This window comes from Pseudomonas sp. R2-60-08W (assembly GCF_003852335.1).
Taxonomy (GTDB): Bacteria; Pseudomonadota; Gammaproteobacteria; order Pseudomonadales; family Pseudomonadaceae; genus Aquipseudomonas.
The window spans coordinates 2,341,322-2,572,007 of the sequence record NZ_CP027731.1; the positions used below are offsets into that span (position 1 = coordinate 2,341,322).

The window sequence follows — 230,686 nt, forward strand, 5'->3', positions numbered from 1 at the left end:
GGGTCGGCCAGCAGGTAATCGGAGCTGCTTACCTGTGGGTTGACGCGCAGGCCACGGGTCTTGCCTTCGGAACGTTCGGCAAAACGCTGCAGTTGGCTGATGGAGTTGAAGATGATCTTGTCGCAGTTATCCAGCATCTCTTCGATTTCATCGTCGGCCCAGGCCACGCTGTAGGCGTGCGCTTCACCGTCGAACTTCTGGCGGCCGAGCTTCAACTCATACAGCGACGACGAGGTGGTGCCGTCCATGTATTGCTGCATCAGGTCGAACACCGACCAGGTGGCAAAGCACTTGAGCGCCAGCAGAGCCTTGGCGCCGGACTGCTCGCGCACGTAGGCAATCTTCTGCATGTTGACCAGAAGCTTCTGTTTATCGATGAGGTAGTACGGCGTTTTGATCATTTTTGAGAGCCTGCGGCGGTGCCTGCCAAAAAAGGACACGCATTGTGCCCGCACTTGGATCAGATCGAAAGGTTAGCCGGCGGATTTTGCTGTGCCGGTTTTACGATCTTAACCACTGAGTATGACTACTGATCGTTCCCACGCTCTGCGTGGGAATGCATCCCATGACGCTCCGCGTCACCTCACAAGCGGGACGCAGAGCGTCCAGGCGGCGTTCCCACGCAGAGCGTGGGAACGATCAACGCTGTGTAGCAGGGCTTCACTGACATCAAACCGTCATCTTCCCACCACCTTCCTGCCACATTCCCCCGTTACTGTCCTCGCCAATGAGATCGATCTCAAGCGAGTGACAATGACTGACCTGAAAGACGTTGCGCAGCTGGCTGGCGTATCCCGCGCCACTGCCGCCCGCACATTTGCCTCCCCCGACCAGGTGCGCCCGGCCACCCGCGAGCAGGTGTTTGCCGCTGCCCGTGAGTTGGGCTTTCGGCCCAACTTGCTCGGTCGCCAACTGCGCCTGCAAACCACCCGGTTGATTGGCGTGGTGGTGCCCAACTTGCTCAATCCGGTGTTCGCCGAACAGTTCCAGGCCATGGAACGTGCGGCGCGGTTGCGCGGCTACAGCCTGGTGTTGGCGACCACCGACTACAGCGCTGAACGCGAAAGCATGGTGGTGGAAGAACTGCTGCGCCAACGTGTCGACGGCCTGGTACTGACGGTCACCGATGCCGAGAGCAACAGCGTGCTCAACAGCCTTGCCAGCGAACAGACCCCGTTCGTGCTGGCCTACCACCAACCGAGCAACCCCAGCTACAGCGCCGTGTCGGTCGACAACCGCGCCGGCATGGCCGTGGCCACCCGCTATCTGCTGGAAGCAGGGCACCGGCGCATCAGCATGGTTGCGGGCCCCGCGTTGCAGTCCGACCGTGCGCGCCTGCGTTACGCCGGTTACTGCGACGCGATGCAAGCCTACGGCCTCAAGAGCCGCCCGGTGATCGAAATGCCCGCGCACACCCAGGCTGAATTCGTCGCCATCGAGCCGTACCTCGAAGGCCCCGAGGCGCCCACGGCACTGGTGTGTTCCAACGACTTCCTCGCCATCAGCCTGATCGCCGAACTGCGTCGCAACGCCTGGCACGTACCCGAGCAACTCTCGGTGATGGGCTTTGACGGCATTGACCTCGGCACCCAAATGCACCCAACCCTGTGCAGCGTGGTGCAGCCCATCGCGCTGCTCGCCAGCACAGTGATTGACCAATTGCTGGCGCAGATCGCCGGCAACGCCCCGATTTCCCATTGCCTGCCTTGCCATATCCGGCCGGGCGAAAGCACTCAACCCCACGAGGAATCCCTTGATGCGCGCATTGCGTAAAACCCTGGCCGCCGTGCTGCTGTGTGGTACGGCCAGCCTGGCCCAGGCCGCCGACACCGCAATTTGCTACAACTGCCCGCCGGACTGGGCCGACTGGGGCACCCAGCTCAAGGCCATTGCCGCCAGCACCGGCGTGCAAGTGCCGCTGGATAACAAGAACTCCGGCCAGTCGCTGGCGCAACTGGTGGCCGAAAAGGCCGCACCCGTCGCCGACGTGGTGTACTACGGGGTGACCTTTGGCCTGCAGGCGCAAAAAGCCGGCGTGGTCGACGGCTACAAACCCAAGGGCTGGGAGCAGATCCCCGCCGGCCTGAAAGACCCGGCGGGCCAGTGGTTCGCAATTCACTCCGGCACCTTGGGCATCATGGTCAACGTCGATGCATTGGGTGGCCTGCCGGTGCCGCAAAGCTGGGCCGACCTGCTCAAACCTCAATACAAAGGCATGGTCGGCTACCTGGACCCGTCCAGCGCCTTTGTTGGTTACGTCTCTGCTGTGGCGATCAACCGCGCGATGGGCGGCGACTTGGACAACTTCGCCCCGGCCATCGACTACTTCCAGAAACTGGCGAAAAACGCGCCCATCGTGCCCAAGCAGACCGCCTATGCGCGGGTGCTGTCCGGCGAATTGCCGATCCTGGTGGACTACGACTTCAACGCCTACCGCGCCCGCTATAAGGACAACGCCAACGTCGCCTTCGTGATCCCCAAAGAGGGCAGCATCAGCGTGCCCTACGTGATGAGCCTGGTGGCCAATGCGCCGCACCGCGCCAATGGCGAAAAGGTGCTGGACTTCGTGCTGTCGGACGAAGGCCAGGCACTCTGGGCCAACGCTTACTTGCGTCCGGTACGCCCGGTGCAGATGCCGGCTGAGGTCGCCGCGCAGTTCCTGCCCGACAGCGACTATGCGCGCGCCGGCGTGGTGGACTACCAGAAAATGGCCGCCGTGCAGGAAGCCTTCGCGGCCCGTTATCTGAACGAGGTCAAGTAAGTGGCCACATCGGCAAAACGTGCGGCCTGGGCGCTGGCCCCGGCCTTTGCGGTGCTGTTCGCATTCTGGCTGCTGCCGCTGGCGCACTTGATCGTGCTCGGCGGCGAAAGCCGCGACAGCCACGGCAGCGGCTATTGGCAGGTGCTCAGCAGCGCGCAGTACCTGGGCAGCCTGGCGCAGACCTGTGTGCTGGCCATTGTCGTGACGTTTACGGCGTTGTTGATTGGCGGCATCAGCGGCGTGTTTCTCGCGCGCCAGCGGTTTTTCGGGCGCTCGGCGTTGGTGGCCTTGCTCACGTTTCCCCTGGCGTTTCCCGGGGTGGTGGTGGGCTTCCTGGTTATCCTGTTGGCCGGGCGCCAGGGGCTGCTGGCGTCGCTCGGCCTGCAATTGGCCGGTGAACGCTGGATCTTTGCCTATTCGCTGGCCGGGTTGTTTGTCGGCTACCTGTATTTCTCGATTCCACGCGTAATCCTCACGGTGATGGCGGCCTGCGAAAGCCTCGACCGTAGCCTGGAAGAAGCCGCGCATTCGCTGGGCGCCGGGCATTGGCGCGTGGTCTGCGACGTGATCGTGCCGGGCCTGGCGCCGGCGCTGGCGTCGTGCGGGGCGATCTGTTTTGCCACGTCCATGGGCGCCTTCGGCACGGCCTTTACCTTGGGCACGCGGCTGAACGTCACCCCGGTGGCGATCTACAACGTGTTCACCAACTACGCCAACTTTGCCGTCGCCGCCGCGTTGTCGGTGGTGCTTGGCGTGGTGACCTGGGCGGTGTTGTTGCTCACGCGATGCCTGGTGAAAAACGCGGGGACTGTCCTGTGAAGCGTTCAGCGCTGTTTGTGATTCAACTGCTGTTCACCTTGCTGGTGTGCGCGTTCATGTTGGTGCCGGTGCTGATGTCGTTGCTGGCCGGGTTGACGCGCAATTTCTTTGTCGGCATGTCCAGTGGACTGACTTTCGATTGGCTGGTGCAGGTATGGCAGGCCTATTCGCCGACCGTGTGGCTGTCGCTGCAACTGGCCCTGGCCTGCGCGGTGTGCGTCTGCGTGATCGGCGTGCCGGCGGCCTACGCCCTGGTGCGCATGAACAACCGCTTCAGCCGCGCCTTCGAGGAACTGATGGTGCTGCCGGTGGCGATGCCGGGCCTGGCCAGTGCGCTGGCCTTGCTGCTCACCTACGGCCAGTTCGGCACGTTTCGCAGCAGTTGGTTGTTCATCCTGGTGGGCCATGTGCTGTTCACCTTACCGTTCCTGGTGCGCCCGGTGATGGCGGTGATGCAGCGCCAGCATCTGCCGGTGCTGGAAGAGGCGGCGGCCAGCCTTGGCGCCGGGCCCATCAAACGCTTTTTCAGCGTGGTGGTGCCTAACAGCCGGGCAGGGATTCTGGCGGGTGTGCTGATGGTGGTCACCTTATCCCTGGGTGAGTTCAACCTGACCTGGATGCTGCACACGCCGATGACCAAGACCTTGCCGGTCGGCCTGGCCGACAGCTACGCCTCGGCGCGCCTGGAAATCGCCAGCGCCTATACCCTTATCTTTTTGCTGATGATCGTGCCGCTGCTGATTGCATTGCAGGCCATCAGTGCCCGTTTATCCCGTGGAGAGCGTCGATGACCGCTATCACTATCCGCCTGCAAGGCTGTCGCAAGGCATTCGCCGACGGCACCGTGGCCGTGCATGACCTGGACCTGACCGTCGAAGGCGGCGAAACCCTGGCGATTCTTGGTCCATCGGGCTGTGGCAAAACCACCACCTTGCGCCTGATCGCCGGGCTGGAGCGCCCGGATGTGGGCCAGGTGTTTTTCGGCGACGACGACGTCACGCGCCTGCCCATCGAGCGTCGCGACGTGGGCATGGTGTTCCAGAATTACGCGCTGTTTCCCAACCTGGATGTGGCCGGCAATATCGTCTACGGCTTGAAGATTCGCGGGATGTCGCCGCTTGCGCGCAACAAGCGCTGCGACGAATTGCTGGAGCTGGTGGGCCTGCAACAGCATGGCAAGCGCAGCATCCACGAATTGTCCGGTGGCCAGCGTCAACGCGTGGCCCTGGCCCGTGCCCTGGCGCCGCGCCCGAAGGTCCTGTTGCTGGATGAACCGCTGGCAGCCCTCGATGCGCAACTGCGTGAGCGCCTGCGCAGTGAGCTGAATGAACTGCTGCGTGGCCTGGGCATCACCTCGGTGTTCGTCACCCACGACCAGGGCGAAGCCATGGCCCTGGGTGATCGCATCCTGGTGATGGAGCACGGCCGCGTCGCGCAACTGGCCAGCCCGCGGGACATTTACCAGAAACCGGCGAATGCGTTTGTCGCCGGTTTTGTCGGCAACCTGAATGCCTTTCACGTGCTGGACCAGTCGGTCCATGGCTTGAAGGTGAGCGGCGGTGTGCTGCCGTGGCACACGGCCAGTCAACCCACCACGGTGTACTGCCGCCCCGAACACCTGCGGGTGATGGAGAGCGAAGGGCACCTGCACGGCCATCTGCTCGCACAGTTTTTCCAGGGCGCGCAAAGCCGCTTGCTGGTGGACGTGGGCGGCCCGCAACCGCTGCTGGTGGACAGCAGCGACAACCACCTGTACGCCGTCGGCGCGCCGATTGCCCTGGCAATCGCGCCGCACATGTTGTTCACCCTGAATGCGTGAGGGTCTGCTTGTGAATCGTCCGTTTCTTGTCGCACAGATCAGCGACCTGCACCTTAAAGCTGGCGAGCGCCTCACCTATGGCGTCGTCGATACCCTGGGCGCGCTGCGTCGTGCCGTCGACCACCTCAACGCCAGCCACCCACGGCCCGATATCGTGGTGGTCAGCGGCGACCTGGTGGACTTCGGTCGCCCGGATGAGTACGCCGTGCTGCACCCCGAACTCGCACGCCTGCACATGCCGTGCTACCTGGTGCCCGGCAACCACGACACACGCGGTCCGTTGCTCGAAGCATTCCGTGATCACGCCTATTTGCCGTCGTCGGCAGAGGGGCCGCTGGACTGGGTGGTGGACGAGCATCCGCTGCGTTTGATCGGCCTGGACTCGACCATCCCCGGTGGCCATGGCGGGCAATTGCTGGACAGCCAGTTGCAGTGGCTGGACGAGCAACTGGCGCGACGCCGGGATGCGCCGACCTTGCTGATTCTGCACCACCCGCCGTTTATCAGCGGCATCGGCCATATGGACCGCGAACCGTTTATCAATGCCGCCGCCCTGGAAACAGTCGTGGCGCGCCACCCGCAAGTTGAACGCCTGCTGTGCGGGCACCTGCACCGGCCGATGCAGCGACGTTTTGGTGGCAGCTTGAGCTGCGTGTGCCCCGGCACCTCTCATCAGATCGTGCTGGATTTGCAAGCCACCGCGCCCGCGCATTTCAACCTGGAACCGGCGGGATATCTGTTGCATCGCTGGGACGCGCAACAGGGGTTGCTCAGCCACAACGGCGTGTTCGGGGATTACCCCGGGCCGTATCCGTTCTATGACGCTCATGGGTTGATTGACTGATCCGATTGACTGATCAATCCTGGTATAAACATGAGTAGAACTTGTGATCATCTAAAATAAAATGAGTTTGTCTCACTATCAGCATCTGCCGACAATGGCTGCCATTGAATACCTACAGTGGAGTTGTAAGTCATGGCAGTCGCTCATTCCCTCGGATTCCCGCGCATTGGACGCGACCGTGAACTGAAGAAAGCGCAGGAAGCGTTCTGGAAGGGCGAACTCGACGAAGCCGGCCTGCGTGCCGTGGGCCGTGACTTGCGCAAGGCCCACTGGGCGCTGCAAAAACAAGCGGGCATTGAGCTGCTGCCCGCAGGTGATTTCGCCTGGTATGACCAGGTGCTGACCCATTCGCTGATGTTTGGCGTAGTCCCCGAGCGTTTCCGCCCAGCCGATGGCCAAGCCACGTTGCACACGTTGTTCGGCATGGCCCGTGGCGTCAGCGATAACTGCTGCGGCGGTGCTCACGCCCAGGAGATGACCAAGTGGTTCGATACCAACTATCACTACCTGGTGCCGGAGTTCAGCGTCGACCAGCAATTCCACCTGGGGTGGGAACAGTTGTTCGAAGAAGTCCAGGAAGCGCGCGACCTCGGGCACAGCGTCAAGCCGGTCGTCATTGGCCCGCTGACGTACCTGTGGCTGGGCAAGGCCAAGGGCGGTGATTTTGACAAGCTCGAGCTGCTCGACCGCCTGCTGCCGCTGTATGGTCAGATTTTCCAGCGCCTCGCTGATCTGGGCGTGGAGTGGGTGCAGATCGACGAGCCGATCCTGGTGCTCGACCTGCCGCAGGCCTGGAAGAATGCCTTTGAGCGCGCCTATAACCTGATCCAGCGCGACCCGCTGAAAAAGCTGGTCGCCACCTACTTTGGCGGGCTGGAGGAAAACCTCGGCCTGGCCGCCAACCTGCCGGTCGATGGCCTGCACATCGATCTGGTACGGGCGCCGGAGCAATACCCGACCATTCTCGATCGCCTGCCCGCGTATAAAGTGCTGTCCCTGGGCCTGGTCAATGGCCGCAACGTATGGCGCTGCGACTTGGAAAAAGCCCTGGCGACGGTGCAGCACGCCCATGAAAAACTGGGCGATCGCTTGTGGGTGGCGCCGTCCTGTTCACTGCTGCACAGCCCCGTGGATCTGGCGCGTGAAAACCAGTTGGACGCCGAGGTGAAAAGTTGGCTGGCCTTCGCCCTGCAAAAGTGCGCGGAAGTCGCGGTACTGGCCCAGGCCGTCGACCAACCCGAGGCGCCAAACGTGCTGGCAGCGCTGGCGGAAAGCGGCGCGGTACAGGCTGCGCGTGCCGCTTCGCCGCGTATTCACAAGCCTGCCGTGCAAGCACGCGTTGCCGCTATCAGCGCCCAGGACAGCCAGCGTCAATCGCCCTTTGCCCAGCGTATCGAGAAACAACGGGCCGGCCTCGACCTGCCGCTGTTTCCGACCACCACTATCGGTTCGTTCCCGCAAACCGCGTCGATCCGCCTGGCGCGTCAGTCGTACAAGGCTGGCAGGTTGAGCGAAGCCGACTACGTCGATGCGATGCACAGCGAGATCAGGCACGCCGTCGAGGTGCAGGAAAACATTGGCCTGGATGTACTGGTGCACGGTGAAGCCGAGCGTAACGACATGGTCGAATACTTCGCCGAGCAATTGGACGGCTATGCGTTCACCCGTTTCGGTTGGGTGCAGAGCTACGGTTCGCGCTGTGTGAAACCGGCGCTGATTTATGGCGACTTGAGCCGTCCGAAGGCAATGACGGTGGAGTGGATTCGCTATGCCCAGGGCCTCACGCGCAAGGTGCTCAAGGGCATGCTGACCGGCCCGGTGACCCTGCTGATGTGGTCGTTCCCACGGGAAGACGTGAGCCGCGAAGTGCAGGCCCGGCAACTGGCCCTGGCGATCCGTGACGAAGTCGTCGACCTGGAAGCCGCCGGCATCAAGATCGTGCAGATCGACGAGGCCGCATTCCGCGAAGGCTTGCCATTGCGTCAGGCGCAATGGCAGCACTACCTGGACTGGGCCACCGAAGCGTTCCGCCTGTGCGCCTGCGGCGTGCGTGACGACACCCAGATCCACACCCACATGTGCTACAGCGAGTTCAACGATGTGATCGAATCCATCGCGGCAATGGACGCCGACGTGATCACCATCGAAACCTCGCGCTCGGACATGGCATTACTGGACGCGTTCGAAGCCTTCGCTTACCCCAACGACATCGGCCCTGGCGTCTACGATATTCACTCGCCACGTGTGCCGGACGTTGCGCAGATGCTCGACTTGCTGCGCAAGGCGGCCAAGCGGATTCCGACGCAACGGTTGTGGGTAAATCCCGATTGTGGCCTGAAAACCCGTGGCTGGCCGGAGACGGAAGCGGCGTTGATTCACATGGTCACGGCGGCGCGTCAACTGCGTGCGGAACTGGGTTAACGGCAAAGATTGCGCGGCTGGCGTTTGCGTTGTCAGTCATACTGGCACCCATGACTTTCGACTCGCCGCTCGCCGCTTATCAAGATGCTATCGCCCAGCAGGGTTTCGTGCCCGACGACGCTCAGCGCCGTGCGGTGCAGGCCTTGCAAACCTGTCACCAGGCGTTGCACCAAGGCCGTTCGCCGATTGCCGGCGTTTACCTGTGGGGGCCGGTGGGGCGCGGCAAGACCTGGTTGATGGACCAGTTCTATCAAAGCCTGCGCGTGCCGGCGCGGCGTCAGCATTTTCATCACTTCATGGGCTGGGTACACCAGCGCTCGTTCCAGCTCAGCGGTATCAAGGACCCGCTGCAGGCGTTGGCGCGGGAACTGAGCCGGGACGTGCGCGTGCTGTGTTTCGATGAGTTGTTCGTCAATGACATTGGTGACGCGATCATTCTCGGTCGTCTGTTCCAGGTGATGTTCGAGGAGGGTGTGGTGATGGTCTGTACGTCCAATCAACCGCCTGAGCAGCTGTACGCCGAGGGTTTCAACCGTGAACGGTTCGTGCCGGGCATCGAGGCGATCAAGCAGCATATGCAGGTGGTGGCAGTGGACGGTGGCGAGGATCATCGCTTGCACGCCGGTGTGGGCCTGCAGCGCTACTGGGTGAATCAGCCCGGGGCACTGGCCACGGTGTTCAAGCAACTGAGCGCGGGGCAAACGGTCAGCGAGGGGAGGGTGGTGAACGTGGGCCATCGCACGATTACGGCGGTGCAGGCCAGTGACGCGGTACTGTGGTGCCGCTACGCCGAGCTCTGCGAGCAGCCGCTGGCCGCGATGGATTTCATGCTGCTGTGTGATCGCTTCAAGGCCATCCTGCTGGCGCAGGTGCCCAACCTCAGCGCACCGCAGCGCCCGGGGCGGATCGCCCGTGGTACCGAAGACGGGGCCGAGCGCATTGTCGCAGGGGACCGTCAATTGCCGGAGCTGTCGGTGCACGACGACAGCGTGCGACGCTTTATCGCGTTGGTGGATGAATGTTACGACCGCAAGGTGCCGTTGTTCATCGAGGCCCAAGTGCCACTGGAACGTCTGTATACCGAAGGCTACCTGGCGTTTCCTTTTCGTCGCACCTTGAGCCGCTTGCGAGAAATGCAGCTGCAGCGCTTCGGCGCCTGACCCCGGCCAGGGCTTTGGATGCCTGCAACCTGGGCGCTTTCTGTCAGGCATTTGTCGTTAATCGCCTTCATCTGCTGCCGCATCCACGCTTACAATCACCCTTCTCAAAGGGAATCGATTCCCTGGTTGTCGTTATCGAGGACGGAAATGGACACCCCAGACATCCTGGTGCTGCAAGCCAGCTACACCAACGCCGTGCACGCGGATGCCATCGGCTCGCTGCTCAACCACTATGCTGAAGATCTAATGGGCGGCGGCCACACGTTGCAAGCCGACCTGTTGCAGCAATTGCCTGGGGAACTGGCCAAGCGCCCCTATGCGTTCAGTGTGCTGGCGTTCGTCGGGGGTGAGCCAGCCGGGCTGGTCAATTGCTTCGAGGGCTTCTCGACATTCGCTTGTCGACCCTTGGTCAACGTCCATGATGTGGTGGTGGCGAAACAGTTTCGTGGCTTGGGCTTGAGCCAGAAAATGCTGCAGAAGGTCGAGGAAATCGCCCGGCAGCGCGGGTGCTGCAAAATCACCCTGGAAGTGCTTGAAGGCAATGAGTTGGCACAGTCGGCCTATCGCAAGTTCGGTTTCGACGATTCGGTTTTTGATCCTGCCCATGGCCGCATGTTGTTCTGGAACAAGGCACTGTAATAAAAAAATTGCAAAAAAAAAGGCGCCATTGAATGGCGCCTGATAAACCTTTGCCAAGGGAGCGCAATGGCAGAAGGTGGTGCGGATTAACTCAGCATTAATCAACTATTGGGTTGTGCTGTTTCGGCAGTGGTGGCTTTAACCGGTTTGCCGTCGGCGGACGCAACTTGTTGTTCGGCCTTGCCGTGGGTTTTTTCCTGAATGAAGCTGAAGTTGTTATAGAACTCTTTCGAACGCTCTGAACCGCCTTCTGCAAAGGCGGCGGCGGAGGTCAGGGTCATCAGGCTGGCAAGCATCAAAGTCGAGAGTTTCAAGGCGGTATTCCCATTAGATTGATAGGTGATCGGTCACTCCCTGATCTGATCGTGGGGCGACTATGGCGTTATCCTATTAAGTGGGAATTAACGAAGTTCACCTGCGAAGTTAACAATTTTGTTAACTTTGCGAGGGGCCGTTATAGCCTCCAGTCAAGTGCCAGCGTGACCGAACGTGGATCGCCCCAATACACACCATTATAAAAGCCAACGCGTTCGTAATATTTCTTATCAAATAGGTTGTTGACGTTAACCGACGCCGTAACATGTTCATCGAACTGGTAGCGCGACATCAGGTTGACCACGGTGTAGCCCTGTTGCGTGATTTTCTCCCGGGTGGTTATCGGTCTGCCTTCGCTGTTGCGCGCCCCCGTGGGGCGGTCGCCGAAGTCATACATCTCGCTTTGCCAAGTCACGGCGCCGCCCACGGTAAGGTTGCGCCAGGCCCCCGGCAGGCGGTAAGCGCTGGATAACTTCAACAGGTTCAACGGCTGGCCGGTGTTGTTGCGTGTGCCTGCGCCATTCACCGAATGGGTGTAGGTGTAGCCCGCAGTCAGGTTCCAGTCCGGCGTGATTTCCCCGGCCGCTTCCAGCTCGAACCCGCTCACCTTGTTGCCCTTGCCGCCGGACTTGTAGTACTCCTCGCCGGTGGCCGGGTTGCGCGGCACCGAGTCGTCCCGCTCGGCGACGTTGTCCTGGGTGCTCCAGAAATACGCGGCGGCCAGGTTCAGACGCTCGTTGAGAACGCTGCCCTTGAGCCCCACCTCATAGTTGCTGCCCACCACCGGTTCCAGGTACTTCTCGTTGACGTCTTTCGCGCTTTGCGGCTTGAAGATGTCGGTGTAGCTCGCGTAGAGGGTGTATTGCGGCGTGATGTCGTAAAGCAGCCCGGCGTAGGGCGTCCACATGTCGTTATGGGTTTGCCCGGTTTTGCCGGACGCGGTCAGTTGATCGTTGGCGTCGTATTTGGGGGTAGCGCTTTGCAGTTCCCAACTGCCGTAGCGGCTGCCGAGTACGGCGTGCAGGCGGTCAGTCAGGCTCAGTCGAGTCGCAAGGTAACCGGCTTTCTGTTGTTTCTTGCTGTGCTCACCCTTGAGGCCGGTGACGTAATCGCTGAACTTGCCGATGCCGCCCATGTGTTTCCAGTCCTCAATGGAGTAGTAGCTGGAGGGCAGGTCGGTGCGCATGAAGGGCGAACTGTCCCGCTGCGCGGCCTCGCCATAACCCATCATCAGCGCGTGTTCACGGCCTAGCAACGCGTAGCTGCCGGCCAGGTTGAGGTCGATGGCTTCCATTCTCGAGGTGCCGCGCATATGGCTGGCCCAGGCCGTCATGCCGCTGCGGTCGGCGTTGGGGAACCCCGCGCCGCCGTAATACACCTTGCCATCGGTATCGCTCTGGCGATGGGTGTAGGCCGCCTTCAGATGCCAGTCGCCGCCCAACCGATGATCGAGGGTGGCGAAGGTGGTTTTGTCGGTCAATGGCCAGGAACTCCAGTGCGCCGCCATATTGGTGGAGCGCGACAGTCCGGCCTTGCCGCCCTGGCTGTTCCAGTACGGCACGGTGCCCCAGGAGGTGCCTTGTACCTGCTTGTCCTGGTAATCAAAGCCTACGGCCAACACGGTGTCGTCGGAAAGGTCACCCTCGAGAATGCCGTAGCCGACCGCCCGCTGCAGGGCATAGTTGTCGCGAAAGGATTGGCTGTCACGGTAGGCCAGGACGCTGCGCCCGCGCAGTTTGCCGTCGAAGGCCAGCGGGCCGCCGACGTCGAGGTAGCTGTAGTAGTTGTCATGGGTAGCGCCGCTGATCCCGGTTTTCGCCTGCCATTGGGCGGTAGGGCGCTTGCGTACCATGTTGACGGTGGCCGAGGGGTCACCCGCGCCCGTCGTCAGGCCGGTGGCGCCGCGAACCACTTCGATCCGGTCATAGATAATGGTGTCGGCGTCGCTCTTCATGTAGCCGAAGGTGTTGAGCATTCCGTCAATCTGGAAATTGCTGATGCCGTAACCACGGGCGGTATAGGACACGCGGTCCGAATCATTGTGCTGGACGTTGACACCGGTGGTCTGGCGCAACACATCGGTCAGGGTGTTGAGATTGAAATCGTCCATCTGCTGGCGCGTAATCACCGAGATCGATTGCGGGGTCTCCTTGATCGACAGGTTCAGGCGCGTGGCGGTGCTCATGGAGCCAGTGGTGTAGGCGCCGGTGTGCTCGGTGGTCGCACCCAGGCCTTCGGCGGTGACCGTGGTGGCGCCCAGTTCGAGGGCATTGGCGGGGGCGTGTTCGGGATCGGTTTCGGCCAGCAGTTCAGGGCTCAGCGCAAGGCTGAACAGGCCAAGGGTAAAGGTGATGGAACGGGTAAACGGCGCGAGCATCGCGGCAAACTCCTTGTCGTCTTTGAGACCGCCCCGGATGGGGTGGGCATGGCTCAAAGACGAAAGGAGGCGCGGAACTTTAGGCTTTAACGAGAATGATTGTTATCTTCTTGTTACAGGTTGCTGGGTTACTTGACCACCACGTCGGTGCTGTCGGCCTTTTTCGGCTTGATCAGACTGAAGTCAATCAAGGCCTTCTGCTTGGTCTCGTAAGGGTTGCCGATCAGCAAGGGGCGCGGCTTGAAGCTGTCGCTGACCAGGCTTTTGCTGCGGTCCAGTTCATCGAAACTCAAACCTGCCAGGTCCGCCCAGGTGTGGATCAACTGCGAACTGCTGTAAGGCCGTTGCAGGTCGCCGGCGAAGCTCCAATCGTGGCTTTCGCGCCACTTGGGCGAGGCGTAGGCCATGAAGGGAATGGTGTACATCGGCGCGGTCGGCTTGCCTTCGTTACGGCCCAGGGTGTCATGGCCGGCCGAGTCGAACACGTCCTCGCCGTGGTCCGACAGATACAGCAGGAAGCCATTGGGGTCGGTCTTGGCGTAGTCCTTGATCAGGCTCGACACCACGAAGTCGTTGTACAGCACCGCGTTGTCATAGCTGTTGTACGTCGGCAGCTGTGCATCGCTGACACCGGGCGGCACGCCCTGGCGGTCGGTGAACTTGTCGAACGTCTGCGGATAACGGTACTGGTAGCTCATGTGCGTGCCCAACAGGTGCACCACGATGAACTTGCGCTCGGCGGTATCGGCCAGGGCCTTGGAAAACGGGGCCAGTACATCGCCGTCGTATTGACGGGCGTTCTGGTTCCGGTTGTTGTTGAGGTACACCTGCTCGTCGGCCTGTTCGGAAAAGGTCGTGAGCATGGTGTTGCGCTTGGTCATGGTTTGCTGGTTGGTGATCCAGAAGGTCTTGTAGCCGGCCTGTTTCATCACGCTGACGATCGACGGCGTCTTGAGGTACAGGTCCGGGTTTTCTTCGTCGGCGAAGGTCAGTACCTGCTGCAGCGCTTCAATGGTGTACGGGCGCGGTGTAATGACGTTGTCGAACACCGCCAGTTGGTCGCGCAGCTTGTCCAGTTCCGGCGTGGTGTTACGCGGGTAACCATACAGGCTCATGCGCTGGCGGTTGGTGGATTCGCCGATCACCAGCACCAGGGTGGACGGCTGGCCGGCCATGCTGTCCTTCAGGTTCTTCAGCGGTGGGATCTGGCTGGCACTGGTCAGCATGCCTTGCATATTGTCCAGCTGTTCGGTGTAGCGGCGGTAGGCGACGATCATCTGCCATGGCACGGCCGGCTCGATCCGGGTTTCGAAGCGGTCGATGGCCAGTTCCATGGTTTCGCTGGTGGCGATCTGCTTGACCAGCGGGTAGCCGACCACGGCCAATACAATGGCGATCGCTGCCACGATCGACTGACCGCGAGGCAAGTACACCGGGCGCAGGCGTGTCCACAGGAAAATCGCGAAGGCGGTGTGGGCGATGAACGCCAGCACGATCCACCAGGCAAAGTACTGGGTGGCGTATTCGCCCGCTTCAGAAATGTTCGACTCGAACATGATGAAGATGACGCTCTGGGAAAATTCCTGCTGGTAAATGAAGAAATAACCCAGGCTGGCCATGGAACAGGCCCACAGCACCACGCCGATCAAGGCAGCGAGCAGGCGTGTTTGCCGAGGGAACAGCAACATCGGCGCCAGCCACAGCGCACTCATGAAGAACGCCTGGCGGAAACCGCTGAAGCCGGACGTGCCGGTCAGTTGGATAAGAAGTTGGGTAATCCCAGAGAAATACCAGAAAAACAGGAATAACCAGCCAAGGCCGGCCCAATCAAAGCCTTTCGCAGTCGTCGTGCTGCGTTTGAACATCGCCATCCAGCGCCCCATCAGAAAATAATCGTCGCGCACAGGCGCGCAACATCGGGCCGCCCAGAAAGTGAGCGGCATCGCGGGCGGGAGTATCGGGATAAGTGTGTGAAAACTTCGTGAGTTTTCTGTAGGTATTGCCTTACGGGCTCGCCAGGGCGGCTCAGCAGAGCGCGGGCTTGGCGCCGGACGGCAGTTCAAGCTGGGCCTGCAGATGTGAACGCAGACGCAGGACTTCCTGTTGCAACTGATCGCGCTCGTCCTTCAACTGGCGCAATTCATCGCGGCGGATGCTGACGTAGAGGGTCTGAGGCGGTCGGGTCATCTGTGCTGTGCTCATTGCTTACCTCGCAAATAGCGGTCAACGGCGCTGCCGAATCGGTTCGCGGCAACAGTCGGAGGTAAGTCTGAATTCTTTTTCACATCAAGGGAACTTTTTTATTTTTGGTGGTCGTGTGACTTTTACAGGGGTGATGGTGAAATGATGGCAACTTTTTTGCCATGAAACTACACGGATCCGCTCTGGACTAACCCTCATTAGCCTCATTGCGCTATAAACTATGTCACACATTTTTTTGCAGTTAGGAGCATCAGCACATGCAACTGGGGATTATCGGACTAGGCCGCATGGGCGGTAATATTGCGCGGCGCCTGATGCTCAATGGGCATTCCACCGTTGTTTATGACCGTAATGAAGCATTCGTAAAGGGCTTGAGCGAGGAGGGCGCCACCGGCGTCGCCGGGCTGGAGGCCCTGGTGGCCGGCCTGCAAAAGCCGCGCGCGGTATGGGTGATGCTGCCGGCGGGCGCGCCGACCGAAGACACCATCAATGAACTCAGTGAGCTGCTGGAAAGCGGTGACGTGATCATCGACGGCGGCAATACCAATTACAAGGACGACGTGCGTCGCGGCAAGGCCCTGGCGGAAAAGGGCCTGCACTATGTTGACGTCGGCACTTCCGGCGGTGTCTGGGGCCTGGAACGTGGCTACTGCATGATGATTGGCGGCGACGTGGAAACCGTGCAGCGCCTCGACCCGATCTTCAAGAGCCTCGCTCCCGGTATAGGCAGCATCCCTCGCACCAAGGACCGTTCGGCTTCTGCCGACCCACGTGCCGAGCAGGGTTATATCCATGCTGGCCCAGCGGGCTCCGGTCACTTCGTCAAGATGATCCATAACGGCATTGAATACGGAATGATGCAGGCGTTTGCCGAAGGTTTTGACATCCTCAAGACCAAGAACTCGGAAAACCTGCCGGAAGATCAGCGCTTTGACCTGAACGTGGCCGACATCGCCGAAGTCTGGCGCCGTGGCAGCGTGGTGTCGTCGTGGCTGTTGGACCTGACCGCCGATGCGCTGGCCACCGACCCGAAACTCGACGGCTACTCCGGCTCCGTGGCCGACAGTGGCGAAGGCCGCTGGACCATCGAAGCGGCCATGGAGCAAGCGGTGCCGGTACCGGTGCTGTCTACCTCGCTGTTCGCCCGTTTCCGTTCGCGCCAGCAGAGCACCTACGGTGACAAAATGCTCTCGGCCATGCGCTTCGGCTTTGGCGGCCACGTGGAGACTTCCAAAAAATGACCGCCAACGGCAAGAAACCCAAGGCCGAACCCGCTCCACCCACTACGTTGTTCCTGTTTGGCGCCCATGGCGACCTGGTCAAACGCCTGCTGATGCCGGCGCTGTATAACCTGAGCCGCGACGGGTTGCTGGGCGATGGCCTGCGTATCGTGGGCGTTGATCACAACGCCGTCAGCGACGCGGACTTTGCCAAGAAGCTCGAGGATTTCATTCGCACCGAGGCGGCCAGCAAAGTCCGGGGGAATGCCGACAATGCGCTGGACCCACACCTGTGGGCCCAGTTGGCCAAAGGCATCAGCTACGTCGAGGGCGACTTCCTCGACGACAGCACCTACGCGGATATCGCGCAGAAAATTGCCGACAGCGGCACCGCCAATGCCGTGTTCTACCTCGCGACCGCACCGCGCTTCTTCAGTGAAGTGGTGCAACGCCTGGGCAGCGCCGGATTGCTCAATGAAACCGAGGAGGGCTTTCGTCGCGTGGTCATCGAGAAACCTTTCGGTTCCGACCTGGCCTCCGCCGAAGCCTTGAATGCGTGCCTGCTCAAGGTGATGAGCGAGAAACAGATCTATCGCATCGACCATTACCTGGGCAAGGAAACGGTGCAGAACATCCTGATCAGCCGTTTTTCCAACGTGCTGTTCGAAGCGTTCTGGAACAATCATTACATCGATCATGTGCAAATCACCGCTGCGGAAACGGTCGGCGTGGAAACCCGCGGCAGTTTCTTCGAAAAAACCGGTACCTTGCGGGACATGGTGCCCAACCACCTGTTCCAGTTGCTGGCCATGGTTGCCATGGAGCCGCCGGCAGCCTTCGGTGCCGACGCGGTGCGCGGGGAGAAGGCCAAGGTGGTGGGAGCAATCCGCCCCTGGTCCCTGGAGGATGCGCGGGCCAATTCCGTTCGCGGCCAGTACACCGCCGGTGAAATCGCCGGCAAGTCGCTGCCGGGCTACCGTGAAGAAGCCAACGTTGCGCCCGACAGCAGCACCGAGACCTTCGTCGCGCTGAAGGTGATGATCGACAACTGGCGCTGGGTCGGCGTGCCGTTCTACTTGCGTACCGGCAAACGCATGAGCATCCGCGACACCGAGATCGTGATCTGCTTCAAGCAGGCGCCTTACGCGCAATTTCGCGACACCGAGGTCGATGAGCTCAAGCCCACCTACCTGAAAATCCAGATCCAGCCGAATGAAGGCATGTGGTTCGACCTGCTGGCGAAAAAGCCTGGGCCGGCCCTGGAGATGGCCAACATCGAACTGGGCTTTGACTACAAGGATTTCTTCGAGATGCAACCGTCGACGGGGTACGAGACGCTGATCTACGACTGCATGACCGGCGACCAGACTTTGTTCCAGCGCGCCGACAACATCGAGAACGGCTGGCGTGCCGTGCAGCCGTTCCTGGATGCCTGGAAAGAAGATGACGGTATCCAGACCTACAAGGCTGGCGAAGATGGCCCGGCGGCGGCCGACACCTTGCTGGCCCGTGATGGTCGCACCTGGCACAGCCTCGGATGAGTGATGCAGCGATTCATCCCATCCGCTTTATCCTCAGTGACGTGGACGGCACGTTGCTGCATCCGGATCACAGCCTGAGCCAGCGCACCGCCGATGCGGTGCGCGCGCTGCGTGAGGCCGGGGTGTTTTTCAGCCTGGCCAGCGGGCGACCACCCAAGGCCATGCTGCATTTGATCGAGACCTTTGGCATCGACGTGCCGGTGGCGGGTTTCAACGGCGGTACGTTGATCAACCCGGATGGCAGCATCCTGGTGGCCCACCATCTGCCGGCGGAAGCAGCCCTGGTGACGTTGGCGCTGTTTTCCGCCGAGCCGGACGTGGAAGTGTGGGTGTTCGCCGACGGCGATTGGCTGCGTCGTGACCCGCCAGGGCCGATGGTGCAGCGCGAAGCCGATGGCCTGGGGTACGGGCCGGTGGTGGTCGAGAGTTTCGAGCCGTACCTGGACCGGGTCGACAAGATCGTCGCCGCCAGCAACAACACGCAATTGCTGGTGGAGCTGGAGGCGCAATTGCAGCCCAAGGTACAGGGCTTGGCCCAGGTGTCGCGTTCGCAGCCGGTTTACCTGGATGTGACGGCGATGCTGGCCAATAAGGGCGAGGCCTTGAAGACCATTGCGGCGCACCTTGGGGTGCCGCTTGCGCAAACGGCGGCCATTGGTGACGGCGGCAACGACCCGGCGATGTTCCAGGTGGCCGGTTTATCGATCGCAATGGGCCAGGCGGAAGAAACCGTCAAGCGTCAGGCCAGCGTCGTCACCGGCAGTAATGTCGAAGACGGCGCTGCTGAAGCGTTCGAGCGATTTATGCTGACCGCGCGATAAGTAAGTCCAACTTCCGATCACGCGAGTGCAGTGATCGGAAGTTAACCTGCCGACTTACTTGGGCATTGCCCACTGTTGCAACTTGTAGCCATCTTTGTCGAGCTCGGCACGCGCCTGCAACAACAGGTTTTCCAGTTGCGCCGGGTCGGTGTAAGTGTTCGAGGACAGCTGTTTGCTGCCGATGCGGGTATTGGTGCGGTCGATGACGCTCAGGCTGAGGGCGCCATTGCCATCGTGCCAGGCCACGCACTGAAAGGGTTGGAAAGCGCGGTCTGCAATCAAAAGAGCTTCGTTGATGCGCAGCGGAGCGTTCATGTGGGTCGTCTCTCTCTATGCCCATTCAAGTGAGTACCGGCGGTTGGGCTGACCGTGCGGTGGGTTACTTGTACTGATGCGCGATGGTGGGGTACGGGTCACATGCTAGAGCAACAAATTTTAATGTTTCCTGACTAACGTCATGTAAGTCGCTGTTTTAAAAGCTCAACCCAGGCATTAACGGTTCAAGGATAGGTGGCTTTTTGCCCGCACTTATAGCGAATGGTTACAAAGGCTGCGTCAAGATTTTGTTAAGGTTCCTGTCAGTCATCACAAACTGTTGTTTCTAATAACGTTACTGTTCTGACGCCAAGGAATATTCATGATTGTGTCCCCCGTCCAACGCCGCTTGCTGGTGGTCGACCCGTGTGCGGATTGCCATGGGTTGCTACCGGGCTTACGCACGGTCGGATGGGACGTGGACAGCTGTGCCCTGGAAGCGGTGGGGGATAGGTCCTGCGATGTCGGTCTGCTGCGGTTGCAGCCGTGTCATCTGGAACGCCCCGAAGCGGTCAAGGAACTGATTGGCCGAAGCGGCACCGAGTGGATCGCGGTACTCAGCCAGGATGTATTGCGTCTGCAGAACGTCGGCGATTTCGTCTGCGAATGGTTCTTTGACTTCCACACCTTGCCGTTCGACGTATCGAGGGTGCAGGTCACCCTGGGACGCGCCTTCGGCATGGCGCGTCTGCGCGGCAAGGGCAACACCCCCGTGGGTGGGCCTGGGCATGAGCTGCTGGGCGACAGCCGGCCCATTCGTGAACTGCGCAAGTTGTTGTCGAAGTTGGCGCCCACTGAATCCCCGGTACTGATTCGGGGCGACAGCGGCACCGGCAAGGAACTGGTGGCCAAAACCCTGCACCGGCAATCGCAGCGGCACGCCAAGCCGTTTGTGGCGATCAACTGTGGCGCGATTCCGGAACACCTGATCCAATCCGAACTCTTCGGCCATGAAAAGGGTGCCTTCACTGGTGCGCACCAGCGCAAGGTCGGACGCATCGAGGCCGCCCACGGTGGCACGCTGTTCCTCGATGAAATCGGCGACCTGCCGATGGAACTGCAAGCCAACCTGTTGCGGTTTCTCCAGGAGAAACAGATCGAGCGCGTCGGCGGCAGCCAGCCCATCCCGGTGGATGTGCGGGTGCTGGCGGCCACCCACGTAGACCTTGAGGCCGCCGTGGAAAAGGGCACTTTCCGCGAAGACCTGTATTACCGCCTGAACGTCCTGCAAGTGGTCACGGCACCCTTGCGTGAACGCCATGGTGACGTGGCGATGCTGGCCAATCACTTTTCGCGCTTCTATAGCCAGGAAACCGGCCGCCGCCCGCGCAGCTTCAGCGAAGATGCATTGGTGGCGATGGGGCAGCACCTGTGGCCAGGCAATGTACGTGAGTTGGCCAACCGCGTGCGCCGTGGCCTGGTGTTGGCCGAAGGGCGCCAGATCGAAGCGGTGGATCTGGGACTGCAAGGCGAGCAGGCGGCTTCACTGCCGATGGCGACACTGGAAGATTACAAACACCGCGCCGAACGTCAGGCGTTGTGTGATGTGCTCCATCGGCACAGCGATAACCTCAGCGTCGCCGCCCGCGTGCTGGGCATTTCGCGGCCGACGTTCTACCGGTTGCTGCATAAGCACCAGATTCGCTAGGGCGGTTGTGGGAGGGGCTTGCCCCCGATGGCATTGTTTCAGCCAGCCAGTCTGTTACTGATACACCGCCATCGGGGGCAAGCCCCCTCCCACAAGGAATATTGGTTGTCCATGAAATAGCTGACGAAACCGAATCAAAATGTGGGAGGGGGCTTGCCCCCGATAGCCATAGGTATCTACACAACTTTGTAGCAGCCTACGGTAACCACGATGCGAAGCGAGTTGCTCTTGATCTTGCTTTTGATCTAGGCGCCCCGTTAAACCACGCTGGCCGTAATCCGATAGTGATTTGGGGGGTAAACCGGCAGGGATGCCGGTTTAGCCGCCCCGCGCCATGGATGGCGCGGGGCGGCGGCCCCCCAAATCACTGTCGGATTACGGGCACACCGAGCCTAGGCGAGGTGCCGAGTGGTGGGGCAAGAGCCCTTTGCTTACTTTGGGGCTTTTCCAAAGTGAGCCGCCGTAAGGGCGGAACCCTAAGCCGCCGTTACCGCAGCAACGGATATGTACTCGCCTTGATCCAACATCCTGGTCGGCTGTCAGGCCGCCATCGGGAGCAAGCCCCCTCCCACATTTAGGTCGCGGGGCATCAGTTAGAGAGGCTTCGGCTCCTGAGCCGTCACAGGTTCAGGGCCGTGCCAAAGTTGTGAAGATACCTATGGTCATCGGGAGCAAGCCCCCTCCCACAATGAATATTGGTTGTCCATGAAATAGCTGACGAAACCGAATCAAAATGTGGGAGGGGGCTTGCCCCCGATAGCGGTATGTCAGTTGACACAGCAGGTCACTGGCCCTGCACCATCAACATTTAACAGCGTTCGCCCCTCAATCAGAAGTAATACGGAAATTTCAGGCTGAAGGTAAAGTCCGGCGCATCATCGGTCATCCCGATCGCCAGGTTCGGCACGATGGTCAGGTTATCCGATGCGGCAATCGTCATGCCCACGTTGAAGTAGCCGGCGTTGGCATCGCTGGAGACCACCGACTGCCAGTCGCCCCCGTCGGGCTTGAGTTTGCTTTTGCGCTGTATCAGGTCTGATACCGAGAACGACATACTCATCTTCTCGTTAAGCGCAAAGGCTACGCCGACGCCGAGCTGGAAGCTGTCACCCAGGCGCACTTTGCCGCCGACCTTTTGATTGACCTCACTGCTGATGTCATCGAACGAGTCTTCGAAGTTGTGGGTGTACGACAGCGAACCGAACAGCACGGCAGGGTCGAAGGTCTTGACCAGGGAAATACCCGGCGTGATCGACCAGACGCCGTTGCCCGTCGGCAGGCTTTCCGGTATGTACAGGTTGTCGTTGTTGGGCTGCTTGACCAGTTTGATGCCAAACGGCTCTTTACCCGTCGGCGCCTTCACCCGTACCGATACCACCGCATCCGGCAAGGTGGGGGTTTCATCGAGGAATTTGTACGCCACGCCGAAGTTGACGTCGCCGATGGTCGGGTCGCGGGTGACAGAACCTTCCGAGGTGGCCGTGGCATCGTTGCCGGCGCCGCCGGACTGATAGGTCGAATCGCGGTAGACCACCGGCACGTTGAGGTCGAACTGCCAGCGATTGTCGACGTTGTAGCGCCCGGTCAGGTCCAGGGTCCAACTGTCGGATTTGATTCGGTCCAGGTTGATGTTGCCGAGGAAGATCGAATCCAGCGCGAGGAAGCCGTTGAGGGTCAGCTGGCGGGCGTCATAACGGGCATAGGTGATGCCGGTTTCGAGGCTGAACTTGCCATTGCCGAAAAAGCCGCTGGCCTCGTTGTAGAGGTTGCTCACGCTTTGCGCGGGGGCGGAGTCGTCCTTGAGTGACTGGCCGTAGGAGCTGCCGCCACCGCCGGCACCACCCGATGCCGCAGCCGCGCCCGTGCCGGCGACGGTGGTAGCGCCTTTCTTGAAGTCGGCGGGGGATTTGGCCAGGCGCCTGGGCGCTGGCGTCTGCGGTTGATCTTCCACCTGGCGCACGCGCTGTTCCAGCACGGCCAGGGCCTTTTGCTGCACGTCGTAGCGTTGCTTGAGTTCCAGGAGTTCCCGCTTGAGGGTTTCGATATCGGCATCCGGTGCGGCGTACAGCACGGAGGCGGGCAAGAGCGTACTTAAACAGATCACCGCGCGGAGCGATATCGATCTATGCATGAAATAAGCCGTCCTTTTTGATGCGTAAGTGTCGAGGGTCAGCGTAGTTCAATAACCGAGCGTGCGTAGGCCTTTGAGTTGATCCAGGTTGCAGTTCAACGCGCCGTTGTTCAAACCGTTATTGTTCATCACGACGTTGAGTTGGGTCATGTTGTTGACCAAGTTGCTATTGCCGGTCAGAACCGTCCCTTGCAGCACATTCCCGCCGCCGATCTGCTGCAGGCTGTTGCCTTGGTTGTGGTTGGCCTGGATCGCCATCTGCAAGCCGCCATGGTTGGCCGACACGCTGACATGACCTGCCGGGCTGTCGCCGCTGACGGTGCCGCCGGCCACCAATACCTGCCCGGACTGCACAATGTTGGCAGGGGCAAAGCCGTCCTGGGTGACGTTGATGCCCACCGTGTTGTGGGCGGTGTTGCCATCGCCAGCGGTGCGCACGCTCTGGATCACACCCTGGCCACTGCCAAGGCCCGCGCCGCCGACCACATTGCCGGCGCCGATGTCCTGGTTGCTCCCAGCCCCCGCCGCGCCGGTGGTTTGTACGTAGAACTGCGGGGTGATGGTGGCCTTGTCGAGCTGCAGGCTGGCCTTGCCGGTGATGCTGTCGCCCACCGCATTGGTCCAGGTGCTGCTCATGACAATGCCGAAGCTGATGATTCGCCCCGGCATCACATAGCGGCCGCGCAGCTCGGCCATTTCCGAATCCTTGAGTTCGATCGGTTTGAAACCCGATGAAGCATAAGCGGGCATCGAGGCTGCCAGACACAAAACCGTCAGCCAACGGGAAGTGTTCATCTTTTGCTCCTGGAGCGTCCTGCTCCTTATTGCGCTTCTAGAAGAAGTCGCTCTGGATAAAACCGAAATCCATCAGCTCGGCGTCGCCTACGGGCCGGAACTCGTTCAACTGGTTCTTGGCGGTCAGCGGCGCAGGCGGGTCGAGCAACACGTTGCTCTTGTCGTAGCCTTCGCCCAATACAGCGAACACGATGCCATTCCAACCCTTGACGAAGTCATCCCGCGAATAGCGCTTATGGCCCAGCACCGGGTCGCCGATATACACCCAGTCCTTATCGGCCCGCTGCATCACCACGAAGTGCTTGTAGCCACGAATTTCCAGCAACACCACCACCGGGATTTTCACGGTTATCAGGGTGTCTGGCGCGATCTTGTAGCCCCGGGCACGCATGCCGATGCTCTCGAGGTAGCGCTTCATGTCCAGCATGGAAAAACCCTGGGTACGCACCAGGTCCTGATCGGCAGTGAGCAGCATGCCTTTGATGAGGTGATCTTCGTCGACGTCCAGCCAATAGGCCTGGCGCAGGATGGTGGCGAGTGCCGCGGCACCGCAGCTGAAATCGGTTTTCTGTTCCACCAGGTTGGCGAACCGGCGTTCACGGATGCTCTCGACCTTCTTGAAAATCACCGCACCGCCAGGCATGGCGGAGATCGCCATGGTGCCTGCCCACGCGGGGCCGGTGAGTAACATCAGGAGGGTGAGGGTCGCGAGGCGCATGATCGAATGACCTGTTGGACACTGGAATAAAAAGGGGCCTTGTTGCCAAGGCCCCGTTGGATCAGAAGCGCACGCCACTGGCGCAGACGCTGCAACCTTGGCCGATCGACAGGCTGTTGCTGCCTTGGTTGCCGGCGCCGGATTGCAGGTTCACACCCACGTTGCCGGAGTTGCGGTTAACCGAATTGTCGAGGCTGGCATTGTTGGACACGTATTGCGGTTTGCCATAGCCATGACTGCTGGTGGCGCTATTGAGGTAGCTGTTGTTGAGCGAGTTCTGCTCGGTGTTGGAAGCCGCTGCGATGTTCTTGCCGTCAGCGGTGGTGATCGCCAGGTTGTTTTTACCCTGGTTGCCTTGCCCGGCCTGGCCGTTGTAACCCACGTTACCGGAGTTGCCGTTGACCGAGCTATCCAGTGAAGCGTTGTTTTGCGTGCCTTTGTTGACGAAATTGTTGTTGCTGCTGCCTTGATCCACATCGATCACCGCGAACACCGTGGCAAAGTCGCCTTTGGCACTGGAGATGGCACCGGCGTTGTCAGCCTGGTTGCCGGAACCCGACTGCACGTTCACGCCCACGTTACCGCTGTTGCCGGTGACCGAACCGTCGGCAGAGGCGTTGTTTTCGGTGTTGGTGTCGTCGAATTTGTTGTGCTGGCTTTTTTGCACATCAGTGACCACAGCGGCAACAGTACCGCTAGGTTGAGGCGCCGGATGCCAGCCACCCCCTGCTTGAGCGGCGGCAGCCATGAGCGCGGCGAGAGCGAAAACCAATGGTTTCAGAGCCATTTGAGGTTTCATGGTGTTTCTCCTTGCTTCTAATTAGTTGGGTTAAGTGTTGGTACGGTCCAGCCAGTGCTACCAAGCGTTCACTTGATAGTGATACCCAGGGTGTTAGCCACTCGGTTCCCCACCCCGGCACTCTGGTTCACCTGAATCACTCCTCGGCTGCCGGTGAAGGCCTGGTCGCTGGTCACGACCTGGCGGCTGCCAGTGGTGGGGGTGAGCCCTGAGTCGGTCAACTGCGTCGTGTTCTGTTGCAACAGGACGCTGTCATCGATGCTTTGCGGGCCAGGATTGAGACTGATCCGCACGGCATTGATCGATTGGTTATTGGCCCCGGCCGACTGGTTGATGCCCAGCACGCCGTTGCCGTTGCTGAAAGAGGTGCCCAGGATCGCCGCCTTGGCGTTCAAGGACGGGTCGACGTTGCCGTCGAGTTTCTGGATGTTGAGGTTGGTGGCCTGGCCGCCGAGGACAATGGCGCGGCTGTTGGACATCTGTTGCTGGTTACCGGCCGCCTGGTTGATCGACAGCACGCCTTCGTACTGGTTACCGCTGCCTTGGATCACGGCGGTGTTGTCGGCCATCGTCGACGCGCTGCCCAGCAGCGCCACCATCAGCACGAGGCGCTTCATCACTTGCCCCCCATCATGCTGCCGAGGTTATTCAAGGGGGCCATGCCGCGCTGGATCGAATCACTGATCTGCCCACCCATGCCGCTGCCCGCGCCGTGGCCGGCGGCTGCGCCGGTGCTCAGGGTCGACATGCCGTTTTGCGTGGCGTTCAAGCCCGCCTGATTACCGCTGGGCTGGAGGGAACGCGCAAGGCTCGAACCGCTGCGAATACCGCCGATGTCCACATCGCTGAGTTCGCCGGAAATGGCGCTGTTCACTTCTTTGCTGGGGTTGGCGTTGGCGGTGCTGGGGTAGGGGTCGGGAAGCGAGGTGCGCCCGTACATATGACCTTGCACGGTGCGCCCTGTCACGATCACGCCATCACCCGCCTGGCTCGGCAGGCTGATGCCAGCGCTGAGCACGCAACTGATCAGCAGTGCGTTTATCGAGGCATGAGTGAGTGCGTTCACGGCGGCAGTCCTTGTTATTCACGCTGACCCTAAACAGCGCTGTCAGGGAAAGAGCAGAAGGCGTGCCGCTTTTTATTTTTCTTCAGGATTCAGTGTGTTGCGAGTTGCGCTGGAGGATTGATCGGCTAGGGTGTTTCACGCGTGAGACAGTCGCCCTGCGGCGCGATATGCTCCGCCGCTCGCGCCAGTTGTATCACTGATGAAACAGTGCCCATGACAAAACCATGAATCCGCAGCCACTGGGCGATTCAGCGCAGTTGGGTGTTTCAAAAATGGACAGGTAGCCGCAGGCTCAGCCTTTGGGCGTTTTACGCGGAATGGAGTTGAGTACAGGGTTGCCATCCTGGTTCTGGGTCAGGTAGACCGGCAGCACCTTGGGCAGGGAAGGGATGAGGTTGTTGACCTCACTGAGGTTATAGATACCGCCAATGCGAATGGTCCCGGTGCCCGCGTCCGCCAGCATCGCGGGTTTGTCCAGGTAGCGGTTGATCAGCGGCAGGGCGTCGGCCAGGGCCAGGTTATCGAGCACCAGCTTGCCCGTGCGCCACGCCAGCGCGCTGTCATTGGAGTTGAAGGCCTGAACCTCGGGCGTGGTGTCGCCCTGATGATAGCTGGCCTGCATGCCAGGGCTCAGTTGCACGCCGGGGTGCAGGTTGTCACTGGAGATCTGTACGGAGCCTTCGAGCAGCATCACCCGGACCTTGTCTTCGTATTTCCAGACGTTGAACTGAGTCCCGGTCACCCGCACCTGGCCTTCCCCTGCGCGCACGATGAAGGGGTGGGCGCTGTCATGGCTGACCTTGAAAAACGCTTCACCCTTTTTCAGCGTAACGCGCCGCTGGTCCTTGTATTGGCTGTAGACCAGTTCAGTGCCCAGGTTCAACTCCACCTGGCTGCCATCGCCGAGGGTAATGTTGCGCAAACCGTTGACCGCTTCGAAACGCTTATAGGAACTGGGCAACCAGCCGGCTTCCCAGCCAGTGAACGCGGCCAGGGGTAGCGCGGCGAGGCAAATCGCGGCTGCGACCGCGTAGGTGCGCCAGCGCGAACGTGGCTTGAACGGTAGCACCAGGGGCGGCGCCGGGCTGCGGGGCAGGTGGTCGGCCACTTCCCAGATTTCCAGCATGGCGGCGTATTCGAAAGCATGCAGCGGGTGCGCATCGTGCCATTGGGTAAAGGCTTGGCGCTCCGCCGCCGTGCAGTCGCCCGCATGCATGCGCATGCACCAATGCGCGGCCGCGTCGGTGATGGCGTCATACTCGGCTTCTGAAATCGGCTTGTCGGTCATTTACGCATCCTGATTTGGGCCATTCTAACCTCCCAGGCAGGACCGCGAGAACCGCCATCGTGGCAAATGCGCATCAATGAGAATGAATCTCTCTGAAGCGCATTGCGCTCGGGTCGGGGGTGGTGGCTTGTCAGGCCCCCGGATCCAACTCCCGGCCCAGATGGCTGATCAGGTAGGCGACCGAGTCGGCGTTGGTCAGGATCGTGTCGATGCGCTTGTTGGCGTCGCTCATGAAGATGGACCGGGCATCGGCCAGGGTTCGGGCACCGGTGGTTTTCAAGACCTTGTCCTTGAGGGGGCCAGTACCCTCTTCGCTGTCAAAGTCGTTCCATTGCTGGGTGAACTCGTCCAGGGTCTTGAACAACCGCATGGCCGGCGTCATGACCGACAGGGCGGTTTCACGCAGTTGGGTCAGGTCGGTCTTCATCAGAGCGCCGCCCTGGATCTGCACATTGATCAGGTCCGGGAACGGCCGCATGCTGTCGAGGTAAACCAAGTCTTCGGTCAAGGATCTCAGGTGCGTTATCTCGTGGATCAACACGGTCGCCCGCGCATGGGCCGAAATGTCGAACGGCAGAGTCAATCGATTTTGATAGGCGTCCATTTTGGGATCGAAGAACCGATCCAGCAGGTAGATTTTCTTGTCCGCGTCATCGGGCAGTACAAAGGCAAAGGTATCGATTTCGCCAGGGTGGTGGGTACCGCTGACGAACCGCATCGAGTCGGGGTTGATCAGTGTGGGGTTGACCAATTCGTTGAGTACCTCGTCGACCCTGGTTTCGATTCTTCGCACTTGCTCGGCCGAAAGCGCGAAGACGCCGAACATTTCCGTGAAAAAACGCCCGAGGCGGCTGTTGGGATCGCGCAGGGCTCCAAAATTTACGAGGTTGCGTTTGCACGTCACCGCGTAGTACGTCGCCACGTTAAGTGCTTCGTTGATGCACTGCGCCTTCCAACTGGAAAGCGCGGCAATAGCCGTCATACCCACTGCCTCGATATTGATGGATTGGCGCTCGGCCGCGCGGGTGAATGACCTGTGGATATATTTGGAGAGGGTCTTGCCGTAAAGCGGGTGGTGCAGGTTTAGGTCCAGCACCCATTCGCCACGGGCATTGCGCTGCACGTAGGGGCCGTGCTGGTCGCCCACGCTCATGCGCCAGTGCTGACCGGCTTTCTTCACTGGATAGACCTTGCCGGCCACCGGAATGAAATGGCGGTTTTTGGCCTCATCCTCGTAAACGTGGGTCAAAGGGCTCTGTTTCAAGTCCTCAAGATTGACCCGCGTGTCTTCGTACACGCGCAGGCGGGTACGCAGAGGCGCGGTCATATCCAGGGTGGCCAGGGTCATTGCCGGTGGCGCAGGGGTGGCAAGCCATTCTTCCACGGTGGTGGAGGGCGGGGGCGTCGCCGTGTCGGGCAACAGCCCGTCCAGTTTCTTGCGCAAGGTGGCCATTTCGGCAACGCCTGCAATAAACGTTTTTAGCGCGTGTTGCCAGCGGTGTTGCTGCAGGTCTTCGGCCGAGCCCTTGAACAGCTCGAAGCTGCGCCAGACCACCAGTGGATACGCCAATTTGCCGGCTATGAATTGGAGAGCATTGGGGATGCCCTCGCTCAGCAGGTTCTTGACCGCCTCCCACTGCGCCTCGGCGCCCCGGCTGAATTGGCAGGCAAGCATCTGGGACAACTGAGTGAGGTTGTCGGCGAACAGGCGTGTCAGCAGGTTGCCGGAGATGGGCGTATAGCCGAGACGAATGTCCGATAAATCGCGAAGCGTTTGCTGACCCAGCAGGTTGCGATAGGTCGCCTGATGAGGAGCTTGCAGACGACTGAGCAGCCAATCCTGCAACGCCCCAGGGCTGGTGAATTCAGTGAGCAGGGCCGATTCGCTGGGGTACTCCTTGAGCAGATGCCTGGGGCTGTAGGGCGCATACAGCAGCGTGGGGCCAGTAGCGCCAGCCTCGGGACCGATCAGGTAGCAGCCCAGGACGTTGGCTGCGGTGGCGCCCGCTGTAGCGATCAGCTCGAGGGGGCGTACGACCGCTGTCACCCCGTCAATCATGGCGCGGGCCAGGGCATCGGGCATGTCGAAGACCTGCTGGACCACGCTCCACGCCGCGGCCGACAGCTGTTCATCGAGCCTCTGTTGATGGGCGTACTGCAGCATTTGCCACGGCAACTGCCGACAGAACAGGTCACGGCGCTTGAGGGCGTCATTGCTCTGGCCGCCCAGATGGGCGGTCAGGTGCGCCTGATACAACCCGTTGAGGTCCAATTGGCGCACCAGTTGCACCACGGCGCTGCCGTCCAGCGCAGGCGGCAGTGGTTGGGCGGTACGCGAAGAGGGGCGGATGTCTTCGGCGCGCAGCTCGGGCCAGTGGCGCATGGCAAAGTCCGTCAGGGTCTGGGTATGCCCCTTGAGGTCGGTGCGCAGGGTGATCAGCACATTGTCCGGATTCACCACCTGGCCCGGAAAACGCAGTGTGAGCAGGTCGTAAAGCCTCAGCGCCGCCTGCACGCGCATCGGCATGATGCCGTGAAGGTAGTCACGCTGCTGCGGCGCGCTGAGGCGGTATTGTTCCAGCAGCTCGGCATGCAGGATCTGTTCGTGAGGGGGCGCCAAGCCCAGCCACACCGGCAGCCCTTGCTGGTGGAGCATCGCTTGGGCGACAGCGATGCCGCGATGCAGGCCCGATGGCGGCGCGCGTCGCATCAGGGCGTCCAGCCAGTTCTGCAGCGCCTGTGGGTTCAAGTTCATCAGTAGCACATGCTCGATTTCGGCACGCATGAGTTGGTTGTAACTGCCCAGGCGGTTGTTCAGCAGGTGATCATCGATACGTTGCAGGGGGCCGAGCCTGTAGGTTTGATGGGGCTTGCGCAGGGAGATGGGCAAGTTTTCCAACAACAGCAGCCTTAGCGTGGGATCGGCCAGGCGTTGCGTCAGGGCATTGAGCAGAGTGGCGATCGACGCAAAGGCCTCATAGCCATCGCGGGGCGACCACAGCACAGCAATGCCGGAATGGACCGGGTCGAGTCCGCCCCGTTCGCTCAAGACAAAGCAGCTTGCCAGGAGCGCGGGCGCGATATTGGCGCCGACGTAGAGGCTCAGGCCGAAGGCGTCCGGGATGAAACCGTTGAGGCCGTGGCGCTTCAGGCGCGTCATGCTGTCGCCCGTGAGTACGCTGTCCAGCAGCGCCAGTGCGGGGGCCGGGAGGTTTTTTTCCAACTGGCGCAGTTGCATTTCACCGCTCAGCCCCTGCAGCAGGCCACGGCTCAGGGGGGGCCGCTCATTGTCCAGGAACACGCCGGGCAGTGCAGGCAGATCATGTTGCGCAAAGGTCGTGAGGACCCGCTCGATCACTTGATTGAAGAGGGGCACCGTCAGGCTGTTCAGCTTGTCAGCGGCGCCCGCAACGCGCTTGCCGTAAAACCCCGCCAGGGGCGATGGCGACAGTGCTTGCGTCTGCCTGGCCAGGCGTGCGATCAGATGTTCGACCATACTTGCCGAGGTCAGGGGTGTACGCCGTTCACGCGCTTGAGGCGACGTGGCGTAGGTATTGATGAACACCCCTTCGGCTTGCACTTCCAGATGGTTGCTCTTCAACTGCGCGTCCAGCGCTTGCGCCGCCAGGCTGTGCAGGGTCGGATGCTTGCTGAGCCTGAGTGCGAGCGCCGTCTGCACGGCCTCCAGCCGCTGTAAATGTTGCCTGGTCTGTTGCGCCTTGACGGTGGTGGGGCCGCCGTCGCCGCCAGTGACGGGGTGCATGCTCCAGCGCCCATCGACCGATAACGCGAGCAAACGGCTGTCAAGCATAAACCGGATATCCAGGGCGCTGTCGAGCCGCGCTCCCAGGTCGATGGTGCCGCCGCTGCGTCGGAAAAGCCTCAGCGCATGCTCCATGTTGTCGAATTGTTTGATGATAATGTCCTCGACCATTTCCTGAAACAGGTCGTCGGCCACAGGCAGGCCGGTGACCTGTATCTGATCCATGCCGATAAATACATTCTGTTCATCCACGGTTAGAAAGTTGAGCAACTCATCTTCATGGCCGCGAGCCTTGAGCATCGCCAACAGGGTGGCGTGGAGGTCGTCCAGGTCCTTCAGCACCTGCAGGCCACGGGTCTGGGTATACAGGTAAGCGTCGGCGTTGCTGATCATCAGGGTGCTGGCCAGTTCAACCTGATGTTGATAGAGCGCGTGAACACGCACTTTCTCTATGCGCATTGGGCGGGCCGAGGCGACGCGCACCGCCCGGGTCGGTAGCAGCAGCGCCCGCAGCGCAAGGCTTTGCTCGGTGGAAAGGATGGAACTCTGGTGCTTGAACAGCAGGTCCGCACGGAATTTGTCGCTGATGACCCGGGCAAAAAACGCCAAGCGAGACTGACCGCTGACGGCGTCTTCGTTCCAGTAGGTTTGCAACAGACTGCCCAGCAGTTTCGACAGGATGCCGCTGGTTTGCGCGACGACATTGTCCCAGCGCTGCACGTCCTGGTCCTGTTGCGCCTGGGTAAAGGCGCTGGTGTCATGACGCGGGTTCACGTAACGGTGCGTTTGCTCGGCAGGCCAACCCTGCCTGGCATAAAACTGCAGCAACGCCTCGCGCAGGGGGAGGGAGGCGACCCAGCGGCTGTCCGATTCCGTGCCGGCCTGGCTAAAGAAATTAACCCGCGTGTCGCCTTGGTTCAGGCCCGGAAAGGCGGTGCGGGCCATAATGCCGAGCAGCGTGTCGAGCATGTCGTACAGGTTGGGCAATTGGCGCAATTGGTCGAGCATCGCCTCGACGTTGCTGTGCTGGTTGTCCAGGATCACCTGTTGCTGGTGTTCCATGACCGCGCCAGGGATGACCGTGCTGGTCAGCATCAACGGCGCATCGGCCGGTAACGAATTACGCTGGCTGATCGACAGAAACCGCAGCAGCTCCGTGCGCTGGCTGGGCTGTTTCAAGCGCTCCTGCACTTCGGTGAGCAGAGCAGCATGGCTGTCGAACAGCTCCATTCCGCCATAGGGCGTGTACAGCACTGCTTTATGGGTGTCTGGCGCCGGGCTCAGCACAAACGCGCCGGCCAGGGGGATCTTGGGGGCGCCGATGAGGTTGATCTGCAAGCTTTCCGCCAGCATGGGGTCTTTGAGCTTGGTGTCTCGTCGAGCGGCATCGTTGGCGTAGTAAAGCGTGTGCAGCCAATCGAGTTCCTTCACCGTGAATCCCAGCTCACGCTCGCGATCAGTTGGGGTATTGCGTTTGACGGGGCGCAGGAACTCTTCAAAAAAATAAGGTGGATCCAGGGTTGGCATGGCGTGCTGTCCATCAGGTCAGGGTCAAAGCCCACACTAGCGACGGGGCGAGCGCCGGTGGCGGTAGATAACTGGGTAAACCGTTCAAGTGCACATTGACAGCAGGCATGGGCAGCGTTGTTTAATCGGCGGTCTGGATTCTTGTTGCCTCTACCAATTATAAAATCGGAGCTACAGATGTCTGCCCAGTCCCCGGTAGTTGATCGTGCCAGCGCGTTCATCGGTTTCACTGAGCTGGTGGCCTTGCTGCAAACAGTGTTTGTAAAGCACGGCACTTCGCCCGAGGTCGCGGCGATTCTGGCGAACAATTGCGCCAGCGCCGAGCGCGACGGTGCCCATAGTCACGGCATCTTTCGCATGCCCGGCTACCTCAGCACGCTCGCCAGCGGCTGGGTGAACGGCCAGGCGCTGCCGGTGGTGACGGACGTCGCCAGCGGTTTCGTGCGGGTAGACGCCTGTAATGGGTTTGCCCAACCCGCCCTGGCTGCCGCTCGGCCATTGCTGGTGGCCAAGGCCCGCAGCGCCGGGATCGCGTTGCTGGCGATCCACAACTCCCACCATTTCGCCGCGCTGTGGCCGGACGTTGAGCCTTTTGCCGACGAGGGCCTGGTGGCCTTGAGCGTGGTCAACAGCATGACCTGCGTGGTGCCCCACGGCGCCGACCGCCCGTTGTTCGGCACCAACCCCATTGCCTTTGCCGCGCCGCGCGCCGACGGCCCGCCGATCGTGTTCGACCTGGCCACCAGCGCCATCGCCCATGGCGACGTGCAGATCGCTGCGCGCAAGGGCGAACGCTTGCCTCCGGGCATGGGCGTGGACAGCCTGGGCCAGCCAACCCAGGATCCTCAAGCCATTCTGGAAGGCGGCGCGCTGTTGCCGTTTGGCGGGCACAAGGGCTCGGCGCTGTCGATGATGGTCGAGTTGCTGGCGGCCGCGTTAACAGGCGGTCATTTTTCGTTCGAATTCAGTTGGGCTGATCATCCGGGGGCGCGTACACCGTGGACAGGCCAGCTGCTGATCGTGATCGACCCGAGCAAGACCGCCGGGCAAAGCTTTGCTGTGCGCAGCCAGGAACTGGTGCGGCAGATGCATGCGGCGGGGTTGCGGCGCTTGCCGGGCGATCGGCGGCATCGCGCACGGGCGAAGTCGCAGGAAACGGGGATTGAACTTGAGGTACAGGACCTGCAGCAGCTGCAAGCGTTGGCTGCGGTTTGAAGGGGCTGCGCCCTGGGCGCAGCCCATACTTATCAGTGACGGCGACCGAGCAGCAGGCCTACCACCAGGCCAAAGCCTGCGGAAATCGCCACGGTCTGCCAGGGGTGACCACCGATATAAGTCTCGGTGGCATCGACTACCGGCTTGCTGCGCTCACGGACGTTGGACACTGAGTCCAAGGCTTGCTTGAGTTTGATGGCGACCTGCTCGCGCAGGGTTTCGCCTTCCTCACCCACCAGTGATGCACTGCTCTTGAGCAGTTTGTCGGATTCTTCAATCAGCGAAGTCAGTTCGCTGAAGGCTTGATCCTTGATTTGATCTTCGACGGATTGAGCGGCGGTTTTGCGGGCCATGTGTGACTCCTTGCAAGTGTAGGTGACAGTGAACAATGGAGTATCGGGCGCTGGCAAAAGTTGCAGTTATTTTGCGGGCTGCCCATTTGCGGCAAAATCGAAATCGGGTCTTTTCGACCTACAGTGTAAGATGTCACCTATTTGTGCAGCAGGTAATTCAACATGAGCTTCAATCTCGCCAACAAGACCCTCGCCGAACGCGCCGAGCTGGAAGATGAAAAGTCCCGTCTCTACGACCTGTGGCAAACCAACCTGGGCAAGGCCAAGGGCGAAGCCGCGCGCTTGTTCGGCGAGCGCGCCAAGCGCAAGGGCAAATGGGCTGAGTGGGTGCGTGCGGAACTGGATGGCATGTCGCCGCCGGAGTTTTCCAATATGGTGCGCAGCGAAGTCAACAAGCTGATGGCGGCGGCTAAATAAAGCACGCCTCGATCGCTTCGCGAACCTTCAACAGCAAGGGGTCGAGCTGGGCCTGGGTGCGCCAGCCCAGCTCGACCGGATAACGGGGCAATGCCAGTGGGCAGGGCAGTACGCGCAAGCCGGTCAGGCGAGCGATGGCCTCGGCGGCATGCCCAGGTATCGTTGCCACCGCCGCGCTGCCCTTGAGCAGAAACGCCAAGGCGGCAAAGTGGCTGGTGGACGCGCACACCTGGCGGCTCAAGCCGTGCGCCGCCAAGCCTTCATCGGTAATGCCGATAAACCCACCCGACGACACAAGCACATGTTCGCGCGCGACGAACTCCGCCAGGTCGAGCTGTTGCTGGCCGGGCGCCAGGCTGTCCGGATCCACCAGGCAGCGATAGTCACCTTCCCCGAGCACTTGCCGACTCAGGCGCCGCTCGGCAAACCCGCCGGCGGTGATCGCCAGGTCCAGGCTGCGGTCGAGCAGGGCGTCGGCGACGATCTGGCTGTGGGTCTGGCGGGTAGTCGGTGTGATCGAGCGCAGTGGCAGCACCTTGTATTGCACCGTGTTGTATTTTGAGCCCATGGGCGGGCTTGTGGCCAAGCACCGCAAGCTGATGCCCACCGGCACCGAACGGCTGATCTGGGGCAAGGGCGACGGCTCGACGTTACCGGTGATCGACACCGCAGTCGGGCGGATTGGCGGCGCGGTGTGCTGGGAAAACATGATGCCGCTGCTGCGCACCGCGATGTACGCCAAGGGTGTACAGGTGTGGTGCGCGCCGACCGTGGATGAACGCGAGATGTGGCAAGTAAGCATGCGCCACGTGGCTCATGAAGGGCGTTGCTTTGTGGTGAGCGCCTGCCAGGTACAGGCATCGCCCGCGGCGTTGGGCGTGGAGGTCGCCAACTGGCCGGCGGATCGACCGTTGATTGCCGGAGGCAGCGTGATTGTCGGGCCGATGGGAGACATTCTGGCCGGGCCGCTGGTGGGTGAGGCGGGCCTGCTGACAGCGCGGATCGATACCGATGAGTTGGTGCGGGCCAGGTATGACTATGACGTGGTGGGGCATTATGCCCGGCCGGATATATTCGAATTGGTGGTCGATGAGCGCGCCAGGCCGGGTGTGCGCTATATCACTGACTAAACGCGATTAAAAATGTGGGAGGGGGCTTGCCCCCGATGGCGGTGGTTCAGTCACCTGCCCCAGTGACTGACAGGCTGCTATCGGGAGCAAGCCCCCTCCCACATTTGATCTTTATCGTTTGAGAGATTTGGATTCCAACCACTCTTCACGGCTCATTTCCCAAATGTCCCGTGGGAAAGTGCCTGCAACAAATTCGCCCTCATCCGTCTTGATCAAACGCATGCCGGTGCGCTCTGAAATCCGCCGTGACCCCAAGTTCGGCGCAGCCTTGGGCACCCGTAACACGGGGCGCTGGAGCACGCCAAACCAATAGTCGGTCACGGCGGCACTGGCTTCGGGCATCAACCCTTGCCGATGCCACTGCGGTCCCAGCCAGAATCCGCGATTGTTGTCCGCTTCATCCATCAGGCTGACATTGCCAATCAACTGTTCAGGCGCGGTTTTAAGACGGATCGACCAGTGCCATTCCTCACCCCGGAGCATGGCGGGCAGGGCCACGTGTTGCAGATAGGTGCGTGCGCCATCCGCCGGATAAGGCCATGGCACCTGCGCGTTGAGGTAGCGCACCACCTCCCAGTGGGGAAATTGCTGCTGGATCGCCTCGGCATCTTCAAGCACCAGCGGGCGCAGAATCAGGCGTTCGGTGAAGAGTGTCGGTTGCATGCCCTTCACCAGGTCGCCGTATTCGGTAAATCCAAGGTGCCCCGCTCGACAAAGCGCATCGTCCCGAACAGTCCACCCGCCAGTTTGCCGCGCAGTACATAGGGCAGGTTATTCAAGCTCTGGGTCTGGCTCAGGCCCAGGGTCTGGCGCAATACGGTGAACGCCGAAACGCTGACCGGCACCATCAGCACGGCTTCGGAGAATCGCGGGATGCTGCCGGCCTGGTCGCTGACGCCCGAGGCCAATGGGCGGCCGTTGACCTCCAGGTCCAGGGCCACGCCGTTGTAGTCGATTGGCGTTTCATTGGGGTTCTGCACCCGCAGCTTCACGGCGAAGCGTACTTCCAGGTCCTGGCTTTGCAGGGGTTCGATGCCGACCACGTTGATGTTGACCGGATCGCGATGGGGGAACAGCGCGCAGGCGCTCAAGGTCAGTAGCAACAGCGATAGAACCATGAGCTTGCGCATACAAAGGTGCTCCTAGTGTTTGGTGACGTCCGGGTCCTGCATGACCTTGAGGGTAGAGGACTCCGGATCGAATTCGTCTTCTTGCAGCTCTATGAACTCTTCCGGCAGGAAAATGTTCAGCAAGATTGCACAGAACGCCCCCACGGTGATCGGTGATTCGAAAATGTTGTGCAGCGCCTTGGGCAGGTCGCGCAGCACTTCCGGCACGGCGGCCACGCCCAGGCCCATCCCCAGGGAAATCGCCACGATCAGCACATTGCGTCGGTGCAGCCCGGCTTCGGCGAGGATCTTGATGCCGGCCACGGCCACGGTGCCGAACATGATCAGGGTCGCGCCGCCCAGCACCGGCTTGGGCATCAATTGCAGCACCGCGCCGATCATCGGGAACAGACCCAGCAGCACCAGCAGGCCGGCGATGAAGTACGCCACGTAGCGGCTGGCAACGCCGGTCAGTTGGATCACGCCGTTGTTCTGGGCGAACGTTACCATCGGCAGGCTGTTGAAGGTGGCCGCCATGGCCGAGTTGAGCCCATCGGCCAACAGGCCGGATTTGATGCGCTTGATGTACAGCGGGCCCTTGACCGGCTGCTGGGAAATCATCGAGTTGGCCGTCAGATCCCCGGCGGCCTCCAGCGGCGAAATCAGGAAGATCACCGCCACCGGGATAAACGCCACCCAGTCGAACGAAAACCCGTACTTGAACGGCACCGGCACGCTGATCAAGGGCACCTGGGGCAGGGCGGTCATGTCCACCCGGCCCAGCCACCACGCCACCACAAAGCCCAGGGTCAGGCCGATCACGATCGAGCCCAGGCGCAGGAACGGGTTGTCGAAGCGATTGAGCACCACGATGGTCAGCAGCACCAGCGCCGCCAGGCCCATGTTACTGGCGGCGCCCAAGTCGCCCGCACCAAAGCCGCCGGCCATGTCGGTCACCGCGACCTTGATCAGCGACAAGCCCATCAAGGTGATGATGGTGCCGGTGACCACCGGGGTAATCAGCTTGCGCAGCTTGCCGATGAACTGACTGAGCACCACTTCGATGAAGGCTGCAAAAAAACAGATGCCAAAGATCGTCGAAAGAATCTCATCAGTGCCGCCGCCGCGGGCCTTGACCATGAAGCCGGCACTCAGGATCACGCTGATAAAGGAAAAACTGGTGCCTTGCAGGCATAACAGCCCGGAGCCGATGGGGCCGAAGGTACGTGCCTGCACGAAGGTGCCGAGCCCCGAGACAAACAGCGCCATGCTCACCAGATAAGGCACTTCGCTTTCCAGGCCAAGCACGCCACCGACGATCAGGGTCGGCGTGATAATGCCGACGAAGCTCGCCAGCACATGCTGCAAGGCGGCAAATATCGCCGCCGTGAAGTGCGGACGGTCTTCCAGGCCGTAGATCAGGTCGGATTTATAGCGCGGGCGGGGGGCTTGAGCGTCAGACAAAATGAGGGCTCGGGTCAGAAAAGGGAGGCGCAGGATGCCAGAAACGGCCAGTCGTCAGAAGTGTAATAAATTATTTATAAAGCGCCTGCATAAAACGTCGACATCAGCCGATACCCCGTATAGGCCCACCTATCCATTACACCAGGGGTGGCCAAGGTCTGGGTAGCGCGTTGGCGCTGACGGATCGATTCGCGGCAGGCCGCTGGCGAACATCACTTCTGAGAGCCCCCTTATGTCCCTGCGTCATCTGAATATCGCCCCTCGCGCATTTCTCGGGTTTGCCTTCATTGCAGTCCTGGTGGTCATTTTGGGGGTATTTGCGGTCAACCGCATGACCCTGATGCGCCAGGCTTCGCTGGACATGAGCACCAATCAGCTGCCCAGTGTGACGTACCTGGGGCATATGACGGAAAACGTGTTGCGCATGCGCATCCTGTCCTTTCGCGTGCTGGTCAACCGTGAGCCGGCGGCCCTGCAAGAAGCCGAAGCCCGCATCGGCGTGTTGGTGGACAAAGCCAGGGTCGCGCAGACCCATTACGCCGCGTTGCCGGCAGGTGCCGAGGAGGCGGTGTTGTATAAGGCATTCGCCACTACCTTGGACAACTACGTCAAGGCCCAGGCCGACATGATTGCCCTGTCCAGGCAAGACAAGGTCGATGAAATGCGCGCCCTGATCAACAGCCGTATCAAGGAAGGCACCGACCAGATGGGCGAGCAGTTGAACAAACTGATCGCCCTCAACGCCGCCGGCGCCAAGGCTGCCGATTCCCAGGCAGAGCACAGTTACGAAGGCGCCATTACCGGCGTCATCGTGGTGTCGGTCGCCGCTGCGTTGCTGACGGTGTTGCTGGCCTGGCTGCTGACCCGCAGCATCGTCACGCCGTTGCGCAAGGCCGTGCAAGCGGCTGAAAGCATCGCCGGCGGCAACCTGACGACAACCATCGAGGACGACGGCAAGGACGAACCGGCGCGCCTGATCAGTGCCTTGTCGACCATGCAGGCCAACCTGCGCCAGACCATCCAGCACATTGCAGGCTCGGCCACGCAGCTTGGGTCGGCTGCCGAAGAACTGAGCGCAGTCACCGAAGAAGCCTCCCGTGGCTTGCAACAGCAGAACAATGAAATCGACCAGGCGGCCACGGCGGTCAATGAGATGACTGCAGCCGTGGAAGAGGTGGCGCGCAATGCGGTGTCCACCTCCGAAGCGTCCGGCCAGTCCAACCAGGCGGCGCGGGAAGGGCGCGACCGGGTGGTGGAGACGGTCGGGGCAATCCAGACCATGACCCAGGATGTGCAGAACACGGCGGCGATGATCGAAGGGCTGGCAGCGCAAGGGCGTGACATCGGTAAGGTACTGGACGTGATCCGTGCGATTGCCGAGCAGACCAACCTGTTGGCGCTCAACGCCGCGATCGAAGCGGCGCGTGCCGGTGAAGCCGGGCGTGGCTTCGCGGTGGTGGCCGACGAAGTGCGGGCGCTGGCCCATCGCACCGCGCAGTCCACCCAGGAAATCGAGAAAATGGTCGCTGGCATCCAGAACGGCACCGGTGAAGCCGTGCAATCCATGCAGCAGAGCAACCAGCGCACCCAACACACCCTGGAACTGGCCCGCGCCGCTGGCGTTGCGCTGGAGCAGATCACCCAGTCGATCAGCCTGATCAACGAACGCAACCTGGTGATCGCCAGCGCCTCGGAAGAGCAGGCTCAGGTGTCGCGCGAAGTGGACCGCAATCTGGTGAATATCCGTGACCTGGCGACGCAGTCGGCAGCGGGCGCCAACCAGACCAGCGCGGCCAGCCATGAGCTGTCGCGGTTGGCGGTGGATTTGAATGGAATGGTGGCCAAGTTCGTTATCTAGAAGCTGAAATGCAATCCAAATGTGGGAGGGGCTTGCCCCCGATAGCAGTCTGTCAGCCAGTCTATTTTTAGCTGACCCACTGCTATCGGGGGCAAGCCCCCTCCCACAGTTTTAATGCATTTCAACCTGAGCGCTTCAGGGTTGCTCGGTCTTGCCTGCCACGGGTTCCCAAGGTCCACACGGTCAAATGTGGGAGGGGGCTTGCCCCCGATGGCAGTGTGTCAGCCAGTCTATTTTTAGCTGACCCATTGCTATCGGGGGCAAGCCCCCTCTTATCAAACAAAAAATAACTCATTGTTTTTGCTCTTAATTTCAAGCCGCTTTAACCAGCTGCATTCCTAACTTACGCGCCTTGCGCTCCAAGGCGCGCATCTGCCGGTCACGGCTTTTTTCTTCAAACTCCTCGATTCCTTTTTCAACGTACGGTTGACCTTTAGTCAGCATCGCGTAAATCAGCCGGGCCAGTTGATGCGCTGTCGCCTTGATTGCGCAGCAAGTATCCATTCGGGTTAGGCGCGCCCGATGGCTTGCTCCGATAAAGCTTTTATCATTGCGTGCGATAGAAGCGGCTTGCTTTAAAGCCTGTGCAGCTCGGTTAATCACTTTTAGAGATTTCCCGGGCAAGGGTTTTCCTCCCGAAATTCGCGTTGGCGGCGCGAGGCCCAGCCAGGAACAGAAGTGCTGTGAGGTCGGAAACCGTGACAAGTCCGATCCCAATTCGCTAGCCAAAACCAACGCCGTATCGATGCCGATAGTAGGAATTGCGGTTAAATCTACCCCCATCACCTTATTCAGCGCTCGATGCAGGGTCAATTGCTGCTCAGTGGAGCGGTGTGGGTTGCGCAGCGTTTTAGCTGGGAGCACGACCTCGTCTTGAAGAACAGGCAACCGTTCAAGTGCAAAGGCGATGGCTTGGTCGCATTCACCAATCTGTTTTTCAAGGAAGTCGTAAGCCGCCAGTTCCTGACTCAGTGCATGCAAATGCTCAGCTCGCCAGTTACCCCGCAAACTTCGGGCGACAGTGGCCTGGTCGGCTTTGACGCGCTTGTCTCTAAGCATGGCAAGTACTTCGGGGTCACGTTCTCCATCAACGATTGCCCGCAAAATACTCATGCCTGTCACCCCGGCAATGTTGCTGATGACTTGAGCCAGTTGGATGTTCATCTGGACCAAAGCCTTTTGCATCCGGTTGAGGGCCTTGGCTTGGTCGCGGACCTTATTGCCACGCTGACGGACCAGTGAGCGCAATGAACACACATCGTCCGAGGGCCGAAAAGCGCCTCGCAGCAGCCCGTGCGTCATGAGCTGAAGGATCCACTGACAATCCAGTACGTCGGACTTGCGACCGGTTATTTGCCGGGTCGCACGGGAATTCACGAGATAGACTTCAAACCCTCGTCTATCGAGTATTTCAAAGAGCGGGATCCAATAAACTCCAGTCGCCTCCATCGCCACCACCTTGACGCCCATGGATTCAAACCAATCGGCCATGGCATGCAAATCATCGGTGAAGGTTGAAAACCGCTTAACCGGATCATCGCATTTGGTCGGATCAACAGCGGCCAAATGCTCACTGCCGCCCACATCAACGGCAGCGCAGTCCGGATGGATAACCTCAAAACGCTTTTGGTTCTTGCGCGTCATGACAATTCCTCGCAGGATTGAACGACGCGGGCGGGGTACACGGTGGCGAGCGGATTCACTCTCTTATACGTGGTCACAGCTTTGCTGTGCCGACAATGACTCCACGCCGATACCGTGCAGGCCACTCTCCCACTCGGGTGCTGTCACACCAGTGTTGGCTACGGCCTTTGCCCCGCACGCGTTCTTCAACCTTACGATGAACCAGTTTGATGCGCGACAGCGCTACGTCGAAGACTTAGTGGGACCTCCCACATGAGTTCACTATTTCCAGGCGGCTGCGTTCACCAGGTTCTGCGGCCGCTCTCCGGCCAACGCCTGCAGCAGATTATCCACCGCACATTTGGCCATCGCCTCGCGTGTCTCATGGGTCGCCGAACCAATGTGCGGCGTCGCCACCACATTGTTCAACCGCAGCAGCGGCGATGCGTGGTCGAGCGGTTCTTTCTCGAACACATCCAACCCGGCCGCGCGAATGGTGCGCTGTTGCAAGGCTTCGACCAGCGCCGCTTCGTCCACCACCTTGCCCCGGGAAATGTTGATAAAGATCGTCTCCGGCCCCATCAACGCGAACTCTTCAGCGCCAATCAGCTTCTCGGTTTCAGCCGTCAGCGGCAAGGTCAGGCAGACAAAATCGGCCTCTTTGAGCAGTTCCGGCAAGCTGCGGTACTGCGCGCCAAAACGCGCCTCTACCGCAGGCTTGGGCGAATGGCTGTGGTAGATCACCGGCATGCCGAAGCCAAAATGCCCACGCTGGGCCAAGGCTTCGCCGATTCGACCCATGCCGATGATGCCCAGAGTCTTGCCGTGTACATCGCTGCCGAAGTGTGCCGGGCCGATGTTCTTGTTCCATTGGCCGGCGCGCACCATGTCGGCCAGTTCCACCACGCGTCGGGCAGTCGCCAGGATCAGCGCAAAGCCGGTGTCGGCGGTGGTTTCGGTGAGCACATCCGGGGTGTTGCTGAGCAAGATGCCGCGCTGGGTGAGGTAGTCGATGTCGTAGTTGTCCACCCCCACGGAAACGCTCGCCACTGCCGCAAGCTTCGGCGCCAGATCAAGCAGCCCGGCATCCAGGCGCAGGCTGGCGCCCAACAGCCCGTCGGCGTTGGGCAGGGCGCTGCGCAGTTGGGCCAGGCCAGCCTCGTCCAGTGAATCGATCAGGGTCACGTCGGCCTGCTCATGCAGGCGGGCCATCAGCGGCGCGGAGAGTTTCTTGTATAAAATCACGGATTTTTTCATCAGGAATTGGCCTTCATTTCGAGGGTAGCCACGGGCTCGCGTACGCGGTCGCTGGCGCCGGGCTTGAGGAAAATCGTCAGCACCACCGACAGCATCAACGCACCGCTCATCAACAGGTACGAAGCGCCCGGCGAACCGGTGCTGCTATTGAGGTAACCCACCAGGTACGAACCGCCGAACGAGCCCAGTGCGCCCATGCTGTTGATCAGCGCCATGGCGCCGCCGGCGACGTTGGCCGGAAGGATTTCCGGAACGATGGCGAAGAACGGACCATAAGGCGCGTACATGCACGCCCCGGCGATCACCAGCAGGGTGTAGGACCACCAGAAGTGTTCAGCCCCGAGCGCGTAGGAGGCATAGAACGCGATGGAGGCAACCAACAGCGGCGGCCAGACGAAGCGTTTGCGCTTTTGCAGCTTGTCCGAACCCCAGGACACCACCAGCATGCCGATCACCGCTGCGAGGTAAGGCAGGGCTGACAGCCAGCCGGCTTCGACCATGTCCATCTTCAGGCCGGCCTTGAGGATCGACGGCAGCCACAACACGAAGCCGTACACGCCAATGCTCCAGCAGAAGAACTGCAGCGCCAGGATGATCACCTTCGGCGAGCGAAAGGCCTCGGCGTAGTTCTTCACCGCCTTGATCCCGACTTGCTCGGCGGCCAGGGCAGTTTCCAGGCTGTGCTTTTCCGTGTCGCTCAGCCACTTGGCGTCCTTGGGACGCTCGTCGGCCAGCTTCCACCAGATAAATGCCCATAACACCGCCGGCAGGCCTTCGATGATAAACATCCAGCGCCAGCTGAAATGCTGCACCAGATAGCCCGAGACCACCGACATCCACAGCATGGTCACCGGGTTGCCGAGGATCAGGAAGGTGTTGGCCCGCGAGCGTTCCGCACGGGTGAACCAGTGGCACAGGTACACCAGCATCGCCGGCATCACCGCAGCCTCGACCACCCCGAGCATGAAGCGGATGACGATCAGCATGTAGGCGTTGGAGACCACACCGGTCAGGGTAGCCAGGCCGCCCCACAGGATCAGGCTGACGAAAATCAGCTTTTTGACGCTGCGCTTCTGCGCATAGATCGCCCCTGGCACCTGGAAGAAAAAGTAGCCGAGGAAAAACAGCGCCCCGAGCAGGGACGACATGCCCGGCGTGATCATCAGGTCTTCGGCCATCCCCGAGGCGGCGGCGAAGCCGTAGTTGGCGCGGTCCAGGTAGGCCAGGCTGTAAGTGATAAACACGATGGGCATGATGTACCACCAACGGCGGGTGGCGAGTTTCACGGTTTCCATAAGGTTGCTCCTGAGCTTGTTGTAGTTGTGGCAACAGGGAGAGTGGGTAATGGGTCAAGCAACGGATCGGCTGGGTAATTCGGCGCGGGTGGGCAGCCCTTCCATGTCGCCGCGGCTCTGCACGGCGCGGCTGCCAATCCAGTTGCCGCGTTGTACCGCCTCGGGAAAGCTGGCGTTTTCCAGCAGGGCGCTGATCATGCCCACGGCAAAACCATCGCCGGCGCCCACGGTGTCGACCACCTTGTCCACGCGCACGGCGGCGACGAAGCCCTGGTCCATCTGGGTGCGGTAATACGCGCCATCGGGCCCGAGTTTGATTGCCACCGCTTCGGCGCCCTGGTCGAGGTAGAACGCGGCAATATCCGCCGGGTCATCGAAGCCGGTGAGCAGCTGGCCTTCGCCCAGGCCGGGCAATACCCAGTCAGCCAGGCCGGCCAGGGCGTTGATTTCGCGGATCATCTGCGCCTGGCTGGCCCACAGGGATGGACGCAGGTTCGGATCGAAGGACACGCTGCGCCCGGCCTTGCGCATCTGTGTCATCAACTCCACGGACAATTCGCGGGTGGCCTCGGACAACGCCGGCACAATCCCGGTGGCATGCAGGTGGCGGGCTTGCAACAGGGTCGGGCTGATGGCCGCAATCGACAGATGGCTGGCCGCCGAACCTTTGCGGAAGTACTCCACCTGAGGATCGGCGCCAGCTTCTTCGCGGGACTTGAGCTGAAAACCGGTGGGGTGCAGCGGGTCGATGGCTACGTGGCTGCAGTCCAGGCCTTCGTTGACCAGGGTATCGACCACGAAGCGCCCGAGGGAGTCGTTACCCACCCGGCTCAACCACGCGACATTGAAACCCAGGCGCGACAGGCCAATCGCGACATTGCTGTCGGCCCCGGCAATGCGTTTGTGAAACTGGCCGACCTGGGCCAGGTCGCCGGTCTGCTCGGCGACGAACATCGCCATGGTCTCGCCAAACGACAGGATATCGATCTCAGACATGGGCATTCTCCACGCGGGGTTGGCCAAGGCGGGCGAGGGTGGCGACCTGTTGCGCGGTGACCTGGATCAGGTCGTCGCCCTGCAGCGGAAATTCCACCGCCCGGGTAATACCTTGGGTCATGTGCGTGAGCAGTTGTTCCCACAGATGCAGGTCGGTCGCGCCAGGCGGCTGGGCTACCAGCTTGCCGTCCGGGCGACGGGCCACGGCCTTGCAGTGCAAGTAGTCCACGTGCCGGCCCAGCAGGCGCGCGGCGGTGAGCGCGGATTGGTCCTGCCATTGCCAGTTGCCGATGTCGAAGGTCATCCTGACCGGCAGGCCCAGGCGCTCGACCTCGGTGAAAAACCGTTGCATCGGCTCGATCCGCCCACCGTGCAGGGTCTGGTCATTTTCTACCAGCAGCTTGACCGCGTGGCGATTGAGCAGGGCGTGCAGGCTTTCGAGGTCGTTGGTGTCGGTGAAGTAACCCAGGGACACTTTCAGCCAGCGCGAGCCGAAGGCCTGGGCGCGGTCCAGGGTCGCGGCCAAGTCTGCATTGGGCTGGGCTCGGCCGGCAACCCAGAGTTCCAGGGGCGAGGAAAATACCGACTCCAGGCCTTGCTCGGCGGCGGCCTGGGCCAGGGTGCCAGGCGGTTCGGTGGTCAGCAGTTCTTCACGCCATTCGATGCGCCGGGCACCGGCGGCGTGCAGCAGCGCGACAAAACTCAATTGGCCCTGCTGGCGGACCAGATCGGCGCCGTAACTGGAAAGGCTGATGGAGACGGGATATTCATGCATTGTTGTTTACCTCTGAAACCGGTTTCATTTTTATGCGCAGAACAAAATGTGGGAGGGGGCTTGCCCCCGATAGCGTTGGGTCAGCTACAGCTAAGCTGACGGATATACCGCAATCGGGGGCAAGCCCCCTCCCACAGGGAGTTGGGTGGAGCCTCGGATGATCAGTTGGGGCAAAAAATCCAGGGTACGCGTGGGGGCTGTATCGCCACGCAAACGCTTGAGCAGGCAGTCGAACGCGCTGGCACCAATCGCCTCGGTCGGCTGGGCGAGCGCTGTGATGCCACTGCCCACCAGCGGATACCAGTCGAGGTCATCCAGGGCAATCAGGCCAATATCGTTGAACAGGTGGCAGCCCAACGCCTTGAGCGCACGGGTGCACGCCAGCGCCGCCACGCCGTTGGCGCAGAACAGCGCTTTGCGCGCAGGTTTGGCCAGGAAGACGCGCAGGTGATTTTCCAGCGCGTCGTTCAACTCGAGTACGGCGCCGTTCATGTCCGGGCGGTTGGCGACTTCAGTTTTGAAACTGTGCAGGCGTTCGAGCCGTGAACTGGTGCCGTCGGTCGCCTCGCTCACCAGCAGCACCTCGCGATAACCCTGCTGCTCAAGGTGTTCCAGCGCCATACGCACCGCCGCCGGGTTGTCCAGCCCCACCAGGTCGCTGTGCAGCGGCTCGACCTTGCGGTCCACCAGCACCAGGGGCATTTCCCGTTGCAGTTCCAGCAGTTGGTCGAGGTGATGGCCGAGGGTGTTCACGATCAACCCTTCGATGTTGTACGAACGCAGCGCCGCCAGATGCTGGCGCTCTTGTTCGTCATCGCGGTCGGTGTTGCATACCACCAGGCTATAGCCATGCTGGCGGCAGGCGGTTTCGACACCGTGCATCACCGCAATGGAATAGGGGTTGCGGATATCAGCCACCAGCATGCCGATCAGGCGCGTGCGCCCACGTTTGAGGCCACGCGCCATCTGGTTGGGGCGGTAGCCAAGTTCATCGATGGCTTGCTCGATGCGCAGGGCGATGGCATCGGAGAGCAGGGCGCGGTCATCGCCGATAAAACGCGACACGCTGGCCTTGGACACACCTGCGCGCTCGGCGACATCAAGCATGGTCACACGGCTGCGCTGGGCGGCGGAAAATGAAGTCACGGTGGCGGGCCTTTCTTATTGGAATAGAAAATTGTGGGTCAGGCTGAAACCGGTTTCAGAAGACACCACACCGTGCGAGTCGTCAAGAAAAAACCTAATGGATCTGCGTTTGTGACCGGCTGGAATCCGACGAATGGATAGCTACACCTGTGAGTTCTGACAGTATCGAACGGGTGTGATTGAGGCTTTAATTTCTACAACCCCAGGCCGGCTTATACGGTGATCGCTGGTTATTCCCGGCTGCAATGTTGAGGAAATATTTATGTCCGATACCGACGAACCGGCTATCACCGACGACAGCTCCAGGCTGTATGACAACGGGCCTCTGGCATTGGCCCCGATGATTATTCCCGGAGTGGACCCGCTGGATCTGGAGGGCCTGATTCCGGCGGCGCTGATGCTTGCACCGCTTGAGGTGCTTATTCCCCAGTGGGGGCCGCCACCAGAACCACTGGATACACCCCATATCCTGACGCTGTATTGGGCACGGGGCGGTGCGGTGGTCTATCGCGACTTCCTGGAGATCAATGCGCCGCCCCCCCCGTTGCCGATCGAGCATCAGATGTTTGTCCCGGTGGTGGTACTGCGCGCTTTATCGGGCCCCGTTGAGCTCTATTACTCAGTCACGGACTCATTTGGCGGCGATACTGTGCTGGACCCCAAACGCACACTCACCGTGGATATGGATGAGCCGCAGTTGTTGGATCCTGCGGATCATCTGGAGTTTGTGGTGCCCCCTTCACCTGTGATGGACGAGGCTTATCTGCTCGCCAACCCTTTGGTGGCGTTTCATGTGCCGGCTTACAGGGGGCGCAGCGATGGCGACGTCCTTCACTTTTACACCTCCAATCTGGCCAACCCACCGGTCGCGCGTGAGGACGGCGTGTACGAGTGGGTATCGAGTGGCGAGCCCCTGATCGCGTATCTGCCCGCCGACGTATTTCGTCGTCTGGTCAATGGTGCCGCTTATATCTTTTTTCGCATTTTCGACAAGGCCGGCAATTTCAGTGATCGCAGTGCGGGCCTTCCGTTTCAACTGGGCCTGATCCCTTTGCCCTCTAATCCGCCGCTTCCCGAAATCTATCCTCCTGAGCTTTACACCGACTTGTTGATCAATCGCGAAGATGCCAGGGCCGGGATTTTTGTGCGGATCGGCAGCTATGACGGCTGGGCACCCGGGGATCAGGTTGTGGTGTATTGGAAAGGCAGGCCCACGTCGCTCCATCCCGTTGACGGCTTCCCCACCGATGTGCCGATTTCATGGCCGGTGTTGCGCGGACCTCTGACGGATACGCTGGCGCCGGAAACGGTGCCGGTACGCTATGAGATTATTCGCGGCACGCTGCCCGCCTTTCCTTCGTTTGCCATTCGCGTGAATGTGAACCTGACCATCGCCGGGCAGGACCACGCCAATGCGCCGGCATTGCTGAATCCGGATTTACCCCTGGCAGAGGTCCGCGGGCTGGTGTCCAACCTCCCGAATGTGGTCAATCATGATGACAACCCTGCCGGCGCACGGGCCCGTGTCTTCCTGTATGAAAAGCCGGAGCAGGGGCAAGTCCTGCGGTTTTTCTGGAACGGTGTCGGGCCGGTCGCGTCCTACACGGTTCAAGCGGGGGATGTCGAAGGGCAGTTGGTGTTTTCCACTGTCATTCCCTGGGCGGTCATGGCGGGTTTTATTCATCCTGCCTTGCCCGTGTACTACACCACCAGTAATGGTGTGAATGAGCAACAGTCTGAAAACACCTTCGTCAATGTCAATACCGGCACGCTGATCTCATTTCCAGCGCCGATACTCAAACATACCCTGGTCGGCGGAGCCGGTTATTTAGCCTGTTGCTCAAAGCCCGAGGTGCTTTATGGCGTGCATTGGCATATAGCCAATGATCAACGCTTTGAACTTGATGATGTCGTGAGGTTTTTCTGGGCTGGATACGCCACGAATAATTGGGAGGGGCCGGTGATTGAAGACTCTCGCTATGCTGAAAGTAAATCCTTTGATAGCGAGTATGACTTGATCAATGGATTGGACTTTACGGTAGCACCCTATGAAGAGAAAGTTGTACCGATGCACGACTTTGGTTCCGCTCAAGTGTTTTATCAAGTCAGGCGACGTGGCCTATTGATCGGCGAGTCCGTGCCCAGAAGAATTCGTATCGATTTAAACTATTCTGCCGGCGGCTATTGTAAGGCGGGTGACATTATTAGTTGTTCAACGACGGGGCAAGCCACCCGCGTCTTGCCTGAATAAGTTAAAGCTACTGCAGTGTTTTATAGGTTGAAGTTTAGGCTGCTGTTATTGAGCGAGTGCTAGGCATTTTCGCAATGTTGTAGGGCGCGGATTCTCTCGCCTCGAAGTTACCCTTACCTGAAGAATCATGGAGATATCATGAAAAGGCAAACGTTGGACGCTATTCGCAATTTCCAAAATGAACGCAAAGCTAACCCGGACTTGTCGGTCTTGCCTGACGCCAGGCTGCAGGGGCAGGTGTCCGGATTTCCCGGGTTGATCACCAAATCCGTCGCTCTGGCCGAAGACATGATGGTAAGCATTCCGCGGCCGGATGATTTCAGTACCAATCCGCTGGAACCTGATGTCTATAAGCTGTGGGTCCAGCCCAACGACCAGGCGGACTGGGCAAACCCTATCATCGTCCCGGAAGCGAATGTTCCGGCAACCGGGCTGGAAGTAAATGTTGTACGCGGGCGGCGCCCTGTCGGTATCAATAAGCTGAAATATAGTATAGAAGTTTTCAGTGTCGGCAACAGTACCGAGTCCAACCCGCAATTGCTCATCATCGATCTTGAGCCGGCCTATGCAAGTTGGGTGGGTACCATCCCCAAGCCTATTCCCCCGGCTGATTTACCCGAAAGCGTAGATGCCGAATACTTCTTGCGCCAGCCCAATCAGACGGCAATCTTCACATTCCCCGATTATGTGGGGCAAGGTAAAGCCCCAGGGGACAGGGCGCTGCTTTACTTTGCAAATTCGGATGATCCGTATTTGCCGGTAGTCGGTAACCCGGATCCGTTTTGGACGATCCCTGCAGACCTCAGTTTGCCTTTACCGCTGTCGGTGGTTCAAAACCATCCGGATGCCTTGCATAGTTTGCGCTATGTGATTGTGGATGCGGCGGGCAATGAGTCGAGGTTGTCTGGCGCGTTTAACCTGGATGTGAGCCTGTTTCCCAAACCCGGCAATTTTCGGGAGCCTACCATCGACTTGGCGGTTCCCGGCGATGGTTTGATCAACCGTGCTGATGCGGCGGCACTCAACGGCGCGATAGTGCGTATTCCCCAATACGATAATGTGCTGCGCGCGGACGATGAACTGATTATTACCCTCACCACCAGCCTGGGCACGCAAACCTTGCCCGGCTTTCCGGTTGGAAGCGCAATTTTTCCGATTCCCGTGCATGTCAATTACGCGACGCTGGTCGCGCTCTACGGGGCCACGCCAGGGTTGCTGGCATTGACGGTTTCTTATGCGGTCAGGCGCCGCTCGGTCCCTTACCCGGCGGGCTTGACAGCGACGACGGACCTGGACCTGTTTGTCGTAGGCCCAACCCCGGAGGGTCCCGATCCGATCAACACCAAGCTCAATCGGGTGCGTGTGATAGGTGTGCGGCTGGACGGCACTGAAGGGCCGGATGACGACCAATTGACTCCGGCGCATGCGTCCAGAGATGCCATCGCGCGAATCAGACTGTGGGATGAACCACCGACACCTGACGCCAGAGACTTTACGATCAAGCTTTTTTATAACGGAAATATGGTTGATTCCCGCTTGATAACCGGTGGGGTCGCTAACGACGATGTCGATATGGTTATTCCGTGGGTCGCCATCTTCGACGGTAAAAACGGTACCAACAAATTGGCGTATTACACGATTGAGTCGACAGGCACTACCAATTCGCAGCAGTCGCCTCTCACACCTGTCAATGTGACTGCGATCGTTATCTCGCTGGACGCACCGCGGGTGAGAAACCTCAACGCAGCCGGCTTCATCAATTGCGAAAGTTTCAGGCCTGTCGGGCCGCCCCCTGGCGACTTGGTGGTGTTTATTCCACCCAGCAATGAGTTTCGAATCAATATGGTGGTGACGCTGCATTCGCAGGGCTATAGCGATGACCTCGGAACAACGCCCGTTGGCGCTGCTGTTGGCCTGGCTACCAGGACCATCCTGACGGAAACTGATATAAACCTCGGGTTCGAAATGAATCTGGGACCTTACGCGACCATCTTCAAAACCATTCAACCAAACGCTGCTGCGCGCCTTATGGGTTCGATGAAACTCTGGTACAGCATCCCATTCTCTGGCGGTCCCTTGGACTCCGATGAGGCGCTCCATCGTGCCCGTGGTCACAGAGCTGGGGCACCAGGCACTGCGGGAACTTTCTGTGATGGAACTGCCGTACCCGCATAGCTAGTTGGGTGTAACGGTCCAGACCTAAGAGCGGCAGACCCGGCTCTTAGGTTTTTTTTTGACAAAGAAACTATGTGTTGACTCCGGGCCCAAACCCGCATTCATACGGCAGCTTAAGACTAATCCTACATAAAATGGTAAGCGCTCTGGATACCTTGGCACCGCTCGATCGGCTGGCTCCCGCGCACTTTGGAACCGGCCAGATTTTTTCCGTGAAGGAATGCCAACCCAGAGGTCCATTCAATGTCAACTGTATTCAATTTCAAGCCATCGCCTTTAAGCCTGGCGTTGAAAGTCAACGCTGTCACCTTGTTGATGCTTGTAGCACATGCCGCCGATGCCCGTGTCATCACCAAGCCTGACGATTTCGTCGTGCCTGGACCTACCCCGGACTCGTTTGAGTTAAGACCAGGCTCGGGCTTTACCGTCAAGGGTGCCGTCACCAAGAACATTACCAGTCAGTCCGCAACCTTGACACTTGAGCCGGGCAGTTCTACCCAGGACATTACTGCCTATGGGTCCACTGTTCGTATCGACGGTTCCGATGTCATTGCGCGTAGCACCGCGAATGCCGCCGTGCAGTCCAGCGACAGCAATGTGTTGGTCACCAACAGCAATATCCTCAACAAAAACGGCAGCGGGCTGGTCGCCGGCCGGCAAGACGGGTCCAAGGTGGGCTCTAAAATCAGAGTGGTTAACTCCACCATCACCGGCACGCAGCGCGGCGCCAGTGCCAGCGCCTACAGCGTACTTGACCTGGTCGATACCAAGGTTGAAGCCACCGGTGCGACCGGTGTGGGGATTGCCCTGTTCAGCGGTCAGGCCTATGCCACCAACAGCCAGATTGTCGGCGGGCAGAACGGTGTGCAAATGGGTATAGACGGCACCTCCGGCGTACTGGGCAACAGCCTGGTGCTGGACGGATCGAGCGTTGAAGGCAAAAGCGGCGCGGCCATTCTCACCCGGCAAGGCAGCAACGCCGACATCCAGGTGCGCAATGGTTCCAATCTGATCGGCGGCAATGGCAATCTCCTCGAAGTCACCGGTGGCTCCACGGCCAACCTGAACGTGGACAGCAGCTCGTTGTTCGGCGACGTGGTGGTCGAAGACGGCAGCCAGGCAAAAGTGCAACTCAATAACGGTGCCTTTCTGACCGGCCAGTTGAAGAACGTCGCCCAATTGAGCGTGAACGAAGCGTCCAGGTGGGTGCTGGTCGGCAACAGCAATGTTGACGCCTTGAAAATGGGCGGTGGCTCAGTGGAATTCGGCGCGCCGAACGAGTTTTACCAACTGGATGTGAAGAGCCTGGACGGTAACGGCACCTTCATCATGCACACCGACTTTTCCACCAACCAGACCGACTTCCTCAACGTGCAGGGCAAGGCCGAAGGTAACCACAGCCTGCTGTTGGCGGCCACCGGGTCCGAACTGGCCAAGGGCGAGCCGATCAAGGTGGTGCACACCGAAGGCGGTGATGCGCAGTTCGCCCTGGCGGGCGGCACCGTTGATATTGGCGCCTATGATTACGGCTTGAAGAAAGAAGGTACCGACTGGCTGCTCGACCCCTCCCGTCGCGGCACCAGTACTACCGCCCACTCGGTGCTGGCCTTGTTCAACAGCGCGCCGACCGTGCTGTATGGCGAGATGAGCATCCTGCGTACGCGCATGGGCGAATTGCGCTTCAGCGAAGGCGCGGGCAACGGTATGTGGATGCGCAGCTACGGCAACAAATTCGATGTGGCGGCCAACAAGAACGGTGCGGGCTACACGCAAAACCAGAAGGGCTTCACCATCGGTGCCGACGCGCCGTTGTCCGGAGGGGACGGCCAGTGGATCGCCGGTATGATGGCCGGTCACAGCGTCTCCGATCTAAGCCTGAACCGTGGCAGCAGCGGCGAGGTCAAGAGCTACTACGTGGGCGGTTATGCCACCTGGATGGACGCTGAAAGCGGTCTGTACTTCGACGGTGTGGCCAAGCTCAACCGGTTGCACACTGAAAATGATGTGACTATGAGCGATGGCAAGAAAGCCAAAGGCAACTACGCGCAAAACGCCGTGGGCGCCTCGGCTGAGTTCGGTCGCCATATCAAGCTGGACGACGGCTTTTTCGTCGAGCCTTATGGGCAGTTGTCGGCCACCATCACCCAGGCGCAAAGCTACGACCTGACCAATGGGTTGCACGCCAAGGGTGATCGTTCCAGTTCGGTGGTCGGTAAGCTGGGTGTGACTGCGGGCAAGAACATCCAACTGGAGAGCGGCGGTATCCTGCAGCCTTACTTGCGTACTGCGGTCGCCCACGAGTTTGACCAGAGCAACAAGGTGTTCATCAACGACCAGAGCTTCAACAACGACCTGTCCGGCTCGCGTATCGAGCTGGCGGCCGGTGTAGCCATGGCCGTATCGGAGAACGTCAAGCTGCATGCCGACTTCGAAACCAGCCAAGGCAAGAAGATCGACCAGCCTTGGGGCGTCAACTTCGGCGTGCGGTACGACTTCTGAAGTTGTCGTTCGATTGAACAGGGGGAAGCTATGGCTTCCCCTTTTTTACATTCAGATCACTACACTCAGCCAGGTTGAACCCAGCAGAAGCAGGGCCATACAGCGGTTGAAGCGTTGCATGGCACTTGGCGAACGCAGGAACTGGCTTGAGCCCGCACCCAGCACGGCCCAGGTTGCCAGGCATGGCAAAGAAATCAGGAAAAAAACCATCGACAGGGTCATTACCTGGCTCTGGCGCTCTGCACCATTACCCGCAAATACACTGACCACTGCCAGCGCCATCATCCAGGTCTTGGGGTTGATCAATTGCAGGCTGGCGGCACCGCTGAAACCCAGTCGCTTTTGCGCTGACTGTACGTCCAAGGCCTCCACTGGCGCGCTGAAAATCTGCCAGGCGAGATAGCTCAGCCAGGCCACGCCGGCCCACTGCATCGCACTTTGTACCTTGGGCAAATGCACCAGTGACTGGCCCACACCGGAGCCCACCAATAGCACGATGCCTGCTGCACCCAGGCAGGCGCCGAGGATGATCGGCAGTGCGGCCTTAAAGCCATACCGTGCGCTGTTACTCAGCACCAGGATATTGGTAGGACCCGGGGTGATGGAGGCGACAAAGGCAAACAGGATAAACGGCAACATGGCGGGCGACTCCCAACAATCGATTGATGGAGTCGATCTTCACAGGCCTGAACGCTACCTGTCTGGAACATTTGAGCAACGCCTGCGGTACGCGGCGGGCGTGAGACCGTAGGCGCGCACAAACCAGCGGCCCAGGTGGCTCTGGTCGGCAAAACCCAGGGCAATCGCCACATCCGCCGGTTGCTCGCCCTTGCCCAGTAAATGCCGAGCGTGAGCCAGGCGCAGTTGCACCAGGTAGGCGTGAGGCGGCAGGCCGAATGCGCTCTTGAAGGCGCGACTGAGGCGGAAGCGGTCGACACCACAGGCCAGAGCCAGTTCGTCCATGCCGATGTCTGCGTGCAGATGGGCATGCAGGTATTCCCTGGCCTTGTGCGCCACCTGCGGCAATCGCGGGTCCTCGCGGTAGCGGATGCGCCAGTAGAGGTGGCCGGTGAGGCGCTCCAGCAATTGGTCCATGGCGCGTTGCCGCACAATGCGCAGCTCGCCGCTGTGCAAGGTTTGAAAGGCCTGGCTGGTGGCCAGGGCCAGGCGCGGATCGCCGGTCAAGGTGCTGGCGAAACTCAACTGGCTGTCCAGCGGCGCCTCTTCGAACACGGCGCTCACTTCACGCGCCAACCAGTGCGGGTCGAGGTACAGCATGTGATAGGTAAAGCCGTCCGGGGTGGGCGCGTCGCCGTCGTGCAATTCACCGGGTTCCACCAGGAACACTTGGCCCGGCACGCTGTTGTGGCGCGTGCGGCGGCAGTTGAATTGCTGTACGCCTTGCTCGGTGACGCCGATCAGGTAGCTGTCGTGCCAGTGGGGATCGTAGGCGTGGCCCTCGAAATGCGCGCGCAGGGTCTCGATGCCGGTGTCGGCGTCCTGGGACAGGTCGATCCAATTGTGCGCGGCCATAAAAACACCGAGGATGAATGTGTAATGCCATTAGCGCCCAAGGGCGGCCAGGCGTCTAGAAGGTTTGTGCAACTCAGCCAAACAGGCCTGCGGCGATATTGATCGAAAAGCCCAGAATCGCCGTGTTGAACAGAAAACCGATCAACGATTGCCCCAGCACCACCTTGCGCAAGCCACGAGTGGCGACGCCGACATCGGACGTCTGCACCGCCACGCCGATGGTGAAGGAGAAATACAGGAAGTCCCAATAGTTGGGCGTGAGCAAGCCTTCGGCAAAGCGCAGCGCCGGCTCCTTGCCGTTCCAGGTGTAATAGAGCCTGGCGTAGTGCACGCTGAAGATCACCCCGATCAACAGCCATGAACCGATCACCGTCAAGCCGGTGAAGCCGTAGTGCAACAGACGTTCGGTGGGCGCCAGGTCTTTGCTGCCGACCAGTTCGAAGGTGATGGTGGCCAGGCTGGCGATCGCGGCGATGCACACCGTGAACAGCACCAGGCCGGCGTTTTCGTCCTCGACCTCGGCGATACGCTTGACGTCCTCTGCCTTGGCACGGCTGGTCAGCCACAGCATCAGCACCAGGTAGGTCCAGACCCCGGCGTTCCAGCCGATCAAAATTTTGCTGGCCAGCGTATCGGCGGGTACCAGGATGCCCACGGCGAGGCCGAGCACGGCGGCGGCTGAGAGGCGAGGGTGGGTACGGGCGAGGAAGGGCATGGCGCTCACGAATTGGGGGAGTAGTGAGCACCATAGGTTGCGCCGCTGCAAGCTTCAAGCTGTAAGCGGCAAGCAAAAGCACGCCTGCTCTTACTTGCCGCTTGAAGCTAACCGCTAACCGCTAACCGCTAGCGGCTGCGCTTGCGTACCACCACCTTCATGACAACCACAAAGAACACCGGCACGAACACCACCGCCAATGTCGCGGTGATCATCCCGCCAATCACCCCCGTACCAATCGCCTGCTGGCTCGCCGAGCTGGCACCGGTGGCAATCGCCAGCGGCACCACGCCGAGGATGAACGCCAGCGATGTCATGATGATCGGGCGCAGGCGCAGGCGCGCCGCCTTCAAGGTGGCGTCGATCAGATCTTCACCCTGCTCGTACAGATCCTTGGCGAACTCGATGATCAGAATCGCGTTCTTCGCCGACAAACCGATGATGGTGATCAAGCCGACCTTGAAGAACACATCGTTGGGCATGCCGCGCAGGCTCACGGCTACCACCGCGCCGAGCACACCCAGCGGCACCACCAACAACACGGAGGTCGGGATCGACCAGCTTTCATACAAGGCCGCCAGGCACAGGAACACGATCAGCAGCGACAGGCCCAGCAGCAACGGCGCCTGGGAACCGGACAACCGTTCCTGCAACGACAACCCCGTCCATTCCTGGCCCAGGCCCGCCGGCAACTGGCTGACCAGGCGCTGGATTTCGTCCATCGCCTCGCCGGTACTGTGCCCCGGCGCCGCTTCGCCGCTGATGGCGATGGCCGGGTAGCCGTTGTAGCGGGTCAATTGCGTCGGGCCTTGGGTCCATTTGGCTTCGACAAAGGCAGACAACGGCACCATCTTCCCGGCGTTGTTGCGCACGTTGATCTTCATCAAGTCCGCCACCTGGCTGCGCTGGTCGCCTTCAGCCTGCACCACCACACGCTGCATGCGGCCCTGGTTGGGGAAGTCATTGATGTAAGCCGAACCGATGGCCGACGACAGCACATTGCCCACATCGGCGAACGATACGCCCAGCGCATTGGCCTGCTTGCGGTCCACTTCCAGCTGCACCTGCGGCGCTTCGGCCAGGGCGCTTTCGCGCACGTTGGCCAGGACCGGGCTTTTACCGGCAGCCTCCAGCAGCTCGGTGCGCGCGGCCATCAACCCCGCATGGCCGACGCCGCCGCGGTCCTGCAGACGGAACTCGAAGCCGCTGGAGGTGCCCAGGCCGTCTACCGGCGGCGGCAGGATCGCAAAGGCAATCGCATCCTTGAGCCCGCTGAAGGCCATATTGGCGCGGTCGGCAATCGACGCCGCGGAGTCATCGCCGCCGCGTTCCGACCAGTCCTTGAGCGTGGTGAACGCCAGCGCCGCGTTCTGCCCGGAACCGGAGAAACTGAAACCCATGATCATGGTGGTATCGCCCACGCCCGGCTCACCGGCGTTGTGCGCCTCGATCTGCTCGGCCACCTGCACCGTGCGGTTCTTGCTGGCACCCGGTGGCAGCTGGATATCGGTGATGGTGTAGCCCTGGTCTTCCACCGGCAGGAATGAGGAGGGCAGGCGACTGAACAGCAGCCCCAGGCCCACCAGCAATACCAGGTAGATCAGCAGGTAACGGCCGCTGCGCTTGAGCGCATAGGCCACCCAGCCTTCGTAGCGGTCGGTGAGCTGTTCAAAGCGTTTATTGAACCAGCCGAAAAAGCCACCCTTGGCATGGTGCTCGCCCTGGGCAATCGGCTTGAGCAAGGTGGCGCACAGCGCTGGCGTCAAGGTCAGGGCCAGGAAGGCCGAGAACAGGATCGAGGTGGCCATCGACAACGAGAACTGCTGGTAGATCACCCCCACGGAGCCTGGCATGAACGCCATCGGCAGGAAGACCGCGACCAGCACCAGGGTGATACCGACAATGGCGCCGGTGATCTGGCCCATGGCCTTTTTCGTCGCCTCCTTGGGCGACAAGCCTTCAGTGGCCATAATCCGCTCGACGTTCTCCACCACCACAATCGCATCGTCCACCAGAATGCCGATCGCCAGCACCATGCCGAACATGGTCAGCACGTTGATTGAAAAACCCAGCAACAGCATGGTGGCAAAGGTGCCCATCAACGCAATCGGCACCACTAGCGTGGGGATCAGGGTGTAGCGCACGTTCTGCAGGAACAGGAACATCACCGCGAACACCAGCGCCATTGCCTCGAGCAGGGTGTAGACCACCTTGGTGATCGAGACTTTGACGAACGGCGAGGTGTCGTAGGGAATCTTGTATTCCACGTTGGCCGGGAAATAGCGCGACAGTTCGTCCATCTTCGCCCGCACCAGGGTCGCGGTGTTCAGCGCGTTGGCCCCCGGCGCCAGCTGCACGCTGACGGCGGTGGACGGTTTGCCGTTCAGGCGCGTGGAGAACTGGTATTCCTGGCTGCCGACTTCAACCCGCGCCACATCGCCGATGCGCACGGTGGAGCCGTCAGGGTTGGCCTTGAGCACGATGTCGGCGAACTCCGCCGGCGTCGACAGTTGGCCCTTGACCAGAATGGCGGCGGTGATTTCCTGGGTGTTGGTGCCCGGCAAGTCGCCGATGCTGCCCGCCGACACCTGGGCATTCTGCGCGCTGACGGCGGCATTCACGTCGGCCGGGGTGAGGTTGAAACCGATCAGCTTCTGCGGATCGATCCAGATGCGCATGGCGCGCTCGGCGCCATACAACTGGGCCTTGCCCACACCGTCCAAGCGCTTGAGTTCGTTCATCACGTTGCGCGCCAGGTAATCGCTGAGCGCCACATCATCGAGCTTGCCATCGCTGGACGTCAGCGTGACCAGCAGCAGGAAGCCGGCCGAGACTTTCTCCACCTGCAAGCCTTGTTGCGTCACTGCTTGCGGCAGGCGCGGCTCTACCGCCTTCAAGCGGTTCTGCACATCCACCTGGGCCATTTCCGGGTTGGTGCCCGGCTGGAACGTGGCGGTAATGGTCGCCGAGCCGAGGCTGCTCTGGGACTCGAAATACAGCAGGTGATCGGCGCCGTTGAGCTCCTGCTCGATCAGGCTGACCACGCTTTCGTCCAGGGTCTGGGCCGAAGCGCCAGGGTATACCGCGTAGATTTCTACCTTTGGCGGCGCCACGTTGGGGTATTGGGCCACCGGCAATTGCGGGATCGCCAGGAAGCCGGCCAGCAAGATGAACAGGGCCACCACCCAGGCGAAAATCGGGCGGTCGATAAAGAACTGCGGCATGGCGGGTTATTCCTTCACGAGCGGGCTGTCGTCCACTTCAACTTTTTCACCGGGGCGCGCATGTTGCAGGCCCTCGACGACAATGCGGTCACCGGGCTTGAGGCCGCTGCTGACCACCCAGCGATCGTCGATCACTGCGCCCAACTCCACCGGCTGCTGGCGCACGCTTTGCTCGCTGTCCAACAACAGCACCATCGGGATGCCGGCGCTGTCGCGGGTGATGGCGCGCTGCGGCACGCTGAGGCCTTGCTGGTCGACGGCTTGTTCCAGGCGCACCCGCACGAAGCTGCCGGGCAGCAGGTCGAGGTCCGGGTTGGGAAATTCGCTGCGCAGAATGATCTGCCCGGTGCCCGGGTCGACACTGATCTCGGCGAACAGCAACTTGCCCGGCAACGGGTACAGGCTGCCGTCATCCTGGATCAGGGTGGCCTTGGCCTGGTCCTGGCCGACCTGCTGCAAGCGACCGGCGCGAAACGCGCGGCGCAGGTCATTCAGCTCGCGGGTCGACTGAGTGAGGTCGGCATGGATCGGGTCCAGTTGCTGGATGATCGCCAGCGGCGTGGCTTCGTTCTGGCCGACCAGGGCGCCTTCGGTCACCAGCGCACGGCCGATGCGCCCGGAAATCGGTGCGGTCACCGTGGCGTAACCCAGGTTCAACCGGGCCCGCTCGACGGCGGCCTTGTTGGCGGCGACCTCGGCGTTGGTCTGGCGCAGGGCAGCGCGGGCGTTGTCGTACTCCTGGCCGCTGATGGCGTTGCCTTCCACCAACTGGCTGTAGCGCTGCTCCTGCAGGCGCGCCTGGAACGCATTGGCCTCGGCTTTGCTCAGGTTGGCCTGGGCGCTGTCGAGGTCGGCCTTGAACGGGGCCGGGTCGATGCGAAACAGCACGTCGCCCTGTTTCACGTCATGGCCTTCGTTGAAGACCCTTTGCATCACCACCCCGGCCACCCGTGCGCGCACCTCGGCAATACGCGGCGCGGCGATGCGCCCGCTCAATTCGCTGGTGATGGACAGGGGCTTGGCCTGCAGCGTCTCGATGCGCACTTTGGCCAGGGGCACTTGCGGCGCCTCGGCTGTGGAGTTGTCACACGCGCTCAACGCCAGGGTGAGCGCCAACAGGCAAAACGGCGCAAACAGATTCTTCGACATGCTCTTATCCCAATATTGACTGGCGCATCCTAAGGTCACCTGCGCCGTGGTGCTGTGAAGCTGTGTAGTGCGTCTGTGAAGAAATGTAAGGTACGGCGCGCGGGGCGTCGGGGGCGTATATCCTTGCACAACCTCGCTGACAACGAAGATCAAATGTGGGAGGGGGCTTGCTCCCGATGAGGGCGTGTCAGTCATACATCTGTGATTGAACCACCGTTATCGGGGGCAAGCCCCCTCCCACATTGGATTTGTGTACGGCACTTCACTGTATTTTCTGGAAACACCTTCATGCCCAACATCCTGCTGGTGGAAGACGACGCCGCGCTCTCCGAGCTGATTGCCAGCTACCTGGAACGCAATGGCTACCACGTCAGCGTGCTCAGCCGTGGCGACCAAGTGCGCGAACGCGCGCGCCTGAACCCGCCGGACCTGGTCATCCTCGACCTGATGCTGCCCGGCCTCGACGGCCTGCAGGTCTGCCGCCTGCTGCGCGCCGACTCGGCGGGCCTGCCGATCCTGATGCTTACCGCCCGCGACGACAGCCACGACCAGGTGCTGGGCCTGGAAATGGGCGCCGACGATTATGTGACCAAACCCTGCGAGCCACGGGTGCTGCTCGCCCGTGTGCGCACCTTGCTGCGCCGTAGCAGCCTGTCGGAACCCCAGGTGGCCAGCGACCGTATCATCATGGGCAACCTGTGCATCGACCTGTGCGAGCGTACCGTGACTTGGCGCGAGCAGGCGGTGGAGCTGTCCAGCGGCGAGTACAACCTGCTGGTGGTGTTGGCGCGACATGCCGGTGAAGTGCTCAGCCGCGACCAGATTCTGCAGCGCCTGCGCGGTATCGAATTCAATGGCACCGACCGTTCGGTGGACGTGGCCATCTCCAAGCTGCGCCGCAAGTTCGATGACCACGCCGGTGAAGCGCGCAAGATCAAGACCGTGTGGGGCAAGGGCTACCTGTTCAGCCGTTCCGAGTGGGAATGCTGAGCCATGTTTCGTGTCCTGCTGCGCCTCTACCTGATCACCATCGTTACCTACAGCGCGGCGATCTACTTGATCCCCTCCCTGGTGATCCAGCTGTTCGAACACCGTTACATGAACTACAACATCGAGCAGACCCGCGGCCAGCAGAAGCTGATCGTCAAGCAATACGTGCGCGCACCGGTGGAGCGCTGGTCACAGGTCACCGAGCAGCTGGGCCACGATTTTGCGCCGTTGAAGGTGCAATTGCTGCTGCGCCAGGATGCGCGCTATACCCCGGCGGAAGAAAAACTGCTGGAACAGGGCAAATCGGTGGTGCGCCTGGGGGAATGGGGCTGGATGGAGGAAATCAGCTCGCCGATCAATGAGCAATTCGTGGTCAAGCTGACAGTACCGCCCGATCCGTTGGACATGAACGTGCTGTATTGGGCGATCAACGTGCTGATCGTCGCGGCGCTGCTCGCCTGCCTGCTGGTGTGGCTACGCCCGCACTGGCGCGACCTGGAACGCTTGAAAAGCACCGCTGCGCAATTGGGGCGGGGCAACCTGGCCGAGCGCACGCTGATCCCCGCCAGCTCCAGCATCGGCAGCCTCGCCTCGGTGTTCGACACCATGGCCGACGACATCGAACACCTGCTCAACCAGCAGCGCGACCTGCTCAACGCGGTGTCCCATGAACTGCGCACGCCGCTGACCCGCCTGGATTTCGGCCTGGCCCTGGCCCTGGCGGAGGACTTGCCTGCGGCCAGCCGGGAGCGCTTGCAAAGCCTGGTGGCGCATATTCGTGAGCTGGATGAGCTGGTGCTGGAGTTACTTTCCTACAGCCGCCTGCAAAACCCGGCGCAGGAGCCGGAGCGCGTGGAGGTGGTGCTCGACGAATTCATCGACAGCGTATTGGGCAGTGTCGACGATGAACTGGAGAACCCCGAGATTGTTATCGACGTGGCGCTCGACTGCGCCGTGGAGCGCTTCAGCCTCGACCCGCGCCTGACCGCCCGCGCCCTGCAGAACCTGTTGCGCAACGCCACGCGTTACTGCGACAAGCGCATCCAGGTCGGCGTCAGGGTCTGCCCCAACGGCTGTGAAATCTTCGTGGAGGATGATGGCATCGGCATTCCGCCGGACCAGCGCGAGCGCATCTTCGAACCGTTCTACCGCCTGGACCGTAGCCGCGACCGCGCCACCGGAGGTTTCGGCCTGGGCCTGGCCATCAGCCGGCGGGCCCTGCAAGCCCAGGGCGGCAGCTTGACCGCCGAGGCTTCACCCTTGGGCGGCGCGCGGTTTCGTGTGTGGTTGCCTGCCGTCGATCCAGCGATTAGAAAATAACCGCGAGACGGCGCACACTGTGGCCCCCGCTTTACCCGAAGAGAGATTGGCAATGACTGGTGTCCACGCGTCCGCTCAGCAAGGTTTCTCTACCCAGGCCCGCACTTACGCGCAAGGTCGCCCCGGCTATCCGCGACAACTCACCGGCTGGCTGGCCGACGCGCTGGGCATCAATGCCCACTCGACCGTGATCGACCTGGGGGCCGGCACCGGCAAGTTCACGCGCCTGCTCAGCAGCCTGGCGCCGACGCTGATCGCCGTCGAACCGGTGATGGAAATGGGCGCCCAGTTGGTCAAGCTGCTGCCGGGCGTACGGCTGGTCAATGGCACGGCCGAGTCCATGCCTTTGGCGTCCGCGAGCGCCGACGCGGTGGTCTGTGCCCAGGCCTTCCACTGGTTTTCCAGTGAGGCGGCGCTGGCGCAGATCCACCGTGTACTCAAACCCGAAGGGCGTTTGGGGCTGGTGTGGAATGTGCGTGATGAGTCGGTGGACTGGATCGCTGCCATCACGGCCATCATTACTCCCTACGAGGGCGACACCCCGCGTTTTCATAGCGGACGTTGGCGCGAGGCTTTCACTGGTGAGTATTTTTCCGCCCCTGAACTGACCTGCTTTGCCTATCACCATGTCGGCAGCCCGAAGGAAGTGATCATGGACCGCATCCTGTCGGTCAGCTTTATCGCCGCATTGCCTGCGGCGGAAAAGGCCACGGTCACGGCGCAACTGCAGCAGCTGATCGACACTCATCCCGCCCTGAAGGGCCGTGACACCGTGGCATTTGCGTACCAGACCCAAGCGTATGCCTGCCAGCGATTAGCAGAAAAGGCATAAAGTCAGATCATATTGATATAAGTAGTTATAAGAAAAATCGCTATCCTGCCGCCAGAATTTTATAAGGCCGCAGGTAGCTGTAATGGATGTGGGTAATGTGGGTTTCGTGGTTGCCGGCCTGATCGTAGGATTTATCGTGGGCATGACCGGCGTGGGTGGCGGCTCCCTGATGACGCCGATCCTGTTGTGGTTCGGCATCAACCCGGCCACCGCCGTTGGCACGGACCTGTTGTATGCCGCCATTACCAAATCCGGTGGTGTGCTGGTGCACAGCAAGAACCGGAACATCGACTGGACCATTACCGGCTGGCTGACCCTGGGCAGTGTGCCTGCGGTGCTGCTGACCCTGTGGTTCCTCGCCAGCCTGCACACCGACCCCAGCGCCATGAACGCGGTGATCAAACAGGCACTGGGTGTGGTGTTGCTGCTGACGGCCCTGGCGATCCTGTTCAAGCAACGCTTGTTGGCGTTCGCCCAACGCCATGCCGGTGACGACTATCACATGCGCCCGCGCAACCTGAATGCGCTGACCGTAGTGACGGGCGTCGTCCTCGGCACCATGGTTGCGCTGACCTCCATCGGTGCCGGCGCGCTGGGTACCGTGGCACTGTTCATCCTGTACCCGTTCCTCGCCACGCGCCGACTGGTGGGCACCGAGATCGCCCATGCCGTGCCGCTGACCCTGGTGGCGGGCCTGGGCCATGCGAGCATGGGCAATATGGACTGGCACCTGCTGGGCTTTTTGCTGATGGGCTCGCTGCCGGGCATTTACCTGGGCAGCCACATGACCGGCAGGATCCCGGACGCGGTGCTGCGTCCGTGCCTGGCGGTGATGTTGATGGCGGTGGGCTACAAACTGGCGTTCTAAAAATGTGGGAGGGGGCAAGCCCCAATCTCCTGTAGGAGCGAGCTTGCTCGCGAAAAACGTCAACGATAACGCGTGCTTCCTGAATAAACGCGGTGCCTGTGAATTTTTCGCGAGCAAGCTCGCTCCTACAAAAAGCCTTAACTGACTGGCATTAGGGCAAGCCCCATGCCACACATATGGAACCGGCCTCAGGCCTTGGCCGGGCCGTTGCCGATTTGCCAGACAAACGGCGGCTCAGTGCCGTTGATCACCCAGTCACCGACGATCCGTGCCTTGTAGATCAGCGGATTGTGCGACGCCACCGTCCGCGCATTGCGCCAGTGCCGGTCCAGGGCCTTGCCTTGGCGCACATCCGAGGCCCCCAACGCGTTGAACAATTGGCTGGTGGCACGCTGGATCAGTTCCGAGACCACCACCTGGGCCGTCGCCGATTCGATCTCGGCCGCCACGTTAGCCTCGCGCTCGGCGACCTCATCCCCACCAAATCGTGCCAGATAAGCCCGTTGCGCCGGCAGCGCGGCCTTCAACGCGCTGGCCTGGGCGGCGTAAACCAGTGCGGCGACTTCGCCGACCACCTGTTGAACCTGCGCGTCCTGGCTGACGTGCGGGGCATTGCCGTGGCTGTAGATGCGCTTGCGGCTGCGTACCTGCTGGGCCACGTCGTTGAGCGCGGCGCGGCCGATGCCGGCCAGGGTGGCCAGCAACACCAGTTGATAGAACGCGGTCTGGTATTTGAAGCGCTCGGCAAAGTCGATCACGTTGTGCGCTTCGACCACCGCATCGGTAAAGCGCGTGGTGCCGCTGCCGGTGGTGCGCTGGCCAAAGCCGTCCCAGTCATCGCTTTGCACCACGCCTGGCTGGCGGGTGCGGGTGGCGGCGATCACGTCGCCGCCGGTGTCGCTGCGCTGGGCGTACACGTCGATCCAGTCGGAAAACAGGCTGCCGGTGCTGTAGAACTTTTCACCGTTGAGGGCCCAATCGTCACCGTTGGGGCTGACCTGGGTCACCACGTCGCCGATCGCGACAGTGCCGATTTCTGTCCAGGCACAGCCGACGAGGTCGCCGTCGACAAAGCGCTTGAACCACACGTCGCGCCCCGCGCCCGGCGGCGCGTTCAGGCGGTCTTCGGCAAACGCGAAATGCCCGCGCAGGGCCTGGGGCACGTTGGAATCGGCGGCGGCGAGTTCGATCAGCAGTTCGAACAGCTGCGGCAGGGACGCGCCGCCACCGCCATATTCCACCGGCACCCGCACCGCGCCAAAGCCGGCTTCCTTCAACCAACGGATCGGCTCATGGGGCAGGGTGCGGCTGTGCTCACGTTCTACCGCGCCGTCGGCGATGCGCTGGAAGATCGGACGGAAACGCTCGGCCAGGGCGGTGTAGTCGACGCCGATGGACAGCGGGTTGATGACGTGTTGCTTGGTCATGGGGTTGGGCTCCTGGGCAGTGATCAAGTCCCAGGGTGGTTGCACAGTCCGTGCCGGGCACGCCGGCCCGTATTTACGGCGCGGGGATGCCCGCCGCTGTTGCTCCAGCAACAGCATTTGGACAAAGCGCAGCGATCCATGACAGTCGCGGCACGTCACGCAAACCCCGGGTTTTGCGCCGCAACCCACACGGCCAGGGCGTTTAACCGTGACTGGCACGCTTGCTGCTCAAGCCCTGGGTACATCCCTGTGTGCGAGGAACCGTTCAATGAGTCAGCAAGCCGTAAAATTTGCCTATTGGGTGCCCAACGTCAGCGGTGGGTTGGTGGTCAGCAAGATCGAACAACGTACCCACTGGGGCATCGACTACAACCGTAAACTGGCGCAACTGGCCGAAGCCGCCGGCTTCGAGTACGGCCTGACCCAGATCCGCTTCACTGCCGGCTACGGCGCCGAGAACCAGCACGAGTCGGTGGCCTTCAGCCACGCGCTGCTGGCGGCGACCACCACCCTCAAGGTGATTGCGGCGATCCTGCCGGGCCCGTGGCAACCGGCGCTGGCGGCCAAGCAACTGGCAACCATCGACCAGCTCACCAACGGCCGTATCGCGGTGAATATCGTCAGTGGCTGGTTCAAGGGCGAGTTCCAGGCGATCGGTGAACCCTGGCTGGAACACGATGAGCGCTATCGCCGCTCCGAAGAATTCATCCGCGCCTTGAAAGGCATATGGACCCAGGACGATTTCACCTTCAAGGGCGACTTCTACCGCTTCAACAACTACACCCTCAAGCCTAAGCCGCTGGGCCAGCCCGAGGTGTTCCAGGGCGGCAGTTCGCGGGCGGCGCGGGACATGGCCGCGCGTGTGTCGGACTGGTACTTCACCAACGGTAATACCCCGGAAGGCATCAAGGCCCAGGTCGATGACATCCGCGCCAAGGCGGCGGCGAATAACCATTCGGTCAAAATCGGTGTCAACGCCTTCGTGATCGCCCGCGACACCGAGGAAGAAGCGCGTGCCGTGCTCGCCGAGATCATCGATAAAGCCGACCCGGAAGCGGTCAACGCCTTCGGTGACGCGGCCAAACAAGCCGGCAAGTCATCCCCGGAAGGCGAGGGCAACTGGGCCAAGTCCAGCTTTGAAGACCTGGTGCAGTACAACGACGGCTTCAAGACCAACCTGATCGGCACGCCGCAGCAGATCGCCGAGCGCATCGTGGCGCTCAAGGCGGTGGGCGTGGACCTGGTGCTGGCCGCTTTCCTGCATTTCCAGGAAGAAGTGGAGTATTTCGGCAAACGCGTGTTGCCGCTGGTGCGTGAGCTGGAGGCCAAGGCTGCGATCAAGCAGGTGGCTTGAGGTTCAAGCGGACGCTTGCAGCGTCAATACTTCGAACCCATCGGCCGTCACCGCAACCGTGTGTTCCCATTGCGCCGAGAGACTGTTGTCCTTGGTCACCACCGTCCAGCCATCCTTGAGGCTGCGCACCTTCGCGCTGCCCTGGTTGAGCATCGGTTCAATGGTGAACACCATGCCTTCACGCAGCTCCAGCCCCGTGCCGGGACGGCCGAAGTGCAGGATTTGTGGCTCCTCGTGCATTTCCCGGCCAATGCCGTGGCCGCAGTATTCACGCACCACGCTATAGCCGTTGGTGTGTGCATGGTGCTGGATCGCATGGCCAATATCACCCAGGCGGGCACCGGGCCGCACCTGGCGGATGCCCGCCCACATGGCCTCGAAGGTCATCTCCACCAGGCGCCGCGCCTTGGGGGAGACAGTGCCGATCATGTACATCTTGCTGGAGTCGGCGATAAAGCCACCTTTTTCCAGGGTAATGTCGATGTTGATGATGTCGCCTTCCTTGAGCAATTGCGTGGCGCTGGGCATGCCGTGACACACCACTTCGTTGATCGAGGTATTGATGCAGAAGGGGTAGTCATATTGCCCGAGGCTGGCCGGGCGGGCTTTGAGCTCCTGGCGGATGAAGGTTTCGACGGCGCTGTCCAGCTCCAGGGTGGAGCGGCCGGCGACGACAAAGGTGTCGAGCATGCTGAACACCTGGGCCAGCAGGCGTCCGGCTTCGCGCATGACCACCAGCTGTTGTGGCGTCTTGATCATTGGCTGCGCCCTCGGATCAGGTCGGGTTTGTCCAGCAACAGCTTGTTGATCAGCTCGTTGTAGGGCAGGTGAGGATTGAGTTCAGCCAGCAGGCCGATCTTGATCCAGAACTCGGCCTGGGCGTTGATGGAACGGTCCATCGCGGCGCTGGCCAGGCGCAGTTGCTCGTGCAATTGGTCGGTGATCTTGACGATGCCCATAAGCTTCACTGTGTTGGGTTGATATACGAATCGTATATGTTTCGTATGGTTTGCGTAAGTCCCTCTCGACTCAACGGCGACAGGTGAATTGGTTGCCATATGTTGCTGGAAAAACCGGCCTGCGCACGCATCCTGTGGGTTAAACGTTTAATCGAAGTGGTTCGGCGAGGATGTAGACAGTCAGATTTTCCATATATAAGCGCCGCCAGCGCTTATGAAGAATGGTTACAACAGCAGGAGATTTTGCCGAGTAGGCTTATTTCTGTAGGCGTCTTCCAGGGCCGGCAAGACGTGGCAGGCAAGTGCCTGCCGGATACTTATAAAACCATTGGCAGTCTCAACAAAGGAGAGGTTAGCCATGCTTTCGGAACTAGAGCTTCGCAGCATCATTGAAGGAAGTTTCCTGCCTAAGCGGTGTGAGTGCACCAAAGCCGAAGACGCTTCACTGACGATCAAGGTGTACGACGACCGCGACCGTGATCGAGTGGACTTGGAGGTGAAAGGGATAAACGCCGACAAACTCGACAGCAGTCGCGCCATTTGCAGCCTGATCGCTGAACTGCGTGAATACCTCAAGCACAGCCACACGCCCTTGCTGCAACGAGCAGGAGGGCGCAGATCTTAAGGGTGTGCCTCGTTCAACGCTGACCTGTGGGCTTGGTATTGACCAGGCCCTCAAACCACACGGTCTTTCCAACTCATACGCACCCCGGCGTTGCCGCTCACGCCCTCGCGCCAAAGGTGACACCGCCATTGAGGGTGCCGCTGTCGCAGACGTAGGTATCGTCGCCGGAGCCGGGGGTAAAGGCACACGCGGAATGCGCGGCCTATGGGCGTTCAGCCTAGCTGGCTGCGGTAAGGCAGGTCCGGCCCGGTGCGGGTGCAGGTCAGCGCTGCGGCGCGAATCGCAAAGCCGAGCATGGCGTCGATCTGTTCACGGCTGAGTTGTTGCAGCCCTTGCACCGAGTCCAACCGGTGCTCGGTCAACCAGGCGATCAGCGCCGCCTGGAAGGTGTCGCCGGCACCCACCGTATCGGCCATCACGATATCGATTGCCGGTTGCGACCAGTTGCCATGGCGGCGGCTGAACACACTGGCGCCGTCGCCGCCACGGGTCAGAAATACCAACTGGCAGCGATGTTGCAGCCAGCCTTGCAGCACGCTTTCGGGGGACTGCTCGGGGTAGAGCAGGTGCAGGTCTTCATCGCTGACCTTGATCAAATCCGCATGCTTGACCAACTCCATCACACGGTCGCGCCACAGCTGGATATCCGGTTGCGGGTTCAGTCGTACGTTAGGGTCGAGGCTGATCAGGCGCTTGCCGCTTTCGCGCTTGACCAGCGCCAGCAGCGTGTCGCCAATCGGCTGTACCACCAGGGAAAACGAGCCCACATGCAGCCCGCGAATCTCATCACCCAGGGGCGGCAGGTGCGTCAACTGCAGTTGCCGGTCTGCGCAGCCTTCGCCACGAAAGCTGTATTGCGGTGAACCATTGGCGCCCACGGCCACCATGGCCAGGGTGGTTGGCGCGTCGAAGGGCACCAGGAAATCTTCACTCACGCCTTCGTCCTTGAGCACCTGTAGCAGGCGCCTGCCCAGGTAGTCGTGGGAGATCCCGGCGAAGAACCCGGACTCGATCCCCAAACGGCGCAGGCCCACCGCCACGTTGAACGGCGAGCCACCGGCAATCGCCGTGTAATTGAGCTTGGCAACCTGCCCATCGGCATTCTCCTCGCTGAAAAAATCAAACAGCGCTTCACCACACACCAGATACATAGTCACTCGCTCTTAAAGGGTTGCCACAAGCTGTTGATAGCGCTCATAGGCCTGTTGATAGGCGCTCACGTTGGCCGGCACCGGCAGGGTGCGGCTGGCCGGGTCCAGGCTGACGCATTTGTCGCACAGGCTGGCCAGGGATTCGCCGGACTGGCACCACGCCGCCTGGATCGCCGCGCCCAGGGCCGCGGCCTCGCTCTGTTCGGTACAGACCACTTCGGTGTTCATGATATCGGCGACCATCTGCCGCCACAGCGGGCTTTTCGAACCGCCACCGATCAAGCGGATGCGCAGGCTTTGCAGGCCGGTCTGGCGCAGCAGGTCGAGGCCGTAGCGCAAGCCGAAGGTGGTGCCTTCGACCACCGCGCGGCACAGGTTGGCGCGGGTCAGGTTGGTCATGGTCAGGCCGTGCAGGCTGCCGGTGGCCTGGGGCAGGGCGGGCACCCGTTCGCCGTTGAGGAACGGCAGCATGCTCACCCCGTCCGCGCCGATGGGGGCCTGCTCGACCAGGGCATTGAAGGCGTGCAGGTCGAGTTCGAACAGCTCGCGGATCACCCCGGTGGCGTTGGTCAGGTTCATGGTGCAGATCAACGGCAACCAGCCACCGCTGGAGGCGCAGAAGGTGGCGACCGACGCCTGGGGGCTGACGTTGGGCTGGTCGGCAAAGGCGTAGACGGTGCCCGATGAACCCAGGCTCATGGTGATCACCCCAGGGGCGATGTTGCCGGTGCCGATGGCGCCCATCATGTTATCGCCGCCGCCGCTGGCGACAACCGCGTTGGGGTTGATGCCCAGTCGCTCGGCAATGGCCGGCAGGATCGTGCCCACTGCTTGATCGGCTTCAATCAGCTCGGGCAGCGCCGCCTGCAGGCGCCCACTGGGGTCGATGTGCGCAAGCAGCGCCACGTCCCATTCACGGCGGCGCACATTGAAATAGCCGGTGCCCGACGCATCGCCGTATTCGGCGACGGCGCGGCCGGTGAGCCAGTAATTGAGGTAGTCGTGGGGCAGCAGGATATGGGCGATGCGCGCAAACAGGTCCGGGTGCTGTTCACGGGTCCAGAGCATTTTGGACACCGTGTAGCCCGGCGCAATGGCCACGCCCAGGCGCTCCAGCGAGCCGCTCTCGCCGCCCAGGTAGTGCAACAGGCGCTCATTTTCTGTGGCGGTTTCGGTGTCGCACCACAGCTTTGCCGGGCGCAGCACCTGACCCTGGGCATCGAGCAACACCAGGCCGTGTTGCTGGCCGGAAACACCAATGCCGAGGATGTCCTGGCCGTCCACCCCGGCCTGTTGCAGGGCGCGGTGGGTGGCTTCGGTGAAGGCGTCCAGCCATTCCTGGGTGTGTTGCTCACGCCGGCCATTGGCGCCGCTGATCAGGGTGTGCGCGGCGGCGCCCAGGCCCAGCACCTTTCCGCTGGAAGCGTCGAGGACGATGGCTTTGGTGCCCTGGGTGCCGCAGTCGATGCCGAGGAACAGGTTTTGCTGGGTCATGATGGAGTGCTCAGCAGTTTTATTGTTGGAGTTGTCAATGCGGTCAATGTGGGAGGGGGCTTGCCCCCGATGAGGGAGTGTCAGTTTATGCATCTTTTGCTGACCCTCCGCTATCGGGGGCAAGCCCCCTCCCACATTTTTAAACCGGTTTCTTCAGTAACCGCTTCAGGGTTTCAGTGACGCCGTGATCGCGCAAGCTTGCATAACACCGCTCGAACGCTGCCACAAATGCAGCCGAGTTGGGAATAGCCGTGCCGAAAATCTCTTCAACCCCCAGCAGGCGCTGGCTGATCAACGCGTCATCACTCACTAGCGCCTGGCAGAACGCAGCCCGAGGATCGGGAATCGTGTAGGCCACGCCATTTTCGTCGACACCCTTCAGGTACAAGGCCCAGGCGGCCACCACCAGCGCCGCGCGCTCAGTCTCACGCCCATCGGCAATCAGGCGATTGATGGTCGGCACGGTGAACTTGGGAAACTTCGACGAACCGTCCGAACACACCCGTTCCAACTGGTCGGCAATCGCCTGGTTGGAGAAGCGGTCGACCAGGGTCTGCTTGTACGCCGTCAGGTCGATGCCCGGCACCGGCGCCAGGTGTGGCGTGACGTCGAGGTCCATGTAGGCGCGCATGTAGGCGACGAACAGCGGGTCGTTCATGGTGTCGTGAACAAACCGGTAACCCTTGAGAAAACCCAGGTAAGTCAGGGCGAGGTGACTGCCGTTGAGCAGGCCGATTTTCATTTCTTCGTAAGGCGTCACGTCATCGGTGAACTGCACGCCGACCCTTTCCCAGGCCGGGCGGCCGTTGACGAACTTGTCTTCCAGCACCCATTGCACAAAAGGTTCGCACACCACTGGCCATGCATCGTCGATGCCGTGCTCGTCATGCAGTTGCAGGCGGTGGGCGGTGCTGGTCATTGGCGTGATGCGGTCGACCATGGCGTTCGGAAAGCTCACATTGGCTTCGATCCAGTCATGCAGTTGCGCATCGTGCAGCGCGGCGAATGCGAGCAGGGCCTTGCGGGTGACGGCGCCGTTGTGCGGCAGGTTATCGCAGGACATCACGCTGAACGCCGGGGTGCCGGCGGCGCGGCGCTTGGTCAGCGCGGCGCAGATAAACCCGAACACGGTCTGCGGTGCGCCGGGGTGCGCCAGGTCATGCTGGATCTGCGGCAGGTGAGCCATGAATTGGCCGTTGCTGTCGTCGATGCAGTAGCCGCCTTCGGTGATGGTCAGCGACACGATACGGATAGCCGGTTCGGCCAGTTTATCGATCAGGGCCTGGGCGCCGTCTTCTGCCAGCAACATGTCACTGATGGCGCCGATCACGCGTACTTCGGTGTCGTCGGTGTCGCCCAGTTCATACAGGGTGAACAGATAATCCTGGCCGGCCAGGTCGTCGCGCGCCTTGCGGTCTTCGGCCCGCAGGCCAATGCCGCAGATGCTCCAGTCCAGGCCCTCGCCGGTGTTCATCAGGGCGTCGGTGTAAAACGCCTGGTGCGCGCGGTGGAAACCGCCGACACCGATATGCGCAATGCCCTGGGATGTACTGGCAATGGCATAGGCTGGCACTTTCACGTCGGGCGCCAACTGGGTGAGGTTCTGTTTATTCAGCTTCATAGCGTAATACTCGCGAAATCAGGCGGCAGCGCGCAGGGGACGGGCCACGGCCACGCCGTCGGTGTCGAACAGATGGCAGTGGGCCGGGTCGAGGTGCAGGTGCAGCGTTTCGCCATATTGGCTGGCCATGTCGCCGCGAATGCGCATCGTCAACGGCTCACCGTTGGCGGTGATGACGTGGCAGAAGGTGTCGCTGCCCAGGCGCTCGCCGACGTCGGCGGTAACGGTCAGGGTGGTCTGGCCCGGCGTGGCGATTTCCAGGTGTTCCGGGCGAATGCCCAGGGTGACTGCGCTGCCCACGCTCAAGGTCGGGCCGCTGAGCGGCAGGCTGATCAGGGTGCCGGCGTCGAGCTGCACGTCACAGCCCTGGCCTTCGACACGCGTGACCTTGCCCTTGAGAAAACCCATCTTCGGCGTGCCGAGAAAGCCTGCCACAAACAGGTTGGCTGGCTGGTGGTACAGGTCCAGCGGCGAGCCGACCTGTTCGATGCGCCCGCTGTTGAGCACCACGACTTTATCGGCCAGGGTCATGGCTTCGACCTGGTCATGGGTCACGTAGATCATGGTCGCTTGCAGTTCTTTATGCAGGCGTGCCAGTTCCAGGCGCATCTGCACGCGCAGGGCGGCGTCGAGGTTGGACAAGGGTTCGTCGAACAGGAAGATCTTCGGGTTACGCACAATCGCCCGGCCAATCGCCACGCGCTGACGCTGGCCGCCGGAGAGCTGCTTGGGCTTGCGCTCCAGCAGCGGGCCCAACTCCAGAATGCGCGCCGCTTCGTTGACCTTGCTGTCTACCAGTTTTTTGTCGACGCCGGCCAGGTCCAGGGCAAACGACATGTTCTTGCGCACGCTCATGTGCGGGTACAAGGCGTAGGTCTGGAACACCATTGCCAGGTCGCGCTTGGCCGGGGTCACTTCGGTGATGTCGCGCCCGTCCAGCTCGATGGTGCCTTCACTGACTTCCTCCAGGCCGGCGATCAGCCGCAGCAGCGTGGATTTACCACAGCCCGACGGGCCGACGAATACCACGAATTCCTTGTCGTTCACTTCCAGGTCGATGCCCTTGATGATGGAAAAACCTTCGAAGCCTTTCTGCAGATTCTTGATTTTCAGGTTGGCCATGATGGGCCCTCCGCTTGGAATTATTATTTAACGGCGCCAAAGGACAGGCCGCGCACCAGTTGTTTCTGGCTGATCCAGCCGAAAATCAGGATCGGCGCGCAGGCCAGGGTCGACACGGCGGACAATTTGGCCCAGAACAAGCCTTCGGGGCTCGAATAGGAGGCGATCAGCGCGGTCAGCGGCGCGGCGCTCGATGACGTCAGGTTCAACGACCAGAAGGCTTCGTTCCAGCACAGGATCAGCGACAGCAGCACGGTGGAGGCCAGGCCGCCCTTGGCGATCGGCAGCAGCACCCGCACCATTTCCTGCCACAGGGTGGCGCCATCCAAACGTGCGGCTTCGAGGATGTCCTTGGGAATGTCCTTGAAGTAGGTGTAAACCATCCACACCACAATCGGCAGGTTGATCAGGGTGTAGATAATGATCAGCGCGATGCGCGTATCGAGCAGGCCAAAGCTCTTGGCCAGCAGGTAGATCGGCATCAGTACGCCCACCGGCGGCAGCATCTTGGTGGACAGCATCCACAGTAGCGTGCCCTTGGTGCGCTTTGTCTCGTAGAAGGCCATGGAGTAGGCGGCCGGCACCGAAATCAGCAGGCACAGGGCGGTGGCGCTGAACGAGATCAGCACCGAGTTCCAGGCGTAGGCGAAGTAGTTGCTGCGCTCGTTGATGTGCAGGTAGTTCTCCAGCGTCGGCGTGAAGATAAACTGCGGCGGCGTGGCGAACGCGTCGATTTCGGTCTTGAAGCTGGTCAGCACCATCCAGAAGATCGGGAAGAAAATCAGGATCGCGATGGCCCAGGCCAGGGTGCCGAGCAACAGGCTTTGCAGGCGGCGGGATTGTTGAAGCGTCATGGCGCGGCCCTCAAGGCTTGTCAGTCAGGTTTTTGCCGATCATCCGCACCAGGATGATCGCCGCGATGTTGGCGATGACCACGGCAATCAAGCCGCCGGCCGAGGCCATGCCCACGTCGAACTGCACCAGCGCCTGGTTGTAGATCAGGTAGGCGAGGTTGGTCGAGGCGTAGCCGGGGCCACCGTTGGTGGTGGTGAAGATTTCGGCGAACACCGAGAGCAAAAAGATGGTTTCAATCATCACCACCACGGCAATCGGACGGGCCAGGTGCGGCAGGGTCAGGTGCCAGAAAATCGCGATGGCGCCGGCACCGTCCAGGCGTGCGGCTTCCTTTTGTTCCTGGTCGAGGGACTGCATGGCGGTCATCAGCAGCAGAATGGCGAAGGGCAGCCACTGCCACGACACAATGATGATGATCGACAGCAGCGGGTAGTGCGCCAGCCAGTCCACGGGTTCTGCGCCGAAGAACTTCCACACCGCAGCGAGAATCCCCGACACCGGGTGAAAAATCAGGTTCTTCCAGATCAACGCGCCGACGGTGGGCATGATGAAGAACGGCGAAATCAACAACACCCGCACCAGGCCGCGACCGAAGAACTCACTGGCCTCCAGCAGCGCACTGATCAACACGCCGAACACCACGCTGATCAGCAGCACGCTGCCCACCAGCAACAGCGTGTTAGTGGCGCCGGGCAGGAAGCCTGAGTCGGTGACGAAGTAAGTGAAGTTCTCCAGCCCTACGAACTGGTTTTCGCCGGGGTAGAGCAGGTTGTAGCGGATCAAGGAGAAGTACAGGGTCATGCCCAGGGGCACGATCATCCACAGTAGCAACAAGGCCACCGAGGGGCTGACGAGGAACCAGCCGGGGTTGGCCAGGCGGTTTTTGGGTGCGGTATTCATGGTGATCAAGACCAGTCGGATACGAATCGGAGCGCGGTCAATGTGGGAGGGGGCTTGCCCCCTCCCACATTTGACGGTGGTGGGCCGGCTTTATTTGGGGTAACCGGCCCGCTTCATTTCCCGCTCGGTGGTGGTCTGTGCGGCCGTCAGTGCGGCATCGACCGTCTGCTGGCCGGTCAGCGCGCCGGAGAAGAACTTGCCGACCTGGGTACCAATCGCCTGGAATTCAGGAATGGTCACCAATTGAATACCGATATACGGCACCGGTTTTTCGGTGGGTTTGGTCGGGTCCGCCACTTTCAGCGATTCCAGGGTCACCTTGGCGAACGGCGCGGCCTTCATGTACGCGTCGCTGTAGGTGGATTGGCGGGTACCTGGGGGTACGTTGGCGACGCCGTCGGTCTTGGCGACCAATGCGCCATATTCCTTGGAGGTGGCCCAGGTGGTGAACACCTTGGCGGCGTCCTTGGCCTTGGAGCTGGTGGGGATCGCCAGGCTCCAGGAGTACAGCCACGAGGTACCCTTGTCGGTCTTCTCGTGGGGAGCGAAGGTGAAGCCGACATGCTCGGCCACTTTGCTCTGGCTCTTGTCGGTGACGAACGAGCCCGCCACGCTGGCATCCACCCAGATCGCGCACTTGCCGCTGTTGAACAGCGCCAGGTTCTCGTTGAAGCCGTTGCTGGACGCACCTGGAGGGCCGGATTTTTTCATGTTGTCGACGTAGAAATTCAGCGCGTCTTTCCACTCGGGGCCATTGAATTGCGGTTGCCACTTCTCGTCGAACCAGCGTGCGCCGTAGCCGTTGGCCAAGGTGGTGATCAGCGCCATGTTTTCGCCCCAGCCGGCTTTACCGCGCAGGCACAGGCCGTATTGCTCTTTGCTCTTGTCGGTGAGTTTGGCCGCGTATTCGCCGATCTGGCTCCAGGTCGGATGCTCGGGCATGCTCAGCCCGGCGTCCTTGAACAGGTCGGTGCGGTAATAGGTGATCGAGCTTTCGGCATAGAACGGCAGGGCGTACAGCGAGCCTTTGACCGACAGGCCGTCGCGTACCGAAGGGAACACGTCATCAAGGTCGTAGGAAGCTGGCAGGTCCTTCATCGGCTCCAGCCAGCCCTTGGCGCCCCAGAGTGCGGCTTCGTACATGCCGATGGTCAACACGTCGAACTGGCCGCCCTGGGTGGCAATATCGGTGGTCAGGCGCTGGCGCAGCACGTTTTCTTCGAGCACCACCCAGTTCAGCTTGATCTCCGGATGCTCGGCCTCGAAGGTTTTCGAGAGCTTCTGCATGCGGATCATGTCGCTGTTGTTGACGGTGGCAATCGTCAGGGTTTGCGCGCCGAGGCTGACGGCGCTGAGGGTCATGCAGGTCAGCATGCAGGTAGAGACAAGCAGAGCTTTTGCTGTGAACTTCATCGCGCACTCCATTTCCGCGCCCAGAGGGCTACAGAAGGACGGTTATTGTTGTTGTGTCTTCCCACAGGGAGTCAGGAAGAGTGTGCGTTGATTACAGCCCTCAAACGCGGCGATGACAAATCCTTGGGAACACTGGGACTGATACTTTTTTGCACTCTCGGGACAGCGAATCAATGCGCTATTGCGGGTCGTGTACCTGTTAGTTCTGACAGTAGACGCCCTATAAGGACTGAGGATTAATGACCGAGCAAAATCCAATCAGGAGACGTTTATGAACCTTTTCCGCACAAGTTTCAAAAACACTACGCTCTATAAATTTGCACTGGGCGCGGTCGTCGCCATGGCTGTGAGTGCCTGTACCACCGAGCCACCACTGGAGTCACGAGAACCGGTTTGCACGAAAGCCGGCTACTTCAAAAGCACCAATGTGGTGGGTGGTTACCATCGCTGTGTATTCAGCCAAAACATTAATCGGTGGATTCAATACCCGTTTAACTGCCCGGCCGGGTTGGAGTTCGATGAGTCCGTGGGTACCTGTGTAAGGCCCTGACGGGACTGCCTGTCGCCGACACTTTCAGCCGCAGCAAGCCATTGAAAAGGGATCGGTACCCAGGTACCGATCCCTTTTTTACCTCTACGTCACGGTCGGATACGGCGTCTGTGTGATACAGATATCATCGATGTCATACACCCCGCCGGTGGTCGGGTTTCTGACCGAAACGGAGGCCTCGAACGGTTTGCCGGGCAAATAACCGAGCGGCACATTGACGCTGAGCCAGGTGTTCAACGTGGGCACGTTTTGCGTCCATTTCAACGTGCCCAGATGAATCTCGACAAAGGTCGGCGCCCCAATCGCGGCAAACTTGCTGATCCTGTAGCGGAAGCTGACGCGGTAGTAGCCCTCGGCGGCGGGCGTCAGCACTTTGTACAGACTGACGCCCCTGCCGGTAGTCGGTGTCGACTGCCAGAAATAGTTGCCATTCGACTCGCGGCGAATGCCTGCGTCCGGCCATTCACTGAGCCAGTAGTTCATGTAATTGTCATTGAACGTCGTGCACTCCTTGATCATCACGCTTTGCAGCGTGTAACGAGTGGGTGGAAATTCAATCGCTTGCAATTCATCCCTTAAGCCATTGAGCGCCACTTTGAATTGCAGGGTCAGCTGGCTGCGATTGCCAAGGTCTCGCAGGTAGGTGATCAATACGGTTTCCAGGTGATAACCCTGGCTGATCCAGGCCGAGTCGACCTCGGCCTTGTTCGAACCATTCATCAGGGTCAGGTTATGCGGCGTACCGTCGGCTCTGAAACCGTACAAATACAGCCATACGGGCAGGTGTGGGGCAATGAATGGGAAGGTCGTCACCCTTGCGGTGGCGTTGCCGGGCAGGGCGTCCACATCGATCACGCCGCTGGCGGATGCTTGATCGATACGAATCACGGTTTTTTTCAGTTCGCTCAGCGGCAGGCTTTCAAGATTGACCGTGAGCGGTACCGAGGGCCGGGTTTGCCCGCTTCGTGTCACCGTATACCTGATCGTGAACTGCGTAGGCGTGTTGCCGATATTCGCGGCGATCACTGAAGCGGGCACGTCGACGATGACGGTGCCATCGGTTTCGCCATACGTCGGCCCGATCACTGCCGAGCCTGCAGCGGTTTTACCCACGATCTCCACGAAGATGACGTCGCTGGTATACATCGGGCTGGTGGACACCTGCACATGCGCCCCGTGCTGTGCGTTCAAGGGGGCCAGGGTGACCAGTGTGCCGGAGCCGGTTGCCTCGATCAGGATCGGCACCGGGAACTGCGTGGGCAAGGCCTGAATGGTATAGCGCCGCTCCTTGAACCAGACCGCATTGGCCAGCTCGGCGCTGCGGTCGAACGTTACCCCGAAGCGCATTTTCAGTGGCGAACCGTCCTTGAGCTTGCGCAATTCGGGGACCGGCGCCGGTGGACGAATACCGTTCAATTCGCCGTCCTGTGTCACCAGGTCTGCCGTGTAAAAGGCGTGGTAGAAGGGATAACCGTCAGCGTAGGTGCCGGACATCTCGAACCACATTCGCTGGAACCGATGACTGAAGTGCCAGCGGTCTTCAATCGCGCGTTCGGTACCGTTCAATGTGCCGACATTCAGCACGCCATCATAGGAGTGGCCTTCTATGTAGGGTTCAGGCAGCGGCGGTGGCAACAACTCCAGGGCCAGCACAGGCGAAGGGGACTCGTGCTCGCCCCGCATGACGAAGTACTGCACGTGGATGACATGTCCCTGGGCCTGGATGTTGGCGCCCACCACCTCTGGGTCAATATCAAAGTGCAGGACTTTCGAAGAGCTGCCGTATTGGGTCTCGCAGTAAGTGCCGATGCCCGCAATGCCGGTCCAGCAACAGCGAACCTGATGGGAAGGCGCCATCTGCGGGTAGTCGACGACGACAGTCGCGCCGTTTATCGCGGCCACCGCCGCCAACTGGTCGGGATAGCGCGTGGCCTGCACGACCTCGGGACGCTTGAGGGTCAGCGCTCGGCCCACGGTAATGGTCCGGCGCTCCGAATAACGGCGTCGGCTGCCGTCCTTGGGTACCAAGGCGTAGCTCAGGCGGATTTCCTTATTGTCATTGGCAATGACGAACGCTTCGTCCACCAGGACCACTACCGGCTTGCCGGCCGTATCGGAATAGAGTTCGACTTCCTCTCCAGTGGTTCCGCTGGCGTTGGCGCCCAGCCATGTCCAGATGAACTTGTCCCCAGGGAACGTGCGTGGGTAAGGCAACGTCAGCTTGAGCTGACCTCCGATCACGCTGGCAGGGTCCAGGTTGTCGAACACGTCGACATACTGCAATAGCGGCGCCGGCAACTCGGCGACGACCGATCCGAAAATGACTTCCAACACTTCGGACTTGCGCACCGTCTGTACGCCTGGGCCAAGCGTGCGCATTTGATGGTCATTGACGAGGTAGTAGACCTTGACCGACCCCACGCCAATGAAGGGCGCAAAATCCTCCTGCAGTACGATGCGAAAGCGATCAGGTGGCGGTGGGGCGCCGGCGTTCACGGTTTCTTCGTATTCAATCAGGCCGCCGCCAGGTCGCGGTGCTTCCATGCGAAAGGTCACGCTGTTGCTGGGGGCGTAAGGGCTGTAGACCGGAAAAATGGCTCTGATGAAAGGGTGTTCCGGATCAATCAGGCCGCCCTCGTCTTGCTCGATTCGCATCGGGGGCATCATTTTTTTCGTGCCGAACACGCGAATACTCAGGCGTCGAGAAGCGCGCAGGAAGGCGCCGCTGGCCGTTGTCAGGGTATATTCGATGCGCAGTTGTCCATCGATCACGTCTTCAAGGTACTTTTTGTCCAGCACGATGGAGGACGAAAGGCCGATGCGTGCAGGAAAACCAGGCAGCGTCACCACGCTGGATGAGCCATCCGGGAAAAACTGGGTCAGGGTTACATGGATCAGCGCGCCGGCTGGGGTAGGTCTGGCGGTATCATTGGGCGTAGCGGGTAGCGTTCGAGGAACGACCATTTCCGCGGTGAACACCTCGTCTCCATGGGTATCAAAATTCAGCTCGTCGACGGACTCAACGCCGACCACGAAGTGCGGCCGATCAAGCAAGCCGAGTTCAAGGTCGGTCTCCAGCTTGACCACCTTCGACCACTGCGGGTCTTCCCCGGAATAGTTGAGTACGCGGTCAAACACCCGGAAGAGAATGGAGACTGCGCCGCTGCCCCCTGAAATAATCGTTTGTTCAGGTACATGCACGATGATGGGCTTGGTGCCATCAACGTGTTGCTGATCGATTTTTTGAAAAATAGCGATACCGTTCCACCACACTTCAATAGTGTCGCCTACCGTGCAGAACGGATAAAAGTCACAGGTCAAGTCCACTCCTGCCTTGGCACGCTCGGCGTCCAGCGGCGTGTATTCCAAGTCTTCAGGCAGGTGTATCACCAGGTTCGAGTGGAACCATGGGTAGACGCTGCGACCACCTGGCCGTGAGGTTTTGGTATACCAGGTCTGAGGTGGGGATGTGCTGGGCGTGGCGCTGCCCACTCTGATCGCTTCACCGAAGCAGGGATAAATCGTGCCTTCGGGCACCAGCGATGCGGGAATGACCAACTGCACACGGTCTTTGTACAAATCTTCCGGGTAAACCTCGCCTGCACCCAAAGCGTAGCTGGTACTGCCGGCGAAAAATTTATAGGTGTCACCGACATTGAAGTTCGACCATCTTTCAAAACTCACAATCAGCCACGGATCGATCTGTCGAATGCCCAATCCTACGTCAGCATCCAGATTCGGCTGCAGTGCGCCGTTGACATACGGCGGGTCAAGGTTGACGGCGGAGGGCGATGGGGGGTCGTGGGGCGGGGATTCACACAGGGGAATGGGCAGGTTGGAGGACGTTGGTTCTTTCATCGTGAGCGCTCCTTGTACAGTGGTGAAACCGGGCAAGGAAATCACACACCCCTGGCAGCAGAGCGGATAGCTGTCAAAGTTGACAGAAGCGACGAGTGGTTGCGTCAGGCTCAGGCCTGGTTACGCTCGGTCAGCCGTTGTACGGCCAGGCGCCGATAGTGCGATGGGGTCATGCCCTTGAGCTGCTGAAAGCGCCGGTTGAAGTTGGAAATGTTATTGAAGCCCGACTCAAAGCACACATCCGTCACCGCCTTGTCGCCATCGGCCAGCAACTCGCAGGACTTGCTGATGCGCAGCCGGTTGACGAACTCGATAAACGTGCGCCCGGTAGCCTGTTTGAACACGCGGGAAAAATAGGTGGGCTTCATGCCCAGGTAGTCCGCCACTTCCTCCAACGGTAGCTCGCGGGCGTAGTGGGCAAAGATATAATCCACCGCGCGGTTGGTGCGGTCGATGCTGTGCTCATCGGCCAGCTGCGGTGTAGTGGCACCCGACAGCAGATGGTAGTCCTCGCAGGCGCTCAATACTTCCAGCAAGATAAAGAAGTGCCCCAGCCGCGCCATGCCCTGGGTGTCTTCGATGCGCTGCATCAGATCCATGGCTCGCGCGATGGTGGTTTTGCAGCGGAATTCGATGCCGTACTGGGCGCGTTCGAGCAGCGGCGCCAGGCTTCTGAGTTCGGTGAAGATCTGACTGCCGTTTTCCAGCAACTCGTCGGTAAAGTTCACCAGCATGTCGCGCTTGGGGACTGTCTCATCGGCCTCCACCTGGCTGATCCAGTTATGCGGCAAATTGGGGCCCGTCAGGAACAGGCTTTCGGGATAGAAGTTGCCGATGTAGTCGCCAATGAACACTTTTCCGGAGCTGGCGACGATCAGGTGCAGCTCGTATTCCTTATGGAAGTGCCAGCGCACCAGCGGGCAGGGAAAGCCGTGCTGGCGATAGATGATGGACAGGCCGTTATGGTCGTCCATCAACTCGTAGGAAGGGTCGGTGATGCGCGTTGCTCGGGTCATGTTGCCGTCGCTTTATTGTGGGTGCCGCGTAGGATAATGCCCCGTTGCGCGCGACCCTGCCAGCGTCGCGCGTTAAAGACTGCGGTTTTTTGCCTCGATCCATTGAGACATGTACTGCGTACTTTTATGCGCATGGTGGCGCAGCATGCTGCCGGTGAAATTATCCCGTCGATGGGCGTCCAGCTGGCTGCGACAGTGTTCCAGGCAGGCCACCAGCGCTGGGCCGTGGAAAGTTTGGTCATAGCGCCGGGCAAGCAGCTGACGGCCGTGTTCCTGGGCCTGGGTCCAGCGTTCGCCGTCTTGGTAGAGGCTCACGGCGGCAGCGGCCAGGGCCGGGGCGCTGTGCTCGATTGCCCCCGGCCAGGGCTGTTCAGCGCCCATGGCTTCGGCACCGATTGGCGTGGTGATAGTCGGCGTGCCACACAGCATCGCGTCCGCCAGTTTGCCCTTGATCCCCGCGCCAAAGCGCAGCGGCGCCAGGCAGATGCGTGCGGCCGTCATCACTTGCAGCGCATCTTCGGCCCAGTTCATCACATGAAAGCCCTGCGCCGGGTTGTGCAGGGCGGTGGCCTTGGGCGGGGTGTAGGCGCCGTAGATGTGCAACTGGGCGCCCGGTAATTGCTGGCGGATCAGCGGCCAGAGGCTGTGCTTCATCCACAACACCGCGTCCCAGTTGGGCGCGTGGCGGAAGTTGCCGATGCTGAGAAAGTGCGCGCGGTCTTCGAACGGCGCGAAGGCTGCGGTCGGCGGCTGCATCATCAAAGGGCACCAGTGGAGCAGGGCGGCGGGCACCTTGAACTGCTCGGTGAGCAGGCGGATCTCCACGTCGGAGATCATCAGGCTGATGTCGCAGCGGTAGATCGCGGCAATTTCGCGTTTGGCCAGGTCGGTGTCGGCCATCCGTTGGAATTCCTGCTCCAGGTCCGGGGCGAACAGGGCGGTAAAGTCATCACGCTCCGGATCGGCTTTGAGCGCCGCCTTGAGCCGCACATGCCGGGCGTCGCGCAGGCTTTGCAGGTCGGAGGTTTCCAGCACGCGCAGGGCGTCGGGGCAGCATTTTTCCACGCGCCAGCCGAACTGTTCTTCCATCATGAAGCGGTCGAACAGCACGATGTCCGGCGCCAGCTCACGGATGAAGTCGTCGAAGCTGCTGTTATTGAGCGCGATGGCGCATTCACGGATGCCCAGCGCCGGCAAGTCGGCCTTGTGCTCGCCGACGGTGGCCGGGCTGCTGAAGGTGATATCCCAGCCCTGAGCAAGAAAACTCTGCAGAATTTGCATCATATGCCCGCCCGCAGCCGAAGAACGCGGCTCCGGCCAGACGTAACCGATGACCAGGACTTTGGTGGCGGGATGATTCATCGGCGTTGATTTCCTTGGAGGGCAGGCGAAAAGCGCGCAATTAAACCACAACCAGATGGCATGACAATTTGTGTCTGGCGGTAGGTAGCCAACGGACTTTGTGGTTAACTTCGGCCTCTCGAATTCGTTTAACCAAAACCCAGCATAAGGATTCCGTTCATGGCTCAAGTTACCCTCAAAGGCAACCCGGTCCAGGTTGAAGGCGAACTGCCGAAAGTCGGCGCCAAAGCTGCAGATTTCACCCTGACCGCCGGCGATCTGTCCGACGCCACCCTGGCTACCTTTGCCGGCAAGCGCAAAGTGCTGAACATCTTCCCAAGCGTTGACACCCCAACCTGCGCGACTTCGGTGCGCAAGTTCAACGCCCAGGCCAACGATGTGGAAAACACCGTGGTGCTGTGCATCTCCACCGACCTGCCATTCGCCCAGGCGCGTTTCTGCGGCTCCGAAGGCCTGGAAAACGTGAAGAACCTGTCGGACTTCCGCGATTCGGATTTCGCCGTTGATTACGGTGTGGCGATTGCCGACGGCCCGCTCAAGGGCCTGACCGCTCGCGCGGTGGTGGTGCTGGACGAAAACGACACTGTGCTGCACAGCGAGTTGGTCAAGGAAATCGCTGAAGAGCCAAACTACGACGCCGCCCTGGCGGTGTTGAAGTAACTGTATCTGCGCGTGACTGTCGTTTGGCAGTAACACGTATGATGCATGATTGCGGCCTGGCCTAGTCCAGGCCGTTTTTATTTGAGCGTCAGCGGTTTAGCGAAATAGCCGGCGGACCAAGATCAGCAGTTAAAAGTTGTAAGCCCAAGGTAAATAGCCGGTAAAGGTGCTTTTCTAAACGCACCCCAGTGCTTATCTTTCAGCCTCCCAAAGAAGAAGCTCTCGCGCCCAATGGTTGATCACTCCATGCAATCCTCCCCCCGCAACTCCCGTCGCTGGCTGTTCGGCCTGCTCGTGCTGCTGGTTATCGCCGGCCTGTGCTGGAAATTCTGGCCCAACGGTGCGGCCCGTAAAGACGCGCCGGCCGGGCACACCGGCAAGACCGGTATGGCGCGCCCAGGGTTTGGCGGTGCCACCGGCCCAGTGCCGGTGCGGGTGGCGCCTGCGGCACTGGGTGATTTCCCGGTGTACTACAAGGCATTGGGCACGGTGACGGCGCTCAACACCATTAATGTGCGCAGCCGGGTGGGCGGTGAGCTGGTGAAGATCGCCTTTGAAGAAGGGCAAATGGTCAAGGCCGGCGACCTGCTGGCGGAAATCGACCCGCGCAGCTACCAGAACGCCTTGCTCCAGGCCCAAGGCACGTTGTTGCAGAACCAGGCCCAGCTGAAAAACGCCCAGGTCGACGTCGAGCGTTATCGCGGCCTGTATGCCCAGGACAGCATCGCCAAGCAAACCCTGGACACCGCCGAAGCGCTGGTGATGCAGTACCAGGGCACGGTCAAGACCAACCAGGGCGCGGTCGACGATGCCAAGCTGAACCTTGAATTCACCAAGATCCGCGCACCCATTGCCGGTCGCGTCGGCCTGCGTCAGCTCGATGTCGGCAACCTGGTGGCCGCCAACGACACTACCGCCCTCGCGGTGATCACTCAGACCCAACCAATCAGCGTGGCCTTCACCCTGCCGGAAAATACCCTGGAAACCGTGCTGGCCCGTTACCACGCCGGCAACAAACTGCCGGTGGAAGCCTGGGACCGTGGCGACGCGAAAAAGCAGGCGGTGGGCGTGCTGCAAAGCCTGGACAACCAGATCGACGTGACCACCGGCACCTTGAAATTCAAGGCGCGCTTCGATAACAAGGATCAGGCGCTGTTCCCCAATCAGTTCGTCAATGTGCATCTGCTGGCCGACACCTTGCACAACGTGGTACTGGCACCTTCCGCTGCGATCCAGTTCGGTAACAACGGCACCTTCGTCTACAAGCTCGATGGCGACAAGAAGGTCAAGGTCCAGCCGCTGGTGGTGGGCGACACCGATGGCGACAACACCGTGATCAAGCAAGGCCTCGCGGCGGGTGATCGGGTGGTCATGGAAGGCACCGACCGTCTCAAGGACGGCAGTGAAATCGAAGTGGTCAACGACAGCAGCGAAGTGCCGACCACCCCGACCGAACACCTGCAAGGCAAACCCGCGGCAAAAGGGGAGACCGGCACTGACGGCGGCAAGGCGCAAAAGGTCGGCGCATGAACCTGTCGCGCCTGTTCATCCTTCGCCCGGTCGCCACCACGCTGAGCATGCTGGCCATTGTATTGGCCGGCCTCATCGCCTATCGCCTGTTGCCGGTGTCGGCCTTGCCCCAGGTGGACTACCCGACGATTCGGGTGATGACGCTGTACCCCGGCGCCAGCCCCGACGTGATGACCAGCGCAGTCACCGCGCCGCTGGAGCGCCAGTTCGGGCAGATGCCCGGCCTGACCCAGATGGCGTCCACCAGCTCCGGCGGCGCGTCGGTGCTGACCCTGCGCTTCAACCTCGACATCAACATGGATGTCGCCGAGCAACAGGTACAGGCTGCGATCAATGCCGCCACCAACCTGCTGCCCAAGGATTTGCCGGCGCCGCCGGTGTACAACAAGGTCAACCCGGCGGATACCCCGGTACTGACGTTGGCCATCACCTCCAAGACCATGCTGCTGCCCAAGCTCAATGACCTGGTCGACACGCGCATGGCGCAAAAGATCGCGCAGATCAGCGGTGTCGGCATGGTCAGCATCGCCGGTGGCCAGCGCCAGGCCGTGCGCATCAAGGTCAACCCCGAGGCCCTGGCGGCCAACGGCTTGAACCTGTCGGACGTGCGCACCTTGATCGCCGCGTCCAACGTCAACCAGCCCAAGGGCAATTTCGACGGCCCCACGCGGGTGTCGATGCTCGATGCCAACGACCAGTTGGTCTCGCCCCAGCAATATGCCGAACTGATCCTGGCCTACAGCAACGGCGCGCCGCTGCGCCTTAAAGACGTGGCGCAAATTGTCGACGGCGCCGAAAACGAGCGCCTTGCTGCCTGGGCCAATGAAAACCAGGCCGTGCTGCTCAATATCCAGCGCCAGCCGGGCGCCAACGTGATCGAGGTGGTGGACCGTATCAAGGCGCTGCTGCCGAGTATCACCGACAACCTGCCGGCGGGCCTGGACGTGACGGTGCTCACCGATCGCACCCAGACCATCCGCGCGTCGGTGAAAGACGTGCAGCACGAATTGCTGATCGCCATTGTCCTGGTGGTACTGGTGACGTTCCTGTTCCTGCGCCGAGTCAGCGCCACGCTTATTCCATCCATCGCCGTGCCGCTGTCGCTGATCGGCACCTTTGGCGTGATGTACCTGGCGGGGTTCTCGGTCAACAACCTGACGTTGATGGCCCTGACCATTGCCACCGGGTTCGTGGTGGACGATGCCATCGTGATGCTGGAGAACATCTCCCGCTACATCGAGGAAGGCGAGACGCCCATGGCCGCCGCGCTCAAAGGCGCCAAACAGATCGGCTTCACCCTGATTTCCCTGACCCTGTCGCTGATCGCCGTGCTGATCCCGCTGCTGTTCATGGCCGATGTGGTCGGGCGCCTGTTCCGCGAGTTCGCCATTACCCTGGCCGTGGCGATCCTGATTTCCCTGGTGGTGTCCCTCACGCTCACGCCGATGATGTGCGCGCGCTTGCTCAAGCGTGAGCCGAAAGAAGAGGAGCAGGGCCGCTTTTACAAGGCCAGCGGCGCCTGGATCGATTGGCTGATCGAAGCCTACGGGCGCAAGTTGCAGTGGGTGCTCAGGCACCAGCCGCTGACCCTGCTGGTGGCCATCGCCACCCTGGGCCTTACGGTGGTGCTGTACCTGGTGGTGCCCAAGGGCTTTTTCCCGGTGCAGGATACCGGCGTGATCCAGGGCATTTCCGAGGCGCCGCAATCGATTTCCTTTGCGGCGATGAGCCAGCGCCAGCAGGAACTGGCGAAGATCATCCTGGCCGATCCGGCGGTTGAAAGCCTGTCGTCCTACATCGGCGTGGACGGTGATAACGCCACGCTCAACAGCGGCCGCTTGCTGATCAACCTCAAGGCCCACGGGCAGCGCGACTTGAGCGCGACGCAGGTGATCGCGCGCCTGCAGCCGGAAATCGACAAGCTGGTGGGCATCCGCCTGTTCATGCAGCCGGTGCAGGACCTGACCATTGAAGACCGCGTCAGCCGCACCCAGTACCAATTCAGCATGTCGTCGCCGGACGCCGAGCTGTTGGCCCTGTGGAGCGACAAACTGGTGCATGCCCTCAGCCAGTTGCCGGAACTCACCGACGTGGCCAGTGACCTGCAGGACAAAGGCCTGCAGGTGTACCTGGTGATCGACCGCGATGCCGCCTCGCGCCTGGGCGTCAGCGTCTCGACCATCACCGACGCGCTGTACGACGCCTTCGGCCAACGGCAGATTTCCACCATCTACACCCAGGCCAGCCAGTACCGCGTGGTACTGCAGGCCCAATCGGGCGAGACCCTGGGCCCGGCCGCGCTCAACCAGATCCATGTGAAGACCACCGACGGCGGCCAGGTACGGCTGTCGAGCCTGGCCCATGTGGAGCAGCGCCAGGCGCAGTTGGCGATTGCCCATATCGGCCAGTTCCCGGCGGTGATGATGTCGTTCAACCTGGCCCCCGGCGTTGCGCTGGGCAAAGGTGTGGAGCTGATCAACCAGACCCAGAAGGACATCGGCATGCCGGTCGGCGTGCAGACCCAGTTCCAGGGCGCGGCCCAGGCGTTCGAGGCCTCGCTGTCGAGCACCTTGCTGTTGATCCTGGCGGCGGTGGTCACCATGTACATCGTGCTCGGCGTGCTCTACGAGAGTTATATCCACCCGATCACCATTCTCTCGACCTTGCCCTCGGCGGCGGTGGGTGCCTTGCTCGCCTTGCTGCTCAGTGGCAATGACCTGGGCATGATCGCGATCATCGGCATCATTTTGCTGATCGGTATCGTCAAGAAGAACGCGATCATGATGATCGACTTCGCCCTCGACGCCGAGCGCAACCAGGGCCTGGACCCGCAGACCGCCATTTACCAGGCGGCGCTGCTGCGCTTCCGGCCGATCCTGATGACCACCCTGGCCGCCTTGTTCGGTGCGGTGCCGCTGATGCTGGCCAGCGGTTCCGGTGCGGAACTGCGCCAGCCACTGGGCCTGGTGATGGTCGGCGGGTTGCTGGTGAGCCAGGTGTTGACGCTGTTCACCACGCCGGTGATCTACCTGTATTTCGATCGGTTGGGACGGCGCTGGCGCAAGGAACCGCAGAGCCTGGAGCCGGTTGAATCATGAACCTGTCCGGACCGTTCATTCGCCGGCCAGTAGCCACGATGCTGCTGAGCCTGGCGATCATGTTGCTCGGCGGCGTCAGCTTCAACCTGCTACCGGTGTCGCCGTTGCCGCAGATCGACTTTCCGGTGATCGTGGTGTCGGCCAGCTTGCCCGGCGCCAGCCCCGAGGTCATGGCGTCTACCGTGGCCACGCCGCTGGAGCGCTCGTTCGGCGCGATTGCCGGCATCACCACCATGAGCAGTTCATCGAGCCAGGGCTCGACGCGGGTGATCCTCGCTTTCGATTCCGACCGCGATATCAACGGCGCGGCGCGGGAAGTGCAGGCGGCGATCAATGCGTCGCGCAACCTGCTGCCCAGCGGCATGCGCAGCATGCCCACGTACAAGAAGATCAACCCGTCCCAGGCGCCGATCATGGTGCTGTCGCTGACCTCGGACGTGCTGCAGAAGGGCCAGCTGTACGACCTGGCCTCGACCATCCTGTCCCAGAGCCTGTCCCAGGTGCCGGGGGTGGGTGAAGTGCAGATCGGCGGCAGTTCGCTGCCGGCCGTGCGCATCGAACTGGAGCCCAAGGCCCTCGACCAGTACGGCGTGGCCCTGGACGATGTGCGCAATACCATCGCCAACGCCAACCAGCGCCGGCCCAAGGGTTCCCTGGAAGACAGCGAGCGCAACTGGCAGATCCAGGCCAACGACCAGTTGGAAAAAGCCAAGGACTACGAGCCGCTGCTGATTCGCTACCAGAATGGCGCGGCGCTGCGCCTGAGCGATGTGGCGAAGATCAGCGATGGCGTCGAAGACCGTTACAACAGCGGTTTTTTCAACAATGATTCGGCGGTGCTGCTGGTGATCAACCGCCAGTCCGGCGCCAACATCATCGAGACGGTGCGGCAGATCAAGGCGCAGTTGCCGGCGTTGCAGGCGGTGTTGCCGTCCAGCGTCAAGCTCAACCTGGCCATGGACCGTTCGCCGGTCATCACCGCCACCTTGCACGAAGCCGAAATGACCCTGCTGATCGCCGTGGCCCTGGTGGTGCTGGTGGTGTACCTGTTCCTGGGCAACTTCCGCGCCTCGTTGATCCCCACCCTGGCGGTGCCGGTGTCGCTGGTGGGCACTTTTGCGGTGATGTACCTGTACGGGTTTTCGTTGAACAACTTCTCGCTGATGGCGCTGATCCTGGCCACCGGCCTGGTGGTGGACGATGCCATCGTGGTGCTGGAGAACATTTCCCGGCATATCGACGAGGGCGTGCCGCCGATGAAGGCTGCCTACCTGGGCGCCGAGGAAGTCGGCTTTACCTTGCTGTCGATGAACGTATCGCTGGTGGCGGTGTTTCTCTCCATCCTGTTCATGGGCGGGATCGTCACCAACCTGTTTCGTGAGTTTTCCATCACCTTGTCGGCGGCGATCATCGTCTCGCTGATCGTGTCGCTGACCCTGACCCCGATGCTCTGCGCGCGCTGGCTCAAGCCCCATGTCAAAGGGCACATGACCGGGTTGCAGCGCTGGAGCCACCGCATCAACGAGCGCATGGTCGCCGCCTATGCCACCAGCCTGGACTGGGTGCTGCGTCATCGACGCCTGACCCTGCTCAGCCTGCTGGTCACCGTGGGCGTGAACATCGCGCTGTACGTGGTGGTGCCGAAAACCTTCATGCCCCAGCAGGACACCGGCCAGTTGATCGGTTTTGTGCGCGGCGATGACGGGCTGTCGTTCAATGTGATGCAGCCGAAGATGGAAATTTTTCGCCAGGCCGTGCTCAAGGACCCGGCGGTGCTCAGCGTGGCCGGCTTTATCGGCGGCAACAGTGGCATCAACAATGCGGTGATGCTGGTGCGCCTCAAACCCATCGGTGAGCGCAAGGTCTCGGCCCAGGCGGTGATCGAGCGCTTGCGCAAGGAGGTACCGCTGGTGCCCGGCGGGCGCCTGTTCCTGATGGCCGACCAGGACCTGCAGTTTGGTGGCAGCCGCGACCAGACCAGCGCGCAGTACTCCTACATCCTGCAAAGCGGTGACCTGGCCGCATTGCGCCTGTGGTACCCGAAAGTGGTGGCCGCCATGCGTGAACTGCCGGAGCTGACCGCCATCGACGCCCGCGAAGGACGCGGCGCGGCCCAGGTCACGCTGATCGTCGACCGCGATCAGGCCAAGCGCCTGGGGATCGACATGGACATGGTCACCTCGGTGCTGAATAACGCCTACAGCCAGCGGCAGATTTCCACGATCTACGACAGCCTCAACCAGTATCAGGTGGTGATGGAGGTCAACCCTAAATATGCCCAGGACCCGATCACCCTTAACCAGGTGCAGGTGATCACCGCCGATGGCGCGCGCGTGCCGCTGTCGACCATTGCCCATTATGAGAACAGCCTGGCCGATGACCGCGTCAGCCATGAAGGGCAGTTCGCCTCGGAAAACATCGCGTTCGACATGGCGCCCGGCGTCACGGTGGAGCAGGGCACTGCTGCCATCGAACGCGCGATTGCCAAGGTCGGCCTGCCGGAAGATGTGATCGCCAAGATGGCCGGCACCGCCGACGCGTTCGCCGCGACCCAGAAGGGCCAGCCGTTCATGATTCTCGGTGCGTTGGTGGCGGTGTACCTGGTGCTGGGCATTCTGTATGAAAGCTATATCCACCCGCTGACGATCCTGTCGACCTTGCCGTCGGCCGGGGTCGGCGCGTTGCTGTCGATCTACCTGCTGGGCGGGGAGTTCAGCCTGATCTCACTGCTGGGATTGTTCCTGCTGATCGGGGTGGTGAAGAAAAACGCGATCCTGATGATCGACCTGGCGCTGCAGCTTGAGCGTCATGACGGCATGAGCCCGCTGGAGTCGATTCGCAGCGCCTGCCTGCTGCGCCTGCGCCCGATCCTGATGACCACCCTGGCGGCGATTCTCGGGGCCTTGCCATTGCTGCTCGGCGCCGGCGACGGCGCGGAAATGCGCCAGCCCCTGGGCCTGACCATTATCGGCGGCCTGGTGTTCAGCCAGATCCTGACCCTTTACACCACTCCGGTGGTTTACCTCTATCTTGACCGCGCGCGCCACCGCTTCAATGCCTGGCGCGGCGTGCGTACCGATGCTGCCCTGGACACTGCGCTATGACCGATTCAACCAACGCCAACCCCACTGTAGGAGCGAGCTTGCTCGCGAAAAACCTGCACGCACCGCGTTCTTCCAGGTTCGGCGCGTTATCGTTGACGATCTTCGCGAGCAAGCTCGCTCCTACAGTGGGGTTGGCGTTGCTACTGAGCGCCTGCGCCATCGGTCCTGATTACCAGCGGCCGGCCGTGGTCGAACCGGCACAATTCAAGCAAGCCCAGGGCTGGCGCCAGGCCAATCCAAGTGATTCCCTGGCCCGTGGCGCATGGTGGGAGCTGTACGGCGACCGCCAATTGAACGACCTGGTGGTGCGCCTCAACACCTCCAACCAGACCGTCGCCCAGGCCGAGGCGCGCTTTCGCCAGGCCCAGGCACTGGTGCGCAGTGCTCGCGGGGCGTTTTACCCCAGCGTCGACCTGAGCGTCGGTAAAACCCGCGCCAGCCAGGGCACCGGCAGCAGCAGCGCCAGCCTCAGCAGCTCCAGCAGTGGTATTCGCGACACCCTCAATGCGCAGTTGGGCGTGAGCTGGGAAGCCGATGTCTGGGGCAAATTGCGTCGGGGCCTGGAGGCCAACGAAGCCAGCGCCGAGGCCAGCTCGGCCGACCTGGCCGCAATGCGCCTGAGCCAACAGTCGGAGCTGGTGCAGAGCTATTTGCAGTTGCGGGTCATGGACGAACAGACACGCTTGTTGCAAGCCACGCTGGACACCTACCAGCGCTCGCTGCAAATGACCGAAAACCAATACCGCGCCGGTGTGGCCGGCAAGGACGCCATCGCCCAGGCGCAGACCCAGTTCAAAACTACCCAGGCCAGCCTGATCGACCTGATCTGGCAGCGCGCGCAGCTGGAAAACGCCATTGCGGTATTGATCGGTGAAGCACCGGCCAATTTCAGCCTGGCCGTGAGCAAAGACATCCCTGCACTGCCGCAGATTCCCGTCGGCCTGCCGTCGCACCTGTTGGAGCGTCGCCCGGATATTGCCTCGGCGGAACGCTCGGTGATTGCGGCCAACGCCAATATCGGTGTAGCCAAGGCTGCCTATTACCCCGACTTGACCTTGAGCCTGGCGGGGGGCTATTCCAGCAGCACCTATGCAGACTGGATCAGCCTGCCGAACCGCTTCTGGTCGGTGGGCCCGAAGCTGGCCATGACCCTGTTCGACGGCGGCCAGCGCTCGGCGGAAGTCGACCGCAGCGTGGCCAGTTACGACGAGACCGTGGCCAAGTACCGTCAGACCGTGCTGGATGGGTTCCGCGAAGTGGAAAACTACATGGTGCAGCTCAAGGTGCTGGCGGACGAAGCGGTAGTCAGCAACGAAGCGCTGGAGGCTGCCCGCGAGTCGTTGCGGTTGACCGAAAACCAGTACAAAGCGGGGCTGATTGCTTATCTGGACGTGGTCACCGTGCAGGCGACGGCCTTGAGCAACGAGCGCACGGTATTGACCTTGCTGCAGTCGCGGCTGATGGCGAGCGTGCAATTGATTGCGGCGCTGGGTGGCGGATGGGACGGCAACACTGCTCTGGTCGAGAAGGATTGACCGCAGACACCGATCGTTTCCACGCTCCCGCGTTGGAACGATCATCCCCGTGGAAAAATGAGGACAATGTGGGAGGGGGCTTGCCCCCGATAGCGGTGTATCAGCTGAATGAATATCGACTGGCAATCCGCCATCGGGGGCAAGCCCCCTCCCACAGGGTTTACCGCCGACCTGCCCGCGTACTCACATCCACCCACACCGCCAGCACTAGGATGCTGCCCTTCACGATCATCTGCCAGTAACTGTCCACATCCAGCATCGACATGCCGTTATCCAAACTGGTAATCACCAACGCCCCGAGCAAGGCGCCATACACCGTGCCCGACCCGCCGCGCATCGAGGTGCCGCCGATAAAGCACGCTGCGATGGCGTCCAGCTCGCCCATATTGCCCGCCGACGGTGAGCCGGCGGCCAGGCGGGCGGTGTTGACCAGGCCGGCGAGGGCGCACATCACGCCCATGATGCCGAAGATCCACAATTTCACCGCCTGCACGTTGATGCCGGACAGCCGCGTGGCTTCCATATTGCTGCCCACCGCATACACGCGGCGGCCGAAGACGGTCTGGCTGGTGACGTAGCTGAACACGCCGAGCAGCACCAGCAGCAGCAACACCGGCACCGGGATGCCGTCGTAGCTGTTGAGGGTGGTGACAAACCCGGCCAGCACCGCGCCGATCAGCACCACGCGCAGCACGTCGCGCACCAGAGAGTGCGCGGCCAGGCCATGCAGGGCGCGGTTGCGCCGTTGTTTCCAGGTGAGGAACAGCGTCAGCGCGAACAGCACTGCGCCCAGCCCGATGCCCACGGTGTGCGGCAGGTAGCCTTGGCCGACGTACACCAGCGACGGCGACACCGGTGCGATGGTGGTGCCGCCGGTGATGCCCAGTAAGATCCCGCGAAACGCCAGCATCCCGCCCAGGCCGACAATGAACGAGGGGATGCGCAGGTAGGCGGTCATGTAGCCGTTAGCCAGGCCGATCATCAGGCCGCACAACGCCACCAGGCTCAGATTGGCCAGCAGCGGGATGTGGTACACCACATCCAGGATCGCCGCCAGCCCACCCAGCAAACCGAGCAACGAACCCACCGACAAATCGATTTCGCCGCTGATGATCACCAGCACCATGCCGCACGCCAGGATCCCGGTGATCGACATCTGCCGCAGCAGGTTGGACAGGTTGCGCGGCGTAAGGAAGCCGCCGTCGGTCTGCCAGCTGAAAAACAACCAGATGAACGCCACGGCGATCACCAGGGCGAGCATTTTGTAGCGGGTGAAAAGGTGTTTGACCTGATTCATCTACGCGGTCTTCCGATCATTGTTATTTTGGCTGAGCGCAGCGGCGAGCACCTGTTCCTGGGTGAGCCCCTGATTGATGAAATCACCCCGCAACTGGCCGTCGCCGATCACCAGCACGCGGTTGGACACGCCGAGCACTTCGGCGAGCTCCGACGACACCATGATGATCGACACCCCCTCGGCCGCCAGCGCGCCCATCAGTTTGTAGATCTCATACTTGGCCCCCACATCTACCCCGCGCGTGGGCTCATCGAGGATCAGCACCTTGGGCTTGGCCATCAGCATTTTCGCCAGCACGGCTTTTTGCTGATTGCCACCGGACAGGCTGGTGATCGGCAGAAACGGGCTGGCTGTCTTGAGGTGCATGCGGGCGATCTGCTGATCGATGCTGCCCAGTTCGGCCTCGGCGTCGATGCGGGTCAGGTGGGCGTAGGTGTCGAGCACCGCCAGGGTAATGTTCTGGCCCACGCCCAGGTCGGGAATGATGCCCTGGCGCTTGCGGTCCTCGGGCACCATGCACAGCCCTGCGCGAATCGACTTGAGCGGCGTGCGCGTGTCGATCACCTGGCCCTCCAGCCATACCTCGGCGCTGTAGCGGCCGGGGTAGGCGCCGAACAGCGCCGACACCAGTTCCGTACGCCCGGCGCCCACCAGCCCGGCGATGCCGAGGATTTCGCCGCGCTTAAGCACAAACGAAATATCGTCGACGCGTTTGCGCCTGGGGTTGTCGACGTCGTAGCAGGTGACGTTGCGTGCTTCGAACACCACCTCGCCCACCTCGTGGGGTTCGGTGGGGTAGAGGTTGCTCATCTCGCGGCCGACCATCTGCGTGATGATCCGTGGGATGTCCATGTCGGCCATGGCGGTGGTCGCGATGTGCTTGCCATCGCGAATCACCGCAATGGTGTCGCACACGGCGGCCACTTCATCGAGCTTGTGCGAGATATACACACAGGCCACGCCCTTGGCCTTGAGGTCACGGATAATGTCGAGCAGCACCTCGATTTCCGAGCGGGTCAGGGCCGAAGAGGGCTCGTCCAGGATCAGCAGGCGCGCCTGTTTGTTGAGGGCCTTGGCGATCTCCACCAGTTGCTGGTAGCCGCCGCCGTACTGCGACACCGGCAGCGCGACGTTCATGTCCGGCACCTTGAGTTCGCGCATCAACGCCTCGGCGCGGTGCAGCATCGCCGGGTAATTCATACGCCCACCGGGCAGGGTCAGCTCGTGGCCCATGAAGATGTTCTCGGCCACCGACAGGTCGGGCACCAGGGTCAGTTCCTGGTGGATGATGACGATGCCGGCGGCCTCGGTTTCGCTGATCGACTGGGCTTTGAGCGGTTGCCCGTCCCAGAGGATTTCGCCCTCCCAGGTGCCATACGGGTACACCGCCGACAGCACCTTCATCAAGGTGGATTTGCCGGCGCCGTTTTCGCCACACAGGCCGACGCATTCCCCCGGCTGTACCTTGATGTCGATGCCGTCGAGGGCGTTGACACCGCCAAAGCTTTTGACGATGCCGTTCATTTGCAGCAAGTAATCGGCGGCCATAGCGGTCATTGCCCGGCGATCTGCTCTTTGGTGTAGAACCCGTCCTTCTCCAGCACGTCGATATTGGCCTTGGTCAGCGGCGTCGGCGTGAGCAGGATGGTGTCGACCTGCTTGCTGCCATTGTCGTATTGCGAGCTGTAGGTGGGCTTTTCATTGCGCGCCAGCTGCACCGACAATTTGGCCGCCTCGGTGGCGATCAACTTGAGCGGCTTGTAGACGGTCATGGTCTGGGTACCGTCGATCACACGCTTGATCGCCGCCAGGTCAGCGTCCTGCCCGGAAATCGGCACCTTGCCTGCCAGCTTCTGCGCGGCCAGGGCCTGGATCGCACCGCCGGCGGTGGCGTCGTTGGAGGCGACGATGGCGTCGATTTTGTTGTTATTGCGGGTCAGGGCGTTCTCGACAATGCTCAGCGCCTCGGTGGGGTTCCATTCCTTGACCCACTGCTGGCCGACAATCTTGATATCGCCCTTGTCGATGGCCGGCTGCAGCACTTTCATCTGGCCTTCGCGCAGCACCTTGGCGTTGTTGTCGGTGGGCGCGCCGCCGAGCAGGAAATAATTACCCTTGGGCGCCGCTTGCAGCACGCCGCTGGCCTGCATTTCGCCGACTTTTTCGTTATCGAAGGAGATGTAGGCGTCGATGTCCGCGTTGAGGATCAGGCGGTCGTAAGACACGACTTTGATCCCGGCCTTCTTGGCTTCGGCGACCGCGTTGGTCAACACCGTGGCATTGAACGGCACGATAACGATCACGTCGACGCCACGGGAGATGAGGTTTTCGATCTGCGAGATCTGCTTCTGCTCATTGGCATCGGCCGATTGCACGAACACCTTGGCATCGAGCTTTTCCGCCGCTGCGACGAAGTAATCGCGGTCTCGGGACCAGCGTTCCAGGCGCAGGTCGTCGATGGAAAAACCGATTTTCGGGTGCGCCGAATCGGCCATCACCGGCAGGGCGAGCAGGGCCAGGGCGGTGGCGAGCAGGGTACGTTTGAATGACTTCATGGTGGTGCGTCCTTTTATTGTTGTTGGAAAGACACTGTGGCGAGGGAGCTTGCTCCCGCTGGGCTGCGAAGCAGCCCCAAAACCAGACACCTCGGTATATCAGGTAAACCGCAGAACCTGTAGACGGGGCCGCTTCGCGACCCAGCGGGAGCAAGCTCCCTCGCCACAGTCAGGTGTAGATAAATCGGTTCACAACCCCCTCCAGCATCTCCTGCCGTCCACTCACGGCCTGCGGGTCCAGTTCGTTGGCGAACGCGTGTTCGGCCAGGGATTGCAGGCTGAACTCGCCCGCCAGTACGGCTTTGCCCAGCGGCTGGTCCCAGCCGGCATAACGCTGGTCCTTGAACTGCTGCAGCCGGTCGTTCTGCACCATCGCCGCCGCACGTTCCAGGGCCAGCGCCAGTACATCCATAGCCGCTACATGGCCATGGAACAGGTCCACATCATCCAGGCTCTGGCGGCGCACTTTTGAATCGAAATTGTAGCCGCCGTTCTTGAACCCGCCGGCCTTGAGAATCTCATAGGTGGCCAGGGTCATTTCCTCGACGCTGTTGGGGAATTGGTCAGTGTCCCAGCCGTTCTGCGGGTCGCCACGGTTGGCGTCGATGCTGCCGAAAATCCCCAGGGACACGGCGGTGGCGATCTCATGATGAAAGCTGTGCCCGGCCAGCGTCGCGTGGTTGGCTTCGATGTTCACCTTGATCTCGTGTTCCAGGCCGTACTCATGCAGGAAGCCGAACACCGTGGCGCTGTCGTAATCGTACTGGTGCTTGGTCGGCTCCTGGGGCTTGGGCTCGATCAACAGGTCGCCCTTGAAGCCGATCTTGTGCTTGTGTTCCACCACCATGCGCATAAACCGGCCGAGCTGTTCACGCTCGCGCTTGAGGTCGGTATTGAGCAGGGTTTCATAGCCTTCACGGCCGCCCCACAGCACATAGTTGGAGCCCTTGAGCCGCAGCGTGGCATTCATCGCGCTGAACACCTGGGCAGCGGCGTAGGCGAACACCTCTGGGTCGGGATTGCTCGCGGCACCGGCGGCAAAGCGCGGGTTGCTGAAGCAATTGGCGGTGCCCCACAGCAGCTTGATACCGGTCTGTTCCTGATGACGCTCCAGGTGATCGACCATCTGCGCAAAGTGGTTGCGATATTCCTTGAGCGAGCTGCCTTCGGGCGCCACGTCAGTGTCGTGAAAACTGTAGTAATCGATGCCCAGCTTGGAGAAGAACTCAAAGGCCGCATCCGCCTTGCCGATGGCCAACTCCATCGGATCACCGCTGCGCTGCCACGGTCGCTTGAAGGTGCCCACGCCAAACATATCCGCCCCCGGCCACACAAAGGTGTGCCAGTAACAGGCGGCCATGCGCAGGTGCTCACGCATGGGTTTGCCGAGGATCAACTTGTTGGCGTCGTAGTGGCGAAAGGCGAGAGGGGCGTCGCTGGCAGGGCCTTCGAAGCGAACCTGCTCGACACCGGGGAAGTACGGCATGGCGTTTTCCTTATTGTTCTTGGCGGTGTCTGGATACTAGCAACGGCACCGGGGCTGCTGATTATGAAAATCACCAAGGGATGGTGCGATTTTGTGCAGTCAGGTCTAGTCTGTCTCAACCGGCCCCAGGACAAAAACAATGAAAACCCTACCGCCCGTTCACCGCATCGCCTTGCTCTTCAATGGCAGCAAAATCTACGACCGCGGCATCATCGCCGGCATCGGCAATTACCTGAGCAGCACCCGGGCGTCCTGGGATTTGTTTCTGGAAGAAGATTTCCTCTGCCGGTTGCGCGGCATCGAGCGTTGGCAGGGCGATGGCATCATTGCCGACTTCGATGACCCGCTGATCGGCGAGGCGTTGGCCGGGAGCCGAATACCGGTGGTGGCGGTGGGCGGTTCGTATGAGGACGCCGGCCAATACCCCAAGGGCATTCCCTATGTGGCGACCGATAACCATGCCTTGATGAAGTTGGCCTATGAGCACCTGATCGAAGCCGGGCTGACGCGGTTTGCCTGTTTCAGCCTGCCCGAAGCCCAAGCCAATCGCTGGGCACAGGAGCGTGAGAAGGCGTTTCGCCGCTTGATGCAGCGCGATGGCCTGCACGTCGAGGTGTATCGTGGCCTGGGCACCAGCGCGCCGTTATGGGACAGCGCGGTGGAGCAGCAGATCGCCTGGCTGCACAGCTTGCCCAAGCCCATCGGCATTATTGCGGTGACCGATGCCCGCGCTCGGCAACTGCTGCAAGCCTGCCTGACAGCAGGCATTGCAGTGCCTGAGGAAGTGGCGCTGATCGGTATCGACAACGACCCGCTGACCCGCACCCTGACGCGGGTGCCGCTCAGTTCGGTGATCCAGGGCACCGAGACCATGGGCCGCACCGCCGCCGCGCTGCTGCACCAGATGCTGCATGGCAAACCCTGTGCCGGTACGCAGGTGCTGGTGCCGCCGGACGCGATCAACGTGCAGGCCTCCAGCCTGCATCAACCGTTGGGCAATCCCTATGTGATGCAGGCCCTGCTGTTCATTCGCCAGTATGCGTGCCAGGGCATCAAGACCGCGCAGGTGGCGGCGTATGTCGGGGTGTCGCGTTCATCGTTGGAGTCGCACTTTCGCAAGGTGCGCGGGTGCAGCGTGCACGATGAGATCCTGCGCTTCAAACTTGCCGCCGCCGCCAAGGGCCTGGAAAACCAGGCGCTGGCGATTGCCGATATCGCGCAGACCTGCGGGTTCACATCGGCGCAATACCTGCACACGGTGTTTCGCCGTGAGTACGGGTGTACGCCGAGGCAGTACCAGCAAGGCGTGGCTTAGAACACCGCCTTGACTTGCAAACCCAGAATCAGCGCATCGTCGATGCTCTGCCCGGAAAACGCGCCGGGTTCGATGATGTATTGCACGTCCGGCCGCAGGGTCAGCCAGGGCGTGGCCTGATAGCCATAACTGAGTTCGATCAACTGCTCGGCGCTGTCGAGAGCCGGGTAGGGGCGGTCGGCATTGAATGCCGCAAGCGCCTGCACGTCGCGACTGCGCGGGTTCGGCACTGCGCGGCCATAACCCAGGGCGACGGTGTCACGCGGGCGGCCCTCGAACGGTTTGTACAGCACCACCCCGGCGCCATACCACTTGCTGAACGGTGACGCCGCCTCGCTGGCCGCCGAATACTGACCGAAGGCGTGCAGGCTGCGGCCCTGGGATGACCGGGAAGCCCATACGGCCTGGTCGATCAACAGGTAGTGGCCGCCGCGACCGCTGACCTCCTTGTCGCTGCCGATGCGTTTTACATCGGAGCTGTCGTAGTAGTAACCCAGCTTGTATTCCCCCGGCAGGCTGCCGGCGTGTTTGTAGATCAGCTCGATGGGCACCACGGTGCCAGTGGTGTGCTTGGGCCCCAGGTGCCAGGCGCGGCTCGAGTTGCCGTTGCTGGACGGGTCGACATTGAACGCCGCCACGCGCAGCTGCCAGTTCGGCGAAATATCGTATTTCACGCGGGCGCCCAGGTGCGCATTCGGGTAGTTGGCCCAGCCGCTGCCGCCCGACATGTTCAGCGGATGCCCGCAGAAACCGGCGTTCATGAAATTGCACAGGATGCCGCTGTCCAGGCCGCCGAGGTCATTGCCCATGGCCGTGTAGCCGAGCTTGACGTTAAGTGCCGGGGTGAACAGCGTACGCTCATAGCTCAGTTCGGTGAGGCGCGTATACAGGCCGCCATAATTTTCCTGGATCGGCAGGCGGTTGCCCACCAGGTCATCGGAGGCGCTGTTGCCGCGCCGGTCGTTGATGGTCAGCTGGATGCGGTCGCCATGGGTGAAACCGTAGAGCTTGCCCAGGTCGAACTGCACACCGAGTTTGAGGTTCTGCGAATAGCGCGCCGAGCGATGCTGGCCGCCGTGGGCGTTGTAGGCGGTCTCACCGCTGTAGTCGCCGGTAAAACGCACGCCGCGTTCGTCGAGTTCGCGGCGCAGGCCGCCCCAGTCGCCGGTCAGGGTGGTGTCGTCGGCCTGGACGGGCAGGGCGGCAACAAAGGCCAGGCCCAGCACCAGGCGCCCAAGGGCGATATGAGAAGTAGGGTTCATGGGGGGATTTTCCAGACACAAAGCGCGGTGCGGGCGCACCGCGCGAACAGAGGGTGGTTACGGCAAGGCGTAGGCGATCACGTAGTCGCCACGGTCGGTGGACTGGCGCGCACCGCCGGCAGTGACGACGATGTATTGCTTGCCGGTTTTCGGTGACACGTAGGTCATCGGGCCGCCCTGGCTGCCGACCGGCAGGCGGGCTTTCCAGATTTCATCACCGTTGCCGCTGTTGAAGGCGCGCAGGTAGAAGTCCTGGGTGCCGGCGATGAAGATCAGGCCACCCTGGGTCGACAGCGTACCGCCGAGGGTCGGCAGGCCTACTTTGATCGGCAGGTGCATGCGGATGCCCAGGGGACCGGTGTCTTCAACGGTGCCCACCGGTACTTGCCAGGCGATTTTTTGCGTCTTCATGTCGATGGCGGTCAAGGTGCCGAACGGCGGCGCCTGGCACGGAATGCCGGCCACCGACAGGAAGCGGTTCTTGTTCACCGCATACGGCGTGCCCTTGAGCGGCACGGCGCCCATGCCGGTGTTCAGCGCTTCACCCCCGGACGCCGCCAGGGCCTTGTTCTGCGACGGAACCATCTGGATCCACAGGCCCAGGCGCATGTCGTTGACGAAGATAAACCCGTGCACCGGATCGGTGGAAATGCTGCCCCAGTTCATGCCGCCCAACGAGCCCGGGAAGCTCAAGGATTTATCGGTACCCGGCGCGGTATACAGGCCATCGTAGCGCATGCCCTTGAAGTCGATGCGGCACAGCAACTGGTCATAGGGCGTGGCGCCCCACATGTCCGATTCAGTCAGCGTCTGCGCGCCGATCTGCGGCATGCCCACTGATTTGGGCTGGGTGGGGGAATACGGCTCATTGGGAATGTTCGCGGCTTTCACCGGCACTTCCTGCACGTCGGTCAACGGCTTGCCGGTGGCGCGGTCGAGCACATAAATCTGCCCGGCCTTGGTGCCGATTACCACCGCAGGTACGGCCTTGTCGCTGCCTGGCGGGGTGAAATCGATCAGGCTCGGTTGCATCGGCAGGTCGAAGTCCCACAGATCATTGTGAACCGTCTGGTACACCCATTTCTCTGCGCCGGTGGAGGCGTCCAGCGCCAGTACCGAAGCGCCGTATTTGTGATTGAGCTCGGTGCGCTCAACACCGTAGATGTCGGTGGATGAGCTGCCCATCGGCAGGAAAACCGTGTTCATCAGCGGGTCGTAGGACATCGGCGCCCAGCTGTTCGGGGTGCTGCGCACGTAGGTGCTGCCGTCGGCCGGCGCCTGCTTGTCTTGCGGGTTGCCGGGGTCGAACGCCCAGCGCATCTGGCCGCTGATCACATCGAAGCCACGGATCACGCCGCCCGGCATATCGGTTTGCACGTTATCGGCCACGCGTCCGCCCACCACCACGGTGGTACCGGCCATCAACGGCGCGGAAGACAATTGGTAGTAGCTGTCCGGGACATTACCCAAGCCCGCCTTCAAATCCACCTGGCCGTGGGTGCCGAAGTCTTCGCAGAATTTGCCGGTGTCGGCATCCACGGCGATCAGGCGTGCATCGATGGTGTTGGTCAGCAGGCGCCGCTGGCATTGCGCACCGGCGGGCACGCTGGCGGCGATCACCGGCGAACTGTTCGGTTGGGTCGGCGGGGCAATCGGCGCAGTCGCGTCGAAGTAGGCCATGCCACGGCATCGCTGCCACACCGCCGATTGGGCATTGATCTCGTTCTTCCACAGCTCCTTGCCGGTGTCGGCGTCCAGCGCGATGAGGTTGTTGTGCGGGGTGCAGATGAACACTTTGTTGCCGATCTGCAGGGGCGTGAGCTGGTCTTCGGCGCCGTTGCCGTCGCTGATGGCCACGTCACCGGTGCGGTAGGTCCAGGCGACTTTGAGCTTGTCGATGTTGTCGCGATTGATCTGGTCCAGCGCGGCGAAGCGGCTGCCGCCTTCGGTGTTGCCGTAATGTGCCCAGTCTTTTTGGGCATCGGCGGCGGCCACCGGGGTGATGCCAGGGCCGGCACCGGTCGGCGCTACGCTTGGGTGAGCGACGAACATATTGCCCGCCGCCACCGCCGCGCCCAGCGCCAGCACGGCAGCAACGCCATACGCGCCCCGCGCCGGTTTGCCGACCAGCAATGGATAGACCAGCGCAACCACGATGCCGATCACCGCGAACATGAACAGTCGCGAGAACAGCGGCCAGTACACCAGCCCTACATCCGCGACAGCCCATACGGCCGTGCCGACCAGGAACGCGGCGAACCACCACGCGCCCGCCGACTTGCGCCGGGCAATCAACAGCCCGGCAATGGCCATGACCACGCCACCGACCAGGAAGTACCAGGAACCTCCCAGGCTGACCAGTTTGGCGCCGCCGACGGCGAGCGCAAGGCCGAGCAGGGCGATGATTACGCCCAGGCCCAGCAGAAGAAAACGTGAGACGCCAGCGGCGCGCGATGCTCGTTTCATGTCGAAAAGACTCGAGTGAGAGAGGGCAAAGCACGATTTTAGCAAGATAAGTAACTGGTTAGTACATTGTGCGGCGCAATAGACTGTTACCGATGCTGCGATGATGGCCTGAGGCCAAAAGAATGTGGAGCGGGCAAGCCCGCTCCCATGATGTGGTTGATGAGCGGGCGCCTGCAGCCGGTCAACGAAACGCGGGCATCACCTGCTCAATAAACAGTGCTAGGGACTTCTTTTTCTCGGCATGGGGCAGGCTGTTGTCGCACCAGAAACTGAACTCATCCACGCCCAGTTCCTGGTAGTACCGAATGCGCGGGATGATCTCTGCTGCGGTGCCGATCATTGCGGTTTTGTGCAGGCTCTCCAGTTCGAACTCTGGGCGTGCGGCGAACTTCTCTTCCGGGCTTGGCTCCAGGAAACCATTGACCGGCACGTTCTTGTTGCCGAACCAGGCATCGAAGGTGCGATAGAACTTCGAGATCGCCTTGGCCCCGACTTCCCAGCCTTGCGGGTCATCAGCGGCGTGCACGTGGGTGTGACGCAGCACCATCAATTGCGGGCGGGGCACGCCAGGGTTGTTGTCCAGGGCGGCCTGGAATTTGTTTTTAAGGTCCAGGACTTCTTCGTCGCCCTTCATCAGCGGCGTGACCATGACGTTGCAGCCGTTGGCCACTGCAAAATTGTGGGAGTCGGGGTCGCGGGCGGCGATCCACATCGGTGGGGTGGGCTGCTGGATCGGCTTGGGCACGCTGGTGGAGGTGGGGAATTTCCAGATGTCGCCGTCATGGGCGTAGTCGCCTTTCCAGAGGGCGCGCACTACCGGCACCATTTCGCGCAGGGCCTGGCCGCCGCTCGAGGCGGGCATGCCGCCGGCCATGCGGTCGAATTCCACTTGGTAAGCACCACGGGCCAGGCCCACTTCCATGCGTCCATTGCTGATCACGTCGAGCAACGCGCATTCCCCTGCCACCCGCAGCGGGTGCCAGAACGGCGCGATGATGGTGCCAGCGCCCAGGCGAATAGTGGTGGTCCTGGCCGCGAGGTATGCCAGCAGCGGCATTGGACTTGGCGAGATGGTGTATTCCATGGCGTGGTGTTCGCCAATCCACACGGTGCTGAAGCCACCGGCTTCGGCCATCAGGGTCAGTTCGGTCAAGTCTTCGAACAACTGACGGTGGCTGACGCTTTCATCCCAGCGTTCCATGTGTATGAACAGCGAAAATTTCATGACGCATACCTCGGATCTATTGTTATTTTCCGCAAAAAAACGGGTTCAGCGGGGTATCAGGCAGGCACCGGCAGGGTACCCATCTTGCCGTGGCAATACACCAGGGGCCCATTCGGCTGTGTGGGAACGATCAGGTTCTTGACCGAGCCAACCATGATTGCGTGGTCGCCGCCTTCGTATTCACGCCACAACTGGCATTCAATGACCGCCGTGGCGTTGGCCAGGATCGGATTGCCCAAAGCACTCAAGGTCCACTCGATGCCCTGGGCCTTGTCCTTGCCTTTGCGCGCAAAGGCATAGGCTTCGCTTTGCTGCCCGCCGGACAACACATGGATGGCGAAGCGCTTGTTCTTGATCAGTACGGGGTAGGAGTCAGAGCTGTAGTTGGGGCAGAAGAGCACCAGGGCCGGGTCCATGGACAGCGAGCTGAAAGCACTGGCGGTGAGGCCGACGATTTGCCCGTCGTCGTCCAGCGTAGTAATCACGGTGACCCCGGACGGAAACGAACCCATCACTTGTTTGTAGATGGCGGCATCGATCATGAGATGGTCCTCTGCTATGAAGCGGTTTTTTAAATTTATAGGTCTGATGGTATACCGTAATACAGTAGTTGCAAGGGCTTTTTTGGATAGGCGATAAACGTGTCTCTGACCCACCAAAGCCCTCTATTACCGGGGTTTATCCTCTGGTAGCGGTCTTTCCAGAGCCGGGATTACCAGATCAGAGGCGGGCGAAAAAAGCGAATCAATCTTGTTAAAAAGTTGGAATACCATAATATGGTGTTCATCTGAGGCGGCTGTAGAGCTCCCCTCGGTTGGCGTCAAACAACTATAAGATCAGACAAACGCGAGTTATTCCTATGCCTCAGATGTCCCGGCAAGACCCCCTGATCGAGCATCACACGGTCGATTACGTCCCCCTCGCAGAGCGCCACGGGAAGGCCCGCGACCTGTTCACCTTGTGGTTCAGTACCAATATCGCGCCGCTGCCCATCGTCACCGGCGCGATGGTGGCCCAGGTGTTCCATCTCAACCTGCTGTGGGGGTTGCTGGCGATTGCCCTCGGGCATCTGCTGGGCGGTGTAGTGATCGCCCTTGCCTCGGCCCAGGGCCCGCGCATGGGCATCCCGCAGATGGTGCAGAGCCGCGGCCAGTTCGGGCGCTATGGCGCGCTGCTGATCGTGTTTTTCGCAGCGCTGATCTACATCGGCTTTTTCATTTCCAACATCGTGCTGGCCGGCAAATCCATCGTCGGCATCGTGCCCTCGGTCCCGGTGCCGGCGAGCATCCTGATCGGCGCTCTCAGCGCCACGGCCATCGGCGTGATCGGCTACCGCTTTATCCATACCTTGAACCGCATCGGCACCTGGGTGATGGGCAGCGCGTTGCTCGCCGGTTTTGCCTACATCTTTGCCCATGACCTGCCGGCCGACTTCCTCACCCGCGGCGGTTTCAACGCCGCCGGATGGCTGGCCACGGTGTCGCTCGGGATCATCTGGCAGATCAGCTTCTCGCCCTACACCAGCGACTATTCGCGTTACCTGCCGGCGGACATCGGCATCACCCGACCGTTTATTGCCACCTATCTGGGCGCAACGCTGGGCACCATCCTGTCGTTCGCCTTCGGCCTGGTGGCAGCGCTGGCGACACCGGAAGGCACCGAAGCGATGGTCGCGGTCAAACAAGCCACGGGCGCGCTGGGGCCGATCCTGATGGTGCTGTTCCTGCTCAATATCATCAGCCACAACGCACTGAACCTGTACGGCGCAGTGCTTTCGATCATCACCTCGATCCAGACCTTCGCCAGCCACTGGACCCCCGGCATCAAGGTGCGCGTGGTGCTCTCGGGTATTATTCTCGCCGGTTGCTGCGTGGTGGCGCTGGGCGCGTCGGCGGACTTCATCGCGCAATTTATCGGGCTGATCCTCGCGCTGTTGCTGGTGCTGGTGCCGTGGGCCTCGATCAACCTGATCGATTTCTACGTGATCAAGCGCGGGGTGTACGACATTGCCTCGATCTTTCAGGCGGATGGCGGGGTGTATGGGCGGTTTAACCTGCACGCGATCGTGGCGTATTTCATCGGGATCATCGTGCAACTGCCGTTTGCCAATACGTCGTTGTATGTGGGGCCCTGGGCCAACCTAGTGGACGGCGCGGACTTGTCATGGCTGGTGGGGTTGGCGGTGACGTGTCCGTTGTATTACTGCCTGGCGACACGCAAGCACACGCAGAAGGTCCGTGCGGTGAAGCTGGGTTATTCGGACTGATCATCACGTCAAATCAGATACCCGGCGCTTGCCGGGTATTTTTTTGTAGTCGGTTTTTCCTGGCGAGGTAGTCTGGATCATTTGGTACAGACTTGATACGACGCTCCGATGGCGGAACTGCCAGCTACAAACTAACTGACGGATATTTCGCTATCGGGAGCCAGCCGCTGCCACATGAAGTCTTACAAGGCAGGCTCAGTGCGCTCCGGCCGCCTTATTCAAATCACTCTCGGCCCACTCCGTATACACACACGCATCCGCCGTGGCCCAACGCACCCGCACCGGATCGCCGGCCTTGAGCGGCATGCCCGCCGCCGAGAGCGCCTTGACCGTCATCGAAGTACCGCCGAGGGTCTTCACTGCGCAGGTCTGGCTCTCGCCCAGAAACAGCACCTCCCCGACAATCGCCGAGACCTCATTCCAGCCTGCGGCCAACGGTTGCTCGATGGCCTGTTCGACGCTCAGCGCCAGGGCCTTTTCCGGGCGCACCATCAGCAATACATCCTGCTCGGTTTGAAGGCCGCTGGTCAGGCGGATCGACAGCGACTGGCCTTCGAACGACGCTGCCGCATTGCCCTGGGCCTTGAGCTTGAGGAAGTTGGAATTGCCCAGGAACGAGGCGACGAACGCGTTCGGCGGGTTCTGGTACAGGTCGAAACCACTGCCCAGGCCGACGATTTTGCCGTGGCTGAAAATCGCGATGCGCTGTGACAGACGCATGGCTTCTTCCTGGTCGTGGGTCACGTAGACGATGGTGATGCCCAGGCGTCGGTGCAGCTGGCGCAGTTCGTCCTGCAGGTCTTCACGCAGCTTCTTGTCGAGGGCACCGAGGGGTTCGTCCATCAGCAGGATGCGCGGCTCGTACACCAGCGCACGGGCGATGGCCACTCGCTGTTGCTGGCCACCGGAGAGTTGCGAAGGGCGGCGATGGGCGAACGGTTCCAGCTGTACCAGCTTGAGCATGGCGTCCACGCGTTTCTCGCGTTCGGCGCTGGCCAGTTTGCGGATGGCCAGGGGGAAGGCGATGTTGTCGCGCACCGACAAGTGCGGAAACAACGAGTAGCGTTGAAACACCATGCCGATGTCACGCTTGTGCGGCGGCACGTTGACCAGGGATTGCCCGCTCACCAGGATCTCGCCGCTGCTCGGCGTTTCAAAGCCGGCGAGCATCGACAGGGTGGTGCTCTTGCCCGAGCCGCTGGAGCCGAGGAAGGTGAGGAACTCGCCGTCCTGGATGTCCAGGGAAATGTTGTCCACGGCGGCAAAGTCGCCGTAGTACTTGTTCAGGTTACGCAGGCTGACCAGGGGTTGGCCGGAATTCTGCGCGACATCTTGGATCACTGCACTCATGTTCTGCTCCTGGGCGCTTAGGCGTTGGTTTCAGTGCGCCGACGAAGGGCGGCGGCGATCACCATGACCAGTACCGACAGGCCGATCAGCAACGTCGAGGCGACGGAGATCACAGGCGTCAGGTCCTGGCGCAGGGTGGTCCACATTTTGACGGGAAGGGTTTGCAGGGTTGGGCTGGCCATCATCACGCTGAGCACCACTTCGTCCCACGAGACGAGAAAGGCGAACAGCGCACCGGCGACCATCCCTGGGCGAATCGCCGGGAAGGTCACCTTGAACACCGCCTGCACGCGCGAGGCGCCGCAGATCACCGCCGCGTCTTCAATTGACTGGTCGAACAGCTTCAGCGAGTTGATGATCGAGATGATGGTGAACGGCAGCGCGACAATCACATGGCTGACCACGAAAGCGAACATCGTGCCGGTATAGCCGAGCTTGAGGAACAGCGCGTACATCGCCACGGCGATGATCACCAGCGGCACGATCATCGGCAGGGTGAACAGGCCGTAGAGCAACTCGCGGCCGGGGAAGCGTCCGCGCACCAGGGCAAAGGCGGTCGGCAGCCCCAGCGCGACGGCGAACAGCGTGGTCAGCACCGCCACCTTGAGGCTGGCCATCGCCGCGCTCATCCAGTCGGGGTTGGAGAAGAACTGGCCGTACCATTTCAGTGTCCAGCCCGGTGGCGGGAACACCAGCCATTGCGACGAGCCGAACGACAGCAACACGATAAACACGATCGGCAACAGCAGGAACAGGCCAATCAAACCGGTGGTGGTGTAGAGGCCCAGGCGCATCCTGCGACTCATGGCGTTGGGGGTCAGGAGCATGACGGCTTACCTCGCGTTGCTGGCGCCAACCGGGGATTCCGGCTGGAGCTTCAGGTAGAAGTAGAACAGCACCAACGTGATGAAAATCAGCAACGCCGCCCCGGCACTGGCCAGACCCCAATTGAGGAACGATTGCACCTGTTGAATGATGAACTCGGGCAGCATCATGTTCTGTGCACCGCCGAGCAGAGCCGGGGTGACGTAGTAACCGAGGGACATCACAAAAACCATCAACCCGCCGGAAAACAACCCCGGCCGGCACAGCGGCAGGAACACCCGGAAGAAGTTGGTCCACGGGCTGGCGCCACAGATGGAGCCGGCCTGCAGGATCATCGGGTCGATGGCCTGCATGGTCGCCTGCAGCGGCAACACGATGAACGGAATCATGATGTAGCTCATGCCGATCACCACGCCGGTGAGGTTATGCACCATCTCCAGCGGTTGATCGATGATGCCCATGGCCATCAACGCCTTGTTGATCACCCCCGAGGCCTGCAGCAATACCAGCCAGGAATAGGTGCGGGCGAGTAGGCTGGTCCACATCGACAGCAGCACGATACTCAGGATCCAGCGGCCCCAGCCGCGCGGCACGAGGGTAATCGCCCAGGCGAGCGGAAAGCCCAGCAGCAGGCTGAACAGGGTCACCAGGCCGGCCACTGAAAAGGTATTGAGCAACACCCGCGCATAGGCCGAGTTGGCGAACAGCTGTTCATAGTTGCCAAGGCCCGGTACCGGCTCCAGCACGCCGCGCAGTAACAGGCCGATCAGCGGTGCCAGGAAGAACAGGCCGAGGAACAGCAGGGCCGGGATCAAGGTGCTCGACCCCCGCCAGCGTTGCGCCAGGGATAGCGCCCCGGCCTTGTGGGAAACCGCGTCGGCAGCGCCGAGGGCGCTCCCGGTCGGCGTGGTTGCCGTCATTTTCATTTGACTAGCCATTCATTCCACCGTGTCGCAATGGCCGGACCGTTCTTGGCCCAGTAGGCGAAATCGAGGGTGATCTGATCCTTGGCGTACGCCGTCGGTAGGTTGGGCGCCAGGACCGAATCCAGGCGCTGCACGCTGTCGATATTTACCGGAGCGTAGGCGGTCAGGTTGGAGAAATCCGCCTGGCCCTTGGCGCTGCTGGCACTGACCAGAAACTTCATCGCGGCCGCTTTGTTTTTCGAGCCTTTAGGCACCACAAGAATGTCGGCCATCACCAGATTCTGTTTCCAGCTCACGCCCACTGGTGCGCCATCTTCCTGCAAGGCGTGAATGCGGCCGTTCCAGAACTGGCCCATGCTGACTTCGCCGGAGGCCAGCAACTGTTGCGACTGCGCACCGCCGCCCCACCAGACGATGTCTTTCTTGATGGTGTCGAGTTTCTTGAAGGCGCGGTCCAGGTCCAGGGGGTAGAGCGTGGCGGCGGGTACGCCGTCGGCCAGCAGCGCCAGTTCAAGCACACCTGGGCTTGGCCATTTGTAGAGGGCGCGTTTGCCGGGGTAGGTCTTGGTGTCGAACAAGGCGCTCCAGTCCTGCGGTTTGCCGGTGCCGAGCTTGCCTTCGTTGTAGCCGAGCACGAAGGAGAAGAAGAACGAGCCGACGCCATGGTCGGAGACGAAACGCGGGTCGATCTTGTCGCGCTCGATCACCGAGAAGTCGAGGGGCTCGAGCAGGCCTTCGGCGGCGGCGCGCAGGGCGAAGTCGGCTTCGACATCCACCACGTCCCACTGTACGTTGCCGCTTTCGACCATGGCCTTGAGTTTGCCGTAGTCGGTGGGGCCGTCCTGAACGACGGTGATGCCGCTGGCCTTGCTGAAAGGATCGGCCCATGCCTGCTTCTGCGCATCCTGGGTGCTGCCGCCCCAACTGACGAAGTTGACACTTTCCGCCGCCAACGCCGCCTGGCTGGCCACGCTCAACAAACCCGCGAACAGCACCGCGGTTGCACCTGTGTTCAACACCATTTTTACGCCCTCATTGTTGTGTTTATGAGCGGGGCTTTGGAGTGCCCGCCTGTCGGGAGCAATCGGTCCGGGTGGCCTGATTCAGGTTGTCCGGCCTATGGAATATCATATTATGGTATTCCAAGCTTTGCGCAAGCACTTTGCCATACCGGCTATCCGCCGACGCTGGGTTTCCAGCCTCAGGTGAAGGGGATGCTTTCCACGACTTCCAGGTCGTAACCGGTCAAGCCTGCGTATTTCAGCGGTGGTCCGAGGTGGCGCAGTTTGCCCACGCCCAGGTCCTGCAATATCTGAGCGCCAGTACCCACTTCCGAGTAAATCCGTGACTGGGAGCGGCTGAACTGACGCGGCGCCTGGGTCAACTGCGGTACGCGTTCCAACAGTGCCTGGGACGACTCATGGTTGGCCAGCACCACCACCACGCCGCTGCCTTCTGCCGCCACGCGTTGCAGGGCGGCCCACAAGGTCCAGTTGGACGGCCCACTGTAGTCGGCGCCGACCAGGTCGCGCAGCGGGTCGATCACGTGCACACGGACCAGTGCCGGTTCATCGCGGCGCAGTTGGCCCATGACCATGGCCATATGCACGCCGCCGTCGATGCGGTCTTCAAAAGTGATCAGGCGGAAGGTGCCGTGCACTGTGGGCAGGTCGCGTTCGCCGATGCGTACCACGGTGCGTTCGGTGCTGAGGCGGTAGTGGATCAGGTCGGCGATGGTGCCGATCTTGATCCGGTGCTTGCGGGCAAAGGCTTCCAGATCAGGTCGGCGGGCCATGGTGCCGTCGTCGTTCATCACTTCGACAATCACCGAGGCCGGTATGTGCCCCGCCAGGCGCGCCAGATCGCAACCGGCTTCGGTGTGGCCGGCGCGGGTCAGCACGCCGCCATCCCTGGCGCGCAGCGGGAAAATATGCCCCGGCTGCACAATGTCGGCGGGGCCCGCGTTGATGTCCACAGCCGCCGCCACGGTGCGTGCGCGATCGGCGGCGGAGATGCCGGTGGTCACGCCGGTGGCGGCTTCGATGGACACGGTAAACGCAGTGCTGAACACGCTGCCATTGCTGGGCACCATCTGCTCCAGGCCCAGGCGTTGGCAATGTTCATCGGTGAGGGTCAGGCAGATCAGGCCCCGCGCTTCACGGGCCATGAAGCTGATAGTCTCGGCGGTGCAGCACGCTGCAGGCAACAGCAGGTCGCCTTCGTTTTCCCGGTCTTCGTCGTCCACCAGAAGCACCATCTTGCCCTGGCCGTAGTCTTCGAGGATGTCTGCGATGCTGTTGAAGGGCATGGGGAGTGCTCTGTTTGTTGGTTATATGTATTATGGTATACCACAAATTCTAAGCAAGAGGATGTCTCGATGAAGGCCTATTGGATTGCCCATGTGGATGTGTCAGATGCAGAGCAATACACCCAGTACACCCAGCGCGCCCCGGCTGCTTTCGCGAAGTTCGGCGGGCGATTTCTGGCCAGGGGCGGGCGCAGTGAGGCGCTGGAAGGCGGGCCGGCACGGCAGCGCAATGTGGTGATTGAGTTTGAGAGCTATGAGCAGGCGGTGGCGTGCTATGAGTCTGTGGAATATCAGGAGGCAAAGGCGCATAGAGCGGGGGCGGGAGAGGCGCAGATCATTATTGTGGAAGGGCTGGCGCCCTAGGTGCCAAGTGTATGCCAATCAGATGCAGGAGGCCCATCCACAGTAACCTGCATTCAAATTCGAAATGAAAAGGCGACCTTTCAAAAGTCGCCTTTTTGTCATTGCTCGCATTTCTTGCTCGGCTGCCTGCGGCGCGCTCTGCATTTTTTTGCTCGCGGTCTTAAGCAGTGGCCGCCATCACAACCAGAATCAATAGCAAGTATCGGTATTCAGCGATCCGTATCAGGACGACTTGAGTTCGCTCAGCCGCTTTTTATGCGCGAGGAGAATTAAGGTGGGTAAGTTCTTACAGAAAATTCAGAATTTGTTTTGAATCTATGTGGGTTTGTAACAGCAATACAATGTGAAACAAATACTTCATGGTCTCGCAGCCTTACAAATTATAAAAAGCTCAGCATGCTCCTACAGGGGGACGGTTTTACGATTGTTTTATAAGGAGCCGATGATGTCATTGACGGCGGAAGATGTAACGCAGCAACCACGCTCCAGCCGGTGGATAGCTTTAGCAATATTGATGCTACCGGTCCTGCTCGTGACCGTGGATAACACTGTACTGGGTTTTGCCCTGCCGAAAATCGCTGAAGCCTTGCATCCCAGCGCCAGCCAGCAGCTATGGATGATTGATGCCTATTCATTGGTCTTGGCCGGGCTGCTCATTTCCATGGGTAGCCTGGGTGATCGCAAAGGTCATCGAAAACTGCTGCTGATCGGCTCATTGGGATTTTGCGTAGTCTCCGTCATGACGGCTTACTCCGGTAATGCCGCGCAATTGATCGCCGGGCGCGCCTGCATGGGGATCTTCGGGGCCATGTTGATGCCTTCAACATTAGCCTTGATCCGTGCACTTTTTGAAGACCGGGAAGAGCGGCGGCTTGCCGTGGCTATTTGGGCAACGACCTTGACGGTCGGTTCTGCACTCGGGCCTTTGATAGGCGGTGTGCTACTGGAGTTCTTCAGCTGGGGATCGATTTTTCTGCTGGCGGTGCCGGTGCTGGTGCCATTATTGGTCCTCGGACCGTTGCTGTTACCCGAGTCTGAGCCAGATGGGTCGGGGCCGATGGATACCATAAGTACTGTGCAATCGATGGTGGCCCTCGGTGCGCTGGTGTATAGCATCAAGCACATCGCAAGTGCTGGTCCGGATGTGTTGGCACTGGTGGCCTTCAGTGTTGCTCTCGTCATCGGCTGGCTATTCGTGCGGCGGCAACTGCGCCTGCCAACGCCGTTGATGGACCTGAGCCTGTTTCGCAACAAAATGTTCAGCGGGTCGGTGGCCATCAACCTGATGAGTCTGGCGTTTCTGATCGGTTTTATGTTTTTTTTCACTCAGTTCCTGCAAATCGTCCTGCGGATGTCTCCCCTCAACGCCAGCCTGGCGCTGATACCGGGCCAGGTTATGGCTATCGTCGTGGGGCTGCTGATAGTCCCGGTCGCCCAGCGAGTATCGGTCATTGTTTTGATTCCAATTTTGCTGGGTCTTATTGCTGCAGCCTTTTTGCTGGTTGCCGGCCTTGGTAGCAGCCTGATGGTACTAGTGGTGGCATTTGCCTTGCTGAACATTGGAGTCGGCGCCATCGCCACGGTATCCAACGACGTGGTGCTGTCGGCCGTCCCCTCCACCAAAGCTGGAGCGGCTTCAGCCATCAGCGAGACTGCCTATGAAGTGGGTGTCGTGCTCGGTACCACCGTACTCGGCGGCATCGTCACCGCAAACTACCGCGGCACATTACAGTTGCCGGACTTCCTGACACCGCTGCAAATGCACTTGGCCAGCGAAACATTGGCAGGTGCCCACGCGGTATCGGCAACATTGACAGGAGATCAAGCCAATGAGGTGATGTATAACGCCACACGAGCATTTGAAGGCGGTATCAGTTTGATGGCCTGGGCAACTTTCAGTTTGGCGGTGCTGGCGATCCTCATTGCCAGGTGCACATTGAAAAGCCCCAAAGCGGCTCCGGTATAGTGTAAGGAAGGAGCAGTGATCATTTTCTTGGTACTGTTATCGGGAGCAACGCGAATCGTCGCACCGCGCCTGCCACATTAAGACCCAGCCCTTTCAAGGTCTTTTGATTTTAGCGGCCTTGAGCACCCGATCCGTCGACACATGGGCATTCGCGGCTTTGCCTTCCAGCCATTCCTTGGGTTTAGGCACCTTCGGCCCCCGTTTGCTCTTGACGACCGCTTTGGGCTGGATATTTCGAGCAAGTGCAAGCAGGTACTGGGCCAATCCCTCTGCGGGGATAGGGATGGATAAATATTCTGGCAAAGCTATTTGCATTCCCTCGTAACCGCTGCGTACCTGCACCGTCAGGTGGAAAATCGATGCCTCCCAATCGTCGGGCAAAGTCTGGCGATGAGCCTGCTCGACGCTGCGTTTGAGCACGGCCAGAACGTTGTAAGCCAACACGGCTGATGCAAATCCCAACAGGGCTGCTTTAGGGTTGCCCAAGGTTTCGATTTCACTGTCCAACACCGCTTCCAGGCGCTGGAACATCCCTTCAATGCTCCAGCGACGGCGGTACAAATCGGCGATTTGCTCAGCACTGATAGAGTCGGGCAAGTTGCTCCAGAACAGCAGCGTGGTGTCGCCGGATTCGGTGGGGTTTTGCAGGCTCAGTTCGACTCGCCGCCACTGGCGTCCACCTTTTACTTCGATGATTTGCTCACGCACGCTGCCTGCCGCGACCGCAATAGGCAGCTGCCAGTCGCTTTCCTTAAGCAGGCGTGGATGTTTGCTCTGTTCGCGAATGATGAACGAGGCCCCGGTATCTTCGCAGGCCTCCATGACTGGGAGCGTGCAGTAGAGTCGATCAGCCATCCACAGTTGCCCCGCGTTGGCCTTTTCCAGCAACGGCAGCACGCTGACGCGTTCGCTGGCATAGGCATCTTCACAAGGCTGAAGATCAACGACCTGGTCCAGATCGGGGTCGTAAACCACAACGGAAAAACCAGGCCGGGCGGCGCCTCGTTCACGGCGCAAAGCGCCCAGACGCTTTTCGCTGGAAGGCAGGTGGTTACCGTCAACGACCCGTAGTTGCCAGCCAGGCAAAATGGCTGTGTGCCCCAGTTCTTTTATCGTCGGTGCCAAACGCTCTGCGCTACCGGTAACCAGGGCGCGCAGTAGCGCAGGCTCTGTACGACTGACCTTGTCATACAGCGCCGCCAAGCTGACAGGAAGATCTTCCATCTGTCGCGCGGCGGCATGCAGCGAAGGTCGCAAACCCAATGAAACAAGGGACATCAGTTCAACGATGGTTGAAAACAAAAGCTCTCGTGGGTACTGCCGCTGACGGTGCTCTTCGAACACCTGGTCGACCCACTCAGCAGGAACAGCCTGCTCCAATACCACTCTGGTCATGACACTGGTCGGTGCTTTTTTCTCAAACCGCGCTAGAACCTCTGCCCACATCGCTTTCGTCACCCTGATCGGAGTTTTGCGGGATTTTATCAAAGACCTTGAAAGGGCTGACATTAAGACCGGTTTGGCCTGGGCTCAGCGCATGAAGTGGATTTTGCCGCTGTCATCATTCCCCATGTAGATGCCATACACCCCAGCCTGGCGTTCCTCGATGTAACGCTCGAGGATCTGCCGGATCGCCGGGTAATAGATGCTGTCCCACGGAATGTCCTCGGGGGCGAAGAATGTGTAGGCCAGGGTTTCCGGGCCGAACTGGCCGGTGATCTCCAGCGCGATGGCGCGGAAGATGATGTACACCTCGCTGATTTTCGGCACGCTGAAAATCGAGTAGGGCGACACGATCGCGGCGCGCACGCCGGTCTCTTCCCAGACTTCGCGCAACGCCGCTTCTTCGGTGGTTTCGCCACCTTCCATGAAGCCCGCCGGCAGCGTCCAGGTGCCGGGGCGTGGGGGGATTGCGCGCTGGCACAGCAGGTATTTGCCGTCCTGCTCGATGATGCAACCGGCGATGATCTTGGGGTTGATGTAGTGGATGTAGCCACAGTCCCGGCACATCAGGCGCTCGTGGGTGTCGCCCGGTGGCAGTTGGTGACCGAGGTCACGGCCGCCGCAGGTCGGGCAGAAGCTGGGGCAGGGCACGATCAGTGACCTATGCGCGGTTCTTTGAGCGCGATAGGCAGGGTGATCTCGGGGAGCTTGCCGGTTTCTTCCTGTTTGCGCTTGAGGTAATCCAGGGCCACGGCTGCCGCTGCACGCACGTGATCGACGCAGGCTTGGTGGGCTGCCAGGGGGTCACCGCTCTTGATCGCCTGAACCATGCGTTCCATTTCCTGGTTGCTGGCGCCACGCCGGTTTTGCTGGGACACAGACGTCGCGCGCAGGTAGCTGATACGCGCCTGCAACTGGCGCAACTGAGTGGCGGCCACGTGATTGCCGCAGCCTTCGAGCAACACATCGTAGAAGCCCTGCACGGAGTCGATCACTTGCTGCAGTTCGCCTTCCTTGAGAGCCTTGCGGTTTTCCTCAAGGGCTTTTTCCAAGGCCTTGATGTCCTTGGCCTTGGCGCGCAGGGTGAACAGCTGCACGATCAAGCCTTCGAGCACGCAGCGCAGTTCATAGATATCGACGGCATCGGCCAGGGTGATGATCGCCACCTGCGGGCCCTTGGCATCGGCGAATTCCACCAGGCCTTCGGACTCCAGGTGGCGCAAGGCTTCGCGCACCGACGTGCGGCTGACACCGAGGCGGTCACACAGGTCGCGCTCCACCAGGCGGTCACCGGGCAGTAGCTGGAAATTCATGATGGCGCTGCGCAGTTTCTCCAGCACGATTTCGCGCAGGGTGACCGGGTTGTGATTGACCTTGAAGCTATCGTCGAGGGGCGCGCGTTTCATGGGGTCTGCTCTGAATGTAGCGGTTAACTGGAGGCCTCGGCATCGGCATCGGCATCGGCATCGGCTTCGGCGAAGGCTTCACGGGCCAGCCGGAAGCTGTCCACAGCAGCGGGAACCCCGCAGTAAATGCCGACCTGAAGCAGAATTTCGCGTATTTGTTCACGACTCAGCCCGTTGCGCAAGGCGCCACGCACGTGCAGCTTGAGTTCGTGAGGCCGATTGAGGGCCGAAATCATCGCCAAGTTTATCATGCTGCGTTCTTTAAGCGACAAACCCTCCCGGCCCCACACATGGCCCCAGCAGTACTCGGTGACCATCTCCTGCAGCGGTCGGGTGAAGTCGTCGGCGTTGTCGATTGAACGCTGTACATAGGCTTCACCCAAGACCTGGGTACGAATTTTCAGGCCCTGTTCATACTTGTCGTTGCTCATGGTTCAGCGCTCCTCAGGCCAGGGTCGGCAGTGGGCCCAGCTTGCCCTTGTGATAGATCATCGGCGTGACCGGCTGTGTGGGCAGGATCAGGTTCTTCACCGCACCGACAATGATCGCGTGGTCGCCGCCGTCGTATTCGCGCCACAACTCGCACTCGATGATGGCCGTGGCGTTGGCCAGCAACGGGTTGCCCAGCTCGCTGAGGTACCACTCGATGCCCTTGGTCTTTTCTTTGCCTTTGCTGGCGAAGGCATAGGCTTCGGCGGTCTGGCCGGCGGACAGCAGGTGGATCGCGAAGCGCTTGCTGTCGCGCAGAATCGGGTAGGTGTCCGACGCGTAGTTGGGGCAGAACAGCACAAGGGCCGGGTCGATCGACAGCGCACTGAAGGCGCTGGCGGTGATGCCGACGATGCCGCCGTCCGGGTCGAGGGTGGTGACCACCGTGACGCCCGAAGGAAACGAGCTCATGACGTCTTTGTAAATGCCGGGTTCGATCATGGTTGTGGTCTCTTAACGCATCACAAAGGGATCAGGCATGGGCGCCTGGGAGAGGTTGATCCACACCGTCTTCAGCTCGGTGTAGGCGAGCACCGAATCGATGCCGCTTTCGCGTCCATAGCCGCTGTTCTTGAAGCCGCCGATGGGCGCCATGGCCGAGACGGCGCGGTAGGTGTTGACCCAGATGATCCCCGAGCGCACGTCGCGTGCCAGGCGGTGGGCGCGGCCCAGGTCACGGGTCCAGATGCCGGCGGCGAGGCCGAACTGCGAGTCGTTGGCGATGGCCAGGGCCTGGGCTTCGTCCTTGAAACGGATCACCGAAGCCACCGGGCCGAACACTTCTTCCTGCATGATCTTCATCGAATTGGTGTCGCACTCGAACAGCGTCGGCTCATAGAACCAGCCTTCGCCGAGGTTCTGCGGGCGCTTGCCACCGGTGCGCAGGCGCGCGCCTTCAGCGATGGCATCCGCCACCAGGCCTTCTACCACGGCCAGTTGCTGGGCGGTGGCCATGGGACCCATTTCGCTGGCGTCGTCCTGCGGGTTGCCGATGCGGATGCGTTGGGCGCGTTCCACCAGACGCTCGACGAACTCGTCGTAGATTTCATCCTGAACCAGCAGGCGCGAACCGGACACGCAGCTCTGCCCGGACGCCGCATAGATCCCGGCGATTGCACCGTTGATGGCACTGTCGAGGTCGGCGTCGGCAAAAATGATATTCGGTGACTTGCCACCCAGTTCCAGCGACAGCTTGGCGAAGTTCTCCGCGCTGCTGCGCACCACATGCCGTGCCGTGGCCGCGCCGCCGGTAAAGGCGATCTTGCGTACCAACGGGTGGCGGGTGAGGGCGGCGCCGGTGTTTGGGCCGTAGCCGGTCACCACGTTGACCACGCCTGGTGGAATCCCGGCTTCCAGCGCCAGGCGCGCCAGCTCCAAGACGGTTGCCGAAGCGTGCTCCGAGGGTTTGATCACGATGGTATTGCCCGCCGCCAGGGCCGGCGCGAGTTTGATCGCCGTCAGGTACAGCGGGCTGTTCCACGGAATGATCGCGGCGACCACGCCCATGGCTTCGTGGACCGTGTAGGCCAACAGGTCCGGTTTGTCCAGCGGCAAGGTGCCGCCTTCGAGCTTGTCGGCCAGGCCTGCGGTGTAGTGGAAGAACGCCGGCAGATAGCTTACCTGGCCACGGGTCTCGCGGATCAGTTTGCCGTTGTCGCGGCTTTCCAGCTGCGCCAGTTGTTCTGTGTTTTCGGCGATCAAGTCACCCAGGCGGCGCAACAATTTGCCCCGTGCAGTAGCGCTGAGGCCGCGCCAGGCCGGGCTCTCGAAAGCCGATTGCGCGGCCTGTACGGCGCGGTCCACGTCGGCTTCATCGGCATCGGGCAATTGCGCCCAGGGTTCGGCCAGGGCCGGGTTGAGGCTGTCGAAAGTCTTGCCGGACAGGGCATCGACCCATTCACCGCCGATGCACATCTGGAAGCGTGCGAGTGTCATGCAACGATCCCCTTTATTGGATTGTTTTGGGCGTACACGGTGTCGAGGAACCCCAGCAGCAGGCTATTGACCAGGCGCGGTGATTCCACCGGCATCATATGCCGTTGCTCGGCCAGCACCGCAACCGTGGCGCCGGGAATACGGTCGGCCAGTTGCCGGGCCATTTCCGGCGTCGAGCCGGGGTCCAGTTCGCCGGTGGCTACCAGGGTGGGCACGCGCAACACCTTGAGGTCGTCGGCGCGGTACATGTCCTGGGTCGCAAACAGCTCGTAGGTGGTGAGGTAGCCCTGGGGGTCATTGCCCGCCAGGGTCTGGCGCAACGCGGCGATCTGCGCCGGGTTGGCCGCCTGATATTCACGGCTGAACCAGCGCGACAGCGCCGCTTCCGCATTCGCATCCGGCCCGTGCTCGGCGGCCTGGGCCGTGCGCGCGATCACGCCGGCACGCTGCTCGGGGCTGCGGTTGAATACACTGTTGAGCACCACCAGGCTTTTTAGACGGTCGGGGTAATGCAGGGCAAACGCCCGGGCGACCAGGCCGCCCATGGAAAACCCGATCACCGTGGCCTGGGGCAGTTGCAGGTGGTCGAGCAGTTCCAGCAACTGGTCCGCATAGCCGAGCAACGGTGTGCCGGGGGCCGGGCGCGGGCTGGCGCCATGGCCGAGCATGTCATAGCTGATCACATGATAATTGGTGGCCAGGCCAACGATTTGCCCGCCCCACATTTCTTTGTTCAGGCCCACGCCGTGGATCAAAACCACAGGCTGGCCTTGGCCGGTCGCCAGGTAACTGGTACCCGCCGGGGTGCGTTCAGCGGTGAGCCGAATCATGGAGCGCTCCTGCATGCTTTTTCTTATGGCCGGTGTCGCTTACTGGGCTTTTTCAGCCGCCAGCTCTTCCAGGTCGATGTAACGGTTGCCGATCCGTGGGTGCAGGCGACCGCCATCGGCGCAGCCCAGCACGACGACGATTTCGTCAGCGCGCGGCGCGTCTTCGATTTGCATTTCCAGGGTGATGTAGTGCGAGCGCAGGCCTTCGTCGTCCTTGTGCATCATTGGAATCTGGATCGAGGTACCCGGGCCGCCGCGCTTGTTGGTGAAGCTCAGGTAGCTTTTGGCCTTGACGGCTTCACGGTAGTGGTTGCCGAAGCGCAGGGTATGGATGATCGCGCTCGCGTGTTCGATCTCGCCATCGGCGCCTACCACGGCCGCTTTGCCGTAGGCCTCGATCTTGTCGGCACCGCCGATGATGCCCACCAGGCGCTCGACCATCAGCGCGCCGAGGTCGGAGCAGTTAGCGCGGATCTCCGGCTTCAGGTCTTCGACGAAACCACGGCCCAGCCAGGGGTTTTTCAGTACCACGGCCAGGCCGACCATTTTCACGGGCGTGTCGGAGGCTTTGCCGCCCTCGATAAAGGTCTCTTCTACATAACTGACGATCTTGCGGATTTCGAAACTCATGGGCTGCTCCGTCTCAGTGAGGGTCTGCGTATGATGGTATACCATAATACGAGAAGCGCAATAGGCGTGCGGCAAGATCCCAGGCAGGCGTGCGTGGGTTTGTTGAGGAGGGGGGTATGCAGCGATCAGGCGGTGAAGGGCTCACCGCCTGCCTTGGGAGAGGACGTCAGAACTTGAAGCGGCCCACCAGACCGTTGAGCTGACCGGAAATGTCGGTCAAACGCCCCGACCCGCTCTGCGCCGTATGCGCAAACTCTTCAACCAACTGCGCATCGGCATGAATCTGTGCGATGTGCCGGTTGATCTCTTCGGCCACTTGGTGCTGCTCTTCGGCGGCGGTGGCGATCTGGGTGTTCTGGTCGCGAATCGAATCCACCGAACCGCGAATCTTGTCGAAGCTGTCGCGGGCCTGCTGGATGCGTTCCACGCTGGTGTGCGACCCCTGCAGGCTGCTTTGCATTTGCTGGGTGACTTCCTTGGTGCGGCGGGCAAGATTGCCCAGCAGGCTGTCGATCTCGCCGGTGGAGTCGGCGGTGCGGCGGGCGAGGGCGCGGACTTCGTCGGCGACCACGGCGAAACCTCTGCCCTGATCGCCGGCGCGTGCGGCTTCAATCGCAGCGTTAAGCGCCAGCAGGTTGGTCTGTTCGGCAATCGAGCGGATGGTATCGAGGATGGCGTTGATGTTCTGGCTGTCTTGTTCGAGCAACTGCATGGTCTGCGTGGATTTCTGCAGGTCTTCGCTGAGCTTGAGCACGCTGCCGGTGGCTTCGCCGATGTGCTGCTGGCCGTTGTGTACGTCGCGATAGCCTTCGTCGGCACTCGACGCGGCGGCGCTGCACGAGCGCGCCACTTCATTGGCGGTGGCCACCATTTCGTTGAAGGCGGTGCTCACCAGTTCCACGGCTTCGCGTTGGCGGCCGGCGGCCTGGTTCATGTTATTGGCTACTTCACGGGTGTCGGCGGCGGCGGTTTGCAGGTCCGAAGACGCGTTGCCGATGCGCTGCACCAACTGGGCGATCATGCTCAGGAACTGGTTGAACCAGCCGGCCAGGCTGGCGGTTTCGTCTTTGCCCTGCACCTTGAGCTGGCGCGTGAGGTCGCCTTCACCTTCGGCAATTTCCTGCAGGCCGTCGGCCACCCCGCGAATCGGGCGCACGATCACGCGGGCGAAACTGGCGCCGACGATGGCGAATACCACCGCCAAGACGGCGGCGATGGCGGCGATCAACCACGTCAGGCGGGTGGCGCCGGCCATCACTTCGTCACGCTTGATCAGGCCGATAAAGCGCCAGCCCAGGTCTTTGGAGCTGACCACGTTGGCCATATAGGCCACGCCGTCGATGTCGATCCGGGTCACGCCGTCGCCGCCCTTGGCCAGTTCGGCGTAGTTGGGCCCCAGATCGGCCAGGGGCTTGAAGTTGTGCTTGGCATCGCTGGGGTCTACCAGCACGTTGCCGTTGCCTTCCACCAGCATCAGGTAGCCGCTGTCGCCCAGCTTGATGGTGCGCACCAGTTCGGTGAGCTGCTTGAGCGACACGTCCAGGCCGACCACGCCAAGGATATTGCCAGTGGTGTCGGCGACGGTATGCACGGTACCGATCAGCACCACATCGTCCGGTGCCCAGTAATAGGCACCGGTGCGCACGGTCTTGCCTGGCGCAGCAATGGCCGCCTGGTACCAGGGGCGTACGCGTGGGTCGTAGTTGGTCAGTTTGGTGTCGTCCGGCCAGCTGGCGTAGCCGCCGTCGCGCAGGCCCAGGGACAGGTAGGCAGTGCTGGGATGGCTTTTGGCGAACTGGTCGAAAATCGCCAGCAGTTCGGTATTGGTCGGTGTCAGCGGGATTTGCGCGGCGTCCGCGCTGGCGTAGCTCTTCAGGTCCTTGGCCGCGATAACGCGCGGGTCCTTGGCCACGTACTCGACGTTCTGGCTGATGCCGTCGAAAAACTGCTTCATGCCATTGTCGATCTGGCGGATCTCGCGGCCGCTGCTGTCGAGAAAGTTGGCGAGGGCGCCTTCGCGCACATTCAGCACCACGATCATCGCGACCAGGATGACCGGGAGGCACGCGATGGCCGCAAACGCCCATGTCAGCTTCTGCTTGATATTCATGACTTCACCCGCGGGTATTTATAGTTTTGGCAAGGGAGAAAACGGTCGTGCTGTGCGTCGCATGCGTTTTATGAGGACATGGTCATGCTTACCCTCGGTATATCGACCGAGGGCGGCGGCACTTGAGGGGAGGGGGGCAATCAGCCGATCTGGTCACCGGCCAGGGCGTCACGACGCATCGACTGCAGGTTCTTCTCGATGGTTTCGCAGATCGCTTCCATTTGAATCTGATGTTCACTGGAGCGAAACGGGCTTTGCAGGTCGGTGCCGATGCGTTCGATGGCCAGCAGCATGAAACCCACCACCGTGGAGGCCAGCGGGGTGAACCAGCCGAGGGATTCCACCAGGCCCACGGGCACGATCAGGCAGAACAGCGAAATGAACAGACGTGGGAAATACACGTAAGGGTAGGGCAGCGGCGTGTTGGCGATCCGCTCCATGCCGCCCTGGGCATTGGACAGGTCCACCAGGGTCGACTCCAACCGCGCCAGGCGGATGCTGTCCAGATGACCGGCCTTGTATTCCCGGGCCAGCAAGGCGGCCGAGCCGGTGAGGATGTCGTTGGCGAAGTTGTTGGTGGCGCCATTGCGGGCGAATTCCGCGTCAGGGATGAACGCGCGCACTTCCTCCGGGCAGGGCTCGCCTTTGAGGTGCGCGGCCAGGCAATTCACATAGGCCACATGACGGCGCAACAGCGTGGATTTGATCGGGTTCACTTCGCTGTCGGGATCGTCCAGCAGGGTCAATACCTGGCGCGCGAAGCTGCGCGAGTTGTTGACCATCGAGCCCCATAAGGTGCGCGCTTCCCACCAGCGGTTGTAGGCGCTGCTGTTACGGAAACTGATCAGCACCACCAGTGCCGAACCCAGCAAGGTCAGGGGCATCAGCGGCAGGTTGATCTTGGAGTTGAGGAACAGCATGAAATCCACCGTGACGGCGATATCCCACAGCAACAGCCAGAACAGGGCCCAGCCCACATAGCCCATGGTCTTGATGATCAGGCGGTATTTCTTGAGAAGGGCAGCTTTCAAACGAGAACCTCGCGGCGTGCGGTTGGCAACAGTGCCAGGTTACGACGCCGTAGACGGGTGAAGGTTCGCCTGACGGGATCCGGTTCGGGAAATCTGGAACAACTTTGGTACTGATGTCGTCTGGCGCGGCAATCGCTGTACATTGCGCCGAGGCAAAAAGCCATTAACCGCAGGGTTTACCACGTGATTTGTTTTGGGGCCGGGCTGCAGGGATTTCGTAGCTGAGATCAGTGGAATCAAGTTGGATGATCAGGGCTCTTTCATGCATGTCAGTTCGTTGAAGTCGGCTATGTGTAATACCGCGCAAGCGCTCGAACGTCATAGGGATTTTGAATCGTGCTTGAGAGCGCATTACCACGTGCTGCTCGTGCCCTATTCCAGACGACCGTTTTTCTATAAGAGTGCACTTAAATACAGCCGTTTGATGGTGTCGTTTGCGTTATTGAGCGAGTACTTCGCCACACCGCTGCCGTTGTTGTCCGAAGTTAAAAACCTGTGCGTGACGCGCAGGTATTGTTCGAAAAACAGCCTGGAGTCGATCTTTCTGTTGTTTCGTGCGCTGGGCTTCATGGAGGTTGCGCCGCACCCTGAAGACAGTCGCTTCAGGGTGTATGCGCCCTCGGACGAAGCCTGCCGTGAAGCGCGCCTGATGTTGACCTCCCTCACGGAGTCGTTGGCGCGGTTGTACCCCGAGAGGGCGATTTTTCAGCAATTGCGTGAGTTGGATGACCGCGGTTTCCTGGCCCTTTACTTCAAGGGGTTTGCCATCATTCTCGACGCCGACCTCACGGTCGATGTATTGCTGCCCGAGTGTTACTGGCTGGTTAAAAGGGACGCCGGGCACCTGTTGATGTTGGCCATTTATAACGATGCCTTTGCACCGGAAAATGATCGGGCGACGTTCAGGTCATCTTCGTATCTGGCATTGGCCAAGCAACTGTCGGTGTCCAAGACCCACATTATTCGGATGGTGCAGGAGGGCGTGGAAAAAGGCTATTTCAAAGCGCACTCCAAGACCCGGCTGGAAGTTTTGCCGCCCTTTGTCAGCCTGGTAAAGCGGTTCATGGCCTTTTCATTTGCGGTTGGCCTGCATGCTATTGAAATGGGAGCGTAGGGATGCCTGCTCACTTGAAGTTAAGGCCCAGGATGCGCCGGTTGCTGTCGCCTGCGGTAACGCAAGCCGAATGGATAGGCATCGTTGCCTGGACTGGTATCGGCTTGATCCAGGCCATGATGTTCGACCCGTATGTGTTGAGCGTCACCCTCGGCCTGTTAGTTGTGTGCCGTTTTCATTCGCTGACGACGAACTTCCTGTTGTGGCGGTTGCTGGGGGTGACCTATATCGTGCTGTTGTCGGTGGGGTTTGCCTACATCATTCACTTGAATCCGCCATTGCGTATCTACGGCTTGCCCCTGGCCGTCACACTGGTGGTCGGCAGCGCGATCCTGTTTATCAGTGTCCAGGATTATCTGGTCGGCGCCCTGTCGGTCTGGCTTATCCTGTGGTCGCCGATGCAGGCCGAACTCTATGTCGGCACCCAAAGTTATCTGCTGATATTTTGCGCGTCGTCAGTGTCGATCGGTTTCATCCTGAGTTACTCATACTTGAAGAACCTGCGTTCGGTGTTGCTGGTGGAAAGTGAGTTTCGCGCATTGGCCGAGACCGATTACCTGACCTCTATCCTCAACCGGCGCGCGTTCATGCAAAGCTTCGAAAAGTTGCTCGACAGTGGCCAGGGCGGCTACTTCATCATGTTGGATATCGACAGCTTCAAGGCCAAGAATGACCTGTACGGCCACGACGTCGGCGATAAGATTTTGCGCGCCATGGCGCTCTGCCTGAAAAACGCCAAAGGCAGCCACAGCTTTGGACGCATCGGTGGGGAAGAGTTCGGCGTGTTGTTGCAGGGCGATGACCCGGCGCTGGCCGGCGAGTTTGTGCTGGATCTGTTGCAGGCGATCCGCTGCAGCGTCGCCCCGCCTCACAACTACACGTGCAGTGCCGGCATGGCGCGCTTTTCGGCAGGTGACGACTTGTCGACGGTACTCAAGTTAGCCGACAAAAACCTGTATGGCGCCAAGCGCAATGGCAAGGACTGTGTGCATCTGGATGGCGCGCCGCTGCGGCCGGTCACGGCCTGAAGCGCAGGGGCCGGTGTTCACCGTTGGGCAAGCACACTCGCCAACAACCCGGGGAAGCGACCTTCGAGCTCTTCGCGACGCAACGAGTTCATGTGGGTGGTGCCGACATTGCGGGTGTTCACCAGGCCCGCATCACGTAACACCCTGAAGTGGTGGGACATGCTCGATTTGGGGCGCCCGCCGTCCAGTTCGCCACACGTGGCTTCGGGCACGCTTGCCAGGCAGCGCACGATTTCCAGGCGCACGGGGTCGCTGAGGGCGTAGAGCACGCGCTCAAGTGTCAGCTCTTGCGGGGTAGGGTGTTTGAAGGCTCGCATGACGCGGATCATAACAGGGGGGTAGCGTTGAATACCATAGTTCGATTACCATCGAACTATCGAATCACGCACGCTTATCCGGAGTATCTGATGTCCGCTTTGTTCGAACCGTTCAAACTCAAAGACGTAACCCTGCGTAATCGCATTGCCATCCCGCCGATGTGCCAATACATGGCCGACGACGGCATGGTCAATGACTGGCACCACGTGCACCTGGCCGGCATGGCCCGTGGCGGTGCTGGCCTGCTGGTGGTCGAGGCCACTGCCGTCGCGCCGGAGGGGCGTATCACCCCAGGCTGCGCCGGTATCTGGAGCGATGCCCATGCCGAGGCGTTCGTGCCGATGGTCAAGGCGATCAAGGCTGCAGGTTCCGTACCCGGTATCCAGATTGCCCACGCCGGCCGCAAAGCCAGCGCCAACCGTCCATGGGAAGGCGACGACCACATCCCGGCCTCCGATGCCCGCAGCTGGGAAACCATCGCCCCGTCGGCTATTGCGTTCGGCGCGAACCTGCCCAACGTGCCGCGTGCCATGACCCTGGAGGATATCGCCCGCGTCCAGCAAGACTTCGTCGACGCCGCCCGTCGTGCCCGTGACGCCGGTTTTGAATGGATCGAGCTGCACTTCGCCCATGGCTACCTGGGCCAGAGCTTTTTCTCCGAACACTCCAACCAGCGTACCGACGCCTACGGTGGCAGCTTCGACAACCGCAGCCGCTTCCTCCTGGAAACCCTGGCCGCCGTGCGTGAAGTCTGGCCGGAAAACCTGCCGCTCACCGCCCGCTTCGGCGTGATTGAGTACGACGGCCGTGATGAGCAGACCCTCACCGAGTCCATCGAACTGGCCCGCCGATTCAAGGCCGGTGGCCTGGACCTGCTGAGCGTCAGCGTTGGGTTCACCATTCCCGACACCAACATCCCGTGGGGCCCGGCGTTCATGGGCCCGATTGCCGAACGTGTGCGCCGTGAAGCCGGTATTCCGGTGACCTCGGCGTGGGGCTTTGGTACACCGCAACTGGCCGAAAGCGCGCTGCAGGCCGGGCATCTTGACCTGGTCTCCGTGGGCCGCGCGCACTTGGCAGATCCGCATTGGGCGTACTTTGCGGCCAAGGAACTGGGCGTGGACAAGTCGTCCTGGACCTTGCCGGCGCCGTATGCGCATTGGTTGGAACGTTATCGCTGAGCTAGCGACTCGGTAAAACTGTGGGAGGGGGCTTGCTCCCGATAGCGGTGGGTCAGTGCCAGATAGGCTGCTGATCCACCGCCATCGGGAGCAAGCCCCCTCCCACATTTGGTTTATGGACATCAGGAATACCGAGCCAATCGATACAAAGGCGATACGCGAAAAATAACAAATGAGAATGGATGTCAAACGCGAATGCGTTGATATATGATGCGCGGCGAATTCTTGGCAGGTTTGCCGCCCCATCTGGCTCATTCACTAGGTTCAACATCCATGCGTCGTACCCTGATTTCCATCTGTGTGCTTCAGGCGTTTTCCCCTTTTAGCTGGGCAGAAGAGTCCCCGGCTGAAAAGGCCGGTATCGAGCTGCAAGCAACCAATGTGACCGCCACGGCGGATTTTGAGTCAGCCCAGGGCCCGGTGCAGGGCTACCATGCCACGCGATCAGCCAGTGCGACGCGCACCGACACCTCGATTCATGAAACCCCGCAGTCCATCAGCGTGGTGTCCAGGGATGTGGTCGAAGACATCAGCGCGACGCGCCTGCAGGATGCCCTTGACTATGCCGGCGGGGTTGGCCGCGCCAACAACTTCGGTGGCCAGGGCCTGACCACCTTCACCGTGCGTGGCTTTACCACCGGTGAGTTCTACCGCAACGGTTTCCCGATCAATCGCGGTTACCCGAACATGCCGGATGCCAATACCATCGAGCGCCTCGAGGTGTTGCGCGGCCCGGCGACCATGCTCTACGGCCGTGGCGACCCCGGTGGCACGTTCAACGTGGTGTCCAAGCAGCCGCTGGCCGAACGCAGCGTCACCCTGGGCAGCCAAGTCAATGACCAAGGCATGAAGCGCGGCACCCTGGATGCCTCCGGCCCGCTGGACGAAGCAGGCCGCCTGGCCTATCGCCTGAACGTGGTGGGCGAGGGCGGCGACACCTTCCGCGATCATGTCGAGACCGAACGCTACGGCGTGACACCGGTGCTCACCTGGCAGGCCAGCGATGACACCAAGGTGATTTTCGAAGGCGACTTCATGCGTAACAATGCCCCCTTGGACCGTGGCCTGACGCGTTATCCGAATCAGCGAGGCACGCCGTCGCGCGAGACGTTCTGGGGCGACAAGGACGTGGGCAAGCTGCACAACGACAACAACATGGCGCAGTTGCGTTTCGAGCATGCGCTCAATGACAACTGGACGTTGGGCGGCGGTTTCCAGTGGTTGGAGGGGACGTTGAAGGGCAACGCAATCGAGGCTAACGGCCTGGGCGCCGATGGCCGTACCCTGGAACGCAATTTTAACTACCGCAAGCTGGAGTGGACCGACAAGGACTATCAGCTCAACCTGACCGGGCATTTCTCCACCGCTGGTTTCGAGCACACCTTGCTGACCGGCATCGAGTACGAAGACTACGACTATAAGTCGATCATCCAGCGCTCCAGCGCCACTGCGGGCACTTACCCGATCGATATCTTCAACCCGGTCTACGGCCAGGCGCGCCCACCGCTGACGCGCACGCCGACCCATGACAAGGAAAACCTCAAGACCTACGCGGCCTTCGTGCAGGACCAAGTGGCCCTGACCGAGCGCTTGAAAGTCCTGGCCGGTGCACGTTTCGAACGGTTTGAACATGACTATGAAAGTTATGTGCCCGGCGTGAACCCCTTCCAGAGCGCAGAAAACGCCGTCACCCCACGTGTGGGTGTGATCTACGACCTCACCGATACCGTCGCGGTGTATGCCGACGCCGCACGTTCGTTCAAGCCGAACACCGGTGCGGCACGCGAAGGCGGTGGCTTCGCGCCAGAAAAGGGCAAGTCCTATGAGATGGGGATCAAGTGGGAAGCCCTGGACCGCCAACTGAGCGTTGACGCTTCGATCTATCAGATCGACAAGAAAAACGTACTGACCACCGACCCGGTGGTCAACACGTTCAGCGTCGCAGCGGGGGAAGTGCGCAGCCGAGGCTTTGACCTCAACGTCGCGGGCAACCTCACGCCTGAGTGGCGCATCATCGGCGGCTATGCCTACGTGGACGCCGAAGTCACCAAGGACAACAGCATCCGCTCCGGCACGCGCTTGTTGAATATTCCGCGCAACAGCTTCAGCCTGCTCAACGTCTATGAGTTCCAGGACGGCGCCCTCAAGGGCCTGGGTCTCGGCGCCGGCGGCAAATACGTCGACCAGCGCGCCGGCCAGACCGCCAATACCGCCTTCTCGATGGACGCCTACACCGTGGTCGACCTGCTGGGCTACTACAAGGTCAACGAACAGGTACGCCTGAACCTGGACGTGAAAAACCTGTTCAACCGCGAGTATGAGGAGGGCGCGTTCGGCAATATCTACGCCTATCCAGGCGCACCGCGCACGGTGCAGGTCGGAATCTCCTACACCCTCTGACGCTGTACACAGTTCCAAATGTGGGAGGGGGCTTGCTCCCGATTGCGGTGTGTCAGTCTCAATATTTTTGACTGATATACCGCTATCGGGGGCAAGCCCCCTCCCACATTTGATCCCATTTATCCCCTGGGCGCGCTACAACGGCGTGAGCACATTCATCACTGTATCCAACGCCACCCGTGTGTCATCCAACTGCACCAGCGATGCATGCCGTGCACCCAGCGCGTCGCGGTTTTTGATCGCGGTGAGGATCGCCTTGTGCCGGGGCAGGCTCAGGCCCTGGATATCCGGGCGACGGTTGGTGATGTTGATCGACTCGCGCAACGGCAAAGAGAGCATGTTGCACATATAGGCGAGCAGGTCGTTGCGTGTGGCGTCGGCAATGGCGCGGTGAAAGTCCAAGTCGGCCTGCAACAGGTCTTCGTGGGTTTTCGCGGTTTCCATGCCCACATAGGCTTTTTCGATGGTGGCGATGTCTTCATCGGTGGCGGTAGTCGCGGCCATGGCGGCGATTTCCGGTTCGAGGATGCGCCGCACCCCGGCCAGCGTGTTGAAAAACTCGCTGTGGGGTGTGGACTGCATCAACCAGGACAGCACGTCCGGGTCGAGCAGGTGCCACTTCAAGCGTGGCCGCACCACGGCGCCCACCCGAGGCTTGGAATACACCAGGCCCTTGGCGCTGAGCACCCGCGTCGCCTCGCGCAACACCGAACGGCTGACCTTGTATTCCTCGCACAGCGTGGCTTCCATGGGCAGTCTTTCTTCCGGCTTGAAGCGCCCGGAAACGATGTGCATGCCCAAGTCCTGAACGATCTGGGCATGCATGCTCTTGCGCGGCTTGGGCGGCTGGTGATCCATAACGACGGGCAGGCTCTGGCTTAAATTCGCCGCATCATAGCATCCCAATTAGTGGGAATGCCGTGGGACTTCGGCGCCACGGCAGCCCACCAGGAAGTCGAAGTCGCAACCCTGGTCGGCCTGCAGCACATGGTCGATGTACAGCTGGCGATAGCCGCCGACGATGAGCTTCTCGGGCGGCGCCAGGTCGGCCATGCGCGACGCCAATTCGGCGTCGGGAATGTCCAGGTGCAAGCGCCCGTTGGCGCAGTCGAGTTCGATCCAGTCACCTTCCTGCACGGCCGCCAACGGCCCGCCCGCTGCGGCTTCCGGCGCCACATGCAGCACCACCGTGCCATAGGCGGTACCGCTCATGCGCGCATCGGAAATCCGCACCATGTCGGTCACGCCCTGGGCCAGCAATTTGGCCGGCAGGCCCATGTTGCCGACTTCGGCCATGCCTGGGTAACCCTTGGGTCCGCAGTTTTTCATGACCAGGATCGAGTTGGCGTCCACGTCCAGCTCGGGGTCATTGATGCGCGCTTTGTACATGTCGAAGTTTTCGAACACTACTGCGCGGCCTCGGTGCTGCATCAGCTCGGCGCTGGCGGCAGACGGCTTGAGCACTGCACCCAGCGGCGCCAGGTTACCGCGCAGCACGCAGATGCCGCCGTCGGCGCGGATCGGGTTGTCGAGGGTGCGGATCACTTCGTCCTGGCCGTAGATCGGTGAGTCCTTGGTGTTCTCGCCCAAGGTTTTGCCGTTGACGGTCAAGGCATTCGGGTGCGGGATCAGGTTGGCTTCGCCCAGGCGGCGCAGTACGGCGGGCAGGCCGCCGGCGTAGTAGAACTCTTCCATCAGGAAGCGCCCCGAGGGTTGCAGGTCGACGATGGTCGGCATGCCACGCCCGATGCGGGTCCAGTCGTCCAAGTCCAGCTCGACGCCGATGCGCCCGGCGATGGCTTTCAAGTGGATCACCGCATTGGTCGAACCGCCGATGGCCGCGTTCACCCGGATCGCGTTTTCGAAGGCTTCCTTGGTGAGGATCTTCGACAGCTTCAAGTCTTCGCGCACCATCTCCACTGCACGCATGCCCGACATGTGCGCCAGCACATAACGCCGCGCATCCACTGCCGGAATCGCCGCGTTGTGGGGCAGAGAGGTGCCCAATGCCTCGGCCATGCAGGCCATGGTCGACGCGGTGCCCATGGTGTTGCAGGTACCCGCCGAGCGCGACATGCCGCCTTCGGCCGCGAGGAAATCATCCAGGGTAATGGTGCCGGCCTTGACCTGTTCGCTGAGCTGCCACACCACCGTGCCCGAGCCGATGTCCTGGCCCTTGTGCTTGCCGTTGAGCATCGGCCCGCCGGTGACGACGATGGCCGGCACATCACAACTGGCGGCGCCCATCAGCAGCGCCGGGGTGGTTTTGTCGCAGCCGGTGAGCAGCACCACGCCATCGATCGGGTTGCCGCGAATCGCTTCTTCCACGTCCATGCTCGCCAGGTTGCGCGTCAGCATGGCAGTGGGGCGCAGGTTGGATTCGCCGTTGGAGAACACCGGAAATTCTACCGGGAAGCCACCGGCTTCGATCACACCGCGTTTAACGTGCTCGGCGATCTGGCGGAAGTGCGCGTTGCACGGGGTCAGCTCCGACCAGGTGTTGCAGATGCCGATGATCGGCTTGCCATGGAACTGATGGTCGGCAATGCCCTGGTTCTTCATCCAGCTGCGGTACATGAAGCCGTTCTTGTCGGCAGTACCGAACCACTGGGCGGAGCGTAGGCCGGGCTTTTTATCAGACATGATCGATTCTCTTATTGTATGACTATATGTTCTGAGCGTGGTTAAACATAAGCGCAAAATCGAAGCTTTGGAAGAGTTGTTTTGCAAATAGTCCTACTATATAGTCTTTCTCAACTGAGGTATGACCCTGGCGGATTTTCGCGAGAGGCGTCCCCCGAGCTTCTATAAAAACAACAATCGGAGATCGACCCCATGAGCCAGGAACTGCGGCTTATTCAGCGCATCACGCTGAAATTGATTCCCTTCCTGATCCTGCTGTACCTGATTGCCTACGTGGACCGCTCCGCCGTGGGCTTCGCCAAGCTGCACATGGGCGCCGACGTCGGCATCGGCGATGCGGCCTATGGCTTGGGCGCGGGGTTGTTCTTCATTGGCTACTTCCTGTTCGAGATTCCCAGCAACCTGATGCTCGACCGCTTTGGCGCGCGGCGCTGGTTCGCGCGCATCATGATCACCTGGGGCACCATCACCATCGGCATGGCCTTTGTACAAGGGCCGCACAGCTTCTATGTGATGCGCTTTCTGCTCGGCGCGGCCGAGGCCGGGTTCTTTCCGGGCGTGCTGTACTACATCACCCAATGGTTCCCGGTGCGCCATCGCGGCAAGATCCTCGGGCTGTTCATCCTCTCCCAACCAATCGCGATGATGATTACCGGGCCCGTGTCCGGCGGTTTGCTGGGCATGGACGGCACCCTGGGCCTGCACGGCTGGCAGTGGCTGTTCATCGTGATCGGCATCCCGGCGATCCTGCTCACCTGGCCGGTGCTGCGCTACCTGCCGGACGGCCCTAAACAAGTCAAGTGGATGAGCGAGGAAGAGAAGGCCTGGCTCACCGGTGAGCTCAACAAAGACCTGCAAGCCTACGGCCAGACCCGCCACGGCAACCCGCTGCATGCGCTCAAGGACAAGCGCGTGTTGCTGCTGGCGCTGTTCTACCTGCCGGTGACCTTGAGTATCTACGGCCTGGGCCTGTGGCTGCCGACCTTGATCAAGCAATTTGGCGGCAGTGACCTCACCACCGGTTTCATCTCCGCCGTGCCGTACATTTTCGGCATCATCGGCCTGCTGATCATCCCGCGCAGTTCCGACCGTTTGAATGACCGTTACGGCCACCTCGCCGTGCTCTATGTACTGGGCGCCATCGGCCTGTTCTTCAGCGCCTGGCTCAGTGTGCCGGTGCTGCAGATGGCGGCGCTGTGCCTGGCGGCGTTCGCGATGTTTTCCTGCACTGCAGTGTTCTGGACCTTGCCGGGGCGCTTCTTCGCCGGTGCCAGTGCGGCGGCCGGTATCGCGTTGATCAATTCGGTGGGCAACCTTGGCGGCTACATCGGCCCGTTCGTGATCGGTGCGCTCAAGGAATACACCGGCAACCTGGCGTCGGGCTTGTACTTCCTATCCGGTGTGATGCTGTTCGGGCTGGTGCTGACCCTGGTGGTTTACCGCCTGCTGGAACGCAAGCATGTGCTGCCCGCCGACCAATTCGCCGCCAGTGCCCGTGGCGCCACACGTACTTAATTCAGGAGAAATGGCATGCGTTTAGTTCAGTTCGAGTTGCCCAACGGCGAACGCCGCGTCGGCGTAGTGGAAGGCACACAGCTGCGCGAAGTTCAGGCGGCGCGCAGCGTGCGTGAATTGGCCCTGGCCGCGATCGAAGCCGGTGTTGGCCTTGAGCAGCAGGTGAACAGCCTTGGCCTGGGCGACGGCCACGACTACGCTGCGCTGTTGGCCGAACTCAAGGTGCTGCCGCCACTGGACCACCCGGACCCGGCCCATATGCTGATCAGCGGCACCGGCTTGACTCACCTGGGCAGCGCCTCGGCGCGAGACAAAATGCACCAGGCCGGTGACGACACCGCCCTGACCGACACCATGCGCATCTTCAAATGGGGCGTTGAAGGCGGCAAGCCAGCCGCCGGGCAGGCGGGCGTGCAACCGGAGTGGTTCTATAAAGGCGACGGCAGCACCGTGGTGCGCCCCGGCGCAGCGTTCCCGGTACCGCCGTTTGCCGAAGACGCCGGCGAAGAGCCGGAAATCGGTGGCCTCTACGTGATCGGCCCGGACAGCAAGCCCTACCGTGTGGGCTTTGCGGTGGGCAACGAATTCTCCGACCATGTGATGGAACGCAAGAACTACCTGTACCTGGCCCATTCCAAACTGCGCAGTTGCAGCTACGGGCCGGAATTGCGCGTGGGCGAGTTGCCCCAGCACCTGGCAGGCACCAGCCGCATCCTGCGTAACGGCGAAGAAATCTGGCGGAACGAATTCCTCAGCGGCGAGGCCAATATGTGCCACAGCCTGGAAAACCTCGAATACCACCACTTCAAATACCGCCAGTTCCTCAAGCCCGGCGATGTGCACATCCACTTCTTCGGCACTGCCACGCTGTCATTTGCCGACGGTATACGTACCCAGGCCGGCGATGTGTTCGAGATTACCCAGGCTGAATTCGGCGCGCCGCTGGTCAACCGTGTCGGCAGCGACGACGCGGTATTCGCACCCGGCAACGTCATTACCCTTTAAAGGAGAGCCCCATGCCTCAGTTCCTCGGTCACAACTACATCGGCGGCCAGCGCAGTGCCAACGGCAGCACCCAGTTGCAGAGCGTCGACGCCACCACCGGCGAAGCCTTGCCCCAGGCGTTCTACCAGGCCACCCCGCAGGAGGTCGATGCCGCCGCCAAAGCGGCCGCCGCCGCGTACCCGGCTTACCGCGCCTTGAGCGCGTCGCGCCGTGCGCAATTTCTTGATGCGATTGCCGACGAGCTGGACGCATTGGGCGATGATTTCGTCGCACTGGTCTGCCGCGAAACCGCCTTGCCGGCGGCGCGCATCAAAGGCGAACGTGGGCGTACCAGCGGCCAGATGCGCCTGTTCGCCACCGTGTTGCGTCGCGGTGATTTCTACGGCGCGCGTATCGACAAAGCGCTGCCGGATCGCCAGCCATTGCCGCGCCCGGACCTGCGCCAATACCGCATCGGCCTGGGCCCGGTCGCGGTGTTCGGCGCCAGTAACTTCCCCCTGGCATTTTCCACCGCCGGCGGTGATACCGCCGCTGCGCTGGCAGCCGGTTGCCCGGTGGTATTCAAGGCCCACAGCGGGCATATGGCGACGGCGGAGCAGGTGGCCGATGCGATCATCCGCGCGGCCCAAGCCACCGAAATGCCGGCGGGCGTGTTCAACATGATCTTCGGCGGCGGCGTTGGCGAAGCGCTGGTCAAGCACCCGGCGATCCAGGCCGTCGGCTTTACCGGCTCGCTCAAGGGCGGCCGTGCCCTGTGCGATATGACGGCGGCGCGCCCGCAGCCGATCCCGGTGTTTGCCGAGATGTCGAGCATCAACCCGGTCATCGTGCTGCCGCAGGCGCTGCAGGCCCGCGCCGACAGCGTCGCCCGCGACCTGACCGCCTCGGTGGTGCAAGGCTGCGGCCAGTTCTGCACCAACCCTGGCCTGGTGATCGGCATCGCGTCCCCAGCGTTCAGCGCGTTCACGCAACAGGTCGCGAAGCTGATCGGCGAGCAACCAGCGCAAACCATGCTTAACGCGGGCACCTTGGGCAGCTACGGCACGGGCCTGGAAAAGCTCCTGTCTCACCCCGGTGTCGAGCACCTGGCGGGCAACGCACAATCGGGCAACCAGGCCCAGCCGCAGTTGTTCAAGGCCGATGTGCGCCTGTTGATCGACGGCGATGAAGTGCTGCAGGAAGAAGTGTTCGGCCCGACCACGGTGTTCGTCGAAGTCGCCGACCAGGCCCAGCTCAGCGCCGCCTTGCAGGGCCTGCACGGGCAGTTGACCGCCACCATCATTGGCGAACCGGCTGACCTGCAACAGTTCGCCGAGCTGACGCCGCTGCTGGAGCAGAAAGTCGGGCGCATCCTGCTCAACGGTTACCCCACCGGTGTGGAAGTCTGCGATTCGATGGTGCACGGCGGGCCGTACCCGGCCACCTCCGATGCCCGTGGCACTTCGGTCGGCACCTTGGCCATCGATCGGTTCCTGCGCCCGGTGTGCTTCCAGAACTACCCTGATAGCCTGCTGCCCGACGCGCTGAAAAACGCTAACCCGTTGCGTATCCAGCGGCTGGTGGATGGCGCGCCGTCTCGAGAATCCCTGTAAGTCATCCGGAGGCTTCATGTCGTTGAGCGCAGTCACCCCGCACCGTGCCCGGTTGGGCGAAGGGCCGTTCTGGGATGCTCCGTCCCAGGCCCTGTATTGGGTGGATATCGCCGCCCGCCAGGCCCTGCGCCTGATGGACGGGCAGTTGCGAGTCTGGCAATTACCCGAGCACGTCTCGGCGTTCATCCCCTGCGAAAGCGGGGATGCGCTGGTGACCCTGAGCAGCGGTGTGTACCGGCTGGACTTGAACACCGAAGCCCTGACTTTGCTGTGCGTGGCCGACCCGCAACCGGGTAACCGCGGCAACGAAGCCCGTTGCGATGCCCAGGGCCGACTGTGGCTGGGCACCATGCAGAACAACATCGGCGCCCACGGCGAAGACCTGCCCATCACGCGACGCTCCGGCGGGCTGTTTCGTATCGACGCCGATGCGACGGTCACGCCGCTGCTGAGCGGGCTGGGCATTCCCAACACGCTGTTATGGAGCGACGACGGCGGCCATGTGCATTTCGGCGACAGCCTGGATGGCACGCTGTACCGGCATGCCATTCAGCCTGACGGCCAGCTCGACGCCGCCCGGACCTGGTTCGCTGCCCACGAACGCGGCGGGCCGGACGGCTCGGCCATGGACAGTGAGGGCTACATCTGGAATGCGCGCTGGGACGGCAGTTGCCTGCTGCGCCTGACGCCTGAAGGGCAGGTGGACCGCATCGTCGAACTGCCCGTCAGCCGCCCCACCAGTTGCGTGTTTGGTGGGCCTGATCTGACCACCCTGTATATCACCAGCGCCGCCAGCCCCTTGGATCACCCATTGGACGGTGCGGTACTGAGCCTGCAAGTGGAGGTGCCAGGCAAGCCCTGTCACCGCTTCGCCGGATAAACCGAAAAACGAATATTCAAAAACAACAACAAGGAGTCACCCGTATGAATCGTCGTCGTGGTTTGCGTTCCCTGTGCTGCGCCGCTGTGGCGGTCTCGGCCATGAGCTTGAGCGGCCTGCTGCTGGCTGCTGAAGAAGTGAAGATCGGCTTTCTGGTCAAGCAGGCCGAAGAGCCTTGGTTCCAGACCGAATGGGCCTTCGCCGAAAAAGCCGGCAAGGAGCACGGTTTCACTGTGATCAAGATCGCCGTGCCCGACGGTGAGAAAACCCTTTCGGCCATCGACAGCCTGGCCGCCAACGGCGCCAAGGGCTTTGTGATCTGCCCGCCGGATGTGTCCCTGGGCCCGGCGATTGTCGCCAAGGCCAAGGCCAACGGCCTGAAAGTGATCGCGGTGGATGACCGTTTCGTCGATGCCAAGGGCAACTTCATGGAGGACGTGCCGTACCTGGGCATGGCCGCCTTCGAAGTGGGCCAGAAGCAGGGCGCCGCCATGGCCGCCGAAGCGAAAAAACGTGGTTGGGACTGGAAGGACACCTATGCGGTGATCAACACTTTCAACGAACTCGACACCGGCAAGAAACGCACCGACGGCTCGATCAAATCCCTGGAAGAAGCCGGCATTCCCAAGGACCATATCCTGACCGCCGCGCTGAAAACCCTCGACGTCCCAGGCAGCATGGACGCCACCAACTCGGCGCTGGTCAAGCTGCCTGGCGGCGCAAAAAACCTGATCATCGGCGGCATGAACGACAACACCGTGCTGGGCGGCGTACGTGCTACCGAAAGCGCCGGCTTCGCGGCGGCTAATGTGATCGGCATCGGCATCAATGGCACCGACGCCATCGGTGAATTGAAGAAAGCCAACAGCGGCTTCTTCGGCTCGATGCTGCCCAGCCCGCATATCGAGGGCTACAACACCGCGCTGATGATGTACGAGTGGGTCACCAAAGGCACTGAACCGCCGAAGTACACCGCCATGGACGAAGTGACCCTGATCACTCGCGAGAACTTCCAGGCGGAACTGACCAAGATCGGGCTGTGGAAATGACCGCTGCGGCCCTGCGTTTTGACGGTATCGGCAAAACTTTCCCTGGGGTCAAGGCGCTCGACGGCATCAGCTTCACCGCCCACCCAGGGCAAGTGCACGCCCTGATGGGCGAGAACGGTGCGGGTAAATCGACGCTGCTGAAGATCCTCGGCGGCGCCTATATTCCCAGCACCGGCACGGTGCAGATCGGCGAGCAAGTCATGGCCTTCAAATGCGCCGCCGACAGCATTGCCAGCGGCGTCGCGGTGATCCACCAGGAATTGCACCTGGTGCCGGAGATGACGGTTGCCGAGAACCTGTTCCTCGGGCATTTGCCGTCGCGTTTTGGCGTGGTCAATCGCAGCGTGCTGCGCCAGCAGGCGCTGGCATGCCTAAAGGGCCTGGCGGATGAAATCGACCCCCAGGAAAAGCTCGGGCGCTTGTCTCTGGGCCAGCGCCAACTGGTGGAAATCGCCAAGGCGCTGTCCCGTGGCGCCCATGTGATCGCCTTCGATGAGCCGACCAGCAGCCTCTCGGCGCGGGAGATCGATCGCTTGATGGCGATCATCACGCGCCTGCGCGATGAGGGTAAAGTGGTGTTGTACGTGTCCCACCGCATGGAGGAGGTGTTCCGTATCTGCAACGCGGTGACGGTGTTCAAGGACGGCCGCTTCGTGCGCACCTTCGATGACATGAGCGCGCTGAACCACGACCAGTTGGTGACCTGCATGGTCGGCCGCGATATCCAGGACATCTACGACTATCGCCCGCGAGAGCACGGCGAAGTTGCCCTGAAGGTCAACGGTCTGCTCGGTCCCGGCTTGCGCGAACCGATCAGTTTTGAGGTGCGCAAAGGCGAAATCCTCGGCCTGTTCGGGTTGGTAGGGGCAGGGCGCACGGAACTGTTCCGACTGCTCAGCGGCCTGGAGCGTGCCAGTGCCGGCAGCCTGGAGTTGTGCGGTGAACCGCTGCAATTGCGCTCACCTCGCGATGCCATCGCGGCCGGCGTGCTGCTGTGCCCCGAGGACCGCAAGAAGGAAGGCATCATTCCGCTGTCCAGCGTCGCCGAAAACATCAACATCAGTGCCCGTGGCGCGCATTCCGCGTTCGGCTGGCTGTTGCGCGATGGCTGGGAGAAAGGCAACGCCGAGCATCAGATCAAGGCGATGAAGGTCAAGACCCCGAACGCGGCGCAGAAGATCATGTACCTGTCCGGTGGCAACCAACAGAAAGCCATCCTCGGCCGCTGGCTGTCGATGCCGATGAAGGTGCTGCTGCTGGACGAACCGACCCGTGGCATCGATATCGGCGCCAAGGCCGAGATCTACCAGATCATCCATAACCTCGCGGCGCAGGGCATCGCGGTGATCGTGGTGTCCAGCGACCTGATGGAAGTGATGGGCATTTCCGACCGCATCCTGGTGCTGTGCGAAGGCGCCTTGCGCGGTGAACAACTGCGCGCACACGCGACTGAATCCAACCTGCTGCAGCTGGCCTTGCCGCGCGGCCTGGCGAACTGAGAGACGACCATGACCACTCAAAACAACGCGCTGCCCTCGGCACGCAAACCCCTCGACCTGCGCGCCTTGCTCGACAACTGGGCCATGCTGCTGGCGGCGGTGGGCATCTTTGTCCTGTGTGCCTTGCTGATCGATAACTTCCTCTCGCCGCTGAACATGCGCGGGCTGGGCCTGGCGATTTCCACGGTGGGGATTGCGGCGTGCACCATGCTGTTCTGCCTGGCCTCCGGGCATTTCGACTTGTCGGTGGGTTCGGTGATTGCCTGCGCCGGCGTGGTGGCGGCGATTGTGATGCGCGACACCGACAGCGTGATGCTCGGCATCGGCGCGGCGCTGCTGATGGGCCTGATGGTGGGGTTGATCAACGGTATCGTGATCGCCAAGCTGCGGGTCAACGCGCTGATCACCACCCTGGCAACCATGCAGATCGTGCGCGGCCTGGCCTATATCTTCGCCGACGGCAAAGCGGTGGGCGTGTCCCAGGATCAGTTCTTCGTGTTCGGCAACGGCCAGCTGTTGGGCGTGCCGGTGCCGATCCTGATCACCATCGTGTGCTTCCTGTTCTTTGGCTGGTTGCTCAACTACACCACCTACGGGCGCAACACCATGGCCATCGGCGGCAACCCGGAAGCGGCGTTGCTGGCGGGGGTCAATGTGGATCGCACCAAGATCCTGATCTTCGCCGTGCACGGCTTGATCGGCGCGTTGGCCGGGGTGATCCTGGCCTCGCGCATGACCTCCGGCCAACCGATGATCGGCCAGGGCTTCGAGCTGACGGTGATTTCCGCCTGTGTGCTGGGCGGTGTGTCGTTGAGTGGCGGTATCGGCATGATCCGCCATGTGATCGCGGGGGTATTGATCCTGGCGATTATCGAAAATGCGATGAACCTGAAGAACATCGATACCTTCTACCAGTACGTGATTCGCGGCTCGATCCTGCTGTTGGCCGTCGTCATCGACCGCATGAAACAACGCTGAACTTGATCGTTCCCACGCTCTGCGTGGGAATGCACCCCGGGACGCTCTGCGTCCACTTCTGAATCGGGACGCGGAGCGTCCCAGGTGGCATTCCCACGCGGAGCGTGGGAACGATCAATGTAGGGTTTTAGTTGGCGGTGAACTTGAAGATGGTGTTCTGGGTGTAGGTCTGCCCAGGGTTCAAGCGGGTCGAGGCAAACTTGGGCTGGTTAGGCGCATCCGGAAAGTGCTGGGTCTCCAAGGTAAACCCACTCCAGTGCTGGTAGGTCTTGCCAGCCTTGCCCTTCACCGAACCATCCAGGAAGTTACTGGTGTAGAACTGCACGCCCGGTTCGCTGGTATAGAGCTGCAAACGCCGCCCCGACTCAGGATCATGCACCTCGGCCGCCAGTTGCTTCACGTCGCCTTTGGTGTCCAGTGCCCAGTTGAAGTCGAACCCACCCTGTTTCGGTTCGGCGAACTTGAGCTGCGGATGATCCTCCTTGATGTGCTGGCCGATGGCGGTAGGCTTGAGGAAATCCATCGGCGTGCCCTTGACCGGCGCCAGTTCGCCGGTGGGAATCAGGGTGGCGTTCACCGGTGTGTAATGGCTGGCGTGCAAGGTGGCGACCTGCTTGAGAATATCGCCATTACCCGCGCCAGCCAGGTTGAAGTAGCTGTGGTTGGTGAGGTTGAGCACGGTCGGTTTGTCAGTGGTGGCCTTGTAGTCGATGTGCAGTTCGTTCTTGTCGTTGAGGCGATAAGTGACTTCGGTTTTCAGGTTGCCGGGGAAACCCATTTCACCGTCCTTGGACAGGTAGGTGAGGGTGACCCCGACCGAATCCTTGTCCTTGACCGGCTTGGCTTGCCACACCTGCTTGTCGAAGCCCTGGGCGCCGCCATGCAGCGAGTTGGGGCCGTCGTTGAGCGGCACCTGGTAGCGTTTGCCGTCGAGTTCGAACGCACCGCCGGCCAGGCGATTGCCGAAGCGGCCGATGGTCGCGCCGAAAAATGCGGTACCGCCTTGATAGCCTTGTACGTCGTCAAAGCCCAGCACCACGTCGTCGACCTTGCCGTGTTTGTCCGGCACCTTCAGCGATTGCAGCACACCGCCGTAGGTAATCACCGTGGCTTGCATGCCATGGCTATTGCGCAACACGTATTGTTCGACGGCGGTGCCGTCGTTGGTTTTGCCGAAGGGTTTGTGTTCGCTGGTCAGGCCTGCGGCCTGGGCGCCGCCGCTGGCGATCAACATGGACATCGCCAGGCCGGACAGCAGGTATCGAGGGTGCTTCATGGTCGAACTTCCTTTTGTTGTTTTTGGATTGAATAGTTCTACTAATGTGCGATATTTCATGATTGAGACAGCGAATTTATAGCCTTTAACGCCGATTTCGTAAAATAAAATAAGACTAATTGATCGAGGCATCACGTTATGAGTACTCAGCAGGCCCTGTATCCCGACCTCAAGGGCAAGACCGTATTGATCTCCGGCGGGGCTTCCGGGATTGGCGAGTTCATGGTGCGGGCGTTCGCCGCCCAGGGCGCCAAGGTGGCGTTCGTGGACCGCGCCCAAAGCCAGGGCGAACGCCTGGCTGCGCTGTTGAACTCCAACGGGCATAGCGTTGAGTTCGAATGCTGCGATATCACCGACGAGATCGGCTATCGCGCGGCGATCGGGCGCTTCGAACATTCCCTCGGCCCGATCACGGTGCTGGTCAACAACGCGGCGAACGACGTACGCCATACCCTGGAAGAAATCGACTCGGAAATGTTCGACCGGCTGATTGCGGTCAACCTCAAGCACGCCTTCTTTGCCGCCAAGGCCGTGGTACCAATGATGAAACAGGCCGGTGGCGGCTCGATCATCAACCTGGGCTCGGTCGGCTGGATGATGGCCTCCGCCGGCTACCCGGTGTACGCCGCCAGCAAGGCCGCCGCCCACGGCATGACCCGTGGCCTGGCGCGGGAGTTAGGCCCCCACCACATCCGCGTCAATACCCTGGTGCCAGGCTGGGTGATGACGGAAAAACAACTGGCCATGTGGGTGGACGATGCGGCCCGTGAGCTGATCGCCCGCAGCCAGTGCCTGCCGGGCAGCGTGATGCCCGAGCATATCGCCAATATGGCGCTGTTTTTGGCTTCCGATGCCTCGGCGATGTGTTCGGCGCAGAACTTTATCGTGGATGGCGGTTGGGTCTAGGCCAGGCGCCACTGTTCAACTGTGGGAGGGGGCTTGCTCCCGATAGCGGTGGGTCAGTCAAGGATGCATTGACTGACATGCCCTCATCGGGAGCAAGCCCCCTCCCACATTTGAACAGTGGTGTTTATTCGATCGGGTCAGGCTTTGAAGGCCGCGTGCCGCGCGAGGCTTCATGCCGAACGCCTGGCAGCCCCCGGCGGCTGCCCGGTGATGCGTTTGAAGGCACGGCTGAATGCCGCCTGGGAGGTGTAGCCCAGGCGTTGCGCCACCGTTTCGATGGGCATGCGTTCCAGGGTCAGCCATTGGCTGGCCAGGCGCATGCGCAGTTCCGTGGCATAGCGCAGTGGCGGTATGCCGAGGACGGCCTGGAAGCGGTCAGCGAACACCGAGCGCGAGGTATGACACTGGGCGGCCAGCTCCGCCACGCTCCAGTCGTGGCCCGGCTGCTGGTGCAAGGCGAGCAGGGCGCTGGCCAGGCGCGGGTCGCGCAACGCGGCCACCAGGCCCGAGGCGTTGCCACAGGCGCACTCGACCCAGCCGCGTACGATCATCGCCGCCACGACATCGGCGAGGCGCGCAAGAATACCGGCAAAGCCTACGCGCGCCGTGGACATTTCGCGTTCCATTACCGCCAGGATCGGCATCAGTCCCGGGTAACGCTGGCCGCCGGCATCGATCAGCATCAGGGCCGGCATCAGGTTGCCGAGCCCCTGGAGGCTGCCGAGCTCAAACTCCATGCACGCACTGAACAACACCAGGCTGGGGACGGTATCGGGTGATGCATCCACGGCGCATACGGTATCTCCCAACGGTGCGCTGTCGAAATGGTCGATGTCCTGCACGACGGCATCCGCTGCGGATAACAGCGCGTGCGCGCCGCCGTGGGAGATGAACACCGCATTGCCGGCCGACAGTGCGAAAAGGCTGCCGTCCTCAGTGCGCAGCGTGGCGCGGCCGGCCGCGATAAAGTGGAAATAGGCGTGGCCCGGCCGGGCGCCAAAGCCCATGCCGAAGGTGGGCCCGGCCTGGATGCGCCGGTACTGCACACCGCGCAGGCGCATGCCGCGCAGCAACTCGTTGATCAGCTCTGAAGAAGCGGTGAATGCGTCCACTGAAGTCATACTCGGGGTTTCGGTTAAAAACTCAAGGCTTTGTATCATAGATCATCCTGGCCGGCCTACCTAGACTGAGCGCCTCGCTAATGACTTGAGGAAGACCTGCGATGACTGATTGTGCAGCCCATGCGCCTGCGGGCGTTGTGACAGAGCCGGCCTGGCTGGCGGTATTTTCCCTGGCGATGGGGGTATTCGGCTTGCTCACGGCGGAGTACTTGCCGGCCAGCCTGTTGACACCGATGGCCCTGGACCTGGGCGTTACAGAGGCGCTGGCCGGGCAAGCCGTCACAGTGACGGCGGTGGTGGCGCTGTTTGCCGGTCTGCTGGTGCCGGGGCTGACCCGTGGTATCGACCGGCGCGTCGTGCTGCTGGGGTTTTCCACGCTGATGATCGCCTCCAACCTGCTGGTGGCATTGTCCTCCAGCCTGACGGTGCTGTTGTTGATGCGCATCCTGCTGGGCATCGCCCTCGGCGGTTTCTGGAGCATGGCGGCTGCAGTGGCGATGCGCCTGGTGCCGGCGGCGTCCTTGCCCCGTGCGCTGTCGATCATTTTCAGCGGAATCGCCCTAGGCACCGTGGTCGCCGTGCCGCTGGGCAGCTATATGGGGGGCCTGTACGGCTGGCGCAGTGCGTTTATTGCGGCGGCCGCCGTCGGCCTGCTGACCCTGGCGTTCCAGGCCTTCACGCTGCCGCGCATGGCACCCCATGGCACCGCGCGCCTGCGCACCGTGCTGGACGTACTGCTGCGCCCCGGCATCGCCATCGGCATGTTTGGCTGCGTACTGGTGCACACCGCACATTTCGCACTGTTCACCTACATCCGGCCGTTCCTGGAAAGCACCACCGGGGTCGACACCGAGGGGCTGGCGTTGATGCTGCTGGGTTTTGGCGTGGCGAATTTCGCCGGCACGCTGCTCGCCGGGTGGCTGCTGGTGCGCCGCCCACGCACAACACTGGTGTTAATGCCGGTGTTGGTGGGAATTGCGGCACTGGCCCTGGTCTGGTTGCCGGCGTCACTGCCGGGCCAGGCGATGCTGCTGGCGCTATGGGGCATGGCATTTGGCGGCGTGCCCGTGGCGTGGTCGAACTGGGTCGCGCGTGCGGTGCCGGACCAGGCGGAAAGTGCCGGAGGCATGGTCGTCGCGTCGGTGCAGTCGGCCATCGCGGCGGGCGCTGCCGGTGGCGGGCTGATGTTCAGCTTCAGTGGCATTGGTGGGGTGTTTATCGGTGCGGGTGTGTTGATGTTGCTCGCGGCCTTGCTCATCGCCCTGCGTGTGCAGGTGCCTGGGCAAGACGGGGACGCCAGTGTGACGCGCCACGCATCTTTGGTTTAGTCTAAAACCCTTTGTTGATCGCAAGCGCCCCTAGGAGCACCGAGCATGGCTGACTACGTACCCCCCAAGGTCTGGACCTGGGACACCGAAAGCGGCGGCACCTTCGCCAGCATCAACCGGCCCATCGCCGGCGCCACCCATGAAAAAGCGCTGCCGGTCGGCAAGCACCCGTTGCAGCTGTATTCCCTGGCCACGCCCAATGGGCAGAAGGTCACGATCCTGCTCGAAGAGCTGCTGGCGCTCGGGCACACCGGTGCCGAATACGACGCCTGGCTGATCAAGATCGGTGACGGCGACCAGTTCGGCAGCGGTTTCGTGGCGGTGAACCCGAACTCGAAGATCCCGGCGTTAATGGATCACAGCGGCGCTGCGCCGATTCGCGTGTTCGAGTCGGGCGCGATCCTGCAGTACCTGGCCGAGAAGTTCGGCGCGTTTTTGCCCACCGAACCTGCCGCCCGTGCCGAATGCCTGTCGTGGCTGTTCTGGCAGATGGGCAGCGCACCGTATCTGGGCGGCGGCTTCGGGCATTTCTACGCGTATGCGCCGAGCAAGATGGAATACCCGATCAATCGTTTCGCCATGGAGGCCAAGCGCCAGCTGGATGTGCTGGACAAGCGCCTGGCGGTGAGCGAATACATTGCCGGGGACGCCTACACCATCGCCGACATCGCCATCTGGCCCTGGTACGGCGGGTTGGTCAAAGGGCGGTTGTATGGGGCGGCGGAGTTTCTCTCGGTGCATGAATACAAGCACGTCATGCGCTGGGCGGATGCGATCGATGCACGGCCGGCGGTGCAGCGCGGGCGGCGGGTGAATCGGGTGTCCGGCGATGATCAGTTGGCCGAGCGCCATAGTGCGAGCGACTTGGACTGAAAGTGTGGGAGGGGGCTTGCTCCCTCCCACATTTGGATCTTCTTGGCTTCAATTATTTGTAGCGCTGTTCGAACACCGCTACCTGTTCGGGTTTTATGAGTTCGAAGGGCACCCACACCTCTGACTCGATTGGCTCGCCCTTGATCATCCGCACCGCCGCTTGTACCGCTTGAGTCGCCTGGGCTTTGGGGTCCTGGAACACTGAGGCGGTGAGCACGCCGCGCCTGATCGCCGCCAAGCCATCGGGCAGGCCATCGATGCCGACAATCGCCACGTTGCCCTTGGCCTTGCCGGCCTGCTGCAACGCCATGGCCGCGCCAATCGCCATTTCATCGTTGTTGGCCACAATCGCATCGAACTGCGTGCCCGCCAGCAGCCAGTTGCTGGTCAGGTCCATGGCCTTGCTGCGTTGCCATTCGGCACTTTGCTGCTCGACGATCTTGATCCCGGGAAAGTCCTTGAGCACCTGCTTGGCGCCCTCAGTGCGATCATGGGTAGCGTTTTGCGCCAGGTCGCCCATGATGATCGCCACGTTGCCCTTGCCGCCGAGTTTTTCCGCGAGGTAGCGCATTTGCAGTTGCCCGGCTTCGATGTCGTTGGACGCCACGGTCACGACCCCCTTGGGCAGCGTGCGTTGGTCCGGATGGCGGTTGACGTACACCAATGGCTTATTGGCGGCCACGGCGGCGCGGGTCATGTTGGCGGTGGCGGCAGTGTCCACCGGCAGCACGATGACCGCGTCGACGTTCTGGTTGAGGAACCCTTCGACCTGGTTGAGCTGACGCACCACGTCGCCCTGGGCGTCCTCGAACTGGATCTGCACGTCCTGTTGTTTGGCGGCCGTTTCAAGGCCGGTGCGCACATAGGTCATGAAGTTATCGTCGACCCGCGCGATGCTCACGCCGATGCGATACGCGGCGAAGGTCCATTGGCTGAACAGCAGCAACAGGGTGGCAACGATCAATGAATAGCGATGCATGAGGTGTTCCTCTTGTTGTTATAGGGTGAAGGCTTGGCGAAAACGCTCCAGGGCGGCTTCGCTGTCGCCGCTGGCCCAGGCTTCCAGGCCGACCACGCCGCTGTAGCCGATGGCCTGCAGCGCCCTGGCAATCGCCGGGTAGTGGATTTCGCCGGTGCCAGGCTCCTGGCGCCCGGGCACGTCCGCCACCTGGATTTCGCCGATGGCGCTGCCCGCGCGCTGGATCAATTCGATCAGGTTTCCTTCGCCGATCTGCGCGTGGTAAAGGTCCAGGTTCATTTTCAAATGCGGGCTGCCCACGGCCTCGATCAGCGCCAGGGTGTCGTCGGCGCGGGCGAATGGCGTGCCGGGGTGGTCGACCTCGGTGTTGAGGTTTTCCAGCAGGAACACGCGGCCGGCGTCTTGCCCCAGGCGAGCGATTTTCTCCAGCGTCTTGCAGGCGCTCAGCCACATGCGCCCGGTGGTCCGGCTGACGGGTTGCACCGGCAGGCCGCCGTCACCCAGGCCGGTGCCGTGCAAATTGAGGCTGGGGCACTTGAGGCGCTCGGCAACGCTTAAGGATTCGCGGGCGCTGTCGAGCAAGTGGCGGATACCGTCGGGGTCGGTGAGCGTGCCGCTGATGTAGCCGGTCATGGAGGTGAAGTCCGCGCCCGTCGCAGCCAGGGCGTTGATGTCCTTATCGGTCCAGTTCCAGATTTCGGCGCTGAAACCCAGGGCATGAATCCGTTTGACCCGCTCGACGAAGGGCAGGTCAAGGAACACCATCTCGGCACTCACCGCCAGCGTGAACGGGCTCATAGGCTCACCGCCGTGCCTTGCTCATAGGATTGGATACACGCGCGGGCAATCGCCAGGGCGGCGCGGGCATCTTCCCCGCTGGCCAGGGGCTTGGCGCCGCTTTGCAGGCAGTCGACGAAGTGGTTGAGCTCGGCAATGTAGGCATCGCGCAACAGGTCGGTGTCCAGGCGCTGGGTGTCGGCCTGGATGCCTTGGGCCTGGTAGCGCACCAGGTCGCAGGCCTGCACGCCGCCCATGGTCAGCATGCCGGCGCTGCCGAACACTTCACCGCGCACGTCATAGCCATACACCGCCTGGAAGCTGGCTTCGGCAGTGGCAATCGCGCCGTTATCGAAACGGATCGTGACCACGGCGGTGTCGAGCAAACCCTGGCTTTTGTAGTCCGGGGCGATCAGGGCGTCGGCCATCACCTGCACTTGCACCGCTTCGGCGCCGGGGTTGAGGTAGCGCAGGGTGTCGAAGTCGTGGATCAGGGTTTCCAGGAAAATCACCCATTGCGGTGAGGCGCCAGGGTTGTTCAGCGCCGGGTCGCGGGTCAGGGAGCGCAGCAACTGCGGAGTGCCGATTCGGCCTGCGGCGACGTCGAGGTGGGCGGCGCGAAAGCTGTTGGCGAAGCGCCGGTTGAAGCCGACTTGCAGTGGCACTCGGGCATCGGCCGCAGCGGCGATGGCGCGGTCGGCTTCATCGAGGGTGATCGCCATGGGTTTCTCGCAAAAGATGCCCTTGCCGGCACGGGCGGCGCTGATCACCAGTTCGGCATGGCTGCGAGCGGGGGCGGCGATGAGTACGCCGTCGATATCCGGGTCGTCGAGCAGTTGCTGCGGGTCGGTGTAAACCTTGGCTACACCCAGCTCTGCCGCCAGACGTGCGGCTTGCCCTGGCGTAGGGTCGGCGATGGCGGCGAGGCAAGCGCCGGGAATGTGCCGGGCGGCGGTCAGGCCGTGGAAGCTGCCCATGCGGCCGGCGCCGATCAAGCCCAGGCGGATGTTTTTTGTATTCATGTATGACCCCTTTTTATTGTTGGCCTCAGGACGGTCCTGGCGGGTAAAGGGGTAAGAGCAAGGGCTGTGCCAAAATCCAAGTGACTGATATTTAACGGTTATAAATAAACACCAAAAAAATAGTGTTCATTTAAATGACATGTCTATGCTGACATGTTGAAAACATGAACATGGACACCGCTTATGAGCATGGCGATCAGTGCGCAAGACCTCGATTACCTGACGGCGCTGGGCCCCGCGGCGCTGAATGACGGCCCGGTTGCAGCCTTGGAGCAGGCGTGGCAGGCCTGCCTGAGCGGCCAGCTGCAGCGCCCGCCCGAGGTGCGTCAGACGATCTGGGATTCCTGGCGGCGCAGCGTCGAGGCCGGCATCGATCCGGCAGACAACGCTTACCGTTTCGTCGCCGCCGACACACTGGCGGCCACCCTGGCCAGCCACCGCGTGCTGATCGTCGCCGCCGCGCAAGTCATGCACGGATTACTGGCGTACAACCCGCGCGGTCATATCAACCTTACCGACGCTGACGGCACCACTTTGTATTTCTGTGGGTTGGACATCACCCCCGTGGGCAGTCGCCTGCTCGAATCGGTGCAGGGCACCAACTGCACCGGCCTGGCGCTGGCCGAAGATCATCTGGTGTATGTGCTGGCCGAAGAAAACTTCGCCGTCGGCCTGCGTCAACGCCGCATGCACTGCGCCGCCGCGCCGATAAAGAATGCCCAGGGCCAGACCCTGGCCATGCTGACGCTGACGGCCGAGCCCGGCTGGTTTCACTTCCATACCCTGGGCACCGTCCAGGCGGCCGCCGAGGCCGTGTCGCGGCAGATGGCGCTGCAAGCGTTGCTGCAAGAGCAGCAAACCGTGCTTGAAGTGCTTAACGAAGGCTTGGTGGTGCTGGATGAACGCGGGTGCATCAAGGCGATCAATCGCTACGCGCGGCAACTGTTCAACGTGGGCCTGGAGCTGCTCGGCAGCCCCTTCAATCGGCTCGCTCGCAGCGAGCTGAGCGACGCCATGCTGCTGCGCGGCGGCGAAAACCTGCGCGATCTGGACTGCACCTTTCACTTGCACGACCGCAGCCAGCTCGCCTGCCTGGTCTCGGTGTGCCCGCTGGAGCAGGGTGGGGTGATCGTGTCGGTGCGTGAAAACCGCCGCATCCGCGAAATCACCCGGCGCATTGTCGGCACCCAGGCCCGCTACACCTTTGAAACCATCCAGGGCACCTCGCGCGCGATCCAGGACGCGCTGCACCTGGGACGCATCGCCAGTCGCAGTGATTCCACCACCTTGATCCTCGGCGAAAGCGGCACCGGCAAAGAGTTATTTGCCCAGGCCATTCATAACGCCAGCGAGCGTTGCACTGGCCCCTTCGTCGCAGTCAACTGCGGCGCGATCCCACGGGACCTGGTGCAAAGTGAATTGTTCGGCCATACCGAAGGCGCCTTCACCGGCTCGGCACGCGGCGGTTCGGCGGGCAAGTTTGAACTGGCCGATGGCGGGACTATTTTCCTCGATGAGATCGGCGACATGGCCTTCGACGCCCAAGTCAGCCTGTTGCGCGTGTTGCAGGAAGGCGAGGTGACCCGCGTGGGCGCGAAGACCTCACGGCCAGTGGATGTGCGCATCATTGCGGCGACCCACCGCAATCTCAGCCAGGCGGTGGCCGAGGGGGCGTTCCGCGAAGACCTTTACTACCGCCTCAACGTGCTGAATATCACCGTGCCGCCCCTGCGTATGCGCCGTGACGATATTCCCTTACTGGCGCGGCATTTCCTGCAGCGTTGCGCGCGTTCGTTGCGCAAATCGCTGCAAGGATTCTCGCCGGATGCGCTGGCGTTGCTGTCGGCCCATGGCTGGCCGGGCAACGTGCGCGAGCTGGAAAACGCGATTGAGCGGGCGACCAACCTGGCGATGGGCGAGTGGATCGAGCCTGGCGATTTACCCTTGGAGGCCAGGCCGCGCGCCCCGGCCAGCCCATATGCCGCGCCACCTACGCTAGACCTGAGCAGCCATGAAATGCACGCTATCGTCACTGCGCTGACGGACACTGGCGGCAATATCCGCCTGGCTGCCCGGCAGTTGAACGTGTCCCGGGGCGGGCTGTACAACAAGATGAATCGGTTCGGGTTGAATGCCGGGGATTTTCGCGGCCGGTGAACGGTTACCGATGCGGGAGGGCGATGAAGCGCACGCCGCCCTCTGTAGGAGCGAGCTTGCTCGCGAAAAACGCCCAGGCAACGCGTTTATTCTGGATAAACGCGGGGGGCCTGAATTTTTCGCGAGCAAGGGCTAGCCGCCCGCCTCGCTCCTACAAAAAGCTCTGACTGACTGGCATCAGGGCAAGCCCCCTCTTCAGGTGCCCATGTTTTCCGAGGTGACAATGTGCGGCGCAATATGCACCCGATGCCGCGCCGGATCGAACGCCTCGTCGCTCTGCAGCGCCACCAGCAAGTCTACCAGCGCCACCGCCGTCTGCTGCGGCTGCGAATCCATCACCACATCGATCAATCCTCGGCTCAACGCCTGGCGCGACAACTCGGTGGACTCCTGCAAAATGCAGCACAACGCCGGGCGCTTGGGCAGTTGCGCCAGGGCGTTGATCACGCCGTCACCGCCGCCGCCCACCACGCACAGCCCGCGCAAGTCGGCGTGGCGGCTGAGCAGGTCGAGGGTGGCTTCTTCGGTGATGTCGCAGTTGTCCAGATTGATCAGGGGTTCCAAGGGTTTGAGCCCCGGTGCGTGTTCGGCCAGGTAGCTGTGCAAGCCTTCGACCCGCGCCTGGTGGCCGAGAAAACGGTGGCCCCCCAGCAAGATGCCCACGCTGCCTTTACGCGCACCGCAGGTACGCGCCAACAGCCAGCCCATGGTGCGGCCGACGACGTGATTATCCTGGCCCACATAAGGTTCGGCCGCGCGTTCGTGGATGTCCGAGAGCAGCGCCACCACCGGCACCCCGGCTGCGCGGATCTGCGCCAGGCACGCATTGATCAACGGGTGGGCGAAGCTGACCACCGCCAGCGCGTCGCACTGCACGGCCAGTTGCTCGATCTGCGCGACGATGGCGCTGGGTGTGCGGTCAACGATGTACTCGAACTGGCAGCTCAGGTTGGCGCTGGCGTGCTGCTGCGCCGCCGCGCTGATCGACTGGGCCAGGTTGGCATAGAACGCCTGGGCGGTACCAAGCAGGAGAATGCCGAAACGGTAGGTCGGACGCCGTTCGCGAATACGCTGGCCGATCAGTCGCGCGGCGAAATAACCGACCGCTTCGGCAGCCTGGAACACCTGTTCGGCGGTGTCCGGATTGACCGGTGCGCGAGCGTTCAATACACGGTCGACGGTGGCCACACTGAGGCCCGCGTGGGCGGCAACCGTGGCGATGGTCGGGCGTTTATGGGTATTCATGGCGAGCCCCTTGAGCGTCTTGATAGAAAACTATCAAGCCCCGCTGGGCCTGGATGATAGCTTGATAGGGAATGGATTCAAGCCCTTGAGGCTGATTTGGCCGCGCTCTATGGTTGGTCTCGCAAAGCCCCTGAAACCCCACGCTTGCGGAGAACAATAACAATGCCTGAACACACCGCTCACTGCGCCCGGCGCGACTACAGCCTGACCGGCCCCGAAGCCGCCCGCGCCGCCGAAAAAGGCCTGGTCTCGGCCCGTTGGTACCAATCGCCGATACCGCGCAAACGCATGAAGGAACTGATGCAGCGCCGTGACGGCCCGGCCCTGGTCGATACGGCCATCTGGTTCACCGCGTTGTTCGTCACAGGCTTTGGCGGCTACTGGTTCTGGGGCTCCTGGGCCTGTGTGCCGTTCTTCCTCGCCTATGGCGTGCTCTACGGCACCGCCTCCAACCCGCGCTGGCACGAAACCGGGCATGGCACGGCGTTCAAGACCCGCTGGATGAATGACGCGCTGTACCCGGTGGCGTGCTTCATGTGCCTGTTCGAACCCCATGTGTGGCGCTGGAGCCATGCCCGGCACCACACCGACACCATCGTCGTCGGCCGCGACCCGGAGATCGTCGAGCCGCGCCCGCCAAGCTTCTGGATGATGTTTCTGAGCCTGTTCAATCTGCCCCTGGCCTGGAAGACCTTCAGTGGCGTGGCCCGCCATGCCATCGGCCGTATGAGTGCCCAGGAGCAGGACTTCATCCCCGAATCCGAATGGCCCAAAGTGTTTCGCGCCGCGCGCATCTGGGTGGGCATTTACGCGTTGATCATCGGCACCGCCTTGTACCTGCACAGCTGGTTGCCGCTGATGCTGGTTGGGCTGCCGAGTCTCTATGGCGCCTGGCTCGGTTACCTGTTCGGCCTCACCCAGCACGTGGGCCTGGCCGAAGATGTGCTCGACCACCGCAGCAACTGCCGCACCATTTACATGAACCGCGTGCTGCGCTTTATCTACATGGACATGAACTACCACCTCGAGCACCACATGTACCCGATGGTGCCGTACCACGCGCTCGAACAGCTGCACGAAGAAATCCGTCGCGACTGCCCACCGCCGTACGCCAATCTGTTCGAGGCCTACCAGGAAATCCTGCCAACCCTTTGGAAACAGCGCAGCGACCCGACCTATTTCGTCCAGCGCCCCACCCATAGTGGCGAGCGAGCTTGCTCGCGCTGGGCTGCGCAGCAGCCCCAATAAACCTGACGCGGTCTTTCAGATAACCCTCAATCGCGATCCTGGGGCCGCTTCGCAGCCCAGCGCGAGCAAGCTCGCTCGCCACCAGGAACGTTATTCACCTGGAGAAAAATCATGAACGATCAATGGATCGACGTCTGCGCCGTGGGCGAAATCGACGAAGAAGACGTGTTGCGCTTCGACCACGGGGCACACACCTATGCGGTGTTCCGCTCCGCCGACAATGAGTTTTTCGCCACCGCCGGCCTGTGCACCCACGAGAAAATCCACCTGGCCGACGGCCTGGTCATGGACCATGTGATCGAATGCCCCAAGCACAACGGGCGTTTCGATTACCGCTCCGGCAAGGCCCTGGGCGCGCCGGTCTGTGTCAACCTGAAGACCTACCCGGTACGGGTTGAAGCGGGGCGAGTGTTGCTCGCTGTCACGGCGTGATGATGAGCGCGCCCCTGATTATCGTCGGCGCCGGCCATGCCGGTGGCCGTGCGGCGTTGACCCTGCGCGAGGAGGGTTACGACGGTCGGCTGATCCTGATCGGCGACGAACCGCACGTGCCCTACGAACGACCCCCGCTGTCCAAGGCCCTGTTGCAAGGCAGCCAGGACCTGGCCGGGTGTAGCCTGTGCGACAGCGCGCGGCTGACCGAGCTGGATATCGAGCATATCGCGGGCAATGCGGTCAGCCAGCTGGCGCCGCAGCAGCATCGGCTGCAACTGGCCGATGGCCGCTGGCTGGACTATGCCGGCGTGCTACTCGCCACTGGCGGCCGTGCGCGGCGTCTGCCTGAGGCCCAGGCCAATGTGCTTTACCTGCGCACCCACGATGAAGCGCTGGCCCTGCGCGCCCAGTTGCGCCCCGGCACCCGGCTGGTGATCGTCGGCGGTGGGTTTATCGGCCTGGAAGTGGCGGCGACCGCGCGTGGCCTGGGCTGCGCGGTGACGGTGCTCGAAGCCGGGCCGCGCCTGGCGGGCAGGGTATTGCCAGCGATCATCAGTGCAGCACTGCTGGATCTGCACCGCGAGCAGGGTGTGGACGTGCGCTTGAACGTCGCCGTGGCATCCATCCAGGCCGACGCCGTGCAACTGGTGGATGGGCAGACGCTGCCCTGTGACCTAGTGGTGGTCGGCATCGGCATGCAACCCAATATCGAACTGGCCGTAGCGGCCGGGCTGGAGGTAGGGCAGGGCATTCGCGTTGACGCGCACTTGCGTACCAGCGCGGCGAATATCTACGCAGCGGGAGACATCTGCGAGTTCCGGCTTGGCGGCCTCTATCAGCGTCAGGAAACCTGGCGCAATGCCGAGGCCCAAGGTCGGCACGCCGCGTTGAACCTGCTGGGCCGGGCATTGCCCTTTGACGCCGTGCCGGGTTTCTGGTCCGACCACTATGACTGGGGCTTGCAGACGGTCGGCGTGATGACGCCGAGGGTGGTCAGCCGCATCTTGCCCCACGGCGGTTTGCTGCTGTTCTACCTCGATGCCGATGGGTATCTGCAAGGCGCCTGCGGCTGGGCGCCGGGCAACAGCGTGGCCAAGGACATCAAGCTGTGCGAGCGCCTGATCATCGCCCATGTGCCGTTGCCGTCGGTGGGCCTGGCTGATCCGGCGATCTCTCTCAAACACTGGCTGCGGGGCTGACATGCGCGAATTTCTGGTATTCCAATCGCTGTGGGCGATGCACACCGAACCCGGCCCGCTCGAGGCGCAACTGGATCGCATCGCCGCCGCCGGTTTCGATGGCGTCACCGATCACTACTGGAAGGCCGCCGAGGTCGCACGTCTGCACGCGGCCGCCGACGCACGGGGTTTGCAGATCGAAGGCCAACTGTTTCCGCAATCGGTGGATGACCTGGCGCGGGCACTGGAGGTGATCAGCCGCTACGGCTGTCATCACCTTACCCTGCAAGCTGACGTGCGCCCGCGTACCCAGGCCGAGGCGGGCCGGTTGATCGACGGCTGGCAGCGCCTGGCCGAGCAGGTGGCTTTCCCGATCCTGCTGGAAACCCACCGTTATCGCCTGACCAGTGACTTGCTGTTCACCCTCGACCTGCTGGCGCACATGCCTGACCTGAAACTGCTGGCAGACCTGTCCCACTACGTGGTCGGGCGCGAATTGCCCGAACTCGGCGCCGCCGCCGACGATGAACAGATACGCACGATTCTGCGCCATAGCTGGGGCTTTCATGGGCGCGTAGCCAGCAGTGAACAGGTGCAGGTCGCGCTGGATTTTGCGCAACATCAACCCTGGCTCGAGCGCTTTCTCGGCTGGTGGCGCTACGGAATTGAGGACTGGCTGGCCCGCCCGGACACCCCCCAAAGCCTGTCCTTCACCTGCGAACTCGGCCCGCCGCCCTATGCGATCACCGGCGCGGATGGCCGTGAGCTCAGTGATCGCTGGGCTGAGGCGCTCACCATGAAAACCCTGGTTCGCAACCTATGGAAGCAGTGCCTGGACGATCAACTCAGCAGCCCGGTGCTGACCGCCCCAATCAAAAACACCCCCAGCAGCGCGCGGTAGATCACGAACGGCCAGGTGGAGAAGCGTTCCAGAAACTTCATCAGGCCCCAGATCGCGAAAAACGCCGAAATGCTTGCCACCACCAGGCCGAAGAGCAAGTGCGGCCAGGCGTGGGCGGGCAGGTCGGCGTGCAGCAGCACCCACAGTTCTTTCAGGCCGGCGAGGGCGATGGCGGGCAGGCCCAGCAGGAATGAAAAGCGTGCCGCTTCTTCGCGTTTGAAATTCAGGAACAGCGCGGCGGTCAAGGTCGAGCCCGAGCGCGAGACCCCGGGAATCAACGCGCCGATCTGGGCGATGCCGACGATCAACGCATCACGCAAGCGCATTTCGCTCACCTCGCGGGTGTGACGGGCGCGCAGTTCGGCTGCCGCCAGTAATATCGCCATCACCACACAGGCAATACCGATCACCATCAGCCCGCGCAGCGGCGAGTTGCAGGTATTCAAGGTTGACGACAGCGCCAGGCCGGCGATGCAGATCGGGATGGTCGCCAGCACAATCGCCACCGCCAGCTTGAACCAGCGGTCGTTGTAGTCGCCCCGGCGCACGGCACTGATGCTGCCCGTGGTCACTTGCTGCACATCGCGCCAGAAGTAACTCACCACCGCCGCCAGCGCCGCCAACTGCATCGCTGCGGAAAACGCCGAGCCAGGGTCTTGCCAGCCAAGCAGTGCAGGCACCACGCGCATGTGCGCGGTAGACGACACCGGCAGCAATTCGGTAATGCCCTGGATCACCCCCAGGATAAAAATCTGCAGGTAATCCAGGGAGGCAAACCCCACATCCAGGCCGGCGGAGCAGACGTTAGTCAAAATACGTGTCCTTGAAAAAAGGGATAGCCGGCGAAGTTTATTCTAAATGTTTCTGGATTTCGGCCAGGGGCCAGGGCTATTTGCAATCGGTTCAGCCAATAGAAAGGTTGGGCAATGTATTGGCCTTGCCAGCCGATTTGTGAACAATGGCGCCCTGCGTTTTTCCACCGAGAGCCCCATGCCTGAAACCACTGTCGAATTGATCCAGACCGGCCCTGAACACGCCGAGCTGATCCGCAACCTCTACCAGTACTACGCCTATGAGTCTTCGGATTGGGAACAGGAAGATGTCGAGGCCGATGGCCGTTTCTACATCCACGACGAGCACCTGGCCCGCTATTGGCAAGACCCGCAGTGGAGCGCCAATCTGTTATTGGTCGACGGCTATGTGGCCGGCTTCCTGCTGATCGAAGGCAGCGAACTGCCAGGCATCGATGCCCTGGAGCTGGCCGACCTGTTCATCCTCAAGCGCTACCGCCGCAAAGGCATCGGCCGCGCCATCGCCACCCAAGTGCTGTGCAGCGGCGAGGCCAATTGGCTGGTGCGGTTTTATGACCAGGACGAAGTCTCCCAGGCGTTCTGGCGCACGGTGTTGGATAACCTGCCGCGCCCGGTGCAAACCCTCGAACTCGAGGATGAACCGCACTTGATCAGCTACCTGGTGACCCACGCTTCACTGCATTGAGCGGCCATGGGCCTGGGCGGGGCTGAACAACACCTGCTGCATCGCCTGCGGCGGTTGCCCGAAGGCTCGCAGGAACGCCTGGCGCATACGCTCGCGATCTCCAAAGCCGGTCTCGCGGGCCACCACTTCGACCGGGTGGCGACTGGTTTCCATCATCGCTCGCGCCGCCTCCACGCGCAGCGCCTCAATGGCCTTGGCCGGCGTTTGCCCGGTTTCTTCGCGAAATACCCGGCTGAACTGGCGCGGGCTGAGACGGGCGACCTCGGCCAGGGCTTCCACCGACAGGTCGTGGGTGAGGTTTTCGCGGGCGTAGGCCAGGGCCAGTTGTACGCGGTCGGGCTTGGGGTCCAGTTCCAGCAGGGCCGACAGTTGCGACTGTTCACTGCCGCGCCGTTGTGCGATCACCAGCTTGCGCGCAATGCGCCGGGCCAGGTCGCTGCCCAGGTCGTTCTCGACCATGGCCAGCGCCAGGTCGACCCCGGCGCTCATGCCGGCGCCGGTCCACACCTGGCCATCGACCACGAATAACTTGTCTTCTTCCAGATGGATATGCGGGTAGCGCTTGCGAAACGCCGGCGCGTGGATCCAGTGGGTGGTGGTGCGCTTGCCTTCGAGCAACCCGGCTTCGGCCAGCACGAAAATACCCATGCACAGAGAGGCCACGCGGCGCGATTGCGCGGAGGCGGCCTTGACCATCTCCAGCAGATTGGCCTCCGGCAGGCGAAACTCCAGGTAGCCGCTGACGATCAGGGTGTCGTAACCCTGCGGCCGGATCGGCGCGGTGTTAACCGAAAAACCCTGGGAAGTCATGACTGCGCCGCCGCTTTCCGACACCAGGTGAAACTCATAGGCCGGCTCGCCCCGCAGCAGGTTGGCGCACTCGAACACCGAGCCCAGGCTGAGGCTCAAGGACTGGAAATTCGGGTAAACCATCAACGCAACGCTGTGCATCGGCATTCTCCAAGGGGCGCGGGAGAGGCGATTGTCGGCGCGTGCCAGGTAAACGGCAACTGCCTTTGGCCGATGGCCGGAATCCTTGCGCATATGACATTGTGAGCCTGCGCCTACGGCCCTAACATTCCTCCAACGAACTAGACGACTGGTCTAATCGGCAGGGGCCAAGCATGAACAGCGAAACCAAAAGTGCACGGCAGACCATTCTTGAAAGTGCGCAAGCGATTGTGGGCGCCAAGGGATTTTCTGCGGTGGGGTTGAACGAAATACTTCAAGCCGCCGACGTGCCCAAGGGTTCGTTCTATCACTACTTCAGCTCCAAGGACGCCTTCGGTGTGGTGTTGCTCGATACGTATTTCGACAACTACGTGCTCGGCATGCAGCAGTTGTTCAGCCAGGCGGACCTGTCTGCGTACGCCAAGCTGATGCGCTACTGGCAGGCCTGGATCGACAACCACACCGGCTGCACCGATGCCGGCAAATGCCTGGCCGTCAAACTCGGCGCCGAAGTGTCTGACCTTTCAGAGCCGATGCGCCTGGCGTTGCAGCGCGGCACTTCACGCACCATTGAGCTGCTCGCCCTGGCGCTGCAGCACGGTGTGCAAGACGGCTCGTTGATGATCGGGCAACCTCCCGAAAGCCTGGCGCGACGCCTGTATGCGTTGTGGCTGGGAACCAGCGTCATGGGCAAGATTACCCGTACCACCGCGCCGTTCGATGAGGCGCTGGGGCTTACCCGACAGTTGTTGGGCCACCCCGAAAACCCTGTTAATCACAACGATCGAGGCACTGGAAAATGAAAGTATTAATGGTACTGACCTCTCACGACCAGCTTGGCGATACCGGCCGCAAGACCGGCTTCTGGCTCGAAGAGTTTGCCGCTCCCTATTACGCGTTCAAGGACGCCGGTGCCGACGTCGTGCTGGCATCGCCCGCCGGTGGTCAGCCGCCGCTGGACCCGGTCAGCGATCAGCCGGACTTCCAGACCGACCAAACCCGACGCTTCGCCGCCGACCCGGCCGCGCAACAGGCCTTGGCCACCACGGTGAAACTGGACTCGGTCAACGCCGATGACTTCGACACCGTGTTCTACCCAGGTGGCCACGGCCCGCTGTGGGACCTGGCCGAGTCGCCGGTGTCCATCGCGCTGATCGAATCGTTCGAGCGTGCCGGCAAGCCTGTCGGGTTTGTCTGCCATGCACCGGGCGCCTTGCGTCACGTCAAGGCGGTCAACGGCGAACCCTTGATCAAGGGCCGTCGCGTCACCGGGTTCTCCAACTCCGAAGAGGCGGCGGTGGGATTGACCGAGGTGGTGCCCTTCCTGATTGAAGATGAATTCAAGAAGCTGGGTGGCAACTATGAGAAGGGCGCTGATTGGCAGTCTTTCGTGATCGTCGATGGCTTGCTGGTGACGGGTCAGAACCCCGGCAGCTCCAGCGAAGTGGCCAAGGCGCTGCTCAAACTCACCGCTTAATTTAAATAACCGATTGATGCGTTGGCGGCTCGCGAGAGTCGCCAGTGTTTTCGCTCGTCCTGAATTTGGAATATCCCATGGCTCATCCATTGAACACCCCGGTAAAACTGGGACATCACACCTTGAACAACCGCATCGTGTTGCCGCCCCTGACGCGTCAGCGCAGTGCCCAACCCGGCGATATCGCCACCGACTTGATGGCCCGCTACTACCGTCAGCGCGCCAGCGCCGGTTTCATGGTCAGCGAGGGCACCCAGATCGAGCCGCGTGGCCAGGGTTACGCGTGGACGCCGGGGATCTACACGCCAGCGCAGATCGACGGCTGGCGCAAGGTCACCGAGGCGGTGCATGCCGAGGGCGGGGTGATCTTCGCCCAGTTGTGGCATGTGGGCCGCGTGTCCCATAACGCCTTGCAACCCGAGGGCGCCGCGCCGGTCGCACCGTCGGCGATCCAGGCCGTGCAAGCGAAGGCATTTATCGAAACCGCGCCGGGTGTCGGCGAGCTGAAACAGCCCCCGGTACCCCGTGCTCTGACGGTGCTGGAGATCGAGGAACTGGTCGGCCACTACGCACAGGCGGCGCGCAATGCGTTGGACTCAGGCTTCGACGGGGTGGAGATTCATGCGGCCAACGGCTACCTGGTCAACCAGTTCATCTCGGCCCATTCGAACCAGCGTGAGGATGAATACGGCGGCTCACTGGACAACCGTCTGCGCTTTCTGCGCGAGATCGTCGAAGCCGTCTGCCGCGTAGTGGGTCCGGAACGTGTGGGCGTGCGCTTTTCGCCTTTGTTCAGCGGCACCGACCAAGATCGCGTGTACATCGGCCTGGTGGAAGAAGACCCGCACCACACCTACATCGAAGCGATCAAAGTGCTGGAGCAGTCGGGTATCGCCTACGTCTCCATTGCCGAAGCCGACTGGGATAACGCCCCCGTCCTACCGCACAGCTTCCGCCAGGCCGTGCGCAGCACCTTCAGCGGGCGCATCATTTACGCCGGCCGCTACACCGCTGAGCGCGGCGCGCAACTGGTACAGGCAGGGCTGGCGGACCTGATTGCATTCGGGCGCCCGTTCATTGCCAACCCGGACCTGCCGCAAAGGATTTTCAATGACTGGCCGTTGAATGCGTTGAAGGCTGAAGGGCTGTATGGCGGGACTGAGGCGGGGTATGTCGATTATCCGGAATATGCCAAACCGGACTGAGCTGAGCGTTACCCCTGTAGGGGAGGGCTTCGCCCTCCAGCGGGAGCAAGCTCCCTCGCCACAGGGGCGTGAAGGGTTTATTCGACGCGCAACACAATCTTGCCGATATGATCGCCACCTTCCATCCGCGCGTGCGCCTGGGCGGCGTCAGTGTATTCATACACCTTGTCGATGATCGGCAGGCAGCGCCCCTCGCTCAATACCGGCCAGATATGTTCACGCAACTGCTCGGCAATCGCGGCCTTTTCTTCGCGGGTGCGGGCGCGCAATAGCGAACCGGTGATCACCGCGCGTTTGCCGAGAATGGTCAACAGGTCCACATCATTGGCCTTGCCGCCACCGAGAAAGCCCAGCATCACCAAGTGGCCGTCCATGCCCAGGGCCTTAAGGTTGTTGTTGAGGTAGGAGGCCCCCATGATGTCGAGGATCACATCAACGCCCTGGCCGGCGGTCTTCTCGGCGATGACCTGAGCAAAATCCTCCTCGCGATAATTGATCGGCTGCGCGCCGAGCTTGGCAATTGCTGCGCATTTTTCGGCGCTGCCAGCGGTGGCGAAGGCCTGGATACCGAATTCCTGGCAGAGCATCAAGGCGGTAGTGCCGATGCCGCTGGTGCCGCCATGGATCAAGGCGCGTTCGCCGCTGCAGGCGCCGCCCAGACCGAACAGGTTGGCCCAGACGGTGAAGAAGGTTTCCGGCACCGCAGCGGCCTGAATCCAGTCCATGCCTTCGGGAATCGGCAGCGCCTGGCTGGCCGGTACCGCGCAGAACTGCGCATAGCCGCCGCCATTGGTCAGGGCGCAGACCTTATCGCCGAGCGCGAATTGATCCACGCCTTCACCCAGCGCCACCACTTCACCGGCCACTTCCAGGCCGGGAATCGGGCTCATGCCGGGTTTCATCGGGTACTTGCCGGCCCGCTGCAAGGCGTCGGGGCGGTTGACCCCGGCCGCATGCACGCGAATCAGGATCTCGCCCGGGCCGGCCACCGGTACGTCGGCACGTCGCGGTTGCAGCACTTCGGGGCCGCCGGGGGCGGTGATTTCGATCAGGGTCATTTCTTGAGGCAGGGTCATGAAGGGGTTCCTGTAGCAATGAGCGTATGGGTTGGGACCGTGGCGAGCGGTCGACGGTTCAGCCAGATCATGCCCGCTTCCAGCAACAGTGCAACCACAATGGCGCCAGCCGCGATCAGGAACAACAGCCCATGCTGGCCGCCACTGCCGTTGAACAGCGCCGAGTAGGCAAAGCCGGCGAGCGCCTGGAAGGTAGCAAAAGACACTGTCGCCCGGCTCCAGGCGATTTGCTGGGGGTGATGTTCGGGGATCAGTTCGTGGATTCGCGCCAGCGCCAGCGGCACAATGCCCGGCGGGAACGAGCCGAGGATCAGCGCCAACACGGCAAGGGCCACGAATGAGCTGGAGACCGCCAGCGAGCCCAATGCAATCGCCTGTATCACCAGCACGACGCGAATACTCAAGCGGGCACCGAGGGTGTCGGCAAGAAATCCGTAGGTCACCGGCCCGACGATGGCGCCCAGGCCATACATCACCCAGATCCTCGCCCCGACATGCGCCCCGGCACCCAGGCCGCGTGCCACGTAATCCACCAGGAACACCATGGCCGGCACCAGGCCCGCCGCCATGAAGGCGTATTGCGCGAACAGCAGGTACACCGCTGCCGGTGTCGGCGCTTTAGCCGTTGGCGGCGTTGCCTCCTGCAGCGTGCCGTTGGGCCAGGCGAACCAACTGGCGGCGGTCAGCACCAGGGCCAGCAGGCCCAGGCCGAACCAGGTCTGTTGCAGGCCCAGATTCAACAACGGCGGCACCATTGTGCCGGAGCCGGCGATGCCCAAGCCGATGCCGAGGAAGATCGCACCACTGGCCACGCCACGGCGCGGGGCCGGAACATGCGGCAGCACGGTCGCCGCCACCAACACCATGATCGCGCCGCCGGCGATGCCCGACAGCAAGCGCCAGGCGAAGAACCACAGCACCGACAACGGATAGCCACAGGCGAAAAACGCCAGGGTCACTGCCACCATCATCAGGCGCAGCGCCGTTTTGTTGGAAGTCGCTCGGGCGATGGGCCGCCCGATCAGCGCGCCCACCAGGTAACCCACCAGGTTCGCGGCGCCGAGGTAGACCACGTCGCTGGCGGAAAACCACTGGGCCTGGATCAGCGAGGGGATCAACGGCGTATAGGCAAAGCGCGCCAGGCCGATGCTGACCAGGCTGGCGCAGAGCCCGGCGAAGATCGGTAACCAGACGGCGTTTCGGGATGAAGCCTGTGTGTGCAGCATGATGGCGGTCCTGGATATTTTTCTGTGGCGGCCAGCATAGCCAGGTTTGCTGATGCAATAATGCAGCGAATTTGCGGCGCGTTGATGCGTTTATGCAGTGGGGGTAGTGATGAATTGGGACGATGCGCGAGTGTTCCTCGCGGTATGCCGGGAAACCACATTACGTGGCGCGGCTCGGGTGCTGGGCGTGGACCAGGCCACGGTCGGGCGGCGGATCAACGCCTTGGAAAAATCCCTCGGCGCGACGTTGTTCCTGCGCACTTCCGAAGGCTATGCCTTGACCGCCGTCGGCGAAGCCGCGTTGCTTTCGGTGGAAAAAATGGAGCGTTCGGCCCTGGAGTTGCAGCGCCAGATACAAGGGCTGGATGAGCGTCTCACCGGCACCGTGCGCGTCAGCACCACCGACTCTTTGGCCATCGACTTCCTGATCCCGGCCATCGCGCGTCTGCATGAGCAGCACCCGGACGTGCGCGTGCAGTTGGACGCCTCGACCCAGTTCCTCAGCCTGGCCAAGCGTGAAACCGATATCGCCGTGCGTAACATCCGCCCGGACAACCCGGACCTGATCGCCCGGCGCATCGCCCGCTGGCCGGTGGGGCTGTTCGCGGCGCAGTCCTATATCGATCGCCACGGCGTGCCGGAACCCGGCAGCCTGTTCGAAGGCCATGACCTGGTGGTGTATCAACCCTACCTGCAAAGCCAGAAAGACTTGACGCTGGTCTGCGAACCGTTGGGGCGCGGGCGGATTGTGGCAGCGTTGAGCTCCAGCCTGCTGGTACGCCGCGCAATTGCCGCTGGCATCGGCATCGGCGAGATCCCGGTGTACACCGGCGAACGCGACGGCCTGGTCCGCCTGTGGCCGCAGCGCACGCGACCGTTGCCCTATGACGTCTGGCTGGTAACCCACGCCGACCTGCGTCATACCGCACGGGTGCGGGTGGTGATCGATGAAATCGTTGCGGGTTTTTCAGTGTCACCGGTCTAAGGTCAGCACACGCCTGCAAGCCCATCGTCGCGGCCAGGGCCACACTGGCGGTCGGTCATTTTCGACGGACACAGGTGGCATATGAGCGAAATAAAAAAACAGGATGTCGGGCTGTTGTTCCTGCGGGTCAGCGGGGCGCTGTTTTTGCTGTGGGTGCATGGATTGCCGAAACTGCTCAACTACAGCGACCAGTTGAAGCTGATCGAAGACCCGTTTCACCTGGGCGCGCCGCTCACCTTGCTGCTGGCCATATTTGCCGAGGTGCTGTGCCCGCTGCTGATCATCGCGGGGGTGTGGACGCGCTTGGCATGCCTGCCGATCCTGGCGGTGCTGGTGATCGCGCTGCTGGTGGTGCATCCGGAATGGACGCTGTTCGAAGGGCAGTTTGGCTGGCTGTTGATGATTATCTTCACCAGCATCCTGATTGCGGGGCCGGGGAGTCTGAGACTGGGGCAGCGACTTGCCTGAATAGTAAAGGTGATTCAACTGTGGGAGGGGGCTTGCTCCCGATAGCGGTGGGTCAGTTATCAGTACGCTGACTGAACCACCGCTATCGGGAGCAAGCCCCCTCCCACAGGGGTTACTCAGCGGTTCAGGAAGGCCAGCAGGTCTTCATTGAGCTGTTGGGTGTGGGTGGCGGCAAACCCGTGGGGCGCGTCCTTGTACACCTTCAGCTCGGCGCCCTTGATCATCTGGGCGGCAACTTTGCCAGTGGTTTCGAACGGAACGATCTGATCACCGTCACCGTGGATGACCAGGGTCGGCACGTCGATTTTGGCCATGTCCGGGCGGAAGTCGGTCTGGGAGAACGCGGTGACGCAATCCACGGTGGCTTTCAGCGAGGCTTGCAGCGCGATCTGCAGGGTCTGGGTGAGCACGCCCTCCGAGACTTTCTGGCCCTTGTTGAGGCCAAAGAACGGCGTGTTGAAATCGCTGATGAATTGCGCGCGGTCCTTCAGCAGGCCGGCCTTGATGCCATCGAAGACGTCGTTGGGCACGCCCTGCGGGTAATCGGCTTTCTGCCCGAAGATCGGCGTCACCGCACCCAGCAGTACCAGCCCGGCGACCCGCGCACTGCCATGGCGCGCGATATAGCGGGCCACATCACCGCCACCCATGGAGAAACCCACCAGGGTCACGTCGTTGAGGTCCAGGTGGTCGATCAACTGGGCGATGTCGTCGGCGAAGGTGTCGTAATCGTTGCCGGTCCACGGCTGGTCCGAGCGGCCAAAGCCTCGGCGGTCGAACGCGATTGTGCGAAAGCCACGGCTGCTCAGGTATTCCATCTGGTATTCCCACATGTCGGCATCCAGCGGCCAGCCGTGGCTGAACAGCACGGGTTTGCCGCTGCCCCAGTCCTTGAAGTAGATCTGGGTACCGTCTTTGGCAACGAATGTGCTCATCTGAAACTCCTGTGTCTGCATGAAAAGACTGGGTAAAAAATCCGCCTTGTTACATCGCGAAAAGCCTGCGCCAAAAAACCAAGCCGGGCTTGTATCGGTGTGCTTGCCTCAATTACCAACTGAACTTGAGCTCCATGCCCAGGTAATTGCTGTCGTGCCCGCCGGCATCACGCAGGGTCTGGCCGACCGCGTAATGCACGGCTTCGACCGCGCCGGTCAGGTTCGGCGTGAAGGCGTAGTCGGTTCTCAGCTGACCGTAGGCACCGGTCCAGCGTTCACCCTGGCCCGCAGTGCCGGCGACCGGCACGCTGGGCTGGGTGTAGACCGCATCCGCCGTGGTTTGCCGCCACAGCAAGCCGATGGCGGTTTGCACGCTGAGCTTGGCGATGGGCTTGACGGTGATCGATGGCTTGACGTGAATCAGGTTGCTGTAGCCGGTATAGCCCGCCAGGGAAAAGTAGTAGCCGTTGGGAAACAGCGGGTTGAAGGTGCCGACGGTGCCGTCACCGGTTTTGCGATCGCCCGAGGCGATGTCCAGTTGCAGGCCGAGGCGCGGCTTCCACGCCAGGCTGTCGAAGGTGTAGCCGGTGCGGCTGCCGCCGGCCCAGGCGCGAATGTCTTTGTTGCCCACCGAGCCGCCTTGCAGCATGGCTTCGATGTCCCAGTCGAAGCCCTGGACCGCGCCACCCAGGCGCGCATCCAACAGCTGGCGCGTTTCGTCGCCATCGGCGTCAAGGTAGTGCGCCGCGCTGCGCTCATACACGCCATAGTAGGCCGACAGCTCATTCGTGCCGCCCACCAGGCGCTCGACCCGCAGCATATGAAAACGCGCGTCACTGTTGGACTTATCGTCGAAATGCCGGCCATCCTGGTACTGCACCGGTTGGCTGGCGATCCCGATAAAGCGCCAGTTTGGCGTTTCCCAGTCGGCCCACAATGCATCGAACGACTGCCGCACATTCGGGCCGTCCCGTGACGAAATGAAGCGCTGCAAGTCGAAGGCAAAGTCCTGGCGACCGATACGGCTCTTGAGCGTGCCGCTGCTGAAGGTGTTCACGTATTCGGCGAAGGCCAGGCGCAAATCCACGCGGTTCTGATCGGCGCCGCCCAGGGTGGTTTTGTCATAGGCGCGCACGTCTTCGAGCTGGGTGAACACGCGCCAGTGTTCATTCAAATGCAGGTCGGCATGAACCTGGAAGCGTTGGATCAGGTAGCGATCACGGGCCACGTTCTTCACGCCGAAACCGCTGGCGTCATTCATCTCGAAACGCTCGCGCAAGGTCGCGCCCAGGGACAGGTAGGTGTACGGGTTGGCGCCCGACAGCGGGATGTACTTGAGGGTGTCCAGCGGCTGCGTGCGCAGCGCCGGGTCCTTGAGCACCGACCAGTCTTCCTGCCAGCGATTGGCCTTGATCGCCGGTCTGCTCGGTTGATCCTCGGCGTGGACGCTGCCAACGAGCAGCGGCCACAGCACGGCCAGGCTCCAGCCTGTATGACGGATCATTTTTTCGCGGTGAGCTGGTGAATTTCCGCCACATAACCGCCGGGGAATTCGACCACTGCACTGCGCCGGCCTTTGCTGTCGAACGCGGGCACCAGCACCTTGGCGCCAGAACCGCTGGCCTTGCCCAGGGTGGCGGCCAGGTCGCTGACCTGATAGCCGGTGGTGTCGTGGCCGAACGGGTAGGGCAGATGGCCATTGGTGACCAGCACCGCCATGCGCCCGAAGGCTGACTCGATCTCGACGCGACGGTACTCGCCGCCCGTTTGGCCGACATCAGCGGCGGGGGCGTGCTTGTCGTCGTTCACTATTTTGCCGTGGGAGAAGCCGAGGAACGCTTTGATAAAGCGCTCGGCGCTGTCATTGGATACATACACGCGGTTCTCCGGAATGGTCTCGAACGCCGCGTAATCCGGGGTCTTGGTGTGCCAGTAGAGCTGCATGTTGACGCCGCCCGGCCACTGCACCACGGCATCACGGCCGATGGGGTCGGGAAAATCGCTAACGATCACATCGGCGCCATTGTCCCGCGCCGCCTTGAGGGCTATGTCCATGTCCTTGACCAGATAGCCGTTGCGTTCCTGACCGAACGGGTGCGGCACGGGCGTGGTGAAGCCGAACAACGAGACCGTGCCCGCCGGGGTCTGCAGCAATTGCGAAGTAGTGCTGCTCGGCACCGGCAGCACATTCACCACCACTTGGGGCGTGCTTTTGCCGCCGAAGGTAGCCAGGAAACTCTGGGCGAAACGGTCGACATCGGCCGGCGCGACATACACGTGGCTGGTGTCGTATTGCGGCGCCACGGCGACGCTTGGGGTGGCCGCCAAAGCGCTGTTTATCATGGCGCTTGCCAACAGCGTCAATGCTACGGATACCTTGATTGCTTTGTTACGCATGCCCATTCTCCAGCGCTTCTACGGGTTCGAAAGCCGTGAGGTTAGGGGGCAGGCGCCATTGGGAATTGTATGGACGTGCTCGGTTGAACGTTTCAGCGGCTAGGCGTGTCCACCGAACTCTTCCGTCAGATCACACAGGTGAACGAAATGGCCAAGACTTACAGCTATGCCGCTCGGGACTCCAAGGATTCGCTCAAGCCCTTTACCTTTGAGCGCCGCGCCCCCGGCGCGGATGACGTACAGATCGAGATTCTTTATTGCGGGGTATGCCATTCCGACCTGCACACCGCCCGCAACGAGTGGAACAACACCCTGTACCCGTCGGTGCCCGGTCATGAAATCGTCGGCCGTGTGACGGCGGTCGGCGCCAATGTGAAGACATTCAAGGTGGGTGACCTGGCGGGTGTCGGTTGTATGGTCGACAGCTGCCAGCAGTGCGCATCCTGTGCCGAGGGCGAGGAGCAGTATTGCGAGAACGGCTTTACCGGCACCTATAACGGCCCGCTGTTCGGTGGCGAGAATACCTACGGCGGCTATTCGGACAACATCGTGGTCAAGCAGCAGTTCGTGCTGCGCATCTCCCACGATGATTCGAACCTGGCGGCGGTAGCGCCGTTGCTGTGTGCCGGGATTACCACCTATTCGCCGCTGCACCACTGGAAGGTCGGGCCGGGCAAGAAGGTTGGGGTGGTCGGGCTTGGCGGGCTTGGGCATATGGCGGTGAAGATTGCCCACGCCATGGGGGCACATGTGACGTTGTTCACCACTTCACCGAACAAGCGTGAGGATGGGTTGCGTTTGGGTGCTGATCAGGTGGTGGTGTCGAAGAATGCCGATGAGATGGCCAAGGTAGTCAACAGCCTGGATTTTATCCTCAATACGGTGGCTGCGCCCCATGACCTTGATGCTTTTATCAGCTTGCTCAAGCGTGATGGCACGATGACGCTGGTGGGTGCGCCGGACAGTCCGCATCCGTCGCCTGCGGTATTCAACCTGATTTTCAAGCGGCGCAGTTTGGCGGGGTCGTTGATTGGTGGGATTCAGGAAACCCAGGAGATGTTGGATTTTTGTGCCAAGCACGGGATTGTTTCTGATATTGAGATGATTGATATCCAGGGGATCAACGAGGCGTATGAGCGAATGCTCAAGGGGGATGTGAAGTATCGGTTTGTGATTGATATGGAGAGTTTGAAGAGGGAAAGTCAGGTGGCCTGATGACTGCGCTGGGGTGGGGTTGACCGGGTACATATCCGTTATTTATGTCATGGCGGCTGGCGGTTCCGCTCTTACAGCCAGCCCTTTCAAGGTCTTTGATAAAATCCCGCAAAACTCCGATCAGGGTGACGAAAGCGATGTGGGCAGAGGTTCTAGCGCGGTTTGAGAAAAAAGCACCGGCCAGTGTCATGACCAGAGTGATATTGGAGCAGGCTGTTCCTGCTGAATGGGTCGACCAGATATTCGAAGAGCACCGTCAGCGGCAGTACCCACGAGAGCTTTTGTTTTCAACCATCGTTGAACTGATGTCCCTTGTTTCATTGGGTTTGCGACCTTCGCTGCATGCCGCCGCGCGACAGATGGAAGATCTTCCTGTCAGCTTGGCGGCGCTGTATGACAAGGTCAGTCGTACAGAGCCTGCGCTACTGCGCGCCTTGGTCACCGGTAGCGCAGAGCGTTTGGCACCGACGATAAAAGAACTGGGGCACACAGCCATTTTGCCTGGTTGGCAACTACGGGTCGTTGACGGTAACCACCTGCCTTCGAGCGAAAAGCGTCTGGGCGCTTTGCGCCGTGAACGAGGCGCCGCCCGGCCTGGTTTTTCCGTTGTGGTTTACGACCCCGATCTGGACCAGGTCGTTGATCTGCAGCCTTGTGAAGATGCCTATGCCAGCGAACGCGTCAGCGTGCTGCCGTTGCTGGAAAAGGCCAACGCGGGGCAACTGTGGATGGCTGATCGACTCTACTGCACGCTTCCAGTCATGGAGGCCTGCGAAGATACCGGGGCCTCGTTCATCATTCGCGAACAGAGCAAACATCCACGTCTGCTTAAGGAAAGCGACTGGCAGCTGCCTGTTGCGGTCGCGGCAGGCAGCGTGCGTGAGCAAATCATCGAAGTAAAAGGTGGACGCCAGTGGCGGCGAGTCGAACTGAGCCTGCAAAACCCCACCGAATCCGGCGACACCACGCTGCTGTTCTGGAGCAACTTGCCCGACTCTATCAGTGCTGAGCAAATCGCCGATTTGTACCGCCGTCGTTGGAGCATCGAAGGGATGTTCCAGCGCCTGGAAGCGGTGTTGGACAGTGAAATCGAAACCTTGGGCAACCCTAAAGCAGCCCTGTTGGGATTTGCATCAGCCGTGTTGGCTTACAACGTTCTGGCCGTGCTCAAACGCAGCGTCGAGCAGGCTCATCGCCAGACTTTGCCCGACGATTGGGATGCATCGATTTTCCACCTGACGGTGCAGGTACGCAGCGGTTACGAGGGAATGCAAATAGCCTTGCCAGAATATTTATCCATCCCTATCCCCGCAGCGGGGCTGGCTCAATACCTGCTTGCACTTGCTCGAAATATCCAGCCCAAAGCGGTCGTCAAGAGCAAAAGGGGGCCGAAGGTGCCTAAACCCAAGGAATGGCTGGAAGGCAAAGCCGCGAATGCCCATGTGTCGACGGATCGGGTGCTCAAGGCCGCTAAAATCAAAAGACCTTGAAAGGGCTGGCTCTTACAGCGGGTCACTTTTGGAGGGACCCAAAAGTAACCAAAAGGTCCTCGCCCCACCACTCGGCACCTCGCCTAGGCTCGGTGTGCCCGAACGCAGGCTTGAATCCGTGGGCCGCCGCCATGCGCCATCCATGGCGCAGGGCGGCTAACCCGGCGTCCTGCCGGGTTACCCACGGATTCAAACCTGCGTTCGGCCAGCGTGGTTGACGGGGCGACTGAGATCAAGATCCAAAGCAAAAGCAGGAGCAAGAGCCAGATCAAAAGATTGCTGACTTCGTCAGCGTCTGAGGAAGTAGAAGCTACACCGCGTACGCTTCGATGGTCAGGTCGGCTTTAAGGCCGCCTCGTTTTGCTAGTGATTTTGATCTTAAGCGCCCCGTTAAACCACGCTGGCCGGAATTCGATAGTGATTTGGGGGGTAAACCGGCAGGGATGCCGGTTTAGCAGCCCCGCGCCATGGATGGCGCGTGGCGGCGGCCCCCCAAATCACTGTCGGATTACGGGCACACCGAGCCTAGGCGAGGTGCCGAGTGGTGGGGCAAGAGCCCTTTGGTTACTTTGGGGCTCTTTTCCAAAGTGACCCGCTGTAAGAGCGGAACCGCCAGCCGCCATGACCTAAATAACGGATATGTACACAGTCAATTCCAAAAAAATCCCGGCCAACCTCAAGCCACCATGATGATCTTCGACACCAACTCCACCACCGTCTTGGCCTGCAACTTCCTCATCAACCGCGCCCGATGCACTTCCACCGTCCGATGCGAAATCCCCAATCGCAGCGCAATTTCCTTGGACTTGAGCCCATTGACGATGTGCATGGCAATCTCCCGCTCCCGCGGCGTAAGGTCGCCCGTGCCTTGATGGGTGCGGTCCAGCCGTTCGAAGTGCCAGATCATCAACTTGAACGGATCCCTGGGCGTGAGCGTGTAGCCATGGGACCTGGCCCAGAACACTTCGCCATTGCGATGCTGCATGAAGCGCTCGTCGGAATAAAAACCGCTGTCGCTGTCGAGCAACCACTCATGGCTGCGCTTGCCAATGGCGTGGTAGTCGGCCTGGGACGGGTAGATCAGCAGGGTCAATTGATTGACCAACGTCGCGTGGGTGTAGCCGAACAGGTTCAGGAACGCGTCGTTGCAGTCGATGATCACGCGGTTGCTGGTGACCAGCTGCGGCGCGGGGGACAGCTTGAACGCCAGGCGTTCAAGGTTCTGGAATGGCGGGGTAATCACAGTCATGGGCATCCTGCCTCGTTATTCAACTGATTGGCGGACTACTTATCCATGTAAGTAGTTACACGAATTGGCCCGCGACCAGAGGTGGGTCATTGTAGGGAAAGTCCGGTTCAAGAACAGAAGAAATTGATTATGCCTGCTGATTGCGTGTCTATCGTTGCCGCTGGTCATTCGCGTTTTGGTCGCTTGGAAGGTACCACGCTGGAAGATCTGATTGTTCAGGTCACGCGTGAGGCCTTGAGCGATGCTGCCCTCGATGCGGCGCAAATCGACGCGCTGTTCCTCGGCCATTTCAATTCCGGGCTGGTGCCGGATGGGTTTGCCGCGTCGTTGCTGCTGCAGGCCGACCCCGGGCTGCGCTTCAAGCCGGCCACCCGCTGCGAGAACGCCTGTGCATCCGGTTCGGCGGCGATCCAGGCCGGCGTCAATGCGATTCTCTCCGGCAGCGCCGAATTGGTGCTGGTGGTGGGGGCCGAGAAAATGACCCACACCACCACGGCCGCCGTCACCCAGGCGCTGGCCGGCGCTGGTTACCAGAACGATGCGGCCGAAGCCGGCCTGAGTTTCCCGCAGTTGTTCGGCCGCGCCGCTCGCCAATACGCCGAGCGCTACCATTGCCCGCTGGGCTCGATGGCGGCGATTGCCACCAAGAACCACTCCAATGCCATGGCCAACCCGTTGGCGCAGATGCACCGCGAGATGAATTTCGAGCACTGCAATAACGTGTCCCAGAGCAACCCGTTCGTGGCCGAGTCGCTGCGCCTCACCGATTGCTCGCTGATCAGTGATGGCGCTGCGGCGATTGTGCTGGCGTCGCCCAAGCGTGCGCGGGCGTTTCGCCGCGATGTGCAGATTCGCGCGATGACTCAGGTCAACGACACATTGCCCATCGCCCAGCGCGACATCCTGGCGTTTGAAGGCCCGCAGCGGGCGATTCATTCGGCGCTGCGCGGGGCGAATGTGACCCTGGCCGACCTGAGCTTCGCCGAGGTGCATGATTGCTTCACCATCGCCGAACTGCTGATCTACGAAGCCATGGGCCTGGCGCCCAAGGGCGAGGGGCACCGGGTGCTCGACAGCGGCGTGGTGCGCGCGGGCGGGCGTTTGCCGGTGAACCTTTCCGGTGGGCTCAAGGCCAAGGGCCATCCCGTCGGCGCGACCGGTGTCTCGATGCATGCCCTGGCATTCCGGCAATTGACCGGCGAGCCGATTGGCCTGGCGGTGCCCAACGCGGAGTTCGGCCTGGTATTCAACATGGGCGGTATGGCGGTGGCCAACTACGCTTCGGTCCTGCACGCGCGTCGGTACTGAACCATGAACATTGCCAATTGGTTGCACGACACCCAGCGTCGCGACCCGCAACGCCCGGCACTGTTCGACGGCGCCCGGCAAGTGGCCGACTACGCCACCTTCGCCGCCCATGTGCGCCAGCGCGCCGCGCACCTGGTCGACCAGCACGGCTTGCAGCCAGGGGACGCGGTGGCGGTGCTGATGAAAAACAGCTGCGACTATCTGGAGTTGCTCTACGCCATCTGGTGGATGGGCGCGGTGGCGGTACCGATCAATGCCAAGCTGCACCCGACCGAGGCGGCATGGATCGCGGATAATGCCGAAGCACGCTTGATCTTTACCGATGGCGGCCGGGTGTTTTCATCGCGGGATTTGCCTGCGCGCTGCACGGAACTCGACGGTCACGTGCTGCCGCCGAACCAGGGCTGGCCAACCCTGGAGCAACCGGTACCACGCCAGGACAACGACCTCGCCTGGCTGTTCTACACCTCCGGTACCACCGGGCGTTCCAAGGGGGTGATGCTGTCCCATGGCAACCTGATCGCCATGTCATTGTGCTACGCCACCGACGTCGATCCGGTCAGCGCCGACGATGCCGCGCTTTACGCCGCGCCGATGTCCCATGGCGCCGGGCTCTACAACTTTATTCACGTACGCTGCGGCGCCCGGCATGTGGTGCCGGCGTCCAACGGTTTTGACGCCGCCGAGTTGTTCGGGCTGGCGACAGAGCTGGGCAGCGTTTCACTGTTTGCCGCACCGACCATGGTCAAGCGCATGGTCGAGCAGGCACGGCAACAGGGCTATCACGGCGAAGGCATCAAGACCATCGTCTACGGCGGCGGCCCGATGTACCTGGCCGACTTGCGCGACGCCGTCGACACGTTTGGCCCCCGCCTGGTGCAGATCTACGGCCAGGGCGAGAGCCCGATGACCATCAGCGTGCTGCCCCGTGGGCTGATCGCCGATCGCCAGCGCGGCGACTGGGCGACGCTGGCCGCGTCCGTAGGCTACGCGCAAGCCTGCGTGGAAATCCGCATTCTCGATGCCCGCCACCGACCGTTACCAACCGGCGAGCGCGGTGAAATCGCGGTGCGCGGCGCCACGGTGATGCAAGGCTATTGGCGCAATCCGCAGGCCACCAGCGACACCCTGGTCGAGGGTTGGCTGCTCACCGGTGATATTGGCTTTCTTGACCCCGCCGGCTACCTGACCCTCACGGATCGCTCCAAGGACGTGATCATCAGCGGCGGTAGCAATGTGTACCCGCGCGAAGTCGAGGAGGTGCTGGCCCAGCATCCCGAGGTCTTCGAAGTGTGCGTGGTGGGCGAGCCGGACCCGCAATGGGGCGAGTCGGTGGTGGCGTTTGTGGTGACGCGCAGCGGCGAGCCCCTCGACGAAGGCGAGCTCACGGCATGGTTTGTGGCGCGCATGGCCTCGTTCAAAAAACCGAAAAAATATGTGTGGCGCAGCGATTTGCCCAAGAACAGCTACGGCAAGGTCCTCAAGACCGACTTGCGGCAGTGGTTGAAAGCAGCGACTATCGCCGCGCTTTAGCACGGATCGACCAACAGACAAGGAGTCCCCCCGATGGGCAATCACGCGCAAGACACCGTCCGCAAACGCCGCCGCGCGTTTCTCGGTGCCACCTCCGGCCACTTGATCGAGTGGTATGACTACGGCGTCTACGGCTTTCTTGCCGTGTATATCGGCCAGGCGTTCTTCGTTTCCGACGACCCCATTACCAGCCTGCTGGCCAGTTTTGCCGCGTTCGCCCTGAGCTTCTTCATCCGCCCGTTGGGCGGGCTGTTCTTCGGCCCGCTGGCGGACAAAATCGGCCGGCGTAAAACCCTGATCATGGCGCTGGTGATGATGACCGGCTCCACGGTAATGCTGGGCCTGCTTCCGACCTACGCCACCCTCGGCATCGTCGCCCCGATCCTGCTGATCCTGGTGCGCTGCGTGCAAGGTTTCTCGGCGGGCGGTGAGATCGGCACCGTGACCAGCTTCATTTCCGAATACGCCGGCCCTGGCCGACGCGGCTTTGCCACCTGCTGGCTGATGGTCACCGCGGTGCTCGGCCTGCTACTGGGCGGCGCTGTGGCCAACGGCATGACCTGGGTGCTGGGCGCCGACGTCATGCAGGAATGGGCCTGGCGCGTGCCGTTCCTGATCGCCGCGCCCCTGGGCTTCATCTCCATGTATATCCGCCTCAAGCTTGAAGACAGCCCTGAGTTCCTGGCCTTGCAACGCGCCGGGCAAACTTCCCGTGCGCCCCTGCGCGAGGTCTGGCAGTGGAAGCGCGCCATCGCCCTGGTGTTTTTCATCATCACCTTGCACAGCTCGATCTTTTACCTGGTCCTGACCTTCGCCTCGACCTACATGGCCAAGATCCTCAAGTTCGACAGCGGCACCACCTTGCTCTATGTGTTCGTCGCCAGTTTCTCGGCGGCCTTCGTCATGCCGTTCGGTGGCGCATTTACCGATAAATACGGGCGCAAGCCGTTCCTGATGGTGGTCGGCACGCTGGCGACCCTGGCGATGTTCTGGCTGTTCAAGATGGCCCCGACCGCAACGCCGGCGACGTTCTTTGCGCCGTTGATGGCGGTGGCTATCCTGTTCGGCCTCTATGCTTCGTCCACCTATGCACTGATGAGCGAACTGCTGCCCACACGCATCCGTTCTACCGGCATCGCCGTGGCGTACAACGTGCCGGTGGCGGTATTTGGCGGCAGCGCGCCGCTGATCTCCACCTGGCTGATCAAGGTGACCGGCGACATTACCTCGCCCTGGTACTTCTATGTGGCGACCGGGGTGGTGTCGTTGATCGCCTTGGTGCTGTTGCGCAAGGACGACTTCGTGGCCAGCGCCAGCCCGGCGGCGGTGCCTGCGGGAGCGGCATTGGCCTGAGGGCGTTGCATCGGCGCTCTGACTGCGCCAGGCTTGGCAGCCTCATCCCTTCGGAATGAATCGCGTGCAGGCTACCCGTTTGACCCTGATCTGCCATGCGGCCACGCCGTCGCAAAAACAGGCGCGCTTTGCCGATGACGAATCGCTGGTCATGGACTGGCAGGGCGCGGCGTTGTCGTTGGCAGGCCGTTACCCCAAGACGGCGCGCCTGCTCTGCGGGCCGGAGGCGCGAACCCGGCAGACGGCGGGTTTGTTCGGCGAACAGCCGCGCATCGAACCGGCCCTGCGCGACGTCGACCTTGGGCACTGGAAAGGCCTGGCTCTGCGCGCGCTCGACAGCGCTGAACTCAACGCCTGGCTCACCGACAGCACCCGTGCGCCCCATGGCGGCGAGTCGGTGGCGCAACTGTGCACGCGGGTCGGGCAGTGGATGAAGGCCCTGGAAAGCCAGCCCGGTCATGTGCTGGCGGTGACCCACCCCTTTGTGATCCGTGCCGCGCTGTTGTACGTCATGCAGTATCCGGCCTTGATGTTCTACCGGATCGACGTAGAGCCACTGTCGCGCACCGAGCTGCGCTTCAACGCGGTCTGGCGCCTGCGCCTGGAAACTTATGCCTGAGCCCACGATCATGGCAAAATCCACGCCCCGCAATGAGAGCAACCCATGAAACGCATCCTGATCATCGGCATTGGCGCCGGCAACCCTGACTACATCACGATGCAGGCCGTGAAGGCGCTGAACCGCACCGACGTGTTTTTCCTGATGGACAAGGGCCAGAGCAAGGACAAGCTGATCGACCTGCGCCGTGAAATCTGCGAAACCTATATCACCAGGCCCGGCTACCGCTTCGTCGAGGCCGACTGCCCCGAGCGCGTGCGCGGTGATATCGACTACACCACTGCCGTGCGCGACCTCAACCGCGACAAGCAGCAGACCTTCGAGCGCATGATCAACGAGGACATGGCCGACGGCGAAGTGGGGGCGTTCCTGGCCTGGGGTGACCCGGCGTTGTACGACAGTACTATCCGCATTTTGCAGGCGATCCTTGCCGAGGGGCGCTGTGCATTCGAGTTCGAGGTGATCCCCGGTATTACCAGCGTGCAGGCCCTGGCGGCCCAGCATAAGGTGGCGTTGAACCGTATCGGCAAGTCCATTGAAATCACCACCGGGCGCCGCCTGGCGGCGGGGCAGGCGAGTGATGCCGACACCCTGGTGGTGATGCTCGATGCCGAAGATTCCTACCGCAGCGTGGCGGATCAGGACCTGGATATCTATTGGGGCGCCTACCTGGGCACGCCGGATGAAATCCTGATCAGCGGCAAAGTTAGCGAGGTCGCGGACGACATCCAACGGGTGCGCAAGGCCGCGCGACTCGCCAATGGCTGGATCATGGACACCTATTTGTTGCGCAAACCCTGAGGGATAGACCCCATGCTCAAACTGCTCGCTCTCGCGCTGACCTTGCTGGCCGGTGTCGCCCACGCGGATTCCGACCTGCATACCGACCTGCCGTTGTCGTACCTGGAGCAAACCCAGGGCGATGCACGCAACCAACCGCTGGTGATTTTCCTGCATGGCTTTGGTAGCAACGAGCAAGACCTGTTCGGTATCAAGGATGCGCTGCCTTCCACCTGGACCTACCTGTCGGTGCGCGCGCCGATGCCGGTGGAGCCGCATGGCTATCGCTGGTTTACCAAGACCCCCGGTGACGGTGATTACGATGGGGTGACGGCTGATCTGCAAAGCAGCGCCAGGCTGCTCGAAGACTTTGTGGCCAAGGCCACCGCCAAGTACCACACCCAGAGTGATCGTGTGTTTCTGGTCGGGTTCAGCCAGGGCGCGATCATGTCCTATGAGGTGGGTTTGCGCAGGCCCGAGCTGGTGCGAGGGATTGCGGCCCTGAGCGGCAGCGTGTTACCGGTGCTCAAGGCCGAGCTCAAGCCGAATGAAGCGTTGGACAAGCTGGCGATCTTTATCGGCCATGGCACCTTGGACCAGGCGCTGCCCTATGCCTCTGGGACGCGGGCCAACGAGGTGCTGGAAGGGATTGGCTTGAAGCCGCAGTTTCATGGGTATCCGGGGATGAACCATACAATCAGCGAGGCGGAAATCCAGGACCTGAAGGCTTGGCTGGAGAAGAGCCTGCGGTAAACACCGTAAAAAATGTGGGAGGGGGCTTGCTCCCGATGGCGGTATTTCAGTCACAGATGTATCGACTGATTCACCGCTATCGGGAGCAAGCCCCCTCCCACATTGGTTTTATGTTGCTTGGGAGGTTGGCTTACTTGCCACCAGTAATCTGCTTCACCAGCTCCGCATGCCCCTTCACATCATCCGCTCGCGAAATCGCTTGGATCACCAGCAGGTGATTGCCGGAGCCAGCCAGGAACGTGGAGTTCAGGGTCTTGCCGCCGCCTTGGGTAGCCGTGCTGTCGACCTGGCGCAGGCCAAGGCCCTTGAAGGTCAGTTTTTTCTCGCCGAGTTTCTTGAAGTCGGGCAGGGCGGCGCTCTGGTTCTTGACGAAATCGCTCACGGCGCCATCGAGAAATTTGGCGTCGTTGTCCTGGATTGACACCCCATCGTTACGCACGGTTTCGGCGACGATCACCACACTTTTCGTGGTTGCGTTGGCGTACAGGGTGCCTTGGGTATCGGCGGTGCCGTCTTCAGCCTTGCCGGAGGGCAGGGCGTCGGCGGTGTAGGCCTTGGGCAGGCTGAAGGTGAACTTGCCGCCCAGGGTGGAGAGCGTTTGCGTGGCCGGTTTGGCGGCGGCGAACACGCTGCTGGCGGTAAGCGCGAGGGCCAGCAGCACTGCAGTCTTGGTGAAGGTGGCCATGAAGCGCTCCAGAGATGAACGAAATTGCGGCGTATTCTGTCAGAAAATTCGCAATATCGTTCATCTGCAGCCTCACACCTTGTCGGACTCTTCCTGAAGCCGATCCATCTCAAACAAGCGCGCCAGTTCTGCACGGGCTTCCTGGGCGGTCTGCATGACTTTGGCCGCATCGTCGTACACCGCATGCTGGGCGGCGAGGACTTGCTGGTCGTGGGCCCTGAAGCGGTCGATGCGCGCGTCGGCCTGGGCCTGGCTCAGACCAAGGCCGACCAGGGTACGGCGGCTCATCTCCAGGCTTGAGTAAAAGGTTTCACGCACCGGTGAGGCGTCCAGGTCCACCAAGCGGTGAACGTGCTGGCGGTTACGCGCGCGGGCGATGATCTTCATGTGTGGGTAGAGGTTGCGCACCAGTTCGGCGGTCTTGATGTTGATCTGCGGATCATCCATGGCGATCACAAAGAACTCCGCCTGGTCGACCTTGGCCGCGTGGAGGATTTCCGGGCGTTGCGGGTCACCGTAGAACACCGGCATACCGCCAAAACTGCGGGTCAGTTCGATGGTTTCCACCGAGGTGTCGAGGGCGATGAACGAGATGTTCTGTGCGCGCAGGATTCGCGCAACGATCTGGCCCATTCGCCCCATGCCGGCAATCACCACACGCGGCGCGTCGCCTTCGATAGCGCGGTACTCCTCGGGCACGTCCACCGGCTTGGCCTTGGACTTGAACAGCTTCGGGCACACCAACAGCAGCAGCGGGGTCACGGCCATGGACAGGGTGATGGTCAACACCAGCACATCGTAAAGGTGCGGTTCGAACAGGCCCTGGTCGCGGCCGATCTTGAACACCACGAAGGCGAACTCACCTCCCGCCGCCAACACCACGCCCAGGCGCAGGGCGCTTTCACGATTGAGTTCGCCCACCATGCGCCCCACGGCGTAAAGCAGTGGCAGTTTCAAACCGATCAACAGCAAGGTCAGCCCGATCACCACCAGCGGTGTGCTGAGCAGCAGGCTGAGGTTGGCGCCCATGCCCACGCTGATAAAAAACAGCCCCAGCAGCAGGCCCTTGAACGGTTCGATCTGGGATTCCAGTTCGTGGCGGTATTCCGAGTCCGCCAGCAGCAGCCCGGCGAGGAACGCGCCGAGGGCCATGGACACGCCCACCAGCTCCATCAGCCAGGCGGTGCCGATCACCACCAGCAGCGCGGTGGCGGTGGAGACTTCACGCAGGCCGGTCTTGGCGACGATACGAAACACCGGTCGCAGCAGGTAGCGCCCGCCGATGATCACCACGGCAATGCTGCCGAGGATTTGCAAGACGTGTTGCACGCCCTGGGCTTCGCTGGTCGGATGATCGCTGCCGGCCAGCAGCGGCACCATGGCAATCAACGGGATCGCCGCGATGTCCTGGAACAACAGGATCGCGAAGGCCAGGCGCCCATGGGGTTGGTTGAGCTCCTTGCGCTCGGCCAGGCTTTGCAGGCCAAACGCGGTGGAGGACAGCGCCAGGCCCAGGCCCAGCACAATCGCGCTGTTCCAGGACTGGCCAAACAGCCACAGCGCCACCACGCCCATCACCAGCCCGGTCAGCAGCACCTGGGCCAGGCCGACACCGAATACCGCCTTGCGCATCACCCATAACCGTTTGGGCGAAAGCTCCAGGCCGATGATAAACAGCAACAGCACCACGCCCAGTTCAGAGAACTGCGCCACGCTTTGCGGGTTGCCGATCAGGCCCAGCACCGAGGGGCCGATGATCACCCCGGCGAACAGATAGCCCAGCACCGCGCCCAGTTGCAGACGCTTGGCCAACGGCACGGCCAGCACGGCGGCGAACAGGAACACCACGGCTGCTTGTAACAGGTTGCCTTCATGGGGCATTGCGAACTCCATTGTTTGCTTGAATCAGATGCTGACGCCTTCAAGGGTGAGGTCGGTGTGGTGAGGGAGCAGATGCACTCTCCACCGGGCCTCGCTACCAAGGGAAAGGGCGCTATTAGAGCGCGTTTTCACATTTTGAAACTTGTATTTTTGATGCGGAGGTCAATGAATGTGGCTGTTATCTGGCGGATTTCGACGGCTACGGATGTTTGCTTTTCGTGGAAGCTGAAGAATCTACAAACACTTTCTCCCGATGCTCGGCTGGCAGACTCGTCATCTCTGTACCTAAATTCATGCTCTTGAGTTTATATTCCTTGGGTGGCATATTTGCATGGTATGGGACATTGAATACACGGATGAATTCGGCGAGTGGTGGGGCAACTTGGGTGAGAATGAGCAAGCTTCGGTTGCTGCCAGCGTGGATCTGCTGGGCCTGCTCGGCCCGGGGCTTGGTTTTCCCCACAGCAGCGATATCAGAGGCTCTCGCCACGGTAATCTGCGCGAACTGCGTATACAGCATGCAGGTCGTCCCTATCGGGTGCTGTATGCCTTTGATCCCCGGCGCTGCGCAGTCCTGCTGATAGGTGGCGATAAAACCGCACAGCATCGTTGGTACGACGTGCACGTACCGGTGGCGGAAAAGCTGTATGACATCCATTTGAAAACATTGCGCAAAGAGGGCCTTACCCATGGCTAAAAAATTCGCTGATCTCAAGGCGCGCATGACCCCCGAGTCGCGTGCCGATGCCGAGCAGCTTTTTCAACAGCATCTGAAAGAGATGCCCCTGCATGAGCTGCGCAAGGCGCAGCAACTGAGCCAGGAAAGCCTGGCCAAGGCGTTGAATATCAATCAGGCGGCGGTCTCGAAAATGGAGCGTCGCACCGATATGTACATCAGCACATTGCGCGACTACATACGTGCGATGGGGGGAGAGCTGGAAATTATCGCGACGTTTCCCGATGGCCAGGTAAAAATCGACAACTTCGCTCGCTGAACCAGTCCGGCGTCGCGATGCCTGTGGTTTTCATCTCGGCTTGATTGGCTCTTTGTTACCATGGCCGCCCCTTGTCACCAGGAGTCACCGGCCCATGCAACAGCAGTGGGATGAAATGCACCGCACCCGCAAGCCTACGTTCGTCCTGTGTGGCGAGCCTCAGGGGGACGTGCTCAATCTCTACGTGCACGGTTATTCGGCGTTTTTCAGCCAGCAGCAGTTGGCCGGCTTCAAGGAACAACTGGCCGGCATTGAAGGCTCGACCAACCTGATGTTGTTCTGGCCGGCGGGGCACTTCCTGGAAAACCTGTTTGCCCCGTTCAAGGAGGTGATCGCCTCGATGCTCGGCGGCGGTGGCCTGGGCGCGGCGACGGTGGGTGTGGGCAAGGCGATCGCCTACTTTCTCGACCATTACAAAAGTGTCGAGGCGCGGGTCGATGAAGTGGCCAGGACCTTGTTGCCCGAGCTGGCGAGCTACCTGCACGCCGAATCGCTCCAGGTGCGGCAGATCAACCTGATCGGCCATTCCCTTGGCGCCCGGATCCTGGTCAAGAGTGTGCTGGCCAGCCCTGAAACCGCCCATGAACTGCCATTGAATAACGTGCTGCTGATGGGCGGGGCCATCTGTACGTCGAGCCCTTGGGAGGCGGTGTCGGCACCGCTCAAGGGGCGGCTGATCAATTGCTACTCGAGCAAGGACTGGGCACTGGCGATGAAGCCGGATACCGAGCGTTGCATCGGCCGCTATGCGATTGCGGTGACACCGGCGCTCAAGGCCAAGGTCACCAACGTGCATCTGGCCAGCTTCGACCATGCCGCCTACTGGCCGCAGTTGCGCAAGGTGGTGCAGTACACCGACCTGCTGCAGGAACGCCGTGGCCTGATCCGCGCCGACCTGCGCAGCAGTGAAGCGCGTTTTGCCGAAGAAGATCTCGATCTGTTTCCGATGCTGCTGCAGGCGCGCCCGGATGAGCTGAAGTTTCTTGCCGAGCTGATGGCGCAAAAGCGCAGTGCCTCGATTGATGCCAGCGTACGCGAACCGCGCAAGCTCGCCATCGAATTGCAGCGCATGGGCGGCGACAGTTTCATGAACCTGGCCCGTGGTCACGGCGTGGCTTATCGCCAGATCGCCGAAGCGGTGGCGCAACGCTTGGGCATCAAGTTCGACGATGCAATGGCCAGCGTGGCCCTGGCGGATATCGAAGCGCAGGTCGCGGAAAAACTCCTCAAGCAGTATCAGGACAACCTCAGCGGTGCCGACCGACAGGCGTTCGACGCCGAACTCAAGGCCGCGATGCAAAAAGAGCAAGGTGTGTTCAAGCGTCTCGACATGGGCCGTACGGCCACCACCGCCTTGAGCGGCACGGCATTGGCGGGGCTCACCGGGTTTATGCTGCGGCGCGGTGCCGCCACGGCGATTCCGGTGGTGGGCCAGGCGTTGGCGGCAGCGATGTTGCTGGTCAGCGGCGTACGGGCGTTTTCCGGCCCAGCGTATTCGATCACTACGTTGGCGGTGTTGGTGATCGGCGTGATTCGCCAGCGTCTGGAACGTGAGGCGCTGAATCAGGAGCTGGACCTGGTGGTGCAGGTGGTTGAGGCATTTGACCTGCCCCGGGAGACGGTGATGCGCACCGTCGCGTCGGACTGCTAAGCTGGCGCCCTGACTTGTGTGTTTGCCTGGGATCCCGCGTGAAATTCAGCCTGCCGAAAATTGCTACCGCCCCTTTCTGCCCGCCGGAAGTGGCCGGCTCCGTTGTCGTTGATCCCAAGGCGTCGTTCTTCAAACGTGCGCTGATGTTCGCCGGCCCCGGCCTGTTGATTTCCATCGGCTACATGGACCCCGGCAACTGGGCGACCGCCATCGAAGCCGGGTCGCGCTACGGCTATAGCCTGTTATTCGTGGTGCTGCTGGCCAGCCTGGCGGGGATGGCGGTGCAGTGCCTGTGCTCGCGGCTGGGTATCGCCACCGGTAAAGACCTGGCGCAACTGTGCCGCGAGCGCTACAGCAAGCGCTCCGCGCGCACCCAATGGGTGTTGGCGGAAATCTCCATCATTGCCACCGACCTCGCCGAAGTGCTCGGCTGCGCCCTGGCATTTCACCTGCTGCTGGGTGTATCGCTGACCACCGGGATCGTCATCACCGCCTTCGACACGCTGTTGATCCTGGCCCTGCAGAACCGCGGTTTCCGCCGGCTGGAAGCGATCATGCTGGCGTTGGTCGCGACCATCGGTGTGTGTTTCTTCATTGAACTGGTGCTGATCAAACCCTACTGGCCGGACGTGCTCAGTGGCTTCACGCCCTCGCTGTCGGCCATCAGCGACGCCGCGCCGCTGTACTTGGCCATCGGCATCCTCGGTGCGACCGTGATGCCGCATAACCTCTACTTGCACACCTCGATTGTGCAGACGCGCCTGATCGGCAAGGACCTGGCCAGCAAACAGGACGCGGTCAAGCTTGCACGCATCGACACCATTGGCTCCCTGGCCTTGGCCCTGTTGGTCAATGCGGCGATCCTGGTGCTGGCCGCCGCAGCGTTCTACAAGACCGGCCATACCGACGTGGTGGAGATCCAGGACGCCTATCATCTGCTCGACCCGCTGGTGGGCGGTGCGTTCGCCAGCATCCTGTTCGGCATCGCCTTGCTGGCCTCGGGCCAGAGTTCGACCTTCACCGGTACGATTGCCGGGCAGGTGATCATGGAGGGTTACCTGAACCTGCGCATCCCCTGCTGGCAGCGCCGCCTGATCACCCGTGGGCTGGCGCTGATCCCGGCATTCCTCGGCGTGTGGCTGATGGGCGACGACGCCATCGGCAAGCTGCTGATTCTCAGCCAGGTGGTGCTGAGCCTGCAGTTGCCCTTCGCGTTATACCCGCTGATCCGCATGACCGGCGACAAACAACTGATGGGCCCGTTCGTCAACCGGCTGCCGACGCGGATGCTGGCGTGGTTTTTGTTTGCGGTGATCAGTGGGGCGAATGCGTGGTTGATTGGGCAGTGGGTGTTCTGACTCATCGATCCCAATACGGCACCGTCCCAAAACATTCCACAAAATAATCGATCACCGTGCGCACCTTCAGCGACAGCCTGCGGCTGCCCGGCCATAACGCCGCGATCTGCTGGGGCTCCAGGGTGGTCGCCACTTCGTAATCGGTCAGCACCGCTTGCAAGGTGCCGGCGCGCAGGCCTTCACCGATCAGCCAGGAAGGAAACACCACCAGCCCCAGGCCCTGCTCGGCGGCGTGGGTCAGGGTGTCAGCGTGGTTGCCGGTGATCGGGCCCTTGACGCTGTAGGCGCTCCAGTCGCCGTGGTCGCGGCGGAAAAACCAGCGCTCCTGGCCTTTTATGCCCTTGTAGGCCAGGCACTGGTGGTTGACCAGTTCGTCGGGATGGCGCGGCGTGCCGTGCTGCGCCAAGTAGGCGGGGCTGGCGGCGAGGCGAAAGCGTTGCGGCGCGAAGATCCGCGCCTGCATGCTGGAATCATTGAGCACGCCAATACGAAACAACAGGTCAGTGCCGTCCTGCAGCGGGTCGACGAAGGTATCGGTCTGCTGGATGTCCAGTTGCAGCTTCGGATAGCGCCGGCACAGCTCTCCCAGCCACGGCGCAAGGTGACGCTGGCCGAATACCATGGGCGCATTGATGCGCACCAGCCCGCTAGGTTCACTGTCTTGTTCCTGCAGGGCCTGGCTCGCTGTTTCCAGCTGCTCCAGCATCAGCCGCGCGTGTCGCCCGAGCAGGCGTCCGGCTTCGGTCGGGCTCACGGCACGGGTATGGCGGTACAGCAACTGCTGACCGAGGGCTTGTTCCATCAGTTGGATCTGCCGGGAAATGGACGAGGGCGCAAGGCCTTCGCGGCGTGCCACTTCAGAAAAACTGCCATGGTCCAGCACGGCGACGAACAGGCGCAGCGCCTTGAAACTCAGTTCATTCAAACCCTGCATCATGACTCCAGGCTGTGCGTTTTGCGCAAAGGTGTTGTCTGCATGCTGCCATTTATCGCACAGCCAAGCCACTGGATAATGCACGCCTGTTTTCTTCTTCAAGCGCAGGTGATGTATGCAGGCACATTCTATCGAGGCTACGGCGCAGTCCCGGCCAAAGCGAAACGTTCTCCGGCTGCTGTTGTTGCCGTTGGTCATCCTCGCGGGCATGGGGCTGTCGGTCGAGGCCGGTTTGCTGGGGCCATTGGGTGTGCAGGTCGGGCATTTATGGGCGACCTTGAGCATCTTTGGCGTCGGCTCGGCGATCCTGTTCTTGCTGTTGCTGTTCAGCGGCCCACAAAAGGGCCCGGCCTTCACCCAACTGCCGCGCTGGCAGTTGATCGGTGGTTTTCTGGGACCGATGTACGTAGTGGTGCTGACCCTGGCCACGCCCCATATCGGTGTGGCAATGACGATGATTGCGATCCTGTCCGGGCAGGTGGGCAAGAGTGTACTGATCGACCATTTCGGTTGGTTCGGCACGGCGCGCAAGCGGGTCAATGTAGAGCGCTGGATAGCCCTGGCGTTGATTGTGGCGGCACTTGTTCTGATTGCACGAGGGTAAGGCGATGAATCTGTTTGTGTTGTTGGTCGTGGTGGTCGCCGCAGGTGCGGTATTGAGCGTGCAGGCGGCCATCAACGGTCGCCTGGGGCAGACCGTTGGGGTATTGCGCAGCAGCCTGCTGACCTTTGCGGTCGGTGCGCTAACCACCGCGCTGTTGATATTTTTCTTCGAGCCCGCCCAGGCGGTCAGTTTGTTGGACGTGCCGAAGTGGCAACTGACCGGCGCTTTATTCGGCGTGGTGTACATGATGGTAATGGTCGGCGCGGTGCCGGTGGTCGGTACGGCGGTTGCCACGGTGGCAGTGATCGTGGGGCAATTGGGCATGGGCATGCTGATCGACAATTTCGGCTGGCTGGGCAACCCGGCGATCGAACTGTCCGGCAGCCGGATCGTCGCGATGCTGTGCCTGGCCCTGGCGCTGGTGTTCATGTATCGCAGCAATACGCGCCAGGCCGACTGACGGCGCTGAACCTTGGCGCCGCGCCTCGGGTCACTGTTTCAGGTGTGGCGTTCGCTGCACCGCGACGACCATGAAGAAGGAGTCTGACCATGCCGGATCAAACCTGTGCTTGCCCACACTGCAAATGCGTACTGGGCATCGACGCGGTCATGAAGGACGGGAAGGGCTATTGCTGCCAAGGCTGCGCCGAGCATCATGCGCACGGTGAACCCTGCGCTGCGGCGACGGGCTGCGAATGCGCCAAAGCGGCTGCCAACGCGAACTGAACCGTCCAATGTGGGAGGGGGCTTGCCCCCGATAGCGGTATGTCAGTCACTGCATCTGTGGCTGAAACACCGCTATCGGGAGCAAGCCCCCTCCCACATTTTGCTCTGCATCAGGCTTCTGGAACGCCTTTTTCCCAGGTCGACCAGTTGTTCAGGATCGCCTGTACCAGCGGATTGCCCGTGCGGTACAGATTCTCCAATGCCGGTACGAAACCGCCTTGATCGGCGTACTTGAGCAGATTGTCCACTTCGCTGTAGCCCGGATACGGGCGGTCGAAGTCGGAGCCGGCACGCACCACGGCCAGGCGCTGGATATCCACCAAGCCTTCACGGCTGGCGCGCAGCAGCGCTTCGTAAGTGGAGTTGTCTTCCTGCTGGGTGGTGCAGTATTCGCCCTTGTTGTCCGTGAGCAGTTTGGTCCACACCTCGGCGCGCTCGCTCAGGCGCGTACCGGAGAACCAGGTGTTGCCGGCCAGGGTGTCGCAGCGGGTGACTTGCGGCGGCTGGTTGGCCGGCGCGGCAGGGTAGTGCCTGCGCCAGGCGGCGGATTCCTTGCTTTCCGTCAGCTCCACCTTGTGCGACAAGGCGAATGCCTTGGCTTGCAGTTTGGGGTTGAGCTCGAACACTTCAGTCTTATAGTCCAGCGGCGGTTTTTCATTGGGCCCCTTGGTGTTGATGCCGATATAACCGGTCGGCCACTCCTTGGGTGCATCCCGTGAATCCAACTCCCACTGGGTACCGAATTCCACCAGGTAATGCGCCCATGCGGCGGTACCAATGGTGCCGTGCTTGGGGCTGATACCGCCAATCCCGGCGATCAGGAAATAACTCTGGCGCAGGTCGAACTTGGGCGACAAGGCCAGGGCCAGGGTCGAGGCGGCGGCGTTGGTCTGGCCCATGCCAGTGACCAGCAGGCACACGTCCTGGGTGTTGCAGCGAATCACCGGGTATTCGGCGGACAGGCCCGGCACGCGCACTTGCTGCTTGAGTTCCAGGCGGTCTATCCAGGTTTGCGCCTCGGGGGCGAACATGGTGATCAGCATGACCTTGGGTTTGATCGGCGCGGCGTTGTCTGCCAGCACCAGGTGGGGCAGCAGGGCAAGGCCCATGGCCAGCGAGAGGCGGGTAAAGGTATTCATCTGCAGCTCCTTGATCAGAATTGGTATCCCACGCCGGCGTAGTAACCCCAGCCGTCTGAGCGGGCGCGGAAGTTGCCTTCACCGAAATTCAACTCGCTGCCATCCTCCCAGTTGCCGCCGTTATGAAAGTAACGGCCGACCAGGGTGAAACGCAGGTGCGTGAACGAGTACAGCAACACGTTGGTGGCCACCAGGGAATTGGCGGTGCGCGCCGGGTTGTCCTTGTGCAGGTCCGAGCCGAAATCATAGTTGGTGAAGCCGATGTAGGTCAGCGAGGCGCCATTGTCGAATTTGCCGATGGGCACGATGTATTTCATCTGCGCGCGGTAGCCGTCCCAGGAATATTCATTGCTGGCGCCGTAGTTTTCCCACTGGTAACGCCCGTAGAAGTTCGCCGACAGGTTGACCCGCGAGTGGGTGTCGATATCGGTGCCAAGGCCGCTGTACAGGGTGTTGGCGCGGTTCTCCTTGTTGCTGCCGTGGTCGTAGATCCAGTCGAACGCCACATACCATTCCTTGAACGGTCCGATCGCCAGGCTGCGGCCAGCGAGGTAGTCGATGGAGATTCGCGGCTCATGCTCCATGAACACTGGCGAGCCATGGTCCCAGGCGCCTTTGTCATTGCTATTGCCGATGCCGAGGATCTTCGGCATATCGATGTAGCCGTACAGCTCGAACGGCCCCTTGCGGCCGAAATACTCGTACTCCAGGTAAACGTCATCCTGCGGTTTTGGGCCGAAGCTGATGTCCTTGCTGCCGATCAGCGTCAGGTCCTGGTTGAACCATTCCGACAGGTAGGCGCCTTTTTTCGCCGGCGGGTTGGCCTCGGGACTGAGGGTTTCGCCCTGTGCTGAGTCATCGGCGGGTTTGTCCTGCGCCAAAATGGGTGCACTGAGTACTCCCGTAACGGCGGCCAGTAGCAAGGAAACACCAAAGCAAGCGCGAGGCGTTGAGGTGGGGTGCATTGAAAATCCCTATTCGTACGCGGTTTGAACCCGATTGCACGGGTGGAGTGAACCTGGTGGCCAAGTTCGTTCCGCAAACGTTTGCACAGGCTGTACCAACTTTGCTCAATCGTCTGAAAGGCCTGCAAAAAAGCCTGATTAGTCGTCTTTATGGTCAGAAATGACTGGGTGTCATTTTTTCCAGATGATTGCCGGTCTCGCGCCGATACTCACTCGGTGTCTGGTTCATCTCGATGCGAAAGTGCCGGTTGAAATTGGACAGGTTCGCGTAGCCGACTTCGAAGCAAATATCCGCCACTGACATATCGCTTTGCAGCAATAACCGGCAGGCGCGCTGCACGCGGAATTTGCGCATCAGCTCGATAAAGCCATGGCCGGTCGTGCGTTTGAAGAAACGCGAGAAACCCGGTTCGCTCATGTCCAGTTGCCGGGCGATGTCTGACAGGCGCACCTCGCCGCCGAGTTCACGCATCAGGTAGGCGAAGGCCTTGTTGATGCGTTCGGCACTGCGCGGGTCCAGGGTCGGCGCGTAGCGCGGGCTGGCCAGCACCTTGAACTGGCGGGGCGGGGCGTTCTTGAGGGTGTCGAGCAGTTGCAGGAACAGGATCAGCCGTTGCAGGCCCTGGGCGCTGCCGATGGCTTCCATCAACCGTGCCGCGTGCACCGCTGTTTCGCCGGTGAACTCAAGGCCGCGTCGCGCGTGTTCGAACAGCGGCTGCAGATCGCCGAGTTCCGGCAGTGCCTTGCGCAAGGCGAGGAGGGCGGCGCCGTCGAACTGCAGCACCACGTCGCGACCGCTCAGGCACTCGCCGGGTGCCACGTCGCCAATCCAGTCGTGGGGCAGGTCGGGGCCGATCAAGGCGACATGCCCGGCACTGAATGCACCGATATAGTCGCCCGCCACCAGCTTGCCGCTGCCGTGGCGAATCAGGTGGATTTCGAACTCAGGATGATGGTTCCAGCGCGCCAGCTCAATCGGATAGTCGTGTTCGAACCAGCGAAAGCAGTGCTCCGGTTCGGGCAGGATCACTTCCAGTTCGGCAGGACGGTGCTCGAACAGCGGGGCGCGGATGGGCATGCGGCTGCCTCTTGTGCGTTGGATGCCCACCAAAATACCCGCCTCGGCAGGCCTGGCGCTACCCCCGGCGTCGCCCCACACTGATACTTTTTTGCGCCTGGGACACCGGTTAAAAAAGTATCGGTCGGGCATCCGCCAGGGGTTTGTGAGAAACCGGCCCAAGCTGCTGTAATCGGCGCTCAACAACAAAAACAACCGGTGGACACCGCCATGCTATCAACCCGCAAAGCCAAGCTTGCCCAAACGCTGTTGCTGCTCTCCAGCCTGGCCATGAGCCTGCCCAGCCAGGCCGCCGACACCCTGACCATCGCCACGGTCAATAACAGCGACATGATCCGCATGCAGCGCCTGTCCAAGGTGTTCCAGGCGCAGCATCCGGACATCCAGCTCAATTGGGTGGTGCTCGAAGAAAACGTGCTGCGCCAGCGCCTCACCACCGATATCGCCACCCAGGGCGGGCAGTTCGATGTGCTGACCATCGGCACCTACGAAACCCCGCTGTGGGGCGCCAAACACTGGCTGGAGCCACTGACCGACCTGCCGGCCGACTACGATGTTGAGGACATCTTCCCCTCGGTGCGCCAGGGCCTGTCGGTGAATGGCACGCTCTACGCCTTGCCGTTCTACGGCGAAAGCACCGTGACCTATTACCGCACCGACCTGTTCAAGCAAGCCGGCCTGAGCATGCCCGCGAATCCAACCTGGACCCAGCTCGGCGAATTCGCCGCCAAGCTGACGGTGAGGGACAAAGATCAATATGGCCTGTGCCTGCGCGGCAAGGCGGGTTGGGGCGAGAACGTTGCGTTGCTGAGCACCATGGCCAATGCATTCGGCGCACGCTGGTTCGATGAGCAATGGCAGCCCGAACTGACCAGCCCCGAGTGGACGGCTGCGGCCAATTTCTACGTCAACAGCCTCAAGCAATACGGCCCGCCGGGCGTGTCGAGCAATGGCTTCAACGAAACCCTGGCGTTGTTCAACAGCGGCAAGTGTGCGATCTGGGTCGATGCCAGCGTCGCCGGCTCCTTCACCACTGACACCGGCCAAAGCAAAGTCGCCGATCGCGTAGGCTTCGCTGCGGCGCCCACCGAGGTCACCGATAAGGGCTCTTCCTGGCTCTACGCCTGGTCGCTGGCCATCCCGGCCACCTCCAAGCACAAAGACGCTGCCAAGGCTTTTATCCGTTGGGCGACGTCCAAGGATTACATCCAGCTGGTCGCTGAAAAAGAAGGCATCACCAACGTACCGCCAGGCACGCGGCAATCGACCTACAGCGAGGCGTACCTGAACGCGGCGCCGTTTGCCCAGGTCACGCTGCAGATGATGAAGCACGCCGACCCGGCGCACCCCTCGGCCAAACCGGTGCCGTACGTGGGCATCCAGTACGTGACGATTCCCGAATTCCAGGCCATCGGCACTTCCGTCGGCAAACTGTTTTCGGCAGCGCTCACCGGCGGCATGACGGTCGACCAGGCGCTGCAGCAGGCGCAGACCACCACTGAGCGCGAGATGAAGCGTGCCGGTTATCCGAAGTAATTCCACAGGACACCTCGATGAAACGACTTGAAGGTAAGAGCGCGCTGATCACCGGATCGGCGCGGGGGATTGGCCGCGCGTTTGCCCAGGCCTATATCCAGGAAGGCGCCACCGTCGCCATTGCCGATATCAACCTGCAGCGCGCCGAGCAGACGGCGGCCGAACTGGGCCCCCAGGCGTATGCGGTGGCGATGGACGTCACCGACCAAACCTCCATCGACGCGGCCATGGCCGCAGTGGTCGCCCATGCCGGCAAGCTGGATATCCTGGTGAATAACGCGGCGTTGTTCGACCTGGCCCCCATCCTCGACATCACCCGCGACAGCTATGACCGGCTGTTTTCAATCAACGTCGCCGGTACGCTGTTTACCCTGCAGGCCGCCGCGCGGCAGATGATTCGCCAGGGCCACGGCGGCAAGATCATCAACATGGCCAGCCAGGCCGGACGGCGCGGCGAGGCGCTGGTGGCGGTGTATTGCGCGACCAAGGCGGCCGTGATCAGCCTGACGCAATCGGCGGGGCTGAACCTGATCAAACAGGGCATCAACGTCAATGCCATCGCCCCGGGTGTGGTGGACGGTGAGCACTGGGATGGGGTGGATGCGCTGTTCGCCAGGCATGAGGGCCTGGCGCCGGGCGAGAAGAAAAAGCGGGTAGGCGACGAGGTGCCTTATGGGCGGATGGGCACGGCGCAAGACCTGACCGGCATGGCGATCTTCCTGGCTTCGAAGGAGGCTGACTATGTGGTTGCACAGACCTACAACGTCGATGGTGGCAATTGGATGAACTAGAACCATCGGTCACCCGTGGATCTCCATGTCCGGTCACTCGGCAAAACTGCGGTCGAAGAAGTAAATCTCTCCTGGCTTCAACATCTCCAGCGTCGCCTGTGGCCTGCCGCCTTCACCCTGCTTCTTGCGCCCCGTCTCACGCAAATATCCCGCTTGCGTCAGCTTCAACAAGCGCTGGCGCACGCTGGTCTTGAGCACCGGCCGCGCCAGTACCAGGGAAAAGATCGCGGTCGCTTGCGGCGCACTGAACTCCTTGCCCAGAAACATCAGCGGCAAGCTGCTGTAAAGCGCTTTGGACAACAGCCGTTCCTGCACCGCCGCGACGATCAGGTTGTGATCGAAGGGCAGCTTGATGCTGCCGTCCGCCACCGCGTTGAGGGAAAACCAGGCCTGATGTTCACTCAGCGTTACCTCGTCTGCCACAATCGCCAGGTAGTAAGTGGACGACGACCAGCAGCGCGGGTCGCGAAACGCATCGCCCACCGTGCCAACCTGCTCGCTCCAGGCCAGCTCCAGACCGACTTTGTCACTGGCGCGCAACCGTTCCACGGCATCCTTGAGGCTCAGATCCTGCACGCCGCCATTGACCAGCACACCCGGCAGCGCCCAATGCCCGGCGAAGGGCTCGGCGTCACGTTTGTTCAGCAGCAGTTTGAGTTCGCCCGAGGCGCGGCAGTAAAACACTGCGCACAGGTCGACGGTGTGGAGGTAGGCGCTAAGTGGCATGTGAAGTCCTTCTGAACGGCGGTGGGGCACAGTCTAACGGATCGAACCGCTATGTCATGTACTTGCTGAAGTACCGGTAAATAAATGTTTCTTGCAATGAAAGTACATGACATGTACTTTTGTTTCCAGGCCACCGGAGAATCACCATGACCCTCGCCAAAACTGCCATCGCTTCATTCGATGTCGACGCCCAGAAGAGTTTCACGCCGCTGTGTCCCGACGAGTTGCCCGTCGTCGGCGGAGATCTGATCGGCGCCGAGCTCAACTACATGGCCAGCCTTGCCGGGCATCGTGTCGGCAGCAAGGACGCCCACACCCCACACGCGCCCTGGGTGGTCGCGCAGCACAGCCAGATGCTGCAACCCACGGGCCTCGTTCACGCCGATGTCACCTGGGTCAGCCACTGCGTACCCGGTACCGAGGGCTTCACCTTGCTGGATGAGTTGCCCACCCCGTATGACTACGACTACTTCATCTGGAAGGGTGTCGAACCCGACCTGCACCCTTACGGCGCGTGCTACCACGACCTGCACGACAAGTTGTCGACGGGCGTCATCGAATACCTCAAGGCCCACGGTGTCGTGCGCGTCATCGTTGGTGGCCTGGCCCTGGACTACTGCGTCAAGACCACCGCCTTGCAACTGCTCAAGGCCGGGCTGCAAGTGGTGCTGCACCTGCCGGCGTGTCGGAGCATCACTGAGGCGGGCGGGGTTCAGGCCGTCAATGCGTTGCTCGAGGCCGGCGCTGTCATCAGCAGTACCCGCGAAGAACTGGCCGCGATGGCCACGCGTTAAGGAGACTCACCATGGAAAGCGCGTATGACGATAAACCCCCGGTCATCCAGGGCTTGCTCGACACCGATTACTACACCTTCACCATGATGCAGGCGGTGCTGCACCAGCATCCCAACGTAGACGTGGAATACAACTTCATCGTCCGCTCCAGGGAAAAACTTGGCCACCTGATCCCGGCGTTGCGAACCGAGCTGGAAAAGCTTGCCGGCCTGCAGATGCGCGAAGGCGAGCTGCGCTTCCTGTTCAACCCGCGTTTTCGCGAATACCTCACGCCGGATTACGAGCGCTTCCTCGGCCTGTTTCGCTTCGACCTGCGCTATATCCACGTCAGTGAAGTAGACGGCCAACTGAACATCCGCGTGATCGGCCCGATGCTGCATTGCATCATGTTCGAGCAACCGGTCCTGGCGCTGGTCAGCGAACTGCGCAACCGCGACAAATACCCTGATGTGACCCTCGAAGACGTCACCCGCAAGCTGTATCAGAAGTTCGACTGGCTGGAGAAGAACCTCAGCCGCGAAGAACTTGCCGACCTGCGCGTCTCCGACTTCTCCACCCGTCGGCGCCTGTCATTCAAGGCCCAGCGCGAAGTAGTCGACATCATGCGCCGCGACTTTCCCGGCCAGTTTCTTGGCACCAGCAATGCGCACCTGGCCTACGAATTCAACCTGCCACTGATCGGCACCATGGCCCACCAATGGCTGATGGTGCATCAGCAACTGGGCCGTCTGCGCGAAAGCCAGAACGCCGCCCTGGAGAACTGGGTGCGCGAGTACCGTGGCCGTCTCGGTATGGCCCTGACCGACTGCATCAGCACCGATTTCTTCCTCAAGGATTTCGACCTGTACTTCGCCAAGCTCTACGACGGCCTGCGCCAGGACTCGGGTGACCCCATCGCCTGGGCCGACAAAGTCCTGGCCAGATATAAGGAACTCGGCATCGACCCCATGACCAAAGACCTTATGTTCTCCGATGGTCTGAATTTCGAAAAATGCCTGCCGATCCTGCGACACATCCGTGGCAAGGCGCGGTTCGGCTTCGGCATGGGCACCAGCCTGGCCTGTGATGTGGACGGCGTCGAGCCGCTGAGTATCGTCATGAAGCTGGTGCGGGTACACGGTGAGCCGGTGGTGAAATTCTCCGATGACCCGGTCAAGAACGTCTGCGAAGACCCGTCGTTTTTGCAGTACGCGGCACAAGTATTCAACGTTGGTAGCGTGGAGGAATGACATGCAAACTCAAGAACGGATCGCGCGTGAACTGAACGTCAACCGCTCGCTGGGCAAAGGTGGCGAGCCCGAGGAGATTCAACGGCGTATCGACTTCATCAAGACCACCTTGCGCGATTCAGGCTGCAAGGCGCTGGTGCTGGGCATCAGCGGCGGTGTCGACTCACTGGTCGCCGGCCGCCTGTGCCAGCTGGCGGCGCAGCAACTGCGCGAAGAAGACTACGCCGCGCGCTTTATCGCCATGCGTCTGCCCTATAAGACCCAGGGCGACGAACACGATGCCCAGGCTTCCCTGGACTTTATCCTGCCGGACCATATCGACACCCTCGACATCGCGGCCAGTGTCGACGGCCTGATGGCCAGCCTGGCCGCTGCCGAGGCCAGCGCCGCCCAACTCGATTTCATCAAGGGCAACGTCAAGGCCCGTGCGCGCATGATCGCGCAATACGCGGTCGCCAACCTGCACAATGGTCTGGTGGTCGGCACCGACCAGGCGGCCGAAGCGCTGATGGGCTTTTTCACCAAATTCGGCGACGGCGCCTGCGACCTGGCGCCGCTGTCTGGGTTGACCAAAACCCAGGTGCGCCTGCTGGCCACGGCCCTCGGCGCGCCAACGAACCTGGCGTACAAGCCGCCCACCGCAGACCTTGAAGAACTGGCACCGGGGAAACTGGATGAGGACGCCTACGGCTGTTCGTATGAAGAAATCGACGCCTACCTGATGGGCGAGCCGGTGAGTGAGCGGGTGAGGGGATTAGTCGAGGCGGCCTACAGCAAGACAGCGCACAAACGCGCGCTGCCCTTCGTGCCGTTGTGATCAACGCTCGATCGAACGACTCCATCGCGCGTTCCACTCCGGACGTGCCTGGTTGACCTGGTCCCAATTGATCGAAATCGCCGTCTGCAGGTAACCCTGCATCGCCTCGACCCGTGCGCGGGTCTTGTCGGTGGTCGGCGTGGTCGGGTTTGACGGGATCTGGTCACCGTCTTCCAGTGCCGGCGCCTGGGCTTGGGCGCTGAGCAGGAACGCCGCGAGTTTTTGCGCCAGTTCCGGCTGGTCATTGCGTGCGATCACGCATTCGGCCACGTTCAGCACCACTGCGCCTTCCTTGGGTTGCGCATATTCCATGGGCACGCCGAGCAGTTTCTGGGTGGCAACCTGGGTCGGCGTCAGCGGGAAGATCGCCGCTTCGTCGGTTTGCACCATCTCGGAGATTTTTGCCGAGCTGGCGATGTATTCCAGCACGTTGGGGCCGACGGTCTTCGGCCACGCCTTGAAGCCTGGCTCCACGTCGGCCTCGCTGCCGCCCTGGATACGGTTGAACATTAGGAAAGCGTGCAAGCCGAAGGTGGAGGAGGCCAGGGACTGGAACACCACTTTTTCCTTGAAGCGCGGGTCGGCCAGGTCCATCCAGGAGGTGGGCGCGGCCCAGCCGTTTTCCTTGAACATTTTGGCGTTGTAGCCAAGGCCTGTAACGCCGAGGGTCACGGCCACGGCCTGGTCCTTGATTTTTGCCTTGGCCGGGATCTGCTCCAGGGTCGGGCTGGGCGCCAGTTTGTCGCACAGGCCCATGGAGATGGCGCGGTACATGATGCCGTCGTCGAGGAACATCACATGCATCTGCGGGTTGTCCTTGTTGGCCTGCACCTTGGCAAGAATGTCCGACGAGGTGCCCGGCACAATCACCACCTTGACGTTGTTGGCCTTCTCGAAGGCGGGCAGCACTTTATCGGCGTAAACCCGCTCCATGGTGCCGCCGTTCATGCCCAGGTACAGCGTGGGCGCGGCATGGACATTGGACGCGAGCAAGGCGAGGGACAAGCAGGACAGCGCGGTACGTGGGTTCATGGGGTTTTTCCTCTCAGGCTTGGAAACGACGGATGGAAAACGCTTCAATGGGCTGGCGGCTGGCACCCGAGCAGACGATCTCTGCCAGGGCTTCACCGACCGCAGGGCCGAGCTGGAACCCGGCGCCGGCAAAACCGAAACCGTGGAGCAGGCCGGGTTGGGTGCTGCTGGGGCCGATCACCGGTTCATGATCGGGTAAATAACCTTCGGTGCCGCTCCAGGTACGGATGGCCTGGGCCCCCCGCAGGAATGGGTACAGCTCACCCGCATTGCGCAGGATCTCCAGTACCGCCGCGTGGCCGGGCCGGGCCTGCTGCGGGCCAAGGGCGAAGCCGCGACCACCGCCGAGGATGCAGTTGCCGCGCGCCACTTGCCGCGCATAGATGCCGCCGCCTTCGACGCCGGTGCTCACGTTCATCACCCTCGGCAACGGCTCGGTCACTAACATCGCCGGGTGTGCCGAGATCATCGGCACCGGTTCGCCAAATTGCGCGGCGACGCTGCCGGCCCACGCACCTGCGCAGTTGAGTAGCCATGGCGCCTGCAGGTGAAGGCCATTGGCGCAATGCACCTGGAAGCGCTGGCCGTCATGGTCGATGCGGCTCACTTCTGCCTGCTCATAAACGCAGGCGCCACTGCGTTGCGCCGCTCGGGCGAAGGCCGGCGATACCAGGCGCGGATTGGCGTGGCCGTCGTCGGGGCAGAGCGAGGCGCCCACTGCGATGTCGCCCACCCACGGGAAGCGCTCGCGCAACTGGGTGTAATCGAGCAATTGCAGGTTCAGGCCAAAGCCACGGGTGTGCGCGGCATAGGCTTCAAGCGCGGCAAAATCCCCATGACTGCGCGCCAGTTTCAGATGCCCGGAGCGCACGTATTCGCCGTCGATGCCGATCAATCCAGGCAGGTCGGCCCACAACTGATGGGCGCGCTGTGACAGCGGTAACTGATGCAAGGGCCGTCCTTGGCGCCGCACGCCGCCGTAATTCACGCCGCTGGAATGCGAGCCGCAAAAATCCCGCTCGACCAGCGCCACCCGCTGACCCTGGCGCGCAAGCATTAAGGCCGCCGACGCGCCAACAATCCCGCCGCCCAACACAATAACGTCGATCACGGCTGCACCTGCACGCCGAACGGCAGCGGCTTGATCGGCGCCTGGGCACGCAGGCGCCCGACCTGTTCAATGCTCCGCCCGCTGCGCTCGGCGACAATCTCCGCCGCCGCCAGCCCGCACATGCGCCCTTGGCAGCGGCCCATGCCGACGCGGCAGTGGGCCTTGACCCGGTTGATCTCCCAGTGGCCTTCATCCACCACCGCGCGCACCTCGCCCACACTGACTTCTTCGCAGCGGCACAGGGTCAACGCATCCGGGGCCTGCGCGGCCCATTGTTCAGGGAAGGGAAACGCGGTTTCCAGGCCCTGGCGAAAGCGCTGGATGCGCGCCAGCTGCTGTTCCAGCCGGGTGATGCGACGCTGATCGACCCCCTTGCCGATATCTTCCAGTACGGCCAGCGCTGCACGCTCACCGGCCAATTGCGCCGCATCGGCGCCCATGATGCCGGCACCGTCGCCCGCCAGGTAAACCTGCGCCACGCTGCTGCGCCCGGCGCTGTCGCGGCGCGGCAACCAGGCCCGGTTCAGGCGGTTCCAGGCAAACGCGCAACCGAGCAGGTCTGCCAGTTGCGTCTCACTGCGCAGCGCGTGGGCGAAGGCCACGGCGTCGCACGCCAGGCGCTGTTCGCCCCAACGAATACCGCTGACCCGCTGTTCGCCGTCAATCTGTCGCAGGGTTGCGCCCTGATGCACGGCAACCCCGTGGGCGGTCAGCCAGGCGCGGTAGTACACGCCCTTGGCCAGGGTCAGCGGCTGCCCGAGCAGCGCCGGCAGCGCACGGCATTGGGCGCTTAACGGCGCGCTGTCTAGAACCGCCACAACCTTGGCGCCGGCCTTGGCATATTGGTAAGCCACTAAATACAGCAAGGGCCCCGAACCACAGAACGCGACGCGCTCGCCGATGGCGCAGCCCTGATATTTCAACGCAATCTGCGCGGCGCCCAGGCTGTAGACGCCGGGCAAGGTCCAGCCTGGCACCGGCAGGATACGGTCGGTGGCCCCGGTGGCGACGATGACCCGCGAGTACTCGACGCGCTCGGCACGGCCCTCTGTGAGCGTGTCCAGGCAGGCGTCTTCGGCATTCCACACCAAGGTGTCGGGGCGATAGTCGATCAGCGGTGCCAGCTCGTCCAAGGTGCGATGCACGGCCTGGGCCTTACCCGCTTCGAAGCCGTAAAGCTGCTTGGCCGAGCGCTGGAAATTCATCGGTTGGCGCCGATAGACCTGCCCGCCGCCGCGCAGGCTTTCATCGATCAGGCACGGCTTGATGCCATGCTCGAGCAAGGTTCGCGCCGCCGTGATGCCGGCCGGGCCTGCGCCCACAATCACAATCGGTTTCATGCGTGGCGCCCCGGTTCACGGCTGATCGCCTGGCCCTCTTCCAGTAACGTCGAACAGGCGCGTACGCGGCGCCCGTCTGCAAGGCGCACCCAGCAGTCCTGGCAGGCGCCCATCAGGCAGAAACCGGCACGGCGCTCCGCGCTGAAATCGCTGCCGCGCAGGTGCTCGGCGCAGGTCAGAATGGCCGTCAGCAGGGTGTCGCCGAGCAGGCCTGCGGCCGGTTGGCCGTCCAGGGTGAACGCCAGGGCAGGGCGCTGGGTTTCAGCGAGTCGCTTGAACAGGGCCATCAGTGTTTCCCCACCAGCACGCGGTCCAGGCCGTACACCCGGTCGAGCAGAATCATGGTCGCCGCCGTCAGCGCGATCACCAGCGCCGAGACCGCCGCCATCATTGGGTCGATGGACTCGGTGGCGTACACGTACATGCGCACCGGCAGGGTTTGCGTGGCCGGTGAGCTGACGAATATCGACAGGGTCACCTCATCGAAACTGTTGATGAACGCCAACAGCCAGCCACCGGCCACGCCCGGCAGAATCATCGGCAGCGTGATCTGGCGAAACAGCGTAAAGCGGCCGGCACCGAGGGATTCTGCGGCCTGTTCGGCGCTGCGGTCGATACCGATGGCGGCCGCCAGCACCAGGCGCAGCACATAGGGCGTGATGATCACCACATGGGCGAGCATCAGCCAGGTGAAGCTGCCATTCACGCCCATCAGCGCAAACAGGCGCAACATGGCGACGCCCAGGACCAGGTGCGGGATGATGATCGGCGACAGAAACAGCGCACTGAAAAAATCCCGTCCTGGGAACGAATAACGGCTGATCGCCAAGGCTGCCGGCACCGCAATCAGCGTGGCCAGCGTCGCGGCGGTAAACGCCAGAACCAGGCTGTTATAGAACGCCTGGATAAAGTCGGCGCGCTCGAACACCGCGCGAAACCAGCGCAGGGAGAAGCCCGACGTGGGCAGGCTCAAGGTGTTTTCCGGGGTGAAGGCCACCAGGCACACCACCACCAGCGGCGCCAGCATGAACACCACCACCAGGGCGTGGAAACTGAGGGCCAAAGGACCGTTTCTAGACATGCGCTCAAACCCCCAGGGTTTTTTTGTAGCGGCCTTCGACCATGCGGTTCCAGCTCAGCATGATCAGCAGATTGACCAACAGCAGCACCACGGCGATGGTCGCGCCCATGGGCCAGTTGAGTTCCGAGAGGTATTGGTCGTACACCACCGTGGCGACCATTTTCAGGCGGCGCCCGCCGAGCAGGCCGGGGATGGCGAACGAGCTGGCGGCCAGGCCGAACACAATCAGGGTGCCGGACAGCACGCCGGGCATCACTTGGGGCAAGACGATCTTGCGCATCACCGTGGCCTGGCTGGCCCCCAGCGACAACGCGGCCTGTTCAGCCGACGGGTCGAGCTTCTGCAACGAGGTCCAGACCGGGATGATCATGAACGGCAGCATCACATGCACCAGTGCGATGATCACCGCGAACGGTGTGTACAGCAGCTTCACCGGGCGGCCGCCGAGCATTTGGATCACTTGATTGACCAGCCCGTCGGCGCCGAGCAACAGGCTCCAGCCAAAGGCGCGCACCACCACCGAAATCAGCAACGGCGTGAGGATCAGGATCAGGAAAATCGAGCGCCATGGCGTGCCCATGCGGCTGAGGATATAGGCCTCCGGTACACCGATCACCACGCACAACAGGGTGACCAGCGCACTGATCCAGAAGGTGCGCCAGAAGATCTCGTAGAAGTAGGCATCACTGAACAACGACAGGTAATGGGCCAGGGTCCACTCATCGGCCTTCACGCCTACCTGGTAATCGAACACGTTGAACGACAGCACCAGCGTCAGGCCCAGCGGCAGCACCAACAGCCCGGCAAACAGCACCAGCGCCGGCAGGGATAGTAAGTAACCCCGGCTCATGGGCGCACCTCGTCCGGCGCCAAGACCCGCAACAGGTCCGCTTGCCAATCCAGGCCCACTGCCGCGCCGTTGGCCAGCGGCGCGCTGCCGTCGTTGCTGCGTACCACGGTGATTTCGCCAAGGTCGGTATGGATACGGTACAGCCACTGGCTGCCGAAGAAGTAACGGTCCAGCACCTTGCCCTGCAAGCGACCCGAGCCCGCGTCCAGCAGTTGGATTTTCTCCGGGCGCAGGCTCAGAGTCAGCGCGCCAGCGCCGCTTGTATGGCGCACTTGCGGGATGCCCAGCGCATCGTAGTCGCCGGCGAGCAGATTGGCCTTGCCGACGAAGTCCGAGATAAACCGTGTGCGCGGGTGCTCGTACAACCGGTAGGGCGCGTCGATCTGGGTCACGCGCCCGGCCTGCATCACCACCACGCGGTCGCTGATCGATAGCGCCTCGGCCTGATCGTGGGTGACCATCAAGGTGGTGATGCCCACTGCGCATTGAATACAGCGGATTTCGAACTGCATTTCTTCGCGCAGGTTGGCGTCGAGGTTGGACAGCGGCTCATCCAGCAGCAGCACCGGCGGCTCGATCACCAGCGCGCGGGCCAGGGCCACGCGCTGGCGTTGGCCGCCGGACAGCTCCCGGGGGTAGCGTTCGGCATGGGGGGCCAGGCGCACCAGCTCCAGCACGGTCTTGACCTTGGCGGCGATCTCGCCGGCGGGCACCTTGCGCATCTTCAGGCCGAAGGCGACGTTGTCGCGCACCGTCATGTGCGGGAACAGCGCATAGCTCTGGAACACTACGCCCAGGCCCCGGCTGGCGGGCTTGGCATGGGTGATGTCGCGACCGTCGAGCAGGATCTGCCCGCCGCTCACATCGACGAAGCCGGCGATCATCTGCAAGGTGGTGGTCTTGCCACAACCCGAGGGGCCGAGCAGGGAAACGAATTCGCCTTTTTCCACCGCAAGGTCGGTGGCGACTACCGCATCGACGGCGCCGTAGCGTTTGCTCAAGGCGCGAAGTTGGAGAAATGCCATGTCTGCGTTCCACCTGTTTGAGTCGCGTCGAAACGCGCTTTTTTTGTTTTGGGCAGATGCGAAAGAACAGTTGCGGGTGCGCTGGCGCTCGATCTTCGGTCGGCTGCCGGTTGTTGTTCGTTTCGCCCCTGTGGACGCAGATTAGGACGAAGACTAGAGTGGACGGAAGACGGTATTTCACTGAATGGATGATTATTTTCTGTTTTATTCATTCATCAGAATTTAGTTGGAGATTAAGAGTGAATGATTCCACTGAGCGGAATGAAGGAGCGAGGGAAGTTGGCTCAGGCGGCGTCTCTCGCCTGTTTGCACTGCTGCGCATCCTGGGTGAAGTGCCGGAAGGCGGTGAACGCGTGACCCAGCTTGCGCAGCAGGTCGGCCTCTCGCAACCGACCACCCACCGCCTCCTGCGCAGCCTGATGGACGAAGGCATGGTCGAGCAGGACGCGCGCAGCAAGCGCTACCGTCTGAGCCTGGAGTTCTTTGCCCTGGCGGCGAATGCCGGCAAAACCGGCAACCTGCGCGACCTGGTACGGCCAAGCCTGTTGCGCTTGAGTGCGTCGCTGGGCGATTCGTTGTTCCTGCTGGCCCGCAGTGGCTTCGACGCAATCTGCCTGGACCGCAGCGAAGGCCCGTACCCGATCCGTACCTTCACCGGCGATATCGGTGGGCGCGTGGCGCTAGGCGTGGGGCAGGGCAGCCTGGCGATCCTTGCATTCCTGCCCGAGGAAGAGCGCGAAACGGTAATCCGCTACAACCTGCCACGGCTCAAGGATTTCCATGTGTACGACGAGGTGCTGTTGCGTTCGGAGGTCGAGAATGTGCGCAGCCTGGGGTATGCCGCGCGCAACACGGGCGTGCTCGAAGGCATGGCCGGGCTGGCGGTGCCCATTCTCAACCGTGACGGGCATGCGGTGGCGGCGTTGAGCGTAGCGACCATCAGTGATCGCCTGGGGCCGAGCCGTTTGCCGATGGTGGTGGAATTGTTGAAGCGCGAGGCGGCGGCGATCGGGCCACGGATCAATCCGTTTGATCCGACGTTGCGCCGGCCTTCGCAGGCGTTTGGTGGGTAGTCCACTTCTGATGCGTAAGCGTATATGAGAGATCTGGGCTTTTCAGATCGGTCCTACGCAAATGCAATTCTTTTTCGCATCGTTGCACAGGCTTTTACTTTGCGTGCGACGGTAAATTCCTTGCGTGTAACTGCATGTTTATTTGGAACTGCACTGTTTTCGGTTGCCACCAAGAGGTAGCTGAATCGAGGGCTTACTGGCCTGGTTAAGCAGTTGTTACGTCCAAGACATGAGGTGTTGCAATGAATCCTAACTTCAACCAGCCGCTCTATTCGCCTCCACCCGCACAGAGCTTCGGATATACCCCTGCCGACTATGAGCGCAAGGCTACTGCGAACATGCCGAGCAACATGACCAGCATTTATTCCAATTCGGCAGTCGCAGAGTCGCTGCTACGCAATTTTGAATACTTCTCGTCTGGAGCTGCTTTCGTTACGCGAGACTCGCTTATTGACTTTGCCAATCGTCCACTGGTAGACGGTGGTTACCATGATCAGATGACGTTGCTTGCCAGGGATATATTGGGCCGGGACGACCTCCCACGCCTCTTTGATGGCGTTCAGAACGGCGGGCAGGAAGACGGGCTGATCAACCAAGAGGATGTGGAGCTAGCCATCAACCAGTTAGCTCAGCAAGGCGCACGTGGCTATCGGTCAGCGGGTTATAACGGCGCGATGCAACAGCCAACAGGGGAGTTTGGCGCGCGCTATACCAGCGCGATGCAGCAACAGAGAGTCAACCAGCAGTTTGCTCCTGCGTTCTGCGAACGGCCTTTCTCCAATGGGCCGCGCGGCATGGAAGGCTGGGACGCGTCGCCACCTGCACCACGAGCGTTCGGGGCGCAGCAGCCGTTCTATGCGGGGATGCCAGTCAGTCAGCAGTGGAACCCCACGACGACAGGGCAGCGACCGTATGCGAATGACAGTAACGAAGCCTTATCGGCCAAAGTGCTCTCCCATTTCAGCAACCTGCAAGACCCCTCAACGGGGACGATCACTGACGCGTCACTGAGTGCTGCAGCGTCGGGATACGCTCTGGATGGTCGGCCTATCAGCGCGGCGGATGCCGCTATCGCGCAGGAGCTGCTGGAGCGGGGCCAACTGTTCAAGACCCTTGATCAAGGCCGCAGCGGCACACTTGACGGCAGTATTGCCCGGCAGGATCTGGGCGATGCAGCGAGTGAGTACCGCACAAATAGCAACGCCGAACTTCTGCAGGCCGTGAAAGATAATTTCAGGCAGTTTACCGCCGGTGGGACTGATGATTATGTCAATGTCAATGAGTTGAAAGAGGCGGCGGGTCTTATTCCGTCCGACCGAACGTTCAGCCCGCAAGCGCGCGAAGTGGCCTTGGAGTTGCTCAATCGTCCGGGATTATTGCGCGAGTTGGATATCGGCGTTCGGGAAGACGGTACGCCAGGCGCTGAAGATAAACGTTTCGACATGGTTAACATCGACCATATGATCAAGAAAGAGTCCTCCCCAGAGCGCGCCAAGCCTGACGCCAGCGCATCTGTGGGTAATTACTCCGTGGCTGCGGGTGGCTAGTATCGACTGAGCGCCAACGGCTGCTTCCGGTGACTCAGGTAGCAGCCGTCGGTGCTTGAGGCTTGTGCAGTGGGATCGTCATGTCGGCGTAGCATTCGCGGTTCAGCGCCAATAGACTCAAGCGATTGACGACACCACCGAGACCCAGGGCCCCGAATCATCATGGAAGTCATCCAGCAACGACCGCTGTGGCAGGTCTATCTGTTTTTTCTGGCACCGATGGTGCTGTCCAACTTTCTGCAAAGCTTTTCCGGCACGCTCAACGGTATCTATGTCGGGCAGATGCTGGGTACCCACGCGCTGGCGGCGGTGTCGGGCATGTTCCCCATCGTATTTTTCTTCATTGCCCTGGTGATTGGCCTGGGGGCTGGCGCCTCGGTGTTGATCGGCCAGGCCTGGGGCGCCCGCGAGACGGGAATGGTCAAGGTGATCACCGGCGCCACGCTGACCCTCGGCGCGCTGGTGGGCCTGGTTGCCGCCCTGCTTGGCAGCCTGTTGGCTCGCCCCGCGCTGCAGGCGTTGGGGACCCCTGTCGATGTGCTTGACGATGCGGTGGGCTACGCCCAAGTGATGATGCTGATCATGCCGCTGCTGCTGGTATTCATTCTTTATACCCAGCTGCTGCGCGGTGTCAGCGATACCGTTTCACCATTGTTGGCCTTGATGGTGTCTACCCTGGTGGGTTTGCTGCTGACGCCAGCGCTGATTCGCGGCTGGATCGGCCTGCCGCCCATGGGCATCCAGAGTGCGGCGTACGCGGGGCTGGCGGGGAATGTCTTGGCGATGCTGTTCCTGATCCTGCGCCTGCGCCACAAAAACTCGGTGATGGCGCCGGATAGCGACATGCTCGCAGCCTTGCGCCTGGACCGGGTGATCCTCGGCAAGGTCCTGCGCATCGGCCTGCCGACAGGCCTGCAGATGGTGGTGCTGTCGTTGTCGGAACTGGTCATCCTGGCGCTGGTCAACGGCCACGGTTCCCAGGCGACGGCGGCGTACGGCGCGGTGACGCAGATCGTCAACTACGTGCAGTTTCCGGCGCTGTCGATTGCCATCACCGCCTCGATCCTGGGGGCCCAGGCGATTGGCGCCGGGCGCCTGGAGCGCATCGGGCCGATCCTGCGCACCGGGCTGTTGATCAACACCGCCCTTACCGGTGGCCTGATCGTGCTCGGCTACGGGCTATCGCATTGGTTGCTGGGCCTGTTCATCACCGACCCCGCCGCGCGCGTCAACGCTGAGCACCTGTTGCACATCATGTTGTGGAGCATCCTGGTGTTCGGCTTCCAGGCCGTGATCGGCGGGATCATGCGCGCCAGCGGTGTGGTGTTGATACCGGTCGCCATCTCGATTTTCTGTGTGCTGTGCGTGGAGTTGCCGGTGGCCTACCTGTTCAATGCGCATTTTGGCCTCGAAGGCGTGTGGATGGCGTTTCCGGTGACTTACCTGGCGATGCTGGTGCTGCAGACCGCGTATTACCGCCTGGTATGGCGGCATAAGCAGATCAAGCGGCTGCTGTGATAAAAGGTTGCCCACCCAAGCAGAGAAGGCGCTTTATCGATGGCTAACCCTTACGCCGAGCTGTTCCAGGTGCCAGGCGCTCGCGCTTTTGTGCTGGCGGGAATGCTGGCACGCATGCCGATCTCCATGACCGGGATTGGCCTGATCACTATGCTCTCGCAGGTGCATGGCGGTTACGGCCTGGCGGGTTCGGTGGCGGCGGTATTCGCGTTGGCCACCGCGTTTTGCGCACCGCAGGTGTCACGCCTGGTGGACCGCTACAGCCAGGGCAGGGTGCTGCCCATTGCGGCGTCGATCGGTGGCGGCGCGTTGTTGATGGTGTTGCTGTGCACGCGTTTGCAGGCGCCAGGCTGGACGTTGTTCCTGTTCGCCGCATTGGCCGGCTGCATGCCCAATATGTCGGCGATGGTGCGGGCGCGCTGGACCGAGCTGTACCGTGGCCAGCCCAAGCTGCACACCGCATTTGCCCTGGAGTCGGTGCTCGATGAAGTGTGCTTCATCATCGGCCCGCCCATTTCCGTCGGCCTCAGTGTGGTGCTGTTCCCCGAGGCCGGGCCTTTGGTGGCGGCCGTATTGCTGGCGGTGGGTGTGACCACCTTCGTATTGCAACGCACCACTGAACCGCCGGTGCATGCACGTCACGATCATCACGGGCGCTGGTTGATCGCCTCGCCGTCGGTGCTGATCCTGATGGCCTTGCTGCTCGCCATGGGTGTGATCGTCGGTGTTGTGGATGTGGTCAGTGTCGCGTTCGCCCAGCAGGCGGGCCACCCGACGGCAGCCAGTATTGTGTTGTCGGTCTACGCCATCGGTTCCTGCCTGGCAGGCTTGGCCTTCGGCATGCTCAAGCTCAAGGCGCCGCTGCCCAGGCAGTTTCTGTACTGCGGCGTAGCTACGGCCGTGACCACGTTGCCATTACTGCTGGTGACTGACATTCCGGGGCTGGCCGTGGCGATCTTCATCTCCGGCCTGTTCTTCGCCCCGACCCTGATCGTGTCCATGGCGCTGGTGGAGCAAGTCGTCCCACCCAGCCGCCTCACCGAAGGCATGACCTGGCTGATCACCGGCCTGAGCATCGGCGTGGCCATTGGCGCCGCCAGCTCCGGCTGGATGATTGACCACTTTGGTGCCGCCAGCGGGTTCTGGGTGGCGCTGGCGGCGGGGGTGGTCGTGTTGGGTTCGGCCGTGCTGGGGTGCCGACGATTAGGCAGTCAGCCAATCGCCGCGCAAGGCTGCGGGAAATGATGGTGTAGAAACTCATCCAGCGCCTGGCGTGTCAGGTCGTTCAACGTCACTTTCTTGCGGTTCGCCGCCAACGCTGCCGCCAGATGCAGGTCATGGCCGACGCGTACGTTGAACGAGCCCTTGCATGGCTTTTCGGGAGTTTGCCCGAGCGACTGGCAGGTGGCGAGGTAATCGTCCACCGCCTCTTGGAAGGCCGCGTCCAACTCTGCGACGGTCTTGCCTTCGTAACTCACCAGGGCCTTGATGAACAGGATTTTGCCGAACAGGCAGTTGTCCTCGAGGCTGGCTTCGATGGAGCCGATGTAGCCTTTGTGTTTCAGCTGGTTGTTCACTGAATCAGTTCTCCTGATTTCAATTGTTCGATGATTTGGCGCCGAATGTAGTGTTTCAGTTCGTTGCCGGGGTGAGGCTTGTGCAAGGTGATCATTGCACTGGGGTCGCCAATGTCGAATTTGACCCGGCTTCCAGCCCCTTCAATCTGTGTGTAACCCAGTCGCCGTAACAGGGTTACGAGTTCAGACCAGGTGAATGCCATGTGCTCATTGAGCAGTTTGGCGAGCAGCTTTTCATTTTTGGACACGGCGTTCCCTGCGTGTAACTAAATGTAGTTGCAAAAAGTGGTGTGCGTCAATGCTAGCTCGGTCTGATGCGTCTTTCCCAAGATTGATGTAACCCGTGATGACACCTCGCTTGCAGGCCCCCATTCCTCGCTAATTTTTCCCTCTGCGGTTCGTTTTATAGGGACGACGTGCCTTTGTGCTTCCTGCCTATTGCTCCGGACTCCAACAAATGAATGCTGAAGACTCCTTGAAACTTGCTCGCCGGTTTATCGGGTTGCCCCTGGAAAAACGCCAAGTGTTCCTGCAGGCCTTGCAGAAAGAAGGCGTGGATTTTTCCCGGTTTCCGATTCCGGCGGGGGTTGAGGCCGAGGATCGCCAGGCGCTGTCCTATGCGCAGCAACGCATGTGGTTTCTCTGGCAGTTGGATCCGGCCAGCGGCGCCTACAACCTGCCCGGCGCCGTACGCTTGAAAGGTGCGCTCAGCCTCGACGCCCTGGAGCAAGCGTTCGCCAGCCTGGTGGCGCGTCACGAAACCTTGCGCACGGTGTTTCAGCGTCAAGCGGATGAGCGCCTGGCGCAGGTTTCAATCGAGCCGTCGTTGGCCATCGAGCACCTGGACTTGAGCACCCTGGCGCCCGTTGACCGTGAGCAGGCGGTCAACGCGGCGGCGACGCGCCAGTCGCTATTGCCGTTCGACCTCGAGTATGGCCCGCTGCTGCGCGTGCAGCTGCTCAGGCTCGACGAACACGAGCACGTGCTGCTGCTGACCTTGCACCACATCGTCTCCGACGGTTGGTCGATGAATGTGTTGATCGACGAGTTCATCCGTTGCTATGACGCCCACGAGCGCAACGAGGCGCCACAATTGCCGGCGCTGGCGATCCAGTACAGTGACTACGCCCTGTGGCAGCGCCGCTGGCTGGAGGCCGGCGAACAGGCGCGCCAGTTGGCGTATTGGCAGGCGCGCCTGGGCGATGAACATCCGGTTCTGGAGCTGCCGACCGACCGTCCACGCCCGGCCATGCCAAGTTACCAGGGCACTCGCCATGCCTTCGAGATCGACCCGGCGCTGGCCACGCAACTGCGCGTGTGCGCGCAAAAGCACAACGTCACCTTGTTCATGCTGCTGCTCGGCGCCTTCAACGTGTTGCTGCATCGTTATACGGGGCAGGGCGACATTCGTGTCGGCGTGCCCATCGCCAACCGCAACCGCACTGAAGTCGAAGGTTTGATCGGCTTCTTCGTCAACACCCAGGTACTGCGCACCGAGCTGACCGGCCAAACCCGCATTACCGAATTGCTGCAAGGCATCAAGGAGCACGCCCTGGGCGCCCAGGCCCATCAGGAATTGCCGTTCGAACGCTTGGTCGACGCCTTGAACGTCGAGCGTAGCCTCAGCCATACGCCGCTGTTCCAGGTGATGTACAACCATCAGCCGGTAGTGGCGGATATCGCCTCCGTCAGCACCGCCTCCGGCCTGGAACTGGCCCTGGTGGAATGGCAAGGCCGCACCACCCAGTTCGACCTCACCCTCGACACCTATGAAAAATCCGGCACCTTGCATGCCGCGCTGACCTACGCCAACGACCTGTTCGACGCGGCCTCCATCCAGCGCATGGCGCGCCATTGGACCCGCCTGTTGCAGGCGATGGTGGCGGACGCTGAACAGCGCATCGGTGAGCTGCCGATGCTGGACGCCGACGAGCTACAACTGCTGGTCAAGACCTGGAACCACACGGCCACGCCGTACCCCACCGAACGCGCGATCCATCACTTGATTGAAGACCAGGCGCAACGCACACCTGATGCGCCAGCGCTGGTGTTCGGTGAGCTGACCCTGACCTACGCCCAGCTTGACGCGCGCGCCAACCGGTTGGCCCATGCATTGCGCACACAAGGCGTCGCCCCGGACGTGCTGGTGGGCATCTGTGTCGAGCGTTCCATTGAAATGGTCGTGGGCCTGCTGGCAATTCTCAAGGCGGGCGGCGCCTACGTCCCGCTGGACCCGGAATACCCCGAGGAGCGCCTGGCGTACATGATCGACGACAGCGGCATCAGGCTGCTGCTCAGCCAGCAAAGCCTGCTGGCACGGCTGCCGACCGCAGGCCTCCAGGTGATTGCCCTGGATCAGCCGGCGAACTGGCTCGACGGCTACAGCACCACGGCCCCGGACGTCAGCCTGCATGGGCTGAACCTGGCCTACGTGATCTACACCTCGGGTTCCACCGGTCAACCCAAGGGCGCCGGTAACAGCCACCGCGCACTGGTCAACCGCCTGTGCTGGATGCAGCAGGCCTATGCGCTCGATGGCGGTGACGCGGTGCTGCAGAAAACCCCGTTCAGCTTCGACGTTTCCGTGTGGGAGTTTTTCTGGCCGCTGATGACGGGCGCGCGCCTGGTGGTTGCCGCGCCGGGCGAACACCGTGAACCGGCCCGCCTGATCGAGACCATCGGCCGGCACGCCATCACCACCGTGCACTTTGTGCCGTCAATGTTGCAGGCGTTTATCCATGAGCCCGGCGTAGAGGCCTGTGCCAGCCTCACGCGCATTGTCTGCAGTGGCGAAGCCTTGCCGTTGGACGCGCAACGCCAAGTGTTCGCCAAGCTGGCGAATGCGGCCTTGTACAACCTCTACGGCCCGACCGAAGCGGCAATCGACGTCACCCACTGGACTTGCATCGACGAAGGCGCCGACAGCGTGCCCATCGGCCGACCGATCGCCAACCTCGGCACCTACGTGCTGGATGCCCAGCTCAATCCGGTTGCGGCTGGTGTCTCAGGCGAGCTGTACCTCGGCGGCACCGGCCTGGCGCGCAGTTACCATCGCCGCCCGGGGCTGACGGCCGAGCGCTTTGTGCCAAGCCCGTTCGTGGCCGGCGAGCGCCTGTATCGTACCGGCGACCGTGTGCGCCAGCGCGGCGATGGGGTGATCGAATACCTTGGCCGCCTCGACCATCAGGTCAAGCTGCGCGGCTTGCGCATCGAACTGGGTGAGATCGAAACGCGCCTGATGCAGCACCCAGCGGTACGCGAAGCGGTGGTAGTGGTACACGGCGGCAAGCAGTTGGTGGCTTACCTGGTGCTTGAACGCGACGCACTGCCCGACCTCAAGGCCTGGCTGCTTGGCAGCCTGCCGGAATACATGGTGCCAAGCCACTTCATCACGCTTGCCAAACTGCCGGTGACCGCCAACGGCAAGCTCGACCGCAAGGCGCTGCCACTGCCGGACGCCACGGCGCAGCAGGCCTTTGCTGCCCCGGAAAATACCGTGCAACAAGCCCTGGCCGCGATCTGGAGCGACGTGCTGGGCATTCAGGCTGTCGGCCTGGACGACAACTTTTTCGCGCTGGGCGGCGATTCGATCATCTCCATTCAGGTGGTCAGCCGGGCCCGCCAGGCCGGTATCCGCCTCAGTCCGCGCGACCTGTTCCAGTACCAGAGTGTGCGCAGCCTGGCGCTGGTGGCGGGCGTCGACGAACTGAGCGAAGTCGATCAGGGGCCGGTCAGCGGTGAGGTCATCCTCACGCCGGTGCAGCAGGGCTTTTTCGCCCAGGCCATCCCGGCGCGTCACCATTGGAACCAGTCGTTGCTGCTGACCCCGCGTGAACCACTGCAGCCCGCTCGGCTCGACGCGGCCGTGATGCAAGTGGTCCGGCATCACGATGCCCTGCGCCTGCGCTTCGTGGCGCAGGCTGAAGGGTGGCAACAGCACCACGCCGCTGCGGTCGATGCATCGCTGCTGTGGCAGGCCCAGGCCGACACCGACGCCGAATTGGCCGCGCTGTGTGAAAAGGCCCAGCGCAGCCTTGACCTGGAGCACGGCCCGTTGCTGCGCGCCGCCCTGGTCGAGATGGCCGACGGCACCCAGCGGTTGCTGCTGGTGGTGCATCACCTGGTGGTGGATGGCGTGTCCTGGCGCATTCTGCTGGAAGACCTGCAACAGGCGTATCGCGAGCAGCGGTTGCCGGCAAAGACCAGCGCCTATCAGCACTGGGCGCACCGGCTGCAGGAGCGGGCGCACGTTCTCGAGCACCAACTGGCGTACTGGCAGGCGCAATCGGTCGATGCCGAGTTGCCGTGTGATCATCCTGAAGGCGGCCTGCAGCATCGCCTGGGCGTCAAGCTGGAAACGCGCCTCGACGCCGAGCACACGCGCCAGTTGCTGCAAGAGGCGCCGGCGGCCTATCGCACCCAGGTCAATGACCTGTTGCTCACCGCCCTGGCGCGCGTGGTCAGCCGTTGGAGCGCTCAGCCCGCCGCGCTGATCCAGCTGGAAGGGCATGGCCGCGAAGACCTGTTCGACGGCATCGACCTGACGCGCACCGTCGGCTGGTTCACCAGCCTGTTTCCGCTGCGCCTGCAAGCGGACGGCGAGTTGGCCGGCGCGATCAAGGCGGTCAAGGAACAACTGCGTGCAGTCCCCGACAAGGGCCTGGGCTATGGCCTGCTGCGCTACCTCGGCGCGCCCGGAGCCCGTGAAACCCTGGCCGGCCTGGCCGTGCCGCGCATCACCTTCAACTATCTAGGTCAGTTCGATCGCCAGTTCGATGAATCGGCACTGTTTGTACCGGCCGCCGAAGGCAGCGGCCAGGCCCAGGACCCCGAGGCACCGCTGGCCAACTGGCTGACGGTGGAAGGGCAGGTGTATGGCGGCGAGTTGGCGCTGCAATGGGGTTTCAGTCGCGAGATGTTCGAGGCGGCGACCATCCAGCGCCTGGCGGATGAATTCGCCTGTGAGCTCAAGGCCGTGATCGCCCATTGCTGTGCCACACCGGCGGGGCAGGTGACGCCATCGGACTTCCCCCTGGCACAGGTCAGCCAGGCGCAACTGGATGCGTTGCCGGTGGCCGGGCCAGCCATCGCCGACCTGTACCCGCTGTCGCCGATGCAGCAGGGCATGCTGTTCCACACCCTGCTGGCGCCCGAGGCTCAGGCCTATATCAACCAGTTGCGCGTGGACATCGAAGGCCTTGAGCTGCTGGCGTTCGGGCGCGCCTGGCAGGCCGCACTGGACCGTCACGACATCCTGCGCAGCAGCTTCCATTGGCTGGGCCTGGACAGCGCCCATCAAGTGATCCGGCGCCAAGTCGACCTGCAGTTGCAGGTGATTGAAGACCCGAGTGCCGATCTGGATGCGCTGGCCCAGGCCGAGCGTGAACGCGGTTTCGCACTCGATACCGCGCCGCTGTTTCGCCTGATGCTGGTGCGCGGCACGGGGGCGACCTGGCACCTGATTTTCACCAGTCACCACATTCTCATGGATGGCTGGAGCAACGCCCAGTTGCTCGGCGAGGTGCTCGCCCATTACGCCGGCCAGGCCGTGCCCGCACCGCTCGGGCAATTTCGCGATTACCTGGGCTGGCTGCAACGGCAAGGCAACGGCGAAGCGTTCTGGAAAGCCCAGCTGGCGCCGTTGCAGGCGCCGACCCTGCTGGCCCAAGCGCTGCGTACGCCGGTTGCAGGGGCGGGCACTGCCGACCATCAAGTCGTGCTGGGCCGTGAGGTCACCCACACCCTCAGTGAGTTCGCCCGCCAATACAAAGTCACCCTCAACACCGTGCTGCAAGGGGCCTGGAGCCTGCTGCTGCAACGCTACACCGGCCAGGCGTGCGTGGCGTTCGGCGCCACCGTGGCCGGGCGTTCCGCGCCGTTGCCGGGGATCGAACAGCAGTTGGGCCTGTTCATCAACACCTTGCCGATCATCAGCGCCGCCTCGCCGGCGCAATCGGCCATCAGTTGGCTCGGCGAGTTGCAAGCGCTGAACCTCAGCCTGCGCGATCACGAGCATGTGCCGCTCTACGACATCCAGGGCTGGGCTGGCCAGCCAGGCGCCGCGCTGTTCGACACCCTGCTGGTGTTCGAAAACTTCCCGGTGGCCGAAGCCTTGAAACAGGGTGCGCCGGCCGGGCTGAGCTTCGGGCCGTTGCATAACCATGAGCGCACGCATTATCCGCTGACCCTCGGCATCGAACTGGGTGACAGCCTGCGCCTGGAATTCAGCTACGACCGGGCGCACTTCAGCCAAGCCCAGGTCATCCGCCTGAGCGACAACCTGCAGTATCTGCTCGCGCAATTCCTCGCGGACGCGCAAAGCCCCCTGGGCAACCTGCGTCTGCTCGACGCCAGCGCCCAGCGTGATGTGCTTGCCCTCAGCCAATTGCCCGCAGCCGCCCAGCCTCATCAACGCGCCCATCAACGCATCGCTGCCCAGGCCCAGGCCACGCCGGACGCACTGGCGGTGCAGGCTGGCAGCGAACGCCTCAGCTATGCCCAACTCAACGCCCGCGCCAACCGCCTGGCCCATCGCCTGCTGGAATGCGGCGTCGGCCCCGGTCAGCGCGTGGGCCTGGCGTCCCGTCGTGGCCCGCAGTTGATCGTCAGCCTGCTGGCGGTGCTCAAGAGCGGCGCGGCCTATGTGCCGCTGGACCCGAAATACCCGGCCGAGCGCCTGGCCTACATGCTGGCGGACAGCCGCCTCGACCTGCTGCTCAGCGAAACCGGCCTGCTGGCCGATTTGCCATTGCCGGCAGGGCTGACCCGCCTCGACTTCAGCGCCAGCGGTGATGAATTGGCCAGCTACCCTGCGACCAATCCGCCCAACCATGCGGCGACGGCGGACCTGGCCTATGTGATCTACACGTCCGGCTCCACCGGCCAGCCCAAAGGCGTGGCCATCGACCATGCCGCTCTCGACCAGTTCTGCGACAGCGCCGCGGTGTACAGCCAACTGAGCGGCCAGGACCGCGTGCTGCAATTTGCGACCTTCAGTTTCGACGGCTTTGTCGAGCAGTGCTATCCGCCGCTATGCGTGGGCGCGGCGCTGATCATGCGCGGCGATGAACTGTGGGACGCCGGGCAACTGGCGCGAGAAATCGTCGAGCAGGGCGTGACCCTGGCCGACTTGCCCGCCGCCTACTGGTACTTGCTGGCCAAGGAATGCGCCGTGCACCGCCGCCCCCTGGGCCAGCTGCGCCAGGTGCATGTGGGCGGTGAGGCCATGTCTGTGGAAGGCTTGCGCGCCTGGCATGCCGCCGGGTTGGGCGGTGTGCGGCTGGTCAACACGTACGGGCCGACCGAGGCGACGGTGGTGTCCAGCGTGCACGATTGCCGGTTGGCTGATGCCAGCGATGCGTTCGGCGTGCCGATTGGGCGCGCGATTGCAGGGCGCTCGCTCTACGTGCTCGACAGCGCTTTCGAACTGCAGGCGACCGATGGCGTGGGCGAGTTGTGCATTGGTGCCGAGGCCGGCCTGGCCCAAGGCTATTTCGACCGCCCGGCGCTGACCGCCGAGCGCTTCCTGCCTGACCCGTTTGCCGCCGTCCCCGGTGCGCGGCTCTACCGCAGCGGCGACCTGGCCCGTTACAACGAGGCGGGTGTGCTGGAATACGTCGGGCGCATCGACCACCAGGTGAAGATTCGCGGCTTGCGTATCGAAATGGGCGAAATCGAAGCCAGCCTGCAAGCCTTGCCGCAGGTGCGTGAAGCGGCCGTGCATGCGCTGCCGAGCGCCACGGGCACGCAATTGGTCGCCTACGTGGTAGCCGCCGAGGGCCATGTGCTGGAGACACAGGCACTGGCGAGCCGTTTGCGCCAGTCACTGCCGGACTACATGGTGCCTGGGCAGTGGGTGGTGCTCGACGCCTTGCCCTTGAACACCAACGGCAAGCTCGACCGCCGCGCACTGCCGGCGCCGGACCTGAACCTGCAAGCCCCGGCCTACGTAGCCCCCCACAGCCCGCTGCAAATCCAGCTCGCGGCGATCTGGCAAGCGGTGTTGCAGGTTGAGCGCGTCGGCCTGGACGATCACTTCTTTGAACGCGGCGGTCATTCGTTGCTGGCCACCCAGGTGATCTCTCGGGTGCGGCATGCGCTCAAGCTCGAAGTGCCATTGCGCGCGCTGTTCGAACAGCCGACCCTGCGCGCATTTGCCGACGCTTGCGCGGCGTTGCAGATGAGCACGGCGCAGCCGTTGCTGGCGCTGGACCGCGGCCGGCCGCTGGCGTTGTCCTTCGCCCAGGAACGCCAATGGTTCCTCTGGCAGTTGGACCCCGCCAGCGCGGCCTATCACGTGCCTGCCGCCTTGCACCTGCGTGGTCAACTCAACCGCGCCGCACTGGAGCAGGCGTTCCAGGCCCTGGTACAGCGCCATGAGCCACTGCGCACCACCTTTGTGGAGCAAGGCGAGCACACTTTGCAAGTCATCCATCCGCACCTGGCGCTGACCATCGAGCAGCAGCGCGTCGATGTGGCGGCGATCGAACAGGCGGTGGCCGAGGAAATCCAGCGCCCGTTCGACCTGCGCAACGGCCCGCTGATGCGGGTTAAAGTGCTCGACGTCGCGCCAGAGCATCATGTGCTGGTGATCACCCAGCACCACATCATCTCCGACGGTTGGTCGATGCAAGTGATGGTCGATGAGCTGGTGGCGCTCTATCAGGGCGATGACGCTTTGCCGGCGTTGCCGATCCAGTACGCTGACTATGCCCAGTGGCAACGTGACTGGATGGCGGCCGGGGAAAAACAGCGCCAGCTCGATTATTGGTGCGCGCGCCTGGGCAGTGAACATCCGGTGCTGGCGCTGCCCCTGGACCACCCGCGTCCGGCGGTGCAAAGCCATCGGGGCGCGCGCCGGCAGATCCATCTGGACCGCGCGCTGGTGGCCGAGCTCAAGACGCTGGCCCAGCGTCAGGACGTGACCTTGTTCATGCTCCTGCTGGCCTCGTTCCAGACATTGCTGCATCGCTACAGCGGCCAATCCGAGATCCGCGTCGGCGTGCCGATCGCCAACCGTACGCGCCTGGAAACCGAGCGACTGGTCGGTTTCTTCGTCAACACCCAGGTACTGCAGGCGAAGTTGCATGGGCAAATGCCTTTCGAACAGTTATTGGCCCAGGTCAAGCGCCGTGCCCTGGAGGCCCAGGCGCATCAGGACCTGCCATTCGAGCAACTGGTCGAAGCCTTGCAGCCCGAGCGCAGTCTCAGCCACAACCCGCTGTTCCAGGTGATGTTCAACCATCAGGACAACCTGCGCGCCGGCCCTGTGCACTTGCCGGGCCTGGCGTTGCAGGCGCTGGACTGGGCCGGGCACACCACCCAGTTCGATTTGAGCCTGGAAACCGAAGAATCCGCCGATGGCCTCTGGGCGTCGCTGACGTACGCCACCGACCTGTTCGAAGCGGCGACCCTGGAACGCCTGGCCGGGCATTGGCACAACCTGTTACGCGCAGTGGTGAGCGATGCGTCCCAGGCGCTCGATGACCTGGCAATGCTCAGCGAGCCGCAATGGCAGCAAATGGTTGAAGACTGGAACCACACCTCATTCGACTATCCAAGCGAGCAGTGCGTGCACCAGTTGTTCGAGGCCCAAGCCCTTGCCCAGCCGGAGGCCGTCGCACTGCGCTTCAATGGCGACCACCTGAGCTACGCCGAACTCAACCGCCGGGCCAATCGCCTGGCGCATCGCTTGATTGCGGCAGGCGTGGGCCCCGACGTGCTGGTGGCGGTGCATGTGGAGCGCTCCCTGGACATGGCGGTCAGCCTGTTGGCCACCCTCAAGGCCGGCGCTGCCTACGTGCCGCTCGACCCGCAGTTCCCGGCCGAGCGCCTGGCCTTCATGCTCGACGACAGCGGCGCCCGGGTGCTGCTGACCCAGGCGCGGTTGCACGGCCAGCTGGCCCAGCCCGAGGGCCTGCAGGTGCTGCTGGTCGAGGATGAACCGGGAGCAGAACACAACCCGCAGGTTACGCTCACGCCGGAACACCTGGCCTACGTGATCTACACCTCCGGCTCCACCGGCAAGCCTAAAGGCGTGATGGTGCGGCACCAGGCGCTGTGCAGTTTTACCTGCGCCATGGCCGACAGCTTGTCCATCGGCGCTGATGCCCGCCTGTTGTCGTTGACCACGTTCTCGTTCGACATCTTCGCCCTGGAGCTTTACGTGCCGCTGAGTGTCGGCGCGACGGTGCTGCTGAGCGAGCAGGCCATGGCGCTGGACCCGGAAGCCATTCTCGACCTGGCCCACAGCCAGGCGGCCACGGTGCTGCAGGCCACGCCGTCGACCTGGCGCATGCTGCTCGACAGCCCGCGCGCGCAGCTGTTGCGCGGCGTCCAGTGCCTGTGCGGCGGCGAAGCGCTGCCGGCTGACCTGGCCCAGCGCCTGCTCGATCTGCAAGGCCCGGTGTGGAACCTCTATGGGCCGACGGAAACCACCATCTGGTCGGCGGCCCATCGCCTGCACGAAGCGCAGCCTTTGGTCGGGCGGCCCATCGCCAACACCTCGCTGTTCATCCTCAATGCCGGGCTCACGCCATGCCCGCAAGGCGCGGCCGGTGAGCTGCTGATCGGCGGGGTCGGCCTGGCGCGTGGGTATCATGCGAGGCCTGCGCTCACCGCCGAGCGCTATGTGCCAGACCCGTTCGGTGCGCCCGGCGCACGCCTGTACCGCACCGGCGACCTGGCGCGTTACCGCGCAGACGGTGTGGTCGAGTACCTTGGCCGGGTCGATCACCAGGTCAAGGTGCGCGGTTTCCGCATTGAACTGGGTGAGATCGAAGCCTGCCTGCGTGACTACCCAGGCGTGCGTGAAGCCGTGGTGCTGGCCGACAACGACCGCTTGATCGCCTACCTGGTGAGCTCCGTACCGGACCAACAACAGGCCTACAAAGCCGCGTTGCGCGAGCGCCTGCCGGACTACATGGTGCCGGCGCACCTGCTGTTCCTCGACCGTCTGCCCCTGACCCCTAACGGCAAGCTCGACCGCAAGGCCTTGCCCAAGGTGGATGCCAGCCAACTGAGTAAAGGCCATCTGGCCCCCGTCACCTCGCGCGAACAACAGGTCGCGGCGATCTGGGCCGAGGTGCTGGACGTGCCGCAGGTCGGTCTCGACGATCACTTTTTCGAACTGGGCGGGCATTCCTTGCTGGCCACGCGGGTGGTGTCGCGGGTGCGCCAGGCCTTGGCCCTGGAAGTCGCGCTCAAGACCCTGTTCGAACAACCCCTGCTGGGCGACTTTGTGCGCGCACTGGGCGAGGAGGGCGTCACCGCGCCGGCGCTGCAGAGGGCCGACCGCACGCAACCCTTGCCGTTGTCTTACGCCCAGGAGCGCCAGTGGTTCCTATGGCAACTGGACCCGCACAGCACGGCCTACCACATCCCCAGTGCCTTGCGCTTGCATGGCCCGCTGGACCAGGTCGCGCTGCAACGCAGCTTCGACACCTTGCTGGCGCGCCATGAAAGCCTGCGCACCCATCTGCGCCAGGAGGCCACGGGCGCGGTGCAAGTCATCGAAGCGCTGGGCCTGATCGATATCGACCGGGGCGCCTGTGCCTACGCCGACCTCAAGGGCGCTGTGGCGGCCGAGGTCGCACGCCCCTTCGATTTACTGCGCGGGCCGCTGTTGCGGGTCAAGTTGCTGCGCTTGGCTGAGGACGACCATGTGCTGGTGCTGGTGCAGCACCACATCGTCTCCGATGGCTGGTCGATGCAACTGATGGTCGAGGAACTGGTGCAGCTGTACGCCGCGTTCAGCCAGGGGCAAACGCCGCACCTGCCGGCATTGCCGATCCAGTACGCCGACTATGCCGTGTGGCAACGCCAGTGGATGGAGGCCGGCGAGCAGGCGCGTCAACTGACTTACTGGCGCGAGCAGTTGGGCGGCGAGCAACCGGTGCTGGAGCTGCCGTTCGACTACCCGCGCCCGGCGCTGCCGAGCCATCGCGGCGCACGCCTGGGCATCGAGCTGGCGCCAGGGCTGCTGGACGGCCTGCGCACCTTGGCGCATAACGTTGGCGTCACGCTGCCGATGGTGCTGCTGGCGTCCTATCAGGCGCTGTTGCACCGCTACAGCGGCCAGGAAGACGTGCGTGTCGGCGTCCCGGTTGCCAACCGTAACCGCCTGGAAACCGAGGGTTTGATCGGGTTCTTCGTCAACACCCAAGTGCTCAAGGCCGATCTGCACGGGCAGATGAGCGTCGAGCAGTTGTTGAGCCAGGTGCGCCAGCGCTCCCTGGACGCCCAGGCCCATCAGGACCTGCCGTTCGAACAGCTGGTGCAGGCGTTGCAACCGGAGCGCAGCCTCAGCCTGAGCCCACTGTTCCAAGTGCTGTTCAACCACCGCGTGACGTCCGCCGCAAGCCAGTTGCAGCAGCTGACCGACCTGCACATCGAAGTGCTGAGTTGGGACGAAGGCGTGGCCCAGTTCGACCTGGCGCTGGACGTCGAAGAAAGCCCGACGGCGCTGCATGCCTCCCTGAGCTATGCCACCGACCTGTTTGCGCCTGCCACCATCGCGCGCATGGCGGCGCATTGGCAGAACCTGCTGCAGGCAATGGTCGCCGATCCACACCAACCCATCGGCCAGTTGCACCTGCTGGGTCAGCATGAGCAGCAACACATCCTGCAACTGTGGGACCGTACCGAATCCGGCTACTCGGCCCAGCGCCTGGTGCATGAGCTGGTCGCTGACCGTGCGCGGCAGACCCCGGATGCAGTGGCGGTGAAGTTCGATGCGCAGACCCTGAGTTACGCTGAGCTCGACGCCCAGGCCAACCGTCTGGCCCATGCGCTGATCGCCCGTGGCGTCGGCCCGGAAGTGCGGGTGGCCATCGCCATGCCGCGCAGCGCCGAGATCATGGTGGCCTTCCTCGCCGTGCTGAAGGCCGGGGGCGTGTACGTGCCATTGGATATCGAATACCCGCGTGATCGTTTGCTGTACATGATGCAGGACAGTCGTGCGCAACTGCTGCTCAGCCATACCCAGGCATTGGCGCAACTGCCGATACCGCAAGGGTTGGAGACCTTGGCGATTGACGCTACCGAGCAATGGGCACACCTCAACGACAACGCGCCGAACTTGGTTCTGCACGGCGACAACCTCGCCTACGTGATCTACACCTCCGGTTCCACCGGCATGCCCAAGGGCGTGGCGGTGCCCCACGGGCCGCTGGTGGCGCACATCATCGCCACTGGCGAGCGCTATGAAACCAGCCCCGCCGATTGCGAACTGCACTTCATGTCGTTCGCCTTCGACGGTGCCCACGAAGGCTGGATGCACCCCTTGATCAACGGCGCCAGTGTGCTGATCCGCGACGACAGCCTGTGGTTGCCGGAATACACCTACGCACAGATGCACCGCCACCACGTGACCATGGCGGTGTTCCCACCGGTGTACCTGCAACAACTGGCCGAACATGCCGAGCGCGACGGCAACCCACCGGCGGTGCGCGTGTACTGCTTCGGCGGTGATGCGGTGGCCCAGGCCAGCTATGACCTGGCCTGGCGCGCACTGAAACCGACTTATCTGTTCAACGGCTACGGCCCCACCGAAACCGTGGTCACGCCGCTGCTGTGGAAGGCGCGCAAAGGCGACCCGTGCGGCGCGGTGTACGCGCCCATCGGCACCTTGCTCGGCAACCGCAGCGGCTACGTGCTCGATGCCCAGCTCAACCTGCAACCCATCGGCGTGGCCGGCGAGTTGTACCTGGGCGGCGAGGGCGTGGCCCGGGGTTATCTGGAACGCCCGGCGTTGACCGCCGAACGTTTCGTGCCGGACCCGTTCGGCCAGCCCGGCAGCCGTGTGTACCGCAGCGGCGACCTGACCCGCGGGCGTGCGGACGGGGTAGTGGACTACCTCGGCCGTGTCGACCATCAGGTCAAGATCCGCGGCTTCCGTATCGAACTGGGCGAAATCGAAGCGCGTTTGCGTGAACAGGACAACGTCGGCGAGACCGTGGTGGTGGCCCAGGAAGGCCCGACCGGCAAGCAGTTGGTGGCCTACGTGGTACCGGCCGATGCCAGCCTGGCCGACCAAGGCGAGTTCCGCGACACCCTGCGCCGCGCCCTGAAAAGCGGCCTGCCGGATTACATGGTGCCGGCGCACTTCGTGTTCCTCGCGCAGATGCCGTTGACCCCCAACGGCAAGCTCGACCGCAAGGGCTTGCCGCTACCGGACGCCAGCCAAATGCAGCAACGCTACGTGGCGCCGCAGACCGAACTGGAGCAGCAGATCGCCGCGATCTGGGCCGACGTGCTGCACCTTGCGCAAGTGGGCCTGAATGACAACTTCTTCGAAGTCGGCGGGCATTCCTTGCTGGCCATCCAGATCACCTCGCGGGTCCAGGCCGAGCTGGGCCTGGACGTACCGCTGATGGAACTGTTCCAGACCGAATCGCTGCGTGCCTACGTGCAGGCCGCAGCCACCTTCCGCGCCGGCAGCGAGGAAGACTTTGATGATCTTCGTGACTTTTTGAGCGAACTAGAGGCGATTTGAACCATGCTTTCCAACCCTAACATCGACTTGGTGTCGCGCTTTCTTCGCCTGCCTCTGGAACAACGCCAGCAGTTCTATCAGCGTCTGCAGGGCCGGGGCATGAGTTTCGCTCAACTGCCGATTGCCCCGACGCGTCACGACAGCGACACCGTGCCGTTGTCCTACGCCCAGGAACGCCAGTGGTTTCTCTGGCAACTGGACCCCGATAGCGCCACTTACCACATCCCCGGCGCCTTGCGCTTGCAAGGGCGGCTCGACCTGGCGGCCCTGCAGCGCAGCTTCGACAGCCTGTTGGCCCGTCATGAAAGTTTGCGCACGCAACTGATCGAGGACGGCGAGCAGGTGCGCCAGGCCGTGCTGCCCGAGGCGCGGGTGCATATCCAGCAGGCGCAGATTGATGAAGCGCAATTGATGGCGCGCGTGGAAGCGGAGGTGGCCCAGCCTTTCGATCTGCTCCAGGCGCCGCTGCTGCGCGTGACCCTGTTGCAACTGGCTGAAGATGACCATGTGCTGGTGATGGTGCAGCACCACATCGTGTCCGATGGTTGGTCGATGCAGGTGATGGTCGAAGAGCTGGTACAGTTGTATGCCGCCTACAGCCAAGGCCAGGGCCTGCAACTGCCGGAACTGCCGATCCAGTACGCCGACTACGCCCTGTGGCAGCGCGGCTGGATGGAAGCGGGGGAGCGGGCGCGGCAACTGGCCTATTGGCAGGCGCTGCTGGGCGGTGAACAACCGGTGTTGGAGTTGCCGCTGGACCGTCCGCGCCCGGCGCAGCAAAGCCATCGCGGCGCCAGCTTGCAGGTGCATCTGCAACCCGAGCTGGTCGCCGGCCTCAAGCGCCTGGCCCAGCAGGAGGGCGTCACCCCGTTCATGCTGCTGCTCGCGTCGTTCCAAACCCTGTTGTATCGCTACAGCGGGCAGTCGGACATCCGCATCGGCGTGCCGATTGCCAACCGCAACCGCGTTGAAACCGAGCGGCTGATCGGGTTTTTCGTCAACACCCAGGTGCTCAAGGCTGACCTGAACGGGCAGATGAGTTTTGTCGAGCTGCTGCAACAGACCAAGCAGCGCGCCCTGGAGGCCCAGGCCCACCAGGACCTGCCGTTTGAGCAATTGGTGGTGGCACTTTCGCCTGAGCGCAGCCTGAGCCACAACCCGTTGTTCCAGGTGATGTTCAACCACCAGACCGACGGCCAGGGCGCGCGTGACGGCCAGGCATTGCCGGGTCTGCGCGTGGTGGAACTGGACTGGGACGGCCAGACCACGCATTTCGATCTGAGCCTGGACACCCACGAGTCAACCGACGGGCTGTGGGCGGCGTTGAGCTACGCCACCGACCTGTTCGACGCCGCGACCATCGAGCGCCTGGCGCAGCACTGGCAGCAGCTGTTGCAGGCGCTGGTCAGCGCGCCGCGCAGCCGTCTGGCCGAGCTGCCGATGCTGGGGGCCGCCGAGCAGCAGCGCATGCTCCAGGACTGGAATGCCCCGGCCTGCGCCCATGCATTGCAAGGCGTGCACCACTTGTTCGAGGCCCAGGCCGCCGAGCAGCCCGAACGCCAGGCCCTGGCCCTGGATGATCAAACCCTCAGTTACGGCGAGTTGAACCGCCAGGCCAACCGCCTGGCGCACTACCTGATCGCCCGTGGCGTAGGCCCGCACGCATTGGTCGGGATCGCCGTGGAGCGCTCCTTTGCCATGGTGGTCAGCTTGCTGGCGGTGCTCAAGACCGGCGCCGCCTACGTGCCGCTGGACCCCGAGTACCCGCGCGAGCGTCTGCTGCATATGCTCGAGGACAGCGGCGTGCGCCTGGTGTTGACCCAGTCGCACCTGCGCGAGCGCCTGCCATTGCCGGCGCAGGTAGACGCCGTGGCGATCGACCTTGCCCAGGCGTCGTTGGCGTTGTGCGCCGAACACAATCCCCCTGGTGCTTTCGAACCGCAAAGCCTGGCCTATGTGATCTACACCTCGGGCTCCACCGGCAAGCCCAAGGGCGTTGCCATCAGCCACGCGGCGTTGAGTGAGTTCGCCGGCATCGCCGCCGAGTACTCGCACCTGGTCGCGCAGGATCGGGTGTTGCAGTTTGCGACCCTGAACTTCGACGGCTTCGTCGAGCAGTTGTACCCGGCCCTGACCCTCGGCGCTACGGTGGTGCTGCGCGGCCCGCAGCTGTGGGACGGCGCCGAGCTGTACCGGCAGATCATTGCGCAGGGCATCACCCTGGCCGATTTGCCCACGGCGTACTGGAAGCTGTTTTTGCAGGATTGCCTGGCGGCGGGCTCGCGGCCTTACGGCGCCTTGCGCCAGGTGCATATCGGCGGCGAAGCCATGCCCTTGGACGGCCCGCTGTTGTGGCAGCGGGCGGGCCTGGGGCATGTGCGGCTGCTCAACACCTATGGGCCGACCGAGGCCACCGTGGTCTCCAGCGTGCTGGACTGCACCGACCCCAACGTCATCAGCGGTGTCACCGCCAGCCCCATTGGCCGCGCAGTGCCTGGGCGTGGCTTGTTGGTGCTTGATCGCGACCTGAACCTGTTGCCGATCGGTGCCGTGGGCGAACTCTACATTGCCAGCGCCAGCGGCCTGGCCAGTGCTTATCGGCAGCGCCCGGGCCTGACCGCCGAGCGCTTTGTGGCCAACCCGTTCAACGCCTGTGGCGAGCGGCTTTATCGCACTGGCGACCTGGCGCGTTATCGCGCCGATGGGGTGGTGGAGTACGTCGGGCGGGTCGACCATCAGGTGAAGATTCGCGGGTTCCGCATCGAACTGGGCGAGATCGAAACCTTGCTGCTGGCCCAGGACAGCGTGCGAGAAGCGCTGTTGCTGGCGGCTGACAATCAGCTGCTGGCCTACCTAGTGCCCGCGCAGCCGTTGAGCGAGGCCGAGCGCGAAAAGACCGGCGAGCACTTGCTGATCATCCTGCGCGCACACCTGCCGGATTACATGGTGCCGGCGCACCTGATCTTCCTTGAACGCATGCCGCTCAACCCCAACGGCAAGCTGGACCGCCAGGCTCTGCCCAAGCCCGACGCCAACGCGGCGCAACCGGGCTGGCTGGCGCCGGTCACGCCGTTGCAGCAACAGGTCGCCACGGTCTGGGCGGATATTCTCGGTGTCGAGAAGGTCGGTTTGAACCAGCATTTCTTTGAACTGGGCGGGCATTCGTTGCTGGCGATGCAAGTAGTGTCGCGCATTCGCCAGGCATTGCAGCTGGAGGTGCCGCTCAAGGCGTTGTTCGAATACCCGCGACTGGATGCATTTGTCGCGGCATTGCAGGCCCAGGACAGCCAGGTGCCGACCGCGCCAGCCTTATTGCCGACTGGGCGCGAGCACCCCTTGCCGCTGTCCTACGCCCAGGAGCGCCAATGGTTTCTCTGGCAGTTGGAACCCCACAGCGCCGCGTACCACATCCCCAGTGCGCTGCGCCTGAAAGGGCAGTTGGACCTGGACGCGTTGCAGCGCAGCTTTGATGCGTTGCTGGCCCGGCATGAAAGCCTGCGCACTTATCTGCGCCAGGATCACGCGCGCACGGTTCAAGTGATCGAGCCGCTGGCGTCGTTGCAGATCGCGCACGCCGAGGTCGACGAGGCCGACCTCAAGGCACAGGTGGAGGCGCTGATCGCCCAGCCGTTCGACCTCGAACGCGGCCCATTGCTGCGCGTGTCGCTGCTGCGCCTGGCTGCGGATGAGCATGTGCTGGTGCTGGTGCAGCATCACATCGTCTCCGATGGCTGGTCGATGCAGTTGATGGTCGAGGAACTGGTGCAGCTGTATGCGGGCTACAGCCAAGGCTTTGATGTGCAACTGCCGGCGCTGCCGATCCAGTACGCTGACTACGCCGTGTGGCAGCGCAACTGGATGGAGGCGGGCGAGAAGGACCGCCAGCTGGCGTACTGGCGTGACCGGCTCGGCGGCGAGCAAAGCGTGCTGGAGCTGCCATTCGATCACCCGCGCCCGGCCGTGCAAAGCCACCGTGGCGCGCGCCTGGCCTTCGAACTGGCCCCTGAACTGAGCCACAACCTCAAGGCCCTGGCCCAGCAACAGGGCGTGACCCTGTTCATGTTGCTGCTCGCGTCGTTCCAGACCCTGCTGCATCGCTACAGCGGCCAGGAAGACATCCGCGTCGGCGTGCCCATCGCCAACCGCAATCGCAGCGAAACCGAGCGTCTCATAGGCTTCTTCGTCAACACCCAGGTGCTCAAGGCCGAGCTGCACGGCCAGATGAGCGTCGAGCAGCTGTTACAACATACCCGCCAGCGCGCGCTGGAAGCCCAGGCCCACCAGGACTTGCCGTTCGAACAGCTGGTGGAAGCGCTGCAACCGGAGCGCAGCCTGAGCCACAACCCGTTGTTCCAGGTGATGTTCAACCACCAGACCGACGTCGGCCAGGCCCAGGTCCAGCAGCAATTGCCGCAACTTCTGGTCGAAGGGCTGGAGTGGCAAAGCAAGACCGCGCATTTCGACCTGGACCTGGATATCCAGGAGTCTACCGAAGGTATCTGGGCCACCCTGGGATATGCCCAGGACCTGTTCGACGCCAGCACCGTGCAACGTATGGCGCGCCACTGGCAGAACCTGTTGCAGGGCATGGTCGCCAACCCTCGGCAGCAGCTTGGCCAGTTGAGCTTGCTGGACGCCGCCGAGCAGCAGCAGATTCTGCAAC

Annotated in this window: 184 protein-coding genes and 4 pseudogenes (2 of these 188 cut by a window edge); 88 read left to right on the forward strand and 100 right to left on the reverse strand. The window is 61.9% G+C overall.

Annotated features, from left to right (window positions below; genetic code table 11):
- Positions 1-401, reverse strand: partial view of a carboxynorspermidine decarboxylase gene (locus C4J90_RS10815; RefSeq protein WP_124409552.1) — the start only. Its footprint begins 697 nt before the window's first position; 401 of the gene's 1,098 nt are visible here — the first part of the coding sequence; its start codon is at positions 399-401; its stop codon lies off the left edge, out of view.
- A 352-nt stretch (positions 402-753) separates the two neighbouring features.
- Here C4J90_RS10815 and C4J90_RS10820 point away from each other — a divergent pair, with 352 nt between their 5' ends.
- The 9 genes from C4J90_RS10820 to C4J90_RS10860 all read left to right on the forward strand — a co-directional run bounded on the left by C4J90_RS10820 (position 754) and on the right by C4J90_RS10860 (position 10,463).
- A complete protein-coding gene (locus C4J90_RS10820; RefSeq protein WP_124419739.1) occupies positions 754-1,773 on the forward strand; it encodes a LacI family DNA-binding transcriptional regulator in 1,020 nt (339 codons plus the stop codon).
- Positions 1,757-2,761, forward strand: a complete 1,005-nt coding sequence (locus tag C4J90_RS10825; RefSeq protein WP_124419740.1) for an ABC transporter substrate-binding protein — start codon at positions 1,757-1,759, stop codon at positions 2,759-2,761. The genes C4J90_RS10820 and C4J90_RS10825 overlap by 17 nt, the downstream gene beginning before the upstream one ends.
- Positions 2,762-3,580 carry an iron ABC transporter permease gene (locus tag C4J90_RS10830; RefSeq protein ID WP_124362374.1) on the forward strand — a complete coding sequence of 273 codons (819 nt, stop codon included), beginning with the start codon at positions 2,762-2,764 and terminating at the stop codon, positions 3,578-3,580.
- A complete protein-coding gene (locus C4J90_RS10835; RefSeq protein WP_124419741.1) occupies positions 3,577-4,371 on the forward strand; it encodes an ABC transporter permease in 795 nt (264 codons plus the stop codon). Before C4J90_RS10830 ends, C4J90_RS10835 begins: the two co-directional genes overlap by 4 nt.
- Positions 4,368-5,399 carry an ABC transporter ATP-binding protein gene (locus tag C4J90_RS10840; protein ID WP_124419742.1) on the forward strand — a complete coding sequence of 344 codons (1,032 nt, stop codon included), beginning with the start codon at positions 4,368-4,370 and terminating at the stop codon, positions 5,397-5,399. Before C4J90_RS10835 ends, C4J90_RS10840 begins: the two co-directional genes overlap by 4 nt.
- Positions 5,400-5,409: 10 nt before the next feature.
- Positions 5,410-6,243, forward strand: a complete 834-nt coding sequence (locus C4J90_RS10845; protein WP_124419743.1) for a phosphodiesterase — start codon at positions 5,410-5,412, stop codon at positions 6,241-6,243.
- Positions 6,244-6,375: 132 nt separating this feature from the next.
- Positions 6,376-8,664, forward strand: a complete 2,289-nt coding sequence (gene metE, locus C4J90_RS10850; protein WP_124419744.1) for a 5-methyltetrahydropteroyltriglutamate--homocysteine S-methyltransferase — start codon at positions 6,376-6,378, stop codon at positions 8,662-8,664.
- A 50-nt stretch (positions 8,665-8,714) separates the two neighbouring features.
- Positions 8,715-9,824, forward strand: a complete 1,110-nt coding sequence (gene zapE, locus C4J90_RS10855) for a cell division protein ZapE (protein ID WP_124419745.1) — start codon at positions 8,715-8,717, stop codon at positions 9,822-9,824.
- A gap of 147 nt (positions 9,825-9,971) precedes the next feature.
- A complete protein-coding gene (locus tag C4J90_RS10860; RefSeq protein ID WP_124419746.1) occupies positions 9,972-10,463 on the forward strand; it encodes a GNAT family N-acetyltransferase in 492 nt (163 codons plus the stop codon).
- A gap of 101 nt (positions 10,464-10,564) precedes the next feature.
- Here the strand turns inward: C4J90_RS10860 and C4J90_RS10865 are convergent, their stop codons facing one another.
- The 4 genes from C4J90_RS10865 to C4J90_RS26885 all read right to left on the reverse strand — a co-directional run bounded on the left by C4J90_RS10865 (position 10,565) and on the right by C4J90_RS26885 (position 15,357).
- A complete protein-coding gene (locus C4J90_RS10865; protein WP_124362381.1) occupies positions 10,565-10,777 on the reverse strand; it encodes a hypothetical protein in 213 nt (70 codons plus the stop codon).
- Positions 10,778-10,917: 140 nt separating this feature from the next.
- Positions 10,918-13,155: a TonB-dependent siderophore receptor gene (locus tag C4J90_RS10870; protein ID WP_124419747.1), complete on the reverse strand. Its 2,238-nt coding sequence runs from the start codon at positions 13,153-13,155 to the stop codon at positions 10,918-10,920.
- A gap of 128 nt (positions 13,156-13,283) precedes the next feature.
- Complete coding sequence (locus tag C4J90_RS10875) at positions 13,284-15,026, reverse strand: phosphoethanolamine transferase CptA (protein WP_124362383.1); 1,743 nt, start codon at positions 15,024-15,026, stop codon at positions 13,284-13,286.
- Between the two features lie 154 nt (positions 15,027-15,180).
- A complete protein-coding gene (locus tag C4J90_RS26885; protein ID WP_163003427.1) occupies positions 15,181-15,357 on the reverse strand; it encodes a DUF6026 family protein in 177 nt (58 codons plus the stop codon).
- 257 nt (positions 15,358-15,614) lie between these two features.
- On the opposite strand from C4J90_RS26885, the gene gnd reads away from it, so the two are divergent.
- From gnd to C4J90_RS10890, 3 genes are read left to right on the forward strand one after another with little or no spacing between them, the layout of a single operon-like run.
- Positions 15,615-16,598: a phosphogluconate dehydrogenase (NAD(+)-dependent, decarboxylating) gene (gene gnd / locus C4J90_RS10880; protein WP_124362384.1), complete on the forward strand. Its 984-nt coding sequence runs from the start codon at positions 15,615-15,617 to the stop codon at positions 16,596-16,598.
- Positions 16,595-18,118, forward strand: a complete 1,524-nt coding sequence (gene zwf / locus C4J90_RS10885; RefSeq protein ID WP_124414403.1) for a glucose-6-phosphate dehydrogenase — start codon at positions 16,595-16,597, stop codon at positions 18,116-18,118. Before gnd ends, zwf begins: the two co-directional genes overlap by 4 nt.
- Complete coding sequence (locus C4J90_RS10890) at positions 18,115-18,939, forward strand: HAD family hydrolase (RefSeq protein ID WP_124362386.1); 825 nt, start codon at positions 18,115-18,117, stop codon at positions 18,937-18,939. Before zwf ends, C4J90_RS10890 begins: the two co-directional genes overlap by 4 nt.
- A gap of 54 nt (positions 18,940-18,993) precedes the next feature.
- On the opposite strand, the gene C4J90_RS10895 is transcribed toward C4J90_RS10890, so the two are convergent.
- Positions 18,994-19,254, reverse strand: a complete 261-nt coding sequence (locus C4J90_RS10895) for a hypothetical protein (protein WP_124362387.1) — start codon at positions 19,252-19,254, stop codon at positions 18,994-18,996.
- Positions 19,255-19,576: 322 nt separating this feature from the next.
- Between C4J90_RS10895 and C4J90_RS10900 the strand changes: the two genes are divergently transcribed.
- On the forward strand, positions 19,577-20,902 hold the full coding sequence (locus C4J90_RS10900; protein ID WP_124406905.1) for a sigma-54 dependent transcriptional regulator: 1,326 nt from the start codon (positions 19,577-19,579) through the stop codon (positions 20,900-20,902).
- Between the two features lie 829 nt (positions 20,903-21,731).
- On the opposite strand, the gene C4J90_RS10905 is transcribed toward C4J90_RS10900, so the two are convergent.
- From C4J90_RS10905 to C4J90_RS10940, 8 genes are all read right to left on the reverse strand, one after another.
- Positions 21,732-23,033 (reverse strand): autotransporter outer membrane beta-barrel domain-containing protein, encoded by a 1,302-nt coding sequence (locus C4J90_RS10905; RefSeq protein ID WP_124419748.1) that lies wholly within the window; start codon positions 23,031-23,033, stop codon positions 21,732-21,734.
- A 48-nt stretch (positions 23,034-23,081) separates the two neighbouring features.
- Entirely contained in the window at positions 23,082-23,828 is a 747-nt protein-coding gene (locus tag C4J90_RS10910) for a hypothetical protein (RefSeq protein WP_124419749.1), read from the reverse strand.
- A gap of 37 nt (positions 23,829-23,865) precedes the next feature.
- Positions 23,866-24,546, reverse strand: a complete 681-nt coding sequence (locus C4J90_RS10915) for a C39 family peptidase (protein WP_124362391.1) — start codon at positions 24,544-24,546, stop codon at positions 23,866-23,868.
- Positions 24,547-24,607: 61 nt separating this feature from the next.
- A complete protein-coding gene (locus C4J90_RS10920; RefSeq protein WP_124362392.1) occupies positions 24,608-25,345 on the reverse strand; it encodes a hypothetical protein in 738 nt (245 codons plus the stop codon).
- Between the two features lie 68 nt (positions 25,346-25,413).
- On the reverse strand, positions 25,414-25,962 hold the full coding sequence (locus C4J90_RS10925; protein ID WP_124362393.1) for an adhesin: 549 nt from the start codon (positions 25,960-25,962) through the stop codon (positions 25,414-25,416).
- Complete coding sequence (locus tag C4J90_RS10930) at positions 25,962-26,411, reverse strand: hypothetical protein (RefSeq protein ID WP_124362394.1); 450 nt, start codon at positions 26,409-26,411, stop codon at positions 25,962-25,964. Before C4J90_RS10930 ends, C4J90_RS10925 begins: the two co-directional genes overlap by 1 nt.
- Positions 26,412-26,703: 292 nt before the next feature.
- Positions 26,704-27,699, reverse strand: a complete 996-nt coding sequence (locus C4J90_RS10935; RefSeq protein WP_124414407.1) for a FecR family protein — start codon at positions 27,697-27,699, stop codon at positions 26,704-26,706.
- 130 nt (positions 27,700-27,829) lie between these two features.
- Complete coding sequence (locus tag C4J90_RS10940) at positions 27,830-32,989, reverse strand: dermonecrotic toxin domain-containing protein (RefSeq protein ID WP_124419750.1); 5,160 nt, start codon at positions 32,987-32,989, stop codon at positions 27,830-27,832.
- 177 nt (positions 32,990-33,166) lie between these two features.
- Here C4J90_RS10940 and C4J90_RS10945 point away from each other — a divergent pair, with 177 nt between their 5' ends.
- Complete coding sequence (locus tag C4J90_RS10945) at positions 33,167-34,204, forward strand: Ldh family oxidoreductase (protein WP_124419751.1); 1,038 nt, start codon at positions 33,167-33,169, stop codon at positions 34,202-34,204.
- Positions 34,205-34,236: 32 nt separating this feature from the next.
- On the opposite strand, the gene C4J90_RS10950 is transcribed toward C4J90_RS10945, so the two are convergent.
- Positions 34,237-34,557 carry a YqjD family protein gene (locus C4J90_RS10950; protein ID WP_124362397.1) on the reverse strand — a complete coding sequence of 107 codons (321 nt, stop codon included), beginning with the start codon at positions 34,555-34,557 and terminating at the stop codon, positions 34,237-34,239.
- 162 nt (positions 34,558-34,719) lie between these two features.
- Between C4J90_RS10950 and C4J90_RS10955 the strand changes: the two genes are divergently transcribed.
- Entirely contained in the window at positions 34,720-34,974 is a 255-nt protein-coding gene (locus C4J90_RS10955) for a hypothetical protein (RefSeq protein WP_003190904.1), read from the forward strand.
- Here C4J90_RS10955 and C4J90_RS10960 read toward each other — a convergent pair.
- Positions 34,967-35,476, reverse strand: a pseudogene (locus tag C4J90_RS10960) (LysR substrate-binding domain-containing protein); the annotation flags it as partial. The gene C4J90_RS10955 and the pseudogene C4J90_RS10960 sit on opposite strands and share 8 nt — an antisense overlap.
- 1 nt (position 35,477) lies before the next feature.
- Here C4J90_RS10960 and C4J90_RS10965 point away from each other — a divergent pair.
- Positions 35,478-36,104: pseudogene (locus C4J90_RS10965) on the forward strand (carbon-nitrogen hydrolase family protein); the annotation flags it as partial.
- Between the two features lie 111 nt (positions 36,105-36,215).
- Here C4J90_RS10965 and C4J90_RS10970 read toward each other — a convergent pair.
- The 3 genes from C4J90_RS10970 to C4J90_RS10980 are packed head-to-tail and all read right to left on the reverse strand — an operon-like array spanning position 36,216 to position 38,677.
- Complete coding sequence (locus C4J90_RS10970; RefSeq protein ID WP_124419752.1) at positions 36,216-36,767, reverse strand: GNAT family N-acetyltransferase; 552 nt, start codon at positions 36,765-36,767, stop codon at positions 36,216-36,218.
- A gap of 5 nt (positions 36,768-36,772) precedes the next feature.
- Positions 36,773-37,234: an LEA type 2 family protein gene (locus tag C4J90_RS10975; RefSeq protein ID WP_124362399.1), complete on the reverse strand. Its 462-nt coding sequence runs from the start codon at positions 37,232-37,234 to the stop codon at positions 36,773-36,775.
- A 12-nt stretch (positions 37,235-37,246) separates the two neighbouring features.
- Entirely contained in the window at positions 37,247-38,677 is a 1,431-nt protein-coding gene (locus tag C4J90_RS10980; RefSeq protein ID WP_124366648.1) for a nucleobase:cation symporter-2 family protein, read from the reverse strand.
- Positions 38,678-38,909: 232 nt separating this feature from the next.
- Between C4J90_RS10980 and C4J90_RS10985 the strand changes: the two genes are divergently transcribed.
- Positions 38,910-40,535, forward strand: a complete 1,626-nt coding sequence (locus C4J90_RS10985) for a methyl-accepting chemotaxis protein (protein ID WP_124419753.1) — start codon at positions 38,910-38,912, stop codon at positions 40,533-40,535.
- A 312-nt stretch (positions 40,536-40,847) separates the two neighbouring features.
- Here the strand turns inward: C4J90_RS10985 and C4J90_RS10990 are convergent, their stop codons facing one another.
- The 6 genes from C4J90_RS10990 to C4J90_RS11015 all read right to left on the reverse strand — a co-directional run bounded on the left by C4J90_RS10990 (position 40,848) and on the right by C4J90_RS11015 (position 47,627).
- Positions 40,848-42,179, reverse strand: a complete 1,332-nt coding sequence (locus tag C4J90_RS10990) for an IS110 family transposase (protein ID WP_124414627.1) — start codon at positions 42,177-42,179, stop codon at positions 40,848-40,850.
- Positions 42,180-42,440: 261 nt separating this feature from the next.
- A complete protein-coding gene (locus tag C4J90_RS10995) occupies positions 42,441-43,415 on the reverse strand; it encodes a D-glycerate dehydrogenase (protein WP_124419754.1) in 975 nt (324 codons plus the stop codon).
- Positions 43,415-44,710, reverse strand: coding sequence for an MFS transporter (locus tag C4J90_RS11000; protein WP_124362403.1), 1,296 nt, complete (start codon positions 44,708-44,710; stop codon positions 43,415-43,417). The genes C4J90_RS10995 and C4J90_RS11000 overlap by 1 nt, the downstream gene beginning before the upstream one ends.
- 54 nt (positions 44,711-44,764) lie before the next feature.
- Positions 44,765-45,706: a sugar kinase gene (locus C4J90_RS11005; protein ID WP_124370367.1), complete on the reverse strand. Its 942-nt coding sequence runs from the start codon at positions 45,704-45,706 to the stop codon at positions 44,765-44,767.
- Positions 45,699-46,481 carry a sugar phosphate isomerase/epimerase gene (locus C4J90_RS11010; protein WP_124419755.1) on the reverse strand — a complete coding sequence of 261 codons (783 nt, stop codon included), beginning with the start codon at positions 46,479-46,481 and terminating at the stop codon, positions 45,699-45,701. Before C4J90_RS11010 ends, C4J90_RS11005 begins: the two co-directional genes overlap by 8 nt.
- 90 nt (positions 46,482-46,571) lie before the next feature.
- The gene (locus tag C4J90_RS11015; protein ID WP_124414414.1) at positions 46,572-47,627 is read right to left on the reverse strand and encodes a LacI family DNA-binding transcriptional regulator; all 1,056 of its coding nucleotides are present in this window, start codon (positions 47,625-47,627) and stop codon (positions 46,572-46,574) included.
- A 262-nt stretch (positions 47,628-47,889) separates the two neighbouring features.
- On the opposite strand from C4J90_RS11015, the gene C4J90_RS11020 reads away from it, so the two are divergent.
- The 3 genes from C4J90_RS11020 to C4J90_RS11030 all read left to right on the forward strand — a co-directional run bounded on the left by C4J90_RS11020 (position 47,890) and on the right by C4J90_RS11030 (position 54,552).
- Entirely contained in the window at positions 47,890-49,878 is a 1,989-nt protein-coding gene (locus C4J90_RS11020) for a hypothetical protein (protein ID WP_124414415.1), read from the forward strand.
- A 138-nt stretch (positions 49,879-50,016) separates the two neighbouring features.
- On the forward strand, positions 50,017-52,053 hold the full coding sequence (locus tag C4J90_RS11025; protein WP_256658953.1) for a hypothetical protein: 2,037 nt from the start codon (positions 50,017-50,019) through the stop codon (positions 52,051-52,053).
- Between the two features lie 243 nt (positions 52,054-52,296).
- Entirely contained in the window at positions 52,297-54,552 is a 2,256-nt protein-coding gene (locus C4J90_RS11030; RefSeq protein ID WP_124419756.1) for an autotransporter outer membrane beta-barrel domain-containing protein, read from the forward strand.
- 51 nt (positions 54,553-54,603) lie between these two features.
- On the opposite strand, the gene C4J90_RS11035 is transcribed toward C4J90_RS11030, so the two are convergent.
- The 5 genes from C4J90_RS11035 to C4J90_RS11055 form a co-directional block, all read right to left on the reverse strand.
- Positions 54,604-55,191 (reverse strand): LysE family translocator, encoded by a 588-nt coding sequence (locus C4J90_RS11035; RefSeq protein ID WP_124362410.1) that lies wholly within the window; start codon positions 55,189-55,191, stop codon positions 54,604-54,606.
- 54 nt (positions 55,192-55,245) lie between these two features.
- Entirely contained in the window at positions 55,246-56,085 is an 840-nt protein-coding gene (locus tag C4J90_RS11040; RefSeq protein ID WP_124419757.1) for an AraC family transcriptional regulator, read from the reverse strand.
- Positions 56,086-56,158: 73 nt separating this feature from the next.
- Complete coding sequence (locus tag C4J90_RS11045; protein ID WP_124362412.1) at positions 56,159-56,800, reverse strand: DUF1345 domain-containing protein; 642 nt, start codon at positions 56,798-56,800, stop codon at positions 56,159-56,161.
- A 128-nt stretch (positions 56,801-56,928) separates the two neighbouring features.
- Positions 56,929-60,024: an efflux RND transporter permease subunit gene (locus C4J90_RS11050; RefSeq protein WP_124419758.1), complete on the reverse strand. Its 3,096-nt coding sequence runs from the start codon at positions 60,022-60,024 to the stop codon at positions 56,929-56,931.
- A gap of 6 nt (positions 60,025-60,030) precedes the next feature.
- On the reverse strand, positions 60,031-61,173 hold the full coding sequence (locus C4J90_RS11055; RefSeq protein ID WP_124419759.1) for an efflux RND transporter periplasmic adaptor subunit: 1,143 nt from the start codon (positions 61,171-61,173) through the stop codon (positions 60,031-60,033).
- A gap of 288 nt (positions 61,174-61,461) precedes the next feature.
- On the opposite strand from C4J90_RS11055, the gene C4J90_RS11060 reads away from it, so the two are divergent.
- From C4J90_RS11060 to C4J90_RS11075, 4 genes are all read left to right on the forward strand, one after another.
- A complete protein-coding gene (locus C4J90_RS11060; RefSeq protein WP_124362415.1) occupies positions 61,462-62,163 on the forward strand; it encodes a response regulator transcription factor in 702 nt (233 codons plus the stop codon).
- Positions 62,164-62,166: 3 nt separating this feature from the next.
- The gene (locus C4J90_RS11065; RefSeq protein ID WP_124414419.1) at positions 62,167-63,483 is read left to right on the forward strand and encodes an ATP-binding protein; all 1,317 of its coding nucleotides are present in this window, start codon (positions 62,167-62,169) and stop codon (positions 63,481-63,483) included.
- A gap of 52 nt (positions 63,484-63,535) precedes the next feature.
- Positions 63,536-64,315 (forward strand): class I SAM-dependent methyltransferase, encoded by a 780-nt coding sequence (locus C4J90_RS11070; protein ID WP_124419760.1) that lies wholly within the window; start codon positions 63,536-63,538, stop codon positions 64,313-64,315.
- 82 nt (positions 64,316-64,397) lie between these two features.
- Positions 64,398-65,183, forward strand: coding sequence for a sulfite exporter TauE/SafE family protein (locus C4J90_RS11075; protein ID WP_124362418.1), 786 nt, complete (start codon positions 64,398-64,400; stop codon positions 65,181-65,183).
- A 188-nt stretch (positions 65,184-65,371) separates the two neighbouring features.
- On the opposite strand, the gene C4J90_RS11080 is transcribed toward C4J90_RS11075, so the two are convergent.
- On the reverse strand, positions 65,372-66,610 hold the full coding sequence (locus C4J90_RS11080) for an acyl-CoA dehydrogenase family protein (RefSeq protein WP_124419761.1): 1,239 nt from the start codon (positions 66,608-66,610) through the stop codon (positions 65,372-65,374).
- 268 nt (positions 66,611-66,878) lie between these two features.
- Between C4J90_RS11080 and sfnG the strand changes: the two genes are divergently transcribed.
- Complete coding sequence (sfnG, locus tag C4J90_RS11085) at positions 66,879-67,964, forward strand: dimethylsulfone monooxygenase SfnG (RefSeq protein ID WP_124362420.1); 1,086 nt, start codon at positions 66,879-66,881, stop codon at positions 67,962-67,964.
- 3 nt (positions 67,965-67,967) lie between these two features.
- Here sfnG and map read toward each other — a convergent pair whose 3' ends face one another.
- Together map and C4J90_RS11095 are read right to left on the reverse strand one after the other, a co-directional pair.
- Complete coding sequence (gene map, locus C4J90_RS11090; protein ID WP_124414423.1) at positions 67,968-68,723, reverse strand: type I methionyl aminopeptidase; 756 nt, start codon at positions 68,721-68,723, stop codon at positions 67,968-67,970.
- Positions 68,720-68,923 carry a ParD-like family protein gene (locus C4J90_RS11095; protein ID WP_124362422.1) on the reverse strand — a complete coding sequence of 68 codons (204 nt, stop codon included), beginning with the start codon at positions 68,921-68,923 and terminating at the stop codon, positions 68,720-68,722. The genes map and C4J90_RS11095 overlap by 4 nt, the downstream gene beginning before the upstream one ends.
- A gap of 358 nt (positions 68,924-69,281) precedes the next feature.
- Between C4J90_RS11095 and C4J90_RS11100 the strand changes: the two genes are divergently transcribed.
- Entirely contained in the window at positions 69,282-69,548 is a 267-nt protein-coding gene (locus C4J90_RS11100) for a DUF1652 domain-containing protein (RefSeq protein ID WP_124362423.1), read from the forward strand.
- 212 nt (positions 69,549-69,760) lie between these two features.
- On the opposite strand, the gene C4J90_RS11105 is transcribed toward C4J90_RS11100, so the two are convergent.
- The 7 genes from C4J90_RS11105 to C4J90_RS11135 all read right to left on the reverse strand — a co-directional run bounded on the left by C4J90_RS11105 (position 69,761) and on the right by C4J90_RS11135 (position 78,065).
- A complete protein-coding gene (locus C4J90_RS11105; RefSeq protein ID WP_124419762.1) occupies positions 69,761-70,699 on the reverse strand; it encodes a carbohydrate kinase in 939 nt (312 codons plus the stop codon).
- Positions 70,700-70,711: 12 nt separating this feature from the next.
- Positions 70,712-72,193 (reverse strand): xylulokinase, encoded by a 1,482-nt coding sequence (gene xylB, locus C4J90_RS11110; RefSeq protein WP_124419763.1) that lies wholly within the window; start codon positions 72,191-72,193, stop codon positions 70,712-70,714.
- 139 nt (positions 72,194-72,332) lie between these two features.
- Positions 72,333-73,814 carry a mannitol dehydrogenase family protein gene (locus tag C4J90_RS11115; protein WP_124419764.1) on the reverse strand — a complete coding sequence of 494 codons (1,482 nt, stop codon included), beginning with the start codon at positions 73,812-73,814 and terminating at the stop codon, positions 72,333-72,335.
- 18 nt (positions 73,815-73,832) lie between these two features.
- Positions 73,833-74,936, reverse strand: coding sequence for an ABC transporter ATP-binding protein (locus C4J90_RS11120; protein ID WP_124414427.1), 1,104 nt, complete (start codon positions 74,934-74,936; stop codon positions 73,833-73,835).
- Positions 74,937-74,959: 23 nt separating this feature from the next.
- Positions 74,960-75,790: a carbohydrate ABC transporter permease gene (locus C4J90_RS11125; RefSeq protein ID WP_003233033.1), complete on the reverse strand. Its 831-nt coding sequence runs from the start codon at positions 75,788-75,790 to the stop codon at positions 74,960-74,962.
- Between the two features lie 10 nt (positions 75,791-75,800).
- Complete coding sequence (locus C4J90_RS11130; RefSeq protein ID WP_124419765.1) at positions 75,801-76,691, reverse strand: carbohydrate ABC transporter permease; 891 nt, start codon at positions 76,689-76,691, stop codon at positions 75,801-75,803.
- A 90-nt stretch (positions 76,692-76,781) separates the two neighbouring features.
- Positions 76,782-78,065, reverse strand: coding sequence for a sugar ABC transporter substrate-binding protein (locus C4J90_RS11135; RefSeq protein WP_372237497.1), 1,284 nt, complete (start codon positions 78,063-78,065; stop codon positions 76,782-76,784).
- 379 nt (positions 78,066-78,444) lie between these two features.
- Between C4J90_RS11135 and C4J90_RS27410 the strand changes: the two genes are divergently transcribed.
- Positions 78,445-78,654 (forward strand): chitin binding peritrophin-A domain-containing protein, encoded by a 210-nt coding sequence (locus tag C4J90_RS27410; protein WP_372237498.1) that lies wholly within the window; start codon positions 78,445-78,447, stop codon positions 78,652-78,654.
- Between the two features lie 84 nt (positions 78,655-78,738).
- Here the strand turns inward: C4J90_RS27410 and C4J90_RS11145 are convergent, their stop codons facing one another.
- The 3 genes from C4J90_RS11145 to C4J90_RS11155 form a co-directional block, all read right to left on the reverse strand.
- Positions 78,739-82,512 carry a hypothetical protein gene (locus C4J90_RS11145; RefSeq protein WP_124419767.1) on the reverse strand — a complete coding sequence of 1,258 codons (3,774 nt, stop codon included), beginning with the start codon at positions 82,510-82,512 and terminating at the stop codon, positions 78,739-78,741.
- A 110-nt stretch (positions 82,513-82,622) separates the two neighbouring features.
- Positions 82,623-83,528, reverse strand: coding sequence for an AraC family transcriptional regulator (locus C4J90_RS11150; protein ID WP_124362431.1), 906 nt, complete (start codon positions 83,526-83,528; stop codon positions 82,623-82,625).
- 72 nt (positions 83,529-83,600) lie between these two features.
- Positions 83,601-84,890 carry a glycosyltransferase gene (locus C4J90_RS11155; protein ID WP_124419768.1) on the reverse strand — a complete coding sequence of 430 codons (1,290 nt, stop codon included), beginning with the start codon at positions 84,888-84,890 and terminating at the stop codon, positions 83,601-83,603.
- Between the two features lie 159 nt (positions 84,891-85,049).
- Here C4J90_RS11155 and tpx point away from each other — a divergent pair, with 159 nt between their 5' ends.
- The 5 genes from tpx (at position 85,050) to C4J90_RS11180 (ending at position 94,817) form a co-directional block, all read left to right on the forward strand.
- Entirely contained in the window at positions 85,050-85,550 is a 501-nt protein-coding gene (tpx, locus tag C4J90_RS11160; RefSeq protein ID WP_124362433.1) for a thiol peroxidase, read from the forward strand.
- Between the two features lie 231 nt (positions 85,551-85,781).
- Complete coding sequence (locus C4J90_RS11165; RefSeq protein ID WP_124419769.1) at positions 85,782-87,080, forward strand: MdtA/MuxA family multidrug efflux RND transporter periplasmic adaptor subunit; 1,299 nt, start codon at positions 85,782-85,784, stop codon at positions 87,078-87,080.
- A complete protein-coding gene (locus C4J90_RS11170; protein WP_124419770.1) occupies positions 87,077-90,178 on the forward strand; it encodes an MdtB/MuxB family multidrug efflux RND transporter permease subunit in 3,102 nt (1,033 codons plus the stop codon). The genes C4J90_RS11165 and C4J90_RS11170 overlap by 4 nt, the downstream gene beginning before the upstream one ends.
- On the forward strand, positions 90,175-93,282 hold the full coding sequence (locus tag C4J90_RS11175; protein ID WP_124419771.1) for an efflux RND transporter permease subunit: 3,108 nt from the start codon (positions 90,175-90,177) through the stop codon (positions 93,280-93,282). Before C4J90_RS11170 ends, C4J90_RS11175 begins: the two co-directional genes overlap by 4 nt.
- Positions 93,279-94,817 (forward strand): efflux transporter outer membrane subunit, encoded by a 1,539-nt coding sequence (locus tag C4J90_RS11180; RefSeq protein WP_124419772.1) that lies wholly within the window; start codon positions 93,279-93,281, stop codon positions 94,815-94,817. The genes C4J90_RS11175 and C4J90_RS11180 overlap by 4 nt, the downstream gene beginning before the upstream one ends.
- Before the next feature lie 160 nt (positions 94,818-94,977).
- Here C4J90_RS11180 and C4J90_RS11185 read toward each other — a convergent pair whose 3' ends face one another.
- From C4J90_RS11185 to xylA, 4 genes are all read right to left on the reverse strand, one after another.
- Positions 94,978-96,114 (reverse strand): sugar ABC transporter permease, encoded by a 1,137-nt coding sequence (locus tag C4J90_RS11185; protein WP_124414436.1) that lies wholly within the window; start codon positions 96,112-96,114, stop codon positions 94,978-94,980.
- The gene (gene xylG, locus C4J90_RS11190) at positions 96,115-97,671 is read right to left on the reverse strand and encodes a D-xylose ABC transporter ATP-binding protein (RefSeq protein WP_124419773.1); all 1,557 of its coding nucleotides are present in this window, start codon (positions 97,669-97,671) and stop codon (positions 96,115-96,117) included.
- Complete coding sequence (xylF, locus tag C4J90_RS11195) at positions 97,668-98,669, reverse strand: D-xylose ABC transporter substrate-binding protein (RefSeq protein WP_057721949.1); 1,002 nt, start codon at positions 98,667-98,669, stop codon at positions 97,668-97,670. Before xylF ends, xylG begins: the two co-directional genes overlap by 4 nt.
- 169 nt (positions 98,670-98,838) lie before the next feature.
- Positions 98,839-100,155, reverse strand: coding sequence for a xylose isomerase (gene xylA, locus C4J90_RS11205; RefSeq protein WP_124366686.1), 1,317 nt, complete (start codon positions 100,153-100,155; stop codon positions 98,839-98,841).
- Between the two features lie 139 nt (positions 100,156-100,294).
- On the opposite strand from xylA, the gene C4J90_RS11210 reads away from it, so the two are divergent.
- Positions 100,295-101,470, forward strand: coding sequence for a XylR family transcriptional regulator (locus C4J90_RS11210; RefSeq protein WP_124409595.1), 1,176 nt, complete (start codon positions 100,295-100,297; stop codon positions 101,468-101,470).
- Here C4J90_RS11210 and C4J90_RS11215 read toward each other — a convergent pair.
- The 4 genes from C4J90_RS11215 to C4J90_RS11230 all read right to left on the reverse strand — a co-directional run bounded on the left by C4J90_RS11215 (position 101,467) and on the right by C4J90_RS11230 (position 106,965).
- A complete protein-coding gene (locus C4J90_RS11215; RefSeq protein ID WP_124419774.1) occupies positions 101,467-102,732 on the reverse strand; it encodes a carbohydrate porin in 1,266 nt (421 codons plus the stop codon). The two genes, C4J90_RS11210 and C4J90_RS11215, sit on opposite strands and share 4 nt — an antisense overlap.
- Before the next feature lie 57 nt (positions 102,733-102,789).
- On the reverse strand, positions 102,790-105,198 hold the full coding sequence (locus tag C4J90_RS11220; protein ID WP_124419775.1) for a glucose/quinate/shikimate family membrane-bound PQQ-dependent dehydrogenase: 2,409 nt from the start codon (positions 105,196-105,198) through the stop codon (positions 102,790-102,792).
- A 181-nt stretch (positions 105,199-105,379) separates the two neighbouring features.
- The gene (locus C4J90_RS11225; RefSeq protein WP_124362445.1) at positions 105,380-106,423 is read right to left on the reverse strand and encodes an LLM class flavin-dependent oxidoreductase; all 1,044 of its coding nucleotides are present in this window, start codon (positions 106,421-106,423) and stop codon (positions 105,380-105,382) included.
- A gap of 56 nt (positions 106,424-106,479) precedes the next feature.
- A complete protein-coding gene (locus C4J90_RS11230; RefSeq protein WP_124362446.1) occupies positions 106,480-106,965 on the reverse strand; it encodes a flavin reductase family protein in 486 nt (161 codons plus the stop codon).
- Between the two features lie 317 nt (positions 106,966-107,282).
- On the opposite strand from C4J90_RS11230, the gene C4J90_RS11235 reads away from it, so the two are divergent.
- Positions 107,283-108,689, forward strand: a complete 1,407-nt coding sequence (locus C4J90_RS11235) for a cytosine permease (RefSeq protein ID WP_124419776.1) — start codon at positions 107,283-107,285, stop codon at positions 108,687-108,689.
- A gap of 195 nt (positions 108,690-108,884) precedes the next feature.
- On the opposite strand, the gene C4J90_RS11240 is transcribed toward C4J90_RS11235, so the two are convergent.
- The 5 genes from C4J90_RS11240 to ribBA form a co-directional block, all read right to left on the reverse strand.
- A complete protein-coding gene (locus tag C4J90_RS11240; RefSeq protein ID WP_124362448.1) occupies positions 108,885-110,039 on the reverse strand; it encodes an ABC transporter ATP-binding protein in 1,155 nt (384 codons plus the stop codon).
- Positions 110,040-110,056: 17 nt separating this feature from the next.
- A complete protein-coding gene (locus tag C4J90_RS11245) occupies positions 110,057-110,866 on the reverse strand; it encodes an ABC transporter permease (RefSeq protein WP_124419777.1) in 810 nt (269 codons plus the stop codon).
- Positions 110,867-110,872: 6 nt separating this feature from the next.
- On the reverse strand, positions 110,873-111,790 hold the full coding sequence (locus C4J90_RS11250; RefSeq protein WP_164484582.1) for an ABC transporter permease: 918 nt from the start codon (positions 111,788-111,790) through the stop codon (positions 110,873-110,875).
- Positions 111,787-112,812 (reverse strand): ABC transporter substrate-binding protein, encoded by a 1,026-nt coding sequence (locus C4J90_RS11255; RefSeq protein WP_124362451.1) that lies wholly within the window; start codon positions 112,810-112,812, stop codon positions 111,787-111,789. The genes C4J90_RS11250 and C4J90_RS11255 overlap by 4 nt, the downstream gene beginning before the upstream one ends.
- A gap of 179 nt (positions 112,813-112,991) precedes the next feature.
- Positions 112,992-114,098 (reverse strand): bifunctional 3,4-dihydroxy-2-butanone-4-phosphate synthase/GTP cyclohydrolase II, encoded by a 1,107-nt coding sequence (gene ribBA, locus C4J90_RS11260; protein ID WP_124362452.1) that lies wholly within the window; start codon positions 114,096-114,098, stop codon positions 112,992-112,994.
- A gap of 69 nt (positions 114,099-114,167) precedes the next feature.
- Between ribBA and C4J90_RS11265 the strand changes: the two genes are divergently transcribed.
- Positions 114,168-114,461 carry a DUF1330 domain-containing protein gene (locus C4J90_RS11265; RefSeq protein WP_124362453.1) on the forward strand — a complete coding sequence of 98 codons (294 nt, stop codon included), beginning with the start codon at positions 114,168-114,170 and terminating at the stop codon, positions 114,459-114,461.
- 445 nt (positions 114,462-114,906) lie between these two features.
- Complete coding sequence (locus C4J90_RS11270; RefSeq protein WP_124419778.1) at positions 114,907-116,427, forward strand: MFS transporter; 1,521 nt, start codon at positions 114,907-114,909, stop codon at positions 116,425-116,427.
- A 93-nt stretch (positions 116,428-116,520) separates the two neighbouring features.
- On the opposite strand, the gene C4J90_RS11275 is transcribed toward C4J90_RS11270, so the two are convergent.
- The 11 genes and pseudogenes from C4J90_RS11275 to C4J90_RS11320 form a co-directional block, all read right to left on the reverse strand.
- Complete coding sequence (locus C4J90_RS11275; protein ID WP_124420475.1) at positions 116,521-117,822, reverse strand: IS4 family transposase; 1,302 nt, start codon at positions 117,820-117,822, stop codon at positions 116,521-116,523.
- A gap of 135 nt (positions 117,823-117,957) precedes the next feature.
- Positions 117,958-118,521, reverse strand: a complete 564-nt coding sequence (locus C4J90_RS11280) for an NUDIX hydrolase (protein WP_124362455.1) — start codon at positions 118,519-118,521, stop codon at positions 117,958-117,960.
- 2 nt (positions 118,522-118,523) lie between these two features.
- A complete protein-coding gene (locus tag C4J90_RS11285; protein ID WP_057721964.1) occupies positions 118,524-119,276 on the reverse strand; it encodes a GntR family transcriptional regulator in 753 nt (250 codons plus the stop codon).
- 23 nt (positions 119,277-119,299) lie between these two features.
- Complete coding sequence (locus tag C4J90_RS11290; protein ID WP_124419779.1) at positions 119,300-119,707, reverse strand: carboxymuconolactone decarboxylase family protein; 408 nt, start codon at positions 119,705-119,707, stop codon at positions 119,300-119,302.
- Between the two features lie 13 nt (positions 119,708-119,720).
- Positions 119,721-120,206: a flavin reductase family protein gene (locus tag C4J90_RS11295; RefSeq protein ID WP_124362457.1), complete on the reverse strand. Its 486-nt coding sequence runs from the start codon at positions 120,204-120,206 to the stop codon at positions 119,721-119,723.
- Positions 120,207-120,218: 12 nt separating this feature from the next.
- Positions 120,219-121,700, reverse strand: a complete 1,482-nt coding sequence (locus C4J90_RS11300; protein WP_124419780.1) for an aldehyde dehydrogenase — start codon at positions 121,698-121,700, stop codon at positions 120,219-120,221.
- Positions 121,697-122,530, reverse strand: a complete 834-nt coding sequence (locus C4J90_RS11305; RefSeq protein WP_124362459.1) for an alpha/beta fold hydrolase — start codon at positions 122,528-122,530, stop codon at positions 121,697-121,699. The genes C4J90_RS11300 and C4J90_RS11305 overlap by 4 nt, the downstream gene beginning before the upstream one ends.
- A gap of 39 nt (positions 122,531-122,569) precedes the next feature.
- Positions 122,570-123,160 (reverse strand): amino acid synthesis family protein, encoded by a 591-nt coding sequence (locus tag C4J90_RS11310; protein WP_124362460.1) that lies wholly within the window; start codon positions 123,158-123,160, stop codon positions 122,570-122,572.
- 166 nt (positions 123,161-123,326) lie between these two features.
- A pseudogene (locus C4J90_RS27415) lies at positions 123,327-123,863 on the reverse strand (methyl-accepting chemotaxis protein); the annotation flags it as partial.
- A gap of 327 nt (positions 123,864-124,190) precedes the next feature.
- Positions 124,191-125,270, reverse strand: a pseudogene (locus C4J90_RS27420) (cache domain-containing protein); the annotation flags it as partial.
- A 140-nt stretch (positions 125,271-125,410) separates the two neighbouring features.
- A complete protein-coding gene (locus tag C4J90_RS11320) occupies positions 125,411-126,301 on the reverse strand; it encodes a bestrophin family protein (protein ID WP_124362462.1) in 891 nt (296 codons plus the stop codon).
- Between the two features lie 262 nt (positions 126,302-126,563).
- Here C4J90_RS11320 and C4J90_RS11325 point away from each other — a divergent pair, with 262 nt between their 5' ends.
- Together C4J90_RS11325 and C4J90_RS11330 are read left to right on the forward strand one after the other, a co-directional pair.
- The gene (locus tag C4J90_RS11325; protein WP_177412812.1) at positions 126,564-127,415 is read left to right on the forward strand and encodes a hypothetical protein; all 852 of its coding nucleotides are present in this window, start codon (positions 126,564-126,566) and stop codon (positions 127,413-127,415) included.
- Positions 127,416-127,417: 2 nt separating this feature from the next.
- Complete coding sequence (locus tag C4J90_RS11330; protein WP_124419781.1) at positions 127,418-128,443, forward strand: GGDEF domain-containing protein; 1,026 nt, start codon at positions 127,418-127,420, stop codon at positions 128,441-128,443.
- A 17-nt stretch (positions 128,444-128,460) separates the two neighbouring features.
- On the opposite strand, the gene C4J90_RS11335 is transcribed toward C4J90_RS11330, so the two are convergent.
- Positions 128,461-128,760: a helix-turn-helix transcriptional regulator gene (locus tag C4J90_RS11335; protein ID WP_124362465.1), complete on the reverse strand. Its 300-nt coding sequence runs from the start codon at positions 128,758-128,760 to the stop codon at positions 128,461-128,463.
- Positions 128,761-128,850: 90 nt separating this feature from the next.
- Between C4J90_RS11335 and C4J90_RS11340 the strand changes: the two genes are divergently transcribed.
- Both C4J90_RS11340 and C4J90_RS11345 read left to right on the forward strand, forming a co-directional pair.
- Positions 128,851-129,942, forward strand: coding sequence for an NADH:flavin oxidoreductase/NADH oxidase (locus C4J90_RS11340; protein WP_124419782.1), 1,092 nt, complete (start codon positions 128,851-128,853; stop codon positions 129,940-129,942).
- 273 nt (positions 129,943-130,215) lie between these two features.
- The gene (locus C4J90_RS11345; RefSeq protein ID WP_124419783.1) at positions 130,216-132,342 is read left to right on the forward strand and encodes a TonB-dependent siderophore receptor; all 2,127 of its coding nucleotides are present in this window, start codon (positions 130,216-130,218) and stop codon (positions 132,340-132,342) included.
- Between the two features lie 135 nt (positions 132,343-132,477).
- On the opposite strand, the gene C4J90_RS11350 is transcribed toward C4J90_RS11345, so the two are convergent.
- Together C4J90_RS11350 and C4J90_RS11355 are read right to left on the reverse strand one after the other, a co-directional pair.
- Complete coding sequence (locus C4J90_RS11350) at positions 132,478-133,200, reverse strand: FadR/GntR family transcriptional regulator (RefSeq protein ID WP_124362468.1); 723 nt, start codon at positions 133,198-133,200, stop codon at positions 132,478-132,480.
- A 48-nt stretch (positions 133,201-133,248) separates the two neighbouring features.
- A complete protein-coding gene (locus C4J90_RS11355; protein ID WP_124362469.1) occupies positions 133,249-134,985 on the reverse strand; it encodes an IlvD/Edd family dehydratase in 1,737 nt (578 codons plus the stop codon).
- 192 nt (positions 134,986-135,177) lie between these two features.
- On the opposite strand from C4J90_RS11355, the gene C4J90_RS11360 reads away from it, so the two are divergent.
- The 7 genes from C4J90_RS11360 to araH are packed head-to-tail and all read left to right on the forward strand — an operon-like array spanning position 135,178 to position 143,503.
- Positions 135,178-136,500, forward strand: a complete 1,323-nt coding sequence (locus C4J90_RS11360; protein WP_124419784.1) for an MFS transporter — start codon at positions 135,178-135,180, stop codon at positions 136,498-136,500.
- A 15-nt stretch (positions 136,501-136,515) separates the two neighbouring features.
- A complete protein-coding gene (gene araD1, locus C4J90_RS11365; protein WP_124419785.1) occupies positions 136,516-137,505 on the forward strand; it encodes an AraD1 family protein in 990 nt (329 codons plus the stop codon).
- An 11-nt stretch (positions 137,506-137,516) separates the two neighbouring features.
- On the forward strand, positions 137,517-139,097 hold the full coding sequence (locus C4J90_RS11370; protein WP_124419786.1) for an aldehyde dehydrogenase (NADP(+)): 1,581 nt from the start codon (positions 137,517-137,519) through the stop codon (positions 139,095-139,097).
- A 16-nt stretch (positions 139,098-139,113) separates the two neighbouring features.
- The gene (locus C4J90_RS11375) at positions 139,114-139,977 is read left to right on the forward strand and encodes an SMP-30/gluconolactonase/LRE family protein (RefSeq protein WP_124419787.1); all 864 of its coding nucleotides are present in this window, start codon (positions 139,114-139,116) and stop codon (positions 139,975-139,977) included.
- A gap of 44 nt (positions 139,978-140,021) precedes the next feature.
- A complete protein-coding gene (locus C4J90_RS11380) occupies positions 140,022-141,026 on the forward strand; it encodes a substrate-binding domain-containing protein (protein WP_124362474.1) in 1,005 nt (334 codons plus the stop codon).
- Positions 141,023-142,525 (forward strand): L-arabinose ABC transporter ATP-binding protein AraG, encoded by a 1,503-nt coding sequence (gene araG / locus C4J90_RS11385; protein WP_124419788.1) that lies wholly within the window; start codon positions 141,023-141,025, stop codon positions 142,523-142,525. Before C4J90_RS11380 ends, araG begins: the two co-directional genes overlap by 4 nt.
- A 9-nt stretch (positions 142,526-142,534) precedes the next feature.
- On the forward strand, positions 142,535-143,503 hold the full coding sequence (gene araH / locus C4J90_RS11390; RefSeq protein ID WP_124362476.1) for an L-arabinose ABC transporter permease AraH: 969 nt from the start codon (positions 142,535-142,537) through the stop codon (positions 143,501-143,503).
- Between the two features lie 127 nt (positions 143,504-143,630).
- On the opposite strand, the gene C4J90_RS11395 is transcribed toward araH, so the two are convergent.
- Positions 143,631-144,779: an aldose epimerase family protein gene (locus tag C4J90_RS11395; protein ID WP_124362477.1), complete on the reverse strand. Its 1,149-nt coding sequence runs from the start codon at positions 144,777-144,779 to the stop codon at positions 143,631-143,633.
- A gap of 138 nt (positions 144,780-144,917) precedes the next feature.
- Here C4J90_RS11395 and C4J90_RS11400 point away from each other — a divergent pair, with 138 nt between their 5' ends.
- Complete coding sequence (locus tag C4J90_RS11400; protein WP_124362478.1) at positions 144,918-145,685, forward strand: SDR family NAD(P)-dependent oxidoreductase; 768 nt, start codon at positions 144,918-144,920, stop codon at positions 145,683-145,685.
- A 170-nt stretch (positions 145,686-145,855) separates the two neighbouring features.
- Here C4J90_RS11400 and C4J90_RS11405 read toward each other — a convergent pair whose 3' ends face one another.
- Positions 145,856-146,806: an AraC family transcriptional regulator gene (locus tag C4J90_RS11405; RefSeq protein ID WP_124414456.1), complete on the reverse strand. Its 951-nt coding sequence runs from the start codon at positions 146,804-146,806 to the stop codon at positions 145,856-145,858.
- 101 nt (positions 146,807-146,907) lie between these two features.
- On the opposite strand from C4J90_RS11405, the gene C4J90_RS11410 reads away from it, so the two are divergent.
- Together C4J90_RS11410 and yghU are read left to right on the forward strand one after the other, a co-directional pair.
- Positions 146,908-148,134: an MFS transporter gene (locus C4J90_RS11410; protein ID WP_124419789.1), complete on the forward strand. Its 1,227-nt coding sequence runs from the start codon at positions 146,908-146,910 to the stop codon at positions 148,132-148,134.
- Positions 148,135-148,179: 45 nt separating this feature from the next.
- A complete protein-coding gene (yghU, locus tag C4J90_RS11415) occupies positions 148,180-149,007 on the forward strand; it encodes a glutathione-dependent disulfide-bond oxidoreductase (protein ID WP_124414458.1) in 828 nt (275 codons plus the stop codon).
- Between the two features lie 52 nt (positions 149,008-149,059).
- On the opposite strand, the gene C4J90_RS11420 is transcribed toward yghU, so the two are convergent.
- From C4J90_RS11420 to C4J90_RS11430, 3 genes are read right to left on the reverse strand one after another with little or no spacing between them, the layout of a single operon-like run.
- On the reverse strand, positions 149,060-149,986 hold the full coding sequence (locus tag C4J90_RS11420; RefSeq protein WP_124419790.1) for a sugar ABC transporter substrate-binding protein: 927 nt from the start codon (positions 149,984-149,986) through the stop codon (positions 149,060-149,062).
- A gap of 18 nt (positions 149,987-150,004) precedes the next feature.
- Positions 150,005-150,784, reverse strand: a complete 780-nt coding sequence (locus C4J90_RS11425; protein ID WP_124419791.1) for a TIM barrel protein — start codon at positions 150,782-150,784, stop codon at positions 150,005-150,007.
- Positions 150,781-151,785: a Gfo/Idh/MocA family oxidoreductase gene (locus C4J90_RS11430; protein WP_124419792.1), complete on the reverse strand. Its 1,005-nt coding sequence runs from the start codon at positions 151,783-151,785 to the stop codon at positions 150,781-150,783. The genes C4J90_RS11425 and C4J90_RS11430 overlap by 4 nt, the downstream gene beginning before the upstream one ends.
- 183 nt (positions 151,786-151,968) lie before the next feature.
- Between C4J90_RS11430 and C4J90_RS11435 the strand changes: the two genes are divergently transcribed.
- A complete protein-coding gene (locus tag C4J90_RS11435) occupies positions 151,969-153,942 on the forward strand; it encodes a sigma-54-dependent Fis family transcriptional regulator (protein WP_124419793.1) in 1,974 nt (657 codons plus the stop codon).
- A gap of 195 nt (positions 153,943-154,137) precedes the next feature.
- Here C4J90_RS11435 and C4J90_RS11440 read toward each other — a convergent pair whose 3' ends face one another.
- Positions 154,138-155,187, reverse strand: a complete 1,050-nt coding sequence (locus tag C4J90_RS11440; RefSeq protein WP_124419794.1) for a LacI family DNA-binding transcriptional regulator — start codon at positions 155,185-155,187, stop codon at positions 154,138-154,140.
- 162 nt (positions 155,188-155,349) lie between these two features.
- Between C4J90_RS11440 and C4J90_RS11445 the strand changes: the two genes are divergently transcribed.
- From C4J90_RS11445 to C4J90_RS11460, 4 genes are all read left to right on the forward strand, one after another.
- A complete protein-coding gene (locus C4J90_RS11445) occupies positions 155,350-156,435 on the forward strand; it encodes a fatty acid desaturase family protein (protein ID WP_124419795.1) in 1,086 nt (361 codons plus the stop codon).
- 111 nt (positions 156,436-156,546) lie between these two features.
- The gene (locus C4J90_RS11450) at positions 156,547-156,867 is read left to right on the forward strand and encodes a MocE family 2Fe-2S type ferredoxin (protein WP_053128781.1); all 321 of its coding nucleotides are present in this window, start codon (positions 156,547-156,549) and stop codon (positions 156,865-156,867) included.
- Between the two features lie 2 nt (positions 156,868-156,869).
- A complete protein-coding gene (locus C4J90_RS11455; protein ID WP_124419796.1) occupies positions 156,870-158,069 on the forward strand; it encodes an NAD(P)/FAD-dependent oxidoreductase in 1,200 nt (399 codons plus the stop codon).
- Between the two features lies 1 nt (position 158,070).
- Positions 158,071-158,949 (forward strand): TIM barrel protein, encoded by an 879-nt coding sequence (locus C4J90_RS11460; protein WP_124419797.1) that lies wholly within the window; start codon positions 158,071-158,073, stop codon positions 158,947-158,949.
- Here the strand turns inward: C4J90_RS11460 and C4J90_RS11465 are convergent.
- Positions 158,889-159,761 carry an undecaprenyl-diphosphate phosphatase gene (locus C4J90_RS11465; protein WP_124362489.1) on the reverse strand — a complete coding sequence of 291 codons (873 nt, stop codon included), beginning with the start codon at positions 159,759-159,761 and terminating at the stop codon, positions 158,889-158,891. The genes C4J90_RS11460 and C4J90_RS11465 overlap by 61 nt on opposite strands.
- Positions 159,762-159,939: 178 nt before the next feature.
- Here C4J90_RS11465 and C4J90_RS11470 point away from each other — a divergent pair, with 178 nt between their 5' ends.
- Positions 159,940-160,446 (forward strand): GNAT family N-acetyltransferase, encoded by a 507-nt coding sequence (locus C4J90_RS11470; RefSeq protein WP_124366732.1) that lies wholly within the window; start codon positions 159,940-159,942, stop codon positions 160,444-160,446.
- On the opposite strand, the gene C4J90_RS11475 is transcribed toward C4J90_RS11470, so the two are convergent.
- Complete coding sequence (locus tag C4J90_RS11475) at positions 160,435-161,397, reverse strand: GlxA family transcriptional regulator (protein WP_124419798.1); 963 nt, start codon at positions 161,395-161,397, stop codon at positions 160,435-160,437. The two genes, C4J90_RS11470 and C4J90_RS11475, sit on opposite strands and share 12 nt — an antisense overlap.
- A gap of 173 nt (positions 161,398-161,570) precedes the next feature.
- On the opposite strand from C4J90_RS11475, the gene C4J90_RS11480 reads away from it, so the two are divergent.
- The 3 genes from C4J90_RS11480 (at position 161,571) to C4J90_RS11490 (ending at position 164,079) form a co-directional block, all read left to right on the forward strand.
- On the forward strand, positions 161,571-162,200 hold the full coding sequence (locus tag C4J90_RS11480) for a TetR/AcrR family transcriptional regulator (protein ID WP_124419799.1): 630 nt from the start codon (positions 161,571-161,573) through the stop codon (positions 162,198-162,200).
- A complete protein-coding gene (locus C4J90_RS11485; RefSeq protein ID WP_124419800.1) occupies positions 162,197-162,874 on the forward strand; it encodes a type 1 glutamine amidotransferase domain-containing protein in 678 nt (225 codons plus the stop codon). Before C4J90_RS11480 ends, C4J90_RS11485 begins: the two co-directional genes overlap by 4 nt.
- 77 nt (positions 162,875-162,951) lie before the next feature.
- Positions 162,952-164,079, forward strand: coding sequence for an alkene reductase (locus tag C4J90_RS11490; protein ID WP_124419801.1), 1,128 nt, complete (start codon positions 162,952-162,954; stop codon positions 164,077-164,079).
- Positions 164,080-164,156: 77 nt separating this feature from the next.
- Here the strand turns inward: C4J90_RS11490 and C4J90_RS11495 are convergent, their stop codons facing one another.
- Together C4J90_RS11495 and C4J90_RS11500 are read right to left on the reverse strand one after the other, a co-directional pair.
- On the reverse strand, positions 164,157-165,155 hold the full coding sequence (locus tag C4J90_RS11495; protein WP_124362495.1) for an NAD(P)H-quinone oxidoreductase: 999 nt from the start codon (positions 165,153-165,155) through the stop codon (positions 164,157-164,159).
- Positions 165,152-166,381, reverse strand: coding sequence for a YbfB/YjiJ family MFS transporter (locus C4J90_RS11500; protein ID WP_124419802.1), 1,230 nt, complete (start codon positions 166,379-166,381; stop codon positions 165,152-165,154). The genes C4J90_RS11495 and C4J90_RS11500 overlap by 4 nt, the downstream gene beginning before the upstream one ends.
- Before the next feature lie 109 nt (positions 166,382-166,490).
- Between C4J90_RS11500 and C4J90_RS11505 the strand changes: the two genes are divergently transcribed.
- Both C4J90_RS11505 and C4J90_RS11510 read left to right on the forward strand, forming a co-directional pair.
- Positions 166,491-167,366, forward strand: a complete 876-nt coding sequence (locus tag C4J90_RS11505; RefSeq protein ID WP_124414470.1) for a LysR family transcriptional regulator — start codon at positions 166,491-166,493, stop codon at positions 167,364-167,366.
- Between the two features lie 81 nt (positions 167,367-167,447).
- Complete coding sequence (locus C4J90_RS11510) at positions 167,448-167,834, forward strand: DoxX family protein (protein WP_124419803.1); 387 nt, start codon at positions 167,448-167,450, stop codon at positions 167,832-167,834.
- A gap of 116 nt (positions 167,835-167,950) precedes the next feature.
- Here C4J90_RS11510 and C4J90_RS11515 read toward each other — a convergent pair whose 3' ends face one another.
- The 3 genes from C4J90_RS11515 to C4J90_RS11525 form a co-directional block, all read right to left on the reverse strand.
- Positions 167,951-168,769 carry an alpha/beta fold hydrolase gene (locus tag C4J90_RS11515; protein ID WP_124419804.1) on the reverse strand — a complete coding sequence of 273 codons (819 nt, stop codon included), beginning with the start codon at positions 168,767-168,769 and terminating at the stop codon, positions 167,951-167,953.
- Between the two features lie 112 nt (positions 168,770-168,881).
- Entirely contained in the window at positions 168,882-170,273 is a 1,392-nt protein-coding gene (locus C4J90_RS11520; protein ID WP_124419805.1) for an alginate export family protein, read from the reverse strand.
- Complete coding sequence (locus C4J90_RS11525; protein WP_124419806.1) at positions 170,270-171,166, reverse strand: VOC family protein; 897 nt, start codon at positions 171,164-171,166, stop codon at positions 170,270-170,272. The genes C4J90_RS11520 and C4J90_RS11525 overlap by 4 nt, the downstream gene beginning before the upstream one ends.
- A 147-nt stretch (positions 171,167-171,313) precedes the next feature.
- On the opposite strand from C4J90_RS11525, the gene C4J90_RS11530 reads away from it, so the two are divergent.
- Entirely contained in the window at positions 171,314-172,381 is a 1,068-nt protein-coding gene (locus C4J90_RS11530) for an NAD(P)-dependent alcohol dehydrogenase (protein WP_124419807.1), read from the forward strand.
- 188 nt (positions 172,382-172,569) lie between these two features.
- The gene (locus tag C4J90_RS11535) at positions 172,570-173,871 is read left to right on the forward strand and encodes an IS4 family transposase (RefSeq protein ID WP_124419103.1); all 1,302 of its coding nucleotides are present in this window, start codon (positions 172,570-172,572) and stop codon (positions 173,869-173,871) included.
- A gap of 676 nt (positions 173,872-174,547) precedes the next feature.
- Here the strand turns inward: C4J90_RS11535 and C4J90_RS11545 are convergent.
- Positions 174,548-175,120 carry a PAS and helix-turn-helix domain-containing protein gene (locus C4J90_RS11545; protein WP_124362504.1) on the reverse strand — a complete coding sequence of 191 codons (573 nt, stop codon included), beginning with the start codon at positions 175,118-175,120 and terminating at the stop codon, positions 174,548-174,550.
- A gap of 129 nt (positions 175,121-175,249) precedes the next feature.
- Between C4J90_RS11545 and C4J90_RS11550 the strand changes: the two genes are divergently transcribed.
- From C4J90_RS11550 to C4J90_RS11575, 6 genes are all read left to right on the forward strand, one after another.
- A complete protein-coding gene (locus C4J90_RS11550) occupies positions 175,250-176,428 on the forward strand; it encodes an acetyl-CoA acetyltransferase (RefSeq protein ID WP_124419808.1) in 1,179 nt (392 codons plus the stop codon).
- Positions 176,429-176,431: 3 nt separating this feature from the next.
- Positions 176,432-177,961 (forward strand): class I adenylate-forming enzyme family protein, encoded by a 1,530-nt coding sequence (locus C4J90_RS11555; RefSeq protein WP_124414477.1) that lies wholly within the window; start codon positions 176,432-176,434, stop codon positions 177,959-177,961.
- Between the two features lie 33 nt (positions 177,962-177,994).
- A complete protein-coding gene (locus tag C4J90_RS11560) occupies positions 177,995-179,314 on the forward strand; it encodes an MFS transporter (RefSeq protein ID WP_124419809.1) in 1,320 nt (439 codons plus the stop codon).
- A gap of 64 nt (positions 179,315-179,378) precedes the next feature.
- The gene (locus C4J90_RS11565; RefSeq protein WP_124419810.1) at positions 179,379-179,933 is read left to right on the forward strand and encodes a histidine phosphatase family protein; all 555 of its coding nucleotides are present in this window, start codon (positions 179,379-179,381) and stop codon (positions 179,931-179,933) included.
- 45 nt (positions 179,934-179,978) lie between these two features.
- A complete protein-coding gene (gene cobF, locus C4J90_RS11570) occupies positions 179,979-180,734 on the forward strand; it encodes a precorrin-6A synthase (deacetylating) (protein ID WP_124419811.1) in 756 nt (251 codons plus the stop codon).
- A 12-nt stretch (positions 180,735-180,746) separates the two neighbouring features.
- A complete protein-coding gene (locus C4J90_RS11575) occupies positions 180,747-181,466 on the forward strand; it encodes an alpha/beta hydrolase (RefSeq protein WP_124419812.1) in 720 nt (239 codons plus the stop codon).
- A gap of 130 nt (positions 181,467-181,596) precedes the next feature.
- On the opposite strand, the gene C4J90_RS11580 is transcribed toward C4J90_RS11575, so the two are convergent.
- Complete coding sequence (locus tag C4J90_RS11580) at positions 181,597-182,151, reverse strand: hypothetical protein (protein WP_124419813.1); 555 nt, start codon at positions 182,149-182,151, stop codon at positions 181,597-181,599.
- A 72-nt stretch (positions 182,152-182,223) separates the two neighbouring features.
- Positions 182,224-184,032, reverse strand: a complete 1,809-nt coding sequence (locus C4J90_RS11585; RefSeq protein ID WP_124362512.1) for a monovalent cation:proton antiporter-2 (CPA2) family protein — start codon at positions 184,030-184,032, stop codon at positions 182,224-182,226.
- Positions 184,033-184,363: 331 nt separating this feature from the next.
- Here C4J90_RS11585 and C4J90_RS11590 point away from each other — a divergent pair, with 331 nt between their 5' ends.
- The 4 genes from C4J90_RS11590 to C4J90_RS11605 all read left to right on the forward strand — a co-directional run bounded on the left by C4J90_RS11590 (position 184,364) and on the right by C4J90_RS11605 (position 188,036).
- Complete coding sequence (locus tag C4J90_RS11590) at positions 184,364-184,729, forward strand: type II toxin-antitoxin system RelE/ParE family toxin (RefSeq protein ID WP_124419814.1); 366 nt, start codon at positions 184,364-184,366, stop codon at positions 184,727-184,729.
- Positions 184,722-185,027: an XRE family transcriptional regulator gene (locus C4J90_RS11595; protein WP_124419815.1), complete on the forward strand. Its 306-nt coding sequence runs from the start codon at positions 184,722-184,724 to the stop codon at positions 185,025-185,027. The genes C4J90_RS11590 and C4J90_RS11595 overlap by 8 nt, the downstream gene beginning before the upstream one ends.
- 94 nt (positions 185,028-185,121) lie before the next feature.
- Positions 185,122-186,678, forward strand: coding sequence for a DUF726 domain-containing protein (locus tag C4J90_RS11600; protein ID WP_124419816.1), 1,557 nt, complete (start codon positions 185,122-185,124; stop codon positions 186,676-186,678).
- 38 nt (positions 186,679-186,716) lie between these two features.
- The gene (locus C4J90_RS11605; protein ID WP_124414483.1) at positions 186,717-188,036 is read left to right on the forward strand and encodes an Nramp family divalent metal transporter; all 1,320 of its coding nucleotides are present in this window, start codon (positions 186,717-186,719) and stop codon (positions 188,034-188,036) included.
- A 1-nt stretch (position 188,037) separates the two neighbouring features.
- Here C4J90_RS11605 and C4J90_RS11610 read toward each other — a convergent pair whose 3' ends face one another.
- Entirely contained in the window at positions 188,038-188,970 is a 933-nt protein-coding gene (locus C4J90_RS11610; protein WP_124419817.1) for a LysR family transcriptional regulator, read from the reverse strand.
- 115 nt (positions 188,971-189,085) lie between these two features.
- On the opposite strand from C4J90_RS11610, the gene C4J90_RS11615 reads away from it, so the two are divergent.
- The 3 genes from C4J90_RS11615 (at position 189,086) to C4J90_RS11625 (ending at position 190,300) form a co-directional block, all read left to right on the forward strand.
- Positions 189,086-189,574, forward strand: a complete 489-nt coding sequence (locus C4J90_RS11615; protein WP_124419818.1) for a DMT family transporter — start codon at positions 189,086-189,088, stop codon at positions 189,572-189,574.
- 4 nt (positions 189,575-189,578) lie between these two features.
- Positions 189,579-190,034 carry a DMT family transporter gene (locus C4J90_RS11620; RefSeq protein WP_124362519.1) on the forward strand — a complete coding sequence of 152 codons (456 nt, stop codon included), beginning with the start codon at positions 189,579-189,581 and terminating at the stop codon, positions 190,032-190,034.
- An 89-nt stretch (positions 190,035-190,123) separates the two neighbouring features.
- Positions 190,124-190,300: a metallothionein gene (locus C4J90_RS11625; protein WP_124362520.1), complete on the forward strand. Its 177-nt coding sequence runs from the start codon at positions 190,124-190,126 to the stop codon at positions 190,298-190,300.
- A 110-nt stretch (positions 190,301-190,410) separates the two neighbouring features.
- On the opposite strand, the gene C4J90_RS11630 is transcribed toward C4J90_RS11625, so the two are convergent.
- The 3 genes from C4J90_RS11630 to C4J90_RS11640 all read right to left on the reverse strand — a co-directional run bounded on the left by C4J90_RS11630 (position 190,411) and on the right by C4J90_RS11640 (position 193,482).
- Positions 190,411-191,439, reverse strand: a complete 1,029-nt coding sequence (locus C4J90_RS11630; RefSeq protein ID WP_124419819.1) for a purine nucleoside permease — start codon at positions 191,437-191,439, stop codon at positions 190,411-190,413.
- 14 nt (positions 191,440-191,453) lie between these two features.
- Positions 191,454-192,404, reverse strand: coding sequence for a nucleoside-specific channel-forming protein Tsx (locus tag C4J90_RS11635; RefSeq protein ID WP_124419820.1), 951 nt, complete (start codon positions 192,402-192,404; stop codon positions 191,454-191,456).
- A gap of 154 nt (positions 192,405-192,558) precedes the next feature.
- On the reverse strand, positions 192,559-193,482 hold the full coding sequence (locus C4J90_RS11640; RefSeq protein ID WP_124414487.1) for an AraC family transcriptional regulator: 924 nt from the start codon (positions 193,480-193,482) through the stop codon (positions 192,559-192,561).
- 270 nt (positions 193,483-193,752) lie between these two features.
- On the opposite strand from C4J90_RS11640, the gene C4J90_RS11645 reads away from it, so the two are divergent.
- Both C4J90_RS11645 and C4J90_RS11650 read left to right on the forward strand, forming a co-directional pair.
- Positions 193,753-195,018 carry a sugar ABC transporter substrate-binding protein gene (locus C4J90_RS11645; RefSeq protein ID WP_372237499.1) on the forward strand — a complete coding sequence of 422 codons (1,266 nt, stop codon included), beginning with the start codon at positions 193,753-193,755 and terminating at the stop codon, positions 195,016-195,018.
- A gap of 17 nt (positions 195,019-195,035) precedes the next feature.
- The gene (locus C4J90_RS11650; RefSeq protein ID WP_124419822.1) at positions 195,036-195,809 is read left to right on the forward strand and encodes an L-iditol 2-dehydrogenase; all 774 of its coding nucleotides are present in this window, start codon (positions 195,036-195,038) and stop codon (positions 195,807-195,809) included.
- Between the two features lie 33 nt (positions 195,810-195,842).
- Here the strand turns inward: C4J90_RS11650 and C4J90_RS11655 are convergent, their stop codons facing one another.
- On the reverse strand, positions 195,843-196,535 hold the full coding sequence (locus C4J90_RS11655; RefSeq protein ID WP_124419823.1) for an NUDIX hydrolase: 693 nt from the start codon (positions 196,533-196,535) through the stop codon (positions 195,843-195,845).
- 146 nt (positions 196,536-196,681) lie between these two features.
- Between C4J90_RS11655 and C4J90_RS11660 the strand changes: the two genes are divergently transcribed.
- Genes C4J90_RS11660 through nadE form a run of 3 tightly spaced genes read left to right on the forward strand, consistent with a single transcriptional unit; the run spans position 196,682 to position 199,375 of the window.
- Positions 196,682-197,329 (forward strand): isochorismatase family protein, encoded by a 648-nt coding sequence (locus C4J90_RS11660; RefSeq protein ID WP_124414491.1) that lies wholly within the window; start codon positions 196,682-196,684, stop codon positions 197,327-197,329.
- 11 nt (positions 197,330-197,340) lie between these two features.
- Positions 197,341-198,558 (forward strand): nicotinate phosphoribosyltransferase, encoded by a 1,218-nt coding sequence (pncB, locus tag C4J90_RS11665; RefSeq protein WP_124414492.1) that lies wholly within the window; start codon positions 197,341-197,343, stop codon positions 198,556-198,558.
- 1 nt (position 198,559) lies between these two features.
- The gene (gene nadE, locus C4J90_RS11670; protein ID WP_124419824.1) at positions 198,560-199,375 is read left to right on the forward strand and encodes an ammonia-dependent NAD(+) synthetase; all 816 of its coding nucleotides are present in this window, start codon (positions 198,560-198,562) and stop codon (positions 199,373-199,375) included.
- On the opposite strand, the gene C4J90_RS11675 is transcribed toward nadE, so the two are convergent.
- The 7 genes from C4J90_RS11675 to C4J90_RS11705 are packed head-to-tail and all read right to left on the reverse strand — an operon-like array spanning position 199,376 to position 205,814.
- Positions 199,376-200,407 carry an ABC transporter substrate-binding protein gene (locus tag C4J90_RS11675; RefSeq protein WP_124419825.1) on the reverse strand — a complete coding sequence of 344 codons (1,032 nt, stop codon included), beginning with the start codon at positions 200,405-200,407 and terminating at the stop codon, positions 199,376-199,378.
- 13 nt (positions 200,408-200,420) lie between these two features.
- Positions 200,421-201,518: an FAD-binding oxidoreductase gene (locus C4J90_RS11680; RefSeq protein WP_124414495.1), complete on the reverse strand. Its 1,098-nt coding sequence runs from the start codon at positions 201,516-201,518 to the stop codon at positions 200,421-200,423.
- On the reverse strand, positions 201,515-202,858 hold the full coding sequence (locus C4J90_RS11685; RefSeq protein ID WP_124419826.1) for an NAD(P)/FAD-dependent oxidoreductase: 1,344 nt from the start codon (positions 202,856-202,858) through the stop codon (positions 201,515-201,517). The genes C4J90_RS11680 and C4J90_RS11685 overlap by 4 nt, the downstream gene beginning before the upstream one ends.
- Positions 202,855-203,145: a (2Fe-2S)-binding protein gene (locus C4J90_RS11690; RefSeq protein ID WP_124366768.1), complete on the reverse strand. Its 291-nt coding sequence runs from the start codon at positions 203,143-203,145 to the stop codon at positions 202,855-202,857. Before C4J90_RS11690 ends, C4J90_RS11685 begins: the two co-directional genes overlap by 4 nt.
- Positions 203,145-203,939: an ABC transporter permease gene (locus tag C4J90_RS11695; protein ID WP_124419827.1), complete on the reverse strand. Its 795-nt coding sequence runs from the start codon at positions 203,937-203,939 to the stop codon at positions 203,145-203,147. Before C4J90_RS11695 ends, C4J90_RS11690 begins: the two co-directional genes overlap by 1 nt.
- Before the next feature lie 4 nt (positions 203,940-203,943).
- A complete protein-coding gene (locus C4J90_RS11700) occupies positions 203,944-204,789 on the reverse strand; it encodes an ABC transporter permease (protein WP_124419828.1) in 846 nt (281 codons plus the stop codon).
- On the reverse strand, positions 204,786-205,814 hold the full coding sequence (locus C4J90_RS11705) for an ABC transporter ATP-binding protein (RefSeq protein ID WP_124419829.1): 1,029 nt from the start codon (positions 205,812-205,814) through the stop codon (positions 204,786-204,788). The genes C4J90_RS11700 and C4J90_RS11705 overlap by 4 nt, the downstream gene beginning before the upstream one ends.
- Here C4J90_RS11705 and C4J90_RS26890 point away from each other — a divergent pair.
- The 5 genes from C4J90_RS26890 (at position 205,813) to C4J90_RS11725 (ending at position 211,197) form a co-directional block, all read left to right on the forward strand.
- Positions 205,813-205,959: a hypothetical protein gene (locus tag C4J90_RS26890; RefSeq protein ID WP_164484534.1), complete on the forward strand. Its 147-nt coding sequence runs from the start codon at positions 205,813-205,815 to the stop codon at positions 205,957-205,959. The genes C4J90_RS11705 and C4J90_RS26890 overlap by 2 nt on opposite strands.
- 94 nt (positions 205,960-206,053) lie before the next feature.
- Positions 206,054-206,887 carry an IclR family transcriptional regulator gene (locus tag C4J90_RS11710; RefSeq protein WP_124403955.1) on the forward strand — a complete coding sequence of 278 codons (834 nt, stop codon included), beginning with the start codon at positions 206,054-206,056 and terminating at the stop codon, positions 206,885-206,887.
- Positions 206,888-207,129: 242 nt separating this feature from the next.
- Positions 207,130-208,434 (forward strand): hypothetical protein, encoded by a 1,305-nt coding sequence (locus C4J90_RS26970; RefSeq protein WP_177413398.1) that lies wholly within the window; start codon positions 207,130-207,132, stop codon positions 208,432-208,434.
- Between the two features lie 162 nt (positions 208,435-208,596).
- On the forward strand, positions 208,597-209,952 hold the full coding sequence (locus tag C4J90_RS11720) for an MATE family efflux transporter (RefSeq protein WP_124419831.1): 1,356 nt from the start codon (positions 208,597-208,599) through the stop codon (positions 209,950-209,952).
- Positions 209,953-209,991: 39 nt separating this feature from the next.
- Positions 209,992-211,197: an MFS transporter gene (locus tag C4J90_RS11725; protein WP_124419832.1), complete on the forward strand. Its 1,206-nt coding sequence runs from the start codon at positions 209,992-209,994 to the stop codon at positions 211,195-211,197.
- Here the strand turns inward: C4J90_RS11725 and C4J90_RS11730 are convergent.
- Entirely contained in the window at positions 211,164-211,529 is a 366-nt protein-coding gene (locus tag C4J90_RS11730; protein WP_124419833.1) for a type II toxin-antitoxin system HicB family antitoxin, read from the reverse strand. The two genes, C4J90_RS11725 and C4J90_RS11730, sit on opposite strands and share 34 nt — an antisense overlap.
- Positions 211,526-211,777: a type II toxin-antitoxin system HicA family toxin gene (locus C4J90_RS11735; RefSeq protein ID WP_116665433.1), complete on the reverse strand. Its 252-nt coding sequence runs from the start codon at positions 211,775-211,777 to the stop codon at positions 211,526-211,528. Before C4J90_RS11735 ends, C4J90_RS11730 begins: the two co-directional genes overlap by 4 nt.
- A 209-nt stretch (positions 211,778-211,986) precedes the next feature.
- Here C4J90_RS11735 and C4J90_RS11740 point away from each other — a divergent pair, with 209 nt between their 5' ends.
- Complete coding sequence (locus C4J90_RS11740) at positions 211,987-226,023, forward strand: non-ribosomal peptide synthase/polyketide synthase (RefSeq protein WP_124419834.1); 14,037 nt, start codon at positions 211,987-211,989, stop codon at positions 226,021-226,023.
- Positions 226,024-226,026: 3 nt separating this feature from the next.
- Positions 226,027-230,686, forward strand: the 5' portion of a protein-coding gene (locus C4J90_RS11745; protein ID WP_124419835.1) for a non-ribosomal peptide synthase/polyketide synthase. The gene runs 7,196 nt beyond the window's last position; only the first 4,660 of its 11,856 coding nucleotides appear in the window; its start codon is at positions 226,027-226,029; its stop codon lies off the right edge, out of view.

What these genes read in the sequence shown, in the direction of transcription:
- C4J90_RS11155 (WP_124419768.1), bottom strand. Translation starts at nt 84,890, where the DNA reads ATGAATCATCCCGCCACCAAAGTCCTGGTCATCGGTTACGTCTGGCCG.
- C4J90_RS10905 (WP_124419748.1), bottom strand. Translation starts at nt 23,033, where the DNA reads ATGCATAGATCGATATCGCTCCGCGCGGTGATCTGTTTAAGTACGCTC.
- C4J90_RS11065 (WP_124414419.1), top strand. Translation starts at nt 62,167, where the DNA reads ATGTTTCGTGTCCTGCTGCGCCTCTACCTGATCACCATCGTTACCTAC.
- C4J90_RS10935 (WP_124414407.1), bottom strand. Translation starts at nt 27,699, where the DNA reads ATGACCGACAAGCCGATTTCAGAAGCCGAGTATGACGCCATCACCGAC.
- C4J90_RS11660 (WP_124414491.1), top strand. Translation starts at nt 196,682, where the DNA reads ATGACCCTCGCCAAAACTGCCATCGCTTCATTCGATGTCGACGCCCAG.
- C4J90_RS11145 (WP_124419767.1), bottom strand. Translation starts at nt 82,512, where the DNA reads ATGAAAGAACCAACGTCCTCCAACCTGCCCATTCCCCTGTGTGAATCC.
- C4J90_RS26890 (WP_164484534.1), top strand. Translation starts at nt 205,813, where the DNA reads ATGTCTGCGTTCCACCTGTTTGAGTCGCGTCGAAACGCGCTTTTTTTG.
- C4J90_RS10875 (WP_124362383.1), bottom strand. Translation starts at nt 15,026, where the DNA reads ATGGCGATGTTCAAACGCAGCACGACGACTGCGAAAGGCTTTGATTGG.
- C4J90_RS10920 (WP_124362392.1), bottom strand. Translation starts at nt 25,345, where the DNA reads ATGAAACCTCAAATGGCTCTGAAACCATTGGTTTTCGCTCTCGCCGCG.
- C4J90_RS11335 (WP_124362465.1), bottom strand. Translation starts at nt 128,760, where the DNA reads ATGCGAGCCTTCAAACACCCTACCCCGCAAGAGCTGACACTTGAGCGC.
- C4J90_RS11690 (WP_124366768.1), bottom strand. Translation starts at nt 203,145, where the DNA reads ATGGCCCTGTTCAAGCGACTCGCTGAAACCCAGCGCCCTGCCCTGGCG.
- ribBA (WP_124362452.1), bottom strand. Translation starts at nt 114,098, where the DNA reads ATGCCCTTCAACAGCATCGCAGACATCCTCGAAGACTACGGCCAGGGC.
- metE (WP_124419744.1), top strand. Translation starts at nt 6,376, where the DNA reads ATGGCAGTCGCTCATTCCCTCGGATTCCCGCGCATTGGACGCGACCGT.
- xylF (WP_057721949.1), bottom strand. Translation starts at nt 98,669, where the DNA reads ATGAAGTCATTCAAACGTACCCTGCTCGCCACCGCCCTGGCCCTGCTC.
- cobF (WP_124419811.1), top strand. Translation starts at nt 179,979, where the DNA reads ATGAAACGCATCCTGATCATCGGCATTGGCGCCGGCAACCCTGACTAC.
- C4J90_RS11560 (WP_124419809.1), top strand. Translation starts at nt 177,995, where the DNA reads ATGGGCAATCACGCGCAAGACACCGTCCGCAAACGCCGCCGCGCGTTT.
- araG (WP_124419788.1), top strand. Translation starts at nt 141,023, where the DNA reads ATGACCGCTGCGGCCCTGCGTTTTGACGGTATCGGCAAAACTTTCCCT.
- C4J90_RS11275 (WP_124420475.1), bottom strand. Translation starts at nt 117,822, where the DNA reads ATGACCAGAGTGGTATTGGAGCAGGCTGTTCCTGCTGAGTGGGTCGAC.
- C4J90_RS11510 (WP_124419803.1), top strand. Translation starts at nt 167,448, where the DNA reads ATGAGCGAAATAAAAAAACAGGATGTCGGGCTGTTGTTCCTGCGGGTC.
- C4J90_RS11520 (WP_124419805.1), bottom strand. Translation starts at nt 170,273, where the DNA reads ATGATCCGTCATACAGGCTGGAGCCTGGCCGTGCTGTGGCCGCTGCTC.
- zwf (WP_124414403.1), top strand. Translation starts at nt 16,595, where the DNA reads ATGACCGCCAACGGCAAGAAACCCAAGGCCGAACCCGCTCCACCCACT.
- C4J90_RS11310 (WP_124362460.1), bottom strand. Translation starts at nt 123,160, where the DNA reads ATGAGTTTCGAAATCCGCAAGATCGTCAGTTATGTAGAAGAGACCTTT.
- C4J90_RS11475 (WP_124419798.1), bottom strand. Translation starts at nt 161,397, where the DNA reads ATGCACAGCGTTGCGTTGATGGTTTACCCGAATTTCCAGTCCTTGAGC.
- C4J90_RS11340 (WP_124419782.1), top strand. Translation starts at nt 128,851, where the DNA reads ATGTCCGCTTTGTTCGAACCGTTCAAACTCAAAGACGTAACCCTGCGT.
- C4J90_RS11485 (WP_124419800.1), top strand. Translation starts at nt 162,197, where the DNA reads ATGAAAGTATTAATGGTACTGACCTCTCACGACCAGCTTGGCGATACC.
- C4J90_RS27410 (WP_372237498.1), top strand. Translation starts at nt 78,445, where the DNA reads ATGGCTGTGAGTGCCTGTACCACCGAGCCACCACTGGAGTCACGAGAA.
- araH (WP_124362476.1), top strand. Translation starts at nt 142,535, where the DNA reads ATGACCACTCAAAACAACGCGCTGCCCTCGGCACGCAAACCCCTCGAC.
- C4J90_RS10915 (WP_124362391.1), bottom strand. Translation starts at nt 24,546, where the DNA reads ATGCGCCTCGCGACCCTCACCCTCCTGATGTTACTCACCGGCCCCGCG.
- C4J90_RS10925 (WP_124362393.1), bottom strand. Translation starts at nt 25,962, where the DNA reads ATGAAGCGCCTCGTGCTGATGGTGGCGCTGCTGGGCAGCGCGTCGACG.
- tpx (WP_124362433.1), top strand. Translation starts at nt 85,050, where the DNA reads ATGGCTCAAGTTACCCTCAAAGGCAACCCGGTCCAGGTTGAAGGCGAA.
- C4J90_RS11005 (WP_124370367.1), bottom strand. Translation starts at nt 45,706, where the DNA reads ATGTCTGAGATCGATATCCTGTCGTTTGGCGAGACCATGGCGATGTTC.
- C4J90_RS11350 (WP_124362468.1), bottom strand. Translation starts at nt 133,200, where the DNA reads ATGGATCACCAGCCGCCCAAGCCGCGCAAGAGCATGCATGCCCAGATC.
- C4J90_RS11105 (WP_124419762.1), bottom strand. Translation starts at nt 70,699, where the DNA reads ATGTATCTGGTGTGTGGTGAAGCGCTGTTTGATTTTTTCAGCGAGGAG.
- C4J90_RS11220 (WP_124419775.1), bottom strand. Translation starts at nt 105,198, where the DNA reads ATGAAACGAGCATCGCGCGCCGCTGGCGTCTCACGTTTTCTTCTGCTG.
- C4J90_RS11400 (WP_124362478.1), top strand. Translation starts at nt 144,918, where the DNA reads ATGAGTACTCAGCAGGCCCTGTATCCCGACCTCAAGGGCAAGACCGTA.
- C4J90_RS11215 (WP_124419774.1), bottom strand. Translation starts at nt 102,732, where the DNA reads ATGAACCCTACTTCTCATATCGCCCTTGGGCGCCTGGTGCTGGGCCTG.
- C4J90_RS11450 (WP_053128781.1), top strand. Translation starts at nt 156,547, where the DNA reads ATGAACGATCAATGGATCGACGTCTGCGCCGTGGGCGAAATCGACGAA.
- C4J90_RS10840 (WP_124419742.1), top strand. Translation starts at nt 4,368, where the DNA reads ATGACCGCTATCACTATCCGCCTGCAAGGCTGTCGCAAGGCATTCGCC.
- C4J90_RS11720 (WP_124419831.1), top strand. Translation starts at nt 208,597, where the DNA reads ATGGAAGTCATCCAGCAACGACCGCTGTGGCAGGTCTATCTGTTTTTT.
- C4J90_RS11325 (WP_177412812.1), top strand. Translation starts at nt 126,564, where the DNA reads ATGCATGTCAGTTCGTTGAAGTCGGCTATGTGTAATACCGCGCAAGCG.
- C4J90_RS11025 (WP_256658953.1), top strand. Translation starts at nt 50,017, where the DNA reads ATGAAAAGGCAAACGTTGGACGCTATTCGCAATTTCCAAAATGAACGC.
- C4J90_RS11060 (WP_124362415.1), top strand. Translation starts at nt 61,462, where the DNA reads ATGCCCAACATCCTGCTGGTGGAAGACGACGCCGCGCTCTCCGAGCTG.
- C4J90_RS10950 (WP_124362397.1), bottom strand. Translation starts at nt 34,557, where the DNA reads ATGGCCCGCAAAACCGCCGCTCAATCCGTCGAAGATCAAATCAAGGAT.
- C4J90_RS11615 (WP_124419818.1), top strand. Translation starts at nt 189,086, where the DNA reads ATGCAGGCACATTCTATCGAGGCTACGGCGCAGTCCCGGCCAAAGCGA.
- C4J90_RS11255 (WP_124362451.1), bottom strand. Translation starts at nt 112,812, where the DNA reads ATGGTGTTGAACACAGGTGCAACCGCGGTGCTGTTCGCGGGTTTGTTG.
- C4J90_RS11175 (WP_124419771.1), top strand. Translation starts at nt 90,175, where the DNA reads ATGAACCTGTCCGGACCGTTCATTCGCCGGCCAGTAGCCACGATGCTG.
- C4J90_RS11425 (WP_124419791.1), bottom strand. Translation starts at nt 150,784, where the DNA reads ATGAGCCCGTTCACGCTGGCGGTGAGTGCCGAGATGGTGTTCCTTGAC.
- C4J90_RS11095 (WP_124362422.1), bottom strand. Translation starts at nt 68,923, where the DNA reads ATGGGCATCGTCAAGATCACCGACCAATTGCACGAGCAACTGCGCCTG.
- C4J90_RS10860 (WP_124419746.1), top strand. Translation starts at nt 9,972, where the DNA reads ATGGACACCCCAGACATCCTGGTGCTGCAAGCCAGCTACACCAACGCC.
- C4J90_RS11705 (WP_124419829.1), bottom strand. Translation starts at nt 205,814, where the DNA reads ATGGCATTTCTCCAACTTCGCGCCTTGAGCAAACGCTACGGCGCCGTC.
- C4J90_RS11010 (WP_124419755.1), bottom strand. Translation starts at nt 46,481, where the DNA reads ATGCATGAATATCCCGTCTCCATCAGCCTTTCCAGTTACGGCGCCGAT.
- C4J90_RS11290 (WP_124419779.1), bottom strand. Translation starts at nt 119,707, where the DNA reads ATGAGCAACGACAAGTATGAACAGGGCCTGAAAATTCGTACCCAGGTC.
- C4J90_RS11100 (WP_124362423.1), top strand. Translation starts at nt 69,282, where the DNA reads ATGCTTTCGGAACTAGAGCTTCGCAGCATCATTGAAGGAAGTTTCCTG.
- C4J90_RS11070 (WP_124419760.1), top strand. Translation starts at nt 63,536, where the DNA reads ATGACTGGTGTCCACGCGTCCGCTCAGCAAGGTTTCTCTACCCAGGCC.
- C4J90_RS11185 (WP_124414436.1), bottom strand. Translation starts at nt 96,114, where the DNA reads ATGAATCAGGTCAAACACCTTTTCACCCGCTACAAAATGCTCGCCCTG.
- C4J90_RS11225 (WP_124362445.1), bottom strand. Translation starts at nt 106,423, where the DNA reads ATGAAATTTTCGCTGTTCATACACATGGAACGCTGGGATGAAAGCGTC.
- xylB (WP_124419763.1), bottom strand. Translation starts at nt 72,193, where the DNA reads ATGACCCAGCAAAACCTGTTCCTCGGCATCGACTGCGGCACCCAGGGC.
- C4J90_RS11740 (WP_124419834.1), top strand. Translation starts at nt 211,987, where the DNA reads ATGAATGCTGAAGACTCCTTGAAACTTGCTCGCCGGTTTATCGGGTTG.
- C4J90_RS11580 (WP_124419813.1), bottom strand. Translation starts at nt 182,151, where the DNA reads ATGGCCACCTTCACCAAGACTGCAGTGCTGCTGGCCCTCGCGCTTACC.
- C4J90_RS11405 (WP_124414456.1), bottom strand. Translation starts at nt 146,806, where the DNA reads ATGACTTCAGTGGACGCATTCACCGCTTCTTCAGAGCTGATCAACGAG.
- C4J90_RS10970 (WP_124419752.1), bottom strand. Translation starts at nt 36,767, where the DNA reads ATGCAACCGACACTCTTCACCGAACGCCTGATTCTGCGCCCGCTGGTG.
- C4J90_RS11125 (WP_003233033.1), bottom strand. Translation starts at nt 75,790, where the DNA reads ATGACGCTTCAACAATCCCGCCGCCTGCAAAGCCTGTTGCTCGGCACC.
- C4J90_RS11505 (WP_124414470.1), top strand. Translation starts at nt 166,491, where the DNA reads ATGAATTGGGACGATGCGCGAGTGTTCCTCGCGGTATGCCGGGAAACC.
- C4J90_RS11345 (WP_124419783.1), top strand. Translation starts at nt 130,216, where the DNA reads ATGCGTCGTACCCTGATTTCCATCTGTGTGCTTCAGGCGTTTTCCCCT.
- C4J90_RS11000 (WP_124362403.1), bottom strand. Translation starts at nt 44,710, where the DNA reads ATGGAAACCGTGAAACTCGCCACCCGCCGTTGGTGGTACATCATGCCC.
- C4J90_RS11700 (WP_124419828.1), bottom strand. Translation starts at nt 204,789, where the DNA reads ATGAGCCGGGGTTACTTACTATCCCTGCCGGCGCTGGTGCTGTTTGCC.
- C4J90_RS11355 (WP_124362469.1), bottom strand. Translation starts at nt 134,985, where the DNA reads ATGTCTGATAAAAAGCCCGGCCTACGCTCCGCCCAGTGGTTCGGTACT.
- C4J90_RS10825 (WP_124419740.1), top strand. Translation starts at nt 1,757, where the DNA reads ATGCGCGCATTGCGTAAAACCCTGGCCGCCGTGCTGCTGTGTGGTACG.
- C4J90_RS11030 (WP_124419756.1), top strand. Translation starts at nt 52,297, where the DNA reads ATGTCAACTGTATTCAATTTCAAGCCATCGCCTTTAAGCCTGGCGTTG.
- C4J90_RS11050 (WP_124419758.1), bottom strand. Translation starts at nt 60,024, where the DNA reads ATGCCGCAGTTCTTTATCGACCGCCCGATTTTCGCCTGGGTGGTGGCC.
- C4J90_RS11040 (WP_124419757.1), bottom strand. Translation starts at nt 56,085, where the DNA reads ATGGCCGCGCACAATTGGATCGACCTGTCCCAGGACGCCGACACCGGC.
- C4J90_RS10945 (WP_124419751.1), top strand. Translation starts at nt 33,167, where the DNA reads ATGTCTGCCCAGTCCCCGGTAGTTGATCGTGCCAGCGCGTTCATCGGT.
- C4J90_RS11375 (WP_124419787.1), top strand. Translation starts at nt 139,114, where the DNA reads ATGTCGTTGAGCGCAGTCACCCCGCACCGTGCCCGGTTGGGCGAAGGG.
- C4J90_RS11460 (WP_124419797.1), top strand. Translation starts at nt 158,071, where the DNA reads ATGCGCGAATTTCTGGTATTCCAATCGCTGTGGGCGATGCACACCGAA.
- C4J90_RS11625 (WP_124362520.1), top strand. Translation starts at nt 190,124, where the DNA reads ATGCCGGATCAAACCTGTGCTTGCCCACACTGCAAATGCGTACTGGGC.
- C4J90_RS11285 (WP_057721964.1), bottom strand. Translation starts at nt 119,276, where the DNA reads ATGAAACGCGCGCCCCTCGACGATAGCTTCAAGGTCAATCACAACCCG.
- C4J90_RS10890 (WP_124362386.1), top strand. Translation starts at nt 18,115, where the DNA reads ATGAGTGATGCAGCGATTCATCCCATCCGCTTTATCCTCAGTGACGTG.
- C4J90_RS11575 (WP_124419812.1), top strand. Translation starts at nt 180,747, where the DNA reads ATGCTCAAACTGCTCGCTCTCGCGCTGACCTTGCTGGCCGGTGTCGCC.
- C4J90_RS11380 (WP_124362474.1), top strand. Translation starts at nt 140,022, where the DNA reads ATGAATCGTCGTCGTGGTTTGCGTTCCCTGTGCTGCGCCGCTGTGGCG.
- C4J90_RS11045 (WP_124362412.1), bottom strand. Translation starts at nt 56,800, where the DNA reads ATGCCCTTCCTCGCCCGTACCCACCCTCGCCTCTCAGCCGCCGCCGTG.
- C4J90_RS11235 (WP_124419776.1), top strand. Translation starts at nt 107,283, where the DNA reads ATGCCTCAGATGTCCCGGCAAGACCCCCTGATCGAGCATCACACGGTC.
- C4J90_RS10995 (WP_124419754.1), bottom strand. Translation starts at nt 43,415, where the DNA reads ATGAAAAAATCCGTGATTTTATACAAGAAACTCTCCGCGCCGCTGATG.
- C4J90_RS11075 (WP_124362418.1), top strand. Translation starts at nt 64,398, where the DNA reads ATGGATGTGGGTAATGTGGGTTTCGTGGTTGCCGGCCTGATCGTAGGA.
- C4J90_RS11725 (WP_124419832.1), top strand. Translation starts at nt 209,992, where the DNA reads ATGGCTAACCCTTACGCCGAGCTGTTCCAGGTGCCAGGCGCTCGCGCT.
- C4J90_RS11440 (WP_124419794.1), bottom strand. Translation starts at nt 155,187, where the DNA reads ATGAATACCCATAAACGCCCGACCATCGCCACGGTTGCCGCCCACGCG.
- zapE (WP_124419745.1), top strand. Translation starts at nt 8,715, where the DNA reads ATGACTTTCGACTCGCCGCTCGCCGCTTATCAAGATGCTATCGCCCAG.
- C4J90_RS11130 (WP_124419765.1), bottom strand. Translation starts at nt 76,691, where the DNA reads ATGAATACCGCACCCAAAAACCGCCTGGCCAACCCCGGCTGGTTCCTC.
- C4J90_RS11120 (WP_124414427.1), bottom strand. Translation starts at nt 74,936, where the DNA reads ATGGCCAACCTGAAAATCAAGAATCTGCAGAAAGGCTTCGAAGGTTTT.
- C4J90_RS11535 (WP_124419103.1), top strand. Translation starts at nt 172,570, where the DNA reads ATGACCAGAGTGATATTGGAGCAGGCTGTTCCTGCTGAATGGGTCGAC.
- xylG (WP_124419773.1), bottom strand. Translation starts at nt 97,671, where the DNA reads ATGACCGCTATGGCCGCCGATTACTTGCTGCAAATGAACGGCATCGTC.
- C4J90_RS10955 (WP_003190904.1), top strand. Translation starts at nt 34,720, where the DNA reads ATGAGCTTCAATCTCGCCAACAAGACCCTCGCCGAACGCGCCGAGCTG.
- C4J90_RS11650 (WP_124419822.1), top strand. Translation starts at nt 195,036, where the DNA reads ATGAAACGACTTGAAGGTAAGAGCGCGCTGATCACCGGATCGGCGCGG.
- pncB (WP_124414492.1), top strand. Translation starts at nt 197,341, where the DNA reads ATGGAAAGCGCGTATGACGATAAACCCCCGGTCATCCAGGGCTTGCTC.
- C4J90_RS11490 (WP_124419801.1), top strand. Translation starts at nt 162,952, where the DNA reads ATGGCTCATCCATTGAACACCCCGGTAAAACTGGGACATCACACCTTG.
- C4J90_RS11595 (WP_124419815.1), top strand. Translation starts at nt 184,722, where the DNA reads ATGGCTAAAAAATTCGCTGATCTCAAGGCGCGCATGACCCCCGAGTCG.
- C4J90_RS11150 (WP_124362431.1), bottom strand. Translation starts at nt 83,528, where the DNA reads ATGACCCGAGCAACGCGCATCACCGACCCTTCCTACGAGTTGATGGAC.
- map (WP_124414423.1), bottom strand. Translation starts at nt 68,723, where the DNA reads ATGATCAAGACGCCACAACAGCTGGTGGTCATGCGCGAAGCCGGACGC.
- C4J90_RS11600 (WP_124419816.1), top strand. Translation starts at nt 185,122, where the DNA reads ATGCAACAGCAGTGGGATGAAATGCACCGCACCCGCAAGCCTACGTTC.
- C4J90_RS11495 (WP_124362495.1), bottom strand. Translation starts at nt 165,155, where the DNA reads ATGACCCTGCCTCAAGAAATGACCCTGATCGAAATCACCGCCCCCGGC.
- C4J90_RS11550 (WP_124419808.1), top strand. Translation starts at nt 175,250, where the DNA reads ATGCCTGCTGATTGCGTGTCTATCGTTGCCGCTGGTCATTCGCGTTTT.
- C4J90_RS11655 (WP_124419823.1), bottom strand. Translation starts at nt 196,535, where the DNA reads ATGCCACTTAGCGCCTACCTCCACACCGTCGACCTGTGCGCAGTGTTT.
- C4J90_RS11635 (WP_124419820.1), bottom strand. Translation starts at nt 192,404, where the DNA reads ATGCACCCCACCTCAACGCCTCGCGCTTGCTTTGGTGTTTCCTTGCTA.
- gnd (WP_124362384.1), top strand. Translation starts at nt 15,615, where the DNA reads ATGCAACTGGGGATTATCGGACTAGGCCGCATGGGCGGTAATATTGCG.
- xylA (WP_124366686.1), bottom strand. Translation starts at nt 100,155, where the DNA reads ATGCCGTACTTCCCCGGTGTCGAGCAGGTTCGCTTCGAAGGCCCTGCC.
- yghU (WP_124414458.1), top strand. Translation starts at nt 148,180, where the DNA reads ATGGCTGACTACGTACCCCCCAAGGTCTGGACCTGGGACACCGAAAGC.
- C4J90_RS11640 (WP_124414487.1), bottom strand. Translation starts at nt 193,482, where the DNA reads ATGCCCATCCGCGCCCCGCTGTTCGAGCACCGTCCTGCCGAACTGGAA.
- C4J90_RS11170 (WP_124419770.1), top strand. Translation starts at nt 87,077, where the DNA reads ATGAACCTGTCGCGCCTGTTCATCCTTCGCCCGGTCGCCACCACGCTG.
- C4J90_RS11370 (WP_124419786.1), top strand. Translation starts at nt 137,517, where the DNA reads ATGCCTCAGTTCCTCGGTCACAACTACATCGGCGGCCAGCGCAGTGCC.
- C4J90_RS11555 (WP_124414477.1), top strand. Translation starts at nt 176,432, where the DNA reads ATGAACATTGCCAATTGGTTGCACGACACCCAGCGTCGCGACCCGCAA.
- C4J90_RS11530 (WP_124419807.1), top strand. Translation starts at nt 171,314, where the DNA reads ATGGCCAAGACTTACAGCTATGCCGCTCGGGACTCCAAGGATTCGCTC.
- C4J90_RS11525 (WP_124419806.1), bottom strand. Translation starts at nt 171,166, where the DNA reads ATGCGTAACAAAGCAATCAAGGTATCCGTAGCATTGACGCTGTTGGCA.
- C4J90_RS10900 (WP_124406905.1), top strand. Translation starts at nt 19,577, where the DNA reads ATGATTGTGTCCCCCGTCCAACGCCGCTTGCTGGTGGTCGACCCGTGT.
- C4J90_RS11430 (WP_124419792.1), bottom strand. Translation starts at nt 151,785, where the DNA reads ATGAATACAAAAAACATCCGCCTGGGCTTGATCGGCGCCGGCCGCATG.
- C4J90_RS11500 (WP_124419802.1), bottom strand. Translation starts at nt 166,381, where the DNA reads ATGCTGCACACACAGGCTTCATCCCGAAACGCCGTCTGGTTACCGATC.
- C4J90_RS11035 (WP_124362410.1), bottom strand. Translation starts at nt 55,191, where the DNA reads ATGTTGCCGTTTATCCTGTTTGCCTTTGTCGCCTCCATCACCCCGGGT.
- C4J90_RS10940 (WP_124419750.1), bottom strand. Translation starts at nt 32,989, where the DNA reads ATGCCAACCCTGGATCCACCTTATTTTTTTGAAGAGTTCCTGCGCCCC.
- C4J90_RS11435 (WP_124419793.1), top strand. Translation starts at nt 151,969, where the DNA reads ATGAGCATGGCGATCAGTGCGCAAGACCTCGATTACCTGACGGCGCTG.
- C4J90_RS26885 (WP_163003427.1), bottom strand. Translation starts at nt 15,357, where the DNA reads ATGAGCACAGCACAGATGACCCGACCGCCTCAGACCCTCTACGTCAGC.
- C4J90_RS11545 (WP_124362504.1), bottom strand. Translation starts at nt 175,120, where the DNA reads ATGACTGTGATTACCCCGCCATTCCAGAACCTTGAACGCCTGGCGTTC.
- C4J90_RS11210 (WP_124409595.1), top strand. Translation starts at nt 100,295, where the DNA reads ATGAAAACCCTACCGCCCGTTCACCGCATCGCCTTGCTCTTCAATGGC.
- C4J90_RS11410 (WP_124419789.1), top strand. Translation starts at nt 146,908, where the DNA reads ATGACTGATTGTGCAGCCCATGCGCCTGCGGGCGTTGTGACAGAGCCG.
- C4J90_RS11165 (WP_124419769.1), top strand. Translation starts at nt 85,782, where the DNA reads ATGGTTGATCACTCCATGCAATCCTCCCCCCGCAACTCCCGTCGCTGG.
- C4J90_RS11240 (WP_124362448.1), bottom strand. Translation starts at nt 110,039, where the DNA reads ATGAGTGCAGTGATCCAAGATGTCGCGCAGAATTCCGGCCAACCCCTG.
- C4J90_RS11020 (WP_124414415.1), top strand. Translation starts at nt 47,890, where the DNA reads ATGTCCGATACCGACGAACCGGCTATCACCGACGACAGCTCCAGGCTG.
- C4J90_RS11055 (WP_124419759.1), bottom strand. Translation starts at nt 61,173, where the DNA reads ATGTCGAAGAATCTGTTTGCGCCGTTTTGCCTGTTGGCGCTCACCCTG.
- C4J90_RS10895 (WP_124362387.1), bottom strand. Translation starts at nt 19,254, where the DNA reads ATGAACGCTCCGCTGCGCATCAACGAAGCTCTTTTGATTGCAGACCGC.
- C4J90_RS11675 (WP_124419825.1), bottom strand. Translation starts at nt 200,407, where the DNA reads ATGAACCCACGTACCGCGCTGTCCTGCTTGTCCCTCGCCTTGCTCGCG.
- C4J90_RS26970 (WP_177413398.1), top strand. Translation starts at nt 207,130, where the DNA reads ATGAATCCTAACTTCAACCAGCCGCTCTATTCGCCTCCACCCGCACAG.
- C4J90_RS11395 (WP_124362477.1), bottom strand. Translation starts at nt 144,779, where the DNA reads ATGAAGCACCCTCGATACCTGCTGTCCGGCCTGGCGATGTCCATGTTG.
- C4J90_RS11620 (WP_124362519.1), top strand. Translation starts at nt 189,579, where the DNA reads ATGAATCTGTTTGTGTTGTTGGTCGTGGTGGTCGCCGCAGGTGCGGTA.
- C4J90_RS11265 (WP_124362453.1), top strand. Translation starts at nt 114,168, where the DNA reads ATGAAGGCCTATTGGATTGCCCATGTGGATGTGTCAGATGCAGAGCAA.
- C4J90_RS11420 (WP_124419790.1), bottom strand. Translation starts at nt 149,986, where the DNA reads ATGCATCGCTATTCATTGATCGTTGCCACCCTGTTGCTGCTGTTCAGC.
- C4J90_RS11080 (WP_124419761.1), bottom strand. Translation starts at nt 66,610, where the DNA reads ATGACCAAGCAACACGTCATCAACCCGCTGTCCATCGGCGTCGACTAC.
- C4J90_RS11300 (WP_124419780.1), bottom strand. Translation starts at nt 121,700, where the DNA reads ATGACACTCGCACGCTTCCAGATGTGCATCGGCGGTGAATGGGTCGAT.
- C4J90_RS11135 (WP_372237497.1), bottom strand. Translation starts at nt 78,065, where the DNA reads ATGCTGACCTGCATGACCCTCAGCGCCGTCAGCCTCGGCGCGCAAACC.
- C4J90_RS10820 (WP_124419739.1), top strand. Translation starts at nt 754, where the DNA reads ATGACTGACCTGAAAGACGTTGCGCAGCTGGCTGGCGTATCCCGCGCC.
- C4J90_RS10990 (WP_124414627.1), bottom strand. Translation starts at nt 42,179, where the DNA reads ATGACGCGCAAGAACCAAAAGCGTTTTGAGGTTATCCATCCGGACTGC.
- C4J90_RS11630 (WP_124419819.1), bottom strand. Translation starts at nt 191,439, where the DNA reads ATGAATACCTTTACCCGCCTCTCGCTGGCCATGGGCCTTGCCCTGCTG.
- C4J90_RS11455 (WP_124419796.1), top strand. Translation starts at nt 156,870, where the DNA reads ATGAGCGCGCCCCTGATTATCGTCGGCGCCGGCCATGCCGGTGGCCGT.
- C4J90_RS10975 (WP_124362399.1), bottom strand. Translation starts at nt 37,234, where the DNA reads ATGCGCAAGCTCATGGTTCTATCGCTGTTGCTACTGACCTTGAGCGCC.
- C4J90_RS10985 (WP_124419753.1), top strand. Translation starts at nt 38,910, where the DNA reads ATGTCCCTGCGTCATCTGAATATCGCCCCTCGCGCATTTCTCGGGTTT.
- C4J90_RS11695 (WP_124419827.1), bottom strand. Translation starts at nt 203,939, where the DNA reads ATGTCTAGAAACGGTCCTTTGGCCCTCAGTTTCCACGCCCTGGTGGTG.
- C4J90_RS11180 (WP_124419772.1), top strand. Translation starts at nt 93,279, where the DNA reads ATGACCGATTCAACCAACGCCAACCCCACTGTAGGAGCGAGCTTGCTC.
- sfnG (WP_124362420.1), top strand. Translation starts at nt 66,879, where the DNA reads ATGAGTCAGCAAGCCGTAAAATTTGCCTATTGGGTGCCCAACGTCAGC.
- C4J90_RS11230 (WP_124362446.1), bottom strand. Translation starts at nt 106,965, where the DNA reads ATGATCGATGCCGCCATCTACAAACAAGTGATGGGTTCGTTTCCGTCC.
- C4J90_RS10870 (WP_124419747.1), bottom strand. Translation starts at nt 13,155, where the DNA reads ATGCTCGCGCCGTTTACCCGTTCCATCACCTTTACCCTTGGCCTGTTC.
- C4J90_RS11610 (WP_124419817.1), bottom strand. Translation starts at nt 188,970, where the DNA reads ATGCAGGGTTTGAATGAACTGAGTTTCAAGGCGCTGCGCCTGTTCGTC.
- C4J90_RS11295 (WP_124362457.1), bottom strand. Translation starts at nt 120,206, where the DNA reads ATGATCGAACCCGGCATTTACAAAGACGTCATGAGCTCGTTTCCTTCG.
- C4J90_RS11645 (WP_372237499.1), top strand. Translation starts at nt 193,753, where the DNA reads ATGAGCCTGCCCAGCCAGGCCGCCGACACCCTGACCATCGCCACGGTC.
- C4J90_RS11250 (WP_164484582.1), bottom strand. Translation starts at nt 111,790, where the DNA reads ATGAAAATGACGGCAACCACGCCGACCGGGAGCGCCCTCGGCGCTGCC.
- C4J90_RS10910 (WP_124419749.1), bottom strand. Translation starts at nt 23,828, where the DNA reads ATGAACACTTCCCGTTGGCTGACGGTTTTGTGTCTGGCAGCCTCGATG.
- C4J90_RS11305 (WP_124362459.1), bottom strand. Translation starts at nt 122,530, where the DNA reads ATGATTCGGCTCACCGCTGAACGCACCCCGGCGGGTACCAGTTACCTG.
- C4J90_RS11585 (WP_124362512.1), bottom strand. Translation starts at nt 184,032, where the DNA reads ATGCCCCATGAAGGCAACCTGTTACAAGCAGCCGTGGTGTTCCTGTTC.
- C4J90_RS11470 (WP_124366732.1), top strand. Translation starts at nt 159,940, where the DNA reads ATGCCTGAAACCACTGTCGAATTGATCCAGACCGGCCCTGAACACGCC.
- C4J90_RS11590 (WP_124419814.1), top strand. Translation starts at nt 184,364, where the DNA reads ATGGTATGGGACATTGAATACACGGATGAATTCGGCGAGTGGTGGGGC.
- nadE (WP_124419824.1), top strand. Translation starts at nt 198,560, where the DNA reads ATGCAAACTCAAGAACGGATCGCGCGTGAACTGAACGTCAACCGCTCG.
- C4J90_RS11245 (WP_124419777.1), bottom strand. Translation starts at nt 110,866, where the DNA reads ATGCTCCTGACCCCCAACGCCATGAGTCGCAGGATGCGCCTGGGCCTC.
- C4J90_RS11360 (WP_124419784.1), top strand. Translation starts at nt 135,178, where the DNA reads ATGAGCCAGGAACTGCGGCTTATTCAGCGCATCACGCTGAAATTGATT.
- C4J90_RS11115 (WP_124419764.1), bottom strand. Translation starts at nt 73,814, where the DNA reads ATGAAGCTGAATAAACAGAACCTCACCCAGTTGGCGCCCGACGTGAAA.
- C4J90_RS11515 (WP_124419804.1), bottom strand. Translation starts at nt 168,769, where the DNA reads ATGAGCACATTCGTTGCCAAAGACGGTACCCAGATCTACTTCAAGGAC.
- C4J90_RS11270 (WP_124419778.1), top strand. Translation starts at nt 114,907, where the DNA reads ATGTCATTGACGGCGGAAGATGTAACGCAGCAACCACGCTCCAGCCGG.
- C4J90_RS11445 (WP_124419795.1), top strand. Translation starts at nt 155,350, where the DNA reads ATGCCTGAACACACCGCTCACTGCGCCCGGCGCGACTACAGCCTGACC.
- C4J90_RS11685 (WP_124419826.1), bottom strand. Translation starts at nt 202,858, where the DNA reads ATGAAACCGATTGTGATTGTGGGCGCAGGCCCGGCCGGCATCACGGCG.
- C4J90_RS11330 (WP_124419781.1), top strand. Translation starts at nt 127,418, where the DNA reads ATGCCTGCTCACTTGAAGTTAAGGCCCAGGATGCGCCGGTTGCTGTCG.
- araD1 (WP_124419785.1), top strand. Translation starts at nt 136,516, where the DNA reads ATGCGTTTAGTTCAGTTCGAGTTGCCCAACGGCGAACGCCGCGTCGGC.
- C4J90_RS11480 (WP_124419799.1), top strand. Translation starts at nt 161,571, where the DNA reads ATGAACAGCGAAACCAAAAGTGCACGGCAGACCATTCTTGAAAGTGCG.